The following is a 230,686-nucleotide window of genomic DNA, read 5'->3' on the forward strand; positions in this document are numbered from 1 at the left end:
AAAGCTTCAGGTTGTTAAAGGGCTGTTGGGTCGTAACCGGAGGATTTCCTTCCGCACCGACCGCAAGGCTTTGTCCCGTACCTATAATTCCTGCCCAGTCCCAAGGGATTTTAACATTGCTGATAGATTCCACGGGAAATTTGCTAATTAGTCCAAGTAAATAGCTTTTCAACAAAGCATAATCCAGAACATCAACAGCCCCATCCCCGTTTAAATCGGCATACCTAAAGCGGTCGCCTCCCGGGAATCCTTTTTCGTTATCCAACAAATAAATTTTAAATGCTGCGAGGTCTAGACCGTCAACACTGCCGTCGCCGTTCAAATCTCCATAAATATCCGATGCAGCAGCATTGGATATGGAAATATTACTTGTGACAGAGCAGATAAGAGCGAGAATTGTTAAAAAGACAAGAACCCTTCTTGTTTTTTTCATGATATACACGTCCTTTTTGCAATTTTGTTAATTCTTTGTTTCGTATACATTAAATGTATTTATTTACATATTCTATTTTCAGTGCAATTTATCCTTTAAAGTTGTTTATTTATTGAATTACGCCTGCTGGTGTGATATATTATTTACAAACAGATGATTGGAGTTGGAAAGATGAAGTAATATTTCTTGCTGATTTAAAGCATAACCAAACAATATTTTTTTGGGAGTAATCCCTTGTTTTGTTGTGTACGCAAGAAAGTTATTTATTTTTTCGGCTCATTCCATATATCCTTTAATCCCCGTCCTCGGAAGACGGGTCCTTGTTGTATTTTTATGAGCTGCAAAAAATTTAACTTTTTTGCAGCTCATATTTTTTGCATAGGAGGATATTTTTATGTCTTTAATTAACGTTACTAATCTGACTTTTGCCTATGACGGCAGTTATGATAATATATTTGAAAATGTAAGCTTCCAGATAGATACTGACTGGAAGCTGGGCTTTACCGGGAGAAATGGCAGGGGAAAAACTACCTTCCTCAATCTCCTGTTGGGCAAGTATGAATACAGCGGTAGTATTTCATCAAAAGCTCCCTTTGAGTATTTCCCTTACGAGGTTAAAAACAAGGAAAACAATACCATAGATGTTATAGAAGAAATCTTTCCCAATTATGTTCTATGGGAGGTTATGCGTGAACTGTCGCTATTGGAGGTTGACGAGGATGTTTTATACAGGCCTTTTAGTACTCTGTCTAACGGAGAGCAGACAAAGGTTATGCTTGCAGCACTTTTTCTCAAAGAGAACAGTTTTTTGCTTATTGATGAGCCTACAAACCATCTGGATATAGATGCCAGAAAAGTTGTCAGCGATTATCTTCGAACAAAGCATGGTTTTATTTTGGTTTCACATGACAGGGCTTTCCTTGATAATTGTATTGACCATGTTCTTTCAATAAATAAAACAGATATTGAAATTCAGAAGGGAGATTTTTCTTCCTGGTGGGCAAACAAAGAACTGCAGGATAGCTATGAACTGGCAGAAAACGATAAGCTAAAAAAAGATATCAAAAGACTGTCAGAGGCTGCAAAGCGAACAGCCGATTGGTCTAATAAAGCAGAAGCCAAAAAGATTGGCTTTGACCCTGCCATCACTGAAAAAAATATAGGACGCAGGCCATATCAGGGAGCTAAAGCAAAAAAAATGATGAGCCGTTCAAAGTCCATACAAGAAAGACAGCAATCGGCTATCGAGGATAAATCCAAGCTGCTAAAGAATATTGAAAGCTCTGAAAAACTAAAAATTTCACAACTGAGTTTTCACACAGACAGACTTGTTGAATTGGAAAATGTCTCTGTTTTTTATGGAGATAAAACAGCTTGCCATGACGTGACTTTTACCATAGAGCAAGGGGACAGAATAGCCCTGACAGGTAAAAACGGTTCAGGCAAATCAAGTATTATTAAGCTTATCTGCGGTGAAGACATTAATTATACCGGAACTTTCAGGAAATCAAACCAGCTGCGGATTTCTTACGTGTCCCAGAATACGGCACATCTTTACGGAAATTTAAAGGAGTATGCCACAGCCAACGAGATTGACGAAAGCCTTTTCAAGGCTATTTTACGTAAGCTTGATTTCTCAAGAATACAGTTTGAAAAAGATATTTCTGATTTCAGCGGAGGACAAAAGAAAAAAGTCTTAATTGCTAAAAGCCTTTGTGATAAGGCTCACTTGCATATATGGGACGAACCGCTGAATTTTATTGACGTTATTTCACGTATGCAGATTGAAGACCTGCTGTTGGAGCATCAACCCACTATTTTTTTTGTAGAACATGATATTGAGTTTTGCAATAATATTGCTACAAAGATTGTTCAGCTGTAAACGTTTTTTGATTAATACCTGTACTTCCGTATAAAGTGTATTAATGCTTGCTTCCATTGATACACTTTATACTCGCGTACAGGTTAAGAAAAATAAACTATGCAACAGACACTTTTAAAGTTCTGCCTATATTAAATTAGCCTTAATCAAGCCTCTTCGAATCTGAGGTCCTGCAAGAACAGCTATCAGCATTTTCACTATATCTCCCGGAATAAAAGGAATTACACCAGCCGAAAATGCTGCTCCCAAAGACATATGTGCCTGATATGCCAACCATACTGAGCCAAACAGGTAGCAAACTGCCGTACCCGCCACAAGGCCTAATAAAGCTAAGTACCATTTATCCCAAAACCGGTCTATAACCCAGCCGCCTATCAGTGCCATAAAAATAAACCCTATTATATACCCTCCTGTTGGGCCAACAAGTTTTGTCATACCTCCTGAAAACCCCGAAAACACAGGAATACCTACCAATCCTATCAGCATATAAACTATGTAGCTGAGAGTTCCTTTTTTCATTCCAAGGGTATAAAGGGCAAAATATATTGCAAGGTTTGTAAAGCTAATGGGCACTACACCTATGGGTATGGATAATGGTCCTAAAATACAGATTACAGCCGTTATGACCCCTATAATTGTAATTTGACGTATGTTAATTTTATTTTCCATAGCTCTCCTTTCAAAACCCTTTTCTCTTATTATATTTATTACTTGGTAATAAGAGTATATATTTAACAAAAGCTATTGTCAACCAAAATTTTTTATTGGTTGACAATAGCTTTTGTAATTAATCCGAAGAGCTATATTTAATTAAAATAAAACAGGTATTTTCTCAAAGACCGGAACTTTGGGCAAATCTTCTGACAAAGGCTTGAAAAATACTTCGTATCTGGATATTGAAGGTTCGAACACAATTATCTGCTGGGTTGTGGTATTATATAAGTCTCCGTCCTTCTGAAGTCCGGGTTTATCACCTTGATAATATGCTGCTACTGCTTTCATGTTGTCAAAGGTAAACTTTTTACCTTGTTCCTTTATTACTTTTTTCATGCTGGCAAGTCTATTTGTATTAGACGGATTATCGGAGTGGTTATCTAAATTCCCCTTTAGCATAAACGAATTCACAGAGCCTATTGCGTTATCAATATCCCATGAAATTCCTCTGTTTAATTCTGACTTTCCGGTTCTGACCTCTCTTAAACTGTTCTCTTTTCCGCTTATATTGTTTTCCAATACCTTTGATACTGTAGAGTCACTTAAAAATATCAAATGGCCATATGTATAGTTTCTTACAGGGGATTTTAGATAAGCTGCAACCCCGTTGAGTGTAGTGTAGTTTTCCAGTGCATGTCTTAAGTCAAAGGGATATGAACGCTTGTTCTCAGAAGTGTATTCTTTTCCTGTACCGGAATCCAGAATTGCACCAAATACCTTATTATCGTTGAATGCCGATATACATCCCATATAGCCCAAGTATCCTATGGTACATATTGACTTATCGGAATTCTTATATGTAACTACTGATTGTATCTTTACCAGTTGATTTTCAGACCCTGCATGCCAATCCAATATTCTCATGCTTAAGTTATCATTCTTTTCAGTTTTGTCACCATATACGCCCGCAGCACAGCACTGTGAAGGCCTCACTACATCAGGACATAAATTCATTAAAAACATCTCGCCTGTTGAGAGTTTGCCGTCCCCTCTTACATTCTCATTCTTTCCTGTAAAATTTGACGCAAGCCCTTTTATTTCATCAACATAGTATTTGTCAATTTGAGGTATAATGTCATTTACCCTTTTCAGCATTGCATTATATACTTCATCATTCATAGTGATTTCTGCCAAATATGAATCTACAAGGGCCTCATATTTGGGATTTGCTTTTAAAATTTGGGAGCCGTATTCCCTTCCCATTTTTTCATGGGATTTCTCACCTTTAAAATTCAGTATTACTTCATAATGTGAACCCTTATCAGTGATAGTAACCCTTTGAATATTGTCTGCTGCATTTATTGTAACTGCGCCCAAATTCAATCCAGTTACCAAAACAATAACCGACAATAGATATAATAGTTTTCTTCTCATACTTTCCTCCTTGTGTAACCATTTTTGTAATATTATAACATGTATTTGGTACTTCTTGCTTTTTTCATATATTTAAACAGGTATCCTTATAACAGCTTTAAGTGCAGGAGTTTTTATTTTGGCAAAAGAACCGTTCCAAGGTACTTTTTAAAGTTGAATTTTAGAGGTGGTTACGTTAAATAATCTTGTAAACCATGAAGGGTTTTAGGCGATTTTGTCGAATTGTAAATAGTATTCTTTCAATTTACAGGAGGTAATAAATGCGTATCAAAGATGCTATCAGATTCAGGGGTCTGAGTCGGAAAATATTTACAGTATGTGTCCTGTGTATGTTAATACCTATGCTGATAAGTTTGTTCATAGCCAGTTATTTCTCCGAAAAGTATTTGGGTAACTCCGCCAGTAATTCGTTATTACACATTTCTGTTGAAAAGACAAACCAAATTGAATTGGCCTTATCTGATTTAGAAAAACAGGCACAGTCAATTTCAATGCAACCCGCTATAGTTGAACCTCTAACCGAAGCCACTGTCAATTCTACTAATCCAAGCGGCACTGATGTTCAGAAGATTTCAAAAAATTTGCAGGATAATTTCAACCTGGCAAACGGGCTTTTTGAAAATATATTCTTAATGTACAAAAACAAAGATATAGCTGATGGTATCGGTGGTAACTCTGTGGGTTGGGAAAATAAAGAAATCGGAAGTACCGATAAGCTCCTCATACGCCCTGCTAAAGCATCACCTACTACCGGACGTCCTGTTATTACAATAGTAACTCCAATAAAGAACAATGATAAACACCTTGGTACTTTATCAATGGCTATAGAATTGAACAATGTCTCCAAAAATATCATTGATAGTAATTCGTCTAATAATGATTTTAAAACGCTGATTTTAAATTCTGAAGGACTTGTTATTTCATCCATGGATAAAAAACAAGTTTTATCTTTAAATTTTCAGGAAAAGTCAACGGGATTACAGGATTTTTATAAAACAATTAAATCCGGCAAATCAGGTATTGGTAAATTTACTCTGAACGGAACTGAATATATTGCCGCCTACAGCAGCAGTGACAAGTTCGGCATGTATATACTATCCTACAAGCCGGTTTCAGCATACATGGAAATGACAAATAATCTAAAATTAATATTATTGGGAGTCATTCTAATAAGTATTATACTGGCACCAATTATTATTTATCTGTTAACCAGAAAAATAACAAAACCTATTCTTGCAGCTGCCAATCAAGCAGAACTCTTGGCAAAAGGCGATTTGACAGTTTATATTCCAGAAGCTTCTCTTAAAAGGAAGGATGAGCTTGGAATGCTGGCAAATGCTTTCTCCTCTATGATTAATAACTTTAAAACAATAATAACTCAGATAGCCGAAACATCTGACAAAGTGGCTGCATCCAGTCAGGAATTGTATGCATCCGGTGAGCAGGTTGGTACGGCGGCCGAGGATGTAGGCAACACAATTCTTGGTATTTCAACGGGTGCGGAAGAGCAATCGGCGAATATTAACTCGGCGTTGTCAAATCTGAGAAATTTAATCGACCAAATCAATGAAGTAAATTCAAGTACAAATACTATGCAAAAAACTACTGTGCATATGATAGATGATATTGCAAGAGGAAGCAAGACCGCAAAGGAATCTATTGACAGCATCAATAATCTTAAAGAGGATGCAGAAGGTGTTTCAAAGGTTATTTTCAATCTGGGGAACACTTCCAATCAAATAGGACAGATTATTGAGTTAATTACCGGCATAGCTGAACAGACCAACTTACTTGCCTTGAATGCAGCGATTGAAGCGGCAAGAGCGGGAGAAGCAGGCAGAGGCTTCAGCGTAGTTGCCGATGAAATCAGAAAACTTGCGGAAGAATCTGCCGATGCCAGCGGCAGGATAGCAAAGCTGATTGTAGAAGTAAAAAGCGGAGTTGACACAGCCGTTACTAAAATGGATAGCAGTATAAAATCTGTAAATACTAGTGTACAAGCCATTACGGAAAATGGTAATACTTACTCCGTGATTTACGGACAAGCAGAACAACTGAAGGACATAGTAGCTAATGTCACCGAAAGCGTAAAAATAATGACTGAAAGCAGCCGTGACTTTGATCAAACAATGCAGGAAATAAACAATACAAGCCATGAGTTTGCCGCTAATGCCGAAGGAGTATCGGCAGCCAGTGAAGAGCAGATTGCTTTAACAGAAGAAATCGTCTCCGCTTCAAAGGCAATGGCAGAAATGTCAGAAGAGTTATCGGGTCTAATCAAGAATTTTCAACTGTAAATAATCATTTAATAAAGGCTACGGGCAATTTTGCCTGTAGCCTTTTATTTTTATAACATAATGAATCCGGCTGCAATTGATACAGCATTGGCAATAAGGGTGTACGCTGCGATTTGTATCTTTTCTTCTTTTCCGAACAGTTTAACATAAATCAAATACTCTGCTAAAAACACCAGAACTTCTCCTATAGCCAAGACTGCAAGATATCCTGTATTAAAAGGCATGTTACTCATAAAAGGATAGTTAAATAACATGGCAATTGTAAGAAATGTCTGAGTTATGATATTCACTACTGCAATAAGCACTAATCTCTTGGGTTTGCTATAGAAGAACGGAATGGCCAAAAACACCTCTATTATCAGGGTTAACAGCAGCCTTACTAAATAGTCCTTTAAGAACTCCTTACCCAATTTTGCGCCGTTTCTAAGTATATTTCCGCTTACAGACAAAACCTGATTGGTCTTCATATCATATTTTACATGGGCATTGAAATACCCATTTCTGATAATATCAGATACCTGTATTGTCCCATCAGACTTCTGGATTATTATTTTGAATTTTTGCGGAACACCCACATAACCAAATGAATGTTTCATTGTAAGGACTTTCCCGTTTTTGTCTTTTTCTGCTGGGTCTCCCGTGAGTTTACCATTAAGCAACCAAGTTCTCATATGTATAGCTTTCCAGCCATCCTTGTTATACTTATAAATAGGCTGGTCATGCATATTGTCGTATTTTTCGTTACCGTCTGTTTCCTCAAAGTATCCATACTCCCCTTCTTTGCCAAGAAGGTCCAGATAGTAGCTGCTGTCCTCGGGATTTATAACTGTTATCTCCAGTGTGGGTTTTGGTCCTGAATCTGCATTGACTGTACTATAGCTAAATATAAACATAACAAACATCAGAAGTAATATAATGTACTTTTTCATTTTTACCATTATGTTTTACCTCAACTTCCCACGTATTATAATTACCATTATAATACACTCCCTGCATTTATAACCATATAAAATTCATATTATAAACTTGTTGCAAAATTCTCCCATAATAGATATAATCTTTTTAGGGAAAATTAAATAGTTGCCGTGATTTCTAAGTGTTGACGCACTTAGAAACTCATGCAGGTGATAGAGCACCAACACGTATGGACTTTCGTCCACCACAGCAACCAGTTTTTATTATACTTGGTTTTGCTTCTTTTTGCAATAAAACAAGTGCGTGTAGGGTCACACCTATCCGCACTTTTTAATTTTCCCTCCATTTTTTCTTTGGAGGGGAATATATGATTTATAACAATGACGATGATTTTATGGGCAGGGAGACTTTCATTCAATCTTGTATGGACAGCAGAATTGATAATTTGGGCGATGATTTCACAAATTCTGCTGCCTACATGGAATTCTCTGATAAGTATCAGGACATCTTGAAGAAGCTGGCGAATTTATTGCCTTCTGAGACTTTTGAACTGGTTTTGCAGCTTGACTGCTTAAACGGAAAACTATCCGTGGACAATCAGGTTTTCTTTTACAAGCAAGGTTTTTTCGACTGTCGAAGGCTTTTTAATTTTTTGAGGAGATGAAGCAGTTAGCAATAAATCCTTCAGGTTACTAATGCCTGTGGGATTTTCTTATATATTATAGTTTCGTATTATGTTATAATTTGTATACGTATACTAAATATGTAAATTGCAAATAAAGGACTACATAATTATGAAAACTCTTAGTGGGGCATTACTTATTTCAACAGGCTGTATTATGATATTAATCTTAAAGGCATTACAAATAATATGTCTTGACAGTTTTTTTCATGCAGATTCATTTATAATCTGGTTTGTAATTTTTATGAATCTGATTTTGGGTATTTTATTAATTATCTTCGACAACATGCCTTTATTCCAAAAAATTAAAAACCTTTGTACCTTAAAAGTTGGTTTGACTTTGTTAGCAATCTCGCTAGTTACAGCATTATTGGGATTAAGAAGATTCCCTGAGCCTATCATGCAGTTTTTATCTGCAGTATTTTTACTTTCAATTGTCATTATTATTATAAACTTAATTTGTGCAATAAAAAACAGGAAAAGAGTATAGGCTATATGTGCCGTCCGACCGCTTTTTTTATTCGTAAGGACTCATTTAGATGCACCATATGATGACGAGTTACAGGCATCAATAAAATGCCTGCTGTGTTTTTCCTACCCCAAAAATCTATTAACCAATTTGCACCGTCAACGTCCAATACGGCACCTTCATCTATAACCCTCTTCAGCCTGTTCTTTTCTATTTTTCTTTTTAAATCCTCAGGTTTAAAATCCTTGATAATCTCACGAGTCCTTTTTCCTACTGCAATTCTATATTTACGCAGCTCATTCATATTTATATTATTACTAAAGTGAACAATTTCTTCGGGCGTCATGGCGTTCCCGGTATCGCAAGTTACGTTGTTCATTTTTTGAGTCCATTTTCCGTTACTGATTACTTGAGCTGCATCCGCCACCAATATATTCATTGTTATGTCTTCTATTCTTGTTGAATGCCATATACTCCATGCAATAGTACAATTGTCACTTGCTGACATAGCCCGAAATGTTGCCTCATCTAATCCCTGCCACAATTCATCTTCAAATGTTGTAATATTTCTTTGTGACACCTCAGAAGAGTGCACCATTTCATGTTGATTCAGACATAATTCAATAGCCTCATCAAATTTATCCGATTTTAAAATTATGCTTCTTAATAAATTCTGTTGCAATCCCCATGCTTTTTTATCCATTTTTGACCACCTTATTAGTTTCCCACATAAGAGTTCTAAAAAATTATATATTATTACTATTTTATATACTGGTATTTTTTATTTCAAGTCTCATACTCGTATCTGCGGCACTTAATAGGCTATGCTCTGTCAATGTAACCTTTAATTTTTAATTTTATATGATTGAAAACAAACTTTTTTTTAGAAATTTCACTCCACATTTCATCTTTGGACTTAGTTTTTAAATATTCTTTCACAATTGCAATTGCAAATCTGTCATAGACATAATCTATAGCTAATTTGGCAACAATTCCAACAACTCCAAGTGCTATCACTCCCCCTATCATGCCACCGGGACCGAGTGCTGCCATTCCAGCGGCAAATGCAACCACTACTACAAGGCCTGCAGCCATTGCTGAAGTAAGTGCTACTATGAAAACTATTCCCATAACACCGAAGGGAGCCAATAGTTTAATCAATTTATCCATGAATAATCCTCCCTAATATTTTTTGATTGTCACTTTTATCACCAATATTGTTTGAATTAAATTCCATATTAGCTAATTATAGCATAATAGTACGGAAACTTAGAAAATAAATATTTTTATACGAAAAAACGCCTATCCATCACTGATAAGGCGTTTTTCACAGAATATCTTTTATTTTCATTCGTGAATACCCACATATTATTTTATCTTTCTCCACTGGGCATCACGACCTGCAGTTATGCGCTTAATTACTCCTTCTTTTTTTAACTTATCTAAAGCTCTATTAATAGTTGAATCACCTACATCTGGGCAGGCTTTTCTAATATCGGCTTTGGAAAAGTCGCTGACGAAATGTTCTATAGCCTCTATTACTCTTCCGCCCTTATTGCCTCTCGAATCATCAATCGTACCAACTCGTGACTCAAATTCTTTAAAAGCAGCAATAATAACTCCAAGCATATATTCTAACCACGGAAACAAGTCATGTTCCTCTTCATGCCAGAATTGTGAGGATTTTTCAAGCGTCTCATAATATGATTCTTTACTTTCTTCAATAATCTTCTCAATACTAATAAACCGACCTACTTCATAACCAGATTTATATAATAACAGAAGGGTTAAGAGTCTTGCCATTCTGCCATTGCCATCATCGAATGGATGGATACATAAAAAATCAAAAATAAATGTACAAATTAAGATTAACGGCTCTACTTCATTTTTATAAGTAGGGTCATTAAAATAACTACATAGTTCATCTATAGCATGCGGTGTTTGGAAAGCAGATACAGGCCTAAATCTTACTCTCCTTTCTCCAGAGGGTAAGGATTCTTGAATAATATTGTCTCCGTTCTTCCAAGAACCGCCATCAATGGGAGAGAACTTATATAAATCCCTATGTAATTGTCTTATAACTGATGAAGTTATGGGAATTGAGTCGCTTGAGGAATGTATAGTAGAAAGCACATCTCTATAGCCAGCAATTTCTTCTTCCGACCTACTCTGTGGCTTTACTTTTTGATTCATTATGTCTTGGAGTCTCTTATCATTAATTACAATGCCTTCTATACTATTTGATGCCCTGGTACTTTGGATAATAGCAACTTCCTTTAATGTTTTAATAATTTCTGGAGATTGCTGATAATATAAATCTTGCTTCCCTTTATATTCATTAATTTTACTAATAGTCCTTACAATATTCATAGGGACACTCATTTTTTTTATCTTCTCATTTCTAAAGGACATCATTATCTTCTCACCCCATTTAAATAATCTCAAATCAATATTTACCAATTATTCTGTATTATTTCCATTCTATCATAAATGTAATCATTTTTATATTACATGCATAAATTAATTTACACAATTTAGTTTAAGTGAGTAAGTTAATTTAGTCACAACTTTTGAAAATGAGTAAATTAACTATTTAATGAGTGTATTAAATTTCTTATTCTAGACTTATCAGAGCAAATTAAAACAAGTGCGTGTAGGTATCACCAGTATCACCAACCTGCAGTTTGCTATTAATAAACTCCAACGAATCTTTTCTTATCTTATTTCTCAAAAGTACAATGCCTGAGTGTCCGCAATTATATATATTTCTTCGCGGTTTTCCCCACTTTGCCCATAACTCATTGGAATCTTCCAAGTTAATGTATTGGTCATAAGCTGAGCTTAACAACAATATTCTGTTTTTAGAAACAGCAGGCTGGTAAAGACTCGGAGTAATAACTGCCCAATGGCTTGTTAATTTGTCATTATCTTTCTTTTTTCAGCTCACATGACTGGCAGATTGTTTTTATGTTTAGTCGACCTGTAAATAAACTATGATCAGTTGTTAATTGACGTTCTATTTCCTGTTCAATCTCATTAATCAGTACTCCCTCAAATAATGGGCTAGCCGTTATTGTCATAGAATCAACAACCTCATCCGGCAAATCTATAGCAACTCTTTCAAAACCATACATATTATTAAATTCTGTTTTAATCCTTATTTCTTTTTCATATGACCAAGCCATATCTTTAATATATCCTGTCAAGGTAATATCATGGGCAGCATCATGTAGAATTTTATTTGAAACATTACTCCAGCAAAGTTTTTCATTAATGTCTTTTTTTGTTAGACTATCAGTATTGCAATATGCCACGGAAGAAAGTTTTAGTTGTTCTTTTTCTAATCCAAATGTATAGCCTGTAATTTCATAGTTTGCCATTGATACTTCATGCAATACATCTATCCTTTTAATCCACTTTCTAGCTATAGATGAAGGAATTGAAATTTTAATACCTTTTTCCCACGGTTGAGCGTACATACTCCACATTCCAATACTTTCCTTGTCTTCAGTCATAAAACTACTAAAGAAAATGTTCCTCCACCTCTTCTTATCACCATTGTCGTACTCTAAGCGGTCATTCATATTTTTAGCATTAGCAAGATGCCATTTTTTGCTTTTTAGCATTTTAATAAGTACAGGCAGTGTCGTGTAATGGTATATATACCCGCTATTCTTTAATCTTTCTGCTGAATCATCAAGATATCTTACAAGTTCATTGGGCGTTGAAATATCTCTAAATGATCTTTCCATAAAAACCTCACTCATAAATTTGCTTTATTTTCGGAGCTGATTTTAAAGGCCTGTTTTCTACACTTTTGTAGTAGCTTTATCAAATTGCAATCCACCAACACACTCCAAATTTATCTATAACAGTCGCACAACATTTGCTCCATGGAACTTCCTGAATGGGATGAATAATAACACCGCCATTACTTAAAATATTAAAGGCATTACAAACCGCCTCTTCGCTTCCCATCTCAAAAACATTAAACGTCATAGTTTCCCATTTCATTTTGTGGACTATGTTTATGTCACAAGGGTTAGCCGCTTCACTTAATGCTAAAAATCCTTCACCATCTACAGATAATTCACAGTGTGCATAAGCAGTTTTATCCTCATTTCTCACTTCAAATGTGATTTCTGCACCAAAAGCTTTGCAATACATTTCTGCCGCTTCAAAACTATTTTTCACATAAACTTGATTATAATTTTTCATATTTCACCCTCACAGACCCAATGTATATAACTACAATAATTCTAATATCTTTGAGAATAAAAAACAACGATTAATAAAAACCTCTTCCGTGCCGGTTTTGCTTCGCAGGTTCTGCCCGCCAGAGCACACAAAAAGAAATACCTCCGACTTTTGTCGAAGGTATTTCTTTTTGGAGCTCCCAATCGGAATCGGACCGATGACCTCATCCTTACCATGGATGCGCTCTGCCAACTGAGCTATGGGAGCATATATTGGAGCGGGTGATGGGAATCGAACCCACGCTGTCAGCTTGGGAAGCTGATGTTCTACCATTGAACTACACCCGCATACGTGCGGGACACTAGAACGAACGTATTATAGCATGTTATGGACTATATAGTCCAGTACTGAAAACGCCAATTTAACCAAATTAGGCTTTCTGTTCTTCTAGATATTTCTCCAATTTACGTTTTACACGCTGTAACGCATTGTCGATAGATTTTACATGCCTGTCCAAATCTTCGGCAATCTCCTGATAGGACTTACCATCCAAGTATGAAGTCAAAACTTCCCATTCAAGAGAACTCAAAATCTCGCCCATCTTATTTTCTATCCCACGGAATTCTTCCCTGTTTATAATCAGTTCTTCGGGGTCACTTATACTTTCCTCACTGATTATATCCATCAAAGTACGGTCGGATTCTTCGTCAAAAATGGGTTTGTTCAAAGACACATATGAATTTAACGGAATATGTTTTTGTCTGGTAGCAGTTTTAATAGCCGTAATTATTTGTCTGGTAATACAGAGTTCTGCAAATGCTCTGAAGGATGAAAGCTTGTCCCCTTTATAATCACGGATAGCCTTAAAAAGTCCAATCATTCCTTCCTGAATAATGTCTTCTCTGTCAGCACCTATCAAGAAGTATGTTCTGGCTTTTGCCCTAACAAAGCTTTTGTACTTGTTAATAAGGTATTCAAGAGCTTGTTGATCACCTGCTCTAGCCTCTAATATTACATCTTCGTCAACCATACCAGAATATGTTTGATAGACTTCAGCCTTTAAGTTTGTTTTCAATACACTTGCCCCCATTTTGGCTTACATAAGTATGGTAAGAATTACAACTAAATAAAGATATAGACACTCATTTTAAATTATAAGTGTCTACACCCTATATGTCAAGTTACTTTACTTTACCGAATATATCCGGCTCCCTCAAGCCCTACGAAAATAATCCATTACCAAGCCTTATAGGGTTTATTTACCTCTTTGCTTTAATATCTCATACATAACTATAGCTGCTGCAACAGATGCATTTAATGAGCTGATTTCGCCCTTCATAGGGATATTAACAACAAAATCACATTTCTCTCTTACAAGTTTGCCCATTCCTTCGCCTTCACTGCCCACAACAAGGGCCATTGGGCCTTTCAAGTCGCTTTCGTAAAAAGCTTTTTCTCCTGTAGAATCAGTTCCCACAACCCATACATTATTTTTCTTGAGATATTCTATAGTTTGGGAAATATTTGTTACTCTGGATACAGGTACGTACTCAACCGCTCCTGCTGATGCCTTTGAAACTGTGGAAGTAAGTCCTATAGCCCTTCTCTTAGGAATAATTACTCCGTGAGCTCCAACTGCATTGGCAGTTCTCAGTATTGCACCGAAATTGTGCGGGTCAGAAATCTCATCCAAAATAATAATAAACGGAGGCTCGCCCTTCTCCTGAGCAGCTGCAAGAATATCGTCTACCTCCACATAATCCTTTACTGCAACATAAGCAATAACTCCCTGATGGGATCTGGTTGAAGACATTCCGTCAAGTATGCTTTTGTCAACCTCAGTAGTAATAATTCCTTTTTGTCTTGCCATAGCAATAATCTGGCGAATGGAGCCCTCTTTTTCACCCTTGGCTATAAACAGCTTGTTTATTGTCCTGTTGGCTTTAAGAGCTTCCATTATGGAGTTTCTTCCCTCAAGCTTGTCATTTTCCTCGGGTACAGCATTTTCTTTTTCAATATTTTCGAATTCTGTATCTTTTACAGGTGCAGCATAGGTTGTCCTCTTTGCAGGTTCACTCTTGAAACCCTTGCGTTCCTCAGGCTTTCCCCCGCGTTTTTTACTGTCTGACGAAAAATTCTTCCTTCCAAAGTCAGAAGTGGGGCCCTTTCTATCATAACGGGCATTGCCGGGTCTTCTGTTTCTTGATTCTGCCATATTCTTAAATCCACGCTTTCATCGTTATTTATTATTCTTCAATTGCCAACCTTAAAATTTCCATAAGCCGCTCATAGTTATTCATCAGGTATAAATATCCTATCAATGCCTCAAAGCCCGTAGAATACCTGTAATCTGTAACATCGGCATGTTTTGGAACAGTTGCTGATTTGGCATTACGGCCCCGTCTGACAATATCCTGCTCGTCCGCAGTCAGTCTGTCATTAACACGGTGAACTATATCTGCCTGCGATTTTGCTTTAACATACTTGACAGACATCTTATGAAGCATATTTACATTTGACTTGTTGTTTACAACAAGCATAGTGCGTATATAAACTTCATAAACCGCATCCCCTATATAAGCTAAAACCAATGGCTGCAGATTCATCACGTCCATCGGTTTAATATCAAAATCTTTGCGCATGTTTTGTATAGTTTCTTCAAACATTCATTTTCTCCAACTCTAATATGCCTTTTTATGCATATTTATTATACACGAAAGTAGCATATGTTAAAACAATTTTTATCTGTCATTAATTTACCCTTACTTATCCACAGTTATAACGTAATGAGAGTATATTTAACACGTTATCCACATTGTGTTTATGTTGTGGACATGTTTTTCTGTGGATAATGTGTATAAATCTGTGTATATGTTTAAAATAGGCTTATCCACCATGTGAATAAGCACGGGATAAATTACTGAATTATTCACACTTAATTGTCAATCCTACAGGACAATGATCTGAACCCATAGTGTCAGAGTATATTTCAGCAGCTTCAATTCTATCCTTTAATGCTCCCGATACGCAGAAATAGTCTATTCTCCAACCTGCATTCTTTTCTCTGGATTTGAACATATATGACCACCATGTGTAAGCTCCTGTTTTGTCGGGATATAACATCCTGAAAGTATCCACAAACCCATGCTCCAGAAGCTGGGAGAATTTCTCTCTCTCTTCCATGGTAAAACCGGCACTTCTCTTATTTGAACGCGGATTCTTTAAATCTATTTCCTGATGGGCAACATTCATGTCTCCGCAAATAATAACAGGTTTTGTTTGCTCCAGCTGCTTCAGGTACTCCCTGAAATCATCTTCCCACTTCATGCGGTATTCCAGTCTTTCAAGCTCTCTCTTGGAATTTGGTGTATACACATTTACAAGAAAGAACTCTTCAAATTCCAGAGTTATAACCCTTCCCTCATTGTCATGTTCCTCTATACCGATTCCGCAGGAAGACGATACAGGCTTTATTTTTGTGAAAATAGCCGTGCCCGAGTATCCTTTTTTAACAGCATAATTCCAATAATGTTCATAACCTTCAATCTCCAGTTCAAGCTGCCCTTCCTGAAGCTTTGTTTCCTGAACGCAGAATATATCCGCATCCACCTCTTTGAAAAAATCCCAAAAGCCCTTGCCAATACACGACCTTAGTCCATTGACATTCCATGAAACTAGCTTTGTCATAAGTATTTTCTCCTGTTGTAAAATAAATTAAATCAAGTATATCATAAACGTTAAAAAAATTCTTCTAGTTTAGGTTTGCCCCGAAGGCCTTTGCAATTTTAATAAAGCAAACATCCAGCCATTTAATATCACCGGCATGATTATACCAGTATACATTGTCAATACCTGCACTTTGGCTTAAAAAAGCAATAGCCTTCACAAGTTCAGTATAATCATCAAGTACCGCAACCTTTACAAAACCGATTTTCCCGTTTAAATTAATCTGATACCATCCATTGTCTGTTTTTCCGGTAACGTGCACCAGACTCCCTGCACTAAGGCTCCCAATACCGGCTGTATTGTCAAAGGGCTGTTGGTTTACAGTAGTTTTGGCTGTAACCTTTTTGATGGAGTTCTCGGGTTTAATTACCGCTTCCGGCTTTTCGCCTGCAAAGAAGTTGAGTCTGCCAAAAGTATTAAATGTGGGGAAAAGCTGTGTTTCAACTACGCCGTAGAAAGTCCCTCTTGCATGAACAATTCTGCCGTTCCCCATAAATACACCAACATGAACTATTCCCGAACCTGTTTTATTAAAGCACAAATCACCTGCCTGTAAATCCTTTGCTTCCAGGGGCTTGCACAGCTGAGAATAAATTCCTTGTGCTGTATAATCTGCAGTATTTGCAATAAGCCCCATTTTTCTCAGTGTATAAACAATTAGTCCGGAACAGTCGTAATATTCTTTGCCCAGCCATCTTTCAGCGGAAAAGCTGCTAAAATAGTAATGAGATTTCCCAAACTGTTTCACTAATTGTGCCAAGGCCTCCCTTGTCAAGGGCTTATCATCCTGCCCTCCAAAAACATAGCCGCTGCCAAGCTTTGACCTGACAATTCCCATAAATTCCTGCAACCTGTTCATTAAATCGCTCCTTTTTATACGATTAAAAAAATGTCCTATTAACATAATATGAAGGAGTGACAAAAAAACACACCTTGGTTTTACCCAAGGTGTGAAAGGATTTGAGAAATATATAAATTTTACTTGTTATCAAATTACAAAAGCTTTAATTTAGGCCCATTTGCAGTATCTTCTACTGCAAACCCCATCGCCTTTAATTCGTCTCTTATTTCATCCGAACGCTTCCAGTTCTTTTGAGCTCTGGCTTCTTGTCTTTCTTCCAGAAGTTTCTGAACCTCGGGACTTATTTCTGTCTCACCTGTACTGTCCTTCTTCTTATCAAGATTAAATCCGAATATCTTATTCATTTTAGTAAGAAGCTCATATATCTCCTGTGACTTTTTACCATATCTGATCGCATTCCAAGCCACTCCCAGTGCCTTTGGGATATTCAGGTCATCATTTATGGCATCTTCAAAGTCACTGAGGAATTCTTTTACAACTGCACTGTCAAGTTGTTCTTTTCCATCCTTGTGCGAAAGTACGCCTTCCACAAACCTGTCATAGGAAACCTGCGCCGACTGCATAACCTCCCATGTAAAGTTCAGCTTGTTTCTGTAGTGGGCGTTCAGACACATATATCTGAATGCCATAGGGTCATAGCCCTTTTCCATTAAATTGTCTATGGTATAGGTATTACCAAGGCTTTTTGACATTTTACCGTTGTTAACCATCATAAATTCACCGTGCATCCAGTAATTTACTGCCGACTTTTCAAGAAGTGCCTCTGACTGGGCAATTTCATTTTCATGATGAACAGGTATATGGTCAACTCCACCCGTGTGAATATCAAAGGTATCTCCGAGATATTTTCTTCCCATTGCAGAACACTCAATATGCCAGCCGGGGTATCCCATTCCCCATTCGCTTGGCCACTGCATAATGTGTTCCTTTGGTGCTTTCTTCCAGATAGCAAAGTCAGCGGGATGATGCTTTTCTTCATTTACCTCAACTCTTGCTCCTGCAATCTGGTCTTCAAGGTTTGCTCTTGAAAGCTTTCCGTATCCTTCAAATTTTTGTATGTCAAAATATATACCGTCGCTGGTTTCGTATCCAAAACCCTTGTCAACAAGACCATGGACAAATTCCAACATTTCCGGAATATGCTCAGTTGCTTTTGGTACTATTTCAGGAACCTGTATATTAAGAGCCTTTATATCCTTCATAAAAATGTTTGTATAGTATTCTGCGATTTCCAATGGTGTCTTTTTCTGTTCCCGGGCACCCTTTATCATTTTGTCCTCGCCCTCGTCCTCATCAGAAACAAGATGACCTACATCTGTAATATTCATAACATGTTTTAGGCTGTAGCCGTTATATTCCAGAACCCTCCTGAGTATATCCATAAATACATATGTGCGGAGATTTCCAATATGTGCGTAATTGTAAACTGTAGGGCCGCAGGAATATATACGTACCTCTTTATCATCAATAGGCTTGAAATCTTCTTTTTGCCTTGAAAGTGTATTGTAGACCTTCATTTTCTTCTCCTCTCATGTACATCTATTTATTAATTGTATTATTATCATTCTTTTTATTCAAGGGTTGAGAATTCTCACCCGGCACCCTTCCGCTGTCGCACATCTTATTTTCAAAATTCTGCAAACGATTTGCCAGTTTGCATATCTCCTGTGACAGTGGGTCCGGCATGTGTATCTGATCCAGCGACTCGGACGGACAATCAACTCTCATGCCTGCCTTTTTAACGGTTCTACCTTTTACCCCTACCACTGTGGAGTATGGCTCAACCTCAAAGGATACAAAAGTATTTGCTCCTATTGTTGAATTATCTCCAATATTGAAGGGCCCTAACACCTTTGCTCCCGCCCCGATAAGTACATTATTCCCAACTGTGGGGTGACGTTTCCTACCTTTGTCCTTACCAGTTCCTCCAAGGGTAACTCCATGGTATATTGTACAGTTATCCCCTATTTCGGCTGACTCTCCTATAACAACACCCATTCCGTGGTCTATAAACAAGCCACTGCCTATTTTTGCACCGGGGTGTATTTCTATACCTGTAAAATGTCTGCCAAACTGCGATATAAACCTCGCTATAAAAAACCTCTTCTTTTTATAAAACCAATGAGCCACCCTATGATATACTAGTGCATGAAAACCCGGATACAGCAAAACTACCTCAAGTGTACTTTTTGCAGCAGGGTCACGGCTCGCTATTGACTTAGCATCATACATCAGACCTTTTTTCATACTTTATCCTTTATATATAAATTAAATTATAAATCATTATATTCCTATTTCAAAAAAACAATCCTGTACAGCTATAGTAATTTTAACAGTTTTAATTTTCTATGTAAATAAGGATACATTGACGAATAAAGGGTAATCGGATAGGAGGTAGCTGATTATTTCAGCTACCGACCTTCCACACCACCGTACGTACCGTTCGGTATACGGCGGTTCTCTAGTTTACACGTACTTGTTTATAGTAATCCGAAAAGAAGATGTACCCTAATTTCTTTAGAGTATCATTATTAAGAGTTCGGCTAAGTATAGGGCTACAGGAAATCCTCCAGTAGCCTTTTCTTGTATTCGCAAACTCATATGCTTTCTGCTTTTCAATTCCGAAGTGCATGAGCATTTTAATTCTTGTCTTGATTTTCTTCCACTGTTTCCAGTATACCATCCTTATCCTTCTTCTCATCCACTCATCTGTCTGATTCATCAAGCCTTTCATATCGGCTTTTCTGAAATAATTTATCCAGCCTTGAATATACTGTTTTAGTTTATTCGCCCTGAGTTCATTTCCCCAGCCGTTTGAGCGACTTGTGAGTCCTCTTATTTTGTGCTTCATCTTGCTGATTGATTTTGGGTGTATTCTGACTCTGTATTCCCCTTTGCTCCAATAAAAAGCAAATCCTAAAAATTTCACCTCTTTGTAGCGTGCAACCGTTGTCTTATCTCTGTTTACTTTCAGAAAAAGTTTTCCTTCGATAAACGGTATGATGTTATTCAGGGTTCTTTCTGCGCTTTTCCTGCTTTTGCAGAATATCATACTATCATCTGCATAGCGGACAAATTTATGTCCTCTCGCGGTCAGTTCCTTATCCAGTTCATTCAGCATTATGTTACTGAGCAGCGGACTTAGTGGTCCTCCTTGAGGTACGCCGACTTCTGTTTCCTCAAATTTATGCCTTACAACAACTCCTGCCCTCAGATATTTATGAATAAGTGATATTACTCTGCCATCTTTTATGGTTCTTGATAGTACTTCTATCAGCTTGCTTTGGCTCACTGTGTCAAAGAATTTCTCCAAGTCCATATCTACGACATATTTGTACCCCTCGTTCACATTCCTCTGGCATTGGTTTATTGCATCATGCGCACTCCTTTTCGGTCTAAAGCCATAGCTGTACTCTGAAAACTGTGTTTCAAATATCGGTGAAAGTATTTGCGAAATTGCCTGTTGGATTACTCGGTCAACAACAGTGGGTATACCCAACTTTCTCACTTTTCCTTTCTCTTCTTTTGGTATTTCTACCCTTCTTACCGGATTAGGATGGTATTTGCCATCCCTGATTGTTTGAATTAGCTGCTCTCGGTTTTCTCTGAGATACGGCAGAAGTTCATCTACCTCCATTTCATCAATTCCTCCAGCACCTTTATTGGATTTTACTTTCTTGAATGCCGCATTTAAATTGTCTTTGCCCAATATCTTTTTCAATAAATCATCTGTCGACAGGTATGTATTGGTGATGTTGTTTTCAGTTATCCTCTTGTGAGCGGACGCTTCTGCATACTCTTTCTGTTCCGCAGATACCTTTTGCAGATAGCCCTTATTTTGTGGTTGTCTGTCCTTATATTCACTTCTGGTAACATTCATTTACTTTCACCTCCTAAAGTTCAGTCCTTCCCAAATGGCGTCGACTTCATCTGGTACTACGACCTCGGCTGACTTCTCACGATAAATCTTATTTCAATCATGCTTCATACTTTATGTTTCTGCATGTCCGTGAGACCTCCCCAGGTAAGAGCGCAATCTTTCCTTCCATCTACCTGCCACATATACACCATAGGCTCCGAGTAGTTATTGGGCTTCGGCTTGTTATGCAGCCTTACCCGACCTAAATATGCCTGATGTGATTTCTGTTCGTCAGACCAGAAGTTTGCCTCCAGCTTTCTTCAGATTCCTCGTCACCAAGGACACCCTTGCTCTTGGCTATGTGCTTGGCACTACTAGCCCGCACTCGGGACTTTCACCCGTTAGATTGCGCCCATACTGGGCGCACATAAAAAAAGGAAGGAACTAAATCCTTCCTCTTTCGCCTTACAGTTGCTATGCTAGTCTTCACATCCATTCGCATCTTGAAGCAAAAGCCTTTCTTGCTCTGTCGCACCGGGGAAATCAAATTTTTGAGGTGGATAGAACTCATCATATGGAAAATCGAATGTATCAAACAATTCACATGCGTTATCATCTGTTCCTGCCGGACAATGCTTATGCGGATAAGAAAAATCAAAAGCAGGTATTAAGAGTGGTACAACTCTTGCAAGACTAACTATTGAGAATAATCCTACTGTTACGTACACTCTTTTTGTAAGTACAGGTCCAGGCATAGGACCGGGCCCTCTATCCATATCTCTGTCATCATCCATTTTGTCTAAGCAGCTCTTCGTTCTTGCAGCTAACGGAATAGGCTCAGCAACTTCTATCTTACAGAAAGGTAGGTTGCTTTGCTGCAGTTCGGAATTTGATTGGATGTCCAGTGCCCTTGGCTGATAAAGGGATTTAAATATCTTAACTCCACCTTCTGAGCCGAATAATATTATTTTCTTGTCGTAGGATATGTCACCTTCTACTGTAGTAATTTGAATTCTTTCCCTGCCACCCACAGTTATTCTGGTAAAGAAATCAAGTGTTACAGATATGATAAATTTGACATCTACAGCATAAAATCCCCTCTTAAAAGGAACTGCTTCTATATCCGTTATAACATCAGTTACCTCTGCCGTTCTAATTTTAACGTTGAAGGAATCATTGATAGCACGAACTTCAGCTTCCGTAAGACGATCAAAATATACTCTTGCATTTTCTATACAATCCCTATCCTTACATGAATCGTATATTTTTTCAACATGTACACCGACGGCTTCTCTTATTTTGCTGAGATCTCTCTCACAAATAAGCCCTGAAACCACTCTGTCATTATCTTGACCCATAAAAATCCCCCTTAATTGCAGTTGATTGATGATTTCCCTTAATTACATATTATGTTATTTCAATAAATGTGTGATTACTTTGTTTTGTTACTAAACGGCTAATTTTAAGCATATATATTAATGATTGGAGGCCGATAAATATGTACAATCCCAACAACAAGCAGTTTGTATTCAAAGATTCCGAGGGCAAGCTCTGGAATTTTTATTATGATAATAATCAGGGAATATGTTACAGCGTATTTTCCAAAAGATCAGCCTGGTCGGAGCCCAAAGTAGTTCAGCCGGAGGCCTTTGAGCAATTCTACGTGGAAATTGATGAAAAGGATTGCTTCCATATGATATATCAGGATAAGAAAGGTAATATTATTTACTGTTTCATGCAGCAAAATGAACCGGTTAAGGCGATGCCCGTCCTTACCAGTAAATCACACTCTGTATTTAATAAACATTTATCATTAATTGTTGCAAATAGCTCGGTGCATATTTTCTTTATAATTGAACATAACGGAATATATATGCTGTCCTATCAGACCATAACCGACGGTGTTCCCGTTGCGCCAAAAAAAGTTGATAACATAACCGTACTACCAAACCCCTACACGGTTGTTTATGACTTAAATGATGACATATATGTCTTTTACCATATATCAGACGGAAAGAATAACCAAATAGGTTACAAAAAGTACTCTACCGTTAACAAGGTCTGGAGTGAGTATTCACAAATCACCATGTTTTCCTCAAACAGTCAGAATCCAAAAATAGTAGTTGACAGAAATGGTATCTTCCATATCTGTTATGTGAGAAAACAAGATAAACAGTTTCAATTAGTATATCAGCAAAAAATCCCGGACAGAAATATGTGGACATCTGAAAGTATTCTGGCAACTTCGGGTACTCCTATTTCCAATTTTTCAATATTATCTGTAAAGAGCAGCCTGGTGATATATTACATAAAGGATGATTCTCTGAATTCATTTATATCAAACGACTCCGGAGCCAGTTTCACAAGATCCTCCAAAAACACATCTTTGTCAAGGCAGCATATTTGTGTCAGATACAAGTCAAACAGCCCATATGAGCATGTTCAGGCAAACGAAATACCGGCCACATTTGTAAACGGTTTTAAGCTAATGTTTACACATGATTCCGTAGATTTGGAAAGCGGTCTTAGCACAGATGAAATGAGAGGTATTATAACAACGGAGCTTAAGATACTGAAAAGACAGGTAGCAGATTTAAAAGAAGCCCAAAATATTATTTTTAATAATATTAAAGCCCTTGAGTCAAGTCAACATAATATGGAACATTCACTTATGAAAGAAATATCTAAAATAATGATAGGCATAAAACCGAGTAAACCGAACGTGGAACCGTTACAGGAAAACATAAATACTTACGCAGAAGCCCCAAAACACAATATAAAGCGTTCTGCCAATCCCTATCCTCAATCCTTTACCACTCTCCCAAAATCCAGAGAAGAAATGAAACGTCTATTTGATGATAGGGCTAAAAAAAAGGTGCACTTGCTTAAAAATTTCAAAGGAATATGGAAATTAAAAAGAAAAAAGGGTAAGTAAAAGGGGCATCGTAATGCCCCTCGTCACTTTGAGTTAGTCCCAAAATGGCGTCCCCAGTATTTTGACACCTAGCCCAAAGCTAGGTGGGTGTCCCGGTGGTATATTCAGCCTTCCTCCGCCGTTGCACAACGTTCACGCCGTGTGTCGGAATTACATAAGGCCTGACATCGTATACCAGACAGCAGACTCCCTTATGAAAGATGTAGGTTCAAAATAAAGGTTTTACTCGCTCATTTCAGGATAACTGTTATACAATTTTGAAAGTTCACCAGTCCCATACAGGACTGCTTTCGATGGATTTATTATAACATTGGTTCCGATTCATGTAAAATAGAATCTAAATAATATATCCTTTAATAGCGACTGTTTTCTCCCTTATAATTTGTCTAATATACTCTTTCATACTTGTTCTTCGAAAACCCCGAAACAACTCTGTACACTTCCTTTACAGGAGTGTTGATACGAGCGGCTTCAGCCTTTATTACTTCCAGAAATTCTTCTGGAAATTTAAGGCAAAGCCCACATCCACCTTTGGCAACACTGCACGGAGTAGACATAACTTCAAAATCATATCCTTTTTTTTCAAGCTCTGAATTCAGCTTATACACGTAATTTCCAGATTCTAACACTGCAATATACTTCATAAAATCCACTCCAATTCATAATATCCTATACCTACACTAGTTCCTTTACATTACATAATATTGAAGTGGCTTTTAAAAAGTTCCGCTAATGTTTTTATTTCGACATACCTATTCTATTTAACCTTGCATGATAAAATAAATACTGTTGTGCATACCCTGTAAGGTCTCCAAACTGCTTTGAGGCAAATTGCTGTATCTCTTTTAGACCTGATTCCTTTTTGAGATACAGTTCCTCCATGACACGTTTAACCCAAACATCAGTTGGAAAAACATCATATTTCATTCCGCTGAAAAGCAATATACAGTCTGCAACCTTTGGCCCCACACCGGGAAGCTTCATCAGCTCCTTACGTGCCAAAGCTGTATCCATGCCCCTTAAATTATCTTCTGTTATAATACCCTGTGCCATTAAGGCAGCTGTCTTGTGAATATATTTGCATCTGAAGCCTGCCTTACACTGCTGTATTTCTTCTAATGACATTTTTGCAAGTGTTTCAACATCAGGAAAACTGTATGCCTCCTGCTGTGAATCAATACATTTACCTCTTAAAGCAGAAAGAGTGTCTACTGTTTTCATTATTCTTGGTATCATGTTATTGGCGGATATTATAAATGAGATTAGCATTTCCCAGAAATCCTGTTTCAAAAGACGTATGCCCCAGCCGGTTTTTATGGCCTCTTTCATTATTTCATCCTGCTCTAAGCTAGCCTTGATTTTTGAATAATCAGTACCAAGGTCAAAATATTCATACCAAATGTTCTTAAAATCCTGTTCTCCTGAGTTAGTTATACATAGAATCTCGTTATCATAGCTTACATTTACCAGACGGCCTCCCGCTATTCCTTTATAGCTTCCGTCCTCCTGTCTTATCCATCTGAAACACTGTCCGCATTCGAATATGTGTGTTAAATTGAAGTCCTTAACATTTTTTACATAAATATTTCCATTGGAAGCATCCAGTGTATAGCCTTTATATTCCATTTTCATTCCCCCCTTACAATAGTACCCTCTATATAATCAACAAAACAATATATTAAGGATATTGATTACAGGCGGGAATATCAATGGTTATGTGTGGGATAAATATGATATAATTTGAAAAAACCGTGTATTTCACTTTTCATATTATATCGGAGGTTACTATGAAGGAAAAAATATATACAATACCTGTGTCGGATGCTTTTGCAGAGGACTGCGAGTGTCCCCTTTGCGTTCTGGAAAAGAAGCTGGAGAATGAATGTATAGAATATGCTTTGGGCCCGTCCCTGATGGAACCCGATATGAGACAGGAGACAAATGAAAAAGGGTTTTGCAAGGACCATTTTGAGGCCATGTTCAATAGTCAGGCTAACCGTCTTGGTCTTGCTCTCATGATTGATACCTTTATGCAGGAAAAAAACAAAAAGTTTCAGAACATATTTAACGCACGTGTCGCATCACTGGAAAAGGACGCTAATTCCGGGCTTATGAAGAATATTTCAAATAAAATTTCATCAAAGCAGACTGAAACGGATAAATTGGTGCAGGAGCTGGTTGGTGAGCTTGATAAAATAGAGCACAGCTGTTCAATATGCAGTAAGCTTGAGCATACAATGGACAGATATATTGATGTTATTTTTTATTTGTATTTCAGGGAACCTGATTTCAGAGAGGTTTTTGATTCTAAAAAGGGTTTTTGCCTCAAACATTTAAAACAATTGCTTGTGTCCACAAAAAAATATCTTAATACAAGTGAGACAGCAATATTTACTAAAAAGCTCATGGAAATGCAAATTACCAATTTGAACAGAGTAGAAAAGGAAGTTGATTGGTTCACAAAGAAATTTGACTACAGGTATAACGATGCACCTTGGGGAAACTCCAAGGATGCAGTTTTAAGAAGTATTCAAAAAATAAGAGGAAATAGTAATTTAAAACAGTAACATTTTATACAAAATATAATATTATGTAAAGTAGATAGACAAATGTCTATTTAGCCTTGAGCACCGAGTGACTACCACCAGTCCTGTACCGGCCCTCCCCCTGGCACAGTTATCGAGTCGTAACATGCTATGCCTGTCAAAAGGTTATGATTATCACCCTTTCAGGTGCTCAAGGCATTTAATTCATTTTTATTACTTTCCTATGTTAGTAAAATCATACGGTGTTTCCTGATATACATAATAGTTCAGCCAATTTAAAAACAAAAGGTTTCCATGGCCTCTCCATCTTACAATAGGCTCCTTTGTGGGATCATCTCCCGGGAAGTAGTTTTTGGGAACCTCTATATCCATACCCCTTTCTACATCTCTCTCATACTCAAGTTTCAGTGTGTAGGGATCATACTCCGAATGTCCTGTAGCAAAAATATGCCGTCCATCTTTTGATGCTACCAGATATACACCTGCTTCTTTTGATTCAGCCAGTATTTCCAGTTTGTCAATCCTTGCTACATCTTCATGGGTAATCTCCGTATGTCTGGAATGTGGTACGAAAAACACATCGTCAAAGCCTCTTAAAAGTTTGACATGCTCTTTTATTTTCGTGTGCTCAAATACACCAAACATTTTGCTAGGCAAATCACGTTTTGGTACACCGTAGTGATAATACAGGCCCGCCTGTGCCCCCCAGCATATGTGCAGTGTAGAGTATACGTTATTCTTACTCCAATCCATTATACGTTCAAGTTCTTCCCAATAATTTACATCCTCGAAGGGCATTTGTTCAACAGGTGCTCCTGTGATAATCAGTCCGTCAAAATGCTCTCCTTGTATCTCATCAAAGGTTTTATAAAAAGTTTCAAGGTGTTCCTCAGGAGTATTCTTTGACATATGGGACGCAGGACGCAGCAGTGCAGTTTCCACCTGAAGAGGTGTGTTTCCAAGAAGTCTGAGCAGCTGCGTCTCTGTGGTTATTTTAGTCGGCATTATATTTAATATTGCAATTTTTAGCGGTCTTATATCCTGATGGTATGCCCTGTCCTCAGACATGACAAATATGTTCTCACTATTCAGGGTTTCCACCGCAGGTAGGTTGTCAGGGATTCTGATTGGCATATTGACCTCCATCAATTAAATAAATAAAATGTAAAAAAAGTGCATAGTATAAATTATATTATTCAATAAGGAAAAGTCAACTGCTAGCAAATATTGCTTCTTACTTGATTTTCTCCAGTGCCTGTTCTATGTCATATATCAAATCATCAGAATCTTCAATACCTACTGAAAGTCTGATTGTTCCGGGTGTTATTTCTGACTTTACAAGCTCCTCTTCTGAAAGCTGGGAATGAGTAGTGCTTGCAGGATGTATTACCAGAGATTTAGCATCTGCGACGTTTGCCAGCAATGAGAATATCTCCAAGCTGTTTATAAATTTCTTTGCTGCTTCAAGGCCTCCTTTTATTTCAAAAGTAAATATGGAGCCTGCGCCTTTTGGAAAATATTTTTGTGCCAGTTCAAAGTATTTGTTTCCTTCCAGACTTGGATAGTTTACTTTTTCCACCAAAGGATGCTTTTCTAGATATTGTGCAATCTTTTTTGAATTGTTTACATGTCTTTCCAGCCTTAGTGATAATGTCTCAAGTCCCTGCAAAAACAAGAATGAGTTAAAAGGACTGATAGCTGCGCCTGTGTCTCTAAGGAGCTGAACTCTGGCTTTTGTTACAAAGGCCACCTCTCCTAACTGGCTGTATACAACCCCGTGGTAGCTTTCATCAGGTGTAGTAAACCCTGGGAATTTATCGCCGGCAGAATAGTCAAATTTTCCTCCGTCTATGATTACTCCGCCAATTGAAGTTCCGTGCCCGCCTATGAATTTTGTTGCAGAATGTACTACTACGTCTGCACCGAATTCTATAGGTCTTACCAGATATGGTGAGCCAAAGGTGTTATCAACTATAAGAGGGATACCATGCTTATGTGCAATGTCTGCTACAGCTTGAATATCGATTAGATTTGCATTTGGGTTACCTATTGATTCAATGTACAGTGCTTTTGTTTTGTCAGTAATAGCGTCTTCGAAATTCTGAATGTTATCAGGATCTACAAATGTGGTATTTACTCCGTATCTTGGCAAGGTTGCCGCAAAAAGGTTGTAAGTTCCTCCGTACAAGGTGTTGGCAGCTACTATCTCGTCTCCCACTCCTGCAATATTCAATACTGAATATGTTATTGCAGCTGAACCTGATGCAACTGCAAGGGCTGCGGTACCGCCTTCGAGTGCTGCAATTCTTTTTTCAAATACGTCTGTTGTAGGGTTCATAATTCTTGTATAAATATTTCCCGAGTCCCTCAGACCGAACAAGTCTGCTGCATTATCTGCGTCTTTGAATACATATGATGTTGTCTGGTAGATAGGTACTGCTCTTGACCTTGTAACCGGATCTACTTCCTGTCCTGCGTGAACCTGCAATGTGTCAAAACTAAGTTTTCTGCTCATATATGGTATCCCCCTTTATATGCTAGTAAGTTTATAGGTTTTGTTATATTAATATAATAAAACCAAATTTAATTTTAGTCAATACCTTTTTTATAAAATTAAAAATTAATTTATTTTAATTTATACGAATTATATATTTTATATGTTTTATATGCCAGAATTTTGTTTTCTGGTGATTTGATGTTGTACCAAGACCTTTTAAGTATAAAAAAAGAATACCTCCTTTGTGAAGTATTCCTTTTCCTCTTAGATTATATTACTGATTTATTGCAATTTAAAATATATAAAACTTGCATCATAATCTTTATCTCGTATCTGTTCATTCTGCATAACGAAATAGTTTGTTTTATTCTTGTACAGGTCTATAATGACTTTACCTTCAGCAGTAAATGCTTCTGTTACACCGGGAGTTACTTTTTTGAACTCTACAGCTTTATCAATAGCATTATCCAGACTTCCATCAAAGCCATAATCCATAGACCCTATTATTGATGCCTTGTCAGAGGTTTTTACTCCCCATATGTTCGGTTCCCATCCCACACTAAGATAAGCCGACCCTTCTCCCTTAACCTTGGTTAGCTTGGCATCTTGAACTTCCCACAGAACGTCTAATACGGCATATTCATGGTCAGCTCTGTCCTTTGTATTAATTCCCATTTGCCCAAGTTCAGCCACTGTCACCTTTTTAAAGCTTTTAACCGTCATTGAGAAGGTTGCTGATATTTTGTCACTTAGAAAGTCCTTTGTTTCGCTCCAGGTATATTTCTGATTCAATGGAACCGGGTTATTAATACTTCCGAGAACTGTTGAAGGATTAATAAGGTTGTTTGCGGTCTTTTCTCCGTACATGGAGGTTAAATATTTCTTAACCTCAGTTTTCTGACTGGCGTTAAGACTTTTTACCTGAATAGCCTTTGTGGTTGTAGCAACTGCATTATAAGCGTATGTATTCTTGTTTTTTGTTTTAAGATAAACACCTGCGCTAATATTAGAAACATTTAATGCAGTCTTATTGCTGATTACCAGCAAGCCTTGCAGGTTAGCCGTATTCAGCTTCTGTTTTGAATCGTAACCCTTTGAATACTGTGGAGTAAGTATTTTTGCCGTTGAGCCGTTTGGTATGCTCAGCAGCTTGTAGTTAACACCGCTATACTTGTAACTGTTCATATACTGTAGATTTTTTGTTTCAAGGGTCTTTTGATATGCCTTTATTATGTTAAGTTCCGAAGATGTCAATTTTGTTGATGCAGCCGTTACGGGAACAGCCAGCACAGATAAAACGAGACACACACTCAATACTAATGCTAATATCTTTTTCATGTCCAACCTCCTTGGTTTTTATATCCTAAATAGTATCATTGTACCAAAAATTAATCAATATAATGTTCTGATTTTCGATTTCTGAATATAAACAGTATTATAACTGCCAGCAGCATTGCAAAGGACGGTACGGCAGTAGTATAAATGCTTCCGTATCTGCTTACTATCATTCCTGTAAAAATACCCATTACCACTGGCCCCAATGCTCCGGCTCCCATATTAAAAGCCAGCATGGTACTGCTTTTTTCCTCGGTAAGCCTTGTTATGGTATCCCACTTTATATGTTAGTAAGTTTATAGGTTTTATTATATTAATACATATAAGTGAATTTTGTACTTAATACACAACAAAAGCCATCGCAATACATTAATATGTTTTGCAATGGCTTTTACTTTTATAATATTTATATAAATATTATATTAATCCTTTTTCAATTAAAAATTCTTTTGCTACTGCTGACGGTTCCTTTTGAAGCTCATCAACTTTATAATTCAGCTCTATCATAACTTCATTTGTAAGAATGTCTCCCAATTCTTCAATCACAGGCTCTATTTCAGGATACTTTTGGATTATTTCCTCTCTTACCAAAGGAATTGCATAATATGGAGGAAAGAAATTCTTGTCATCCTCTAATGATACAAGATTAAATTTCTTAAGTAATCCATCTGTAGAGAACGCGTCCACTACATCAGTTTCCTTATTTATTAACGCTGTATACCTTGGAGAACCGTCTAACCCTTTGGCATCCTTAAATTTAAAATTATACTTTTTTGTAATTCCTAAAAGTCCGTCTTCCCGATTAAGAAATTCCAAGGTTGTTCCTACTGTTAAATTTGGGGCTACCCTTGCCATGTCACTAATTGACTTTAAATTATATTTTTTAGATGTTTCATTTGTAACTGCAAGAACATAGGTATTGTTGAAGCCCATTTGCTTTAGTACACTGATATTGAACTTTTCTTTGAAATCCTTTTTGACGGTATTATATACCTTTTTCATATCTGATATGGGCGGATACTTCAAGGTGTCTCCATATGCCGTACCACTATAGTCAAAGTATAAATCAATATCTCCTGACTTGAGAGCTGAAAAACACACCTGAGTTCCTCCCAGATTTACTTTCCTTTCTACATTCAAATCAGTTTTTTCTTCAATAAGGTCAGCAAACATATTTACAAGTATATGCTGCTCAGTAAAATCTTTTCCCGCAATACGTATTACTTTTCCGTCACTTCCTAAGCTGGAAATTATGGTTGAAAATATAATAATAACTGTCAGAAGTCCCGCCAGTGACAATACTATTTTATTATACCTTCTTTCCTTCCTTTGCTTTTCTTTGGATTTTTTATTTTTTTGCAGACTGATTGGAGTAACCATTTTTTCAATCAAGCCTACAAGATAATCCACCAAAAGCGCAAGCAGACATGCAGGAATAGCACCTGCCAGAATCTGGTTGTTATTTACTGTTCTTATACCCGAAAAAACTAAAAAGCCCAGTCCTCCGGCACCAATAAACGCAGCTATGGTCATCAGTCCAACTGCCGTTACCGCTGAAATTCTGACTCCTGCCATTATTACAGGCAATGCCAGAGGAATTTGTATTTTTGTTAATATCTGAAATTTCGTAAGACCTATTCCACGGGCAGCCTCCAGTGTCAGCGGATTAATATTCTGTATTCCCGTAAACGTATTTTTAATAATAGGTAAAAGAGAATACAGTATTACCATTACTACCGCAGGAAGTGTACCTATCCCTAAAAAGGGAATGGAAAATCCAAGCAGAGCCATACTTGGAATTGCCTGAATTACGTTAGCAAAACCTAATACCGGTCTATTTAATTTTTTTACATAACTAATTAATATTCCAAGTGGTACACCCAACATTATGGCAAATCCTACAGCAATTACTGTAAGCTTAACATGCTCAACAAGAAGATTCAGTATTTGGGTTTTATTTAGTACTAAATAATCAATAAAATTCATATAAAACCTCCTTTTCTAAATAAATTACTCCAAATTTTCCATATCCAAGTACTGCTGACTCAGAGTAGTAACAAGGCTGCTCTTAGTTACCAATCCCATAAGTTTTCCGCTTTCGCTGAGGACCGGGACTGCGGATGCATGCCTTTCGTCAACTATTTTTAAAATATCTATAATTGAGTCATCTTCATGGACACTTGGAAATTTAGTAGACATAATATTTCCAACATTTATTGTACGGTCACTCTGACTTTGTATCTTCCTTGCACTTGCTATACCTATCAGCCTTTTTGTTTTCTCTTCAATTACCAGCAGACTGTCCACCTTTTCTTTACGCATTCTCTCAATACATCTGAGAAGTGTCATATTACTATGACAGGTTATCGGAGTATCAATCATAATATCTTTTGCCTTTATAAATTCAGGAGAAGCCCATATTCTGTTTTTTCCTACAAATTCTGACACAAATTCATTGTTTGGATTTTTTAATATATTTTCAGGTGTATCATATTGTAGTATCTCTCCGTCTTTCATAATACATATCTTGTCCGATATCTTGATTGCCTCGTCCATATCATGTGTAACAAAGACTATTGTCTTTTTTATGGATGACTGTATATTTATAAGCTCATCTTGCAGGCTGACTCTAGTCATTGGGTCAAGTGCCGAAAATGGCTCATCCATCAGTATAATCTCCGGGTCTGTGGCAAATGCTCTTGCTACTCCAACCCTCTGCTGCTGGCCACCGCTTATTTCTGATGGATACCTGTCAAGAAAATCTTCTGATTCCATGCCTACCATTTCTAATAATTCGTAAGTGCGTTTTTTTATTTCCGTAGCATCTTTTTTCTGAACCTTAGGAATCAGCTCAATATTCTCTTTTATTGTCATATGAGGAAATAAGCCTGTTTGTTGAATTACATATCCCATATTTCTTCTCAGCTTTATAATATCTTTTTTTTCTATATCCTCTCCATTTATAAATATCTTTCCTGATGAAGGTTTGATTAGGCGGTTAATCATTTTTAAAGTAGTTGTCTTGCCACAGCCACTTTCTCCGATAAATGAAACCAATTGGCCTTTTTCAATTTCCAGAGAAATGTTTTTTAGTACAGTTTTATCTTTATATTTTTTTGATATATTTTCAAATCGAATCATTTTGCCTTCCTTTCCCAATCAAATTCTAGTGACAACTTTATTATACATTTAAGTTGTCACTTTTGTCAAATTGCCCAAAAAAACCTCCTATTGTATTAACTTTTACAATGGAGGTTTTATTCAGAAACATTATTATATTGAAATTTTATGGATATAAGAATTTTTGTACTCTTTCAAAACAATTTTCATCCCCTATAAAATATACTATATCTCCTGATAAAAATATTGCATACGGTCCGGGGGACAGCAATAGCTTAGTTTCTCTTTTGATAGCAACTATTGTTGCATTTGTCTTGTGCCAGAAATTTGTTTCAGATGCTGTTCGGTTTAAATACGGAGTATTCTGAGTAATCTCTATTTCAAATGGTGTAAAAGGATTTATGGAGCGAAAACGGTCTGTCTTCTCTATAAGCTTTGACAGGCAATCATTAAAAAATTGTAATTCTTTTGATTGCCGTTCCATGCTGTCCTGAATATCCTTTTTCAAATTATTTACTGTTTGTATTTCATGGTAATGCCTAACAAAATCCACAGCTTTTTCATAGGACTTAATTATTACGCCATTTCCAATTTCAGTCTCTACTATCCCCAAATCAGTCAAAACGCATATGGCACGCCTTGCTGTTTCAGCGGATACTCCGTATTGACTTGCTATGGAAGACCGCGCATATATTTTTTCTCCTACCGAATAGGATTTGCTTGCAATTTTAGAAGCAACATCGGCAGCAATCTGCTGATATCTTGGATTTGTAATTCTAACACCCTTCTCCATCTACATTTCTCCTTAATCAATATAATGTTCTGATTTTCGATTTCTGAACATAAACAGTATTATAACAGCCAGCAGCATTGCAAAGGACGGTACGGCAGTAGTATAAATGCTTCCGTATCTGCTTACTATCATTCCTGTAAAGATACCCATTACCACAGGTCCCAATGCTCCGGCTCCCATATTAAACGCCAGCATTGTACTGCTTTTTTCCCCTGTAAGCCTCGTAATCCAAATAATAAGCAAAGGATAAAAAGGTGCGCACGAAAATCCTGCAAGCGCTATCCAGAATATTGCCATACCCTGATTTGAAAAGATAACCATAACCAAGGATAGTATTGCCATTAATCCTTGTACCAGTAATATCCTGACCATATCAAACCTTTTAATCAGCTTAACCGAAAGAGTTCTCCCCACAAACATAGCAGCCCATATGAAAATACTTGCGGCAATTCCTGAAATCTTTCCGTAGCCACGGCTTTCAAAAAACATTGGTGCAAACCCCCAAAGTCCCGTTTCTGCCGCAACATATAAAAATAGTGTCAAAGGTACTACCAAATTTAACGGTCTTGTAAATGCAACCTTGTACTGCTTTAAAGTATTCTTCAGAGAAGCTGTTTTTATTTCTGATTGAGCATTGTATTTTAAGGTATACAATGCCATACCTAAAAATAATATGCCGATAATGTAGTATGTAATTCTCCACACTCCAAAAAAGACCGTGAACACCAGAAGCATAAGAGGTGTTATCACAGCTCCTAAGGTAAAGAAAACATTTATAAATGTTATGTTAGTGTCTGCCTTCTTTGTATCATATGATGTTGTGAGAGATACAATTGCGTTCTGACATATACTACCGAAAAATCCTATAAAAAATATCCCTGCCATGGTCATAGCATAATACCTTGATAAGCCGAATATTAAGGTTGCTGCCCCCACTCCCGCAAAAGCAGCTCTTAATATCTTTAGTCCTCCATAGCTGTCCACAAGAGTTCCTCCAATTAAAACTCCCAGTGTAAATCCCAAAAACTGAATGCTTACCATACTCCCCTGCTGCACTGACGTAAATCCCAGTTCCTCAGCCAGCCTGGGCATGGCAAGTCCTGACGAGGACAGTATCATGGCAATCAGACATAATTGAACACATAATAAAGGGATAGTTATTTTTTTCACTTGTGCACCTCTCAAAATTGATTTAATTTAAATTCAAAGTATATTATATCTTAAAATAATATTTTTTCATTAATTATTTGCCTATATTTAAGAGGTTTCTGGATTTTTTTATTTCAGCAGTAGTCCAAGTAATAACAGGTATTACCACCTGCATTGGAAATGCATAGTAGGGATAGATTTTAAAGGCCCAGTAGCTCATTTCTATTATAGTATGGTAAATAGTATATGAAAAGTAAATCATAAGCAATCCTACTTGAATTACAATTGACCTGTAATCCTTTAAATTGAACACTTTGGCTATTCCTCTGCAAGCTGCCAGCAGGCATACCGTACATTTTACAAAAACAGAGAATATAAATATAAAGGATACTGTTACTTCTACCCCCTGTATAAAATTTCCTATTCTAATTCTGCTGACAGCTACATATGACGGGAAATAAAAACTGCCTACCAGATTCCCCAGTACAGTTATATTCCTTATTGTGATTATGATAATAATAGCGGCTGCAATAAAAGTTCCCCAAAGGTATACCCTTTTAGGCGACTTTCTAGTTTGAAGAGATGTAAAAATACAAAGGAAAATAACAGTCTCAGCCATAGGGAAGGAAAACGTTGAAAAGGCACTGGTCAGCACCGGAGTTAACCCATTTCCAAGTACAGGTTGGAGGTAATTCAGCCGGAGCTGGGAAATTCCCAATATCACAACAAAAAATATAATAGAAATAACTAAAGGTACAAAAATAGCCGTAGTTCTGCTTATTACCTCAATTCCTAAGTAGACAGCAATAATACACACCAATCCTAAGCATAGCAAGGAAATAAATAAAGGGGTTTCCGGCAAAGCTATTACATTTACAAATTCTCCAAAATTCCTCAGTACAAGGCCTCCCACATGAAAGCTATACCATATGTATATGGCAGATAAAATCTTACCGGCTATTCTTCCAAATAGAATACTAAAAATATCAAATATATCCTTTCCCGGAAAAAGCGACAGTAACCTTGAATATATAAAGAGCAGCGGAAGAAAGGAAATCGTGGCAACAATCCCTGCAATCCATGCGTCATTTTTAGCATTTACCCCTGCGCCTAAAATCATAGTTGTACCGATTATAAACATCAATATTAAAAGCATTGCTTCCTTATCAGATATTTGCTCTTTACCCATTCAAAAACCTACTTTCCCAGTATTAAAGTAATAAAATGCTCTAAAGGCTTGGCGGGACTGGGGATATTGACATTAAAGGAGATTAAGACCGCCATAATCAATGAGAGTACTCCCAGAATGGTGTTTACCCAGAAGTCAGACCATAATTTCTTTTTATACAAAGGTATAAAAGTAAAAATAACCAAAAACGTGTAACCTATAATTATATAAATAATCAATCCTTAATCTCCTCTTTTTATTGTTTTGTATATTAAAGCACTGTTTTTTATATGGACTTTTGCATCAACGTCTACTTCTAAATTTCTAAAAACCTCTTCCCACCTACCCGACACGCTTTTCCATTTATTTACGTTCTTTTCCCTGAGCTTATCTCCAAACAAAAATATATCTGTACCATACTCTGACTGAATTTTTTTAATAAAATCTGTCACTTTTTTTTGTGTTGCCTGTGAAGTACTGGCTTCCAGCCTGTTTACTGCATTTTCATCCCCAAAGTTTTCTTTTCCTTGTATTTCATCTATTCCTACAGTTACACGTATATTTACTTTGAATTTAAGTTTTCCGTCTTCCACAACAGGTTTCACCTTTGTTTCATTTCTGAATATTTCCATGGATATAGGGGCGGATAAACCTACATTCTTGTCATCAACCAGAACTCCTCCCTTCACTTCATTCCTTACGAAAAGCAAGGCTTGAGTATCTTCTTCACCTAATTCACCCACCAGTTTATCATCTTTTATAATAGCGGCACCTGCTACGCGAGGAATCATATTCCCTTTTACCTCCTCCAGATGTACCGCAGGAATTACCATTGAAATCCCTTTTGTCTGTAATTCAATGCTGTAATCCAGCAAATCCGTTTTTGGTGCTTTGCTGATTTTAATCTGGTTTTTTAATACTTTATCAATTGCAAATGCTTTTATACTTTCGGTTGTTTCCTGTGCTTCAAGTATTTCTCTGGCTGTATCCTGTCTTGAATACACTATATTTACATCATTCCTTATTTCAGCATCCCGTATAAAGACATCAAGAACCTTAGTGACTCCTTCTTCTGCAATCTCTTTACTCAGAATCGCGACTTTGCAATGGCTCCAATAAAGCTTTTTCCCCGTAATTGATATTCCGTTTCTTATAGCATCCAGTATGGTTTTTCCATGCATGGAGACCAGTTTTGATTCGGATTTTGTATCATTATTAGCATCAACATCAACTACTTCAGTTGTTACGGTGTATTGTCCATTAGCTCCTTTATCTATAGCTGCTCCCGCAACAATGGCAAGGTCATCTAATTCCCTGTAATTCCAGCACCCGGCAGTACATAGTAAATAAATAAAAACAAATATGGATATAAAAACTCTCTTCGATTTTTTCATTTATTTTTATTTCCGCTTTTTTTATTTGAAACCAGTCTTGTCAAATCCCTTGTAAAGATTTTAGGTCTTAGAGTCATATCCCACCAAGGTACACGAATCCATGCATCCTGCCCGTCATGGTTTTTAAACCGGGTGCTGTTCATCATGTATGGAATCCCAAAAGAGCGAATACTCATCATGTGAAGGTACATGACAATGACGCACATCAGTAATCCGTATATACCAAGGAATGAAGCTCCCAGCAAATAAAAAGTACGGAATACAATAGTGGACCCAATTATGTTAATGTTTATCAATGTTGTAATTCCCGTTAGTGCAGTAATTATTATTACCGGGGCGCTTACCAGCTTTGCCTGAACCGCAGCTTGCCCTAAAACCAAAGTACCTACAATGTTGACTGCCTGTCCTACAGGCCCGGGCATTCTTGTACCAACTTCCCTTAAAATATCAAATATAAACAGCATAATAAACAGTGAAAGAGAGGTTGGAAACGGAACACCCTGTCTGGAGGAAGAAAAGCTTATAAGCAATGGAGTCGGAATCATCTCCTGATGATATGTCACTAGAGCCAGAAATATTGCAGGTATGGTTGTAGAAGTTACGGCTGTAAAGCCTCTGATTAAACGATTTATGTTTGCGAAAATATAGTTATTGTAATAGTCCTCACTGGCTTGAAAATTCTCTACTGCAAGAAAGGGTACCGTTAATACAAAAGGGCTTCCGTCAACAAAAACTGCAACTCTCCCCTCAAGAAGCTTGGACGCTACAACATCGGGCCTCTCAAATGCACCTACAGTCTCAAAGGGAGAATAGGGAGCATCCTTAATAAGCTCTTGGATATAACCCGAATCCAAAATCCCGTCTATTTTTATTTTATTTAAACGCTGTTCAAGTTCGGACAATACTTCTTCAATTGCCAAACCTTCCACATAGCATATACAGATTGAGGTATGTGTTCTCTCTCCCAATTCTCTGAACTTGAATTTCAAGTCAGGATTTTTGATTTTTCTACGTACTAATGAAAGGTTTACCATCAACGATTCTGTAAAACCCTCTCTGGGGCCTCTCACAACCTTTGATGATTCAGGCTCATGAATTGACCTTTTCTCCCAGCCCATGGAGCCAATGATTAAACCTTTATCATATCCCTCTAAAAGAAGCAGTGTATCCCCTGAAATTACAGAGCTGGCCATATTATTGATATCTGTTTCGCTTTTAACCTCGTTTGACACAATGACCTTTTTCATCAGGGCATCCAACAGATTATTAACATCAATATCCTCTTCCATATTATTACATAAAACTGGCTGAATGATGTTTTCATTTACCACCTCTGTATTAATCATTCCAGATATATAAACAATACAGCACTTGGCTTCCTTGACAGTTTTATTCTGAAATTCTCTTGTTATAAGAGTCTGATCATCCTTAAACATGCTTTTAAACAGTGCTATATTCTCCTCCAAAGATGTGGTTAATTTTTTTGATTGAAGAGGAGTACCGGCTTGCTCAGCAGTATTTTGGGGTTGGTTCAACCCGTACTTTTTGGAGCCTTTTTTATACATAACATCATCACCGTATTCAAATTTTCTAAAATATCAGTTTTAGTTATTTGCAATTTAGTGATAAAATAAACAAGTTTTATAACAAAAACCCCAAAAGGCTAAATTATCAAGCCTTTTGAGGTTTATTTCCTAATCATGAACTTTTATTTTGCAAGCTTGTATATTTCTTGTACATCCTGCCAGTTAAGTTTCTTGAGTCCACCAATTGAATGCTCTTTTCCATAGGCTTCACCGGTTGCTTTTTTAGCCATAAGCTCGAACTTGCTTTCTTCTATACCGATTTCTGTGAGAGTTGCCGGAAGACCCATTTTTTTATAAAATTCACGGAGTCTTGAGATTCCTTCCGTTACAATGGCATCAGGGGCACGATAGCTGCCTTCTACGCCCATTACGTTAACAGCAAACTGTACAAACATATTAATATTTGTCTTATAAACATATTGCATCCATGCAGGAGTTAAAATTGCGAGACCTGCACCGTGTGCAATATCATATATGGCACTAAGCTCATGCTCCATGTCATGACAAGCCCAATCCTGTGCTCTTCCCAGACCCAGTATGTCATTGTGTGCTATAGTTCCTCCAAAACCAACCTGACACCATGCATCATAGTTTTCAGGATTTTGTGAAACTATTAATGCATTTTTCATAATGGTTTTAAGAGTTGTTTCACATAAGCCGTCTGTAAGGTCTGTATCAGTGGTATTTGTGAAATATCTCTCAAAAATATGGCTCATCATATCGGCAACGCCATTAGCAATTTGATTTTTAGGAAGTGTAAAAAACAATTCCGGATTTACTATGCTAATAACAGGTTTAAGATAATTGCTGCCATATCCTTTTTTAATCTGTTTTTCTTCGTTAGTAATTACAGTATGAGGGCTGGATTCACTTCCTGCTGCCGGTATTGTCAGAATAGTGGCAACGGGCAGAGCAGCTTTTATTTCACCGCCCTCTTCATAAAACTTCCATATATCATCATTGCATGCACCTATTGCTATTGCCTTAGCAGAGTCAATTACACTTCCTCCTCCAACTGCAAGTATCAGGTCTACGCCTTCTTTTTTACAAAGTTCTGCTCCTTCCTCAGCCATAGACAAACGGGGATTGGGAACTACACCCCCCAGTTCAACAAATTCTATGTTATTTTCCTTCAGAGAAGAAACCACCTGATTGTATAATCCGCTTTTCTTGATACTATTTCCGCCATAGTGTAAAAGTGCTTTTTTTGTATACGGTTTAATCAAACTTCCTATTTCCTTTTGAGTATCCTTACCAAATATAATACGTGTGGGTAGATGCATATCAAAGTTTAGCATAGTCATTTTCCTTTCTCTCTTACGATTGTTTTTTCAAATATTATTATACTGATTTTCACCTTAATTATTTTACCCCCCCTTCTATTAGCTGTTGATGAGGCATAATGTTTTAAGTATAATTAAAATTGTAAACCTTAACGTAAACTTTAAGTCAATAGTAACTTTAAAATCACAGGAGAATATACAATGGACTATTCTATAAAGCAAGTATCGGAAAAGACAAATTTAAAAGCCCATGTTTTACGCTATTATGAAAGGGAAGGACTGCTTCCTAATGTATCCAGAAGTGAAAGCGGAATACGTCGGTACTCCCAAGAAGACCTTGAATGGCTGGGTCTTATCTGCTGCCTCAAGAATACAGGAATGTCTATTAAGCAGATTAGGGAATTTGTGTCACTGAGCACTCAGGGAAATGAAACTCTGAAGCAGCGCTGTGAAATGCTCATGGAGCATAAAAAGACCGTAGAGAGTCAGATTGAGGAAATGCATAATCATCTTAAAAAAGTTACTCATAAGATACAGTACTTTACTTCACAGTATGAGGAATATCTGGGCAAATAGAAGATTGAATTACATACCCACATCCATTGATCAGTAATGTGTACATTCTGCCTCCAACCTTCCGTCCTCACCTATATTTATAATGAAATTAATACTCTTGTATAAGCCCACGATTCTCATAAATTGAATGTTTTAACAACAATTTGTGCTACGAGAAAAAATAAAAGTATAAAATAAGCTATAATGTCATTTTTCTGATAGCAAAGGGGTCTCATTTTAGAACGTCCATTGTCACCACGATATCCCCTAGATTCCATTGCCATTGCAAGTTCATTTGACCGTCGAAATGATGATACGAACATTGGAATCATAATGGGTATGTAATTCCTTATTCTTTTAATGATGTTTTTGGTTCTAAAGTTTACCCCTCTGGCAGTTTGTGCTTTTATAATTTTTGTGGCTTCATCCGATAAAACAGGAATAAATCTTAATGTTATAGATGTGATCATTGATAAGTCGTGGACAGGCACTTTGACTTTCTTTAGTGGTTCCAAGAGTTTATCCATACCGTCTGTTAAATTATTTGGTGACGTCGTAATCATCATAATACTTGAAGATATATAAATATACATTAATCGTACTGATATTAATATAGCCGTGTTTAAACCCTTATTTGTTATATGAAGTTTGCCAATACTTACAAGTGTATCGCCATCAATAATGAAAAGATTAACTGTTGATGTAAATAAAATAACAACTAAAATAAATTTGGAACCACGAAGGATAAATTTCAATGGAATCTTTGCTGCGGCAATAATAACCGCCAAGAAAACAGTTGACATAATATAGCATGTGAGGCTATTGAAAACAAACAGTTCTACTAAGAACATCAAAGTAGAAATGAGCTTTACGCGTGGGTCTAATTGATGTAATACAGAAATAGATGGATAAAAACGGCCGAATGTCAACCCTTTACTCACAGGCACCACCGCCTAGCGCTGAAAGAATGCTTTTTGTTGCGTCCTCTATTGTAATTGCAGAAGTGTCAACATCCAACCCTCTATCTTTTAGATGATTTAAAACACTGGTTACTCTCGGTACTGTTAAACCTATCCTCACTAATGTTTCATATTGTTTGAAAATGTTCCTTGGAGTATCGTCTAAAACAATAGCACCCTTTTCCATAACAACAACCCGATCTGCATAGTTTGCAACATCTTCCATACTATGGGATACCATAATTACTGTGATTTGCTTTTCCTGATGCAATCGTTTTATCAGAGATAATATCTCCTTTTTCCCTTTAGCGTCTAAGCCAGCTGTTATTTCATCAAGAATTAACACCTCAGGGTCAGCTGCAAGAACCCCAGCAACAGCAACACGGCGTTTTTGGCCTCCGGACAACTCAAATGGTGACATTTGATAATACATTTCATCCAGACTAACCATTTTCAATGCTTCTTTTGCTTTCTTTACAGCTTCTTCATGAGCAAGACCAAAATTTAGAGGACCAAAGCATACATCCGATAATACATCAAGTTGAAAAAGTTGATCTTCAGGATATTGAAAAACAACCCCTACCATTTTTCTAAGTTTATATAGGTCGTAATCATTATCATAAATATTTTGGTCAAGATATTTTACAGTACCTGCTTTTGCAACTTCTAATCCATTAATTAACTGAACTAATGTAGATTTTCCAGATCCCGTCTGCCCAATAATTGCGATAAACTCGCCCCTCTCAATCGTTAGGTTAATATTATCAAGCGTAAATAACGTATTTCCTGAAATATCGTCATATGAATAAAAAATATTTTCTAAGCGTATCATTTGAATCACTCCAACATCTGAGACCGACTTAGTGCCTACATAAACATTGCTCTGCCTTTTGCATTATCTCATTAATCAATTGTTCTTCGGTTATTATCCCTTTACCAATAGGTAATCCAGCCTCTTTTAATTTATTGGCTAATAACGTAACCTGTGGTACCTCCAAACCATATTGTTCAATATCATCTGTTCTTTCAAACAATTCATCCGGTGGACCACTGAGAACTATAGCCCCTTTGTGCATAACATATACCTTATCAGAACAAACTGCCTCTTCCATATAGTGGGTTATAAGGACTATAGTGATTCCTTTTGTTTTATTTAAATCTCTAATGGTTTGAATCACTTGTGCTCTCCCTTGAGGATCAAGCATTGCAGTTGGCTCATCTAAAATAATGCATTTAGGCTGCATCGCTAAAACACCTGCTATTGCAATTTTTTGCTTTTGCCCTCCTGATAACTGATTCGGGCTGCAATAACGGTATTCTAACATTCCCACATCCTTCAAGCTATTACAAACTCTTTCTAGAATTTCCTTTGAAGGTATTCCAAGATTTTCAGGACCAAAACCCACATCTTCTTCAACAATTGAAGAGATAATCTGATTATCCGGGTTCTGAAATACTATACCTGCACTTTCACATAAATTCCAAGGTACAGATTCTTTTTCTATTTTCTTGCCATCTAAATAAAGAGCCCCGGACGTTGGAAATAACAATGCTACAATCATTTTGGCAAATGTTGATTTTCCGGAACCATTTTCCCCTGCTATGGTAACAAAACTGCCCTGTTCTATTTGTATATTTAGATCATGTATTGCGGAAATAAGAGTGTCAGCTATGTTATCGCCATTGTATTTCTTGTAATTGTACAATAAATTTTTAGCTTCAATAATATTCATAATATATATTTCCTTAGATAATACCTCGTAACGATAGCACCATAAGAATACAGGATGCTAAAACAAACAAGGCAAGGATAATAACACCTGTCTTTTTTGCCGTTCCTTCTTCTGCAATGCTTTCAACATCAGGTACGACACTTGCTTTTCGCAAAATGTTTATGATGGGTTTATATAATAAAAGAGTTAATGCAGCATTGATTCCGCCCTTTATCAAATTAAACGGTAAAAATGCTGGCACTAATAATTTAACTACATCTTCTCTAGGAAAGCCCATAAATATCGGCGCCAAAAAATAATTCCACAGTAACATCAGTACAGTCATTAAAACTGTACCTAATCCTAGTCCTATGGCTGCACCTGTCATAGTTGATTTACGTTTATAGATAATAGAGGCAGTACCGGCAAATGCAACTGCGCTAATTACATTCATAACAAATCCAATCACACCATCGGAGCTGATTGTAATCATTTCCACAAATGCTACAACAACTGAAATGATTACAGTAGCAATTGGGCCGTACAAAAACCCACCGATAGTAATAACAACATCTTTAGGTTCAAATTTAAGAAAGAGCACTAACGGTATTCTTATTAGGGCTACCACAACAAATGCCAAAGCACAAAACAATGCATATGTAGTAATTTTCTTTGCTGACTGATTCATAGTTATTCTCCTTTGAGTTTAATAAATTTGCTTGCGCATGTATCAAATATTTAATGCGCAGGAAAACTCTCAAAATCTATAAACATAAAACATAGCTCTGTAAATGCTCCTTGCAGAGCATCCAATTTACATCCATTCCTACATCAGACCTTTACAAAAATCACCAACGGTCAGGAATTACATCCTGCTCTGAAGAGTATCAATGTTAAACTATGTTGAATTTTGATACTTAAGCAAAAATCTATTACTTATATACATTATATAATAATATACCATATTTGTAAAAAATTTATATATCCAGACTTTTTCTGTCAGCCTCGGAGTTTACTCATTACTCGGAAATAAACGTCTTATAGAACTGATAAAACCTCTCCGCACTCTTTTCATTCCCCATACCTCTGTAAGCCCTGCTTATCAGCAGATATAACTCAGGATTTTCAACATCCTTTGCAAGAGCTTTTTGAGCAAAGTCCAGTGATTTTTCAAATTCATCAGCGTCAAGATAAGACTTTGCTCTTAAAATAAAACTATCTGAATTCTCTTCATTTTTTGAACTTAAAGAGGAATTCTCAAAATCCATCAGTACATTTCTTATTTTGTCTGCTGAAAACGGTTTCTGTACATATGCTACGGCACCTAAATTGGTACAGTCCACGGCATTTTTGACGGTTGCATACGCCGTGATAATTATTACAGGTGTCTTTATACCCTTTTCCCTTATCCTCTTTAAAACCTCAGTTCCCCTCACCCCCGGAAGCTTTATATCTAAAAAAGCCAAATCAAAGGAATGGGTCATAAATAATTCAAGAGCCTGTGTCCCGTCACTTGCAGTCAAAACCTCATATCCTTCAAGCTCAAGGCACTTTGTTAATATCATTCTGATATTCTTTGTATCATCAACTACAAGAACTTTTTTCATTTAATATTTGTTCCTTCCTGCTACATTCAGTGTAAAGCTGAAACTGCTTCCAACGTCAAGACGACTTTCGCACCATATCCTTCCGTGGTGTGCCTCGATTATCTCTTTAACTACAGCAAGCCCCAGTCCTGTTCCCCTAACTTCAAAATCTGCATCCTTAACCTGTACGAACTTTTCAAATATATTATCAATATACTCCTCAGGAATACCGAGTCCTGTATCTTTTACCGTAACGTACATCGTATTTTCCTTATCTACACTGGCAATAACACTTATTTCATCTCCTGCATTGGTATACTTTAATGCATTTGAAATCAGGTTATTCAAAACCCAGGTTATTTTCTCAAAATCAGCTATAACACGAGGCATATCTTCATCGCATTTAAAATAAAGTGTTTTATCCTGTTGCTCTGCAATCTGATAAAAGGGTTTTACGGCACATTCGATAATATCATCAATTGCATATTCCTTAATCTTAAAAATTGCTTTTCCCGACTCAATTCTTGTTAATTCAAGCAAATCATTCACAAGTTTTGTAAGCCTGTCGCTATCTTCCCGTATGGCCTTGATAATTTGCCTCTGGTCATCATTCAAATTCCCTACTCCCTCGTCGGACAATATATCCGTTCCCATGACAATAGAGGTTAAAGGAGTCTTAAACTCATGGGATATTGTAGCAATAAAATCAGTTCTTATCTTTTCAAGTTCCTTTAAATGAGTAACATTCTGAAATACTGCTATTATGCCTGAAAGATTGGCATTATTATCTTTAACGGTGGTAACAATAATATTGAAATAGTAATCCTCACAGTTTGCCTTCACGGCAAATATTTTTTGCTCTGTCTCGCTCCCTGACCTGAAGGTATCGGAAATAAAATCAAATATCTCTCCATTTCTGATTCCTTCAAGAAAATGCTTGTTTGTTAATACTTCCTCGCTGACATTAAATATTTTTTCAAATGCATCATTTAATAGAATTATCCTGTACTCAGTGTCAAGAAACACCAAAGGGTCTGAGATACACTTAACAATTGCCACAGATTTGTTTTTTTCGGCAAGCAGATTTCCCATGGTGCTCTGTTCATATTGTTGCAGACGTTTAGTCATATTATTAAACTCTGCCGAAAGCTCCCCTATTTCATCTTTTACAAATATATCTGCCACCTGATTAAGGTCCCCAGCTTTTACCATCTTCATAGTCTGTGTCAGAAGGGTTATGGGCTTTAGAAATCTATCCGTAAAATATCTTGATACTGCAAATCCTCCTATAAAAGCCACTGTAGATATTCCCAGTACAAGGTACATTGAATCCTGAGCATTTTTAGTAGCTTCAGCCTTACTTTTAAACATTGCCTTTTCATTCAGAACGCTCAGTTGCCTAAGCTCATTTTTGGTATTGGTAAATTCTCTGCTCATTTCAGTATTAAAATATTCATTTGCTTTTGCTACACCCTGTTGACTGCGTATTTCTTCTAAGTCAAGAAAAAGCTTCATGTATCTTGTGTAGGATACCTTAATGGCGTTTACGATATCTTTTTCGCCTTTTTCAGTAATATTATTGGAATCTATGTTATACCATTTAAAGAATACTTCGCTATTGTTTGTAAAAAGCTCTTTCCCCTTTTGGGTATCAGCATTTATATATAAAAGTGCTGCACTATCCTGCCGTTCAATAGCTTCCATCATCATATTTGCAGCATTTATACTCTTATAGTTGGATATCATCAGCCCATCAATGGCTCTGCTTAAACTGAACAAATTCACTGCAGCAGTTATGCCAACCACCGCAATAAGTATAACAAGACTTAAATATAATAGAGAAACCTTACCTTTAAGTGTCTTAATCATTTTTATCTCCTACTTCAAACATCTTGTATTTAGTATATTGTCTGGACTGTATTTTATCAACAAACCATACTATCGCTTTGTGTTAAAAATACGAGAAAATGCTATGAGTAAGAGTGATAACTTAAACTAATCCCCCCTAACGGTATGAGTAAATGACTGAATTGCAGTTTCTCCAACTTTAGTAATACAACCTTTTAGAATTATAATCTAACAGATATCAGAAAATGGAAGAGGTAAGAAATTTTAATTTTAGGGAGCATTTTAAATATAAACATAAAAGGAGATGGGGTCAATGAATAAAATACTAATTGGGATAGGCTTATTTTTTATATTAATAGTTATTATATACCTTATCACGAAAATCAATGATTATTTCAAATTTAAAGAAGAAAGAAATCACAGTTATAAAATTGACAGAGATGATGAGAAAGAATAAATTGATTGCATAAACCCTATTCTCAGCAATTTCCATACCAATAGTATTCCTGAGATATTTACTGATTAACTTCGACTGAGAAACATATTTTCAATTAATAGTCCGCAGTATACAGGGTAACTTTTTATGCACTTATTTATAGAGCTTTAGATAAACAGTGCTTAGATATATAATCTATTTTGATTTTCAAATAAATATAAGTAAAAACAGGCATTTTCCGAACTACTTTATCAGTGTTCAGCATCAAAGGGGGATAAAATGTTTCAATGGATTAAAAAAGTTTTAATAGGAAGGCCACTTAAAAATGAGGCCATCCATGGAGAAAAATATAAAGTATTATGGGGGCTTCCAATATTGGCAAGCGACTCTATATCGTCCGTAGGCTATGCAGGTGAAGAAATCCTTATTGCTTTGGTACCTGTAATAGGTGCATTGTCTTTTATGTATTTAACGTATATCTCGCTTGCAATTATCGCATTACTGGTTATACTCACATTTTCCTACAGTCAAACCATATCTGCATATACAGGCGGCGGGGGTGCTTATATTGTCGCATCTGACAACCTTGGGCATGTGGCTGGAGTAACAGCAGGTACATCTTTGGCAATAGATTATATACTTACCGTAGCCGTAAGTATTTCGTCCGGCATTGCCCAGCTGACTTCTGCTTTTCATTCGTTAGCCCCGTACCACGTCTTAATTTGTATTGCGGTATTATTATTTATAATGATAGGCAATCTAAGGGGAATTAAAGAATCGTCGAGAATGTTCAGTATACCCACCTATTTATTTATCATAGGCTCATTAGCGATGATTATAATTGGAATTGTCAAGATTCGACTTGGCGTTGCTCACCCTGTGGAGCCTATCGTGCAAATGAAAGCAAACGGGGCTGTAAGTATATTTCTTATCTTAAAGGCATTTTCCAATGGATGTACGGCATTAACAGGTGTTGAAGCCGTCAGCAATGCCGTCCCGAATTTCGATAAGCCCGCTGCAAAGCATGCCAAAAAGACATTGTGGCTGCTGTCACTTTTTGTATTACTTATATTCGGAGGTATATCTATACTTGCAAATCTGTATCACATTGTACCTGTTGAAGGCAAAACTGTTTTGAACCAAATTGCATTTAATGTGTTCGGAAACAATTTAATGTTTTATTTTTATACGGCTACTTCCATTCTCATTTTGGTAATGGCGGCAAATACCGCATATTCGGACTTCCCTCTGCTTATGTCAATTATGGGTAAAGACGGATATGTACCAAGACAATTCAGTATGAGAGGTGACAGACTCAGCTTTTCCAACGGTATTATAGTACTATCTGCCATTGCGGCAATTCTGATTATCGTATTCAGAGGTGATGTGGCTCTGCTGCTTCCTCTATATGCAATCGGGGCATTTTCTTCTTTTACTCTTTCACAGTTTGGTATGGTTATGAGATGGAGAAGGATAAAGGGGAAATGGTGGAGACTCAAGGCATTTATAAACGGATTCGGCACTCTGACTACAGCAGTTGTTGTTCTGATAATCGCCTTTGAAAAGTTCAAGGCCGGTGCCTGGATTGTTATTATTATCACACCTGTTCTTCTCATGATGTTTATGCGGATAAAAAAGCACTATGTTGCACTTGCAAAACAGTTGGACATAAAAGAGTCCGATCTCAAAGGCTTCAGTATAGAAAAAAGCTGTTATAAAAACCTTGTTATCGTACCTCTGGAAAGTATCAATCAATCAAGCTTAAGAGCCTTGAGATTTGCCAAAACAATTTCCGATAAAGTAATTGCTTTTAATATTTCCATTGATGAGGAGCAGGCAAATAAGATAAAGGGGAAATACTCCATGATAAATACTGATATACCTCTGATAGTAAAATACTCACCATACAGAAAAGTTGTTTCTCCTTTGCTTAAGTTTATAGAATCTACTGAATACGACTACGAAAAAGGTGATATGATAACCGTTATTTTACCTCAGTTTACGGTTAAATCCTGGTGGCAGAAAATGATGCATAACAACACTTCCTTTTTTATACGAAAGGAATTACTGAAGCACAAGCATATTGTTGTCGCCACAATGCCGCTTCAATTAAAAAATGATAAATCTGTTTTAAAAAATACTAGGAGCAATTAATAGGATAAAAAATAGGAGTGTCACAAAGCTACTGTAAAAAGTGGCGAGGGATGCTCCTTTATTTTTAAATATCATTTTTTCTGGGTATTATCTCCAAGTTTCCAATTTGCTTGTCTGTCTCATCTCTTTGATGAGATTCAACATAGCCGATGACAATATCCTTTCCCCTTCTGTTGCCTTCATTGAGCATAGAGTAAGTTTTGCCGACTCCCGGCGCATAGCCTATAAATACTTTCAGTTTATCCCTGTTTTCGTCATTGCATTGTTTCAATGCCTCTTCGGGAGTAATGCGCTTAATATCTTCACTCATGCTAAATGTGTTCCTTTATTTCTTATTTTCTACTACAAGGCTCTTAGCCACAACATTCATTCTCTGTATATTAAGTGCAGTCAGATGCTTTATTTGTTCACTTACTTTTTCCTGAATCTCTCTTAAAAGAGGCTTAATCATATAGCCATAAATCAGAATCAAATCCATCTCAATATATATTCCGTCCGGCCTGTTCTCTGCTCTAAATCTGGATATTTTTGACACACCCGGAATATTTGCAGTTACATACTCAACTATCTGGTAAATAGTATAATCTGATATGGTATAATTTCCCATATAACTGAAAGTAGGACGAACAACGGATTTTTCTCCTACCAGCTGATAGCTGCCTTTACCTTTTCTCCTGAATATCTGAAGAGGGTCAAGAAAATAACCCGAGAAATCTTTCTTTATTTCAAAGGTTGGCACAGGTATAACATGCTTTCCCTGTTCCCTTCTTGTTGCCAAAGCCTGTTTAATTTCATATTCGCTGGCAACATCGGTAATAAGTACTTTCTCATCTACAGGGCCTATTCCAAGCCTTTCAGCTATGGTTTCTACCATACCTTCGGAGGTTCCCAGAATGAGAAGTGCTTGTGCATTGTACAGAATAAGTGCTTTTGCTACATCTTCCGTATGTTTTTTGTCCGTGAATAAAGCTCTTTTTATAGATGCAATCTTAGTGCTTTCCTTTTTTGCTGAAACACCTGCAATAATCTGATTGCCCTTTATAAGAAGCCCGTCATCTATAATAAAATCAGTTCCGCGTTCTCTGGCAACCCATGAAGCTCTGTGGCTTTTGCCTGTCCCACTCGGGCCTATAAATCCTATTACCTTCAAAAAGTACTCCTCCTAAGAATTTACCATTTGTTTTATTTACTTATTTATTGTATCCTTGTTATATTAATATAGCACATAATGCGTGAAAAGGGAAAAGAGAGTCACAAGACTCTCTTTTCTTTTCCCCGGACATTCTTCTTTTGTAATTTTGTTTACTGCTTTTTGTCTTTTGTAAGTAAGTTATATTTTGTCATTTGTACATTTAAAATAAGCCATATTAGCATATTGCCAATACATGTTATTTATTTTCAATATACTGTAATTACACAATATATTGTATTTATATACCGACCCTTTGTCAATATATAATGACCTTAAATGGTCTAGTACTATATTACTATTTTTCCCGACATTTGTAAATATTATTCTTTACTGTCTGTTTTTACCATTACGATGGAGCATATGTCACATCCATCACATAAAACAACTTTTCCCGAAAAAACGTTTTTTATAGTATCAAGAAGTTTCTTATTTTTAAACCTCTCCCAATTATGAACTATAATGTTTTTAGGCGCCAATGTTATCAGAGAGCTAACCAGAAGATCGTCATGGCTTATATCCGCTTCAGACAGCTCAGTTACGAATTCCTGTATACATTCATTGGTTATTTCATGCTTTTTTTCATCCAAAAGCATGTAGTTATCGTCATACTCCATAACAACATGAACAACATTGAATTTGGAATCCTGTATTTCAACGAAATATTTCAAAAGCCTTATAAACTCCTTGTATTCACGTTCAATTAAAAAATCATCAACTGCATTATCAATAATTTCTTCCAGCTCTTTGTTATAATCTTTTAATCTGAAATTTACAAATCCGTCAAGTATAATACTATTAGAACCTTCAAAGTATTCTAATAACTTCTTTACGATGAGATTCCTTCTGCGTATTTGAAAAAGTGTATTAAAAAAAACCTTGTCATCATTTCTAATAATCTTTTTACATATTTCCAATATTTCCCGTTTATCTACAGAATTAAAATAGCCATAGTTGCTGTTTATTATCCTGATTAAGAGACGTTCTTCGTACTGCTGTATTATATAATCCGCAAGTGCATTGGATATATGGTATTTTAACAGCTCATACTGACTGGTTTTTTTTGAAAACAGACCCTCCTCCTCCAAATTACATAGGACGGAAGTTTCGCCTTCAATATCAACTACTTTTATTGAGTAATTAATTCTTTTCTCTTTTAACTGCTGAAGTTCTTTATCTATATGCTGTATAACGTTATCTGCGCTATCATTAACTCCGATTGAGAGGTATTGATACTGCATCAACTTCACTTCCCTTCGTGTGTAGTATATGTTTTCGTATAATGTTGTATTCAATAGGCGTTTAACAGTTTATTCTAAGTTATGTTACATTATATGCACCGCATATTTTATAGGTACTACACACATTAGATTTATTTGTATGGTAACTATTCCTCCGTAATGGGAATGATTGTCCCTAAATCAATCAAATGTTCATCTTTAATAATAACCATGTCTACAGCTTTTAAACTTAAAAAATCATTTATTTCTTTATAATTTTTGTGAAGTGTTATATCTCCCGTAAAAAGCAGCTTATTTTTGCCTATCAGTCCCGTCGCTCCTCCTATAAATCCCATATCAAAAGGTTCAAGCTTAATAGCTTTATCCGGCTCAATTAAAAGCACGTCCAGCCCTGCGCCTGTTGCCTTCCTGTAAATTTCTCTGTCTGAGGTTATAATACTTTTACTGTCAACAACACAGGTAAGACACTTGGAGTATCCCTGTTTTACATGTATGAGTTGGATTTCATGTTCCTCCAGCAGCTTTTTGACAACAGCATCAGTGTATTTAGTATTATGAAATGCAAACCTTCCCACTCTTGCAATATTATAGGCAATAGTTCCGGGATATTTGTTTTGAAGGAAGGTTTCTCCTTCTATCATTTGAAAGCCTTTTTTGCAAAGAAGCTCTATTATGTTTAAAGATGTGTTTGGTGCATATACAATAATATTTCCCGAAATATGATGAAACATAATATCAGGATGGCAGGATACAGCAGGATATACGTCAGGATGTTCAGCTACCGGAATTATTTCAATTTTTCTATTTTTTAATTGTTCAATAAGCTTTTTGGGAGCTCTGGCATCCAATAAAACACAGGAAACATTTTCGTACGGCAGGTTAGGTATTTTAATAAATTTCATATTTTTCCCTCTAATATCCTTTTATCCCAAGTTAAATTTTATTATCACACATATTTTTATTATTTCATATTATACTAAAGAAAGAATCTTGAAAAATTTTATATTCCAGTACTAACTGCGCTGCGAAAGCAGACAGTTATTCAAATACACCGCATTTCCAATAATGGAGATGCGGTTATTTTATATGATACCTTTTTTTCACTGAATAAAATCTGCTTAATTAATAATAATATAGAACTGTAACAGAATCTAATTAAATTTTAAAAAGAAGGGAGTTGGTAATATGAGAACACCATTGGATAGAGTTGCATTAGTACTCATTATAATCGGAGCTCTTAACTGGCTTTCTGTAGGGTTATTCCGCTATGATCTTGTAGGTGCAATTTTTGGGACTGCTTCACTAATTACAAGAGCAATTTTTGTTATTGTCGGTATTGCAGGACTGTACAGCATCAGTCTTCTTTTCAGAGAAGGGGATGAAGCGGTACGTCAGCATTAAACAAATCAAGTGCTGCGTCCATGTCACTTGATTTGGGAAAAAGACAGCAAGCAGACATAAATTTCCGTTATATTTTAAGTAATATTGCAAATTATATTATTACACCGGTAATATCACAGGTGAAATCACAAAGGAGGAATTTAATTATGGCTAATAACAATAGTAATAACAGACCTTCAGGATTTGAAAACTTGAAATATGAGATAGCATCTCAGGTTGGTGTAAACCTCAAAGAGGGTTACAATGGTGACTTAACTTCAAGAGAAGCTGGTAAAGTCGGTGGAAATATCACTAAAAGAGTATTCCAGGTATTCAGGGATCAACACCAGAATCAGTAAGCATGAATTTTATTCTGAATACTAAATAAATAAAAGGATGCCGTCTTCTCGACGTGCATCCTTTTATTTTAAAATTAACACTATAGTACTTTATTACTTTACAATCTTTATATATAATTTATATAAGTTAGTACATCACTTTTGCACAGACCATAATCAGCAGAAGTTTCTATGTATTTCCAAATATAAACGATAAGGAAAAAAACTATGACAGACTTCAAATCCATTTTGTCCAAGAAAATAACAAAGCGAGTACTTATCCTTGCAGGCTTCGCACTTCTGGTATACTTTTTGCGTGGTATGGCGAACATGTTTCTGCTGACCTTCATTTTTGCATACCTGGGGTACACTGCACAAAGCTATGTATTCAAAAAGACTAAAATCATTAATTCAAGACTGCTGAAGGTAATAATTATTTTCTTTTATCTTGTGGCTGTAACCTCGGCTGTTTTAATACTTTACAAGTATATTCCCGTAATTATATCGGAGCTTAAAACTCTCGTAGAACAAGCAACAACCTTTTATAATACAACTTACGAGAACAAGACTCTGAACTACATTATTTCGTTATCAAAAGAAATCAAGATTTCTTCCTATATAAGAGATAATTTTGAAGTTCTGTATAAATCAATTTCAAACTTAGGGAAAATTGGTTTTGACTTTGTTATGGCAATTGTGCTTAGCCTTTTCTTTATATTGGAAAAAAACAGAATTGTCAGATTTACATCAGGTTTTAAAAACAGCAAACTTTCTGCAGTTTATGATGAGCTTTCCTTCTTCGGCCGTAAATTTCTCCAATCCTTCGGAAAGGTAATTCAGACTCAGATAACTATTTCATTCATAAATGCCATTTTGTCTATGATAATGCTTTATTTTCTCAAGTTTCCTCAGATTTTCGGCCTTGGGTTTATGATTTTTATTCTTGGCCTTGTCCCTGTGGCAGGTGTGGTAATTTCCCTGCTGCCCCTTTCCATGATAGCACTCAGAATTGGGGGGCCGTCCATGATTATATATGTTCTGGTTTTGGTTGCAATTCTCCATGCCCTTGAAAGTTATATTCTTAACCCAAAGCTCATGTCTCAAAAAACAAAACTGCCTGTATTCTATACATTTGTTGTATTAATAGTTTCAGAACATATACTGGGAATATGGGGGCTTATTATAGGTATTCCGATTTTTATATTTATTCTTGATGTTCTTGAGGTTAAAAATCCTGATGCAGGGCACGCTACATCAGATTCAAATGATGATTAATGGGATATACTATCCTTATTATATAAAAATTTTACAGGAGGCCAATATAATGGCAAAATACAATGTTATGTCTGTTCTGACAAATAAAAGAGTACAAAATGTAAACCTAATGCAAAATGTCCTTACTGAGTCCGGCTGCATAATTAAAACACGACTTGGAATACATGATGCAAGTGAGGACAGCTGTTCAAATGAGGGCCTTATAATACTTCATCTCACAGGCTCTGATGATGAAATAGAGAGACTGGAAGTCAAGCTAAATGAAATTCCCGGCGTTAAAGCCAAAAATAATGTGTTAAGCTCGGAAGATGCATAGCTAATTTATTCTATCAGGAGGGAAATCCGGTGGCTGAACCAAAACGCTGCAAAGAGTGTAACTGCACCTTCCAATATGTAACCAGTGAACAATTATGTTTGAGCTGCAGTCAGAAAAACGAGTCCGAATTCCGAAGGATTAAAGAATTTTTAAAGGACAACCCAAAGTCATCGGTGAGCTTGGTAGCAACCTATCTTGAAATAAGTGTATCTCATATACAGAAGTTTATTGATGAGGGAAGGTTGGAAATTATCGAAAAGTAACGGGATAATTCAGAGATAATGTTACTAATAGCTTGCGTACTTTTAGCCGATAAATAAAATGAAAATACATTTTTTTAAGGGGTGCCAATATGGATATTTTTGAACTTATTGCATATCTCAAGGAAACTGAAGGCTACATAGAGTATTCTTTTTATAAACATTCATCTGAAATCATGAACGCTATTTCCAACAAAGGTATAGATGAAGTATTAAATATTATTTCCATGAGAGAAATTAAAAAAGGTGCGTACGAATGTGTTACTACCTGGGAAGTTGATAACAATTCCTGCTTCAACAAAACTGTAATAATTGACATATCTAACGAAATGCTTTATATTACTGAGACTGTCGATGGTGCAGACAGTCAGACAGCAAAAGCAAACTTGGTTTCAGACTTTGATGCGTTGAAGGAATACTCAGAAATTATAGATTTAATGAAGAGTAAGCAATTAAACAGCATCGAAAAGGAATTACTTACAAAAGTCGTTGCAGCATTTTTTAAATAATACTTAAAAATATAAAGGAGCTATTGCAATATTGTTTTGCAATAGCTCCTTTATATTCTTGCCTCCTGAATTATGTATTGTTCTATTATACATAAATATACAACTAAATCAAAGCTTTACAAGTTAAGGTATAACTGGCTTATTTATATACTGTGCAAAAAAGTGTTTTTCGTACTCCGATATGTTAAAATAGGTTCTGATGAGGTGATAAAATGATTTCTGCCATACAGCATCTGGATACATTTATCCTGAACTTTATTCAAAATAATATGCACTCAACTTTTATGGATAAATTTATGCAGGTAATTACTTTTCTCGGCAACAACGCTTTGTTTTGGATTGTAATTACTGTTTTACTTTTAATTTCAAAAAAATACAGAACAACGGGCCTTATGCTTATAGGTGCATTGGCAATATGCCTGATTATAGGTAACCTTACCTTGAAACCTGTTATTGCTAGAGCAAGACCCTGTTGGGTTAATACAGACATACATTTGCTGGTGTCTTCCCCAAAGGATTATTCTTTTCCTTCGGGGCACACAATGTCCTCTTTTGCAGCCTCTGTTGTGCTTTTTTTGAGAAATAAAAAGGTGGGGATATTGGCCTTACTTTTAGCAGCTACGATAGCTTTTTCAAGGCTTTATCTCTATGTTCATTACCCTTCCGATGTAGCTGTAGGCTTGGTTCTGGGAATAGCCGCTGCTTATTTATCCGTTAAGGGGTTGCCCATAATGGAGAAAATCTTCAATAAAATAGTCAGAACCCGGCCCTAAGGCCGGGTTTTTGGTTTATTTCGGGTTACCTTCCTTTTCTATTTCATTTTCTACCCTAACGGAAACCTGACTTTTACTGCTTTCTGCCTTCGCCAGATTTGCTGTGGGAATAATCGCAGTTATTGGTAAAACAGGTATAAAGACAGGAGTATTCCCACTTCCATCAGACAGTACTACTATTCCATATTGATTTTTATATATTGTCCCTGTGGCATGTACATTCGACCCTGTATATATTCCAACGTCAGTTTTACTGCTTAAATAGTCATAATATGCCAATATAAGATTTGTATCATAGCCCGGGGTGAAAGTAGGTACCGGCAGATACGTAAACGCCGGATTGTATACCGTACCATCCCCCGTGTATATTGCTGTAATAGAGTTAAGGGGAATAGTTTGCTCTTGCCCGTTATCCATAACTATAAACAGTGCTCCGTTATTTGCACCGGGGGAAGCATATAACTGATAAGGCGTACCGGATATAGATGAAGCAGTTAATCCTTTTGTATAAACAACTACCGTGTTGGTAGGATAAAACATTATAATCTGCTGTATTATGTGTGCTAACTGTGAATAACAGAAGTTTGTTGCTGAATTTTCTGACGGGGTTCCTGTATATGTAAGGATTAGTTTTGGAAAGTATGGCTCCCATGAGATATTATCTGTTCCAAACTGAACAATAGTGGTCCCGTCAGAATTAGTTAAGGCCAAGCCATTATTGGCAACAGTTCCACTGAGCCAGCTGTTTACCAAAGTTGTTATGTCTATCTCAACTGTTTTATAAAGGTCGTTTGTGGTAACATTAACCTGTGATTGCGTAGGTGTATAGGCCGGCCGTGTATTATAGGACACTGTAGTTTTATTAAAAGGTTCCATTACTGTATTTACCACAACGGGACTTGGATTGGCACCACTTTTTGCAATAACCGCCAGTTGAAGCACAGCACTGTCCACAAAATTAACGGGCAATGACGGTAATGTAGTTTGCATCAAACTTATACAGTTCTGATACTGTACGTCCGTACCTGAATAAATGGTAGGATATACCGAGAAGTTAATAGCCGGCTGTGCAGAAGACACAAATGTCGTGCTTGGAATATCCACTATAACGGTCGACATAACATTATTCCTTCTTTCATATTTATTGTTTCACTTACATAATATGATTAAAAGAATGTTATTATGAGTACTATTTTTCTTTGCCTGTTTTCTTAAAAGTGCCTTCGATTTCCTTAACTGCCTGTTCCTTTGTATATGTTTTGGCAATATACCCCTGTATTATCTCTCCAAACTTCTGATGAAAATCGTCTTTTACATAGTTAATATACATATCTCCCACCTTATTGTCCTTCTTATAAGTCTCAAACTCCTTTGCAATCTGTATTTTTGTCACATCTGCACCGTTTATGGGTGGCATTACCTTTGCAATTTTAGAAAACCACTTTTTGCCGTAGTCAGAAGTAAAAAGCCAGTTATACAAATCCAAAACCTCTGACAATACGGGTGAATCCTTATATATTCGGGTAGCTTGCTCAGTTCCTGCCACAATAAATGCATTTGAGGTTTTATCATCTACGGGGTACCCTGTAATTCCAAGCTTCATTTTTGGATTTATCTTCAAAATGTCAGCTTCAGCCCATGAACCCTGTCCTATAATCATAGCTGCCTTACCCATGGCAAAATCAGTCAACTCTGCCGAAAGGTCTGTTTCAAGAGGTTTTATGTCTCCATACTTAACCGTTAAATCAATAAATCTAAAGAAGTTATCATTGATAAGGGGATATGTTTCGAATTTATCTTTTCCCGAAGTTAAATTCTTTGCAAGCCCTTCAACATCATCAGGCATCGAAGCATCCATAAAATGCATGAAAACATGCCTGAATACCCACACCTCCTTATATCCGGTTGAAAAAGGCTGTATACCCACAGATTTCAGCTTCTGAGCGGCAGCTTCAAGCTCCACTAATGTTTTGGGTACAGGTATTTTGTTCTTATCAAATAAATCCTTGTTGTATACCAAGCCGTACACATTTTCCTTGACAGGAAAGCCATAAACCTTTCCTTTATAGGACATATTCATTCTTGCCTCATCTGTCATAGCTTTTGCAAGGGGTTGACCTGTCAGGTCATAGGAGTATTTTGCATATTCCTTAATTTCACTGCCTGCAGCAGTTGTAAACACATCAGGCATTTCACCTGACTTAATCTTAGTTTTAAGCATTTGAGAATAATCCGACTGAACCGTTTTTAAGTTTACTTTTAAGTTTGGTTTGTTCTTTTTATATTCTTTAAGGTACTCATTAATTGCATCAACATATTCTGGATTATTAACAAAAATGTTGATAGCTGTTGATTTCGCCAAAGATGACTTTGATGTTTTTGAGGCAGTACCTTGTGAAGGAATCTTAGGTGACAGTTCCTTCTTTTTACAGCCTGCTACCCCAACTATAATCAGAACAAAAGCCAATATTAAAGGCAATAATCTCTTATTCATCGGTATTTTCTCCTTTTTATCCCTTTATCAAGGTTTAATATAATCATTATCATGGATTTTTATGCAGTATATGCAGTAAAAGGAGAATACTACATCATTTTTTGCCCATATTAGCCCATCGTTGTGGTAAAATACATCATATAAATTAAAATAAAAGAACATAAGATATTTAAAGGGAGGTCATATGAAAACTTTTAAAAAATTTATCAGGTTTTACAAGCCATATAAAAAACTGTTCTTTATAGATATGCTATGCGCACTTATTGCCTCTTCTATAGACCTTGCTTTTCCGCAGATATTGAATCTGCTGACAAAAGGTGTATTCACAGGCAACTCTGCTCAGATACTGCGCTCACTGTGGATTATCGGAACAGGATTAATCGCAATGTATATAGTCAGGTATTATTGCCAGTATTTCATAACCTCTTGGGGGCATATAATGGGAGCCCGTATGGAAAGCGATATGAGGCAAGAATTATTTGACCACTATCAAAAGCTGTCTTTTTCATACTATGATAAAAACAATACGGGAGAAATGATGTCAAAGCTCATATCTGATTTATTTGATATAACTGAGCTGGCCCATCACGGTCCCGAAAACTTTTTTATATCTGCCATAAAGATAATAGGCTCATTTATACTGCTGGCAATGATTAATGTCCCTATGACAATGATTTTGTTTTTTATTACTATAATAATGTGTGTTTTCAGCCTTTACAAAAATCGTAAAATGCGTTCTGTATTCTTTGATAATAGAAAAAAGATTGCAACCGTAAATTCACGTTTGCAGGACAGTCTTTCGGGAATCAGGGTTGTACAGTCCTTTGCAAATGAAGAAATCGAAAAAGATAAATTTGGTGAAAGTAATCTGAAATTTCTGGATTCCAAAAAAGACAGCTATCTTATAATGGGAAGTTTTCACGCAGGAAATTCCTTCTTTCAGGGGCTGCTTTACACTGTAGTCCTTGTCAGTGGTGGATTCTTTATAGCCAAAGGTACTTTAAGGGCTGCAGACCTTGCTATTTATGCACTGTATATAGGTATTTTCCTCAATCCTCTGGATGTCCTAATAAACTTTACCGAAGCCTTTCAAAAAGGTTTCTCAGGCTTCAGACGTTTTCTTGATGTAGTGGAGACAAAGCCTGAAATAGTTGACAGAAAGGGTGCAAAGCCTTTAGTGAACCCACGTGGGGATATCAGCTACAATAACGTTTCCTTCAGATATGAGAAGGATTCAGAGGTACTGGATAATGTAAACATATCCATCGAGGCGGGAAAAACCGTAGCCTTTGTAGGGCCTTCCGGAGGAGGGAAAACTACTATATGTTCACTCCTTCCAAGATTTTATGATGTTACTCAGGGACAAATTACTATAGACGGAAAAGATATTCGGGATGTTACCCTCAAGTCCCTTAGGAATTGTATCGGGATTGTTCAGCAGGATGTATACTTATTTGCAGGAAGCATTCGTGAAAACATTGCATATGGAAAACCGGAGGCATCCTATGAAGAAATAGTTCAGGCTGCTCAGAATGCCAATATACATGAATTTGTCATGAGCCTTGAAGACGGTTATGACACCTATGTAGGTGAACGTGGTACACGACTTTCAGGTGGACAGAAGCAGAGAATAGCCATTGCCAGAGTATTTTTAAAGAATCCGCCCATACTTATTCTGGACGAAGCCACTTCTGCGCTGGATAACGAAAGTGAACGACATATACAGACTTCACTGGAACATCTGGCAAAGAACCGTACAACAATAGTAATAGCTCACAGACTCAGTACTATCCGGAATGCCGATGAAATAATAGTTATAGACCAAAACGGCATTCAGGAAAGAGGTTCCCATGATACCCTGCTATCTCAGGACGGCTTATATGCAAAATATTATAATATGCAATTCGAAGGCTTAGGCGATTAATACTACAAAAAGAGGTGTTAACCTGTACATAATTGTATCAATGATTGCTTCCAAGCTTCCATTGATACGAATTATACTCGCGTACATACCAAAAAGCTGAAAAATTAATTTTCAGCTTTTTATTATGTGGAGGATGCCAGTCTCTTCTCCCCGGTAATGTCCTGTATTGGTTTAATATCCTGTGTAACCTCAATAGTACCCAGATATTCACCTTTAGCATTTCTGACTGCAAAATACCTTATATACACAAACTTATCTCCCATCTTTATCCAGAAATCTTCGTTATCCTTTTTACCGGAGCTTAAATCCTCTACAATTTTCTCTACAATATGAACACTTGCAGGAGGATGACAGTTTTTCACTTCCCTGCCTATAATAGCCTTTGTTCTGGCAAATATTCTTTCCTTCCCCTGTGTAAAATATTTAACAATACCATCCTTGTCTACAAAAGTCATATCCAATGGAAGTGTATTCAGTATTGCATTAATTTCGTTTGGGGACATAATACCGGCATCAAACTTAATATAACCGTTATTTGAAGGCTCTTCGCCTGCACTTTCCACCTTTTTTTCCACGCTTATTTTAACGGGTTTCCATTTAACAGCATTCTCCAAAAGGCTGTACCCGATTTCACTGCTGCCCTCTTCAATAATAAACCATTCGTCTTCAGACAGGGTCTCCATAACCATAGGAAAAAGTATATTCTCTTCCTTGAAAATCATCTCTTTTACTCTTACTGCCGTCTCTTCTGCCTTGTCTGCCAGCTGTTCCTTGTTTACATTGCTGTAGTCCGATAAAATTGCCCTTACGACCTTTATCGCATCCCGTATTTCATCATCAACTCCCCACATTACCTTTGGAGGTGCTGTGATTTGGTACTTCTCCATAAAAGGGAACAAAAGATTCTCTTTTCTTAAATAGTGCTTATCAATTTCCCAAAGTTTTTCAAAGTCATTTCTGAGATTCTGTATATTCTCATGTGTATCCTGACTTCGGAATTTTTCAATATCTGCTCTGATTTTGTCAATCAGGCTTTCAATTTTCTTATTTTCCAGTTTAAAAGTGTGAACAGGGTGTCCCGGCACATCCTCCGGCTTTTGGGGTCTGTGAATTTCCTCGATTGAGTCCTTGAAAACTGCCGCATGGACATCGCAAAGTCTTTGCACCTCTTCCACAGGCATTCCGTCCATCATAAGGGAATGCTCCATTTCAGATATTTCAGTAGGAGATACTCCTTCTATGAGCTTTGCAAACCGCTCTTTGACTTCATCTACACTTTTACCACTATGCAATTCTGAAATAAGCTCTTTTAAAATTTTTTGCCTGTATTCTCTGTTATTGATTACTTCGCTCATAAATACCAACCTTTCATTCTTTAATGCTAAAGCCCTTTGCTGCAAGTATTTCTTTTAGTTTTTGCAGCTCTATACCCTTCATAGCAGCTCCTTTAGGTATTGTCATTATACGCCCTGCCGTATTCAGCATACCCGGCGCGGAAATATTCTCAAATCCCATTTCTTTCAGAATACCTATCATTTCAGGATATTCCTTGCAAATATCGTATACTGATTTTGATAAATCAATTGCCTTTGACATAATAAACACCTGCTTCCAGTCTTTAAAACCAATAATATTCATTTAGTATTTCCATATATATGCAAAATTATTAATGCTTAAAAAATAAAACAGCCGTTAAAAGCAACTCTCATATTGCTTTTAACGGCCTCTATCCCATAAGGATTAAAGACATACCTTTTGTTTTGTTTCACCTTCAATTTTACCGATACCGTAACCGTAACAAAAAGATTGATACATACTTGTTACTATCAGTGAATGTAAGCAATCTCTTTCTTCTTCATTAAGTCCCATGTCCATTGTCCGCATAAAATTTCTGGTTTTATCACGGGCAATGAGCTTTATAGCTTCTCTTGTACCTGCCAAATCTTTTTCAAGTTTTTCTTTTCCCTGATGCAGGTAGTCTTTTATGATGGTCTCAAATGTTTGTGATGGTTGCACCTTGTTAGTATCTGCCATTTCAGCCTCCATGTCTTTCATAATATTACTAAGTGTTTCCATGACATGGATTTCCTATACATTCCCTTCTTCCGATACCGGGGTTTTGATAATCTTCTTTACGCTTTTTTCAAATTTAGTTCTTGCAAGCATCACTTGGTGAGCACAGCCGACACATTTTATTCTGAAATCAGCCCCGGTACGAATTATCTCCCATTCCTTGCTGCCACAGGGATGCTGTTTTTTCATTTCAACTATATCACCAATTGAAAATTTATCAGGCATAATCCATTATTCCTTTCATTCCGGCCTTATGAGTCGTGTTCTGTCAAAAAACTCAAGCCCGTTTTTCTCAAACTCTTCCTTTATTTTAAGACGTATATGCCGTTCAATCTCCCACTGTTCATTTGGAAGTGTCCGTGCAGTAATCCTCAGATTCATACTTTGTTCACCAAGACTGGTTATCCCAAGTATTGACGGGTCTTCTGTAAACTTGTCAAATTTCTCTTTAACCTCATCACATACCTTTTTAGCAATCTCATTAACCTTTGCCATATTGCTCGAATAAGCTATTGGTATATCTACAATAACCAGTTTGTTATCTCTGGTATGGTTTATAACCTTTCTTATTTCGCCGTTAGGAATAATATACAAATCCCCTGTAAAATTTTTCAGTCTTGTAACTCTAAGCTCCATATGTTCAACGGTACCCGTAAGACCTTCAATAGTTACCATATCGCCCACTGCATATTGATCCTCAAGAAGTATAAAGAATCCTGAAATTGTATCCTTCACAAGACTCTGAGCCCCGAATCCCAAAGCAACACCTCCTACACCTGCCGCAGCAAGTATTGCCTTGAGGTCAAGTATCCCTGATAGTATTGTGAGCAACGCCCCTATATATACAGTGTATTTGAATATACTTATAGTCAGTGTTGATATAGTATCAATTCTTTTATCATCAATCTTAAACTTCAATTTCTTTTGTTTATCGAAAAGCTTCTTTATTACTGCCCTGCCTACTTTGACTAAGGCAAATGCAATGATAAGCACAACTACAGTTTTAATTAAAGTCATTGCAGGATTATAAAAATCTCCAAGGAGATCTTCAAGCTTAACTTTTATAGTCCCAAGCATCCTTTTCCTCCGCTTCCGTGTTTAAAAAATCTCCAAAGTGTTCTTCGGACTATTTTAACATACTGAAACAAGCCTTTCAAATAACTTTAAATGTGTTCTGTTCTTTTTCCACAAATTCTCCGGGTGCCACTGGACGCTTAAAACAAATTTCTTGTTTTCATTGCTTATGGCTTCAATAATACCATCCTGAGAACGGGCATTTACCGTAAATCCCGGAGCAATTTCACTCACAGCCTGATGATGAAAGGAATTAACCTTGAGGCTATCCTCTCCAAAAATATTGTATAGGCAGGATGGTTTACGGATACTGACCTCATGTATCTGAAACCACCTTGGAGCCTGCTGACTGTGTTTTAACAATGTGCCTCCATCGCTGCACTCAACGTATATGTCCTGATAAATACCTCCACCCGCTGCAATATTCATTATCTGACAGCCTCTGCAAATACCAAGAATAGGTTTATCCATAGCAAGGGCCTGTTGTGTGATAAAAATCTCCATGCTGTCTCGTATTGGAGAAATTTCGTTTGCGTATGGCATGTTTCCTTTACCAAAATATGCAGCATCTATATCCGGGCCTCCTGAGAGTATAAATCCGCTGCATATATCAAGATATTCAACCCACGCACTTTTTTCTTCAGTTACAGGGATTATAACGGGTAATCCGCCGCATTGAATAATTGCCTCATAATAGTCGTCCTTTAAAGTACTGATATTCTTGTCATAATCAAATGCAGCAGTGATTCCGATTATCGGCTTGCCCTTATACATTTTTCCATCCCCCATCTTGATATTTAAATTTTCTGTCAACGAATAAAAACGGCCTTCCTCTGACTATAGGGAAAACCGTTTCTCTTGTGCTTACGTTTTTTATTGTAAATATGCTTTATTGTTTTTCAAACATGTCCTTGCCTACTCCGCAAAGTGGACAAACCCACTCATCTGGTATATCTTCAAAAGCTGTTCCCGGTGCAATTCCGCTATCAGGGTCCCCTTCTTCAGGGTCATAAACATAACCGCATACTGTACAAACGTATTTATCCATAGTTACCCTCCTAATTTAATCCGAGCCTAAAAAGAAATTCCGGCTCATCGTATTGTAATTACTACAATATATATTCCCAAATTTTATCTCGCATAACACCTTTTTTTAAAATTTCTTTCAATTTTATGAGCTCTTTGGTGTTTAGTCGGTTTATACTTCTGGGTATCCACAAAATCCTTTGTTTGTGGAGCCTCCGTATTTTTGGAAATCAAATATTGTATCTCATTATACATATAGGATTTAAATTTTTCAAGCCTTACTTTGATATTATCACCGCTACTCATAAAAGCACACCTCTGTCCCCCTGCTCTTAATATTGCCAAGCAGTATTTATGTATTTAATTTTAAAAAGATTCTTAAGGGCAACTCCCAAGAATCTTCTTAATAACTAATACAGTATATGCATTTAATGAGCAAACGGCACTTAAATTCTTCGATTTCGGGTTACTATTAAAATACCGCCCACTATGAGTATAATCGGTACAAGATAGGTTCTGAGTACCCATGAACTTCCCAGAGAGAAGGTAAAGAAAATAAGTGACAGTCCTCCAAGAATAAATACAGGAATCAAAAGTCCTTTTTCTCTCGTACCAAAAAGGTAAAGTTCAAAGAGTCCTACTGCAACTGCAAGTATAAAACCCGGCCACATAAAAGACCACAAGTCAAAGAGCATTGAAATCTGGCAAGTAAGACCTGTTACAAGTAAGATTCCCCCCGGTACCAACAAGCCTGCATCCGGTGCCTTGGCTGTAAAGTACGCATAATGGAAAATCACTCCGGGAATTATAAGGAACATAGGCCAGAAATGTGCAAAAAGAAAACCTATATCAAAAATATCAAAATAAATCTCAAATAAACCAAAATTACTAAGTAGGAATAGTACACCTAATATTATCAGTACCACTCCTGCAATCATGGTACCTCTATGCCTGTTACTCATAAAAATCCTCCTTAAAAGTCCTTAAATAACATATATAAGAATGGTTATACAGCTGTCTTGTTCTTATATACTATTATAAGTATAAACTTTTAAAAAGTCTGAATCAGAAAAAAATAAATTATCTATGCCTCTTCTACTTTTACAGAGCCTTTTTCTGAAAGGGTATTTTCCCTAGAAACCTTCCACATAACGTATTTCAGCCCTGTTGCAACAATATCCGCTATTTTCATCACTGTACCAAGTCGGGTATTCTGCAGAATCATAAATTCCATAAATCCTCCGGCATTAACAATACCGGTAATATGCATGTGCCCCACAGGCTCCAAATCCTTGTTCAGTGCAGAACCGGGTCTTATAGAGCCCTTCCCTACGGAAATAAAACCAACATGCTCTGTCCTTCCCAGTGACGCATCAACAGCAATCAGAAAAGGTTTTTCATAGTTTTTATATATTTTTTCAATAGTTTCCTGAAGATTCTTTGCATGAACCGGACTTTCCAAGTCACCATAAACATATACATTATTATAGTTCATTCCTCTGAGCTTATATCCGATAATTGGCCCAAGACTGTCTCCCGTTGACCTGTCTGTCCCTATACATATAATAACAATCTCACGGTAGCCTTCTGTTTTACAGTTTGTCAATGTCTGGTACAGAGCATCTGAGAAAGATAAAATTGCAGTTGCATTATTAGAGTCAATATATTTTAAATTTTTAATCAGGCTGCCTAGATTCATACAGCTATCACCATCTAATCCCTTCTATTATGATTTATGTAAGTAGTATTGACAAGAATAAGATTAAATAGTACGTTCTTAATAAACTATGTTAAAATATATGTAAATATAAAAAAAGTATGTTTTCAGCGATATACGAAAGGTTGATACTTATTGTCAAATAAAATTGTTAAAGAATTTGCGTCTTCGGAAACTAATTTCATAGAAGATATAATAGACGGAATGCAGGATTGGGTCAGAGTCATCGGCAAAGACGGCAGAGTTTTATTTGTCAATAAGCCTATGCGTGATGGTCTGGGCTATGACGTTGTTGGCAGAAAATGCTTTGAGGTTCTTGGCCGTTCCTCCCCTTGTCCCAATTGTATATCAAGCCTTAGAGGTAAAAATCTTCCTAATTCAAAGGAAGAAACAATAAACGGGCGTGTTTTTTCGGTGACAAGCTCACCTTTAAAAAGTTTCCAATCAAACAACGTGGAAGCTATTATTGAGGTACTCCATGATATAACCGAACTCAAAGCTTTAAGTAAGGAGCTTGAAAAGCAAAACGAACAGCTTAAGGAGGATCTCTCCATGGCAAGAAAACTGCAATGCAGTCTTCTGCCCAAACAGCAGTCCGTTGGAGAAAATATAAGTTTCAGTTATATTTACAAACCCTGCGAAATGATTGGAGGGGATTTCCTTGACATATTTGAAATTGACGAGGAACACGTAGGTATTTATATAGCTGATGTATCCGGACACGGCGTTGCAGCATCCATGCTAACAATGTTTTTACGTGCTGCTATAGACAAATCCTCACTGTCACCGGCAAAGGTGCTTACCCAGCTCTATCAAGAGTTCAATAAGAATGGTTTTGATGATGAACTTTATATATCCGTATTTTATGGAATAGTAAATATTACGGATTATAGTTTCTCATACTCAAATGCAGGGCTAAACGTCTCACCTATTTTATTTTCGGGAGATGACTTCAAGCTGCTGAGAGCCAGAGGCATACCCATCAGTAACTGGGTGGATAAGCCCGAATATACTGAAGCAACACAAAAACTTAGTCCAAAGGACAGACTATTATTCTACACTGATGGAATAATTGAGATTAAAAACAGCTCCAATGAGCAGTTTGGTGAGGATAGAATCGTTGAGCATTTTTTAAGGAAAGGCTTAAACCCCTCAAGTATAATATCACAGCTCGTAGACAAGGCTTTGTCCTTTTCAAAAAGCAGTATACACGACATTATGGATGATATCACAATAGCTTTACTGGAAATGAAATAAATATTGTTTATATTTGTTATAATTAAATAGAAGACTTAAAAACATAATTAAGGAAGTGTATTTAGTGAGTATCAATGATATCGCACAAAAACTGGAAAAATTTAAGAACATGGGCTATATAATACCCCATAAGTCCTTACTAAAAACTCCCCAACAGATTGAAGGTATACGCAAAAGCGGTGAGATTACTACTCAAATACTTGATTTATTGGAGAAAGAAGTTAAACCCGGCATTACAACAGCAGAAGTAGATAAAATTGTATACGAATATACAGTTGCACACAATGCAATCCCTGCACCACTGAATTACAACGGTTTTCCCAAAAGCGTATGTACTTCTATAAACGATGTCGTATGCCACGGAATACCTGATGAAAAAACCGTACTCAAATCGGGAGATATAGTCAATATTGATGTTTCTACCATTTTGGACGGATATTTTTCAGATGCAAGCAGAATGTATATGATAGGTGATGTTTCACCAAATGCAAAAAAGCTTGTAGAAGTGACAAAAGAGTGTCTTGATATAGGAACACAGCAGGTTAAACCCTTTGCATCAATAAATGATATAGGAAGAGCCATTGAGCCTTTTGCCAATAATCACGGTTATAGTGTTGTCCGTGATTTAGGCGGTCATGGTGTTGGGCTGTATTTCCATGAGGACCCACATGTCGATCATTTTAAGAGGAAGGACATGGGATTCCTCATACTTCCGGGAATGGTATTTACAATAGAACCTATGATAAACGAAGGCCGTTATAGAGTCCAGATTGGAAGAGACAACTGGACTGTAACTACAAAAGACGGTTCTTTATCTGCCCAGTGGGAATATACTATTGCTGTTACAGGGACGGGTTTTGAGATACTTGCACATTAAGCATCCAAGCTGCAAGTTCACTTACTCCTTCACCTGTTTTACATGATACTTCAATAATTTTTGCATTTTCATTTAATGCCTTAACGCCTTTGTAAAAGCTGTCTTTATCAAAGTCGATATAAGGCATTAAATCTGTCTTGTTAAGTACAACAATATCAGCAAGTTCAAACATTGAAGTGTATTTATAAGGCTTATCATGTCCCTCAGGAACACTGGCAATAACCATTTTTATACCTTCACCAAGGTCAAAGGAAGAAGGGCATACAAGATTTCCTACATTTTCTATAAAAAGGATTGTCCCATCCTTTAGTTGAAGACTCTCAGCAGCAGTCCTTATCATGTTTGCGTCTAGGTGGCATCCTCCGCCGGTATTTATCTGAATAACAGGATTACCCAGCTTGTCTATTTTTTCTGCATCAATTGAAGAGGCAATATCACCTTCAACTACAGCAACATTTGCTCTGTCACCAAAAGCTTCTATAAGCTTTATAATGGTACTGGTCTTTCCTGAACCCGGTGAAGCCATTATATTAACAGCCTTTATTCCCTTACTTCTAAAATAACTCCTGTTTTCCTCTGCAAGCCTGTCATTGGCATGCATTATGTTTTTCATAACTTTTATTTCCATAAGTACCTCCAATATGTTTTATCCAAGATTTACATTCTAAAGTTTCGCCGATTGTTTCCTCCGGTTGGTTTGCCTGTATCCTTCCTGCTTATAACCGGCAGATGCAGTCTAAGCTTTACTGATATCATTCTAATGGCAAATACTACTCCTACGCACAGATATATGTTTATACTAAGGCTAATCCGTCCATCCATGAAGTAAAACAAGAGAGAGCCTATAATAGATGGTATTGCATATATTTCACTTCTGAATATCAAAGGAATCTCATTAACCATTATATCTCTTAGTATGCCTCCTCCGACCCCGGTTATAACTCCTGCAAAAACAATGCCAAGAAGAGGCAGCCCATACTCCATAGCCTTATATGTAGCAGTTATGGTGAAAACCCCCAGCCCTATTGCGTCGGCCAGCACTATAAAGGACATAACCCTGTTAACCATAGTATACAGCAGGCAAGTAACAATCATTGTTACTGTTATGGCAGCGAAATACCTCCATTGTACAAAGAAAACAGGTACCTCTCTTCCAATAACAATATCCCGTATAATTCCACCGCCGGAGGCCGTTGCCATAGCCAGAACATATATACCGAATAAATCAAGCCTGTTCCTGATTCCTACAAGAACTCCAGATACAGCAAAAGCCACTGTACCAATTATATCTACTATGCCCAAAACCAACATGAAGCTTCCTCTCAGCATAAATCAAGACCCACTCCGGCAGCATATTATACTTTATAATATGAAAATGCTGAAAGAATGTGTTTTTGTTATTCAATTTCAAGACTTTCTATATAAAACTCCCGACCTACATCTGTGGGCATACCAAGTCCCCCGCATTTGGGGCAGTCAAAACCTGTTGCGGGCTTTATAAATACCTCACCACATTCTCTGCACTTAAATTCAGCTTTCACACGTCTGAAAACAAGCTTTGCACCATGGGCAATGGTGCCTTCGCTCATAATGTCAAAATACATTTGTACCGAGTCATCAACTATAGTTGACAAATCTCCTATTACAAGGCGTATTTCCAGTACTTTTGAGGCCTCAACCCTCTTGGCTTCATCCAAAACAAGCTTTAGCATCGACTGAGTTACTGCGTATTCATGCACATCCACAACCTCCGTGACTCAATATATGTTTTATCACATAATAATATCCACATACACTAAAATTCAGAGAAAGCCTTATCTTCCTCTGAATTTTAAGTAGTATATATAAATTCACTTATTATTATACCTAAGCTGTAACTTTACTGTTATCGCTTTCAACTTCCTTTGGAGGCTGAACGGCTTTATAATTTTCCTTTTTTGTTGCTGCTGTTTTATGCTCTGCGCTTGCAACAATACATTTCTTTGGACAAGCTTCAACACAAGCGTTACATATTACGCACTTGAACTGGTTAATTTCCCAGGACTTCTCCGCTTTATTTACCACTATGGCATTAGCCGGACATTTTCTCTGGCAAATACCGCAGAAAATACATTTATCTATTTCAATACCCTCAATCTGACCTCTGGAATCCTTGAATGGTTCTCTTTTTTCAAAAGGATACATTCTGGTTGCAGGCTTTGAAGCAAGATTCTTAAATACATTTTCCATCATCTTAAACATCTCTTATGACCTCCTATCTACCAAATAAATTTCTATTATCTCTCGGTACAGGATATGCATGGGTCAATGGTCAGAATAAGCATAGGTACATCTGCAAGCTGACTGCCCGGCAACATCTTCAGAAGTGACGGAATATTTGCAAATGTAGGAGTTCTAAGTCTTAATCTATCCAAAGTTTTTGTTCCATTTCCTCTTAAATAATAGAGAACTTCACCTCTTGGCTGCTCAACTCTTGAAATTACATCTCCCTTTGGAGGGAATCCCTTGAAAGGAACAACATGCTCTCCTTCAGGTATCTTTGCTATAGCCTGTTTTATAAGGTCAATAGACTGATAAACCTCTTTGAGTCTTACATAAGTTCTTGCATAGCAGTCACCGTCATTATGAGTAATAGGCTCAAAATCCAATTGTCCGTATGCAGAATATCCTGTAGTTCTCATATCAGTAACAATACCGCTTGCTCTTGCCATTGGTCCTACTGTACAATATTCAATTGCATCAGCCTTCGTGAGAACGCCTACTCCAACCAACCTGTGCTTAACTGTATAATTGCTTAAGAACACTGCTTCAAGCTGCTCTAAATCATACTTAATGTCATCAACAGTTGCAACAATCTTAGCCATTTGTTCTTTATTCAAATCTCTTCTTGTACCACCAATAGTATTACATGAAATAACAACCCTACTTCCAGCTGTTTCTTCCATTATATCCATTACCTTTTCTCTGTCTCTCCATGCCTGCATGAATAAACTCTCAAAACCAAAGGCATCTGCCAGAAGACCTAACCAAAGCAAATGGCTGTGCATTCTGTGAAGCTCTGCCCAGATAACTCTCAAAAACTTCGCCCTGTCGGAAATCTCAATATTCATCAATTCTTCAATACCCTGACAGTAAGCCATTGCATGCATTACACTGCATATACCGCAAACTCTTTCAACAACAAATGTGTTTTGAGTAAACTCTTTTGTTTCAGTTAGCTTTTCAAGGCCTCTGTGAACATAACCAATCGCAGGTATTGCATCTACAATATTTTCATCTTCCATAACTAGCTTAATATGAAGGGGTTCCGGAAGCACAGGATGCTGTGGCCCAAAAGGAACTATAGTTGAACTCATTTTGAATTACCCCCTCTTTTTTCAATAGTTATTTGCCTTCTTAACATTGGTGATTCAAGTTCTTCCTCTGAGAGAAGCATATGTCCGCCGTAATCTACTACAATTCCGGTGATATTAACTCCAAAGAGTTCCTTTATCTCGTTTTCAACCAGTAATGAACTGATATAGATTTTAGAAATACTTGGAACTTCCTCATCCTTCTTAACAGTAATCTTTAAGTTCTTCATTTTATAGTCGATATCAAAATGATATACAATATCTATAGTGTCATCACCATTATCTACACTAGTTGTAGTAATGAATCTGTATCCATCATACTTGCACTTCTGAACTTCTGCAAGCAGCTGATCAATTGTAATTTCCACCAAATTTTCAATCATTTTACACTTACCTCCATGAGCCTGACAGCCCTTATTTAGCTACCTTCTTCATTGCATCAGCTTTTTCGTCAAGTTTACCTATAGCCTGAACTATACCGTCTATAATGGCTTCAGGTCTTGCACAGCAGCCCGGAACAAATACATCAACGGGAATTACGTTTTCGACCCCGCCAAGTACATTGTAACATTCCCTAAAAATACCTCCGGTGCAAGCACATGCTCCAATAGCAACAACACATTTAGGGTCAGGCATTTGATTGTATATATTCTTTAATACGATTTCATTTCTCTTGTTTACAGAACCTGTTACCAGCAAAATATCAGCATGTTTTGGGTTACCAACATTTATAATACCCAAACGCTCTGCATCATACAGTGGAGTGAGACAAGCAAGTGTCTCAATATCACATCCGTTGCAGCTCGTACAGTCGTAGTGCATTATCCAGGGTGATTTCTTCCTTGATTTGCTTATTATACCCATACAATTCACCTTTCTTACAGGATAGGCTGCTTGCAAATATGTTTAGTCAGCAAGCAACCTCCAATATATTTAGTAGTTCCTATTAAGGAATAAGATACATCCAAACAATGTTTACCATAGCTGCACCGATACCTGCAACCCAAGTAATTTTAACCATCCACTGCCATGTAACTCTGGCACTGATATTATCGATAACTATTTCAAAGAAATAACATACTAACGCTATTAATATACCTACCCATAAAGGTTTTGCAAAAAACAATGAAATTAATCCCATGAGCAGAACCAAATCAATCCAGTCTGTTAATTCCAGCAATGCCAGTTGAGTCCCTGAAAACTCAGTAGTTACTCCCTTTATCAATTCCTGATGACCATGGTGAGATGTTGCAAAGTCAAAAGGTGACTTTCTCAGCTTTATTGTCAAAACATAAATGAATGCCAGGAACAAAAGAGGCAAGCTGTACAACAGAGGTTTATCGTGGTTGAAAATATCAGAAATCATAAAGCTTCCTGTTGCCTTGTACACCCCAACAACCATTAACAGCAAAACGGGTTCATATGCCATCATCTGCATAATTTCTCTCTGAGCACCAATCTTGCTGTATGGAGAACGAACACTCATAGCACCCATTATCAGTGAAATGCCTGAAAATGCCAGAATAAACATCAGCATAAGCAAATCCTGTTTTAAAACCAACATAACCAGAGCACCTATTGCAAAGAACAAATGTCCTAAAACATAAACCATCTGAGTCTGGTTAACGGCGATTCCCTGCTTGCCAATCAATTTAAAGAAGTCATAGAAAGGCTGAAGCACAGGAGGTCCGAATCTATTCTGCATTCTTGCAGTAATTTTTCTGTCAATACCAAAAAGTAATCCACCCAAAATTGGAGCAGCTATTATGGCAATAACAGCAGTTAAAATATTGTTTATGCTCATAATCCGATCACCACCCCTAACAAAATTATTATAATTGCACCAGCAACCAGGTTGAGCCAGAAAGTCAGCTTGGTCTCACCAAAAACAGATTCCATGTAATAGTTTCTAACAACTACTTTCTCAACTTTGTCACCGGGACTGATAAACTCTAATCCTCTTAAATCTTCATCTACATTGCTGCCACAGAGATATGGCGGCTTTAATCTTGCAGGCTTGATTCTGTTTGCGATAATAGGTATTGCAACCATCAATATCAATATCACACCAAAGAATATTATTGAAGCAAACCCTCCGTATACAGCCTGATTAACCTTTTCTAGCCATATTCCCATACCTGTTCCGGAAAGCATCTCTTTGTCGGCAATTTTGAATGCTATTATCTGAGGCTTTACAAACTGGTTATACAATGGAGCAATTCCTACACTTGCAGCCATAACCAAAGCAATTAGCACTGACAAAGCAGCTCTGATTGAGAAAGCAAGCTTTTCTACATGATACTTAGGCTTATATGACATTGTAAGAATTATTCCAATCCACTTAGACCAGAATACAACCGTAAGGGCACTGCCAAGTATTATAAACACAAGTACCAATGGCAGATGTACAGCTGTTTCTATCGCCATCCACTTTGTTATCAAAACACCGAAAGGCGGCAGCAGCATTGAAATTTGACCTATTACTGTAATAACTGTAGTAAACGGCATCTTTTTGAATAAACCCTGCATATCTTCGATGTCACGGCTGCCAATACCAAGCTCTATAGTACCTACGCACAGGAAGAGCAGTCCTTTTGATACAGCATGGAAAATCATTAGCAGAACAGCAGCGGCGAGAGAAATTCTCGTACCGATTCCTGCACAGCATATTATCAATCCAAGATTTGCTATTGTCGAATATGCAAGCACCTTCTTTGCATTACTCTGGCTTATTGCAATGGCTGAAGCAGCTACAAAAGTAAATCCTCCTGCAACAGCAACCAATTGTCCAAGTCTTGTACCTGAGAAAGCAGGAGCAATTCTTACAACAAGATATACACCGGCTTTAACCATTGTACTGGAGTGCAGTAATGCGGATACAGGTGTAGGAGCAACCATGGCTCCCAGCAGCCAACCCTGGAATGGGAACTGCGCCGACTTTGTAAAACCTGCAATACACAGAAGGCCAAGTGCTATTGGCATCATTCCTGCGAAAGCGCCCTGCATTCCCGAATTTGATATAGCCTGTATTGAAAGTGTATCCAAGCTTGTGTTTACCATTAATATAGCGATGATAAAAGCTACACCGCCCACTGAGTTAAGCCACAACGCTTTTAAACCGTTTTTAATGGCTATTTCAGTCCCGTCATGTGATATGAGCAGGAATGAGCAAAGTGTTGTTACCTCCCAGAAGAAATACATCCAAGACAGATTATCTGTCATAACCAATGCATTCATTGCACCAAGGAATATAAACAGTATCATAAAGAATCTTGGTTGCCTTGATACTTTCAGGTGCAAGTGATGTTCATGCTCCTTCATGTAGCCAAGTGCGAAAAATGTAACAATTGGGCCGATAATTGAAACAAGCATTATCATTATTAATGACAAATGGTCAATTACAAATGCCTGTTCGGGCTCGTTAACCTTGCCGAACACTCCAAATATCTCAAATAAAACCCAAGGAATAAATTGTAATACGGTTAATACAAGAACTATTGCTTTTTTATGCTTTATACCTATATACCCGATGTAGCAGAAGAGTAAGAAGTCAAGTCCCTTAATCAACCCACCGACAATCTCGAGTACATGCTCATCCATCTGGAAAACGAGTTTTCCTTCAGGAGAGTTAATCATAAGTGCTATGAAGCCGCCTGCCACTGCAAAAAGCAGCAGAGTAGAAATGCTCACAACAGCAATACGTACCTTCTGATTCTTCAGAATCAAGCATAATGCCGCGCTTAATGCAGGCAACAGAATAGCTGCCAGTAATAAATACCAATCCACAGCTTATTCTCCTTTCAAAATGTAATTTTAACCCTCATATTTTTAAGAATCTCATTATTAGTTACATAATAAAACTCTAAAAAAGACAAAAAAATCATAAAGTCAGACTAAATCCCTTATCAATGATAATTTATAAATGGTGCTTTAGTCAATCTCGCTATTAGGTAAAAAAAATATTCAATTATTACTTTTGTCACTTATTCTCCTGCAATGTCTTCCGTTTATCAATTTACAAATATTTTTAAATACTAAATTAATAAAAGCCCATGTTTTAAGGCATTTCAATAAGTTATAGCTGTGTATTGTATACAAAAATTGTAGAAAGCTTCTATTAGTGTTCCAAATTACCTTTGCAGGATAGTTTTATACTATTCATAAATTTCTTCTAATCCTGCTTGGTTATATTTCCTAAAACATAAATTCAATATGTACTTTTGTATTATTATAATGTATAAATTAAATATAAGGATTTTAGATTAGGTAAGGAGTATAACAACATGGAGATATGGAACAAGTATCAATCTATAATTAAAAAGCTTCTTTTAATTTTGCTTATATTTGCAGTGATTTATCTGTCTATGTCGTACCTTTTACCGTTTTTTGCACCATTTGTTATAGCTTTAATCGTATCTTATATAAATGAACCGGTTATCAAGCTGCTCCAGAGACTTAAGATATCAAGAAAGGCTGCAGCTGCTGTATCCCTGTTATTTACAATGTCATTACTTGGACTGGTATTAACCGTAGGAATACTAAAAATGTATAATGAATTAATTGTTTTACAAGACAACCTAACCAAATATTCCAGTGATATATCCGTTAAAATAAATGGTTTAATTCATAAAGCAACATTATTTTACAACGGGCTTCCGGATCAGGTAACCAGCACCATAACCAAAAATCTTATATCCTTTTCGGAAAAAATCGGATTAATTATAACTTCAGTTATTCAGTACGTAATAAATACCGTATCCTCTATTCCAAGGTTAACAGTTTTTGTTATAGTAACAATTCTGGGTACATATTTTATAAGCAGCGACAAAAAAAGTATTTCTTCCTTCTTTTACAGACAGCTTCCATTTTCCTGGAGAAAAAATATAGTCAGCTTGAAAAAGGATACCTTTAAAGCACTTCTGGGTTACTTTAAAGCTATTCTTATACTTATGGGCTTCACATTTATAGAAGTAAGCATAGGCTTGTTTATTTTGAACGTAGATTATGCATTTCTTATAGCCTTGTTAGTGGGACTCTCTGATGCAATTCCTATCATGGGTACAGGAGTGGTTATGGTTCCGTGGATTTTGTGGACCGTAATATCGGGGGATATGCCCCTTGCCCTTGGTCTTAGTATAATCTATGTTCTTGGTATACTTATAAGGCAGATAATGGAGCCCAAGATAGTAGGCAGCCAAATAGGCCTGCACCCACTGGTAACTCTCTTTGCAATGTATATAGGGTTAAAGTTCTTTGGCATAATAGGAATGTTTGTGGGCCCTATAAGTATAATCGTGGTGAAGAAGCTTCAGGATTCGGGTGTAATGCGGTTATGGAATGATTAACCTCAAATTGACAGCTGCCCGATTACAACTCTGTCATTTCCGCCATAGTCTTTTATTACCTGTATATTGATAAAGGACTCCTCCATTAGAGCGGAAACCCTTTCTCCTTGATTAAACCCGATTTCAAAGGCCAGCCAGCCAAGATTATTAAGATATTCCGGAGCTTTCACTGTAATTATTTTATAAAAATCAAGTCCGTCTGCACCGCCGTCAAGGGCTAATTCCGGCTCATAACTGCGGACTTCCTTCTGTAAACCTATAATTATTTCTGTTTCAATATATGGAGGATTACTGACTATAAAATCAAATTTGTATGAGCCTTTAAGTGCTTCAAACAGGTCTCCGCAAAAAAATTCCACTCTATTTTGTACGCCGTTCAGGTCACTGTTAGCTTTTGCTACCTTAATAGCCTCCTCTGATATATCACACGCCACAATGCTGCTCTCAGGGCAGAAATGGGCTATGCTCACTGCTATGCAGCCGGAGCCTGTACACATGTCCAAGACCTTTAATCCGGCATTGCTACTTTTTTTTGCCAGTTCAATAACCTTTTCCACTAGAACCTCGGTGTCCTGTCTTGGTATAAGTACCGCAGGAGTTACTATAAACTTTAATGACATGAATTCGGTATCCCCTATGATGTATTGCAGTGGTGTATTTTTAGCTCGTTGAGCCAGCATATTGTCAAGTACTGCTCTTTCATCAGTGCTCAATTCTCTGTCGCCGTGGGCATATAAATATGCCCTTCCGCAGTTAAGCACCTGACAAAGCATGACCCCGGCTTCTTGTACCGGGGTCTCAATATCTGCACTTTTTAATTTATCTTCCGCATAATGTATGAATTCACTTATGTTCATATTTCACCGTTATATTCTTTAGTCTTTGCCCCAATCATCAACGATTTCGCTGTTTGGAATTACTTCATTGAAAGCGGCAATTGCTACTTCAATCTGACTGTCATCAGGCTCTCTGGTAGTAAACTTCTGAAACATTAGGCCCGGCGCACTAAATATCTTGAACACCCAGTTTTCATGTCTCACCGCAAATTTTATAAGCTCCAGAGATACTCCTGCTACAACCGGTACAAGAAGAATTCTGATTGCTGCATTTAAAAATATATTATGCCATCCTGTAAATGAAAATATCAAAATACTGATTATCATTATGGTAAAAAATAATGACGTACCGCATCTTGGATGCTTCGTAGTATATTTTCTTACATTCTCTACCGTAAGCTCGTCACCATGCTCATAACAATGTATTGTCTTATGCTCTGCGCCGTGATATTCCCACACCCTTTTCATATCCTTCAGAAGTGAAACCAGGGCCAGATATCCTATAAATATGCCTACTCTAAGAGCTCCTTCTATAAGGTTCTTAAACACAACTCCTTCTACAGGTATAAAACCCGCTATCAGGTTTGGAAGCAATATAAACAGCCCCACACTCAGAAAAATGGACAGTACTACTGAAAAATATATAGCTATGTCTGTTATCTTGTCTCCAAATTTCCGCTCAAGAAATTGCTCTATTTTTGAAGGCTCATTGCTTTTATCATCTTCTTCAAGATCTATAAATTCGGCAGAATACATAAGAGCTTTAACTCCTATTACCATCTGGGAAAATAAATTTACAGCACCTCTTACTATTGGAATCTTTGACAGCTTACCTTTCGGCTTTTGCGGATGTTTCTCAACAATTATCTCACCATCCGGCTTCCTAATTGCCGTAGCCCTGTACTCCGGCCCTATCATAAGCAGACCTTCAAGTAAGGCTTGACCACCAATCGTCGTCTTTTTCATTTTTCCTCCTATATTAAAAAACAGAGTTGGTAAAATCACAGTATACATAGACTTATATCTATAAAGACTTAACCCTTAAAAAAGATTATAACTCGAATATTATTAAAAGAAAAGATTAATAGTAATTTGTTTACAGATATGAAACAAAAGACCGGGAAAAACGATTCCCAGTCTTTATAATACCTTCATTATGCGTTATCAACAATACCGTATTTCTTCTTAAACTTATCAACACGTCCACCAACATCAACGAGCTTCTGTCTACCTGTGTAGAACGGATGACACTTTGAACAAATTTCAACGTGAAGGGCTTTCTTTGTTGAACCAGTTGTGAAAGTCTCGCCGCAAGCGCACTTTACTACTGCTTCAGAATATTCTGGATGAATTCCTTCTTTCATTGCTTTTCACCTTCTTTCAAAACATAATTGCAATGTCCTCAATGAACAGCATTATTATTATATATATTCAACGTACAATAAAATGTACTTAGTTGCTTATTAACGAGGCAAGTGATATTCTAACATAAAATTAAATACACCGCAATACCTTTTTTAGCACTTACAATAAGTTCCACACTTTAATTTACTATCTGTCCTGCGAGTTCTTATCTAAAAAAGATATTTTAATACTATTTACAAAATCATCGTTTGTTCTGGTCTGCATAAGTTTGTTTATTAAAATCTCTGTAACCTCTGCAGTTCCCATATTACTCATTGCCTTCCTTATAGCCCAGACACTTTCAAGCTCTTTTTGACTGAGAAGAAGCTCTTCACGTCTGGTTCCTGACTTATTAATGTCGATTGCAGGGAAAATTCTCTTTTCAGATAACTTTCTGTCCAGATGCAATTCCATGTTACCTGTACCTTTGAATTCTTCAAAGATAACATCATCCATTCTGCTTCCTGTTTCAATAAGTGCAGTAGCCATTATTGTCAAGCTGCCGCCATTTTCTATATTTCTAGCCGCTCCGAAAAATCTCTTTGGCTTATGAAGAGCACCGGGGTCCAAACCTCCCGATAATGTTCTTCCTGTTGGAGGAATAGTAAGGTTATACGCTCTTGCCAATCTTGTTATACTATCTAGTAGAATGACAACATCTTTCTTCTGCTCTACAAGACGCTGAGCTCTTTCCAGCACCATCTCCGCAACCTTTATATGATGTTCCGGAACCTCGTCAAAGGTAGAATATATTACCTCTCCCTTAATTGAACGCTGCATGTCGGTTACTTCTTCAGGTCTTTCGTCAATAAGCAGCACTATTAGCTCGGCTTCGGGGTAATTGATTGTAATTGCATTTGCAATTTTTTTCAAAAGTATTGTTTTACCGGCTTTAGGAGGAGATACAATCATTCCTCTCTGGCCTTTTCCAATTGGAGCTATAAGATCTATAAGCCTTGTTGAAAATTCTCTGGGTGCAGTTTCAAGAGTAATTCTGTTATCAGGATATATAGGTGTTAAGTACTCAAAGGCAACTCTCTTAGACGCAACGTCAGGAGTGTCTCCGTTAATTGACTGTACGTATAATAACGCCTGAAATTTTTCGCCTTCTTTTGGAATCCTGCCTTTTCCCCTGAGTTTATCACCTGTTTTAAGACCAAAACGTCTTATTTGTGAAGGTGAAACATAAACATCCTTAGGGCCGGACAAATAGTTTTCGCTTCTCAAAAAGCCATAACCGTCCGGTAATACTTCAAGAACTCCCTCTACAGGATCATCACTTTCTATTTTTTCACTACCTTGCGGTTGTTGAATCTGAGGTGAAATAACCTGAGGCTGGGATGGTGTCGGTTGCTGAGGCTGAACCTGCTGTGGCTGCTGATTTAATGGCATACGCTGCGGTTCCGATGAGATGTCAGACTTACCGTTTGTGTTAGTATATGGTCTGACTTGCCTGTGCTGTTGTCTATTATCCTGCCTTGTTGAAGGCTGATCATCTTTTCTGTATATCTGAGGTTTCGAATCCTTTTCAACTTTCCCCGATATCTTTTCATCAGAAATGTTTTTTGGCTGTTCTATAGTTTGCTCCGGCTTTAATCTGTTGTTTTTCCTGTGTGGTATGTTTTCTGCCGAATTGTTTTCTTTTTCTCGCGTTGAAACATCTGATGTGTTTGTTGTATTAGGTAATACTTTATTTTCAGTAACCTGAGGTTCGCCAGAAGGCTGAACATCCTTTTTCCGTCCTCTGCTATGAGGCTTCTTCTCGATATTTTTTGTTTCCAGATGCTTTAATGTGTCAGACAATCTGTCTGGTTTTTCACTTTGTTCTGATACGGAATTTGGATTTTTACCCTGATTATCCTGAGTTGTAACGTTAGTAATTAAATCTGATACCCCGGTATCTTCCGGCTTGTCCATTGATTTTGATGCCTTGCTCGGCCTTCCTCTCCGGGATTTTCTTAAGACAGGAACCTCCTCTAATGCTTCTTTGGACCTTTCTTCGCTTGCTTGAGTTTCTATTGTATTCGTAGCTGGTTCAGCCTTTTTAGTTTCTTCAGAAACAACTTCTTCCACAATATCATCAGATTTAAGTTTTTTGGAGTTTTCACTAAGCAGTTCTACTAACTCACTCTTCTTATATTTGGATATATTTTTCATTCCCAGCATTTTTGCAATATATCTCAAATCTTCTAACGTTTTTGACTGTAAATTAATTTGGTCCATAATTCACCACCTTATAAAATCTTTTACTATTTAGACCATTAAAAAGTAAGGAAAATATTTACACGAAAATCTTTATAGAAAATCAAACTACTTCTTCCGTTTTCTAGAGGAGAATTTTTGAATATCCCACAAAATTCATTATATCAAAAGTGTAAATACATGTCAATGTTATTAAAATCTACTAACATCGAAAATAGTCTCAGCCCTGCTATGTAGGTATGTTGCCTGTGGGTTTTCACTTTTGAACTGAGGAAATAAAATTCACCCCTACTTAATTATTGCCACTATGTAAGTTTTAATTCATATTGCCATCATATCTTTTGTATGCCGCCAATAAAGCTTTATAAGGAATAGTTTACGTAATACAAATGCCATAAAATGTTAACAATCGTCATTTAATCCTTTAATTGTCCAGAAATTTTAAAATGATATACATAATATTTTAATAAATACATTTGCTTTTTATAGTTATTTCTGTGTTATACATGTCATTTGTCAATTTGCATTTGAAATCTCCATGTTATTATGTATACGGCATTTTACATTGTACTAATTTAATTAATTGAATGTTATAATTATTGAAGAAATAAATTTACTAAACTAATTTTTAAAGGAGGCTGGAAAGTGAATTTAGGTGAAGTTTGTATAGAAACAAATGACGTTGTTAAAATCGCCGACTTCTACAGAAATATCTTAGGTATTTCTTCGGAGTGTAAGGATGAAATACATCAATTCATAATTACGGAAGGTACCGCTTTGAGTGTTTACAACAACGGAAAAGCAAAGAATAACCAAAATGAAAATATAAGCTTGGCTTTTACTGTTGATGATGTAGATGAAGAGTATAAGCGATTGCTGAATCTAGGAATACATATTATTGATACTCCGCAATTACAGCCTTGGGGCGCAAAAAATATGCATTTTTGCGATCCAGACGGAAATCACATTTATTTTAGAAGTTTACCAAAAGACGTTTAACTAATGTGTGTTTAGTGCAGCTTTTATTCGAACATGAAAAAACCCTTCAAAATGTTATTTTGAAGGGTTTGGAGCTGGCGGACGGAATCGAACCCCCGACCTGCTGATTACAAGTCAGCTGCTCTACCTGCTGAGCTACACCAGCATCTTTTTTGCATCAAAGCAGTTGTTTCTGCCCTTGACACTATGATAGTATAACAGGGTAAAACTTATGTGTCAACACTTTTTCACAAGAATATTCGGCCTGTTTTGTTATTAAAACCCAACTTTTTTACTTACAGTATTAGTAAATGAATTAGCAGCACAAAAAAAGCAATTATCATAAAATGATAATTGCTTTTGGTGGGAACTATAGGGCTCGAACCTATGACCCTCTGCTTGTAAGGCAGATGCTCTCCCAGCTGAGCTAAGCTCCCTCGTGCATGAATTATTATAAACTTATCACTTTAAAATGTCAATAATTTTTAATTTGATTTTACATTGTTATATTTTTACTGATTTTTTGATTGGAAAATTGTATAATTTATATGTATTATATGTTTTAACAATATAAGATACTAAATTTAGGAGAGTGAATTATGATTCCTACACCACATATCAATGTAAGCGAGCAGGGTGTTATCGCTGAAACAGTATTAATGCCGGGAGATCCTCTTCGTGCAAAATTTATAGCCGAAACCTATTTGGAGAACCCTGTTCAATTTAACTCCGTTAGAAATATGTTCGGATTTACGGGTACTTATAAAGGCAAGAAAGTCTCCGTTATGGGTTCTGGAATGGGTATGCCCTCAATAGGAATATACTCATATGAATTGTTAAACTTTTATGGAGTAAAGAACATTATTAGGATAGGTTCCTGCGGAGCTATTCAAGAGGACGTAAAAATCAGGGATATAATTATCGGAATGTCGGCCTCTACCACCTCCAATTACGCGTCCCAATATAACTTACCTGGAACTTATGCTCCTACTGCATCTTGGCCTTTAATGAAAAAGGCTTTAACTATTGCAGAAAATAAAGCAATTCCGGTGAAGGTCGGAAATATTTTATCCGCCGATATATTCTACGATGATGAACCTGAGGTTTGGAAAAGATGGGCCAGAATGGGTGTTCTGGCAATAGAAATGGAAGCCGCAGCATTATACATGAATGCTGCCCGTGCAGGAGCAAATGCCATATGCATATTGACTGTCTCTGACTCCCTTGTTTCACATGAAGCAACCTCAGCCGAGGAGCGTCAGACATCGTTTACAAATATGATGGAAATCGCACTTGAATTGGCATAGGATACTTTAAAAGTGAGAGCCTGTCCTATTATATATGGGGTAGGCTCTTATTTATAAACTTTTTGTTACATTTAAATAATTCCGTTGCTATCTACTTTAACATTTGGGTTTAGTTTGATATAATCGTTTTCGTATTTTAAAGTCAGGAAACTCTGTACAATAATACTTTGCGGTAAACATTTTTAAATTTTACCGGTATTTTTAGTAAATGATAATAATAAAGCAAGCGACCGCAGGTATTATATTACACTAAAAGCTATTTTTTGTCCTGACTTAATAATAACAGGAAGCTGGTTAAATATGAAAAATATAAGAAATAATTTTGTATTCTTTTTTTTGGTTACAATAATAAGTGCCGTAGATATATTTTATAACGGTAACGCTTTTGTCCAATTGGCTTTAGTTCTGCTGGCTTCAACCGCAGTTTTCTATATGCCTGCTATTAAATTAAACATTAACAGACTTGCATTTATTATTCTTTTAGGTGTGAACTTGTTTGTTTTAGCAATCACATTAACGCAAAGAACATATCTTTTAAATATGCTGTTCCTTTCATATCTTTTGTGGAGTATTATTACCCCAAAGCTTCAGCATTTTAATTTTTTGTTCCCTATGACGTTTTTGCTTTCATTTATATCTGTGTATGCCGCTTGTTTACTTGACTTCAGCGTGCCTGTATTTGTTGTGGCACTTTATCCTGTATATGTTTTTGGCTCCTTATTAAATGGAAAAAATATTATTAAAACAAAAAAAATATGGGCGTTTGCTTTTTTTAATTTATTTGTTTCTTCTCTTGGATTGGCAGTTTTTCTATTTAAATCACTTGGACAGTCAATTATAGATAGTGTACTTTTAATAAATATCGTCAAGCTGGGTGCCTTAGCCGCAGTTTATTTACCACTTTTGTCCCTGTTTGCTATTTGGTTTGCCATATCTGCAAATATGATTTTTCGTATGCTTTTTTCGAAATTCTCAAAGGCTGGTACTGCTTTTGATCTTTCAAATTTTATTAAACCGGTAATGAGCCTTATATCTTTCTTTACAGTTTCCGGTATTGCAACCTTTATATGCGAACTTTCCATAAGGCAGAATTTCAAGGAAACTATCCAAGATATACTTGACCCTAATCTGTTGTTTAATATATTGGTTCTATGCAGTATCTATATGTGCCTGACAGCATTGTTAGGCAGGGGTATTCCTAAAATTATAATTGGAATAGTAACAATTTTCCTTACAGTTGCTAACTATATTAAATTCAAATATTTCGATGAACCTTTTTATCCATGGGATTTATACCTGATTCGTAATTTAATAGGCATATGCAAAGAATACCTCAGTATACCTATTATAGTTTCTGTTGTTGCCGGAATTGGGGTAATGGTGTATGTTGTGATACGTTTCAGAAAAGCTATAGGCAGATATTTGAAGCCCAAGCTTTCTTTGTTATTGCTTCCTTTTGCCGGAATATTCCTCATTTTAAATTCCATAGTTCTCATATATACACCTTTGTCCATACAGCTGGGAATACAGCAGTCATGGTATATCGGTAAGGATGAAATAGTGGCTAACGGCATGTTTGCTCAGAACTATTTTTATCTTACAGAGCTTGATAAATACCTTAATCCTAAACCTCAGGGATACAGCGAAAGTACAATGGCCGATATTAATTCCAAATACGGTGAGACAGGTGACAGTGTAGCCGCTTCCGCATTTGTTTCAAATGAAAAGCCTAATGTTATTATGATTATGAGTGAAAGTTTTTGGGATATAACCAAGCTCAATGATTTAAAATTCAGCAAGAATATAGTAGAAAATACTCACAAATACCAAAAGGGTCAATTAGCAGCTCCTGTTATCGGTGGAGGAACTGCAAACAGCGAATTTGAGGCTCTCACAGGAATGTCAATTTCTGCCTTGAGCCCGGGTATTATTGTTTACAATGCATATCTTAGGACAACTACTCCCAGTATTGCATCTGTTTTAAAGGACAACGGCTACAGTACAACTGCCATTCACCCAAACTATGGTTGGTTTTATAACAGAGATAAAGTATATAATTATTTTGGATTTGAAAAGTTCTACGATGTTGATAAATTTAGTCTAAGCTCCCAGTGCAAGGGGCCGTATATTTCGGACTATGCCTTAGTCGACAAAATCATGGAGACTTTGAATTCCTCTGATAAGCCTGCATTCATTTTTGGAATTTCCATGCAGAATCACGACCCCTATATTGATAAATACAGCTCCCATGATGTAACTGTGGAATCATCTAAACTGAACGAGCAGCAGAAGAATATTGTGGGTAATTTTGCTCAGGGGATTTATGATGCCGACCAATCTCTTGGAAAACTTATAGAAGAGTTGAAAAACAGTAAAAAACCTACGTTGGTATATTTCTTTGGAGACCATGCCCCCAGACTTGGAAGTCTGAATGATTTTTACAAGGTATATGATCTTCTGGGTACTGATGACAGGTCAGCTCAAAACCAAAACTTAGAAAAACTTAAATATTACACAACTCCATTTGCTGCATGGTCAAACTTTAAAGAGATTGATTCCTTCTCTGAAATTGTTTCCCCATCTCATATTGCATACAAAATTTTGGAGGATACAGGTGTAAAATACCCTAATTATTTTAATATTCTGCCCAAGTTGGAGAAAGACTTCCCTGTTCTTCATCAGCAAACTATAAGTACTGTTGACAGTGATAACCAACTTATTAAGGACTACCGTTTAATCCAATATGATATTTTATTTGGAAATAAATACTTGAAATAGACATAATAATGCCGAGATTTGCGGTTAAAAAGCTCGAATTTTGGTGCATAATAGTATTTGACTTATTTTTACATAACAGTATAATATTATGGTGTAGAGAGAGGTCATATATATGTGTTATTTGTCTTACTCGGTTTTAGTACCGATAATATCACTTATAATTTTGTTAACTTACGCAGTTACTACCTCCTGTGTCTTTATCATAAAGCGTAATAATAGCAATCGATGGTTTTATTTGCTTTTAAATATTGTACTTATACTTTGGTCTTTGTCTTTTGTGTTTTTTTCCAGTGCCCCTGACAAAGACGCTGCCCTTATGTGGTATAAGGTAGGTGCCATAGGGTTTTATACATATAATATTTTGTCAATTAACATTGTATCAATACTTAGTGACGGGCCACAGAAAACAAAATTGACTGTACCCGTCATATTTTCGTTGTGCATTCCTATATCGATACTGTTTCTTTTTGACGACTTGACTTATATTTCCTTCTACAAAAGCAACGGGATTTGGTTGTACTCCTTTAAAACTCCTGATCCATGGTTTTTCCCTTGCTTCTTGTTTATTGGGATACTTTTATATGTAAATTTGAAATATACTGAGCTGAAGTCTGTTATTACGCATGCACTTCTTCAAACAGTTCCTATTAGCATTGGAATTGTTACGAATGTTATTATGCCTTTTTTCAGCAGAAACGTATCACCGACGCTTGTACATACTGCCGTTATTATATACTCAATTGCTTTAAATGTTATATTTGCCAAGCAAAGCATGGCCATGACATCAGCTTCAATTTCGGCCAAACAAATTATTTCAAAAATATCCGATATGGTTATTATTACTGATACAAAGGGTAAAATAGTGGAGGTTAATGATAGTCTTAAAGAGCTTTCCGGATATTGTTATTCAGAGCTTTTGGAAAAAGATATCAGTACTTTGTTTTCCCCGAAAATATGCTCTGATAAAGCAAGTGTAAAGGTATCAGGCTATAAAATATTGACCCGGGAGAATCACACAATACCTGTCAACATGTCCATATCTCAGATTTATTCTGAGGATAAGACCACCATAATAGGAACTGCTTATGTCTTGCAGGATATAAGCAATGTGCTCAGTCTTGCGGAGAAAGTCGCAGAGGAAGCTGCTGTTACGAAGGTTGCCAATCAGGCGAATGATAAATTAATAGAACTGGATAAACTTAAAACTGATTTTTTGTGTAATGTTTCTCATGAGCTAAGGACACCTTTAAATCTTATGGTTAGTAGCCTTAAACTTTCAGCTCTTAAAATCAGTCAGAACCACGGCGTGCTAGACACAGTAATGATGCACAAGCATTTTCACATTATGAACCAGAATTGTTTCAGGCTGACGAGAATTATCAATAACATTATTGATATTACCAAGATTGATGCAGGGTCTTTGGATTTGAACCTAACCAACAACAATATTGTTGATGTCGTGGAGGAAACTGTCCTTTCGGTAGCATCTCATATTAAGGATAAGGGTATAACCCTTATCTTCGATACCGACGTGGAAGAAAAGTTTCTGGCTTGTGACCCTGACCAAATACAGAGAATTCTTCTAAATTTGATTTCTAATGCCGTAAAGTTTAACAGCAGCGGAAGAGAAATCTATGTAAGTATTGAAGACTGTACTGAAAATATAAAAATATCTGTAAAGGATAACGGCATCGGTATTTCATTGGAAAATCAACCATTTATTTTTGATAGGTTTATTCAAGTAGACAAGTCTCTTACCCGTCAACATGAAGGAAGCGGAATGGGATTGACTATTACAAAGTATCTGGTGGAACTTCACAAGGGTACTATAACTCTTGAAAGTGAGCCCACCAAAGGCAGTACTTTTACAATTACACTGCCTGTTTACCTTGTCCCGAAAAGTGCACACAAAAGTGTACCTACGGTTCTTACTTTAAACGAAAAAGTAAACATAGAATTCTCTGATGTTTACTGAGCCATCAATTCTTTTTTAGTACACCTATATTGATTCCCGATACAAGGGCATACTCATACACCTTGGCCCTCCTCTGCCTCTGGACAACTCATAGGAATCAAACTCCAGTACTTCAATGTGGTTTTTTCTTAAAGCGTTGTTGGTTACAATGTTTCGGTTATAGCATACGACCTTGCCCGGAGATACAGCCAAAGTGTTACTTCCATCACTCCACTGCTCACGACTGGCGGCAATAGGGTCTCCATCTCCGCATCTTATAAGATTCACAGCAGGCAGCTTTAAATACTCTTTCAATACATGGGATAAATCCTTGTGCTCGTATTTTATTTTTAACTGATTTTTTTCTCCTCTTGTTATACTGTAAACATCAAGAGGGTCTTCTATCCCGGGAAATATAGTGAACTGGTCGTAATCAACCATGGTAAATACCGTGTCTAAATGCATGTATGCCCTTGTTTTGGGAATGTCAAATGCCAGTACTGTATCAATTGGCTCCCTTGAACTGAGAAGATTATATGCCAGTCTTTCAACTGCTACAGGACTAGTTCTGTCACTTATTCCTATAGCCAGAACCTTTTCCGACAGAACAAGTATATCTCCTCCCTCTATTGGGTGTGTCTTATCTCTGTTATACCATCTGGGTATATTTTTAAATCCGGGATGGTAATTAAAAATATATTTTGCAAAAAGTGTTTCTCTGTTGCGTGTTTCATTTGCCATTACATTCAGAGAAATACCTCTTCCGATTGCTGCAAAAGGATCTCGTTGAAAATATAAATTTGGTATAGGATCAAGATAAAAAGGATAAGCATTCTTAACCATATCACCTAATTCTTTTGGTTTTATATGTTTCAGATCCTCCTGTTTTATCCCCGCTATACATTTGCTTATGAGTTCTTTTGGGGAGAAATCATCCAGATATTCCAATATTGCCTCCTGAAGGCCTTCTGTAACAGCCTTGCCCTCTACCATAAGCTCTTTTAGAAATTCTCTTCTGATATCCGGATTTATCAGTATTTCTGCCATTAAATCCGTAAGATATATAACTTCCACACCTTCATTTCTGAGTATGTCTGCAAATTGGTTATGTTCTCTTCTTGCTTGCTCCAGATATATTATTTCGTCAAAAAGGAGCCTTCTAAGATAATCAGGAACGATATTTTCTACCTCTTCACCGGGACAGTGGAGAAGTACAGATTTTAGTTTTCCTATTTCACTATAAACACTAATGTTGTGAGTTTCTGAAGACATAAATATCCTCCATTGTAAATATGTTTCTAGTCTATGATTTCCTTGTTTTACTGCCATTATTCTTAGGATATATTTATATTCTGGGTCTTGCATTTACTCGATTTTTAAGAATATATATCTGAAAACTCAACATTTATGTTTTCAACGTTTGTTCTGCTGACAACAGCTCTGTTAGCAGAAGCTTCATCATCGAGTACCTTTACCGGAAGTTCAATGTAAACTTCGCTGCCCTTACCTTCCATACTGCTTATTTTAATAACACCTCCATGCATCTCCACAAGGGTTTTAACAAGAGATAACCCTATACCGCTGCCTTCCCTGTTTCTTGTCAGTGTTTTGTCAACCTGTCCAAACCTTTCAAAAATCGTCTCAAGCTTATCCTTTGGTATACCTATGCCTGTGTCCCTGACAGATATAGAAACCATCTCGCCCTTGTCGCTGATGCTTATTAAAATACTCCCATCCTTATCAGTAAACTTTATAGAATTTGAAAGGAGGTTAAGTATAATTCTTTCTATTTTATCGGCATCAACTGCAATTATTTTTTCTTCGCAATCAGTGTCAAAGGTAATACTAAGTCCACGGCTCTCAACATAATCTGCAACGGAAAGGGTAATTTCTTCAACTACACTTACTATATTCTGATTGGACAGGTTCAACTTTAAAAACCCGGAATCAAATTTTGACAGGTCAATTAAATTATTTACAAGTCTTAGAAGTCTATAGCAATTTTGCTTCATCACTCTATGATATTTATTCAGATTTTCTTCAAAGGGTTGGGGCAGCTCAAAATCGTGGGGTAGATTTAAAATCTGTATCGCCCCCAGAATAACGTTTAATGGAGTTTTAAGTTCATGTGAAATATTGGAGAAAAACTCTGTTAGCAGCTTATTATATTCTATCGTCTCATTTAGTACCCTCTCATTGTCCCTTATATCGCTTTTAAGCTTGCTAATCTGCTTTCTTGAGCTAATATCCTTTAGTATACTGATATTTGAAAGTTTGCCCTGATATACCAATATATCGCTGGTGGACTCAAGGTCAATTATGCGCCCTTTGTGTGACATTATTTTATATTCATATTGAACCGGGGAAGCTTGTCCCAGGCAAGACATCTCCATGTGTTTCCTGACAAGTATTCTGTCATCCGGATGAACAAAGCTCAACAGCTCCATCCCAATTAACTCACCTGAAGTATAAATACCAAAAATCTTTTCTGCCCGGTCATTTGCAAAAATCAACTTACCTTCACTGGTTACTATTATGGCATCGCTTGAATTATTTATTATAAGCTCGTAGCATCTGTCATTTTTGACGAGCATATCTTCTATCATCATTCGCTGCTGCTGTTCTTGTTTTAATTGATTATCAATATTATTTATTTTATCATATAATATGTTGTAGGGTCGTTTTAGCCCTGTCTCAATAATTGCCTTATAAAGAAAGAAATAAGACAATACCCGTACTATGTGAGACCAGACATTTGTCCAGTCCGAGGGGTTGAAAAAATAGGTGAACATCAATTCGGAAATGGCCATTAAAACTAAATGGCACTCCATATTAAAGAAAAGCTTAGAATCAATGTTTTTTCTCTTTTTAAAGTACAATATGGCAACTATCAAAATTATTATGGTAATTACAAATTCACTAATTATTTTAAATCGCGTAAGCCCATGACCTATTTTATAACAATCGGGAAACACGTTAAAATAGAGTATTGAAGCAATAATTCCACAGCTAGCCAGGAAGTATGCTATAAATATCACACAGGTTCTGAACTTCTTTAAATTTTTATAAAGGAGCAAAGTTGACCCCAGAAGTGTAATTGCCGTCATATACCTTCCTGACATCCAGAACTGTACAACCTTGCTTTGGTCGCCGTTATAAAATATTATTGATACTCCTGAATACACAAATATATGAAACATATCAATAATACCAATAAAGAAATACCCTATGCCTAAAAATACAATAAATTTGTTTTTTAACATGCTGTTTGTATTAAGTGAAACAAAAAACAATGCAAATGATATTCCACAAACAAACAACTCTGCAGAAGTATGAAATAATAAATGGTAGGAATACCGTATTAAATAAAGAAATATTAAGAATACAGCAAAAAGGAATAATTGAAAGATTGATTCTTTCCTCAAATGCTTAGTTTTTGCACTGATTCCTTGAACATTAAAATTCCTGGCTAATTTCATAAGACACCCCCGAAATATTATTTATATAATATAGTGATTTGCTTCGGGGACTAATAGATTTTTATGGCTCAGCCATGAAGCAATTCCCTAGCCTCCTCTGTCCTACGAACATGAGAAGCACAGGAACTATTCGACATCTGATTCCCAATTCCTTCTATAATATCTAAATTTATACAATTTTGTATGTTAAATTGTATATTTAGCTCTCAGCCTTTACTAAGGATTTATGTTCCCATTTGCCCTGCCTGTATCTTATTATACTTGCAATTGCCGTAATACCCCATGTTAAACCTGTAGTAGTCCACACACTCCACACTCCGATAGTCGGAATCATTGCCAACCCTGTTGAAAACCCAATTCTACCCACAACCTCGACAATGCCGTTTATCATAGAATAGAAAGCATCGCCGGTACCGTTTAAAACACCTCTTGTAATATATATCAGGCCCAGCGCAAAATACATACAGCTTGTAATTTTTATTGCTTTGGCACCAAGCTCTATAACGGCCGATTCTTTAACAAATACACTCATAATTGCATGTCCTCCGAACTGGGCTGCCAACAGTGCGGTCAGACTCAATACCGCAACTATTATTATGCTCTTATGATAACCCCTTCTGACCCTCTCCAGCTTACCTGCCCCCATATTCTGTCCCGCAAATGTTGACATGGCTGCTCCCAAAGAATTATAAGGCTGTCCTATTAGCTGTTCTACTCTGCTGGTTGCTGTATATGCAGCAACCGCAACCTTTCCGAATCCGTTTACAACACTCTGCAATGCTACCAATGAAATAGCAATCATTGAGTTTTGCAGTGCAACCGGAATTCCGATTTTGAAACATTTTTTTACAATAGCCCAATTAATTCTCATATGCTCTTTTTTTAATTTAAAATACGAATTTGTGGATAAAGCAAAGATAATGCAGCCCAAAGCAGCAATAGCCTGAGAGATAACTGTGGCACAGGCTGTTCCCGCCACTCCAAAGCCGAACTTCAGCACAAGTAATAAGTCCAGACCTACATTTACTCCACAAGATAATATCAAAAATAACAAGGGTGTCCTTGAATCCCCTAACGCCCTTAATATGCCCGCTGTTGCGTTATACGCCGCTACTGCAATCATACCTCCTGCTGTTATTCTCAGAAACGTCACTGAGTCATCTATAATTTCAGGAGGCGTTTTCATCAGCTCCAGTATAGGTCGGGCTAACAAGCAGGTTACTAAGCTCATAATTATTCCTGACACAGCTATTACATATACCGCATTTGCTATAGCACTTTTTACTTCTTCTTCTTTTTTTGCACCAAAATACTGTGAAATTATTATACCTATTCCAATAGACAATCCCAAGCAAATGGAAAATGTCAGAAAATTCAGTGAGGCTGTAGCTCCCACCGCCGCAAGTGCATTAGCACCTACATACTTTCCTACAATAACCGAATCAATTAAGTTGTAAAATTGTTGAAAGATATTACCGATAAGCATTGGTAATGAAAACTTTATCAGAAGCTTGACTTCATTTCCTTCTGTCATATCCTGCACGTAGTTTATTGACATTGTTGACCCCTTACATTATTATCAATTAATTTAAATACTGTGTTATGCTACGATGTCTTTTATTCTGTTGTATATTATGTATACATTATTATAACAGTATAGGTATATATTTGCTATGTAGTTGCTTAAAAAATGCCCATAAGACAAGTCATCTTATAGGCATTTCTTAAATATTAATTTTTTTAATTCAGTTTGAACTTGCGGAGTTCCCCATTTAGTCTCTCTGCTAAATTTTGAAGCCCCATTACATAGTTATTAAATTCGTCCATAGTAGCATTTATTTCTTCTGCTGAGGCAGAGACCTCCTGCGAAGCTGCAGCTGTCTCCTGTGAGGTTGAAGAAATGTTTTCAATTTGTCTGGTAACTTCAGTTTTTTGATGATTAATATTTAATACTTGTTCCTTCACGCTATAGACCATATTCATCAAATCGTTTATGGATGAATATATCTTATTAAAAATTTCAATAGTTTCTTCTACAGTCTGGTCTTGGTCATTAACAATACTTTTGGCCTGTTCCATAGCGTTTACTGCTGTGGATGATTTCCCCTTGATTACTTCGACTATTCTTTTTATTTCACCTGTTGAGCTCTTGGACCGTTCAGCAAGTTTTCTGATTTCATCTGCCACTACAGCGAAACCTCTCCCGGACTCTCCTGCTCTGGCAGCTTCAATACTTGCATTAAGGGACAGCAGATTGGTTTGCTCGGTAATTTGGTTAATGGTATCCGAAATCTTATTAATCTCCTCAGTACTCTTGCTCATGTCATCTACTATTTCACTTACGGTTTGGGTAGTTCTCTTAGTTTCTTCCGATTTATTCATAAGGAACTTAACTATCTCCAAGCCCTTATTGCTTAAAACTCTGGTGTTCTCAGAAATATTATTCATTTCAGCAGTTGAGTTTGATATCTGCTCTAATCCCACTGACAGCTCTTCCATTTCAGAAGCTGCCTCCTGTGTACTGGAAGCTTGAACTGCTGCTCCCTGTGATATTTCATCTATAGCTTTGGATACCTGACCCACGGAAGCAGTTGTCTGCTCCGTCATAGAGGATAAATTACCTGAGGTATCAAGAACTGTCTGGGATGACATTTCAACGTTTTTAATCATATTAGCCATGTTTAATATCATGGTATTAAAGTCTTTTGCCAAATAGCCTATCTCATCGTGAGTATTAACCTGTACAGTCTCGGTGAAATCTCCCTTAGAAGCCTTTTCCATAACATTTTTAATCTTTTTAACATTTGAAGACACTGAATTGGAAATTAATACAGACAGCACCGACGCTGCTAAAACCGCTAATACTAAAAATATTAAAAGCATGTTTAACATAACTCTGGTGTCTTTGGCCAGTTCATCTACTTCCATAGAGCCTAGCATAATCCATCCGGTTAAAGGACTTTTTGAATAGACAGCATATTTTACCTTTCCCTCATATTCATAAGAAGTAAAACCTGTTCCTTTGCTTTTTACCTCATTCCATACAGGTAGTTTAGTAAAGGTATCCGTACCAATAATTTTTGTGTCAGGGTTAGCAAGTATTATGCCCTTCTTATCAAGAAGCGAAGCGTATCCTTTGTTCCCAATCTTTATTTGGTCAAGGTCTTTGGAAAGTGAACTTAAATCTATGTCCATGCTAACTACTCCAACTATCTGACCATCTTTTTCTACTGTTTTAGAAATAGATACAACAACAGTTCCCCCTGATATAGATACATACGGTTCACCATATACTACCTTACCCTTATTATTTAAAGCTTCCTTATACCAGGGTCTTGATGTAGGGTCAAATCCTGCCGGTACTTCCAATTTGGGATAACAGTAAAAGTCCTTGTTTGCCGTACCCATATATACATTTTGTACATTTTGGTTACTTTCCATTACTCCTTTGATGGAATCCATAACATGGGGAAGTAACTCAGGGTTACTTTTTATATTTATGAAATTTAAATTATTACTAAGCATTAACACATTGTTGCCCTTTGCCGTAAGCTCTTTATCGATACCTCTGTTTACCTCTCTAAGTATTTGTGAGCTTGTATTTTCTAATTTATCCACCAATATTGATTTGGATTGATAATAAGATGTTAAACCAAGTGCAACTAATGGTACTAAACATATACTAATCAGGCTAATAAGTAATTTACTTCTAATGCTTTTCAATTTAAATTTTGTCTCTTTCATGATGAATTATCCTCTCTCACACTGTAAGACGTTTTGTAAGCATATGGCTTCAACGATACTAATATATACTATAATTAGACATTTTTCAACAATCCTCAATGTCACTCTATTATGTCTAATTACTAATTTATAAGCAAAAATAGCCTTAGGCTATTGCCTGAGGCTATTTTTGCGGATTCTCTAAGAGTTTACACAAAGGGGCTTACTCCCACTTGAAAAACCTGACAGCTATCCAGCTACAAACTACTGTAAGTACACTGATTACACAAATAGGTACCAGAACATTGTTTATACTTAAATTTAGTGATGCACTCTTTAAAAGTTTTATTCCCTGAGTTAATGGAAATATATCTGCCACCCTTTGAAGTACCGTGGGCATAACTTCATATGGTAATGTTCCTCCTGAGAAAATAAGCATAGGAAAATATAGAATACTTGCAATTACGCCTGCTATTTTAGTATTTTTCGCTATTCCTCCCACCATAAATCCAATACTGAACATTGATATCATAACTAATGCATATGCTCCAAAGAAATTTATCCATGAACCCTTGAATTGAAAATTGAAAAATATTCTGGACGTCAAATAAACAAGCACCAGTGAAGCGATAGAATATAGGGCATATACAACTCCTTCAACTGCCAAAATCATTATTGGGCTGACAGGTGTTACTTTGAATCGTTTCAAAATCTTTCTGTGACGATACTCAGACAGTACTAAGGGTAAGCCCATAGCACCCCCGGCACATATTGCAATGGTTGACACGGCTGAAAAGGATTGCTGCATAAATGTATAACCTGCTCCGGGAAATGCCGGCTTATTGCCGTAAATAACACCCAAAATAACTGTTACTAACACAGGCATACAGATTGCAAAGATGAACATATCCATTCCTCTTAGTGATAACTTTAGTTCAGTTTTCAGCATTGTTCCAAATACTTTCATCCTGTAATTCCTCCCCATCTGCATGCCATAAGTAAGCATCCTCAAATTTTTCGTATGGACTCCTTGCTACTGCTTCTGCTACAGTCCCGTAAAAATGTATTACACCGTTTTTTAATATACATATTTTATCGCATAGAACTTCAACTTCATCCATAAAATGTGATGTTAAAAATATTGTGAGTCCTTGCTTCTTTAAACTCAACAAGCAATTCCACACATACCTTCTGGCTCTTACGTCCAGTCCCGTTGTAAGCTCATCCAGAAATACTGCCTCCGGATTAGGAATTAACGCCAATATAATGAATAATCGTTGTTTTTCTCCTCCGGATAGTTCGTTTACAGGTTTTTTAACCTTATCCTGGAGATTAAAATTCAATAATAATTTATTGTAATCTAAGGGATTTTTATAGAGAACTTGTGTTATTTCACATAACTCTTTAACTGTAATTTTTTCCTGATAATTAGATTCCTGAAACTGAACTCCGACTTTCTGAAATAGCTGTTTTCTTTCCTTTTGAGGATTCATACCCAAGACAGATACCTGCCCGCTATCAAAATTCTTTGTGCCTAGAATACATTCAATAGTGGTGCTCTTTCCTGCACCATTGGCCCCAAGTAGCCCGAAGACCTCGCCCTTCTTCACCGATAAGCTAATATCTTTTATCACCTCAACCTCACCATATGACTTAAATAGCTTCTGAACTTTTATCACTTCCATGTGTTATTCCCTCCTTCTGATAAAAGAATAACACCATGATAAAGTCTGGTGTTAAAGTGTAGCGTTTGAATTAAAATGGTTTTTCATATATTCTAATTGCAGCAATATACGATTTGCACTTTTTTCTGCATCACTTAGTGAAGTAAGGAGCTTGTCACATGCTGTAATAATTTCCTCATCTTTTTTGGGCTTATTGATTACCTCTCTAATATCAATTTCCTTACTTTCTGATACGGCAGTCAGCGTTCTTAGAATTGCTGAAAGAGAATAGTTAGCACAGCGCAAAGTACGTATTATCTTTAATCTGTTAATATCACTGTCCGTATAAACCCTGTATCCGTTCTTCTTTCTTTTTACATTAAGTAAACCATTCATCTCCCAATTTCTTAATGTGTCCATTGTGACTTTTATATAGTCCGCAGTTTGCTTTCTTGTAAACAATATGTTGTTCTCTTCAGAAGCTATATCAGATAACAGCTTCTTTGAAAGTTCAATGGCTTCTTCCGCATTTCTCTGCTCTTGTTTTATCTGATTTATATATTCATTTGTACAATTAATTGCTTCTTCAAGCTCTCCCTCGGCAGATAACTTAACAACATCAATTATCTTCTTTCGAAGCCCATTTTGCAGAACCTCCACTTTAAAGGCAATTCTGGCAAGTTTAAATTGCTCTAAATGATAGTCAGTAAATACTCTATACCCATTTGGCAATCTATCAGCCTCAGGTATTAATTTAAGCTTTTCATAAAGACGTACGGTGTTGGAATGTACCCCGACTCTTTTAGCTAATTCTGCTGTCTTATATATTTTATACATATTATTGTCACCCCTATGTTATCATCATAACACTTGCACAAAGTCTGGTGATATAGTGGAGGGTTTATTCATTTCTCTTAAAAAATTACTTAACATAATTACTAACAAAATAAACCAAGGAGCTATTGCAAAAAGCCGGATACTCATGCAAATATCAACCCCTTGGTTTTATATGCAAATTATTTCTTTACAACCGGATACCACAATTCAATATAGCCATATTCTTCAGTACCCCCGTAAATCTCAAAATTTGCACCTTCTGCCCTTTCATATTCTGCCGTAGGCAACCATTCACTGAAAAATCTCTTTTGTAAATCAGTGAGAACCTTATAAAAGTCATCATCCCATTTAAACCCTTCAGATGGAAATATTGCATATGTTTGTGCAGGAATATGAACTGTTTTATAGCCATCTGTTTTACTATTCTTTGATACAAACGCGCACAGCATATAAGGGAACGTGTTTTCTTCCGATTTCCTATAGTTTTCAACTGCATGAAGTTTGCACAAGTCCTGCGATACAAAGCTTGGTAAATCGCCCGCATTTGAATAAAGTCTTTCGTACTCCCCATTACTATGACATTGCTGCCATAGTTGCCCGGGGGTCAGAAAACCTTCTTCTCCTTTTAAAGAACAGTTTGTTTCAATCCCAAAAATATTAAAAGCTTCTTTTGTTTCAATCCTGTAATCCATTTCCTTTTCTCCTTTTATTGAAATTTGAAAGGAAATTTTAGGATAGGCCTTTAACTTTACGCCTTCTCTTTTTGCCTCTGCCGGTGTTAACCCATGAAGTGTTTTGAATGCTCTCGCAAATGATGCCGCAGTATCGTATCCATATTTTACTGCCACATCAATAACTTTCATATCAGAGTTTTGCAATTCCAGTGCAGCTTGTGTCAATCTTCTTCTACGAATGTATTCGGCCAATGTAATATCTGTTATAAATGAAAACATACGTTGAAAATTGTAAGATGAGCAACAAGCCTTCATGGCGACTATATTAATATCAATTTCACCTGCTAAATTTGTCTCTATATAGTCAATTGCTGAGTTCATTTTAACTAGCCAATCCATATAATTCCCTCCCCTCAATAAAAGAATAATATAAACATAATATTAAAGCGTGATATTTTATGCACAGTTTTGTTGTATTCCTAAACCTCATTTATGGTAAGTCTCATTCTTAATTATCTTAAAAGCCCTGTACACCTGCTCCATAAGTATTACTCTGGCCAGTTGGTGGGGGAAGGTCATTTTTGAAAGACAAAGCCTGTAGTCGGCAATATTTATGAGACTTTGATCCAGTCCAAGTGAGCCGCCAATTATAAATGTTATGTGTGAGTTCCCCGAAAGCATAATATTTTCAATCTTGCCTGACAAGCCTGAAGAAGTTGTCTGTTCTCCTGCCAAATCCAATAATATAACGTAGCTTCCCTGTTTAACTCTCTTTAGCAGCTTATCCGCTTCCTTCTTTTTGACTTGGCTTTCCTGTGCCTCACTGAGAGTATCCGGTGCGTACTCATCATCAACTTCTATAATTTCCACTTCCGAGAAGCGGGATAATCTTTTTGAATACTCTGAAATCGCTTCTTTCAAATACTTTTCTTTTAGTTTTCCTACAGCCGCTATTGTAATTTTCATTTTTTTGTCTCCTGATTTCAACCTAAAAAATAAAGGAAAACCAGTAAATACTGATTTCCCCTTTTTCGTTCTTTATTATATTATATTAATATGTCCCACCCTGTCCCTTAGAGCAACTGCAAGTTCAACATCACTTCCCACTGCTATCTTCTTTTCACTTAAAGCATTATATGTTGTCTGATATGCAAGCTCCGGGAAGTTGTTTTCACTGCTTAAATGCCCTAAAATAAAACGGGTGCAGCCTTTTTCAGCAAGGTATGCTACTACCTTCGCTGCATTCTCATTGGACAAGTGACCGTGATCCCCCAGAATTCTTTTTTTCAATGGCCACGGGTAAGGGCCTACTTTTAGCATCTCCGTATCATGGTTGGATTCTAACAAAACCAGATCATTTCCTACTATGTATTCCAAAAGTTCTTCACTCATATGTCCTATATCCGTTGCAGTTGTGATTCTTTTGCCCTCTGCAAAAAAGTTAAAACCTACGGGTTCCGCAGCATCATGGGGAATAGAAAATGGCCTTACACATATATCTCCGATTTCAAACTGCTGACCGGTACAAAAGGCTACTTTGTTTTCAAGCTTTACAGGCCCAAGACCGGTTTCCATGGCACACCAGGTAGACTCATTTGCATATATGGGAATGTCTGCTTTTCTTGAAAGAATTCCGGCACCCCTAACATGGTCTGAGTGTTCATGGGAAATTAATATAGCACTTAGTTCCGCCGGACTTTCACCAATGGAACACAGTGCCTCAAGTATTCTCTTACCGCTCAAGCCGGCATCTATAAGAAGTTTTGTTTTTTCCGTACCAATAAAAAGCGCATTTCCACTGCTTCCACTAAATAAACTGCAAAACTTGACCATTTAACTAACCTCATTGTATATAATTAATCCTCGCACGGTACCCTGCTGATGTCAGCTCCGAGAATATTCAGCTTCTGTACAAAGTCCTCGTATCCTCTGTCTATATATTTAATATTTAAAACTTCAGTACGACCTTTTGAGATTAATCCTGCAAGAACCATTGCAGCCCCTGCCCTCAAATCAGTAGCTTTTACAGGCGCACCTGAAAGTTGATTTCCACCGTCTATGACAGCAATTCTTCCTTCAACCTTAATCCTTGCACCCATTCTTTTTAATTCATCTACATACTGGAATCTGGAATCCCATACGCCTTCAGTAATTGTACTTACACCCTCTGCAAGGCTTAAAAGCACAGTTGCTTGGGGATGAAGGTCTGTAGGAAATCCCGGATAAGGTAACGTCATTATGTTTACATTTCGAATCTTATTTCTGCCTAAAATTCTTATGAAATCTTCATCTTCCTGAACGGTAACGCCCATTTCAATAAGCTTTGCAGTGAGAGATTCCATATGCTTGGGAATAACATTTTTTACAATTACATCTCCCTGCGTAGCAGCGGCAGCAATCATAAATGTTCCCGCCTCAATCATGTCAGGAATAATGGAGTGAGTTCCTCCGCCTTTTAGGTGGTCTACACCCTTTATCTTTATTACATCTGTTCCGGCACCTCTGATGTTTGCACCCATAGCGTTAAGAAAGTTAGCAACATCAACTACATGTGGCTCCTTGGCAGCATTCTCGATAGTAGTCTGCCCATTTGCCTTTACGGCTGCCAGCATCAGGTTTATAGTAGCACCTACGCTTACAACATCAAGGTAAATCTGAGCTCCCGTTAGCTTTGAGGCATCAACCTTAACAATACCATGCTCTATTTCTACACTAGCACCCATTGCTTCAAAACCCTTTATGTGTTGATCAATAGGTCTGAATCCAAAATCACAACCGCCGGGAAGTGATACCTCCGCTTTTCCGAACCTTGCAATCAATGCCCCCAATAAATAATATGAAGCTCTCATACTTTTTACCAGTTCATACGGAGCTGTCCAGCAACTGATTTCTCTGGTGTCACATATAACGGTGTTGGCATCTTCTTTAGTAATCTTAGCACCTAACTTACCGAGTATCTCCAATAAAACTTTTACATCCTTAATATCAGGAACATTTTCTATACGGCTAATGCCGTTTATGATGAGTGCAGCAGGCAAAACAGCTACTGCAGCGTTTTTGGCTCCGCTAATTGTAACTTCGCCGTTTAGGGGACATGGCCCATTTATTATAAACTTATCCAAACCCTTATACACCAACCTTTTGTATAAACTGTCCAGGCTATAAACAGCAATACCTGTTTAATAAATCAAATGGCAAATCTGTAAATACGTCAAATTATGTAATCAATTAGTACTTGCTAAAACATTACACACACGATTTCATTATACCATTTAGATTTAAATTATTCTACCATTAATATCATATATTAATAATTACCAATCTTAGTTATTTTATTTCCTCACCATTACGTGCATTGAAATAAAACTCTCTTCCATCAGTATTTCTTATTCTCCAGGATAACCCTTCGTAAAGAGTCGTTGTTCCCTTGTCAACCCCGGTATAACCCTTAAAGCCCATATCAACATTGCATATGTCGATACCTTGATATTTGGTCATCTTTGTAATCAATATCTGATACACCGGAATAACATTTATATCTCTTCTTGCAGTTATACTTATTGGTTTATTATATTGATATTTTATCCCACACATTTCCTTATTTATTACCTGAATTTCAATGAAATTATCAAAAACCTCATATCCTTTATAAAATCCTTTATAAATTAATAGTTTTTCATTTACTTTTTTTGTATCAGGGTAGTAATCCTGCTTGAATTCATCGAATGGTAAACCCATTTTAGAAGCCAATGCCTTGAATTTTGCATTGATACCTTCTTTGCTGTCGGTATAAACTTTTACATTGTTTTCACCGACTCCCGTATACTCAAAACCCGAATCCGATGTGAACACAAGCTTATTCATATCCTTTGTATATGTATCATTTCCTGATTTTACATACCCTTTTCCAAGCAGTACATCAGCTATCTTTGTCTTATCTAAGGGGCTATCTTTATATTGGAGTATGTAATCCTTCCCTTTATATTTTGGTATGGGACATTCTACATTTATACCATTTTTGGCCATGATTAGTCCCGTGTTAGTTATGGTTTGCTGTGATACCTGCTCAACTTTAATGTTTTTGTACCAGGCGAAAGCCAAAACTATATTCAATATTGTAAATACTATTATTAAAATTATCTTGGCTCTTTTCCAGTCCATTTATCCTCCTTCTGGTTATTATGTACATTATTTCCCCTTGCACCATATTATATTCATTTATCCCAATTCTTTTTTATTTTTAGTTTAAAGGTACTACATACCTACCGTTATCATCTGTGTAAAGAACAAAACTTGGTGCTATACTTTCCTTAAGGGCGGAATTTGATAATACATAATAAATCCCAAAATTCTTAACAGAAATATCCTTGTCACTTAGCTCCGGATACTTTTCAAATGCCTTTGAGTACATGTATTGAAATGCCCATTTATATTTTACGGGCTTTCCCAGTTTAAACTTAACAGGTACCATTTGACAATGAACTACTCTCTTTGAATTAGCTTCTATAATAATACTATTTTCTTGATTATCCATACCTTTTGCAACTGAATAATCCTTTAGCAGCACCGGAACCTCTCCATATTGCTCGTTAACCAAGACAGCGTAGTCAAATTTAAAAATATATGAGTTTGGCTTTTCCTCAATAGAGCTGAGATATACATTTACTTTAGAGAGAAAGTTATTTTGTTTGTTTACATCTATAATAAACTCTATTGCTTTTTTATAGGCGTCCAATAACCTGAGATTATAGGCTGATGTCTGACTTCCTGTGTACTTGTATTCCAGAATCGAATTTTTGTATAACCGATACACAATATCCAGTCTTTTAAAAACTACTGAACCATTGATGTCCTTATAATAGTCATAATCCCTGCTTGACTCTCCAAACAGCTCCGAAGCAATCTTTTCATAATCTTCATAATCCAGAGAATTTAATTCTGTTTCATCCATACCAGAAAAGGTTGAACATGTGATACTTGGGTAAGCTTCTTCAGCATTATCCAGCATTGGCCCAAGCATATCATTTGGAAAATTTATCTCTTCCGAATTTCCCCACTTTTCAGCGGCAGTTTGATAATTTTTTGATGTAGTATTATCATTTAGGATAGTAACCATTTCTGTAAAATCCTTACTTCTCAATGAATTAACCTTATTAGCCAAACTATATGTGTATATATTCTTGTCATCTCTGATGTAAAGAGTGTCACTGTAACCGTTATCCGGGTCATCCGGACATATGATTATCTTGTAAATGCTTGAAAGGCCATCTCCTGCAGAGGGCTTGAGATTTAATACCCATTTTATAATATCTGTGGGAACAGATGTATTAAACTCAAGCATATAGGGTTTGCTGGCTGCCATTTTACCCCACAGTTTATCATTGTAGAGTTGAGTCTTTTGGGGTTTAATATCCAGAGCTTGAGCCAAATACAGCTTAGCTCCCTCCCAAATACTATTATAATCCTTTGACCCATTGGGTATAATGAAATGATCTCCATCAAAATCTGTTGACAGCACAATTCTTGAAGGTAAAAGATACTTTGATTTTGTGTCTTCTACCGATACCTGTAATGCAATTTTGGAATCAGAAAAAAGAGACGATAAAAAAGGGAAACTGCTGGATTGAGTACTCCAGAGAATTCCCACCTGTACTACGCAAAGAACTATTAAGATTATCAAAAAAGCAGTTTTAAGCTTTTCCAAATATAAACGAACTTTATCAGAACTTAATTTTATCATAATATTCTAAAATTTATCTAAAAGCCAATTACGGATATTATCTAGCAAACTCTTCTTTTCTGCAGCATAAATTATGGTGTAATCTTTAGGTTCATCTTTTGCATTCCTTGTATACGCTAGTACTCTGATACGATTTTCACCCTTGTATTTAAGCTCAACGTTTTTACCAAACAGCTTGCTATTTCCAACTTTAAAAGTTAATTCTCCGTCAGTAGTTTCAAGAGGCTGGAACTTCTCAGTGGCTTTATCCCAGTACTGAAACTCAATAAAAGTTTCATCGTAGGTACACACGCCACATATTGAGAATACAGATTTTTCTACTACCTCATTGCCATCCGGCCTTGTAATCTTGACAATATTTGAAGCTGCCATTGCAGGTACGGCGAATAAAGCTGTTAAAACAGAAACTATTATAATAAAAATCAGTATTTTTGATTTCATACTATCACCTCGAGAAAAAAACAACTATTTGTACTATTTCCCAGTACTATATATTTATTATAATACAAATTCTGTTACAATTCCATTACATGGCATTTAAAAAATATTTACACTTCACGCGGTAACTTAACTGTTACCTCCGTACCTTTACCTATTTCACTGGAAATATTGATAGTACCTCCGTGTGCCTGAACTATTTCCTTGGCAATAGAAAGACCTAACCCAGTACCTCCCATATCTCTTGACCTTGCCTTGTCTACTCTGTAGAACCGCTCAAAGACTCTTGGTAAGGACTCACTGGGAATTCCTATACCCGTGTCCGTAACTTTTACATATATATCGTTGTAGATAATACCAACATACACCGTTATTTCACCATACTCAGAGGTATACTTAATTGAGTTGCTTATAAGGTTTACTATAACTTGTTCCATCCTGTCCTTATCAGCACTTATTGCAGGAATATCTCCTATTACATAGCTATCAAGCTTTTGATGCTTTCTTTGTGCTTCAATCTGCAATCTTTCTACAATTGTTTTTACAATTGTATCCAAAGATACACATTCCATTTTCCAGTTCATCTGCTGATTATCAAGTCTGGACAACTGAAGCAAATCCTTTACCAATCTGGTCATTCTGTCCGCTTCGGAATCAATTACACAAAGAAAACGTTTTGATGTTTCCTGATCCTCCATGGCACCTTCCAAAAGTGTCTCGGTGTAGCTTTTTATTGAAGTAATAGGAGTACGAAGTTCATGTGAAACATTTGCCACAAATTCCCGCCTCATACTATCCAGTTTTTGCTGCTCAGTATCATCATGAAGTACTACTATAATACCTTCCGGTTTTTTGTTGGTATCTGTAAATACAGCAAAATACACCTTTACATACATATCGTTTAAAATAGTATCTGATTCCCTCACAGGTGATTCTTCAAAATAAACGATATCTTCAATTCTTACATCCAGACCTACCTTAACGGCAAATTCTTTGAAAGGACTGTTTACCACATCACTGCCTAAAAGCTTGGTTGCTGCCGGGTTAGCATGAATAGCCATTCCTTTTAGATCAAAGGCTATTACGCCATCAGCCATGTAGTTAAGTATGGTCTCTACTTTGTTCTTCTCACTTGATATCTCGGACAATGTCTTCTTAAGCTCAGAGGACATGTAGTTGAAGGTTCTTGTGAGATTTCCTATTTCATCTTCCGATTTAACTGCCAACTGCTCGCCAAAATCTCCTTCGGCCACTTTTTCAGCCTTATGCATTACACTTATTATAGGAGACGTAATAGTCTTTGAAAGCATGTACCCCAGAAGCAACGACAAAAACACTGCTATAAGCGCACTGGTAAGTATCAGATAGTTAAACTTCTCCAATATTGGCAGCCATGCTTCTTCCTGATACGTAAAGTAAAAAATCAAATTGTCTTTTGGTTTTTTTATATATTCAAAGTACTTACCATTAGGGCCTTTGATTAAACTCTCGTTTTTCTGGGGTTGATTTCCTGCCCAAATAGACATAAGACTTTCACTGGTCTTAATATTATTTGCAAACGCCTCAGGATCGTCCGTATAACCCTTCTCAGATGAATAAAGGATTCCTCCGGTAGAAGTCTGTATCTTTGTTAAGTCAATAACTGTCATTCCCAAGAAGGAGGAATTTGCACCAAAGAACTGGGTATCCCCACCTTCGGTAAAATACTCCGTAAGCTTTTGATTGGCTTCTGGAACTCCGCCTCTTACATCTATCCAGTTTTTATATCCTGTTTCTATGCTGTTTGCAAAGCTGTCATAATATATATTCTGAAGCCCGGTATTAATAACCACATATACTACGGAAACCAGAATAATACACATTGAAATGAAAATGTATACAAGCTTCCACTGCAGACTGCTGAGAAGCCTTAAAAACCCTTTCCAAAATTTCATGTTAACTCCTACATATAACATTTAGCCAAATTAACTAAATTTTATTGAAATAGTACCCGACTCCTCTTTTAGTAACAATGTACTGTGGATTTGCAGGGTCCAGCTCGAGTTTTTCCCTTACTCTTCTAACGGTAACATCAACAGTTCTTACATCTCCGTAGTATTCATAGCCCCAGACCTTTTCCAGAAGAGTTTCTCTTGAAAATATGGTTCCTTGCTGTGCTGCGAGGAATTTCACCAGTTCAAACTCACGCAGAGTAAGCTCTATGGTTTCTTCGCCCCTCTTAATTTCATACCTGTCTATATCAATTGTTAAATCTCCATACTTGTTTATGTGAGAATTAGTATCCTCCCCCGGTTGCTCACCGGGTATCAACCTTCTAAGGTTTGCCTTGACCCGTGCCATGAGTTCCCTTGGGCTAAACGGTTTTGTTATATAATCATCTGCTCCCAGCTCAAGTCCCAGAACTTTATCCACTTCCTCTTCCTTTGCAGTCAGCATAAGTATAGGTGTTGAAATGGATTGTCTTAATTTTCTGCATACAGTGAACCCATCCATTTTGGGAAGCATAATATCCAGTAAAATGAGATCCGGATTTTGGGAAAGTGCCAAATTAACTGCTTCCTCCCCATCATAAGCCTCTATTGTATCATAACCTTCCTTCTTTAAATTGAACTTCAATATGTCCACAATATTTTTCTCATCGTCTACAATTAAGATCTTTTTGCTCAAAATGACACCCCTAATCAAATTTTTTATGTATTTCTACACTCAAACCTATCTTGAATTATATCATTAATTATACGTAATTAAAAATTAATATTTTGGTAATAGTGCTTTTTATGTAAAATAGAAGGAGTATAAATATAATATACTCCTGTAACTTAGACGTAATCTTTTTGAAAAAGTTCCGTTAATTAATAAGTTATTTATGGAATTTTTCTGATGCAAGATAATAATCAAGTTTAGCACGTTTATATGCTATAACTGAATCTTCATATTTTTGGATTGAATCATTATATGTAATAATATTTATATATCCATTATTATATTTAGCTTTTGTAATATCCATCTGCTTTTTATTAAAATTTGACTCCATCTCTTTAATGTCGATATCATCTCTTAAATTCAAAAGCTCATTATATTCTGTCATAACATTATTTTCTTCATCCAGTAAAAGCTTATTGTAATCATACTCCGCAATTAGCAGCTTATCCTCAGCTTCTTCCAAACCATCCGGAATCATCTTTGTGGAGCTGAAATTTATAATTTTATATTCAATTTTTGCTTCGTTCCAATCATTAAGTGCTTTTAATATTGAAGAACTTTTAGACTCCCTGTCAGATAATATCTCTTTAGTATCAATATTATTAGCCTCATACATTGGGACATCCTGCTTTGCTAAATTTATGTTACTCAATAAAGGTCTGCCAAGCAATGAATTCAAATCTATAGCTAAACTACTTAAATCTCTTTCTATCAAATCCTTTTGCTGTTCTGCTGTTTTAATTGCTACTTCTGTTTCTTCAACTACAGACTTTAATTGACTGCCGGCTGCAACTTGATCTTTAAGAATTTTCAACTTGTTGTTAAGTCTGTTTATGGAATTTATCTGGCTACTCATCTTTTCCTCTGTAAATAAGTACTCAAAATATGCTTTTGTAGTATCTATCTTCAAAGATGATATTTTTTCATTTTTCTGTAATAACAATATTGATAAAGCATCTTTTTTTTGAACTGGAATTAACTCCTTAACTTTTTTCACCTCTGCTCTTTCATCATCTGTGTTCCATGAATCATCTGCTATTTCAGCTTTTCTTTTTGCGTAATCAAGCCTTTTTTGAGCATTCGCTATCTGGTTTTCAAAAAGCTGTATAGAATTATTCTTTGAAACAACTTCCAGTGCCTGTCCCAAAGTTACCTTTTTATCTATGGGTGCCGCACTAACCGCACATGACGAGGCTATCAGTACTGATATAACTATGGTAATTGCAATTACAGAATTCATAATTTTCTTCATAACTACTCTCCTTTTTATTATTTAATCTTTTAAACTCCGCATGCGGCGGTTAAGACACTTATCTTATATGCCAGGTCACGAGTAGCCTTCTCATAATTGAGTCTGCTTGCATCACAGTTAAGTCTTGAATAATCCAATGCAGTACTGCTTATCAGGCCTGACTGATACTGAATTTTTGCTTTGTCATAGCTTTTTTTGCTTTCGTTATATTTTCTTGTTTCAATATCAACACTCTTTTTGTTGTAAGAAATTTTTGCATAGATATTGTCGATATCTTTTCTTACAAACTCCTCCTGAACCTTTATTTCATTATCAAACTCATCAATACTAAGCACCGTTTCCTTAAAAGTCAATTGTAGTTCTTCGTTTTCATGTACATAAGTCAAATATTTATCAATTATCGGTAGCCGTGTCTGAGCAGCAAGTTTATTCATTTTGGGAATTGCTATTTCTTTCCTGTTAAGCAATGCATTTTTTAGGCTGATATCGTAAGATGGTATATACAATTCTCTTTGTGATATTTCATTAGGTTTAATTTCTAAAACAGTATTTAGCTTCAGTCCGAGATTTTTTTTCAAATTGAACTCAAGATTTTCTTTTGTTCTTTTCTGTTTATTTAATTCCAACTTTTTAATTTGAAAATCCATTCTAGATTTATTAAAATCTATTTCTGAAGCTGTTCCATTTTTGAATTTCTGTTCGATTCCATATAGTTCACGCTCCATAACTTTTAGATAATCTTCAGATAAAGCAATCGAATCATTAATTAAAATCAAATTGTCATATAGTTGCCTCACTCCATCGATTAACCCTTTTCTTAGGGTCTCTCCATTTATTTTTAGCTGCATCATTTGCAGCCAAACATCGCAGTTTGGAAATTCATCAGGGTATATCACAGGTTTTAAGGTCTTATTTTCAAATATTTTAGAGTCTTTAAATACTGCATAGTACATTACCAACTCCCCCTGTTCATAAGACTGAAGAAATTGGCCGCTTATCATTTTATCGTATAACCTATTAAACTCTGTCTTCATATCATACTTATGCATTTTGTGTGTCTCTTCTAATGCACCATAAGGCTTTGTTAGTTTATATAAGCTTTTCTCAATCTTATCAAATTGGTTTGTGGCTAAAATAGCCTTGTCGTACGCGGTGTCCAAACTTATTGCCGTATTTTTATTCTGAGTAATAGCCGCACAAGGTACTATTGACTGCATTAAAATAAAGGTTAACAGTACAACCCCAAAAATCTTTTTTACTACCATGCTGTTCCTCCTCTTTAATAATTCCTATCAATTATAATTCTAAAAAAGACACTCAAAGAGTGTCCTTTTTTACTACATGCAAAACTTTATTCTCCAATTACAATTGCTGTATTAACTTGGTCACCTGAATACGTCTCTCCCGTGATGTCCTTTATTTCATTGTATTTCAAATAAAATTGCTTGGAAAAATCAATCTTATCAAATCGCAATACAATTGTATTAGTATCAATGTACGTTATTGCCAAAGGCATTTTATTTGCATTATCATCGCCTATCATCTGAATGTAATAATTACTGGTTAATATATTGGGTACATCCAGAGCAATGTCTTTGTTCAAAGTAATTTTAATTGTATCCTTTGCTATGAAGGCAGCTTTAATAATCTCGGGCTTTGTTTTTAATGCGTTGTTTGCGATATATGTATACTCCAATGGTGCAGTCAGAGCGGTTCCAGTATAGTCCTGCAATGTGTTCAGTATCCTTACTTTATACATATATCCTGCTGTCATAGGCTTATTATATGAAAAATACAGTTTAACAGTATTAGGAGACTCACTTGAGTATACCGCTTTCACCGGGCTGATATTGTATGAAGTATTATTAAGGCAAAGAACAGAGTAATTTGTTATATCCTCAGCTGTTTTAGGATTCAGCTTCCTGTCAAAGGATATTGAAACACTATTCAAGTCTATAGGTGCTATTGAAGCAATCTTCATATCACTTATAGCTTTGTCAGTAGGATTGAAAGAGTATGACTGTTCTTCTATCTTATTTTGCTTGGTTGCATCACTTACACTATTTATCATCAGTCCATATGCTTTTTTTATGTCAAAATTACCTGCAATTGTTAAAACGACTGCGCAATCTGTACCATATGTATTACTGGTAGTAGTAGCCTTTATAATCTGTACTGGTGTCCCTATAGTTAATTCTGTTATATAGTAGCTGAAAACCTGTTCCGCAGTCACCTTATTAATTGGTTTATTAAAATCCAACTGTATTGACTTGGTATTTAAAGGAACCAGCCCAACCAACTTAAATGACTCACTGGCGATAGACTTTGCAATAAAATTCATCTGATCTCCGGATTCCTGACCAAGATAAGTTCCATAGGAACTAATCAGAGAACCTTTTATTTTCACTGTGTATTCTACGTCCTGACTAAAAGTAAAATTCTTTACTCTTAGTATTACAGCATCAGACTTGCCATCCATAACCTTAACAGATATATTATTTTTATTACCTTCAATTAACGTCTCATCGGATTTTAAAATTGAATAACAATCAGGTTGCTCTGCATTTATATTTATAGGATGAGTAAAATATATAGCAATGTCACTTGCAGATACTTGCTCAATCTTACTAATCTTAAATAAATCTGACTTAACTGCCTTGTTTTCAAATCCAATAAATTTACTTTTTATTTCCTTTACGTAATTATTATCTTCATCTAATAAATTTGATATTTTTATTACATACTCAATTCCTGCTTTCTGAGCATCCGTTTTTATCCTGATTTCCTTATCTGTCTGTGATATTATCTTTGCTGAAAGCGCTGTCCATTTCAAATTTTCATATACTGATATATCTGTATCCTTTAATTGCTTTATGGGTTCATTCAACTCAATTTTAATCCACTGACTACTTTGTACGGAAACCTTTGATATTTCAACAGGCAACTTATCATCTGACAGTCCGGAATCAGCAACAACCTTTGGTTCTAACTTCCCTTCATTTACAAGCTGTTTAAGCAATGTATTATCTGAGTCTTTTACTTTAAGTGTCAATGCAGTATACATAATATTTACAACTTCTGCTCTTGTATAATTAACATTATCCTGTGTTTTTCCATTATAGTCATTACCGGTTACCAAGCCTATGTCATATGCCTTTTGATATACGCTGTTCCAGTTAAAATCATCGCTAGTATAACCAAGAGCTTTCATTGTCATAGTTAAGAAGGCCTTTTCAGTGACATTGGAATTGGGACCAAATTTATTATTACCTATTCCACTGATAACATCATTCTCTTTACAAAAACCAACATATGCTGAAAACCAGTCAGTAGTCTTTATGTCATCAAACCCTGTATTTATGTATTGACTACTTTTATCTGCTACCTCCTTGCTCTTGCCCATTAGCTTTACAATAAATGTAGCAGCCTCGCTTCTTTTTAAATTTGATTCCAGACTATAATTTCCTTTACCGTCACCAGCCAGCATTCCAAGCTTGTTTAACGCCTGAGCTTTAGCAATAACATCGGTAACTGCACCGGTTTCAGCTGCAAAAGTCATTGATACGGATGCTGTAATTATACATATTGTCAAAATCATCGCTAATATTCTTCTTTTGTTCATTGTTTCCTCCTCATATGACTATACGCAAAAATTCCCTTAATGTCTAAATAATATCATAGAAATGTCATATATTACATACAATTTTGTTACTTTTATCTTACAAATTCCTATCTTATTAACATAGTTGCTAATAAAAAACCCCGTGGGATAAATCCCACGGGGTTTTTTCACTCTTTAAAGAGTATTATTTGTTTGACCATTCATCTTGAGCGCCTAATGTGTTCTTAGCAAGATCCTGAATTTCTCCAACTTGCTTAACCTTAACAATATCAGTACCCAATGTGTATGAACCATAATCAAGAGTTTTAAGTGTTATAATTACCTGAGCTTTGTCTGCTGGGTTTACTTGAACACTATCAATCTCGTAACCAGCAACTGTATAATCAGATTCTTGAACAGATGCTGCATATATGTCTTCATCGTAAGTTATAGTTACAGTCTTCAAAGCTTTCTTTGTTCCCTTATTGTCATCAATATCTGTAAATGCCATATCTGCAACTTTGGATGGAGCACGTTTGTCAACTATTGATATAAGTTTTTTACCATCGCCATCTTTTGTAGTAGTATTGAAATCTACAGTGCTACCATATTCATTTTGCGCTTTAGTAATACCATTTGTCTTAACATCAACATTTGCACCAACAGCAGATGTAATGTCTTTTGTTACTAAAGTAATGTAGGTAACTCCATCAGCAATACTCACTGACAATGAATTTGGTTTATCAGTAAATGTAGTTCCACCGTCTGTTGAATATAAGAAATCATTTACTTCCATATTCTTCAGAACATCTTCAAACTTAAGCTTTATAGCATTCTTACCAGTAATCTGGTATTCAGCTAAAGCAACTGTAGTCTTTGTTCCAATAACTTTTTCAGCTGAGAAGAATTCTGACCAGTTACCTGCTGCGTCCTTGACTCTTGCAACATAGATATTGTCAGTAGCACTAGGAGCAGTTTTGAAAGTAATAACAACAGCTTTATTACCATCTACAGCGTCAATAGTGTAAGCATCAGTATTAAGAGTTGTTGAAGCAGCTGATGTAGCACCTATTCTGTAAACTGTCTTATCAGTTATTGAAGCTAAGTCCATTGCTTCAGTAAATGTTATCTTATACTTTAAGTCAGATACCAATTTAGCTGATTTTATTTCTGGAGGAACTTTGTCAGTACCTGTAAAGGACAATGTTACTTCATCAATCTGGTTTTTAGCTACAGATACATCTTTTACATTCTTAACAGTAAGAGTGTATGATGTTCCGTTAAGTGCTTTTTCATCAGTAGTTGTCAACTTAATTACTTTTTTGCTGTCTACATCAAAAGCAGCAGTTGCAACTGAAACAACATCATTACCATTCTTTAATACATAGTTTCCTACGTTATTAGCGGCATTTGCCAGTCCATCGCTTTGAACATCTTCTGAGAAAGTTACCTTAACTGTCTTTGCATCTACGAATTCTGCAGTTGCAGTAGGCTTAGTTAAGTCAGCAGCAGTACTTACAGCAAATGATGTAGCTGCCAATTTGTTGCCATAATTATCTTCAATCTTTGTTCCTGAATCACTAACATAGTTAATGTATACAGTAGTTGCTCCCGGTGGGAATGGACGTGCATTAGTAAAGTCTATCTTAAATGTCTGGTCATCAGTAGTAGTTACAGTTCCAGCAGTAGAAGCCAAAACTTTGTTTGTATCAGAATTGTATGTATGCGTAATTGCAACATTAGCGTTACCACTAAATGCACCAGTCTTTATAGCCTTGTTAAACTTTACTGTAACAGATGTTTCAGTTGATTCAACATAAGTAAGAGCCAGTGCTGAAGTATCTTTTACATAATCAAATGTAAGAGTAGCTCCCTGTATCTGATATCCTGCGTTATCAAATAACTTTGATCCTGAACCTATGAACTCAATCTTGTGTGAACCTTCACCCAAATCTGAGTATGTCTTGATATTTAATTCAAGACCATTAGTTCCTGTAGCAGTTGAGTCTATAGCAATAAAAGCACCATCAATTTTAACTGAACTTGCTATGTCTGAACCAATAAGAGCTGTAAAACCAGAACCAGCATGTGTTCTTAGCGGTTCTGATAATGTAACTTTTATGTTCTTAGGACCAGTTGTTGAAACTGATTTTGCATATGGTACTGTAGTATCTTTTACAGATATACCCTTTATAGTCTTGTCAGCAGCAAATCCAACTGCCTTCAATACAGTAAGTTCGATATCTGTTGCATAGTTACCCATAGCATTAGCGCTTGCTGTTCTCAAAGTAACAGTAGTCTTGTCATCTGACAATGTAACAGCTTCAGGTTCACTTGTTCCAATTTTGTAGTTTGCAGTCTTCTTAGCAGCATCTACATTTGTTACAGGGCCATTGAAAGTTACTACTAATTCTCTTAGGTTAAGAGCTTCTACTTTAGCAATATCCAAAGTAGTAGGAGCAGCTATCAAACCAGCCTTTACAGCAACTGCTTTCTTAGCAGCATCAGTTCCAACTAAAACATCAACAACTGTCTTAGTTGCATCTTTAGCCTTAACAGTTAAAGTATCAAATACTACTGCAGAAGCAGCATCTCTTGTAAGATCTGCATCAGTAATATCATCTGCGATACCTGCAAGGATTTTACCAGCTGACTTAGCAGCTAACTTTTCAACTGCTGTAGCATATTCGTTCTCAGCTGCAAATCCGAGAGCGTTCATGAACATTGATGCAAGGTCTTTTCCCTTTAATTCATCGCCAGCAGCTAACTTGTTGTTGCCACCCTTCATAACGCCTTCTTTAACAGCAAGAGCTACCCAACCTTCAGCCCATGCAGGAACTTCTGCAGCGTCATCAAATTTTGCAATAGCGGAAACATCTGCTGCTTCCATATCTTTGTCTGTCTTTCCTAGTACTGTCTTTAATACTAATACAGCACCTTGTGCTCTAGTTAATTTTTCACCAAGCATCAAGTCACCAGCAGTATTTCCCTGCCAAATGCCGAGATCCTTAAGTACTGTTGCCTGATCTTCAAATTCATATGAACCTGAAGCAGCAAATGCAGCAGTCATAGATGTTAACACCAATGCTACGGCTATAACAACTGCAGTAAGCTTTCTGAGATTTCTCATGTTCTCAAATCCTCCTTGTGTATTTTGTAGCGGGCGGGCTTTAAAATCCAGAGCGGGCTACGCCTCTCCCACTATTTATAGCCCCACTCGTTTAAACAATTTTCCAAGATTCGGTAGCATTAGAATGACATTACCTAAATTTACCTATCTTGATTCATATGTATTATATCACTGGCAAATTTTGCAGTCAACTTACTCTATTTAAGTGTAAAGAATTTGTAACAGTATTGAAAAAAATCCGAAGGATATTTCCTTCGGATTTTGATCTAAACTTTCTAATATTATGTTTTTCTTTAATTTCTATTAAGAAATTCCGTTTGTAGCCGTGATTGCGTCCTGTGCACCCAATACATTTCTTAATGAGTCTTCAACCTGACCCACCTGTGTTACCTTTGGTGTTGCACTTGAATCTACAAAGTCTTTTTCCTTAACAGTTATTGTTACCTTAGTTCCATTTACAACCACACCTGTTATTTCATAGCCTTCTACAGTGTAGTCTGAGTCTGCTACAGATGCTACGTAAAGGTTTTCACTGTAAGTGATTTCAATTGTATCAATTTTGTTGTTTGCAACTCCTGTATCTTTTGTTACTACAGATACTATGGAAGGAGCAACCTTATCTGTTAACGTTGCTGCTGTAAATTCAAGAGGCTTATTATAAGCATTCTTTGCACTTGTTGTAGCAGCTCCGTCTTTTGTTCTCACCTGAACATCAGTAGCCTGTGTGTTGGCAGCCTTAGAATCAGTTGTCAATGTCATTATTGTTTCTCCATCTACTACTGATACTGACATTCCTATTACTTTTACTGCCCAAGTTGAGCCATTATTATAGCTTACTTCGAAGTCTCCTGTTGTAGCTCCGGTTATTACTTCATCTTTGAATGTAAGTCTTATTTTATCTGTAGCTATCATTTCAGCATTAGTGTAAACAATATTTGATGCCTTAGTTACATCAAGTGTCTGAGAGAAGCTTTCTGACCAGTTGCCAACTACATCTTTAACTCTTGCAAGTGTTAGTTTTTCATTATCAAGAATTGAATCTGAGTTTGCATCTGTATTATTTAAGTTGTTTTTAAATGTAATTATTACCGCTTTATTTCCGTCTACTGCCACAACAGTATCATTTGCATCTAGAGCAGCTGAGTTGTGCATCCAATTACCTTTGTCAGTAATAGTTGCAACATCCATTGCTTCACTGAATATAACCTTTATCTTGTTGTCACCAATCTGCTTTGTAGCACTAACAGTAGGAGCAACTTTATCTACACCTGTAAAGGATATTGTAGCATCGTCCATTTCGTTCTTTGCTACTGACACGTCTTTTACATCTTTAACTGCAAGAGTATAAGATCCGCCATTCATAACGTTAGTAGTTAATACTACTACCTTATTTGCGCTATCCTTGAAAGCTGCACCAGTAATTGATATAGCCGCGCCAGTTGAATCCTTTAATGTGTAAAGAGCAGTATTTTCAGCCCCATTTGAGCCTGTTCCAGCAAGTACTTTTTCAGAGAATGTTACTTCCAATGAAGTAGCACTTATGAAATCAACCTTTGATACAGTTGGCTTTGTTAAGTCAGCTGTTGTATTAATTGTAAGAGTTGTTTCAGCCATCTTGTTTCCATAGTTATCTTTAATAGCTCCATCATTCTGATATACTATATAAAGATTTGATGAACCGGGAGCAAATGGCATGTTATCAGGGAATGTTACTGTAAATTTCTGATCATCTCCTGAATTCACCAATGATGTTCCAACAACTTGATTAGTTGAAGTATTGTAAGTGTGTCTTAGCAAAACATTTGCTGTCAAAGTGTTTTTATCAATCGGCTTGCTGAACTGAATTGTTGCAGTAGTTTCTGTTGATTCAACAACTTTTACAGTTAATGGTGATGTGTCTTTCACATAGTTAAATGAAGAACTTGTTGGTGTTACTGCATAACTAGCAGAATCAACCAGCTTGTTTGAAGAATCATTTTTAACCTGTAATGAATGAGCACCCTCTGAGAGATCACCCAAAGTTTTTAATGACAATACATTTCCATTATAACTTGCACTTGTAGTATCAAGAGCTACAAAACCATTATCAAGTTTAAATGAGTTAACTGTATCAACAGCAGCAACATCCTCATTCAAAGGCTCTGAGAAGGTAACCTTCAGATTTCTTGGTCCGGTTGCTTCTACTGATACAACAGATGGTACTGTAATATCTTTAGCAGAAATATTTGATATAGTAGTATCAGCTGCAAAACCAACAGCCTTAAATACTTCCAACTTAACATCTGTTGCATAATTACTCATTTTGTGAGCATTTGATGTTCTCAATGTAACAGTTTTTCCATCAGCTGATACATCAACAGCTGCAGGATTTACATCATTTATTTCGTAGTTTGTTGCTTTTTTAGCTTCATCAGTTATTACTGCCTTATTGAAAGTGACAACTAATTCTCTAAGATTCAACGCCTTTACGCTATCTACTGCAAGAACTGCTGGAGTAGAAATAAGTCCTGCTTTTTCAGCAACTTCTCTTAAGCTTGGCTTAGCTTCTACTATTTTGTCTATTATTGTTGCTTTTCCGTCAGAGTATTCTGATGTCAATGAACCAAACATGATTCCTACTGCCTGGTCTCTAAGAACTAGCTTCTGAGCGTATGCAAGGTAATTTGCTATTTCCTTAGCACCATCAACCTTGGAAAGTTGATTTATTGCTTCAGTCCAGCTGGAAACTGAATATCCGAGCTGTTTGAGAATCAGAGTTGCAAATTGTCCTCCGAGAAGAGCCTCGTCAGCATTTACAAATACATCTCCTGTAGTTGTGTCTTTTGAACCTGACATAATATTGTTCTTAACTAAGTAAGCCAATCTTTTCTTTGCATATGTAGGTACTTTGGCAGCATCTGCGAAATCCTTGAGAATTGCATTTGCTTCATCTTCAGTTAATGCTTGTGCAGCAGTATCCATATTGAAGAGTTTTGCTAACAAAGTTGCACCCTGTCCTCTTGTAAGTGATGTTTCAAGAGATGGTACATATGAAGTATCGCTAGTTCCAGCATATAATTCCAGCTGATTTAGAACACTAGCCTTTTCTCCGTTTACCGGAGTGTATGCGGCTGCGAAAGATGGTACTACTGATGACAACATGATTGCACCAGCAACAACTGCAGCAGAAATCTTTTTAAAATTTCCCATTACTAAATCCTCCCCTAGATGTTTTCTGGCCAATAGTTTTACAGGGATAACTCGGCCACAAGATTACGTCCCTGACTTGAAATGGTGTAAAATCAAGGCCTTACGAGTAACTGCACGCCTCAATTTCATACTCATTATAGCACCAGCTTTTTTCTCAGGTCAACATAATATACATTATGTAAATTAAATGTAATCGCTATGTAATAAAGGGGCTTTGAGTATATAATGGTATAAAATAGAAACAGAGCGTGTCTATTAAAGACCGCTCTGTTTTATAAGTAATGGTTTACAAACTAAGTATTATACAATAACATTTTTTCCAATAATAATAGGCCATGTTTTCTCGCCCTTTAGGCATCTGTTTTTTGAAAGTAATACGTTTTTATCTAGTATGGCATAGTTGAGGGCAGAGTTTTCTTCAACAATACTTCCCTGCATTATGATACTATCTTTTACAACAGCGCCACGTTTTACTGTTACACCTCTGAAAAGTACACTGTTTTCAACTATCCCTTCAATAATACACCCATCTGCAATTATTGAGTTCTTAACCTCTGCTTCTTCATTGTACTTGGCAGGTGCTTCATCCTTGACCTTTGTATATATTTTTAATTTCCCAAGCAATTCGTTGTTTACTACAGGGTTAAGCAGCTCCATATTACATTTGTAATACATCTGTATCGTAGACATGCTTCTCCAATAGCCGTTGTACTTATATCCGTAAATTTTGAGCTTGTGAAGCATCTTTATTATAATATCAAGTACAAAGTCATAGTACCCGTGTGCAACGCTTTCTTCAAGAAGTGCAATCAATAATTCCCTTCTTATCATATAAATACCCAAAGAGCCGTTGAGAGTATTGGGATGCATGGGTTTTTCCTGAAAATCAATCAATCTTGAAGAACTGTCAAGCTGCATAACACCCATATTGCTCAGTTCCTCTATTGGTATATCATTCATTTCACGGTAGGCAACGGTTATATCCGCCTCATTTTCCTTGTGGGCGTTAAGCATATCGTCAAAGGTTGTTGTAAATATACAATTACCTTGGGAAATCAGTACATATTCCTCATTACTTCTTTTAAGGAAGGTCAGATTGTTGTACATGGCATCAGCGGTACCTCTGTACCAGCCTGAACCTTCATCGGACAAAAATGGAGGGAAAAGAAAAAGCCCGTCTGTTTTTCTGTCCAAATCCCATTCCTTACCTGAACCAAGGTGGTCCATCAGTGACCTGTAATTATACTGAGCTATTACGCCTATATTGGTAATCCCTGAATTAACCATGTTTGAAAGTATAAAATCAATAGCTCTGTACTTTCCTCCTACCGGCACTGCCGGACTGGACCTCATGGTTGAAAGCTCCTTTAGCTTTGTGTTACGTCCGCCTGACATTATTATTCCCATTACATTTTTCATTCCGCCACACCACCTTTGAATACGCTTTTGCCGGATTCAACATTTAAAGATGTAAAATCGGCTGCCGAAGCTCCTATATCAATCATAACATTCTTTCCGATTACAGCATCAGCAGGTATACTTGCCTGTTCTCCTACTACCGTAATTCCTGAATTGTAAATTCCTGACTTGTATTCATTAGGCACGTCTTCACCTTCTCCAAGCCTTGCTTTCTCGCCTATTGTAACCTGTTCACTGATAATAGACCTGTTTACGCAGGCATTTTTGCACACCCTTGAATTGGACATTATAATTGAGTCCTGAATAACCGCTCCCTCTTCTATATAAGCGCCCGGAAATAAAATGGAATTTACTACTGTTCCATAAACCGAACAGCCTTCCGCCACTATGGATTTTTTCACACACCCGCAGTTAGCTATAAAGTGAGCCGGCTTCACCGGATTAGGCGTATAAATCCTCCATTCGGGGTCAAATAAATTGAATTGGGGAACTCTGCTTACCAAATCCATATTTGACTCCCAAAAGGCCTGAATTGTCCCTACATCTCTCCAATATCCGGAAAACTGGTATGCCCACATGCTTTTGCCATCTGCCAGCATTGCGGGGATTATGTTTTTTCCGAAATCATTTTCAGAGTCTGAACATTCATTATCCTTTATCAGATATTCTCTTAGAATTGACCAATTGAAAATATAAACGCCCATAGATGCAAGGGTGCTTTTTGGATTTTTGGGTTTTTCTTCGAATTCATATATTTTGCCGTTGTCATGACAATTCATTATGCCGTATCTGCCAGCCTCTTCATAAGGCACATTAATAACTGAAATTGTAGCATCTGCATGATTCTCTTTATGAAAATCGAGCATTTTAGAATAATCCATTTTGTATATATGATCACCGGATAAAATAATCACATAATGAGGGGAATACTTGTCTATATACTGAATATTCTGGTAAACTGCATTTGCAGTACCTTTAAACCATTCTCCTATCTCCTCCTTTAAATAGGGGGATAGTGTGGTAACTCCGCCGTCTATCCTGTCCATATCCCATGGCTTGCCTATTCCTATATGGGCATTGAGCTTCAGCGGTTGATATTGGGTCAGAACGCCTACTGTATCAATTCCGGAATTTATACAGTTACTAAGAGAAAAGTCAATTATTCTATATTTTCCTCCATATAGAACAGCAGGCTTGGCCACATTCTTAGTGAGTACACCCAGACGGCTTCCCTGGCCCCCGGCCAGTAACATTGCTATCATTTCTTTCCTAATCATTGCACCAACTCCCGGTTAACTGATTTTATGCTGCTTTAACGTACAATTTACTATATATAATTCTACGTTTAATATATATTTCCCTTTAAAAGTAGCAAGGAAATTGCCCCTTTTATAGCAAAAACGCTTCTAACAATTGGAAATAAGCCATTTAAAAGTTTTCAGTCTTTCCTGATTCTGTATGCGTATACCCGAATCAAAAAAAACCACCTTTCCTCCATCAGCATTTGTACTTATAAGCTGCCTCTCCTCCAACAAACGCTTTAGATATCTGATTGTTCCTTCGCTTCCGTCTATTATATCAACAAAAGAAGGAAGTACTTTCTTAAATGCATCCCTATATATAGGAAAATGTGTACAACCTAAGACGAAGGTTTTATAATTTTCCAGATTAAAGCCTTCCAATTTGCTCTTTATAACAGGCACAATGCTATCATAATCAAATATCATATTTTCGGCCATTTCCACCAGTTCAGGAAAAGGCAGATAATCTACTACATGTTCCTGATCCACCCTCTGAACCAGATTGTGAAATTTTTCCTCACGAAGGGTCAAGGCAGTAGCAAGTACAAGAACTCTTTTTCCGTTACCGTTCCGGACAGCAGGCTTCACCGCAGGCTCCATTCCCAGTATAGGAAAATCATACATTCCTCTGAGTTCCCTTACGGCAATACTTGTAGCTGTATTACATGCTACAACAAGAGCTTTGATTCCTTGCTTCACAAGAAATTCCACGGCTCTAAAAACATATTCTCTTACTTCTTCCTTTGTCTTTGTTCCGTAAGGTACATGTTCTATATCTGCATAGTATATGTAATTTTCCTGTGGAAGCTGTCTTAGTGCCTCGCTCAAAACTGTTATCCCGCCAAAGCCGGAATCCAAAAAACCTATTTTATCGGTGTTCATCTGAATTCAATTACTCCTTTGCCATTTGTATCTTTTAAAATTCCCTTCTTCGAGTACTTTTAGCCATTTTCGCCATAATACCAAATATAATCCATGCAATAATACAATAAATAGTTGAAGGAAGAAAATATATAAAGTACATTAAATCCTTAAACATTACAGAAAATTCACCCGTACCATAATAGCTGTACATTGATACTCCTAATGAATACAGTGCTGACAGTATTAGGCTGATAGGTATAATAACTAATGTTTCCTCCTCCCACAATCTTCTATACAAAAGTATCATAGCAGCGGGATATAATATGGCCGTTGCTGCAAAAACAAAATATAGTCCTGCCATGGGCAGCCTCAGCTGTACCATAATCACCAGCATTATTACAATTATAATCGCATTGAAGATACTAATTCCCAATGTCCTTAAAACTCTTCTCATATATACCTCGTCTATAATTAAAATCTTATATTTAAACTTACTTATTATTATATAATATCATGTTTCCGGTTATCAAATTTTATTAATACATCGTTAGGCTGAATGTTCATAGTTTTATGTATTATGTTAACCATTTGACATATTATTGAATATAATGTAGTAAAAGCAAATAAAAAAGGAGTGAACATTATGCCCGGAATGCCAATTTATCAGGATTCACCGGAAAATCTAAAAAATCAAATCTTTGCAACAAATGGTTCAGCTGTAATTAATGTTCAGGCTGACAGTACAGGTAGATTAAAGGTAGCAACAGACAGTGCATCTCCCCTTGCGGTTGACGTAGACGAAACTGTAAACAGTATTACTGTATACGGTAATGATGGCACTGACAATCAGTTAATCAAAACCAACACTTCAGGTCAGTTGGATATCAGACCTTTAACAGTCTCTGATACAGTTAGCGTTAATATTACTCAGGCTGATGACAGTATTACCGTGTATGGTAATGACGGTACTGACAATCAGGTAATTAAAACCAACACCTCAGGTCAGCTGGATATCAGACCTCTTACTTCTTCTGATACCGTTAATGTTGATATTTCTCAAACCACTGACAGTATTACCGTATATGGTAATGATGGCACTGACAATCAGGTAATTAAAACCAACACTTCAGGTCAGTTGGATATCAGACCTTTGACAGTTTCTGATACAGTTAGCGTTAATGTTACTCAGGCTGATGACAGTATTACCGTATACGGTAATGACGGTACTGACAATCAGGTAATTAAAACCAACACCTCAGGTCAGCTGGATATCAGACCGTTGACAGTTTCCGATACCGTTAGCGTTAATATCACTCAGGCTGATGACAGTATTACCGTATATGGTAATGACGGTACTGACAATAAGATAATTAAGACAAACACCTCAGGTCAGCTGGATATCAGACCTCTTACTTCTTCTGATACCGTTAATGTTGATATTTCTCAAGCCACCGACAGTATTGCTGTCTATGGTAGTGACGGCACTGACAATCATGTATTATTAACCGATGCAACAGGAACACTGCAGGTTAAGAATGCCATCACCTTTACAAATGCGACACTTACAACCTCAGCTACAACAGATAGCTACCAGTATACAACCCAACAAGAAATTGCTCAACTCACCACTTATCAGTTCTTTGTAAAAAATACAGGCGATACAAACAATGTTACAGTTGTGGTTGAATTAAGCCCTAACGGTACGGATTGGGTAATAGACAGTGACGAACGCCAGGTTAACCCGGGTGCCGCAACTATTATAACTTCAAGTAAATTCTTAAGATATATACGTTTAGGCTATAAATCCACAAGTACAGGCGCCAGCACAGCTATAAGCGCTATTTTCCAAGGTCAAGGCTAATAACGCACTTTTAAACTTTCTTGGTTTAAGAATTGAAAACCCTCGACAGATATTTTGTCGTGGGTTTTTAATTGCATTTTATATGGATAAGGCTGTCATAAGACACGCATACTATTACTGTTTTTACCACAAAAAAGGGAGATGATGTATATGGCGATATCAACTTCTGATGAATTATTACAGAAACTCGCTGATATAAGAGCCGCACAAAAAGTATTTGCCACCTTCAGTCAGGCACAGACTGACGAAATTTTCAGACAGGCTGCTATGGCTGCAAACAATGCCAGGATAATCCTTTCTAAAATGGCTGTTAAGGAGACACGAATGGGCATCGTGGAGGATAAGGTGATTAAAAATCATTTTGCCTCAGAATATATATACAATAAATATAAGGATGAGAAAACTTGTGGCGTTATTGAGAGGGATGAATCTTTCGGAGTTGCAAGAGTTGCAGAACCTGTGGGTGTAGTTGCAGCTATAATTCCGACAACAAATCCAACTTCAACAGCCATATTCAAAGCTTTACTTGCTCTAAAAACCAGGAACGGTATTATCTTTGCTCCCCACCCCAGAGCAAAAAAGTGTACCGTAGCCGCAGCAAAGATTATACTGGATGCCGCAGTTAAGGCAGGCGCTCCGGAAGGAATCATCGGATGGATTGATGAACCTTCGGTTGACCTCTCTCAGCTGCTTATGAGGGAATCAGATCTGATTCTTGCAACAGGTGGCCCCGGTATGGTAAAGGCGGCGTATTCCTCCGGCCGTCCTGCCATCGGTGTAGGCCCGGGTAATACTCCAGTTATCATTGATGAAACAGCGGATTTAATGATGGCAGTAAGTTCCATCCTATTATCAAAAACCTTCGACAATGGAGTAATCTGTGCATCGGAACAGGCTGTAATTGTAATGGACAAGGTATATGATGAGGTAAGGAAAGAGTTTATTGCAAGAGGCGCACATGTCCTTGCAGACGAAGAAACTGACAAGGTAAGAAACATAATTCTTTCAAACGGTGCATTAAACGCAGGAATTGTTGGACAAAGTGCCTGCAAGATAGCTGAAATGGCGGGGATAAAAGTTGCTAAAGATGCTAAAGTTCTTATTGGTGAAGTAGACTCCGTTGAAAAGGATGAACCTTTTTCTCATGAAAAGCTTTCCCCTATTCTCGCAATGTACAGGGCAAGTTCCTTTGAAGATGCACTGAAAAAAGCAGTCAGGCTCATTGAGCTTGGTGGTTTCGGGCACACATCTGTGCTTTATACCGATGAAATCAAATCCAGAGCACGAATAGACCAATTCGGGGCCACTATGAAAACAGGAAGAACCATTATCAATATGCCTGCCTCCCATGGCGCCATCGGTGACATTTTCAACTTCAAGCTGCCTCCATCCCTCACCCTTGGCTGCGGTACATGGGGTGGTAACTCAGTATCAGATAATGTAGGAGTACGAAACCTGCTAAATATGAAAACAGTTGCCGAAAGGAGAGAAAATATGCTCTGGTTTAGAGTTCCCAAGAAAATTTACTACAAATTCGGCAGTCTGGGTGTCGCCCTTAGAGAATTATCTACTATGGATAAGAAAAAAGTCTTTATAGTAACCGATAAAGTTCTGTTCCAATTAGGCTATACCAATAAAGTCACAAGCCTGCTTGATGATCTTGAAATAAGCTACAAAATATTTTCTGATGTGGAACCGGACCCAACTCTATCAGCAGCAAAAAAAGGTGCCTTTGAAATGGAAAGCTTCAAACCAGATGTTATTATTGCAGTTGGCGGTGGTTCACCAATGGATGCTGCTAAGATTATGTGGGTGCTTTACGAACACCCTGAAGTCAAATTTGAAGATCTGGCCCTGAGATTTATGGATATAAGAAAGAGAGTGTATACCTTCCCTGAAATGGGGAAAAAGGCTCTGATGATTTCCGTTCCAACCTCTGCAGGGACAGGCTCTGAAGTTACTCCTTTTGCTGTAATTACTGACGACGAGACCGGCATCAAATATCCATTGGCAGACTACGAACTAACCCCCAATATTGCCATCATTGATGCAGAACTTATGCTTAATATGCCCAAAGGCCTTACTGCGGCCTCCGGTATCGATGCGTTAACTCACGCTATTGAAGCTTATGTTTCCATCCTTGCAACGGAATTTACAAACGGATTAGCTTTGGAAGCAATAAAACTGATTTTCACTTATCTTACTCTTGCCTATAATGAGGGCGCCAATAATATTGAGGCACGGGAAAAAATGGCTCATGCTTCAACAATAGCAGGTATGGCCTTTGCAAATGCATTTTTAGGAATATGCCATTCAATGGCTCATAAACTTGGAGCAATGCATCATGTGCCACACGGTGTTGCAAACGGAATATTGATTGGAGAAGTAATCAGATTTAATGCAGTTGATAATCCAAGAAAGCAAGCAGCCTTTGCGCAATACAAATATCCAAATGCAAAAGAAAGATATGCCGAAATCGCAGATTCGCTGAAACTTGGCGGTAAAAGCTCAGAAGAGAAAATAAACCTTCTGTTGCAGGCCATTGAGGACTTGAAAACCAAGGTCAATATACCCAAGACTATAAGAGAAGCCGGTGTCTCAAATGAAAAGTTTTATGAAACTCTGGATGAAATGTGCGAATCTGCATTTGATGACCAATGTACAGGTGCCAATCCAAGGTATCCTCTGATTTGCGAAATTAAACAGATGTATATCAATGCCTTCGAAGGTACTCCCGGCAAATTGAGTGAAGAGTGTGATGAAATAGTCTGCGGAGATCAGACCCAAGGCTTATAAAATGTAAATGTATGCAGAATAGTTGCTATGGGCCAGTGTCTTTAGGCACTGACCCACAGCACCCTAAACATATTAATGAATTACTGTTTTTTATTTTACCTTTTTAAAAATAAGTGTTGCATTGTGCCCGCCAAAACCGAAAGAATTTGTTAAAGCATAGGAAATATCCTTCTTTCTTCCAACGTTGGGTACATAATCAAGGTCACACTCGGGATCAGGTACACTATAATTAATTGTTGGCGGTATATACCCATCTTTTAGCGTAAGCACAGTGATTATGGATTCGACCGCTCCGGCAGCACCTAATAGGTGTCCCGTCATTGATTTAGTCGAACTTATTGGCAATCTATATGCATATTCTCCGAACACAGTTTTTATTGCAGCAGTTTCACTCTTATCATTTAATTCAGTGGAAGTTCCATGGGCATTTATATAATTTATATCCGAAGGTAATATGCCTGCATCATTAATAGCCTGTAGAATACTCTTTGCTCCACCCTCACCATCATCAGGAATGGCTGTAATATGGTAGGCATCGTTAGAGCAGCCATATCCTACAATTTCAGCGATAATATTTGCTTCACGTTTTATTGCATGTTCATATTCTTCAAGTATTAAGGCTCCGGCTCCCTCACCAATTACAAAACCGTCTCTTTGAGCATCAAAGGGTCTGCAAGCTGATAATGGCTCCTTATTCGTTGTCATTGTTTTATTTGCACAAAAACCGGAAAGTGAGAGCCTGACAATAGGTGCTTCTGCGCCACCTGCTATCATTACATCAGCATCATTTCGCTGAATTACTTTAAACGCATCACCAATGGAGTTTGCGGAAGAAGCACAGGCTGTTGTCACACATTCCACAAAACCTTTGACTCCATATCTAATTGCAATATTTGCAGCAGCTATATTGGGGAGCATCAAAGGAACAAAAAACGGACTAACTCTTCCGGGCCCCTTTTCCATGAGTATTTTGTGCTGACTTTCCATTGTTTCAATTCCACCAATACCTGTTCCTATAACTATACCCAATCTTCCTTTGTCCATTGTATCTATATTTAATTTTGAATCTTCTATAGCCATATGGGCCGCAGATACCGCAAACTGAGTGAATCGATCCATTCTTTTTATTTCTTTTTTCCCAATAAATTCAGACGGATCATAATTTTTAATTTCTGCCCCCACACATGTAGGCAAATCCGAAACATCAACTCTTTCAATATTGCTTATACCCGATTGCCCATTTTTTATTGATTCCCAGAAGTCTCCGGTGCCAATTCCAAGTGATGAAACCACCCCAGTTCCTGTTATTACTACGCGCCTTTTCATATAATGCCTCCTATAAATAGTTAAAAAGTCCATGGTTTATATATTACCTAGCATAATTTACACTTTGTACAATACCACGTATAATTAGTTGTAAATGAACAGATATTGCTTTTAATCATCCTTAAGGAGTTACTTATTGTGATAGATTCTAAAAAAGTTATTATTTCATGTATTGACTATATTGAATTGAATATTGCTAATAGGTTTACACTTGATGATCTGGCATTACATGCGGGAGTATCAAAATATCACTTGCATAGAATGTTTAAATCATTAACCGGTCAGACTATCATGGACTATGTACAATCTCGTAAACTCACATCAAGTATTAATGAACTTATAAAAACAAATATGAGGATAATAGATATTGCAATGGAGTACGGCTTTGATCATGAACAGTCCTACATAAGAGCCTTTAGAAAAAAATTTGGGTTTACTCCCTTTAAAGTAAAATCCGAGCAATTTTCTCTTCAGGTCCAAGAGAAGATAAATGAAAATGATATTATGTCTGTCCAAAATTCAGTAATTTACAAACCTCTGTATGTATTCAAACCGGGATTCACTATTGTGGGTACCCAGCATAAAATACTTAGCAGGAAAGGCGATAATACAGCCAACGCTTATGGCAAGGATTTCTTCCATAATCAAAAGCATGTAATAAAGAATGCAGTTAATCCAGATGTATATTTCGGGTATACGGATTGGAGCAAATATAACGATGGTTATTTAAATTATATGCCCTCTATACAGGTGTCTGACTTGAATCATATCCCGGACGGTATGGCAGGAATATACGTACCTACAAATAAATATGTTGTTTTTCGTTTTGTAGGTTTCTTCAGACCTGAGGAGATAAAAGGAAGACAGGTGGGTCGGCTGATTGTTCATTTATACAGGCGATGGATTACGAACTCATATTTTAAATCAGCTGATACCTTTGGCTTTGAATATATTGATACTTCTCTTTCAAATGACAACTATTGTGAACTGGATATATATCAGCCAATAAAGGAACGATAGTCAACACCTGGGAAATATTTATTTTGGTTTTTGCCCCGCCGGGAGGCCAGTGGGGCATACGGGGAGACTGGTCTCGCCCGTAAGGCGCTTCGTGCCTTGAACATAGTAAAAGGCACCTGTGTTTTCCGCAGAAAACACAAGCGCCGTAGCCTTCCCAGGTTCAAGTCCCTATTTATTTCATAGCAAAAAATCCTCGACAGAAACCTGTCGAGGATTTAGTTGGTCGGAGTGAGAGGACTGACCGTCTGCTTCACTTCGTTCGCAGACTTACGCCTCGACTTAAGTCTCGGCACACTCAGCTAAAAATGCTTTGCATTTTCTTAACGCTTCGTGCCTTCCCAGGTTCAAGTCCTTTACACATAACAAAAAACCAGAACATCAAAGATATTCTGGTTTATATGGTCGGAGTGAGAGGACTTGAACCTCCAGCATCTTGGTCCCAAACCAAGCGCGCTGCCAATTGCGCTACACCCCGTTATTTACACACTCGTTGTTTTCTCGAGCGCAAAAGTATTTTACTATAGCCCCAAAATATAATCAATCCGTACATTGAGCATATTTCAGCATTTACCCTTCTATTTCTTTATTATGCTCACTTTTACACGGTTTTATTACCTGTTTTGTCATATTAATTTTGCTCATACATTCACTGTGTGTTTTCAACATTTTCACTACTCCTAAGAGCATTATATCCAATATGTAACATAATTGAAATGTAATATCTCTTGATACGTCATGGTAGTTTTTTTATAATGTAGTAAAACTAAGGAAAAAGGATGTGGTGTCTATACAGCGTATTTTAGGGCAAGTCAGACGGGCGATTCAGGACTATAACATGATTGAAGACGGAGATAAAATTGCAGTTGGCGTAAGCGGCGGAAAAGATAGCATGACCCTTCTTACTGCACTAAGACAGCTTCAGAATTTCTATCCTAAAAAGTTTGAGCTCGAGGCAATCAGTCTTACAATGGGTATAGGAAATGCCGATTACACTCCGGTTGTCGAATATTGCAAACAAATAGGTGTCAATTATTCGGTTGAAGAGACCTTAATTGGGAAGATAATTTTTGAAGTGAGAAATGAAAAGAACCCTTGTTCTATGTGTGCAAACCTTAGAAGAGGAGCTCTCCATAATAAAGCAAAAAAGCTTGGCTGCAATAAGGTTGCTCTGGGCCATCATAGGGACGATGCTGTTGAAACTCTCTTGCTCAGTAGCTTCTATGAAGGAAGAATACATACTTTTTCTCCTGTGACTTATCTTGACAGACAGGATTTATATCTTATTCGTCCTCTTATTTATACTGAAGAAAAGCAAATAAAAGCAGTTGTAAAGTCCGAGAGTCTTCCAATTGTAAAAAGTCCATGCCATGTAGATGGTAAAACGAAACGCCAGTATATCAAGGATTTAATCCTAGAACTCCAAAAGGATAACAGAGAAATCAAAAGCAACCTCTTTGGAGCAATAAAACGTGCGGAAATCGACGGATGGCACGAATAGCATCATACCCCGTAAAGTTGTTGCAATATAACCTGGGTATATCCATTTAATTTCACAGCGGGGTAAATCAACATAATATTGGGGGTACATAACAGAAAAATGAATAAATACATACGTAGAAGTCTTGCACTTTTAGTTATCTTAACATTGCTGCTGACATCCTTCAGCAATGTATTCGGTGCACAGCAGCTTATAAGTCAGACTGTTAAAAAGCAGACTGTTACTTCGGGTGTAACTTTGGAAAACTATGACCGCTTTACTACAAGCGGATGGATTAAGTCATATGTTCTCAGAGTGGATTTATCTGATAAAAACGTAAAGGTGGACACACTGGTAAATAAAAAGTCAGTTGTGGGATCTTCAACTGTTTTAAATCTGGCAAAAAACAGTGGAGCTATTGCTGCGGTTAATGGCAGCTTTTTTGATTTCGGAGCCAAGGGAAGCGGTAACAGTTATACCTACGGTCCTGTTGTTTCTTCAGGGCAAGTTGATCTGGCAGCTACCAGAGACAGCAAGGATACTGCAACCTTTTCCCTTAATGATTTAAACGAAGCACTATTTACATACTGGAATACCAAAGTAGAGCTTATCACTCCAAAGGGCGAAAAGAAAATTGCAGCATCCTATAACAGGTACAAAGGTGTTTTCAACGGGATGACAATTGTAGATGCAAAATGGGGTGCTAAAACTCCGGGCGCTACTGCCCAATACCCTGATTGGATTGAGATGGTAGTAGAAGACGGTGTTGTAAAAGAGTTCAGCGAAAACAAACCAAGTATTGATATGCCGAAAAAGGGTTTTGTTGTTTTAGGCTCAGGAAGTCATATTCAGTATTTAAAGGATACCTTCAAGGTTGGTGATCCCGTTGATTATAGTATCACCATGAACGTAGATACAAATAAAATGACCATGGCTCTTACAGGCGGTGCAATGCTTGTAAAGGACGATAAAGTTCTAAACACTTTCTCTCATAATCCGGTGTCACCGAGTACAAGGGCGGCGAGAACTGCAATAGGAACCTCAAAGGACGGAAAAACCTTGATTATTGCAGCTGTTGACGGAAAATCCAGCTCCAGTATTGGTATGACCCAATCAGAACTTGCATCTTACATGCATGAACTTGGCTGTGCCAATGCCCTGAATCTGGACGGAGGCGGTTCCACAACACTTGTATCCAGAGAACAGGGTACAACAGGTCTGAGTGTTCAAAATCGTCCTTCAGACGGCTCCCAAAGAGGCGTAGGTGCTTCTCTGGGTATTTTCTCAGTAGCACCCCAAGGGCCTGTGGATACTCTTTTTGTAACTTCATATGAAGATAAAGTATTTGTTAACACCTCCAGAGCCTTTAATGCAAGGGGTCTAGACAAATATATGAATCCTGTTAATATTAATCCAAATGATATAAAATGGTCCGTCTCCGGTGTAAAGGGTACTTTCAAAGGAAATCTGTTTTATCCTACAACGGCGGGAGAAGCTGTAGTTACGGCAAAAATAGGTGAAAATGTTGTGGGAACATGTCCTATTACTGTACTGGAGTCTCCGTCCAAACTTGAACTGAATTATGACACTCTTAATATTAACCCGGGAAGTTCAGTTACATTAACCGTTAAAGGTTGGGACAAAAACGGTTATACATCAAGTATTCCACCTGCAAACATAAAATGGAGTACAGGCGGAAATGTAGGAAAGGTATCTTCATCAAATGTATTTACTGCAAACAAAAGCGGAGGAACAGGTTATGTAACCGCAACAGTAGGCTCAGCAGTTGTCTCATGCCCTGTGTCAATTCGTATGTCAGGTATAACCAAAATTATTCAGGACTTTAATTCAGCAGGTATTAACCTTATAACCTCTCCAAAATCAGCTAAAGCATCTTATAGTCTGGCATCGAACGTCTATAAGTCAGAAAAATACTCTGCGAAAATCACATATGATTTTTCCACTGACTTAAGCGTAAACAAGACAGCATATCTGATGCTGCCAAATGGAGGCTATACCTTGGAGCCTACCACCTCAAAACTTGGTATGTGGGTTTACAGTTCGGCCAAGAAGCCAATTTGGATAGGAGCAACAGTCTACGACTCAAAGGGAAACTACAGCAGCGAGTATTTTGCAAAAGGAATCACCTGGACAGGCTGGAAGTACCTTGAAGTGTCTTTAGATGATTTGAACACACCTAAGAAGGTAACAAATGTATTTGCTGTTCAGCCTAAAAAAGGAAAGTCTTCAGGAACAGTTTACTTTGACAACCTGACAATGGTTTACACAGGCTATCCTGCTGTTGATATGTCAAAGGCTCCAAAAACAACCGTACTCAAAGATGAGCATTATAAGGATAGTACTGTAGCAGGAGCAGATTCAATGACATTTTCAGTCTTTGGTCAGTCAACAGCCTATACCGCCTCCAACAAGACACAGATTGACATGCTTAACAAATTGGCAGGACAAGTAAGCTGCTCTGTAAATGTGTCTGTACTGGTAGGTTCAAATGACGGACTTACAAGAAGCAGTATAAAGGTTCCTCAGTTGAGTACCGCGGCAAGCTACAAGTCTTTGGATGTTAACGGAAGCAGACTTATTCAGCTTAATACTGCCAAAGGCGGCTTGCGTTTAACAAACACAAATGAATGGTCATGGTTTATTAATCAGCTCAACTCCTTTAATGGTAATAATGTATTTGTGTTTCTCAAGGAAGATCCTTTAAAGTTCAATGATACTAAAGAAGGACAGCTTCTAAAAGAAACACTTACAGATTATAAAAAGAAAACAGGAAAGAATGTATGGGTATTCTACAAAGGAAATTCCAATTCAAGTTATATGGACAAAGGCGTTAAATATGTAATAACCGCCGGCTTTGATTCCTATGGCTTCAGTGACAGCAACAAAGGCGCTGCAAAGTATGCCGTTGTAAATGTTAAAGGGAACTCCGTAACCTACCAGTTCAAATCCTTTAATTAAGACATAAAAATAAAACCGGAAACATTAAAAGCGAAATGCTTTACTGTTTCCGGTTTTTATTTTTTAAGTAAAAAGTTGCTTATTAAGGAAGCTGCTCCATTTTGTGTTTCAAAAAAGCTGTAAATTCATCTTTTAATTCTTCTCTTTTTAGTGCATATTCCACCGTAGCCTTTAAAAATCCAATTCTGTCTCCTACATCATACCTGTCGCCTTCAAAATCAAAAGCATACATTGCTTCTTGTTCCATTAGCTTCTGCAATGCGTCTGTGAGCCATATTTCACCATTTTTACCCGGTGTAGCAGATTGCAGGAACTCAAAAATTCTGGGAGAAATAATATACCTGCCCAGTATAGCTATATTTGACGGTGCCTGCTCAACCTCCGGTTTTTCAACCAAACCTTTTACCTTATAAACTCTTTCATCTATCTGTGTTCCACCAATAACACCATATTTTGTTACATCCTGCAGGGGTACTTTTTGAACCCCCAGAATAGTAGTCTGGTATTCGTTGTATACATCCATCAACTGCTTAATACATGGTACCGGAGAATCCACTATATCATCGCCCAGCATAACAGCAAAAGGCTCATTTCCGATAAACGATTTAGCACAATAAATAGCATGGCCCAGGCCCTTTGCTTCCTTCTGTCTTATGTAGTGTATATTTGCAATATTTGAAATCTCCTGTACAACACTCAAAAGCTCCTGCTTTCCTTTTCTATGGAGCTCTTCTTCCAATTCGTAAGATTTGTCAAAATGGTCTTCAATCGCCCTTTTATTTCTTCCGGAAATAATAAGTATATCTTCTATTCCCGCAGCAACTGCTTCTTCAACAATGTATTGTATAGTAGGTTTGTCGACTATAGGTATCATTTCTTTAGGCTGTGCCTTGGTTGCAGGTAAAAATCTGGTTCCAAGACCGGCAGCAGGTATTATCGCTTTTCGTACTTTCATAGATTTCCTCCAAATGTACTTTATTCAAATATATTTTACCACATATTTTAAATTTACCGCAACAAATGTTTCCATTTATACCCTTTTAACCCAATGCATTGATTGTCCCCTTATTTTATGTTATAGTTTTAACATAGATGTAATTAAAAACTTCATAATATCTTCAGGGCAGGGTGTGATTCCCTACCGGCGGTAATGTACTCTTTTGTATTAGCCCGCGAGCGTTTTGCAGACATGGTGCGATTCCATGGCCGACAGTATAGTCTGGATGAAAGAAGAACAATAAACAACATTGATTTGTTATTTGGTTAAGCTCTGTGGATTATTATTCATAGGGCTTTTTAATTTACTTATACTTATATTTATTTTATCATAAGGGGGCAAATTTCAATGAATAGCAGTAGAATCAGAAAAATGACAACAATGGGTGTATTGGTAGCAATTTCGGTAATTCTTATATTATCTCCACTAAAATTCCCTTTTCCCGCTGCACCGTTCCTTGTGTATGATGCTGCAGATGTAGCGATTATTATTGGGGGCTTTATCTTCGGTCCTGTGGAAGGCATTATCCTAACTATTGTAACAGCGATTGTACAAACCTTAGCAGTCAGCAGCGACGGATGGATAGGCTGCATAATGCATATTGTCGCTACGTCAGCTCTGGTAGGTATTTCTTCTATAGTTTATATGAAGAAAAAAACTCTCAAAAGTGCTGTTACTGGTTTAATTCTGGGAAGTCTTGCAATGACTGCACTAATGATACCAATGAACATGATATTTTATCCTTTATTTGCGGGAACTCCTATTGATGCCGTAATTAAAATGATTGTTCCGGCTCTGCTTCCTTTTAATTTAATGAAAGCAGGTCTTAATTCGGCTATCGCCTTATTATTGTATAAATCTGCCGGAAAACTATTATCCCAAATAGCCTTGAAATAAGGCTTTTGAAGAACTATTACTCCAAAACTCAGGAAATGATTGCAATTATTTGTTATAGCTATTATGATATATGTTATCAAAAATATAAAATATTAGGAATTATATATTTACATTAAAATAATTAGCACGTATTATAATATTAACATCATATTGTGACAGTGTCACAGGGGCATCATATGCCAATTAATTTTTATTTTTGCTAATGCAATAATTGCGGGGTGATATTGGTATGGAATTTTGTAATAAATGCGGCTCTTTGAAGATTGGTGGGAATTGCACAAACAAAAAATGTGATCACCATGTAAAAGCTATGGTAGAGTTGGCTACAACTCAACAGGTTGAGTACATCAAAGAGTTGGCAGAGCAGTTAAATGAGGATATCAGTGATATGAACTTTGAAACTATGACAAAAAATGATGCTTCATATCTTATTGATGACTATCTGGAACGTTTGGATGACAGTGACAAGAAATTAATTGCTGAAGATGATATTCTTGAAGAGGAAGAAACTGACGAAGAAGAATGATAAATTTATATTATATTTTAAAAAGCGAGGGAAAATTCCTCGCTTTTTATTTTTTCAACAAAATACCCTAAAACCTGTTGATAACTTCTGAATTATCTGTTAATTATAGCTTGTGGATATGTAATACTGTTCATAAAAAACTGTGAATAACTATAAAACCACTGTTAAACCAAGGATTTCCCGTGTTTTCTACATACTTTTTAATATTGTGTTATATATGTGGATAATGTGTATAAATCTGTGTATAATTTAATTTTGGCAGTTCACATAAGTGTGGAAAAGTAGATTAATTTGAATATTTTAAACTAAACCCATATTGAAACAGAGCATTATATTCTTCATTGTTATCCAACTTTTCAATTGTAATGGGAAGTTGTTCAGATGATTTCGGCCAACTGACAGGCAGTCGTCCTTTGAAATTGCAGTTATCTCCGTAAATAACCGATGCAACCGCCCGCCCTTCCGTTCCGGGCAGCCATGCCTCAACAAGAGCATCCCATCTATTAAGCTCACTTGTGATTATCCGCGGTCTCCCCGATACAATAATAACAACTACGGGTTTCTTAGATTCATATGCAATTTGCAGTGTCTGAGCATTTTCACTAAAAGCCAGACCCTCGCTTAATCCTATATTTTTTTCATCGCCTTTTCCTTCGGCATATGGATGTTCTCCTAATACTGCAACAACAACTTCTGCGTCCCTTATTTTTGCAGGATCTGTGATTATAACTCCTCTTCCTTCATCTGCCATTTCCTTAAATCCATCCAGAATGGTAGTACCTCTCATCCACTTCTTATCACCAATATCTAATCCACCCTGCCATGTCTTTGTCCATCCGCCGCATTGTACGCCTATATTATCAGAGGCTGGCCCAATAACTGCAATCTTTGCCGATTTTTTAAGAGGAAGTATGTTCTTTTTGTTTTTCAGAAGAACCAAAGATTCCTTCACAGCCTGTTCTGCAATTTTAATATTGGAATTCTGCCTGATATCATAATTCTTATTTGTCTTATCACCTTTAACATCAAATTTGTCTGAATCCATCTTTACTCGAAGTATCCTGAAAACTGCTTCATCTATCCTGTCCATATTTATATCCTGCCGCTTCTCACTTGCTGCCTCCAATAAACATTTATAGGACTCTTTCCACCGCTTTCCTTCCATAAGTACATCTATTCCTGCATTTACTGCATTTACTACCTTTACATAAAGGCTGTTGCCCTCCAGATACTCAACACCCTCGTAGTCACTTATTACTACTCCTTGAAAGCCAATATCCTGCTTTAGTTTATATTCTATAAGATCTCTTTCTGAGTGGTTTTTTCTGCCCTTTACACTGCTGTATGATACCATAACTGATTTTACACCCGCTTTAACTGCATCCTTAAATACAGATATATATTTATCTTTAAGTTCCTCTGTGCTGATATTGGTATTTCCACGATCAAGCAATCCGTTCATGCCGGAGCCGAATTCAACTGCTCCGTCTGCCACATAGTGCTTTGCACATGCGATTATTCCCTTTTCCTGAAGAGCTGCTATAAAAGGAGTCGACATCATAGTCACAAGATCCGGTGTCTCACTGAAACACTCATAGGCCCTCCCCCATCTTATATCGTTGCTTACTGCAACGCAGGGAGCAAATGTCCAGTCAACACCTATTGAATTTAATTCATCTGCCACAGCCCCTCCAATTTCCCCTGCGAGTTTTCCATTACGGGTAGCTCCCAAGGCGATATTGTGAGGATATATAACGGTATCCTTCATATTGTTATTACCATGAACGGCATCCACGGCAAATAAAAGCGGTATGGACAGTCTTGACTCTTTCGCCGCAGTTTTATAATTGAGTATCATTTTTCTCCAACCATCCGGGTTATTTTCTTCCGGAGCTGAGCCCCCTTGGGCGAATACAGACCCTATTGAGTAGGTTTTAACATCCTGAGCGGTAACATAGTTCCTTTCCGCCATTATCATCTGCCCTACTTTTTCCTCCAGAGTCATCTTCTTTATGTATGCAGTTATATTTTCTTTGATTGATTTTTCTTTGTCGTATATTGCCAATGCTCCCGAATTATTTCCGCTGTCTGTGGAAATATTAGTGTTGTTGGGAGCCTTTTGTTCCTTTGGCGCAGTATTATTGCAAGAGCATAATGATATTATTAATAAAGAGGTAAGAAGTAATCTTTCCAGTCTTTTAATGTTCAATTGATCACCCCAGTGCTTGGTATATATTACTATAATATTAAAATAATTGTAATATATCAACATTAATCTACTTATATCTTAATATAGTTAGTAGTATTTAATAAATTTATATTATCCGGAGGTTTTCAATGAGAAGATTAATACCCTTAATTACCTTAATACTTATTATATCCCTTACTTTGGCATCGTCCGCTTCTACTGAAGCCCTTCCTGCCGAAAATAGCCATGTAAGCATGTGGAAAGTAACAAATCAAAATGATACCTCACAAAAAAATATTACATATCTTCTGGGCTCATTATCAATTACAGACAAAAGTGTATTCCCTTTGAGTACACTTCTGGAAAAGGTATACAATGAATGTTCAAGAGTCATTGTAGAAACCGACATGACTAAAACTACACAGGACCAGACCGTAACAGCCCTGCTAAAATATGGGCTGCTATCAAAAACAACAATAGATAAAGTGTTAACAAAAGAACAATACACCAAAGCAGACAACCTTATAAAAAAGTATACTCAAAACAAGAAATCACTTGCTGCTTACAAGAGTTTTATGCCTTGGGTTATAGAAAACCTGATTTCCGGTCTTGCTGTCAGCAACTCACAAAGTTTTTTGCAAGACCCTGTTCCCTCATATTTTATAGCAAAAGCAAAGAAAGACGGAAAGTCAATAGTTGAGATTGAATCTCCAGATACCCAACTAAGCAGGCTCAGCACAATGTCATATTCTCTCCAAGGTACATTACTCGAGAATACCATTAAAGCTATAGAACAGGAGTCTGAAACTGTAAAAAATGCAACAGCATTATGGAAAGAAGGGAATGTTGAAGGCCTTGACGAGTTATATACCTTTGACAAAACCGCTCAAACAGCCGTAGCCCAAAAAACCTATGAGTCTATTACAAAATATTTAAAATCAGGAGGCAAATATTTTGTAATAGCAGATATTTCAATGCTGACGGGAAAGAACGGTATTATTAATATGCTCAAGGAAAAAGGCTATAAAGTAGAACAACAATAGTAATGTAAAAGGGTTTTTGGATAACTTATTCCCATCTGCGTCCTATTTCGTTAACAATTCCTAAGCAATCACATATTTTCATAGCCTGATGATTCAGTATATCCTCAATGCTTTTAGGCTTATTATAAAAAGCCGGCATTGGGGGTATTATTTTTACTCCCAGCTTTGAAAGCTTGAGCATATTTTCAAGATGTATGGAGTTAAGGGGTGTTTCTCTGGGGCAAATAATCAGTTTTCGCGATTCTTTAAGAGCTACATCAGCCGCTCTTGCTATAAGAGTGTCACATATTCCGTTTGAAATACAAGCCAGTGTCTTCATGCTGCAAGGAACTATTACCGTTGCATGGGTAATATATGAGCCGCTGGAAATCCTCGCTGCCAAGTTGCCATTATCATATGTGAAATTTGCAAGCTCCACCACCCGCTCAATACTATAGTCAGTTTCTATACCTATATTCTTAATGGCGTATTTACTCATTACAAGATGGGTGGTTACTTGAGGTATACTCTTTAATACCTCAAGGAGCCTGATTGCATATATGGCTCCCGAAGCCCCGGAAATGCCTACTATTATATTTATTTTACAACACCTGCCCTTGGCCCTTAATAATTTTTTACTAATGTTTTGAATTGTTGACATTTATTTTAAGATTTATGATATTATTATCTCTGAATTTGGTTTTCGGAGGTGCTTTAATGAATTTTGGTCATTTTAATGCAGTTAATAAGGAGTATGTAATTACACGCCCGGATACTCCTGCCCCCTGGTGTAATTATCTTGGGTCTGTAGACTATGGTGCAATTATATCCAACAATGCAACGGGCTATAGTTTTGTAAAATCCGGTGCAGCCGGGAGAATAATTCGTTTCAGATTAAATTCCATGTCCAACGACCAGCCCGGAAGATTTATTTATATACGGGACAATGAAGACGGGGATTACTGGTCAGGCTCGTGGCAGCCGGTTTGCAAAGCCATTGACAGCTATAAGAGTGAATGCAGACACGGAACTGCCTATACTATTATTTCATCCTCCTACAAGGATATAGAAAGCCGTACCCTTTATTACGTTCCTCTTGATAAAAACTATGAGGTATGGAATTTCAGAATAAAGAACAACAGTACAAACAAACGGAGCTTATCTATATATGGAATGGCGGAATTCACAAACCATGACCACTATGAAAATGATACTGTAAATCTTCAGTACTCGCAATTTATAAGTAGAACACATTTTAAAGAAAATCACATACTTCAGGTAATCAACGCAAATGGAAGTGAGGCATCAGCAGATGTTGAAGGAACTTCCAATAAAAAGGGCGACCCCATATACAGATTTTTCGGTCTAGCAGGGCAGTCAGTTTCTGCTTTTGACGGCGAAAGAGACATGTTTATAGGTAACTACAGAAATTATGGCAATCCTGTTGCCGTGGAATCGGGAAAGTGTTCAAATACCGTTTCCTATAACGGAAATTCCTTTGGAGCTCTCCAGACAGATATAGAATTAAATCCCGGTGAAGAAGCTGAAATGACTTTCCTCCTTGGAGCAGGAAATGGAGCTTTTGCAAGAGAATTAATTTCAAAATATGCTACTGTTGAAAAGACAGATAATTGCTCTTGTGAGGCTTCTTTTGATTTCAGCCAAGTCGTTTCACATGAGCTTAAACAATTGAAAACTTTCTGGCATTCGAGGCTGGGCAATCTACAGGTTGAAACCCCTGATGATAATTTTAATAATATGGCAAACGTCTGGAATGCATACCAGTGTTTTATAACTTTTTTCTGGTCAAGAGCAGCCTCCTTCCAATACTGTGGTCTGAGAAACGGATTAGGATACCGTGACACGGTACAGGATATACAGGGTATAATCCACTTAGACCAAAATGTGGCAAGAGAAAGACTTTGGCTTATGCTTTCGGGACAAGTTTCCAATGGCGGTGGTCTGCCTCTTGTGAAGTTCGACCATAGGCCCGGAGAAGAAGCTACTCCTGATGAATCACAGTACGCAAAAGAAACGGGGCAATCCTTTTATCGGGCAGATGATGCTCTTTGGCTGTTCCCAACAGTTATTACATATATTAAAGAAAGCGGAGATTGGGACTTTATAGATGAAAGCATTCCTTATGCAGACAAGGGAGAGGCAACTGTATATATACACTTGAAACAAGCAATACAGTTTAATTTGGACAGACAAGGCAGTCATGGTCTGCCTGCAGGTTTGTATGCTGACTGGAACGATTGCCTTAGACTTGGCTCAAAAGGTGAATCTCTCTTCGTAGCCTTCCAGCTGTACTATGCACTTAAAATATTTGAAGAATTTGCAGTTAAAAAGGGTTCTTCAGCAGATATTGCATGGGTAAAAGGCCTCCTTGAAGAATTAAACGGAAGTATTCAAAAGTCTGCCTGGGAAGGGGACCAATATGTACGAGGATTCACTGAGGACGGATATATTATCGGCTCAAAAAACAATTCCGAAGCAAGCCTGTGGCTTAATCCTCAGGTCTGGTCCGTTATAAGCGGTGCTGCTGAAGGGGAACAAGCCAATGCAGTTCTTGATAAGGTATATGCTAATCTGAATACCAAATATGGTGCAATGTTGTTCTACCCTGCTTTCAGAGAATACGGTCTTCCTGTGGCAAGAATGTCACTATTTAATGCGGGAACCAAGGAAAATGCGGGAATTTTCTCACAGCCCCAAGGTTGGTTGATACTTGCTGAAACTATTATAGGAAACGGTAACAGGGCCTATGAATATTTTACCGAAATAAATCCTGCTGCCATGAATGACAATGCCGAAAAGAGAAAACTGGAGCCATACATACACGGACAGGCTACAGAAGGAACTGATACCCAAAATCACGGACGTTCACATGTTCACTGGCTGACAGGTACAGCATCAACTGTAATGGTTTCAATGGTATACGGAATTCTGGGATTACAGCCTGAGTACGATGGTATAAAAATAAATCCATGTATCCCTTCGAACTGGACGAACTTTAAAATGACCAAGGTATTCAGAAATAATGTTCTCAATATAACTGTCGATAACAGTCAAGGTGTGGAAAAAGGAGTAAAATACGTTACCGTTAACGGAAAGCGTATTGATGGCTGTTATATCAGCACAGATGAGCTTAAAGCTACTAATGAAATAGTAGTGGTAATGGGGGAATAAAATAGAAAGGGTTGTTGTAAACCAGTACGCTAGTATAAATTGTATCAATGGAAGCTTGGTTAAAGATATTTGCAGTGGTTTATCGGCGAAGACGGATATTTTACCGTAATACCTACACGATGTAGGTATTAGCGACACAATGAATCATGGACGATGAATGTGAGCGACGGTAAAATATCCTGAGATGAGCCGCTATAAACTCTAGCAAATATCTTGGAAGCAATCATTGATATAATTTTGTACGGGAGTACAGTTGTTAAAACAACCCTATTATATAAACCTTTTTCTTAATCCAAGTGTAATAAAGTATATAACCGCCGCAATAATAACTATCGTTGCTCCCGTTGCAGTATCCAGATAGTACGACATGATAAGACCCCCAATACCCGAAACAAAGGAAATCAGTAATGCAATGATATTGTACTGTCGGGCGCTTGATGATACGTTTCTTGCAGCAGCGGCGGGAAGAACCAGAAGGGAATTAATTATCAGAAGTCCAATCCACTGTATGCTGATTGTTACCACCACTGCAATAGCAGATGTAAAAGCCATTTCGACAGCCACGGTATTTATTCCCCGACTTTTTGCAAGTGATTGATTTAAGCTTACCAAAAGAATTTTATTGTAAAACATTAACCAAAATACGATTATTACAATGGCTATAATGAGTAAAAGTCCTACCTCTCCTGCACTTATACTTAAAAGATCTCCCACCAGAACAGAAGAATATTTATTGCTGCCTTTTGAGTACATTAGTACAACACCCAAGGCTATTGCAGCAGATGAAAATACTCCTATAACCGTATCGGTGGATGTTTTCGTTTTATTCTTAACAATCGTAATAAGAACAGCAAAAGCTATTGAAAAAGCTATTGCAGACCACATAGGCTGAAAAACACCTATTGCCGTGCCTATTGCAATTCCGGTAAAAGCGCCGTGACCCAAGGCATCAGAGAAAAATGCCATACGGTTGTTTACTATAATAGTTCCCAGAATACCGAATACCGGAGCAATCAGCAAAATAGCCAGAAAGGCATTTTTCATAAATTCATAGCCAAGCCAACTAAATGGAAACAAAATATCAAGAATTTTATATATCTGCTCCACTATTTCCCGCCTCCGTTCTCGTCGGTTTCATTTCCCAGAATACCGGTCAGACCGAAGGTTTCATGCATGCGTTTATCAGTGTACACTTCTTCGGGAGTTCCGTTTAGTATTACAGTTCTGTTTAACAAAATTACCCTGTCTGCATGTTTTCTAACCAAATCAAGGTCGTGGGAAACAAGTATTATTGTCAAATCATATTCTTTTCTTATTTTAGAGACTATCTCATAGAAAACTTCAAGTCCCTTCCTGTCAACCCCCGACACAGGCTCATCCAAAAGCAAAAGCTGCGGCATCGGCTCAAGTGCCAGTGCCAGTAGCACTCTTTGCAGCTCTCCACCGGACAAAGCTCCCAATCGTTTGTCTATAAGCTTCTCAGCCTGAACTCGGCTCAAGCAATCTACAATTCTTTTATCCAGTTTTTTTGAAACACCCTGCCAAGCAGGTTTTCTGCTCATACACGATGCAAATAGATTTTTTACGCTAAGAGGTGCGGAAGTATCAAATTCCAGCTGCTGAGGAACATATCCCACAACAGGCCTTCCGGCAGCCTCTCCACTGGCTCCTGCAAATACAATATTACCTTCGTGCTTAATTTCTCCCAGTATAGATTTGAGTAAAGTACTCTTTCCTGCCCCATTAGGGCCTATAATCGCAGTCAGCTCCCCACAGTGAAGATGAAGACTTACATCCTGCAATATTTGTGTTCTGCCTATGGTTACTGAAAAATTTTCAATCTTAGTACAGCAATATCCGCAGCAGCCCACGTTATTTTCACAATTACCTCTGTGCTTTCCAATAAACTCTTCCATTATATTTCCTCATATTTCAATTAAATCGCAGTTAATTTTAGTATTACCTATTATACACCTTTCACTTTGAAAAGATAATATTTTTAATAATATATGGTATGAATCACTATCCATATGCAAACACTTAATTATAGCTGTTAAAAAATTTTTGAAATATTTTATTGCATAACTATAATTTTTTGTAATAGATAATCATTTTTATATATTTTTGTGTTAATATGTTTAATGTAATAATTATATTGGGGAGGACTAATAATGAGCATGATAGACACAGCTTCTATTAACACTATAAGGGTGTTGGCTGCAGAAGCAGTTCAAAAAGCATCTTCAGGACATCCGGGTTTGCCACTGGGTGCAGCACCTATAGCCTATACAGTTTGGGCAAAACATATGAAACATAATCCTAAAAACCCACAATGGCCGAATAGAGACAGATTTGTACTCTCAGCAGGTCATGGTTCAGCAATGCTTTACTCAATGCTGCATGTGTTCGGTTACGATGTTTCAATGGAAGATTTGAAAAATTTCAGACAATTTAACAGTAAAACTCCTGGACATCCTGAATACGGACATACACCGGGCGTTGAAATTACAACAGGACCTCTTGGTCAAGGTGTTGCCAATGCAGTTGGTATGGCAATGGCTGAAGAGTTTATGGCTGCCAAATTCAACAAGGACGGCTACAAAATAGTTGATAACTATACTTTTGCATTATCAGGAGACGGCTGTCTCATGGAAGGCGTTGCAAGCGAAGCAGCGTCACTTGCAGGTACCTTAAAACTGGGCAAGCTTATATTACTTTATGACAGCAACAATATTACTATAGAAGGAAATACCGACATAGCTTTCACAGAAGATGTTGCAAAACGTTTCGAAGCATACGGTTGGCAAGTACTTAAAGTTGAAGACGGAAACAGTGTTGAGGACATAAGTGCAGCAGTTGCAAAGGCAAAGGCTGACACAAGCGCACCTTCAATTATTATCATTAAAACTCAAATCGGTTACGGCTCACCAAAAGCAGGAAGCTCATCTGTTCACGGCGAACCTCTTGGAGACGAAGGACTTGCAAAGACCAAGGAATTCTTGGGAATGTGCAAGGATGACTGCTTTAATGTTAATGATGAAGTTTCAGCTTACATGAATGGAATTATTGATTCAGGTATAAAGGCTGAAAACGAATGGAATGAAATGTTCAAGAAATATGCTGCTGAATACCCGGGCCTCGCAAAGGAATGGGACATGTGGCAGAATGACAGCTATGAAGAAATGCTTCTGAACGATGAAGCTTTCTGGAAAGCTGAACCTAAGGCAAATGCAACAAGGGCTATTTCAGGAAATCTTATAAATTACCTGTCACAAAGAATCCCTAACCTTGTTGGAGGTTCTGCTGACCTTGCACCATCAAATAAGACTGCTATGAAAGGTGTTGGAGACTTCTCAGCTAAAGATTACAGCGGCAGAAACCTTCACTTTGGCGTAAGAGAACACGCAATGGCATCTATAGCAAATGCAATGGCTGTATACGGCGGATTAAAACTGTACTGTGCAACCTTCTTTGTGTTCACTGACTATTTAAAGGGTGCTATGAGACTTTCAGCACTAATGAAATTACCTGTTACTTATGTAATGACTCATGACAGCATTGGTGTAGGTGAAGACGGACCTACTCACCAACCAATTGAGCAATTAGCTTCTGTAAGAAGTATACCAAACTTTATTGATTTCAGACCTGCTGATGCAAACGAAACAGCTGCCGGTTGGTTTACAGCTATTACTAACCCTTCATCACCTACTTGTTTGGTATTAACAAGACAGAACCTTCCTGTTCTTGATATCGACGGAAAAGTAGCTTTAAAGGGTGCTTATACTCTGTTGGATTCAAAAAATGCTACTCCTGAAATCATTCTGATAGCTTGTGGCTCAGAAGTACACATTACTCTTGAAGCCGGCAAACAGTTGCAAGCAGAAGGCATTGATGCAAGAGTTGTAAGTATGCCTTCAATGGAGCTCTTTGACAGACAGTCAGCTGATTACAAGGAAAGCGTACTTCCATCATCTGTTGCTAACAGAGTGGCAGTTGAAGCAGCTTCCTCCTTCGGATGGCACAAATATGTTGGACTAAAGGGCGAAGTAATTTCCATAGATACTTTTGGTGCTTCAGGCCCTGCAGACCAGTTGTTCAAACACTTTGGCTTCACAACTGAAAACGTTGTTGCAAAGGCAAAAGCTGTTTTGGCTAAATAATTAATTCTAAAAAAATAAATAAAAAACAACCCGTGAAAATAAGATTTATTTCCACGGGTTGTTTTTTATTTCAAAATAATACTGAATATCGAAAAGTATTTATCATTATTTAATACTTTTTTATTGACAAACAATAATAATAGATGTATATTACATTTGGATAGCGGTAAAATAAATATATTAAATAAAAAAGGTGTGAATTATTTATGGGTTATCAGATACTTGGAAAAAGAGGTATAAGTCAGCTTATGGAAGTGCTCTGCACAGTGTTTCAGATTTTTGGCGTTATATTAATTATCACCTTGCCATGGACACTAAACTATTACCTTCTTTTAAAAAATACAACAGTAGAACCTAGAATATACAATTCCATGATAGTACTTTTAGTAATATCCGGTGTATGTGCTTTTACAATATTAATGCAAGCAAAAAAAGTTTTGCATAATATTAATTCAAAAAGCCCCTTTACATTTGATACGGCAAATAGAATCAAATACATCTCCTACCTGTGTTTGCCTATAGCATTTGCATATATAATTGGCATATTCTTTATCCCGTCGGTGTTTGTTGTTCTTGTAGGACTGACCTTTTTATTTTTAGCTGCCTGCATATTTATAATTGCTGAGTTGTTCTATCAGGCAGTTAATTATAAGCAAGAAAACGACTTGACAATATAGACAAGGAGAACCACTATGCCGATTATAGTAAATGTTGATGTAATGCTAGCAAAGAGAAAAATGAGTTCAACAGAACTAGCTGAAAAAATAGGTATAACCACAGCCAACCTATCAATATTAAAAACCAACAAGGCCAAGGCCATTAGATTTTCAACTCTTGAGGAAATATGTAAGGCGTTAAACTGTCAGCCCGGTGATATCCTTGAATACGTACCAACCGATGAAAAAACCGCCCAAAAAGACGAATAAATATATTTTTTATTAACGAAAGGAGTCTTAAAATGGAAAATAAAAATCAAATATCAGGAGCTTCAGCCTCTCCATTACCACCACCTTATTACGCAAGTTATGTTCCAAGAAATAAAAGACCCGAATATCATGAATTCAAATCACGTGTTAGCTCTTCCAAAGGATTGACAATATCAATTTTGAGTATTTTATTATCAATCCTGTTTTTAGAAACGATTTTTTTCCAATCTCCGGGGATAGCTGCTCCAATATATCTTGCAGCGTTTTATTGCAGCATTTATTACTTTTTCAGAGACAATGCTGCGCCTCTTAATAAAACAGCCGTAATTTTGACCATACCGGCAATGCTAATGGCAGTAAGCTTCTTTACTCACTACAATCCAAGTACCAGATGGATTACCTGGCTTACGTTAATAGGAATTATATGTGTGCAGCTTATTCTTCTTGGCAATTTTCAGATAAACAGCTTATTTTCACCGGATACATTTGTCAAAGTTATTTCAAACCTATTTGCAAAGCCTTTTACAAACATTCCAATGCCCTTTCACTCTTTTAGAACCCTCAAAAACAAGAAATCCGCCACTACTAAAAACATTTTGTACGCAGCAATAGGCATCGCTGTGGCTATCCCTGTTACAGCAATACTTATGAGCTTATTTGTTCAGGCAGATGCGGTATTCGCTGCTTCAGTAAAATCATTTAAGAATTTTATAGGTTTAGACATTAACAGGATGGCTACAGAATTATTCTTGGGAATTCCGGCAGGTATATTTCTTGGAGCTGCACTCCTTGGCTTAAAATATGAAAAGCATACGGAAAAGCCCGTAAAAAACTTGGGTAGCTGTATAGAACCTGTTATTACCGGTACTTTCTTAACCATCATAAATATATTCTTAATAGCATTTGTAGGCTTTCAGTTTATGTATCTCTTCGGGGGCTTAGACAATATAAAGACCTCAGGAATAAGCTATGCAGAATATGCAAGACGGGGCTTCTTTGAATTATGTACTGCATCAGCAATAATATTCGCCATTGCACTTTTCGTCATCGTTATGACTAAGAAAAAAAATGAGAAACTTTCTATATGGGTAAGCCTCGGAACAGTGATTCTGTGTGCAGGTGATGGCGTATTACTTATATCTGCAGTTAAGAGAATGTTCATTTATATAAGTGCTTATGGCCTGAGTATCAAACGTGTACTGACACTTTGGCTTATGGCAGTAATTGGCTTTTGTTTGCTATGGATGATAATAAAGTGCTTTAAAATCAAGTTGGATGTTACAAAATGGATAGGAATGACTGTAATCGTAAGTGTTTGTATATTAAGCCTTACTAACATTGAAAAAATTATTGCACAATACAATGTAGACAGCTATCTTAAAAATCCTGACGAACCATCAGTAGTACTTTATTTGAATCATTTATCTTATACAGCTGCTCCACAACTGGAAAAACTACAGGATTTGACACCTCAACAAAAAACAGAAATTAGCTTTAGTGATCTGGTACAAAAGAAAAAACATCAGCTTTCTGCCCGAAACAAACTATACGGCTTTACATTGGACAGCATTGAGGCATCAAAAGTACTCAGTAAGTATTAGTTGTTTAAGGAGATGAGTTATATTGAATAAAAAAAGTACTGTTATATTGGGCCTATATGATTTATTTTTAGCTATAGCGGCTATTTTCATTGGAATACAAATGCTACAATCCAATAGTGGGATATTCTCTGAATATCCTACTGAGTGGCTTTGTAAACTGCCTTTTAATAGTTGGGTTCAGCCGGGTATAATTGCAATTCTTGTGTTTGGAGCAGGAAACATTTTTTCCTCAATCATGTGTCTTAAAAACAGTCCTAATAAATCCTGGCTGTCATCAGCTTTAGTTGGATTTCTTCTATTAATATGTGTAATTGCTCAGGTGATAATTCTGGGAGAATGGTACTTGCCTTCTGTTGAGTTTTTTGTCGCCGGAATACTACAAATTATCCTAAGCGGTTATGTTTTAATTTCAAAAAAAATATCATAGCTATATAATTGTTCAATTAACTGCTTTTTTATTGACATACCCTATAGTCAGTGCTATAACAGTAATAAAACATAACTAGCAAAGGAACTGCACTTATGTATATAAACACAAACGAATTAATCCTGTATAAGTATTTTTACCAGCCTGATATTTTTGAAGACCTTTCGTGGGTTATAAACAATTATCAGAGCAAAGCTTATTCAAAAGAAAATGTAAAGTCAAGACTATACGAGGGTTTGCATAAATTAATTGAATTTTCAGTTGAACATGGGTTTAGCGGTAATTTGTTTCATTGTTACCTTACTTATGTTCTAATTACCAATGAAAATGCCTTTTCACGGTCATGTGAAGTATCTGAAAAGCCAAGGGGTACAATAAACGAACTGGCATTGAATGATTTTATTATAATAAAAAATTTATATGACTTTGATTTATCCTTAATTGACGATGTCCTGCAAACCCAGTCTTTGAACATCATTAAAGCTTTTATCCCATCAGATACAGATAAAAATAATAGTCTGCCCTGTTTTAAAGAACTCGTAAATAATCTGGCATCATGTGAGAATGAGCATGCCTTTTTTGAAATAATAACCGACTTTTACAAAAATTTTGGTGTGGGGAACTTGGGATTAAACAAAGCCTTCAGTGTTATACACTGTGATAAAACTATTGAACTTAAACCTATTACAAATACAGAGCAAATACATCTTAATGACCTTGTTGGCTACCAACTTCAAAAGAATGAGCTTATTAAAAACACAGAAGCTTTTGTACATGGACGCAAAGCCAATAACGTACTTTTGTATGGTGACAGCGGCACAGGTAAATCATCAAGTATTAAAGCTATTCTAAACGAGTACTTTAAAAATGGTCTCCGGATGATAGAGATATATAAACATCAAATGAGGGATTTGCCCCTTATTATAGAAAAAATAAAAGACCGAAAATATAAATTTATCATCTATATGGATGATTTGTCCTTTGAAGAATTTGAAACAGATTATAAATATTTGAAGGCAATTATAGAAGGGGGCCTTGAGGCAAAACCTGAAAATGTACTCATTTATGCTACTTCTAACAGAAGGCATATTATCCGTGAAAAGTGGAGTGACAAGAACGACAGGGATGATGACCTTCATACCAACGATACGGTTCAGGAAAAGCTTTCGCTCTCATCAAGATTTGGCTTACCGATTCTGTATATAGCTCCCAACAGAAAAGAATTCCAACAGATTGTTAAGGTACTTGCAGATAAATACAATATTAATCTTCCTGAAGAAGAACTTTATCTGGAAGCAAACCGATGGGAGCTTCGTAATGGTGGTCTTTCCGGAAGAACAGCTCAACATTTTATAACATATCTACTGGGAAAAAAATAATAATTTACATTATAAATAAAAGAACCGATAGAACTTATCGGTTCTTTTATTTTTTAACTTCTGGTCAAAACAATAAATATACTATAAAATAATAGTTATTGTAGTATTATGTCGTCTAATGGAGGTTTTCATGTCTAAAAGAATAAAAGTATTTATACTTGCAATAATCTACACATTAACATCCTTGAGTACCTTTTCAGTACAAGCTTCAAAAGTTACATATTCAAAAACTCTCGAACAAATATATAAAAGTAAGGATGTTTATACGGAAACACAGAAACGGCTTAAAGAATTTAACAAAAATTACAGCAGTATAACATATCTCTTTTCAGCAGGAAAAAGTGTACTAAAGAGAGATTTACAAGTACTAAAAATAGGAAATGGCTCAAAAAAGATTTTTATAAATGCAGCCCATCATCCCAGAGAATACATAGGTACAATACTTACACTTAACCAGATACAAAATTTATTGGAGGCATATGTCGCCAATGGAACTATAGACGGCCAAAAAGTCAGGAATCTGCTTGATACCCAAGTAACCTTTTATTTTATGCCCTTGGTAAATCCCGATGGAGTACAGATATGCGTTAATGGTTCTCCATCCTATTACTTTAACGCTAATAAGGTAGACCTTAATCATAATTATGATGCACTGTGGTTTAAAAAAATTAACTCTACATACTCTACAGGACCTAAAGCCTTCTCTGAGCCTGAAACTCAGGCAGTTAGAGATTTATGCCTCAATATAGAATTTGACCTGACACTTGCATATCATGCAGCAGGAAACATAATATACTGGTATTTTGGGCAAGAAGGAGCAGACAGAACAAGGGATCTGGCTTATGCAAATATGCTAAAGGCCACAACAGGTTACAGTTTGGTAAGCCCCTCCAACTACAAATCGTCCACTTCAGGTTTTAAAGATTGGTGCGTTCAAAAGCTAAAAATTCCTTCCTTTACCCTTGAGATAGGAGGAAAAAGAGGTCTTTCAAAGCCTGTAGAATGGTCATATTACAACACTATTTGGAATGAAAATAAGCTTATCCCCGTCAGAATTGCCAAGCAGCTGATGACACAGAAAAAATTCAACGGTGATAAAAAAACAGCGTTAATATATAAAAACAGTTTATTCCGTCAAGGCCAGATAATATCTTTAGAGGGAAAGCAGTACATTGCTGAAAAAGATATTGTATTACTTGCCGGAAAGATATCGGACGCTCAGAAACAGAAACTTAATCAAACAAGAATTTATATTAACAAAATACCCCATATAAATCTTGAAACCCTGGCAAAATCCTTGAACCTTGTCTTCAGATTTGAAAAATCCTCCAACACGGTTTATATTTCATAGATAAATTGATTTTCATTTCAGGGTAACTACTAAGGTCTGATTTAGATATTCTATCTAAGTCAGGCCTTTTTTTGTTCTAACTTCCCATTTGTTGAAACCGTTACTTTTCTAAGTATTCTAAAATGTCATTTCGTCGATAACAAAATGTACCAATAGAAGACTGTTTTACTTTTGAATTTTTGTGATATTTCACAAAGATTATTTAATATAAATAACGATGATATAAGTATAAATATTAAGCATGAGGAATGTATTTTGTATAAACCGGAATTCATTATAATAAATGGGGATTTACTATCAACTTTGAAAGTAATATATTTGGTATGCAAGATATTTTGAAATTCAAAATATAAGGAAGTGAAAATATTGGATGAAAAGAACAAAAACGAGTTACACCAGATTGGGAGTTTGTTTTATGAATTGCTAGGCAGATTTGAGGTATTAAGCAGCAAAAAGCATTTATACAAAGACCTGAATGAGCTTACACTAATTGAAATCAAAACCATTGTTGTAATTGGCTGCGGTGAAACCAAGAGTATGTCTCAGATTGCCAAAACCCTTGGAGTCAGTTGCGGTACGCCTACAGTAACAATTGACAGATTGATTGATAAGGGCTTTGTTGAACGAATAAGAGACGTAGAAGACCGGCGACAGGTTTTTGTTACATTATCAGGCAGTGGAAACGAAGTCTGCCGAAACGTTAATAATCTGTGGCACAAGGTAGCTGAAAAAATTTTTGGGTTGCTTTCGGATGATGAAAGATTATTATTTCTCACTGTTCTATCAAAACTTAACAGCAACTTTGGTATAGTTTTCGATGCTTTAGTAAATTGAAGCCAATAGGAATAAATGCTTACTCATTTATGTTTACATCATTTTCATCGAAACAAGAATTTTCAAAATGTTAGCAAAAAATTATTTGAAGGAGAGTGAATGCATGAAAGACAAGTTTTTAAACATTAAGCGTCTGGCAGTAATACTTGCAATTATTATCATCCCTATCATGTACAGCTTTTTCTTCCTTGATGCCTTCTGGGATCCGTATAGCAAGTTAGAAAACCTTCCCGTTGCGGTAGTTAATGAAGACAAGGGTGCTACAATAAACGACCAACAGAAAAACGCCGGTCAGGAATTTGTAGATGAGCTTAAAGACAATAAAAGTCTAAAATGGATTTTTACCAATAAGGCAGAAGCTCAAGAAGGACTCAAGGATAGAAAATATTATGCAATGATCCAGATTCCAGAAAATTTTTCAGCAAAGATAGCAACGGCTGAGACAAAGGATAAGCAGCAGGCTGTTATCTCATATCAGCCTCAACAAAAAAGAAACTACCTTGCTTCACAAATTCTAAACAGGGCTATACTAGAACTTGAAATGAATGTATCTCAAAAAGTTACAAAAGAAATGGTTCAGTATATATCCGATGAAAACAAAAAAATGCCCGATCAGCTCACAGAACTTAGTGACGGTCTTAAAAAAATGCAGACTGACGGCACAAGCAAGCTAGAGGACGGTTTAAATACGCTGATTAATAATCAAGTGAAATTTAATGACGGTTTAAATACGCTGAATAACGGCATGGATAAACTGAACAACGGTGCAGATGCACTAGCCGGAGGCAACAATACACTTGCTTCAAAGCAGGATGAATTTGCAAAGGCACTTCATTTAAGTATACCTCAATTACAACAATTAAGTGATGGTTCTAATTTATTCCATAAGAAACTGGCTACACTTGATTCCGGCCTGTTCCAACTCAACTCAGGAGTATCCCAACTAACTACCAAGCTCCCGGAATTAAAAGCAGGTATATCCGCTTACAATCAGGGACTTAAGGATTATACATCCGGTCTTGCAACCTTTGGTCAGGGAGTAGCTCCACTTGGGACACAGCTGCAGCCGCTCAAAAGCGGGTCCACTCAGCTCTACAACAATTTAACTGCATATTCAACTAATATGGAAGAATTTAGTAAAGGAGTATCCCAATATACAGATGGGGTCAAGACTCTGACAAGTACAAATAAGAGTGTTGCCGATGCACTTACAGAATACATTAAAGCACACCCTGAGGCAATGGCTGACAAGAATATACAAAGCATATTGGCTATTTCCCAGAAATCACAAAGCTCCATTGAGCAGCTAAATAAGGCTTCGGATACACTTAAAACAAGTGCAGGTGGTCTTTCAACGGCTTCTCAGCAATTAGCGGCAGGAAGTAAACAGCTAAATGAAGGTGTTTCAAAGTTTGTTGATGGTGCTCCACAGTTAGCAAGTGCAGCACAACAACTTGCAGCCGGTTCAAACGCACTTGTTATCGGTGGAGAAAAGATTTCCGCTGGTATTGATTCACTTAATAACGGCACCACACAGTTGACACAGGGAATTGCACAGGCATCCTCAGGTGCAACACAGCTCAATAAAGGATATTCACAAATTGATACAGGAATCCAGAAGGCCTCCGGCAGCATTTCAGTTGCAGCATCAGCCGCAGCACAGCTTGCAGATGGTGCAAACAAGTTAGGCGCAGGTGCTTCTGAGCTTAAAAACGGTATACAAAAAGCCAGTAATGGCACAAGCGAGCTTAATACAAATGCGCAAAAATTCCTTGACGGTGAGAAAGAATTGCATGACGGAGCAGGCACACTTGATGACAAGGTAGAAGAAGCGTATAAAAAAATAGTTGACAAAGAGGAAGAAGCCAATGATAAGGTTTCAAAACTTGACGGATTGGCTGAATATGTTTCAGACCCTGTAAAGGTAGATGAAAAAGCCGTAGATCCCGTAAGCGATTATGGAACTGCATTTGCCCCCTACTTTATTTCACTCTCACTCTGGGTAGGAGCACTGATTATGTTCGTTATGATTTATCTTAACCCACAGATCAGATTTAAGAAAAAGATTATTAAAAACATGCATATGGATATTAAGTTCCTGATATATCCTGCACTAGGTGTCATAACTGCAATTGGATTAGGACTGGTACTTATTAATGAACTGAAATTAAAGCCAACGCATACAGGTATGTTCTTTTTAGTAATTACTTTAGTATCACTTTGCTTTATATCAATAGTTCAGTTCCTGATAGTACATCTTGGAGATGTAGGTAAGTTCTTTACAATACTTCTTCTTATACTCCAGCTTACTTCCAGCGGTGGTACATTCCCCAATGAATTGATACCGGGCTTCTTTAAAACCATAAACCCATTCATGCCTATGACATACTCAGTTTATGCACTTAAAGAAACAATCTCAGGAAACAACAGCAGCTTCCTTAACCAGAATATATTAATAATCACAGTTATAATGGTTGTATTCCTTGTTGCATCGTTGCTTCTATCAGGTAGAAAGAAGGCTAGGTTAGCTGATGATGAAGGAAGCGAATTTATTCCTAAAAACGAAAATTCATCTATACAGGCTTAATACTAGTGGAGAATTTTTATTGTAATAACTGTATCTACTATGGAATAAATGGCAATAATGATTATAAGTTAATATGAAAGGAGTAATTATATGGGAGACAAAGGTAGTTCCAAAAAAGCCCCAAAGATGTCAAAGAAAGAGGCCAGAGCAGCTAAAATAGCTGCCAGAAGCAGTAAGGTCAGCGAAAACTCATAAAAAAACCTTTCTATTAAAATGAACCCTCGCTTGTGATATAAAGTACTTAACAAGCCGGGTTCATTTTTTTATTATTATCTTAGCAGATTTGAAATTTCTCCTGTATGATAAATACAAAGTTTGTGCAAAGGCCTTGTCATAGCTACATAAAGCAGCTTAATATCAAGGTCACTTTTTGTATAATATTCGCTGCTGGCATTTGAAATAAGTACCACATCAAATTCCAGACCCTTGGACAAATAAGATGGAACCACTACAATACCGCTTTTATATTCCTTCTCATTTCCTGTAATAATACTTATATTTTTATCAGCCTTCTTTATCATAGGCAGTATTTGACTACACTCTTCCATGGTTTTACATATAACCGCTATTGTTTTATGTCCTAGCTTTTTTGCCTGCTCAATCTTTTCAACTATGTCTGCGGCCACATCAGAAATGTCATTCTTCTGAATGTATTCAACGGGTTCTCCATGTCTGATAACAGGTTTGGCACGTACCAAATCCTTATTATCCAGTTTCTCCATAACGTTATTGGCAGCCTCCATAATTTCAACAGTAGTTCTGTAACTTTGCTCCAAGGTTAAAAACTCGCACTTTTTACCCTCAAAAACGTTATTAACAACCTCGTCCCAGTTACGCACCCCTCTGTAAAAATGAATCCCTTGACATAAATCCCCGAGAATGGTAAAAGAACTGTCCTTAACAATTTTTTTCATAACATAGAACTGAAACGCACTGAAATCTTGAGCTTCATCAATTACAATATGCCTGACGGGTATTTTCTCATCCATACCGTAAACCTTATATTTTAGATATATTATAGGTGCCAAATCCTCCTGCTCAATCCCACCGCTATTTAATATATCAAGAGTATACTCTCTAATAAATTTACATGTCTCTTCGTCAGTGTATTTGGCCACAATCCTATTGAAAACCTCTGTATTTTTCATCAAATCAACATAGTATTGGTAGGGACTTAATTTTGGCAGACTGGCTACATAATCCTTGATTAAAGATTTTGCTGCTTTTTCAATCTTCTCTAAAACACGGTCTCTTTTTTCAAAAGCTTCCAGTATACATCTTTGCCTTTCAGACGCATCTGCAATACCAGCCCTTGCCCTTGCTACCTTTTTGTCACATTCAGCATGTATCTGCTGAATAAACTGGTCCTTACTTGTTTTTAACCTTGTTTTAATACTTTTCTTAATCTCATTCATCCTTTGTGCAATAGGCCACATGCCATATTGGGTCAAAAACAAATTATTTAATTCTTCATAGGAAAAAATAACTTTAGTACCAAGAGTAATATCCTTTTTAGGAATAAAAGATAGCTCAATCTCCTTTAAGTATTCATCAATAATGTCTTTGAAGTCCATAGAGGTTTTTAGAATTGAAGAACCTCTTACAAGATTATTATGCATAATCTGCTCCTCTGTCACATTATGATTAACAAACATATTTAACTTTTCATTTGCATCTCTGAGCTTAAACTTTTTCCCTATAAGCTCCATAGAAAACTCCTCAAAAGTTGTTTGCTTAACCCTATCAACTCCAAGTTCAGGTAATACCTCTGAAATATAGTTTAGAAAAAGTCTGTTTGGAGCAATAATCATAAAATTCTCAGGATCAAAACTTTTTTCAAACGTATATATAAGATATGCTATTCTATGAAGTGCAATAGTAGTCTTACCACTACCTGCTACCCCTTGGACAATCAGCGGTTTCCACATTGGAGCTCTTACGATTTTGTTCTGCTCCTCCTGAATTGTTGATACAATTTCTTTAAGTCTGTTTTCTGCATTTGCCCCAAGATATGTTTGAAGAAATTCATCATTTGTTGTTATGTCTATGTCAAAAATTTCGTCGAGACTCCCATTATTAATTGAGAATTGTCTTTTTAAAAGAAGTTCTCCATTAATTATACCATCCGGGCATTCATAGCTTGACGGGCCAAGTCTACCCTCGTAATAAAGGTTTGCAATTGGTGCCCTCCAGTCTACGATAACTATTTCCTGGTCTTCATCCCTGGATAGCGACATTTTTCCTATATACAGCTTTTCTGTCCTATCAGAATCATTTTCCTTATAATCTACCCTGGCAAAATACGGCTTACCTCTGGCAGTATATAAATTTTTAACCTTTAAAGCCAGAGTATCATGCAGCATAGTATTTACCATTATACTGGTATAATCGGCACTACTGTCACCACTCATATGCTTTTGTACACTTTCAAGTTCATTACCAATCTTTTCTCTCTTTTCAAGAGCTTTTTTCAGGCTTTTCTCCACATAGTCCAGAGTATATCTGCACCTTTCAAGCTCTTCCTTATAGGCCGGATGGTTTGCAGCTGACATTGTTATTACCCCTCTCATTTTCGTAAATTTTAAGCAGACTTATATTATATATTTTTAATTAATTATAATCAACTATCCTAACAAATTGCCCAAATCTATTTTCCGAATATAATAACAAAACCTCAAGCTATAAGCTTGAGGTTTTCATATAAATCTGGCGGAGACCTACTTTCCCGGGCCGTTTCCAGCCAAGTATTATCGGCACTGAGATGCTTAACTGCCGTGTTCGGTATGGGAACGGGTGTGGCCATCTCGTCATTTCCACCAGAAAATTATTAGGTACTTTGTACCTTCAGAACTGATTAATGTTATTCTTCTAAGAAGATGTGAAGCTCTCATTGTCTAGTTAAGACCTTCTACTTTTGAATACCTGTTTTCTTTGGGTCAAACCCTCGACCTATTAGTATCAGTCAGCTTAACACATTACTATGCTTACACTCCTGACCTATCAACCATGTAGTCTACATGGGGTCTTACCTATTGCTAGTGGGATATCTCATCTTGAGGTGGGTTTCACGCTTAGATGCCTTCAGCGTTTATCCCTGCCGAACTTGGCTACCCAGCTGTGCCATTGGTATGACAACTGGTGCACTAGAGGTTCGTCCATCCCGGTCCTCTCGTACTAAGGACAGATCCTCTCAAATATCCTGCGCCCGCGACAGATAGGGACCGAACTGTCTCACGACGTTCTGAACCCAGCTCGCGTACCGCTTTAATTGGCGAACAGCCAAACCCTTGGAACCTGCTACAGCTCCAGGATGCGATGAGCCGACATCGAGGTGCCAAACCTCCCCGTCGATGTGGACTCTTGGGGGAGATAAGCCTGTTATCCCCAGGGTAGCTTTTATCCGTTGAGCGATGGCAATTCCACTTTCATACCACCGGATCACTAAGCCCTACTTTCGTACCTGCTCGAGGTGTTTCTCTCACAGTCAGGCTACCTTATGCCTTTGCACTCGTTGCGCGATTTCCAACCGCGCTGAGGTAACCTTTGGACGCCTCCGTTACTCTTTGGGAGGCGACCGCCCCAGTCAAACTGCCCACCTGACAGTGTCCCTAGACCAGCTTATGGTCTCAGGTTAGAGTTCCAGTACTTTTAGAGTGGTATCCCAACGTCGACTCCTTGATGGCTGGCGCCACCAGTTCTCAGTCTCCCACCTATCCTGTACAAAAAATACCGAAACCCAATATCAAGCTACAGTGAAGCTCCATGGGGTCTTTCCGTCTAGTCGCGGGTAACTTGCATCTTCACAAGTACTACAATTTCGCCGGGTACGTTGTTGAGACAGTGCCCAAGTCATTACGCCATTCGTGCGGGTCAGAACTTACCTGACAAGGAATTTCGCTACCTTAGGACCGTTATAGTTACGGCCGCCGTTTACTGGGGCTTAAGTTCATGCCTTCGGGTTTCCCCTAAGCAATTCCCGTAACCTTCCAGCACCGGGCAGGCGTCAGCCCCTATACTTCATCTTTCGATTTAGCAGAGACCTGTGTTTTTGATAAACAGTTGCTTGGGCCTATTCTCTGCGGCCTCAATTGCTTGAGGCACCCCTTTTCGCTAACTTACGGGGTCAATTTGCCGAGTTCCTTAACAACGCTTCTCCCGCTCGTCTTAGGATTCTCTCCTCACCTACCTGTGTCGGTTTGCGGTACTGGTACCTTTAATCTGGATAGTGGTTTTTCTCGTCAGTGTGGAATCTGTCACTTCGGTACTTGTTTTCCCTCCGCATCACGTCTTCGAAACATCCGGCGGATTTGCCTACCGGACTATCTACCTCGCTTGCACGATCTTTTCCAGCTGATCGCTTGACTTATCCTCCTGCGTCCCCACCTCTCTCATAACGATTAACGGTAGTACAGGAATTTCAACCTGTTGTCCATCACTTACGCCTTTCGGCCTCAGCTTAGGTCCAGACTTACCCTGGGCGGACGAACCTTCCCCAGGAAACCTTAGGTTTTCGACGGTAAAGATTCTCACTTTACTCTCGCTACTTATTCCGGCATTCTCACTACTGCTTCGTCCACAAGTCCTTTCGATCTTGCTTCAACCTACAACAGTAAGCTCCCCTACCACCCTCGTGCATCCAATACTATCTCCTAGTACACAGTTTAGCTATGAGATAATTTGACCAAATGTTTTGAATCATTTTTCATATGATACATTTGGTGAAATTACCTAGCTCTATCTTACTTGCTAGGCGATACTATTGGATGCACGCTGATCCATAGCTTCGGTACACAGTTTAGCCCCGGTAATTTTCGGCGCAGGCTCACTCGACTAGTGAGCTATTACGCACTCTTTGAATGAGTGGCTGCTTCTAAGCCAACATCCTAGTTGTCTTAGCAAGCCCACATCCTTTTCCACTTAACTGTGATTTTGGGACCTTAGCTGATGGTCTGGGCTGTTTCCCTTTTGACCATGGGACTTATCTCTCATAGTCTGACTCCCAAGTAACATCATTACGGCATTCGGAGTTTGATAGGGTTCGGTAACCCGGTAAGGCCCCTAGCCCATTCAGTGCTCTACCTCCGTATGATTTTCCCTTGAGGCTAGCCCTAAAGCTATTTCGGGGAGAACCAGCTATCTCCGAGTTCGATTGGAATTTCTCCGCCACCCACAGCTCATCCCAGACCTTTTCAACGGTCATGTGGTTCGGTCCTCCACGAGATTTTACTCCCGCTTCAACCTGTCCATGGGTAGGTCACCCGGTTTCGGGTCTATAGCATGCAACTTAACGCGCTCTTAACACTCGGTTTCCCTTCGGCTCCGTACCTTTAGTACTTAACCTTGCTGCATACAATAACTCGCCGGACCGTTCTACAAAAAGTACGCTGTCGAGCCTTAACGCTCTTCAACTGCTTGTAAACATAGGGTTTCAGGTTCTCTTTCACTCCCCTCCCGGGGTTCTTTTCACCTTTCCCTCACGGTACTGCTTCACTATCGGTCACCAGTTAGTATTTAGCCTTGGATGGTGGTCCACCCTGCTTCCCACGAGGTTTCACGTGCCTCGTGGTACTCTGGATTCTAGCCTGCCTCTTAACATTTCGCTTACGGGACTTTTACCCTCTATGGTCTCAGCTTTCCAGCTGCTCATTCTGCTATGTCTTAAGGATCATTATGCTAGTCCACAACCCCGAAAGATATTGCTATCTTTTGGTTTGGGCTCTTCCGCTTTCGCTCGCCACTACTTACGGAATCTCTTTTGATTTCTACTCCTGTTGGTACTTAGATGTTTCAGTTCCCAACGTCTGCCTTCGTAACACTATGTATTCATGTTACGATGACCGAGTGTTTAACTCGGCCGGGTTTCCCCATTCGGATATCCACGGGTCAATGGCTATTTGCGCCTCTCCGTAGCTTTTCGCAGCTTGTCACGTCCTTCATCGCCTTCTGGTGCCAAGGCATTCACCCTATGCTCTTAGTAGCTTGACCTCTAAAAACTCTACATGCGTCGTCCTACTTCGTCAGATTTCGTGTCCTGCGGTGCTCACATACCTATGTATGCTCCGCTCCTCGGCACTCATCTTTCTTGTATTACTCGCATCTATAGTTTTTATATATCGAATATCTTCGATTGATCAGATTCTCAATGTCAATTACATTGTAATTGATTTAAAGTGATTGTCTTAACCTATCAATGAGTTAATTTCCTAAGAGTTGCATGTTTCCAACGTAAACTGCTTTACGTGTTTCAAAGGATTTCTCCTTCTTCACATGTTACCCTTATTACTTTTTCAGAAAATACATATTTAATATATATCTCTTGTCTTCTCATCTTCTTAAAACGTATTTCAAACTCTTGTTTGAAACGCATTCTTTGAATAACATTATTCAGTTCTCAAGGTACAAACCTCGCAGTTGTTTGTGTTTCCACACTGACTGCGGAGTTTCTATTATACCAGTTTTCATTGTTATGTCAACTGGTATTTTCGGCTTTTTTAAAAGCCATGGTGGAGATAATGAGAATCGAACTCATGACCCCCTGCTTGCAAGGCAGGTGCTCTCCCAGCTGAGCTATACCCCCATAAAAATCAAAGTCCATTCGCATGGGCTTTGAAAACTAAACAGTGATTGTAAAGAAACTCTAAGATAATGATTACCAGTCAAGCGAGCTTCGCTCAAGCTTTTCTGTCATTTATCTTCGACCTAAAGATTTGATTCATCTCAACCGTAGTTGCATGAACCATGTCTCCTTAGAAAGGAGGTGATCCAGCCGCACCTTCCGATACGGCTACCTTGTTACGACTTCACCCCAATCATCGGCCCCACCTTCGGCGACGTCCTCCTTACGGTTAGACTATCGACTTCGGGTGTTGCAGACTCTCATGGTGTGACGGGCGGTGTGTACAAGGCCCGGGAACGTATTCACGGCAGTATGCTGACCTGCCATTACTAGCAATTCCGACTTCATGTGGGCGGGTTGCAGCCCACAATCTGAACTGGGACTATTTTTGGGGATTTGCTCCACTTTGCAGCTTAGCTTCCCTCTGTTATAGCCATTGTAGTACGTGTGTAGCCCAAGACATAAGGGGCATGATGATTTGACGTCGTCCCCACCTTCCTCCGATTTATCACCGGCAGTCTCGCTAGAGTGATCATCTTAATGTTATCAACTAGCAACAGGGGTTGCGCTCGTTGCGGGACTTAACCCAACATCTCACGACACGAGCTGACGACAACCATGCACCACCTGTAACAGTGTCCCGAAGGACTACGATATCTCTACCGTATTCACTATTATGTCAAGCCTTGGTAAGGTTCTTCGCGTTGCTTCGAATTAAACCACATACTCCACTGCTTGTGCGGGCCCCCGTCAATTCCTTTGAGTTTCAACCTTGCGGCCGTACTCCCCAGGTGGGATACTTATTGTGTTAACTCCGGCACAGAAGGGGTCGATACCTCCTACACCTAGTATCCATCGTTTACAGCGTGGACTACCAGGGTATCTAATCCTGTTTGCTCCCCACGCTTTCGCGCCTCAGCGTCAGTTACCGTCCAGAAAGCCGCCTTCGCCACTGGTGTTCCTCCTAATATCTACGCATTTCACCGCTACACTAGGAATTCCGCTTTCCTCTCCGGCACTCAAGAAACATAGTTTCAGATGCAGCTCCAGAGTTAAGCTCTGGGATTTCACATCTGACTTACATTCCCGCCTACACGCCCTTTACACCCAGTAATTCCGGACAACGCTTGCCACCTACGTATTACCGCGGCTGCTGGCACGTAGTTAGCCGTGGCTTATTCTTCAGGTACCGTCATTTATTCGTCCCTGACTAAAGAAGTTTACAATCCGAAAACCTTCATCCTTCACGCGGCGTTGCTGCATCAGGGTTTCCCCCATTGTGCAATATTCCCCACTGCTGCCTCCCGTAGGAGTCTGGGCCGTGTCTCAGTCCCAATGTGGCCGATCAACCTCTCAGTTCGGCTACCAATCGTCGCCTTGGTGGTCCGTTACATCACCAACTAGCTAATTGGACGCGGGCCCATCTGTTACCGGATTGCTCCTTTGACAACAAGAAAATGCTTTCTCGTTGTGTTATGCGGTATTAGCACAAGTTTCCCTGTGTTATCCCCCTGTAACAGGCAGGTTGCCCACGCGTTACTCACCCGTCCGCCGCTAAGTTAATCAAAAGCAAGCTTTCAATTAACTCCGCTCGACTTGCATGTGTTAGGCACGCCGCCAGCGTTCGTCCTGAGCCAGGATCAAACTCTCAAATTAATATTTGAAAAATTTAATTAGCTCATTAAAATTTGCTGACTTATTTTCTAGTTCTTGTTTCCAAAAACCAGGTTGTAAAGTTCGCAAGTTACTCAATTTTGAAATCGTTTTACGATTTCGGAATTTTTCGAGTTCCTTTACATGTTTATCACTGTTTACTTTTCAAAGTCCATAAAGCCTTCTTACGACTGCTTTGTAAGGTTTTTGCTGTTTGTTTTAACGCAATCAGCTTTATTATAATACCACGCTGACAAGCCTTTGTCAACACTTGATTTCAAGAAATTATTTCCTGAACAATCATTGTACGTATTTCGTACTTTTCAGTGTATCGCCTGTGACAGCTACGCTAGTATATCACCCTTATTATTGCTTTTTCAAGTGAATTCTATTCCCTATATAAGCCTTTTGCAGGATTTATTTTAATTTACAAATTGTTTCCTCCGTCATTTTTCAAAATACTCTTTGTTTCTCCGGTTATCAGGAGCATTGTTTCTTTTTTAATTGAACCGTAAAATCATTATTCAGATATCCCTTTGCAATTATTACAGTCCAACTCATTCCGTACTTCTCTGTTAATAGCTGTTCTACCTCATCCGGGTCAAAGTAAAAGTATTTGTCCTCCCTGTCGGGTGACTTATCCCAAAGCAGATTAAATGATATTACTCCGCAGGATAAATCCTGAAAAACCTCCAAGGCATCCAGCAGGAATTCTTTGTTGTTACCTAAATTGAGATTAAATATTCCTGATGAAAATATAGCATCAAATGATTTGTTAGGAAAAGGATTGTTCTTAAACAAATCCATACATATAAACTTTCCTTTTAGCTTTTTACCTTCTGCTATTTTTATCATGTGAGGCAGAATATCGACTCCCGTATAATCAAATCCAGTATATTTCTGATTAATGTACTCCAGTAAGTTTCCTGTTCCACAGCCCACATCAAGAATTCTTTTGTTATTAAGATTAATATGACCAACCAGTTCTTTAAACCTCATCTCCTGAGCAGTCTTATTTTCCCACCCTTGTATGTAGTAATCGGGGTATCCTTCTTTATAATTATCCTCATAATATTTTTTTATATTGTTCATATGGCTCATATTCAGGCACCTTCTATCTTAGTATCATAATTATTGATTATTAACGACATTAACCGGAGTTCCCTTTATAAAAGAGTCTATATTCTTAATTAATGTATCCATAAGCCTTTCTCTGGCTTCCTCTGTAGCCCATGCAAAGTGAGGTGTTATTACAGCATTTTTTGCACTAAGCAATGGGTTATCGGCTTGTATAGGCTCTATAGACACAACATCTGCTCCCAGACCGGCCAGTTTACCGGTATTTAAGGCATGTGCCACATCCTGTTCATTTATTACAGGACCTCTTGATGTATTTATAAGAAAAGCTCCATTCTTCATTTTAGCTATTGTATCCTTATTTATTAATTCTCTTGTCTGTTCTGTCAGAGGACAGTGCAATGTTATAAAATCCGACTCCGCAAACACCCTCTCCAGTGTAGCTGATTTTACAGTATACGTTTCAAGTTCCGGTTTTATAGTTCTGCTGTGAAATAATACTTTCATACCAAAGGTCTCCGCAATTTTGGCTACTTTTTGCCCAATGGCACCAAAACCTATTATTCCTAAGGTCTTGTTTTTTAATTCAATAAGTGGAAAATCCCAGAATGAAAAATCAATGTTTTTTGTCCACTTTCCTTCATGTACAACCCTAGTATGTTCACCTACATGATGACAGAACTCCAATATAAAAGCAAATACCATTTGAGTTACTGAATCCGTACTGTAAGCAGGAACATTTGTGACAATTATCCCAAGTTCTTTTGCATATTCAGTATCAACTACATTATATCCTGTTGCCATTACTCCAATATATTTAACTGACGGAATTTTATCCAATATCTCTTTTGTTAGAATTACCTTGTTTGTGAGAATTATCTCTGCGTTATCAATTCTTTCAATTACCTTGTCAGCGGGAGTCCTGTCGTAAACTACAAGTTCCCCGAGTTGTCCCATTGCATCCCATGACATATCTCCGGGATTCAACGTATATCCGTCTAATACAACTATTTTCATGATTACCTCCAGTTAATAAGTTATTAGTATTAACCCCTGACCAAAGTGAATTTATTCCGGCTTTGAATTTATTATTCATATTATAATCCATATATTTTGCCAGTTCCATACCATTCTCAAATAAAACAAAAGGGCTGCCTATCACTTATGACAGACAACACCTTTATTATTGTGCTATAGTTGAAATTAATTTTTAGTTAAAAGTTTTGCTATTTTTTCACCTGATACCTGTATTGCCTGAACAATAACTATTAAAAAGATAACTGTTATAAACATTACATCCATCTGATATCTATAGTAGCCGAATCTGACAGCCAAATCGCCAATACCGCCGCCTCCGACAGTTCCTGCCATTGCAGAATATCCTATAATGCTTATTATTGTTACTGTTGTAGCTCTGATTAATGAGGGAAGAGCCTCTACCAATAATACCCCTGAGACAATATGTTTTATACCGCCTCCCATAGCCAAAGCCGCCTCTATCAATCCCTTATCCACCTCTTCAAAGGATGCTTCCGCAAGCCTTGCAAAAAATGCTACTGATGCAACTGTCAAAGGTACCGACGCTGCTTTAGGCCCTATAGCAGTCCCAACTACCTTTGATGTTACGGGAACTAAAAGTACCAGTAGAATAACAAAAGGTATGGACCTTATAATGTTTATAATAAAACCCGCAATGGTATTGACTGCTCTATTTTTGTAAAGCAGATTGATGGAGGTTATGTAAAGAATCAAGCCCAAAAATAATCCTGCTACACAGCCAATAACTGTTGCTATAGACACCATCAATAATGTTTCTCTTGATGCCTTTCCCAGTTGTGATAAAATCTCTAAGCTATATTCCATGCGGGGTCTCCTTTTTTACCATTATAGTATGTGGTTATTTCTTCAACATTGTCGGCAATAAACTGCTTGGCCCTTTCGCACTCTTCATGGGCACCTTCAAGTGTGACAAAAAGTATACCTATTGGCTTTCCCTTTATATACTCAATTTTTCCGTGAAGTATATTCAATATTACGTCAAAATTTTTATTTGCCAAAGATATAATGGGTTCAACACTCTTTTCTCCCTTGTATACAAGCTTTATGATTTCACTCTTAACGGATTTAACAATTTCAGAAGGCAGCTTTATGTTATCCTTTACAAGACTTTGCGTTATTTCATTTTCAGGTGCTGCAAATATCTGATATGTATCGTTTTCTTCTATAACAACGCCATTACTCATAACAGCTATTCTGTCAAACAGGGTTTTAGCTATCTCCAACTGATGTGTTATAAATACTATTGTTATATCCAGTTCTCTGTTGATTTTCCTAAGGAGTTGTAAAATTTCTTCTGTTGTCTGGACATCTAATGCTGAAGTAGCCTCATCACACAGCAGAACTTTTGGATTTGCGGCTAATGCTCTTGCTATTGCCACCCTTTGCTTTTGACCTCCGCTAAGATTGGCAGGATACACATTTTCCTTGTCGGACAGCCCGACTATTTCCAGAAGTTCCTTTACCCTTTTACTTCTGTCCTCTTTTGGGTAATCCTGAATTTTTAACGCAAACTCAACATTCTTTCCCACTGTTTTTCTGGATATAAGGTTAAAGTGTTGAAAAATCATTCCTATTTTTCTTCTTATATTACGCAGTTTTTTGCCGCGGGCATTTGTTATATCTTCTCCGTCTACGAAAACCTTTCCGTCAGTTGGTCTTTGCAGAACGTTCAGAGTCCTTATAAGACTGCTTTTTCCCGCCCCGCTCGTGCCTACTATTCCGAATATCTCGCCTTTACGAATGTGCAGTGATACGTCTTTTACCGCCACAATATCTTGCTGCTTTTTCTGTTCAAATACTACACTGACGTTTTCAAGCCTTATCATAGGACTCCTCCTTTCAACATGAAATACGGTTATTTGGTAAACCATTCGGGGAAATCAAAATCCTTGAATATGTTTTTATCATCTTTTATTACATTTTTAAATTCCTGTGATTTCACTATTTCCTCTATATCTTTTACAAACTGGGCTTGTTTGTCCTTGGTATTCACCGCTATTACATTTTTATATGATTCATCCAATTTCTCCTTGGCAACAGCGTCTGAAAGCTTTAAGCCTGCTGAAATGGCAAAATTACCATTTATTATTGCTATGTCGGAACTGTCAAGAGTTCTGGGAAGTTGTGCTGCTTCTGCAGGTGTAAAAACAAGCTTTTTAGGGTTTTCGTTTATATCCTTTTCAGATGCCTTTGTTAAATCAATATCAGGCTTTAAGGTTATGAGCTTTACCTGTACCAGAAATCTCAGCGCTCTTGCCAGATTTGGAACGTCATTTGGCAATGTAACTGTTGCTCCATCAGGCACTTCTTCAAGTTTTTTATATTTTTTTGAGAATATTCCCATGCTTGCAGTGGGTACGCTGATTACCCGGCTCAATTCCAATTTATGTTCTTTTGCAAAGTTCTCCAAATATACTGTATGTTGAAACAGATTTACATTTATTTCGCCGTTTCCCAATGCTATGTTTGGCTGCACATAATCACTGAACTCCATTATTTTTATGGCATATCCCTTTTTCTCAAGCTCAGGTTTTATAGCCAGCTTTACCATATCTCCGTACGGTCCCGGGGCTACCCCGAAAACTATTTCCTTTCCGCTGTCTTTTCCCGAAGCAGACTGCTGTGCTGTGGAATCAGCTGAATTCTTAGAAGAATTTGTACTGCCGCAAGCTGCCACACCCAAGCCCAATGCTAAAGTTAAAATCCCTGCTATACCTGCTTTTAATATCTTTATCATTAAAACACCCCTTTTGAAGGAACCTATATGTATCGTTCCTTTATAAATTTAATTTGATTATCTCTCTGCTTTTCAATCTCCTGAATATCTTCCTCCGTTAAATGCTTGAATCGTCCTTGTTTTTTAAGGTATATCCCAATACTTGTAAATTCCTTCACATCTTTGTTAAGCTTATATTTTCCGTCTTCATATTCTGCCAGATACCAAAGTCCGCATTCTATTGCTTCTCTTGCAATCGCTACAGTTTCACTGCTGTCTATTCCCCAACCCGTGGGACAGGGTGCCGCTATGTGTATGTAGGATGTGCCGTTAGTGTTTTTTGCCTTTTCAACTTTTTTGATATAGTCAGGAATATTGCCTATACTCGCTGTTGCAGCATATTTTATGTGATGCGCGGCTACTATTTCAAACATATTTTTTTTACTGTTTATGCTCCCATGTATGTGCTCACCGGGAGGGGTTGTTGTTGTTCTTGCACCATAGGGTGTCAGACTGCTTTGTTGAACTCCCGTATTCATATATGCTTCATTGTCGTAGCAAATATATATTATCTTGTCACCCCGGTCTATTGCACCGGATAATGCCTGAAGGCCTATATCAGCAGTACCTCCGTCCCCTGCAAAACCTACAACATTGCAATTTTCAATGTTCAGTGATTTGGCTGCTGCCCTGATACCCGACAGCATGGCGGCAGTACTGGCAAAAGGTGATATCAATGCATTTACTCCGAAACAAAGCTGTGGATATACAAATCCTACCGCTGACATACATCCTGCGGGGAGTACTACGAAAGTATCCTTACCAAGAACTTTCAGTGCGAGCCTTACTGCAAGACTTCCGCCGCAGCCGCCGCAGCCTTTATGTCCATAAAAGTATTCTTCCTTATCCAATCTCTTTAGCACCTCTACACCCCCAGCCCGATAAAATTGACGGTATTTGTGATTTTATCAATGTTTTTCAATCCACTGAATATTTCTTCAATGTCCTTCTGGCTTATATTCTTACCGCCAAGACCGCCTACAAAGTTAATTAGTCTTTTATTTGTATTTTTGAGGGCATCAGCTACATTTGTATAGACCGTTCCGTGATATCCAAAGGATATATCCTTTTCCAGTACTCCTATTACAGCTGCATTTCTGCAAAGCTCAAGTATTTCTTTTTCAGGAAAAGGTCGCATAAACCTGATTTTAACTACCCCCACTTTTTCTCCACGTGTTCTGAGGACATCAAATACATCCCTTACCTGTCCCGTAATACTTCCCAGCGTTACAAGTATAATCTCAGCATCTTCTGTTCTGTAGCCTGTGACTAGGCCTCCGTAGCTTCTGCCTGTTATTTCTCCGTATTGTTTATCCAGGTTTTCAATTATTTCTCGTGAGGCTACTATTGCTTGGTGCTGTTGCACTTTAAACCGTATATTGTCAGCAGGACTTGATGAGAAAAATAAATTTCTCGGGTTTTCCAAATCCATTTTCCCCTCAAGTTTAAAGTCAGTCAGAAATTTGTCTACCTGCTCTTCTTGGGGAACTTCTATAGCTTCATATGTATGGGTTAATACAAAGCCATCGAGGTTTACCATAACAGGCGTCAATACTTCTTTGTTTTCAGCCAGAGCGTATGCCTGTATTATCATATCCAGACTCTCCTGAGCATCCTCTACATAAACCTGTATCCATCCGCTGTCCAACATTGACAGGGAATCTCTCTGGTCTCCGAATATACTCCATGGAAGGGCTAGAGCTCTGTTAGCATTCATCATTACTAAGGGTACTCTTCCTCCGCTTGCATAGTGCATTACTTCCGCCATGTATAAAAGTCCCTGTGATGAGGTTGCCGTAAAGGTTCTGGCTCCAAGTACACTTGCTCCCATTACTGCTGCTAATGCCGAGTGTTCTGACTCAACATACATGTATTCCGCATTAAGCTCCTGCTTTTCAACCATTTCAGCAAGTCTTTCCACCACTATGGTTTGAGGTGTGATTGGGTATGCGGCTATTACCTTTGGTTTTGCAAGTTTTACACCAATGGCTACTGCTTCATTTCCTGAAACGAATACCTTGTTACTCATTTGCCGCATCCCCCTTTTCCATGGTAATCGCATTCTTTCTGCATTCTCTGGCACAAATACCGCAGCCCTTGCAAAAACCGTAGTCTATGTCCATTTTATTTTTTTCATCGAAAATTACTCCTTCGGGACATACAAGGTAACATAACCCGCAATTATTGCAAATATTATTATTTATTACAGGTCTTAAGTTTCTCCAACCTTCCAGTGTTTCCGTGAGATGCATTGCAGGCCCATAGGTACCTTTGGGTATTTCTCCTGAAAAGTCTGTTTTCACAGTTGGTCTGCTCATAATCCTACTCCTTTTGTAAGTGTAAAAATATATTGTGCAAGTTTTTGATTCTTTGAGGCTATCCTCAAAGGCATGTCGTATTTGATTGCCGCTAAGAGGCTGTCTTTTGAAACCAATCCTGTATTCGCCACCAATACTGAAAGCATGGCGGTATTGGTTATTGCCGTACCCAGATATTCTTGGGCAACTTTTGTTGCGTCAAAACAGATAATATCAGGGCTGCTCTTTTCTTTAGGAGTATTAAGAATTATCTTCCCATGAGGTTTTAGTTTTTTATGTAAATTTTCATCATAAAGGCTTTCATCCAATACAACAATATAATCGCTATACTCACATTGACTTCTGTTTCTTATGGGCACTGTATCTATTTTGGTATATGCAAAAACCGGAGCACCACGTCTTTCAGGGCCAAAGCTTGGAAAACTCAGGGCGAACTTGTTTTCATACAAACTTGCCGCTGCGCCCAGTATTCTGGATGTTGTAAATGCACCTTGCCCGCCTCTGCCTAAAAATGTCACTTCTGTCATAAATACATCTCCTTTTGGCTTACCAACCAAGGTTTAAAAGAATTTGCGGATGTTTTGCAGACGCTCCAGAGCCTTTTCCAGAGTTTCCTTCTTCTTTGCAAAGTGAAACCTTACATAGTTATTTACATCATCCTTGAAAAAGCTTGAGCCGGGAACCGCAGCAACACCGACGTTTTCTGCAAGTCTTTTTGCAAACTCCACATCAGTTTTTATACCAAACTCGCTTATGTCTACCATTACATAGTAAGCTCCCTCAGGTTTATGATATTTTAAGCCTATTGAATCCAATCCTTTTAAGAAAAGCTCTCTTTTTTCGGTGTACAGGGAGGTTAGTTCCCTGTAATAGTCATCCCCAAAGGCCAGACCTGCCAGTGCCGCCTTCTGCAAGGGAGCCGCTGCACCAACTGTCAGGAAATCGTGAACCTTCTTGCAATTGTCTATTACATTTTTAGGGCCGATTACGTATCCCAACCTCCATCCGGTTATCGAATATGTTTTTGACAAGGAGCTGCAGGAGATGGTTCTCTCAAACATTCCCGGCAAGGATGCAAAGTATATATGTTTGCTGGGTTCATAGACTATGTGCTCGTATACTTCATCAGTAATTACAAAAGCGTCGTATTTTGTAACCAATTCGGAAATAAACATGAGCTCATCCCTTGTAAATACTTTACCCAGAGGGTTTGAGGGATTACACAGTATTAAAGCCTTTGCTCCCTCCTTGAATGCATTTTCCAACTCATCCTTATTAAATGTAAATTCCGGCGGATTCAAAGGAACATATATCGGTATGGCTCCGCAAAGAACCGTATCTGCTGCATAGTTTTCATAAAAAGGTGAGAATATCGCTACTTTTTCACCTGCCTCGCATACTGACATCATTGCAGCCATCATGGCTTCTGTACTTCCGCAAGTTACCACTATATTCTCATCAGGATTAAGTTTTATATTCATAAAACGCTCCTGTTTTTTTGCAACCGCTTCTCTGAAAAGAGGTGAGCCCCAGGTTATTTCATATTGATGAGGGCCTTCATCTGCTGTTTTTTTAAGGGCTTCAATCAACTCTTGGGGTGGGTCAAAGTCAGGGAAGCCCTGGGAAAGATTTATTGCATCATATTGGTTAGCTATTCTTGTCATTTTTCTAATAATTGATTCAGAGAACCAGTCCAATCTTGTACTTAGTTTTGGCATTATTCCCTCCGTGGAAAAATATAATTATTATTTTTTTATTTTTCTGTTCTTATGTCTACCAGTCTTTTGGCCTTATGGGTTGCTCTTGGAAGTGCTCCTTCCGGAAGTAGTACAACCTCTTTTGGCTTTATTCCCAAGTGAGTTTTAAGTTCATGGGCAATTATCCTTACAAGCTCTTCATCAGTGGTTTCTGCCCCTATTCTTTTTTCAACCTCTACACTGAATTTAGTAATGTGATTGTCTGTCAACACGGTAACTCTGTACTCTCCCGTTAAGTCCTTTATATTCCTCACGGTATATTCTATATCGCTGGGGAAAACATTTACGCCCCCGCAAATAAACATATCATCTACTCTGCCTACTACATTTATGCGCTTGTGAGTTCTACCGCATTTGCACTTCTGATTTGTATATGTAACAATGTCTCCCGTTTTGAAGCGAATCATGGGTCTTGCTTCCTTTCTCAGGGTTGTAAGAAGCATTTCTCCCCTTTCACCTTCTGCAACAGGTTCTCCTGTGTGCTCGTCAACTACTTCCACCAGCAGATGATCCTCTGCAATATGAAGTCCTTCATGATACTCACACGCAGCAGCACAGGCCCCGAAAATATCTGATATTCCATAAAAATCGTATACGTCCGCTCCCCACAAATCCTCAATTGCTTTTCTTGTTGCGGGTATTGAGCCTCCCGGTTCGCCAGCAACTATTATTGTTCTAATGGATAAGTCCTTTTTTATGTCTATTCCCTTTTCTCTGGCGGTTTCTCCCAGATACCATGCATAGGACGGTGTAGTCCATATTATGTTTGGCTGATATTCCTGCAATATGAACAGCAGTCTGTCTGTCGGAATTGTTCCCGCCCAGATGCACAGTGCTCCTAAATTTTGTGCTCCTATTACATCCGGCCCTCCAACAAAAAGTGAAAAATTAAGTGCATGTATGTATCTGTCCTTCGGCCTCATTCCTGCCTGCCAGAATAATCTGCTCTCAACCTCCTGAAACTCATCAAAATCAACTTTGCTGAAGGGACTGGCAGTAGGCTTTCCGGTGGAACCGCTGGAGGAGGATATAAATACCACTTTCTCTTCATTTACCGTTACCAGGTCTCCTAAAATCGGCTTTTCGTTTTGTCTCTCTCTGATTGTGTGTTTTGTCAATATGGGGAACTTTCTTATATCCTCCAGAGTTTTTATATCTTCGGGCGTAACGCCTGCTTTCTCAAAACTTTCTTTGTAATATGCAGACTTTTCATATGCAAGCTTTATCTGAGACTTCAAATGTTCCAACTGGTAAGCTTCCAGCTGGTCTCTGTCTATAGTTTCAACTTCTTCTACCCAATATCTCTTTCCCATTTTCATTAACCTCCGATTTCGGCAACAGTTATTGGCACCTAAATGCTACGTGCCTCTATTTATAATAATTTCATTGATTTATCACTCTGCTGTATTATTCCTAGTAATATTATATGTTTGCTATTATATATTCTGAACTATTCTGTGTCAATAGATTTATTCAAAATATACATTTATATTTTTAAATTATTTAAAAATATAATTTTGCATAATGGTACTAGTTCAAAATTATATTCTTATAAAAATTAGTGTAAGTGAGAAGATTTTATATGTAAATAGGCAAAAAAATAACTCTAAGCATAGCTTAAAGTTATTTTTTATAATTTTGATATTATTTGAATTTAGGAAGCCAACTGCCATGTGCATCTATTAGTTCATCAACCATTTTGACTATGTTATCAAGAGTCATTTCAGAACCCGTGTGGGGGTCCAGCATAGCTGCATGATATATATGCTCCTTCTTTCTTGTGACTGCCGCCTCAATAGTTATGAGCTGAACGTTAATGTTAGTCATGTTCATTGCTGCCAATTGCACAGGCAACCGTCCTACTCTGCATGGATTAACGCCCATACCGTCAACCATACAAGGTACTTCAACACATGCCTCATGAGGAAGATTCTCAATCAGTCCGCCTTTATTTATAACGTTTCCACCGATTTTAAAAGGTTTATTTGTTACCATTGCCTCCATAATGTACGATGCATACTCCCTTGATCGGGTATGGTTCAGAGCCTGATTACTCATTAATTCATCCCTGCGTTTATTCCATTCTTCAATCTGATTTATGCATCTTCTGGGATACTCATCAAGAGGTATGTTAAATTTATCTATAAGTTCGGGGTATGAGGATTTTATAAAGTAGGGATTGTACTCTGCATTATGTTCACTTGACTCAGTACAGTAATACCCTAATTTTTCAATATACTCATATCTTACCATGTCATTATGCTTCTCACTCTGATTTTTTTCTTTTGCAAGTCTTTTAATCTCAGGGTAAAGGTCGTTACCGTCCTTATCGCATATTTCCAATAACCACCCCATATGATTTATCCCGGCTATCAATTCCTTTCTTCCTTCCAGTCGGTCTTCCATACCCAAGGATTTAAGCAAATCCTGAGAGCAAATCTGTACGCTATGACATAAACCCACTGTTTTTACCCCTGTGTATCTCTGCATATATCCGGACAACATGGCCATGGGATTTGTATAATTCAACAGCCAAGCGTCAGGACAAACTTCTTCAATATCTCTGGCAAAATCCTCCATAACAGGTATTGTCCTGAGTGTGCGCATTATTCCGCCGATTCCTAGTGTATCCGCAATTGTTTGCCTTAATCCATACTTTTTCGGAATTTCAAAATCAATAATCGTACATGGGTCATAACCGCCAACTTGTATGGCATTTATAACAAAGTCCGCATCACGAAGGGCTTCCTTTCTGTTTTCTGCTCCTAAATAGGTTTTTATTTTAGCCCTTCCCTTGTTTACATTCTGATTTATTGCCTCCAGCATTATCTGAGATTCCTTGAGTCTGTCGCCTGCAATGTCATACAGTCGTATTTCACTATCTGCCAGTGCTTCCGTACACATACTGTCCCCAAGTACATTTTTTGCAAATACAGTACTGCCGGCTCCCATAAATGTTATTTTGACCATTATTGATACCCTCCATGCCATTTAAACTATATCAATAGCATACCATAAATAAATAATTCGGAAATTGAATAATGTAACTTATATTTGTTATAATGTAACCTTCAGTATGAAATAAATATATAGAATAATATATTATTTGAAAGGATGATTTTTTTGGAAAATAATTTATATAATCTTGCAGCAGCAAGAAGAAGTATACGTAAATTTAAAGAAACCCCTATTCCCCATGAGGATATTGAATATTTTATTTCTTGTGCGGTAAACGCTCCAAGCGGCTGCAACAGCCAATGCTGGCACTTTGTGGCTGTGGAGGACAAAGCGTTAATTAATAAACTTGCAGAGGAAACGGCAAAGAGTGCAAGAGATTTTTATGGTACAGGCCAAATTGAAGCCAATGAAGAATTTCTTACTTCCAGAGAAAAGGCCACGAGTTTTTTCAAAAATGCCCCTCTGGTTATATTTGTATTTCTTGACAGTATGGATTACTATGACGAAAGAGTTTCCAAGGCTTTCTCTGAAAAAGGCTTCACCAAAAGAGAAATGCTGGATGCCCTTGCTTACCCTGATATTCTGTCAGTTGGCGCCGCTGTCCAAAATATGCTGCTTGCAATAACTGAAAAAGGCTATGGAGCATGTTGGATGAATGACGCCGTAGTCGGAGAGCTCAAGATTAAAAGCCTTTTAAATGTAAGAGATGATTTAAGACTTATAAGCGTTATCCCCATAGGAGTTCCCAATTATTCTCCCCGTGGGAAAAAATTCAGAGATATGAGTGAAGTTATTGAATACAGATAGATATACTAAGGGGTTGTTTTAAATGCACCATATTCCTCTACTGAATAAATGTTTTAAAGATATCAACCCGTTGATATGCGGGTGGGAGACATGTGATAAGGGACATTTTTTTGGACCTGCCTCACGTGAATATTATCTCATTCACTTTATTATTTCAGGAAGTGGTATTTTTGAGAGAGCCGGGAAACGCTACCCTTTATCCAAGGACTCTCTGTTTCTGATAAGGCCTTACGAATTAACCTTCTATAAAGCAGATAACGATAATCCCTGGGAATATATATGGATTGGGTTTAACGGTAGTTCAGCTCCTGATTTGCTCAAAAACAGCGGGTTTTCGGATGGTATTTGTACAATGCATATACCTTCTCTCAGAAACACTTTTTTAAGTATGAAGGATGCTGAAAACATGCAGCATTCTTCGGAATTATACTTATGCGGTAAAATCTTTGAGCTTTTTTCATATGTGTCAGAAGAGTTCAGTCAAACACAGAAAGGGTCTTCTACCAGTGTTTACTGTAAACGTGCCAAGGATTATATCATGGCAAATTATGCAAGTCAGCTTTCTGTGGAAAGTATAGCAAATATGCTTGGTATTGACAGAAGATATCTATGTAGGATTTTTAATAAGCACACCGGGAATACACCCCAGAATTTCATTGTCAATTACAGGCTTGAAAAAGCTGCACTTCTTCTTTCCAAACATGGCTATACAGTGGCAGAGGCTGGCAGAAGCACAGGTTATGATGACATATATAACTTCTCAAAAATGTTTAAGAAAAAATATGGTATACCCCCATCTCTTTATAGGAGTGACTTATAACAGATTTTACGACTTTTTAGTATGTTTTTGTTGGTGACATGCCAAAATTATAGGTCTATAATAGTAGTTTAAATACTATTATACGGGGTCATATTCATGAAAAAGTTTAAACTAAACAGAGAAATTGATAAAGAAATTATCGGTCTTGCCTGGCCTTCTATTACTGAGCAGATTCTTGAAATGATGGTAGGTATCATTTCTACGGTATTCATGAGCTGGATTGGTACAGCAGCCTTGGCAGGTGTGGGTATGGTCAATATGCTCATAAACTTCCTGCAGACTGTCTTTTCAGGACTGTCAATAGGAACTACAGTAGTTATAGCAAGGGTAACAGGAGAAGGAAATCATACTGAGGCCAAAAGAACTTTGGTTCAGTCAGGGTACATGGCTCTTGTTGTAGGAATATTTCTGCTGGTAACAGGAAAAGTCTTCTCTAATCCCATTCTCAATTTATTTCTGAGGAAAGCAGAGGTACCGGTTTTCAACCATGGGTTGACTTATTTCAATATTATTTTGTTCAGTCTTCCCTTTTTTGTTCTGGACATAATTGTATCAGGTGCAATGAGAGGGGCCGGAGATACAAAAACTCCTATGTATATTACAGGAGGAGTTAATATAGTAAATATTATTCTTAACACCATTTTGATTTTCGGGGTACCTTTTCTACATATACCTAGTATGGGTGTGGCAGGTTCTGCCATTGCTGTAACTGCTTCAAGAATAATCGGCGTAACCGTAAGAGTTCTTGTTTTGTATAACCGCAAAGGACTCAAACTTAATCTTAGTCTTAAAGATAATTACCGTCTGAGCCCTCAGCTGATGAAAAGAATTATAAATATTGGTGTTCCGGGATTTATTGAACAGGCAGTTATGCAGGGGGGTTTTCTAATTCTTCAGCTTATTATTGTGACTATGGGTACGGTTGCAATGGCTGCTTACCAAATAGGACTTAATATTAATGCCATAGCCTTTTTCCCCATATTCGGTTTTGCCATAGCCAACACAACTCTTGTAGGACAAAGCCTTGGTGAAAAGAATTATGACAAGGCAAACAGCTATTCTTATGAGGGATTAAAAATAACTATGATTTTCGGATTTGTTCTTGGTATTTTTATGTTTGCATTTGCTCCTTTGTTGGCCAGAATATATACCAACGACCCCGAAGTAATAAAGGAATCTGTAATGATTGTACGAACCTTTGGTGTTCTGGAGCCCCTGCTTGCAGTTCTAAACATTTGTTCGGCTACTTTAAAAGCCGCCGGTGATATTAAGTATGTAATGATTACCTCTTTGGTTGGTTTGTGGGCTTTAAGAGTACTGCCTTCCTATACACTTGACAGGGCTCTTGGCATGGGACTTATTGCTGTTATGATTGGAATCTTTTTGGATTTCTGTTCACGTTCCGTTATGTATCTTTTGCGAATGAGAAAAGGGGAATGGAAGTATTTAAAGGTATAAATGTCAAAAAAACCCCCTACGTATGTTGCTTCATACGTAGGGACTTTAGAAGGAAATATATCTATTTTTTAGTTAGTTTCCAGATATTATTTTTACACGTTCTAATCCGTGACGTTTTAACGTATATTTGCCTATTAATTATTTAATTGTTTATAGTAATTGAAATTAACATAATATTTTCAGCCATGTAGAATATACAGAATATATATGAAGGGTACTGACAAAACGCTCTGATTATGTACGAAGAATTTAAAATGAATAATATATAAATTTAGTAATCTATGTGATAAAATATATATTATACCATTTAATGTAATTATGCAAGACTTTTTTTCGGCCTTTTATAATACGCTTTTAATAACTGTAAGTAATTAACATTTTTGTGAAATAATTTAAATATTATATATTAAAATACCCCCTTGAACACTAGTCCAAGGGGGTATTAATTTTAAAGTTAAAGCTTATTTTGCTTCAAGAATATATTGATTTAACAAAGCTTCCAACATTTCCTGACGTCCGGATTTGTTCTGAATCTTTGCATTAAGAGCGTGTTGTTCTAATTCCTTAAAGCCAACTTTTCCATCAACGATATCTTTACCGATACCAGTTGTGTAGCTTGAATATCTGTCCGCAACAAATGCATCGAACTTGCCGTCTTCCATAATCTTGTTAGCTATGATAAGACCCTTTGCAAAAGTATCCATACCTGCAATATGTCCATAGAACAAGTCAGACGGTTCAAATGATCCTCTTCTGACTTTTGAGTCAAAGTTCAAACCACCCTTTGTCAATCCTCCTGCTTTTAATACTTCTAACATTGCAAGAGTAGAATCATACAGGTTTGTAGGGAATTGGTCTGTATCCCATCCGAGCATTACGTCACCTTGGTTAGCATCGATACTTCCAAGCATATTGTTGATTCTGCACATAGCAAGTTCATGTTGGAATGTATGTCCTGCCAATGTAGCATGGTTAGCTTCGATGTTCATCTTGAAGTATGGATCCAATCCATATGTCTTCAGGAAGCCGATAACTGTAGCTGTATCAAAGTCGTACTGGTGCTTTGTTGGTTCCTTTGGCTTAGGCTCAATTAAGAACTGTCCGTCAAAACCAATTTCCTTAGCATAGTCAACAGCCATCTTTAAGAATCTTGCCAAATTGTCAAGTTCCAGCTTCATGTCTGTATTCAACAGAGTTTCGTATCCTTCTCTGCCACCCCAGAATACATAGTTTTCTCCGCCTAATTCCTTTGTAACTTCCATTGCCTTCTTAACCTGAGCTGCTGCATACGCGAATATGTCAGCGTTTGGTGAAGTTGATGCACCATGCATAAATCTTGGGTTTCCGAAAGCATTTGTAGTTCCCCACAATAATTTTACAGGGCTTGATTTCATTCTATCTTTGATTACTGAAACAATTACATCAAGGTTCTTATTTGTTTCAGCAAGTGTAGCACCTTCAGGAGCAATATCTCTGTCATGGAAAGCAAAGAAAGGAGCTCCCAGCTTTTCAATAAATTCAAAGTTTGCTTCAACTTTGTATTTTGCAATTTCCAGAGGATCGGCCATTGTGTTCCAAGGTCTTACATATGATCCTGCACCGAACATGTCAGCACCCGGTGCTGCGAAAGTATGCCAATACGCTACTGCGAATCTCAGATGTTCTTCCATTGTCTTTCCGCCAATAACCGCTTTAGGGTTGTAGTACTTAAATGCTAATGGATTATCCGAGCCGCTTCCTTCAAATTTGATGTTTGAAATACCGCTAAATACTTCTGACATATTAAAATCCCTCCGTTTATTATTTTTTATTTCCTAACCTTTTCAAATATATTAAGCCTATAGCCTATAGCCAAATAGCTTTTTTAATGGTATTATCGCCGCCCCCAAAGCTGATGAATCCTCTCCGATTTTTGAAGCTACTACTTCAACTCTTGAAGCAGGATACTTGAGCGCCTTGGCCACCGCAATACTTTTTAAATGTTCCATTATATCTTCAGAAAACTTGACCAATTCTTTGCCAAGAACTATTTTAGAAGGGTTTACCGTGTTTATAAGGTTTGCTATTGCCAGTCCCAAATACCCTGCTGACTCTACGAGGATTATTCTGGCTGATTCGTTTCCTTCGCCTGCCAGTCTGAAAATATCATCAACAGTTATAGCGTCAATGTTCTCGAAATCCGTTATCAAACCTTGTCTTACCAACTTTTGTGCCTTTTCTACCATAGTTCTTGCCGAGACCAACGCTTCAAGACAGCCATAATTTCCACAGGCACATCTTGGTCCATTCTGGTCAACGGTTATATGACCTATTTCCCCTGCACTTCCACAACATCCTCTGTACAGATTTCCGGCTGCAAATATACTTGAGCCTATTCCTGACTTCATATTTATACATACGAAATCACTTTCATCCATACAGCACCCTATCCAGTTTTCACATAACGCAGAACACATTGCTTCGTTATCAACATATATAGAAAAGTCTCCTACTCCTGCCATCATGTGCTCCAGGTTTACACGTTCCCAACCAAGATTCGGTGCGAATATTATCTCCTGTGTAAGGTTATCTATCATTCCCGGAACCGATACCCCTACTCCAAGTAATCTGTCATGTTCAATGCTGTGGTTCTTAATAATCTCCACTATTTTCTCTTCCATAAGCCGGATTGACTCTGACGTGTCCCGGGCAAAATCACAGGATATCTTGTCCCTGAATTCAACCTGCCCGGTAATATCCATTAAAATAAAACGCATATAATCAACGTCAATATCCACACCTATGGAAAAATAGCTTTTCGGGGTTAATTCATACAGTATTGGCCTCCTGCCGCCCTTGGATGTTCCTACTCCTGCCTCACGAATGTACCCTTTGTCAAGCAGATTTGCAACAATTGTTCCACATGCAGTAGGTGAAAGTCCGGTTATTTGTGCAAGCTCAGCTTTTGATACCTGCTTGTTTGTTCTTATTAATTCGAGTAACGATGTCTCGTTTATCTCTTTTAATAGCTTATTATTTCCGGCTTTACCCAACCTCATAAATCAACCCCCATATACTCTAAATTTACACAGAAATAACTGTATAAAGCTTATTTCAATATTGTACTAAGCTGGGTAAAATCATCTTTTAATGATTTATAAAGCTTTGTATACAGCTTGTAGAAATCATCATATTTATTTATTCTATCGTCAATCGGAGCAAGAGTATCTTTTACCTTTATAACATCTTCACAAGCCTGAGGAACACTGTCATATATGCCTGCGCCAACTCCTGCAAGAATGGCAACACCTAACGCTGGTCCTTCATCAGAACGAATACGGTTTATATTAGTACCGAATACGTCAGCTTGCATTTGTCTCCAGATTCCGCTCTTTCCGCCTCCGCCTGAAGCTCTTACCTCTGATATATCTACGCCCATTTCCTTAATAATTTCAAGACAATCCCTCAAGCTGAAGGTTACGCCTTCCATTATTGAACGGATAAAATGAGGCTTTGTGTGCTTTGCTGTAAGACCAAAGAATACACCTTTTGCGTTTGGATCAAGGTGAGGAGTTCTTTCCCCCATCAAATATGGAAGATAAATCAGTCCGTCGCTGCAAGGTTTTATAGTTTCTGCTTCTGCATCAAGCAGCTTGTACACATCAATATCTGAAAGCTCAGAAGTCATCATTTCTTCCATACAGAAGTTATCTCTGAACCATTTCAGTGAAAGTCCGGCGCCTTGTGTAACACCCATTACATGGTAGGTATTAGGTACAGCATGGCAGAATGTATGGACTCTTCCAAGTGGATCTATTGTAAGCTTGTCTGTATATGCAAAAACAACACCCGATGTTCCGATAGTAGATGATACTATTCCTGATTTAACAATACCGTTTCCAACTGCACCTGCAGCTTGGTCTCCGGCACCACCGACTACAATTGTTCCGGCGTTTAGTCCTGTCTGATCTGCTGCTGATGAAGTAACCTTTCCGGTAACTTCCTGAGATTCATACATTTTACCGAGCATTGAAGTGGATATTCCCAACTTATCAAGAACTTCCGTACTCCACTCTCTTTTTGCAATATTCATTAACTGCATACCGCTTGCATCAGAAACCTCAGTAGCATATTCGCCTGTTAACCTTAGTCTGATATAGTCCTTTGGTAACAATATTTTTGCTACTTTTTCAAATATCTGAGGTTCATTATTTTTAACCCACATGATTTTTGAAGCAGTAAACCCTGTCAATGCCGGGTTTGCAGTAATTTCTATCAATCTTTCCCTACCGATGAGGTCAGTAATCTGAACACATTCATCAGCACTTCTCTGATCACACCAGATTATAGCGTTTCTTAATACTTTGTCATCCTTATCCAGTAAAACGGCTCCATGCATTTGTCCGGACAATCCAACGCCCTTAACCTCTCTTTTATCAACGCCACTTTTTAACATGACATTATTTATACTTTCGCATGTGCCCCTCCACCATTCTTCAGGATCCTGCTCAGCCCAGCCAAGGTTAGGCTGATAAAGAGGATATTCAACTGTAGAGCTTGCAACAGGCTTTCCAGCCTCGTCAAATAATACTGTTTTTACACCCGATGTTCCTAGATCAATACCAATAAGAAAAGACAATGTTTAGTCCCCCTCTCCAAAGTATACTTTATAATATTATATTATAAAGTATACCAAGCTATGATAGTTTTGTCAAAATATATTTCGGTTTTAAACTTAGTTTTTGTACAAACTTTACAAAGAATCATAATCAAGGTATTCATGTTTATGGTTTGCAATTTTTTTATTTAAATACATAAATCATAATTTATTTTTTCAATCACAAAAAATAAAAAGGGCAGAACAATAAGTTCCACCCATACTAATATACAAAATATATTTTAGTCTAATATAATGTTATTTCGAACCTGTCAAATTTAATTTCTTCACCGAAGTGATCACCATTGAAACTGGTTTTTCTATATAATCCGAATTCCGTGGTATTCTTTTTAAGCCAAATAGGAACTTCTATATCAAGTTTCTTGCAAACCTGAATAAGACATTCCTCAAGTTGGTCTCTGAAATCCTCAGATGCTCCCTGCGGTTCGGCCCATGCTTCATTTATAAGTTTTCCCTGCTTTATTATTCTGCCATAGAGCTTCAATTGATTTGATCCCCTTATATAATTAGTTTATCTTTATTACTATTATACAGTAAATCAAAAAAAATACAGCCGACATTTATATATATTTGTAAAAATTGTTATTCTAAATATCTGACTTCATTAGCTTGTGCTCCACCGAATCAACCAACGCACGCCAACTGGCTTCAATTATATCGGAAGATACTCCTACCGTAGTCCACACATCCTGTCCGTCAGTAGTTTCTATGAGAACCCTAACCTTTGATGCAGTGGCAAAATTAGAATCAAGTACCCTAACTTTGTAGTCAGTAAGCTTCATTTCCGCAATTTTAGGATAAAACCTCTCCAAAGCTTTTCTTAAAGCTTTATCAAGTGCGTTTACAGGTCCGTCTCCCTCTGCTGCCGTAATCTCCGTTTGCTCACCTACAACAATTTTTATCATGGCAGATGAATTGACGCTATTTATGCTGGGCTCATTTACTATAACTTTAAATTCTTTCAATTCAAAGAATGCTTTATACTTGCCCAGCATCTTTCTGATAACAAGTTCAAATGAGCTTTCTGCACCTTCATACTGATAGCCTTCATATTCAAGCTCTTTCAATTTTTCAATTATCTTCTTGGTTTCCGGGGAATCCTTGGTTATTGTACTGTCTATCTTGTTAATAATGTTCATGACTGCGCTTCTGCCTGCCACTTCGGACATAAGGATTACACGCTGATTTCCCACAACCTCAGGGTTTATCATTTCGTAGGCAGAAGTGTTTTTATTTACAGCATCAGCATGCATTCCCGCCTTGTGTGCAAATGCACAGTTTCCAACGAAAGGTGCCCTTTCATCATGTATTATGTTCGCAACCTCACTTACAAACCTCGCCGTAGGTGTAAGATAAGACATGTTTTCCTCCGGTATACACTGATATCCCATTCTAAGCTGAAGATTCGGAATAATTGTGCAAAGGTTGGCATTTCCGCATCTTTCACCGAAGCCGTTAATTGTTCCCTGTATCTGCACTGCTCCCGCCTCTACTGCTGAAATAGAGCCTGCTACAGCCATTCCGTTATCATTATGACAGTGAATTCCGATTGCACAATCTACTGCTTCTCTGACTATTTTTGTAATTTTGGCTATGTGAGAAGGCAGGCTTCCTCCCTTGGTATCACAAAGACATATTGTATCCGCTCCTGCAACACATGCCTTCTTCAAGGTTTCAATAGCGTATTCGGGATTTGCATCATAACCGTCAAAAAAATGTTCTGCGTCGTAAACAACAGTTTTTCCTTTTTCCTTTAGATATTTAACAGTGTCATATATCATATTAAGATTTTCATCCAGAGTAGTTTTTAATATATCGGTAACCTGAAAGTCCCATGACTTTCCAAATACGGCTATTGCCTCAGTACCTGCATATAGAAGAGATTGTATGTTAACATCTTCCTCGGCTTTTATATTTGCTCTTCTGGTTGACCCAAAAGCAATTATTTTTGAGGTTCTCAATTTCAATTTTAATACTCTTTCAAAAAACTCAAGATCCTTAGGATTTGAACCCGGATTACCTGCTTCGATGTAATCAATGCCCAGTTCATCAAGCTTTGAAACAATCTTGAGTTTGTCTTCAACTGTAAATGATATTCCCAGCGCCTGAGCCCCGTCTCTCAAAGTTGAATCATACATGATTATTTTGTTATTCTCCATATAATTTCTCCTTTCTTATAAAATAAATTAACCTGTTATCTTTGGGAATATCAGGTTTTCAAATTTAAAAAAGCAGCCCTTGAAGGGGCTGCTCTTTATCAAGCTCCCCTTACTGGCTAATTATACTTTCTCCAATTTCGCTTATTGATCTGTTTATTGCATTCAGGTATGCCTTAACACTAGCCTCAATGATGTCAGTGCTGACGCCCTTGCCCATAAATACGCTGTCATTATGGGATATTTTCACAGTTACTTCACCAAGAGCATCCTTTCCCTCCGTAACTGCCTTTATCCTATAATGAACTAATTCTGCATTTACACCCGTAGCACGTTCAATTGCGTTAAATGCAGCATCTACCGGGCCATCCCCCGTTGCGGCTTCGGTTATAATTTCCTCATCTTTTTTAATGCTGACGGTTGAGGTTGAAATCATTTTATTTCCGCTGTTTATCTGAAAGCTGTCTATTACAAAGATTTCAGGAACCGCAATGTTTTCATCCACCAGTGCTTCAATATCCTTGTCAGTAACTACCTTTTTCTTGTCAGCTAAATCTTTGAATTTTGCAAAAGCAGTCTTTACTTCTTCATCAGACAGGGAGTACCCCATCTCTTTCAATCTCTCTTCAAAAGCGTGATGCCCTGAAAGTTTTCCCAGAACCATTCTGTTCTGACCCATTCCTACTGATTCGGGAGTCATAATCTCATATGTGGTCTTTTCAGAAAGCACACCATGCTGATGTATTCCCGATTCATGCGCAAATGCGTTTGCTCCCACAATTGCCTTATTTGGTTGTACATTCACACCTGTAAGACTGGAAACAAGTCTGCTTGCCCTGTATATCTGGGTTGTATCAACTTTATGTGTTATATCATAGTAGTCTTTTCTTGTATTTATACCCATTATTATTTCTTCTATTGCAGCATTTCCTGCTCTTTCGCCAAGTCCATTAATTGTACACTCAACCTGTACGGCACCGTTTTCAACAGCTGCCAGCGAATTAGCAACAGCAAGGCCCAAATCATTATGGCAGTGAACGCTTATATCCGCCTTGTCAATATTGGGTACATTATTTCTAATATTACTTATAAGCTTTCCAAATTCACGGGGTGTTGAATATCCCACTGTATCAGGAATATTTACGGTGGTAGCTCCTGCATTAATAACGGCTTCCACTATACGATAAAGAAACTCCTCCCGTGTTCTGCTGGCATCTTCTGCTGAAAATTCAACATTGGAGCAATAGCCCTTGGCACGTTTTACCATGGCAACAGCTCTTTCCAGTACCTCTTCCTCAGTCATTTTCAGCTTGTATTTCATATGGATATCTGAAGTAGCGATAAAGGTGTGTATTCTTGGGCTTTCCGCATACTGAACTGCCTCCCAGGCTCTGTCTATATCCTTTTCTACGGCACGGCACAGGCTTGCTATTGTAACCCCTTTCAGGTTTCTGGAAAGCGTCATTATTGATTCAAAGTCACCGGGGGAGGCAATGGCAAATCCGCCCTCAATAACGTCTACACCTAGTCTTACCAGTTGCTTTGCTATTTCCATCTTCTCCTGGAGATTTAGGTTAACACCGGGTGTCTGCTCTCCGTCTCTTAATGTGGTATCAAATATTTTAATTGTTCTAGCCATATTAATTCCCCCTTACATTCTCATATTCATAAACGTCTAAAATAAATAAATTGCTCTTTGAAAATATTGTTTTGGCGGATTAGCAAAGCCTAATGGTTATACTAACCCACCAAACATATTCTTTATATATTTTTTACTTTTTTAACCAGCTCATCATTTTTCTAAGCTCTGCTCCTACTGTCTCCAGTTGGTGTTCAGTTTCATTTCTTCTCATTGCTATAAAGTTTGCTCTTCCGGCTGCTTTGTTTTCAATTATCCAGTTAGCAGCGAACTTACCATCCTGAATTTCTTTAAGCACCTTTTTCATTTCTTTTCTTGTTTCGTCTGTGATTATTCTCTTTCCTGTTACATAATCACCGTATTCTGCAGTGTCGCTGATAGAATATCTCATTTCACCGAAACCGCCCTGATTGATAAGGTCTACAATCAGCTTCATTTCGTGTATACACTCAAAATAAGCTATTTCAGGCTGGTAGCCTGCTGCAACCAATGTTTCAAACCCTGCCTTCATTAATTCTGTTACACCGCCGCAAAGCACAGCCTGTTCACCGAATAAGTCTGTTTCTGTCTCTTCTCTGAAGGTTGTTTGGAGTATTCCGGCTCTGCCCGCTCCAATGCCTGAAGCATATGCCAAAGCGTAATCTTTTGCTTTTCCGGAAGCATCTTTTTCAACTGCAATCAGTGCAGGAACGCCTCTTCCTTCCTTATACTGACTTCTTACAGTGTGGCCGGGGCCCTTTGGTGCAACCATAATTACATCAACATCAGCCGGAGCAACTATCTGCTTGAAGTTTATATTGAAGCCGTGTGCAAACATCAGAATGTTACCTGCTTCAAGGTTAGGTGCTATACACTCTTCATACATTGCCGCCTGCTTTTCGTCAGGAATAAGTATCATAATGATTTCAGCCATTTTAGCTGCTTCTGCGGTGTCATATACCTTCAGACCGTCAGCCTCAACCTGCTTTCTTCTTGCAGATGTAGGAGTAAGTCCTACTATTACATTAACTCCGCTGTCCTTTAAGTTCTGTGCATGTGCATGCCCCTGACTTCCGTATCCTATAACCGCTACTGTTTTTCCCTCCAGTAGTTTCAAATTGCAGTCACTGTCATAATACATTTTTGCCATAATTTTAAGCCTCCCATATTTTAATCATTGCAATTCTAAAGAATCACATTGTTTTTAGTTAACTATATTTCTTCCGTACTTCCTGCCTTAATATACTTATTGCCTCTTTCAATAGCAATTGTACCTGTTCTTACGATTTCCTTTATACCAAACTGTCTGAGCATATCTTCAAGAGCCCTGACTTTATCCCCTGAACCTGATATTTCAACAGTTAATGTATTTTTTGATACATCTACAATTTTTGCTCTGAATATTTCAACTATCTGAACTATTTCAGACCTTGTAGAGGATGTTGCATTAACCTTTATCAGAGCAAGCTCACGACTTACGGAGTCAGTATTTTCTAAAGCTCTTATTTTAATTATGTCTATTAACTTATTCAACTGCTTGCTTACCTGCTCAACAGTATACTCGTCTCCGTCAACTACAATAGTCATTCGTGATACTTCGGGATTCTCTGTTACCCCCACTGCAAGGCTATCAATATTGAACCCCCTCCTGCTGAATAAACCTGCTACTCTGGACAATACTCCGGAGCGGTTTTCAACCAGTACAGAAAGTGTATGTTTTGCCATTTCTTATTCCCCCTCTGTCTAAACCGTTTCTTCTTCAGGATCTACTATACATTCCAGCAGATATGCATTATCATCATCAAGAAAGCTGTCCAATGCACTGTCTATCTGCGAATTACAGGATATTCTTTTTGATTTGAATCCATATGCCTCGGCTATTTTAACGAAGTCAGGATTATCATCAAGAAATACCTGCGAATACCTCTTTTTATATTTGTTCTTCTGCATTTCACGAACCATGCCCAACCTGCTGTTATTGAGTATAAGGATTTTAACTCCCAGTCTGTTTTGTTTTATGGTACCCAACTCCGGCATTGACATCTGAAAACTTCCGTCACCGCCTATAACAACTACCGTACTGCCAGGTTTCCCCGTTTTGACTCCAATTCCTGCCGGAAGGCCATATCCCATAGTTCCTAATCCCCCTGAGGTTATAAAAGAACCCGGGGTTCTTGCAATAAAATTGTTTGCCGCCCATATCTGATTCTGTCCGACTTCCGTAACTACTATTGCGTCATCATTAAGTCTTTTTGAAAGTTCAGCTATAAGCTTCTTGGGATTTACATAATTATTTTTCTCTGTTAATTCAACTTTGTTCTTTTTAACAGCCTGCTGCAAACTTTCTAACCATTGTAAAGTATTACATTTTTGAATAGACTTATACAAGTCCTCAAGTATCAAGCCTGCATCTCCTACAACAGGTATGGTAGTACTTACATTTTTTCCTATCTCGGCAGGGTCGATGTCAATATGAATTATTCCTGCCTTTTCAGCTATCTTGCCTGCAGTTCCCAAAGCACGGTCTCCCACTCTGGCCCCTATTATTATAAGGAGGTCTGTGTTATGTACCGCATAGTTAGCGGCATATACACCATGGGAGCCTAACATTCCGAAATTCAAAGGATGCTCTACAGGGATTGACCCAATTCCCATTAACGTTGTCACAACAGGTATCTGGCACTTCTCTGCAAGCCTTGTCATTACCTCTGATGCCTTAGCGGATATAACTCCGCCTCCCGCACATATTATTGGTCTTTGTGAGCTTGTAATCGCCTCTGCAATCCTTCTTATCTGCTGGGGATGACCTTTGTAATTTGGCTTATATCCCTTAATATCTACCTCATGGGGATATATAAAATCAAGTTCATCTGTCTGTATGTCCACAGGTACATCTATCAGTACCGGGCCGGGCCTGCCGGTGGAAGCAATATGGAATGCTTCTTTTACTATTCTGGGCAAATCCTTAATGTTTTTTACTAAGTAGTTATGCTTGCAGAAGGGTTCTGTAGCTCCTGTAATATCGACCTCCTGAAACACATCCCTGCCTATCAAATCAAGTGATACCTGACCTGTTATAGCTACCATTGGAATCGAATCCGAATATGCAGTTGCAATCCCTGTTATAAGGTTTGTCGCACCCGGTCCCGAGGTAGCTACACATACCCCCGTCTTTCCGGTAACTCTTGAATATCCGCTGGCAGCATGTGCCGCTCCCTGCTCATGTCTTGTAAGTACATGATTGATATCCGAATCCAGCAGTGCATCATAAAATGGACAGATTGCCGCACCGGGATATCCGAAAATTGTAGTTACGTTCTCCAACTCAAGTGCCTTTACCAACGCCTGCGCTCCTGTTATTTTCAATGGCAATCCTCCTTTTATACTCTAGGTTATACTCAGATTAGTTATAAAAAACCCCTCATCTCTGCTATTACGCAGGGACGAGGGGATAATTCCGCCGTGGTACCACCCTGATTTAATGCAGTAAATTAACTGCATCCTCAGTGAGCAACCGGACGCGTGTCCGTGCTCCTCAGCTATATCGTTGCCACCGCCGATACTTAGTCAATCCAATTGTTTGGGTATCGGGCCTCCGGAATGAGTTATACATGCATTTATTGTACCGGCTTCCACCACCCGCCGACTCTCTTTAACAACTCAATACATCTTGTTTTCCATCATAAGCTATATTATGAAAATTAATTCTTACAAAAGTTGTAAGTCTTGGTTTAGGAATAATTATAGCATCATATTCATAGAGCGTCAATAATGGGCATTTAACGTTTTCTGACTAGTTTAGCTTTAGTTTTTAATGTTTTATGTGTTGTTGGATAAATCCTAGCCTATAAGCCTGTATATTCAAATAAATCAAAATCTGCCGTATTATCGCTTTCAAAACCATTGCTGCTGGCAAACATTCCTACATATGCCCCGATAAAGCCTCCTGCAACATCAGTACTGAGTATTCTCCCGTCTACATTCACGGCAAGCTCCGTAAGCTGATTTTCATCTCCGAAATAAAAGCTGTAATCCTGTCCGCATGCCTGAACTACCATATGAATACGTTTATGTATAATTTCCTTTTGGGAAATGACGCTTTCCTCTCCGTTATTACATACAACCAGTCTTATTATATTTTTTTCACCGGAGCAAGTGCATTCAAACCTTATGTGATAATTGTTATTTTGTATTAATAGTATGCCTGCCGCTTCATTTTCGTTCTCAGGAGAAAACTCCATTATTGTTTTTGCTTTAAAATTAATATGTTGCTGACGTCTGCCAATATAAGCAGGGTTTTTTTCCTCAACTATTTTTACAGGGCTCAGCTTTAGCCTTAAATATCCCGGTCTGTCAGTGAGACTGTAGAAGTTTTCTCTTGGAGTGCGTACAAAATTCCATATAAAGTCAAGCTTATCATTGTCAAAGTTGTCACAAACTTCTGCTTTAACAGGATTATCTGAAGGAAGCTTAGGTCTTTCATAGGAAAACTCCACTTTCCCGCTTAATGGGCTTACTACCGGCCATCCGTCTTCCCATGTAACGGGAATCAAAAATGTTTCACGGCCAAGGTTTCTAAAGTATCCTCCATACGGTCTTGATGCCAGTGCTACCATCCACCACTCGCCATTTTGTGTTTCAACAAGATCTGCATGGCCTACATTTGCAATAGGATATTTTCTTCCCAAATGCCTGTGAGTAAGAATAGGATTTCCCTTGCAACCCTCATAAGGGCCTGTTACACTTTTGCTTCTGGCAACTGTAACTGAATGATGATAATCTGTTCCGCCCTCGGCTATCATTAAATAGTAATATCCGTTAATTTTATAGATATGTGGTCCTTCCGGCCATACGGCATTTTTCAATGCACCTCTCCACAACCCATATCGAGGGCCTGTCAGTTGCATCTTTTGAGTGTCCAGTTCCCGCATCCAGATTTCGTTGTCTCCATAATAGGTTCCATCAGGTGCATCATTGGTTCCCATAAAATATACCTTCCCGTCATCATCAAAGAAAAGTGACGGATCTATGCCGGGGGCATCGTCCACCCAGTATGGTTCTGACCACGGGCCTTCCGGTTTTTCCGCTGTTATTATGAAATTGCCCTTTTTTCCTACGTTGGTACATGCAATATAAAATAAGCCTTTGTTATATCTGATGGTTGGAGCATATATTCCCTGAGATTGCTCAAGTTCATCTAAGTCCAGCTGGGTTGTCCTGTCCAGAGCATGTCCTATCTGTTTCCAATTTACTAAATCCTTGCTGTGAAAAATCGGCAGTCCCGGGAAGTATGTAAAGCTGGATGTAACGAGGTAATAGTCATCGTTTACGCGGCATATTGACGGGTCAGGATAAAACCCCGGCAATATAGGATTACTGAAATAATTACAATCTGTTTTTGTCAAATATAACGCCTCCCTGTAGAAATATTCTATGATATCCGGGAATGTATCATCCCCAAAATAAGGATGATACATTTCAATAAGGATAGTTTAGCATAATTTACATGTCTTTTTCACTTATTGTCCTATAATTTCCGTAAACCTATCCTTGGATATATAATTTGTTTCCTCTATCAAGGCTCCGTTTCTGTAAAACCGCAAGTATGGTATCTCCGAATTTCCCAATTGCTCTTCCTTGAAGGTTTTGAATTCTTCGAAATAGTCGGTGGTGTTATACTCCAACTCATATACATCAATATCCGCCTTCACATCCGTACTATCATACAGCCAGGTTTTCAGCGCCTGCCACTGTGGGCACCAATCCTGTGTCAGTACTATAAGTACCATTTCCTTTGAAGTTGTTATACTTTTGTCAAACTCCCCGTTCTTTATGGCATTTAAAGCTTGTTCTTTTTGTATTTCTATTTTATTTATCATAAGTTCCCGTCCTTTAATATAAGTTCTTTTTTATTATTTTCTTAGCCGCTTAAAAAATTCTGTTAATATATTTCCACATTCTTCGAACATTAATCCATATACTACGTCAACTCTGTGATTAAATTGGGGAACTCTGAATAAATCTATAACTGAGCCTGCAGCGCCCGCCTTTTTGTCCATTGCCCCTATATAAAGTGTTTTTATTCTTGACTGAATTATAGCACCTGCACACATGGCACAAGGCTCTAAAGTAACATACATGTCACAACCGTCCAGCCGCCATGTTCCAAGCTTCTTTGCGGCCTTTTTTAAAGCTTCTATTTCGGCATGGGACGTAACATCCTGTTTTTCTTCCTTTTGATTACAGCCGCTGGCGATAAGCTCTCCATCCTTTACTACAATTGCTCCTACCGGAGATTCACCCTTTGCATAAGCCTCTTTTGCCTGTTTAATTGCTTCTTGCATAAACTGTTCGTTTCTGGTGTACATTTGGTGTACCTCCATCAGATAATTTCATTTTTACTACTATATATTATAACGCCGAGGCTAAGAAATTAAATATTTTTATAAGTCAGTACCATAACGAACTTACAAACATATTATGTTATCAGAATGTCAGCTTTTTTAAGCTGCATTAGTATTTGTACAAAAAGGAGATGTATGCATGAAAAAAGCTTTAATTACAGGGATAACAGGTCAGGATGGGTCATATCTGTCTGAGTTTTTATTAAATAAAGGATACGAAGTTCATGGTATTGCCAGAAGAAGCAGTAGCTTGAATACTCAAAGGATATCCCACCTTCTTGAGGATAAGGCCGGTGAAAACTCACAAATTTCTCTTCATTTCGGAGATTTATCCGACTCCGGAAGCCTCAGTAAACTAATTTATAGGATAGAGCCCGATGAAGTTTACAATCTGGGTGCCCAAAGTCATGTCAAAGTATCGTTTGATGTTCCCGAATATACCGGAGATGTGGATGCATTGGGAACTGTAAGACTTTTGGAAAGTATCAGAGAAATTAATCCTCGTATCAAGTTCTATCAGGCTTCCTCAAGCGAATTATTCGGTAAGGTAAGAGAAACTCCTCAAAGTGAGACTACTCCCTTCTATCCCAGAAGCCCGTACGGAGTAGCAAAAATGTATTCGTACTGGATTACGGTAAACTACCGTGAAGCATATGACCTCTTTGCATGTAACGGAATTCTTTTCAATCATGAGTCTCCCAGACGCGGAGAAACCTTCGTAACCCGTAAGATAACTAAAGGAATATCCGACATAGTAAATGGGAAAACAGACAAACTTTATCTTGGTAACATTGACGCCAAAAGGGATTGGGGCTTTGCAGGGGATTACGTAGAAGCAATGTGGCTCATGCTTCAGCAGAATGAACCCGACGATTTTGTTATAGCAACCGGGGAAACTCACACCGTAAGGGAATTCTGTAACCTTGCATTTAAACGTGTAGGTATAACGCTGGAGTGGCAAGGCTCCGGAGAACAGGAAAAGGCTGTGGACAGTGCTAACGGAAAGGAGCTTATCAATATCAGCAGTAAATTCTTCCGTCCAACAGAGGTAGATTTGCTTTTGGGTAATCCGTCCAAAGCAAAAAGTAAACTCAAATGGGAACAGAAAGTCTCTTTTGAGGAGCTTGTTAAAATGATGGTTGAAAGTGATTTAAATGGGGAGATGAAATAATGAATAAGGATAGTAAAATCTATGTAGCCGGACACAATGGCATGGTTGGTTCTGCAATAGTAAGGAGACTTCAAAAGAACGGGTATGAAAACATATTATGTAAAAGTCACAGAGAGCTGGACCTTACAAATCAGACCTTAACAGACGAATTTTTTAAGGATGAACAACCGGATTTTGTATTTATTGCAGCTGCAAAGGTTGGCGGAATCCATGCCAACAACTCCTTTCCTGCGGATTTTATAATGGAAAATATGCTTATAGAGTGCAATTTATTAAAAAGTGCTTTTAAATATGGAGTAAAAAAGCTGCTGTTTCTGGGCAGTTCGTGTATATACCCAAAATTATGTCCTCAGCCCATAAAGGAAGAATATCTTCTGACCGGTGAATTAGAGCCTACCAACGAAGCATACGCTCTTGCAAAAATATCGGGCATTAAAATGTGCCAATCTTACAACAGGCAGTATGGTACACGGTTTATTTCTGCAATGCCTGCAAGCCTCTACGGCGTCAATGACAGGTTTAATATTAATAACTCTCATGTTATACCTTCAATGATTATTAAGTTCCATGAGGCTAAAGTAAATAACAAGCCATATGTTGAATTATGGGGCACAGGAAATCCTTTAAGAGAATTTCTGTATGTTGATGATATGGCAGATGCCTGTTTGTATCTTATGCAGAATTATGAAGGAAACGAGTTTGTCAACATCGGCTCAGGTAAAGAAATCAGCATACGTAACCTTGCTGAAACATTAAAGCAAGTAACAGAATACACCGGCGAACTTGTCTTTGATACAACCAAACCTGATGGTACCCCAAGGCGTGTACTGGATAACTCTAAAATACATAAGACAGGGTGGGTACCTCGGATTGATATGGAAGAAGGCCTTCGAAGAGAATATGAATATTATTTGAAATACATTATTGGCTAAAAATTATTCTCGATAGAATTCTTGATAATAAAAGTGAGGCAGTATCAAATCAGACTGCCTCACTTTTATTCTACCCATTATTTTCTTCACTGAATAATTGCTTTAGTACATCAAGTTGTGCACTTATCAACGCCTCAGACTTTGTTTTAAAGGAATACAACTGACCTTTTATTTCATCCAGTTTTCCTCTTGCCTTAATGACCTCAAGATTGGCAGTTTCAATTATTTTTGTGGCACTTACCTCTGCCTCATCAGTTATATTTTTTGCTTTCTCACACGCATTTGTCTTTATTTGTTCGCTTGTGTGCTGTGCAACTATAATAGAATGCTGTAATGATTCCTCAAGTATTTTATAGTGTTGAACAGTTTCATTGAGTATATCTATTTTGTTTTTCATTTCCTGGGTTTCTTTAGCCATACCTATGTAGTCCTCACCCACTTGGGCAAGGATCGCATCAACTTGTTTTCTGCAATATCCGTTAAGAAGGGACTTTTTTATGCAAAGACATTTAAAATCTTCGGGAGTATAATACATATCTCTCATCTCCTAAAATTACTCTCTCATCATAATATATTCCCATTATGGCAATATATTCTGCATTTGAGTAACCATATGGACGAAGAATAAGTATATTTTACCATTTAAAGCCTATGGGCATTATATCCCTCTCCTTGACATTGAACCTGAGCTTGGTAAAGTCTCTGGTTATAATCATATCTGCAATGTCCCTAACCCATAGAATATCATTCACAGCAACATAAAATCTTGCCCTGTCAACTAAATTCTCCATGTTAGGATAATACCGTGCTACACGTTTTAAAAAGGCTTCACCAAGATTATCAATAAGTATTCCCACATCATAAGCAGGGTCCCCCAATCCGGAAAGTCCGAAACCTAACACACCGGTTAATTTCTTTAATCTGCTGTCTATAAGCAGGTGACAGGCAGAAAAGTCACCGTGTATAAGGGTAGGTTCGTAGGACAAAAAGTCATCATTATTCTCAACAGGTTTAAATACCTGCTTTATATACTCCTTTGTATAATCCGAGCAATAAGGAAATACCTTTCTGTATATCTCTTCAATAATTTGCTTCCAATCATTTTGTGTTATGACATTTTGGAATTCACCAATTCCCCTGTTTTCCGCATCTTTCACCGGTATGGTATGAAGTGTTTTAAGAAAATTACCTATCTGCTGTGCCAAAGCCTCCTGATATTTACCGTTCATTTGCAGCAAAAGGTTTCTGTATATAGGTTTTCCTTTTATTATATTGTATTTTACCATTTCTTTTCCAAGAGGCTCGTGCGCAGGAACAAGAGGTTCTATACGATTACGAATAAAATTAGTAACCTTGGCCTCGTTTTCCAAATAAGCAACGCTCCAGTCGTATCTGGCAAATTTGAAAATATAATTGTCATTTATGATAATTACATCGCTATGTCTACCCTCATTTATCAGGTATTCCACTTTTGTTATATTAATGTAAGGGCATCTGCTTCTTATAAGCCCCATATACATATTCTCTTTTTCATCCATACAGAATTTTTCACCACCCATTAGCTTTTACGCCTTATATCAATATAAAAGCTTTATATTTGATTCAGGCCAGTCTCTTAACCTTAATACGGTATTTGAGAGACTTGAATATCCATTTCCAATAAAGAAATCACATTTTGAAGCTATATAAGTATCTTTAATTATTTCAATAGTATCCTTCACAAGCTCTACTCCTTTGTGACGCTTATTTGGGTAGCTGAGAAGGGCAGTAGGAACTCTCTCTTTAAGAGGTACCTTCTTGCTGTCGGTACATATTAACATATCGTTTTTGTTATACAGCTTTTTATATTGCTTATAAACGGCATTTGAATCGGTTATGAGAAACAAGTGTCGTACATTGTACTTTACAATAAACTGCCATATATTCGGCTTGTAAAACTCATTCAGGTCATATAATTGAGCCACCTCGTTTACTATTGCCTTCTCTCTTACATGTACCCCTAAAATAGGTCTTTCGTCTCTGAAATCCGGATTAGTATTTACAAATTTTTGAACTTCTTTTAGTATTGACGGCTGTAATTTTATATATGTGTCAAATATAAACCTGTATATCTGATACGGAGTTTTCCCATAGGCCCAATGGCCACTTCTTACATATGGCAAAAGTGCTCTCAAAGGGTAATAAGTATCACTTACAACCACATTGGCTTCACTTCTCATCATACCGTTGAGTTCTCTATTTTCCATTTTGTATCTATCTGTATCTTCAGCCAGTACATTTTCAAACCTCCATACCACAGGGTAGTAAGAATACTCCGGACGTACTACATCGTGGAAGTTATATTGGGATATAGGCTCAAAAAATGTTTCATATGAATTTGTATTAATGGATTCACTGTAGAGGCTTTCCATTCCCCAGTATACTACCGGAATCCGGTTTGTCAGTTCGGCGGCAAACATCTGACATATCACATGGTCCACATCATTCCATATGCTGCCTCCCAGTGACTTTATCAGAAGAAATCTACTATTCGACATATGTGTTAACACCTCCATAAAATTCCGAGTACTCCAACCTGTGATTTTTGCTTTCCATCAGCCTTCTGTTACTCTCTTCCTTTACTCTCTTTTTAGCAAGTTTTTTTTCATCGTTTAAATCTCTGTAAAAAAGAATAATGTTTGGGTCCGGCCAGTCCTTGAGCCTTTTAATTGTATATGAAACATTGGAATAGCCGTTTCCAATAAAGTAATCACATTTTGCTCCAAGATATGTGTCTTTTATAATTTCTATGCCCTTACGTCTTTTTGCTGAATAATCCTGTAGATGCGGTGCATCCTCAGTTGCACTTAACGCACCTCTTCTGCATTCTGTATAAACTACTTTGTCTCCATACAATCTTAAAAATTCCTTCAAAATATCTTCACAATCCGTAAGAAGCAGTATTTTCTTTATATCATTCATGGCGCTGAAGTTTTCTATTTCCTTATAGTATCGCTTGTTCAAACGCCCAAGATTCTCAACTTCCCTTACTTTATCCCCACCCCTGATGTGGACAGACAGAGTTAGCCCTTTATCCTTGAGTTTTTCATCATAAAAATCCTGAATCTCCTGTTCAATATCAGGCTTAAGCTTCAGATATTTATCAAACAAGGTCCGATAAATCTGGTGTGCTGTCATGCCGTATGCCCAATGGTCTTTTTTTATATAATTGATTAACGGCTTTATAAAATAATGGACATCACTAACCAATACATTTGCACTGGTATTCATCATTTCACCAAGATTCCTGTATGCCCAGGTTATCTTATCCAAATCTTCAACCATTACATTGTCATAACTCCATACAGGAGGGAAATAAGTATAATTATATTTTATTACATCGTCTATAGTATAGTTGGAGACGGGTTCAAAGTAGAGATCGAAGGCGTTTGTTTTAAATGATTCTGCATATAGACTATTTGGCCCCCAGTGTATAACAGGAATTCTATTGGTAAGTTCAGCCGCCAGTAACTGACCCATTACGTGATCTACATCAGACCAGAATCCGCATCCCCATGACTTTATTAACAAAAATCTATCATTTGGCATTTAGCTCACCTCTGCTCTCTTTACTCTTTTTAAACTTTTTTATAAACTTTTTAACTCTTTGGGCTATACGGGTAAAAATAGTGGGTTTATCATTTTTTACAACAAGCATTACATTTACAGGATACTTTCTCTTTCTGGATATCCAATACATCATTTTTATGTTTTTATCCGCCCAATCCTTTATACGTGTAACGCCGTGTGACACGTTTGAAAAGTCATTTCCTATGAAAAAATCACATTTTGCAGCGATATATGTGTCTTTGATAATTTCCATGCCTCTTCGCCTTACTACCATTGGATTTTCCATATGATACACGGGTTGGTCATTTTTTATCCTTTTACAATTTGTATAGACAAGCATAGAGCCGTATATATTCTTATACTCCCTCAGTGTGTCTTCACAGTCCGTAAGCAGGAATATCTTCTTGACATTATATTTGTTAATATATTTTTTAATCTCCTTATGGTAGCCTCTGTTGGGCTCTTTAACCTTACCTTTTGCAAACATATTACTTAACTTTTTTCTGTTTTTTTTAGGTTTTTGCTTATATTTCTCATAAATTTTATTCCAATACTCGTTTCCTACTTTTCTAGATCTGGTATCAAATACCACATCTTTTTCAACCCTTCTTACGTGAACCGCAAGGACAGGATGGTTACCTTTTAGCCATGAATTATAAAAACCCTGCACCTCCGTATTTATATCTGATCTCAGCCTTATATATTTGCTGAACAGATATCTGTATATTTGTTTAGCACTCATTCCGTAACACGGGTGATCATTTGTTATAAACGGAATTAATTCATGTATGTTATAATAAACATCCGTTACTACGACATTTTCTTGGCTGTTAAGTAAATCTCCGATATTTCTGTAAATCCAGGTATCTTTATTTTGATCTTCAACAAATAAATTTTCATGGTCCCATATTGGCGGATAATATGTGTACTCAGGCTTTGCTACGTCAAATATGGAGTAGTTGGAAACAGGTTCAAAGTACAGTTCAAAGCCGTTGGTCAGGATATACCCATTGTGCAAACAATGGGTAGGCCAGTATACAACCGGAATCCTGTTGGTAAGTTCAGAAACAAGAAGTTGCCCCAACACATGATCTACATCCGCCCAAAGAATATAGCTCCAAGCTTTTATAAGCAGGAATCTGTCACTTGACATTTTTATTATCACCTCAATATAAATGCATTTCATGTTATTTTATGTAAGCCTGTGCCGATATGTGATTATAAAAATAAAAAACCCACGGGAAATCCCCATGGGTTCTTGATTACTGCATTACTACTCTTCTTTTTCAAACAATTCCAGTATGTAAGAATACAAATTTTCTAATTGATTATTATCGAAATCATTGAAAATACGAATCTCATAAGAGCTCTTTACTTCTACAGCTAAAGTATCATTTACACGTATTTCAATGTCAAAGTCCAAGTCCATTATTCCCTTCATTAATGAATTATCATTTTTTTGATTGCCCTGTGAAAGAAGCAATATATCAGGTTCAAATATATTGAATATGTTATAAATGCTCTTTTCTAAGGCGGGTAACTGTTGCTTTGAATAATGCCTGATATTTATGTACCCGTTACAAAAATCGGATTCTTTTATGTTCTCATATAAACATAAAGCATTAAATCCGTCACTCCTGAATTTGCCGGTAAGACCTTTTTCAAAATAATCAAAGCCACTATTATTGACCAAAATAATAGGTATATCCGGCTCTTTACTTTTTAAGGAATGAACACACTCTGTGTAATTCCTTTTGTTTGCCTCCTGCTGTAGTTTCTCCATAATTTCATCAAAACACATATCAGGATGATTTCTCAAAATATTATATACATACGCTGTGACCATAGGCGCTGCGTAGCTGTTACATTCAGCTGTCACTTTTTCCGTTCCATCATACTTTTTCAGGCTGTGTTTTGCACACGCAGATATATTTATTCCGTCCATACAATCAATATTAAAGGTATACTCGCCCTCTTTTATTGCTTCCTTTAAATCACACCTTACCCCTATAACCTTTTCGAAAGATGCAGGACATGTATAAATATTGCGATTGTTACATGCGGCGATTACTATTACATTTTTCTCATATGCATAATCCACGGCTTCCTTTACTTCACTAAAATCTCTGTAATCTATTGTTCCTAAACTCAAATTTACAATACGTATACTGTTGTCAGCACACCATTTGATTGCATGGATAAGCTGTGCTTTCATTCCTGTTCTTGAGCTTGAATCCAATATTTTTATACTGCTTAAATCAGCCTCAGGAGCATACTTTTTTATTATTGCAGCACAGGTTGTACCATGGGACGGCAAAAACTGGTCATAACCCACTCTGTCACAAACAGTTAAATCATGAGTTATTTCCAGATTGTACGAAAGTCTGTCCCTTTTATAGAGCTTCTCGTTAACTCCATCATCTATGACTGCAATATTAATAGCTAATGTATTCATCTTTAGTCTGATGCCCCCCACCTGACATCCATGATATTGATTTACATTTATTCAAATAAATTACATATAATATATCATTCATTTATTTCATTTGCAAATTCCACTTATTTTTATTCCATTCAACAGTTCTTACAAGGCCTTCCCTTAACGACTTAAAGTCTGTAAGCCCAAATTCGGAACAAATCTTGCTTATATCAAGTTGAACCTTGTCGGGAGAAACCTTTATTTCTTCAATAGCCTGTTTCTTCTGCTGATTGTCAATGGTAAGAGTACTTCCGGTAACAGAACAAACTTCTTGGGCAAGTGTTTTTATACTTATGCTGTCCCAGCCTCCAACGTTATACACAAAATCATTACCATACGCAATAATATGCAAGAGCACCAAAGCACAATCTGCTATATAGCAGAAAGTTCTTATTTTACTTCCGTCATCCAACATGGTAATATTCTTTTTTTCCAGTGCCCGTCTTATAAACTGCCCAAGAACACGTTCATCGTCTCCCTTTACTCCCGGCCCGTAAGTCATGGATATCCTTGCGACTTTGGCCTCTACACCTTCATAGTGCCTGTAAGCAAAACACAAAGTCTCTCCCATCCTTTTTGACTCTGAATACACAGCCCTTACGTTTACAGGAGAACAAAAACCCGGGTAGCTCTCAGTTGTAGGTATATTATCACTATCAGGCTCACCGTAGATTTCAGAGGAGCTAAGGAATAATATTACCGAACTGTCCCTTTTAGCTTTCTGAAGCAGCTTTTCAGTAACTATGGTGTTTAAGTGAATAGTATCCAGATAATTTCTAAGGAATTTACCGGGTTGTGCGTAAGTTGCTCCATGTATGATATAGTCAGCCTTCACTTTGAACTTATCAAAATCCATATTATTAAGGTCTTCAGAATAAAAGCTGTAATTTTGCTCAAATATGCTCGCCAACGCCTCGCAAGGCTTGCTTCTGCTTATAGCATGAATTTTAATTTCAGCTCCCTTTATAAGGTTGGCAAGATGAAGCATGTATATGATATAAGTTCCAATTAATCCGTTGGCACCTGTAATCAATACAGTTTTGTTATAAAGAGGAGACATATCTATTTTGTTTAAATACTCCATGCAGTCTTCTTTAATATATTTATCCAAAAGGAAGCCCCCTTTCATTATTTCATTAATTCAACAGCCTTTGTGCATATAGTTTCAAAGTCAGGATAAAAGGCTTTTTCCTGCAAATCTCCGGCCGGAGTCGGTATATCCGGACAGCAAACTCTTACAACAGGCTTTTTCAGCATATGAACAGCCTTTTCAGCAACAAGGGCTGCAATTTCTGCGGCAACACCGCCAGTCTTCCATCCGGTATCTGTTATTATAAGTTTGCCTGTCTTTGCAAGGGATTCTAATATAATATCTTCGTCTATCGGTTTTATTGTCCTTAAATCTATAACCTCAGCAGATATGTTCTGGGCTTGAAGCTTTTCTGCCGCCTTTAAGGCTTCGACCAGCATATAGGATACCGCAACAATAGTAACATCCTTTCCCGCTCTTCTTACAACACCCTTTCCAAACGGTATTGAATAAAGTGTGTCCGGTACATTCCCCACCGTTTTATAGAGCCACCTGTGCTCAACAAACAGAACAGGATTATTGTCAATTATGCTTGAGATAAGCAAGCCCTTGGCATCATAAGGCGTGGCAGGAGCGGCTATTTTCAGTCCGGGAACATTCATAAGCATACCCTGTAAGCATTGTGAATGCTGGGCTCCTGAGCCCCATCCTCTTGCGCTCACTGTTCTCACTACCATTGGCACACTGACCTTTCCTCCTGTCATATAGCTCCATTTTGCAGCATGGTTTACCAACTGGTCAAATGAAAGCAGCAAGAAATCCATTCTGCTATGAACAAAAACAGGCCTTAATCCTGCCATTGCAGCTCCCGCTGCTATTCCTGTCAGAGCATTTTCCGCGATAGGCGTGTCAAAAATCCTTTCACGGCCATACTTTTCATGCAATCCTTTTGTAGTTCCAAAAACTCCTCCCGGGTCATCCACGCCCTCTCCCATAACAAAAACCCTAGGGTCTCTTTCAAGAGATTGGTCCATTGCTTCATACAAAGCATCTTTATATGAAAGCATTCTTCCATTTTGGGAGTCATCCATTATTACAAATTTATCCTGTTTTTCAACTTCAATTGTAGTCCAAGGCATGTAAACTACCTCCTATCAGTATACATAAATGAAACTGCATTAATCTGCATAAACAAAATCAAGTAATTCTTCAGGTTGTGGTTTGGGTGAATTAATTGCAAATTCAAAAGCGTCCTTTACCAACTTATCTATTTCTTTATGGATAGATTTTTCCAGTGCATCGTTAAGAATATTTCTGCTTTTGAGATATTCTTTATACCATTTGATGGGGCACTTTGAAATCCAGTAATCATACTCCTCCTGAGGTCTGAATCCCACGCCCAAATCATCCACAGTGCCGATATGGCCCTTCCATCTGTAGCTTACGCACTCCAGCAAAACAGGCCCCTCTCCTCTTCTGCACTGCTCAACAGCTTTTTCTGCGTACTCGTATACTTTAAGCACATCATTCCCATCTATTTGATATGACGGAATCCCATACCCCTGAGCAATTTTATAAATATTGTCTCCTGACTGACGTTCCTTTTGGTGGGAGTTTATAGCATAAAAATTATTTTCACATACATATATAACCGGAAGTTTTTTAAGTGATGCAAAATTCAGGCTTTCATGGAACGTTCCTTCATCAGCAGCACCATCTCCGAAAAATACAGCCGTAACCCTGTCATTTTTTTGAATCTTAGATGCCAGAGCAGTTCCCGTTCCCAGAGGCAAGCTTCCTCCAACTATGGCCGTCGAGCCGAATATTCCTCTATCAGGAGCCATCAGATGCATGGAGCCTCCTCTGCCGGAAGTACATCCTGTTTTACGAAGGTATAATTCAGCAATCATTTTCCTGATATCTCCGCCTTTTGCAATATACTGTGCATGGCTTCTATGAGTTCCGAAAAGGTAATCCTCGTTACGTAGATGTATGCAAACTCCTGCCGCAATTGCCTCCTGCCCTATGGAAAGATGAATAGGGGTTTTCATTTCGTCATTTTTATATTCTTCTTCTATTTTGCGTTCCACGCTGCGTATAGTCTGCATAGTTTTGTACAGCTCAATAAGTTTTTCATTTTCCATATATATCAGCCTCCGAAATTCAATAATACACGGCTCTCAAATCAAGTCAAAAAAGCAGTGTTACATTCTGGTTTTGCCAGTCTTTTAGTTCGCATACTGCTCTGGAAACATTTGAGAAGCCATTTCCTACAAAATAGTCACTTTTTGCTGCAAGCCATGTATCTTTTATAATTTCAATTCCTTTCAACCTGTTGTTAACATATTCCTGGAAGTGAACTCCTCCTCCATTTTTCAGAACCCTTTTACAGTCAGTATTAATTAACCTGTCGCCATAAATGTTTTTATACTCTGCCAGTATGTCTTTGCAGTCGGTCATAAGAAAAATGCAGGCCTCCTGCCTTTCTTTCAAATAATTGTTTATTTTCGCCGGATAGAGTTTGTTCAGTTCATGAAGATGACTAACCTCCAATATCTTGTCACTTCCTCTTATATGTACTGATATAATTTCTTTACCCTTCATATTTATGGTGTAGAAATCATCTATCTCTTTTTCAACTTCAGGTCGAAGCCGTATATATTTTTTAAGCATAATCCTATAAATTTCTACGGAATTCAAACCAAAATACGGGCAGGCTTCATCCATACGGCATATAATGCTATCTATATCTGTGTATTTGTTCGCTATCTCTATGTTCTCATTGTGATTAATATTCTCTACCAATTCATCCATACCATATTTTGATAGGGGAAGAAAATACTGTTCAAAAGCGTTTGAGGCATCCTCCGTACTATACATGCTCTTGCTTCCCCAATAAATAACAGGAATCCTTTGTGTAAGCTCTGCAAGCAAAAGATTAGACAGGGTATGATGCATGTCATACCAAAATCCGTCTCCCGTTGTATTGATAAGTAAAAATTTATTCTGTTCCAATTCAATACCCTCCCCAATACCAGTTTTGCTACAAGAAATTTTCATATCCATTCTTTTTCATTATTTCAACCAAGTCTTTGACTTCCTGTGCCCTCCCTCTTGGGCAAACAATAATAGCCTCATTTGTACCGGCAACTATAACATTATCCAGACCTATTACCGCAATAAGAATCCCATCGGCATAAATTACAGAATCGGTAGTTTGCAGAGCTATATAGTCACCCTTCCAAGAGTTGCCATCCTCATCTTTTTCCAGTGTTCCCGACAATGTATCAATACTCCCTATATCATCCCAGTCGAAAGAAGCCCTTATTACATATATGTCTTTGCTCTTTTCCAGTACAGCACTGTCAAATGAAATATCCTGTATTTCATTATATGCATTATCAATATATGTGTTAAATTTTTCACTTCCTTCATGTATAAGTGCCTTTGAGATAGATGTATAATGCTCGGATATATGTTGTCTGATATGATTAATTATTGTCCCTGATGTTCCGGCCACAATACCTCCATTCCACAGGTAGTCACCTGCTTCAAGCATTAAACGGGCCGTTTCCTCCTTTGGTTTCTCAGTAAATCTTATAACCTTGAGAATTTGCTCTTCTGAATCTGCTCCCTTATCAACTTTTATATAACCATATGCGGTAGAGGGATATGTGGGATTGATTCCTATTACAACAAGACTATTCTTTTCCTCCGCCGTCCTGAATGCAAGATTTATTGTTTCGGTGTAGCCAAGCTTATCTTTCACATAGCCATCCGCCGGAACAAAGCACAGAACTGCTTCTCCCAGTCTTTTTTCAAGCAGTATAGCTGTATATGCAATACATGCAGCAGTGTTCTTCTTCCTTGGTTCAGGAATTATATTTGAATATGGGATTATGTCCTTTACAACTTCTTTGGTCAGTTCTACAAGACTTTGATTTGTTACAATAAAGCAATTGGAAGGTGGAACGCTCCGGCATACTCGATTAATTGTCTGAACCAGCATACATTCGCCGTCATCAACAGATATAAACTGCTTTGGCTTTTTTTCTTTTGACAGCGGCCATAGTCTTGTTCCTGAGCCTCCTGCCATAATAACGACAAATTTCTCCATCTCTTTATCTCCAAAAATGTTATTATAGTCTATTTTATGTAAATTACCTTAGATGTGTTCATACGTATTTCTATATAATCTTCAGGACATAATACAAATTACATAAAAATTTCTTATATATGGGACGGCATACATGCAGGGTAAATATATACTACTGGCAATTTTAAACTCAGGACTTACTGTGTTAGGACAGACGCTGTGGAAAATCGGGCTTGAAAAAATGGAGGGCTATAGTTTAAAGCTTTTACTGAACCCACTGATACTTGCAGGAGTTTTTGTTTACGGTATCTCTACGGTTTTATGGCTATATGTACTTTCCAAGCTGCCGTTTTCAACTGCATACCCCCTAAACAGCGTTGCTTATGCCCTAAGCCTCTTTGTTGGCTTTTGGATTTTTAAAGAGAATATCGACCTCCGTAAAATTTTTGGTACTATACTCATTCTGGCAGGAGTATTTTATATAGCCAAAGGGTAGAATAAGTTTGGATAAATACCTGCTTCGGAGGAATAAATGGAAAGTATAATAATAATACCTGCTTACAATGAGCAGGATAATATTCTTGATGTGATAAATGATATTGAGCAAAATGCTCCAGGGTATCATTATATGGTTATAAATGACGGTTCAACGGACAAAACAGGATTAATATTGCGGCAAAACCACATTCCCCATATTAATCTTCCCTTTAACATAGGTATAGGAGGAGCTGTTCAAACCGGCTATAAATACGCCTTTGAAAAAGGCTACGATATAGTTATACAGTTTGACGGCGACGGTCAGCATAAGGCCTCCTTTATAACTGAAATGATTAATATTATTGAAGATGGAAATGCAGATATGGTTATTGGCTCAAGATTTTTGGATAAGAAAGGCTACCAATCTACTTTTATCAGACGGTTGGGCATAAAGTACTTCCGTTTTTTGATATGGCTGTTGTCAGGGTCGGGAGTCACGGACTCAACTTCCGGCTTCAGAGCCTGCAACAGAAAAATCATTGAGCTATTTTCAAAAAACTATCCTCAGGACTATCCCGAACCGGAATCCATAATGATTTTAAAACAAAAAAAATTAAGAGTAACAGAAGTTCCTGTAGAAATGAAAAAAAGGGCCCGTGGAAATTCTTCAATAAACAGGTCTCTGTCCGTTTACTATATGGTCAAAGTTACACTGGCAATAATTTTGAGCCGCATGAGACCTCGCATAAGACGGTTTTCTAATTAAATTTTCTTACGGAAGGTAAAAACATGAACATACGGTTACAGATAAGTATTCTTCTTATAGGTTTTATTTTACTTACATCAATACTAAAGATGGTACAAAAAACAAAGCTGGACCTCAAGTACAGTATTCTTTGGATTGTATCCTCTGTAATGTTTATAATCATTGCTGCTTTCCCTGTCATCCCTCATTGGGTTGCAGACCTAATAGGAATAATCGAACCTGCAAATGCAGTATTTTTGGTACTTATTCTATTTGAGCTGGGTATAAACCTTAACCTTACCATAACCATTTCCAAACAGACCAACAAGGTTAAAAATATGGCACAGTATATTGCCCTGATGGAGAACCAAAACCGTGAAAAAAGTTGAAATAATCAAACTATTATGATAATCTAATATAGATTGCACTGTAAAATAATTAATTTGTTATTAAAGTTATGAAGCGGAGTAGTAAAAGAAAATTTAGTCACTAAAGAGAGCTGCATACTTGGTGAAATTGCAGTTGACTGCGTTCTTTGAACTCGCCGTGGAGCTGCTGATATAAAATTCAGCCGTAGGTCTTTCGTTACAAGACTTTTGAGTGAGCCTCCAAGGCTAACAAGAGTGGTACCGCGGATTAACCCGTCTCTTTTATTAAGAGACGGGTTTTTATAAGTTATTGATATTGATACTAAATATAATAAAGGAGTTGATTAAATGCCATACTCTGCAGATATAGATAGCAAGTGGCAAAAAAAGTGGGAAGAAACAGGTATCTACAAGTTCAACCCCGAAAATACAGACAAGAAACTATACTGTCTGGAGATGTTTTCTTACCCATCAGGGGCCAATCTTCATGTAGGTCATTGGTACAATTACGGTTTGACTGATTCTTGGGCCAGAATGAAAAGAATGCAGGGATATAACGTGTTCCACCCTATGGGCTTTGATGCCTTCGGACTTCCTGCAGAAAATTATGCAATAAAAACAGGTATTCATCCACAAGACTCTACTCTTAAAAATATCGAGACAATGGAAGGCCAGCTCAAGGAAATGGGCGCTACCTTTGATTGGGATTATGAAATAAAAACCTGCATGCCGGACTATTACAAATGGACACAGTGGTTGTTCCTTCAACTGTATAAGAAAGGTCTTGCCTACAGGAAAAATGCACCTGTTAACTGGTGTCCGAAATGCAATACCGTTCTTGCAAATGAGCAGGTGGTTGACGGATGCTGTGAAAGGTGTGACACAGAGGTAACAAAGCGCGACCTTACTCAGTGGTTCTTTAAAATAACCAATTATGCTCAGGAACTTCTGGACAAGCTGGATACCATTGATTGGCCTGAAAAAACAAAAAAAATACAGACCAACTGGATAGGACGTTCAGAAGGCGCTGAAATAGCCTTCAAGGTTGCAGACACTGATATTGAATTTCAGGTCTTTACCACCAGAGCTGATACCCTTTATGGTGTAACATATGTTGTTCTGGCTCCTGAAAATCCCATAGTTGAAAAAATAACAAAACTTGAATATGCAGAAGCTGTTGAAAAGTATAAAAATGATACCAAAAAGCAGACTGAAATAGAAAGACTTTCAACAACAAAAGAAAAGACTGGTGTATTCACAGGCAGTTATGCCATTCACCCCATCTCAGGAGAAAAAGTACCTGTATGGATTGCAGACTATGTTCTTGCAAGCTATGGTACAGGATGTGTAATGGCTGTTCCATCACATGATGAACGCGACTTCGAATTTGCAAAAAAATACGACCTGCCTATTAAGAGGGTTATAAAGAGTGTCGATGGCTCAAATGACGAGCTTCCGTACTGTGAGTACGGTGTTCTGGTTAATAGTGCAGAATTTGACGGTGTTCCCTCTGCTGAGGCGAGAACAGCTATAATTAAAAAGCTGGAAACTGACGGCAAAGGAAGTTTGAAGATAAACTACAGACTGAGAGACTGGCTTGTTTCAAGACAAAGGTACTGGGGTGCACCTATTCCTATAGTATATTGTGAGCACTGCGGTGAAGTAGCCGTTCCCGAAGAACAACTTCCTGTGGCTCTTCCTTACAATGTTGAGTTTAAGCCTGACGGAGAATCTCCACTTAAAAAGAGTGATGAATTCATAAATACCGTATGTCCTAAATGTGGTGCTCCCGCAAAGAGGGACCCTGATACACTGGATACATTTGTTTGCTCGTCATGGTACTATCTCAGATATCCTGACAGCCAGAACAATGATAAACCATTTGACACCGAATGGATAAACAAGATGCTTCCCGTTGACAAGTATGTAGGCGGTGCAGAACATGCGGCAATGCATTTGCTCTATGCGAGATTTATAACCAAAGCATTGAGAGATTTGGGCTTCCTCAATTTTGACGAACCCTTCCTGTCACTTGTACATCAGGGTACTATTCTTGGTCCGGATGGAAACAGAATGAGTAAATCCAGAGGAAATACCATTTCACCTGATGATTATGTAAGAAAGTACGGCTCCGATATATTCAGAATGTACCTTGGTTTCGGATTCAATTATGTTGACGGCGGGCCATGGAGCGATGACGGAATAAAAGCTATATCAAGATTCGCAAGCAGAATTGAAAGGCTCGTTGAAAGTCTTGCAGAGCAAAAGTCAAAGGCTTCCAGAACTGATATGGACAAGGATGACAAAGAGCTTAACTATGTCCGTCACACTGCTATAAAAGGTGTTACACAGGATACCGACAGATTCCAGTTCAACACTTCAATATCACGTTGTATGGAACTGGTAAACGCACTTTACAAGTATGACGCAGAAGTTAAAACTAAAAACATAAAGCTTTTTGAGGAAACCATCAAAGATTTAGTAAAGCTTGTATCACCTTTTGCGCCGCACTTTGCAGAAGAGATGTGGGAACAGCTTGGCTTTGAGTATTCTGTATTTAATCAGAATTGGCCTGAATTTGATGAAAAAGCATTAGTTAAAGACACAATAGAGCTGGCAGTCCAGATTAATGGTACAGTCAGGGGCAAAATAGAGGTTGCTGCCGACGCTGACAACAGTGAGGCGGAAGCTGTTGCTTTAGCTGATGAAAAAATAAAGCCGTTCCTTGATGGAAAAGAAATTAAGAAAGTAATAGTAGTAAAAGGAAGACTTGTTAATATAGTTGCTAAATAATAATAACTTAAAATACAATAAGAGATATTCCCCTATCAGATTGTCTCTTATTGTATTTTTTTGATATTTACTGTAAAATACTCTCATAATATGATAATATTAACTTATAATATCATGGGCGGAGAGCATAATTATGAATATTACTTTTTATAGAAAGCTTGCATACAAAGTAGCTGATTCAGTCACAAGGAATGGGCAGTACACAGAGACGGAGATTAGCAATATTCGTTACGGACTGGTATGTATCTTTTCAGATTTGTATAAAACCCTTCTATACTTATTAATATTTACTGTTTTCTCTCTGACAAAGGAATTTGTATTAGCGTTTATTGCTTTTCTTCTGATTCGGCCCTTTCTGGGGGGTTATCATTTCAAAAGCGAGTTTGTATGTATTATAATGTCATTCCTAACCATGGTGATAGCTATATTTGCAGGTAAAATAATTATAATCCCCTTCTACATACAGTTGGTGCTTATTGTATTGCTTCCGATTCTGGGGTTTTTAATTACACCTGTCAAAGACAAACAAAAAAAAGAAGACCGGAAAAGAACAGGGATATTAACAGGAGTAATTACAGTTCTACTTCTACTGTCAGACTGTTTCTGTATGCCCGATAACATAATTATCTGGTCTGTTATAGAAGTTTATGCACTATCTGTATATCAACTACTAATTATCAAATATTTGCATAAAATGTAATATATTTTGTAAAATATATTGACTTTTCCTGTAGAATGTTAGAATATTAAGTTGAGATTTAAAAAAATTTTTTTAAGGAGTGATTCTGATGAGAAAAAATTTGTTAAAGTCAGTTGGGAAAGTATCATTAATAGTTACAGGTTTGATTACCGGGGCAGCTTCTAAAATACTATGGTTATATCAACCCGAAAAGTAATTTGATGAATTGATTTCTTTGGAATTTTGCTCTAATAATTAGAGTTTTCCTCTAATTATTAGAGTGTTTCTTTGTTTTTACATTTTAAGTTAAAGATGGGATAATCGTCCTCTGGAAGGATGTGTAAATTGGTGTGTATGTTGCATATAAGGTCTTTTTTACTGTTATTGACTGTTGTTGAAGGTTTTATTTTTATATTAGCTTTTTATCTTCTGTCAGGCCAGCGTAAATTCATAAAAAATAATTATATACGGATTGCCTGCTTTGTATGTATTTATACAATATATACTTACTGGATTACCAAGTTTTTGCCGTCAGGGCTGCATTCAATTTTAATTGCATCCCTTACATGCTTTATTCTAAATTATATACTAAACGGAACTCTCCTAAAAAGTTTTGTCAAAGTCCTAATTATTTTTTTGGGAATAGCTATTATAGAAAGTCTCATTGGTCTGGCATGTACGACCATCTTAGGTAAGCCAATGTCAGATTTGATTCACAACACAGAATTACTGTTAGGTTTAGGTGTTATAGCAAAGCTGATTCAAAGTACTATTGTATTAATATTATACAAGTCCCACGAAGGATTTTCCTGGTTGAAGGACGGAAATCCCTATCAGTCCAGATACAAGCAAACTCTTATAATGATTTTTGCAGTACTGTTCTTTATGATAGGAACAAATATTTATATTTCCAGAGACCCTCAAAATCTACTTCTATATAATATTTTTACCTTTGTTATATACATAGTTCTAATTATTTCAATGCTCTCTGCCTTTCGAGAAGGTTCAAAGCTTGAAATTCTCCATTATGCAAATGAGCTTAAAAAAGAAAACGTATTTCAGTTGATTTCATTTAACGAAATGGTGGCTAAAGAAAGGCATGAATATAAGAACCATTTAAATACTATATACGGTCTTTGTACCTTAAACAGACCTGATTTAAGTGAAAAGGTCAAGCAATATATAAACAATTATGCAAACAACAGCGAGACCACGAATATAAACGTAGGTTCAGGTAACGACTTTGTTGACGCTATTATCAGTGTAAAATATAATAATGCTCTAAAGAAAGATATAGAAGTTCTTGCAGACTTTGAAGAACCTTTATCAAATGCAGTAATAGATGAAGATACCGCTGTTACTGTTATATCAAATATAATAGATAATGCTTATGAATCTATCTTAGGAATAGATAGGGAAAAAAAGTTTATTCGTCTTGAAACGTATATCGACAATGATATTTACCATATGTCTATCTGCAACAACGGCCCCATGATTCCCGAAGCAATTATCAAGAAAATATTCAGTGCAGGTTATTCTACTAAAGAGAATTCCTCCAAAAAAAGAGGCTTCGGACTTAGTATAGTACAAGCACAGTTAGATAAATGCGGAGGCAATATCCATATTGACAGCAGCGAAGAAATCACAGAATTTCTCATAACTCTTAAAGTAAAGAATCAAGTAAACTAATTAGTTATTTATGCAAAAACTACACATTCTTCTTCAAATTGGTTATAATAATATGATAGCTTATTTTATTATACTTTGGAGAAAATGATGTTTAAAATTTCTAAAGACACTATTTATTATTTATCTACACCCATGAGATTCAAAAAGGGCATGGACTATTTCAGGGATAAGCGTATCAAATCCTTGTCTTTTAATCAAGATATGCTGCTGTTTGACGCAACAGTTTTGGGAACTCGCCCGTACAATGTACAGGCGCAGTTTGCCAAGTCCGGTAATCTCACTGATTATTCATGCACCTGTTCAGATTTTGAAAAGACAGGAAAAGGCTGCAAACATATTGCTGCCGTTCTTTTTTTAATTAAAGAAAAGGACGAGCAGGGCTTTTTTAATTCTTCCGTTCAAAAGAAAGCCGCAAAAGATATTTTTCAGTTTTTTTCAGATAAAGGCTCAGGTGTAAAGCTTCCCATTAATGTTGAATATAATCTTGAAATTATCAGCAGAAGGTTCTCAATCCCCAAAAAAGGGCCTATTGCCTCATTGTCCCTTCGTATAGGTACTGACAGGTTTTATGTGGTCAGGAATGTACGGCAGATGCTGGAAAGCCTTAAAACAGGGACTGAGCTTATCTTCGGGAAAGGTTTTACCTTTGACCCTGCTATATACGGCTTTAAGGATAATGACAAGCCTGTTATTTCATATCTTCAGGAAATATGGCAGAACGAAAATTTATTGCACTATTTTACAGGAGAATTAAGTAAGTACAGCACTTTTATTGATAAAGACATTTTCCTCTCTGAAGCAGCCCTTAAAAGACTTCTTCAGCTTTTGCACGAAACCCCTTTTAATGTAATAAACAATAACATTAAAATCCAGAACGTTGTAATACAAAATGAGGATATTCCTTTAGAATTCACATTAACAGGAAACTCCTCATCCATAGATTTGAATATAGACACCAAATTACCTCTTCACCAGATAACCTCCGACTCTGAATATTTTTTATACGGTGAAACAATATACAGGGTATCGGAGGCACAACGCAACTACTTTAAACCCTTTTTTACCTATATGCAGCAGGAGAATATTAATCGTATAACCTTCATTGAAAAGGATAAGGAGCGTTTCTTCTCGGAGGTACTTCCTTATGTTGAAAAAACAGGTCGGGTATACATAGATGAAAATGTTCAGGAAATGGTACAGCGAGTGGACTTCGAGCCTGAAATTTATCTGGATAAATATGAAGATATAATAACTGCTGATGTCAAATTTAAATATGGTGAGCGTATAATCAATCCTTTCTCCGCCTTTGGAGATACCGCTACTCTGGGTAAAATTCTCGTACGGGACATGGAAAAAGAGGGTATCATTGTCGACTTACTGGGCGAAAGTGATTTTAAGGTTAACGGTAATAGAATATATCTGGACGAAGAAGAAAAGATATTTGATTTTGTAAATACAATTGTTCCAAAACTACAGGAGTATACACAAATATTCTATTCCGACAGCTTTAAAGCAATGACCATAAAAAGGCTCCCTTCATTCTCAGGGTTTTTAAGGCTGAATACACTGAACAACTTTCTTGAATTCAGCTTTGATATGGAAGGCGTAGACCGTGATGAGCTATCATCTATATTTCAAAACGTAAGAGAAAAAAAGAAATACTTCCGCTTGAAAAGCGGAGCGTTTCTGCCTCTTGATTCTGAGGGCCTCTTAACTATGTCTGAAATAATCGAGCAGCTTGAGCTGTCAGGGGATGATTTGGACAGTGAACTGGTTCAGCTTCCTATGTACAGGGCCTTCTTTATAGATGGAATGCTTAAAGAAACGGAAATGAAGTTCTTTGAGCGCAACAAGGCCTTTAAAGACTTAGTTCATGATATTCACGAACCTTCTGAGACCGAATTTCAAATTCCCCAGGCCCTGAAAGGTACCCTAAGGAATTATCAAAAGCTTGGCTTTAAATGGCTTAAAACTTTGTCAACCTATGGTCTTGGAGGAATTCTTGCTGATGATATGGGTTTGGGAAAAACCTTGCAGATTATTACTCTGCTGCAGTATGATAAAAACGTTTCAGGCCCCGCAACGTCCATAGTAATTGTTCCTACATCCCTTATTTACAACTGGTGTTCTGAAATTGACAAATTTGCACCGGACTTGAAAATAACTGCTGTTGTAGGAAACAAAGCAGAACGCGAGGAACTAATAAAAGCCGCCGCGGACTCAGACTTAATAGTCACATCCTATGCCCTCATCAGACGTGATATTGACAACTATAAAGATTATATGTTCAGATATTGTATACTGGACGAAGCTCAACATATTAAAAATCCCGGGTCTCAGGCTGCTAAAGCCGTAAAGCAGCTCGTATCCCAACACAGGTTCGCACTTACCGGAACCCCTATGGAAAATAACCTTACCGAGCTGTGGTCGGTTTTTGATTTTATTTTGCCGGGATATTTACGTTCTCACGGAAAATTTGTTGAAAAGTTTGAATCACCTATTTCAAAAGGAGACAGTACAGCTCTGACCTCCCTGAGCAAACAATTAAAACCTTTTATACTCAGAAGGCTCAAACAAGATGTTCTCAAGGAGCTACCGGAAAAAATTGAGCATATTATTCAGGCAGACCTTACAGAAGAACAGAAAAAGCTATATATTGCTTATCTTGAGCAAGCTAAAGGAGATATTTTCAAGGAAATAAACCAAAATGGCTACGAGCGCAGTCAAATAAAGATTTTGTCAGTTCTTACACGATTAAGACAGCTATGCTGCCACCCTGCCCTGTTTGTAGACAACTATGAAGGTGATAGCGGTAAGCTGCTGCTGCTAAAAGAAATAGTAGTGGACTCTCTAACCTCCGGCCATAGAATACTTCTGTTCTCGCAGTTTACATCAATGCTGGCGATTATACGGCAGTGGTTGCAGGAGGATGGAGTAGACTATTTGTACCTTGACGGGTCGACTCCTGCTGAGGAAAGAATGAAGATGGTTAAAAACTTTAATAACGGGCAGGGTCAGATTTTCCTTCTGTCTCTCAAATCGGGAGGAACGGGCTTGAATCTGACGGGTGCGGATACGGTTATCCATTATGACCCTTGGTGGAATCCGGCTGTAGAAGATCAGGCAACAGACCGTGCCTACCGGATAGGACAGCTAAAAACCGTTCATGTAATGAAGCTGGTTACACACGGCACCATAGAAGAAAAAATATTGCGTCTGAAAGATAGGAAAAAGCAGTTGGTGGATGCAGTTATCCAATCGGGAGAAACCCTTATAACCAAAATGACTAAAGAAGAATTGACGGAACTTTTTGAGTTATAAAAATAAAGGGTTATGCAAGATTAAAGTCTTTTCTAGCCTGTACGTGAGTATAAATTGTATCAATGGAAGCAATCATTGATACAATTTTATACGGGAGTACAGGCGTCAAAAAGAAAAACTTTCTGTTTTGCAACAGCCCTTTGTCTATATAAATACACTTTTTCTATTTCAAATTATCAGGATTTAGTCCCTGTAGTTCTTCCGGTACAAAGAGTCCGTCTTTTCTAATGAGTTTATCATCAAACCATATTTCTCCCCCGCCATATTCAGGCCTTTGAATAAACACAAGATCCCAGTGTATTGAAGACTTATTTCCATTTGGGCACTCATCGTAACAGCTGCCGGGTGTAAAATGAATACTTCCTCTTATCTTTTCATCAAAGAGTGTGTCCTTCATAGGAGTTTCAATGAAAGGATTAACGCCTATTGCAAACTCCCCTACGTATCTTGCTGCTTCATCAGTATCAAATATTTCGTTGATACGCTCGGTATCGTTTGATGTAGCTTTAATAATCTTTCCATCCTTGAACTCAAGACATATATTCTCAAAAGTTACTCCCTGATATACCGCAGGGCAGTTGTAGGATATTACACCATTTACAGAATCCTTTACGGGGGCAGTAAATACCTCTCCGTCAGGAATATTCATTTTGCCGTCACACTTTATTGCAGGCAGTCCTTTAATGGAGAAGGTCAGATCTGTCCCTTTCCCTGTAATTCTTACCTTGTCGGTAGACTCCATTAGTTTTACAAGTGGGTCCATAGCCTTTGACATTTTTTTATAATCCAAATTGCATACATTAAAGTAAAAATCTTCAAAATATTCAGTTGGAGTATTAGAAAGCTGTGCCATTGAGTGGGTAGGATATCTCATTACACACCATCTTGTGTGTTCTACACGCTGTTCCGAATGTACAGGCTTTGAAAACAGTGACATGTATATTTTCATCTTATCAGAGGGAACGGAAGCCTTTTCGCTTACGTTATCCCCTGACCTGATGCCGATGTAAGCATCCATGTCTTTCATCCTTGCCAATTCATAGCGGGCCATATCCTTTACTTGTTCTTCTTTACACTGTTCAAGGAGTACTCTTTCCAATTCCGGATTCTTTATTGTAAGGTATGGAATTGCTCCCACCTTGTATGCTTCACGGATTAAGGCTCTTGATAACGGAACCTCATTACCGATATTCTCAATAAGGATTTTCTCGCCTTGCTTTAGTTCACATGAGTAGTTAATCAAATTAAATGCCAGTTTTTCTATACGTGGATCGTTCATTACTATAGCCTCCGTTTGTTTTATGTTAATTAGTGTATATTATACTAAAAGTTGCTCCAATTCTTCCAGAGTTTTTTCAAATACGTTTAATGCATCCTGAATAGGTTGTGGTGATGAAAGGTCCACACCTGCTATTTTCAAAAGCTCAATAGGATAGTTTGAGCCTCCGCCTTTAAGGAACTCTAAATATTTATCAACTGCCGGCTTGCCTTCCTTGTATATTTTTTCAGCAATAGCAGTAGCGGCTGAAAAGCCTGTAGCATACTTGTATACATAAAAACTGCTGTAGAAGTGAGGAATTCTTGACCACTCCATTGCAATTTCTTTGTCAACATTAACTGCTTCACCAAAATACTTTTTGTTCAGGCTATAGTAAATATCACAAAGCTCCTGTGCGTTCAGTGCCTCTCCCTGTTCTGTCTTTTGGTGTATAAGCTTTTCAAATTCTGCAAACATTGTCTGTCTGAATACTGTTCCCCTGAACTCTTCAAGATAATGATTCAGTAAATATGCCTTCTCTTGCTTGCTTTCAGATTTCGATAACATATACCTCATTAGCAATGATTCATTTACCGTTGATGCAACCTCTGCAACAAATATCTTATACTGTGAGTATACATAAGGCTGAGTCATATTTGTATAGTAAGAATGGAGCGCATGACCCATTTCATGTGCCAGAGTATACACATCATTTATATTATCCTGATAATTAAGCAGCACATAGGGGTGGGTTTTGAAAGCTCCCCAGGAATATGCTCCGCTGGTTTTGCCCTGATTTTCATAAATATCAACCCAGCCTGAATCAAAACCATTTTTAAGATATCCGATATATTCCTCACCCAATGGCTTTAATCCCTCTTCTACCAGCTTCTTACCTTCCTCATAGGTAACTTTCTTGTCATATTCTTCAACCATGGGAACATACAAGTCATACATATGAAGTTCATCCAGCTTCAATACTTTCTTTCTCAGCTTTAAATACCTATCCAGCAGATGCAGATTTTTATTTACTGTTTCAATTAGATTATCATACACCTCTACAGATACATTGTCGTTATCAAGTGATGCTTCTAATGAAGATGGATACTTTCTTACAACGGAGTAAAACCTGTTTTTCTTTACATTTCCCGTAAGTGAGGCACCCAAGGTATTTTTCATTTTGTCATAAGTACCGTACACAGCTTCAAAGGCATCTTTTCTTACTCTCCTGTCCCTGCTCTCCAGCATTGTTGAATATCTGCCCTTTGTAACTTCTACATCCTCACCTTTTTCATCCCGAATATGAGGAAATTTTATATCTGCATTGTTGTACATGGTGAAAATATCACCTGCTGTATCAGATATTTCAGTTGAGAGAGCAAGTATCTGTTCTTCCTTTTCAGATAAAATATGCTCCTTTTGTCTCAAGTTTTCCTGTACCATAAACATGTACAAGGAAAGCTCTTTGTTTGAATTAATAAAAGACAGGAGCTTGTCTTCGGGTATTGCCAGCATCTCAGGGATTATAAATGAAATTGCGGTATAAACCTCTGTACCAAGGGTAGAAGCTCTGTCCGTCAATGCCTGATAGGTTGAATTTCCGTTGTCCTCATCTCTTTTCATTCTTGCATAAACAAATACCTTGTCATTCAGGGACAGCAGCTCATCGCTTTTCTTAAAGCAGTCAAGAAGTGTATCTGCACTATTCCCAAGCTTCCCCTGGAAGTTTCCCATTTGTGCCGCTAAATCCTTTACTGCCTTAAAGTCTTTTTCCCATGAATCTGTATCCTTATATATATCCTCAAGTTTCCATTTGAACCTGTCCTCAATATCTTTTCTCTTTGGCAGTGTCTTTCCTGAAGCCATTTTTCTACCTCCGCTTTTCTTATATAATTTTGGTCGCCTATAATTCTATTCTCTATAATACTTAATATCTCACTATATCTAATAATTATAAAACAACCTATAATTCTTTTCCATGCATTTCCTATATAAAGTTATTTATACGTATGCTTTTAAAATAAAAATAGCCTTGAAATGTTCAAAATTTTTTAGTATACTATGATAGTTGTCAAAAGGAATTTTTTATTATGCGCCCGTAGCTCAGTAGGATAGAGCGTCGGTTTCCTAAACCGCAGGTCGCACGTTCGAATCGTGTCGGGCGTACCAGAAGAGCTTACAATCCAAATGGTTGTAAGCTCTTCTTTTTGTAGTACATAAGCTATAAGCACTAATATATATTGAATATGTTGACTCGTTTCTTCAAGCAGATATAAAAAAATTGTTGCTGTTTAGCGCAATGTCGAACTATGTTATAATCAAATAAGCAATGTTTATAGGAGGAATACGAAGTTGATTATTCTTGGAATTATACTGACTGTTGTAGGCATTTTAATGTTGGTCCGTCCAACTTTAGTATGGAGCATTACAGAAAGTTGGAAATCGAGTGATGCGACTGAGCCATCGAATTTATATAAATTATCCATAAGATTTGGTGGAATCATGTGTACTCTTGCTGGTGTCGGCTTAGTAATTGCATTAAATTTGTAGCAGAAATGATTTTATAATTTGGACATTTTCCCCTCCAATTTTTCTTTTAGAGGGAACTATATATGTTTGATAATAGTAATAAGAGGATATTACCCTAATCGTTAAATAATGATATTTGATTTATTTTTAAAGATTTTATCTCCCTTTCTTTAATTTTATCAATTTCACTTAACTGACTACATAATAATGGAGATGTTTTATCGTATACTTGATGATTTTTAATTAAACTATTAGCATTATGATTGGCATAGCAATATTTACAACCATTAAAACAAGTATTATACATTCCAATATCAATGCTTGATACACAACCGCACTCTAACCTCTGATTATTATCTTTAACAACATTAAGTTTGTACCCTAGTATTCTTTCAATTAATTTATCATCAATACATTTTGCATGACTTATATTAAGGTCTTTTAAATCTAAGTCTTCAGCACATGTATCCATTTTAAGTCCATATCCAAATGCGATTTTAGATAGTTCTTGTGCAATATGAATTTTTTCCTCGTTACCTATACACTTAACATTAAGTTTACCAATGCTATTCTTGATATTTTTATAGAAATCTATAAAACTTATGGTACACTTCTCCGTATAATCTTTTAATTTACTTGCTAATTTATCAAAATAATTAACATGATACTCGATTGTATACTTTGAATTCAGCAAAATTGGATCATATCTCCATATAACCTTTTCTGCACCAATTTTTTCTGATAATACTTTAAAGGTTTCAATAACCTCGCAACTCTTTGATGGTATATTTTCCTCTATGTCCTTACTGTAAGAGTTAAGTGTAAACTGAAAATAATATTTATAATCTTTGAGTTCATCTAACCTTTCAATCATTGGCTTAGGATTTTTCGTCCAAAAAACAATACAATCAACTACCTCTGGTGATAGTTTTATTTTGCTTACCTGATGAGCGTTCATAGGATTTCTAACTAGTACGTATTGTTCTTTTATCCTATTATAAAACCAATCAGAATAATATGTGGGTATATCAGTTCGTCTGCTGGCACTTATTATCATTTACTAATACACCTCCTGTATGTTATCAAAATAACGTTTATACATCTTACCGGGATAACAATTTTACTGTATTTTATCCCTTAGGTAAATAAAATAGTCTCTATCCCTATCTAAACCACAGGTCAGTTACATTCTGAGCGTGTTGGGTGTACCAAAGAAAGCTTGTGCCACTTGGGTTATAAGCTTTTTGTATTTCACAGCTTTATCTTGCAAATATATACATTATATAATAAAATACCCTTTGTCTAACACACATTTAGGAGGATAAAATATATGAATTCAAGGAAATTCTTTTCTGCACTAACTGTAATAATGGTTATACTCAGCTTATCAATCAGTACTTTTGCTGCCGCAACCAAATATCCATCAGTAATAGGCGGTGGTAATGAAGTGTACTTTACCACAAGCGACGGTAAATTATATGTTACTCAGCCTAAGAGCAATAATCTGGTTCAAGTTAAAAAAGTAACTAATGTAAAAATGGCTGCAGATGATGTTTACTTTGGTCTGTGGGTTATGGATAAATCAGGATATGTGTACTATTATCAGGATGATCCTGATCACGTTGGTACTTACCCTACCAAAAAGAAGCTTGATAAATTGGGTACTGTAAAATCTATTAGTATAGGTTCTGAAGGAATGTATGCCTTAAAAACTGACGGATCAGTCTGGGGTGTTAACAACAAGCTTCAAGTCTTTAAAGTAGAAGGTCTTTCTGGTGTAACCAGTATATCAATAAAAGATTTTGATATTATAGCTCTTAAAAGCGATGGAACAGTTTGGCAGTGGAGTGATGATGCCGTTATAGCAGATTTTGCTAAAAAGAAGCCCCTAACTCAAATTACTGCGTTGAAAAACGTCAAGCAAATCTCAGCGGGAGCCAGTAATGGCTTAGCACTAAAAAAGGACAATACAGTTTGGCAGTGGAGTTTTGATAGTGAAGGCGCTCCAAAGCCGGTGCAAATAAAAGGTTTCACAGGTGCAAAATCAATTGAAGCCGGAAGAATGGAAGGTTATGTAATTGATGGTGCCGGAAATGTGTGGACTTGGAAACAATGGGGTGCTAAGAAGAATTCACCTTCTAAAATTAAAGGGTTCACACAGATTGTCAGTATGGTTGCCAGTGGTAAAGACTCTTATGATGGATTTTCAAACGGTCGTTTAGTTGCTTTTGATAAAAACAATAAATTTAAAATATATAATGTTGATTAATAATTTTTAAAATTGGATTAGAATCCTTTAGGCCATGGGGGCGGAAAGTAGCTCCCATGGTTTTTTGTTTGCTTCAAATTAGTGTTGCCTTCAATAACAATTCATGCACCACTCCTTCGCATTATAATTGACAATAATTGTCAATTATAGCATAATAGATTCATTGTTCTAAATGTAATAATTTTACAGAAAAGGGGAGTTACTTTTGATAAAAAGAAAACTAAAATTAATTGCAGTTGTTTTGTGTATATTTTCATTCATGATTTCTTCAGTATCAGCTGCCTATATTCCTAGTGATGCTGCTACACTTCAGACAATGTCAAACGGGGGAAATACATATATTTATTCGGATAATCCTGAAATGCTGTGGGACGGTACAACATCAAATCCCGGTTCATGGGTAAACAATTTCAGTGGAAGGTCCGGTGCCTATACTATTGAACAAGCCCTTACATCCAATACAATGTATGATGCATACTTCTATCATATAAACAAAACCCAAAGTAAAACAATAAAGGTTGGTGTGTATTTGTATACCACCTCCGGTACTGCAACAGCTACTATATATAACAAAAAAGTAGTGAGCAAGGACAATTCATCCTTAACAGATGATGCCATGTGTGCTAGCGTAGAAACAGGTTATCAGCAAAGTACCAATTACCAGACGCTAAACATAACAACAGATGGAACTTTTATTGCTTATGATACGATCAGCCCGCTTAAATTAATAAACGGACATGTTATGTTTAAAACAACATCAAGTAATATTAAATGCAGAATAGTATTTCTTGATTCAACTTCATCTGTAAATCCCAAAACATTTGGAAAAGCAACTGCCATGTCCTCTGGTGTAACCGGACTTTTCCCTTGTGATGTTAAATATGTAAGTTATAACTATAGCAACGTTGCCCCAAGTGGAAAACATGGCTTTTATTTAGCTCTTGCTGGTTCTGCAATGGGAAATAATGCAGGGGAATATGATACCGGTTTAAACACAATAAACGGCAACACCGAGTTACAGGGAAACTATGGCATAGTATATAATATGGTATTAAGCGGCTGTGCCGGAAAAACCATTAGAATAACTGCTGATTGGGATTCTATTTGGAGTTCATCAAGTGGAACTTGGTGTGTTTGCGAGACATTTGCTTATTGTCCTGGAGGTTCAACCAGCTCATGGACCTCTCAAAGAATACATAGTATTTATAATAAGAGAGATTCAACTAACACCAAAACAGCATATACAGGGTCAGAACCTACATATATAGATGTTCCTGTCCCTGCCGGAGGTAACAGTTATAATTTCAAGTTTATTTTACCGGGTTCTAATTTTGGAAATGTATATTTCCGCATTATATAACTAATAGACAAAAATCAAATAAAAAGTTAATTACATTTAGAATTATTGCTGCAAATAATAAAATAAAAAAAGGTGTATCCTCTGCGGTGCACCTTTTTTGCTATTTCGTTTTATCACAAAAATTACAATTATAAAAGCTTAAAATCGCACTTTTATGCTATACACATTATGTATACTTCTGCATATTGACATCATTAGAGGGATGAGATACAATTGCAATATGGCTGCTAAAACGATATTGCAATCTGGGATGAGTGATAAAATTGAGTTTAGACTTAAAACGATTTAAAATACAAGGGAAAAATTTAACCCCCCCAATCTTCTATAATGATTTAAATAGGTAATAATGTAAAACATTTTACAATAATTTATAATCTACCACTTTCCCAGTCAAACGGCTGAAATGGTAACTTTTTTAAGGAGGAAGTATTTTATGGGTAAAAAGAAATCTCTAAAACGCTTTATTACAATCCTAGCTGTTTTCTCAATGGTATTTACGAATTTACTTGGTTCGTGGTCCGGCGTATCTGCAGCTGCTACAAAAAGTAATCCTGCATTTAAACAAGCAGCTCCTAAAGAGCTGACAGTGGGTCAAACCTTTACTTTTGATATTATCAATAAGCAGGCAGGCGCAACTTACCAGTGGAGCACCAGTAACAAGTCAATAGCTTCAGTAACTCAGAAAGGTCAAGTTAAGGCAATAGCAGCTGGTACTGCAACAATTTCCTGTAAAATAACAAAAAACAAAAAGGCTACTACCCTTAATGCAAAAGTTGTTGTTAAGAAAGCAGCTACAAAGCCTGTACAACCTACTAAAGTATTGGTAGATAAAAATGGATTTGATTCAAAAGGAAGAATGGTTGCTTATTTTGGCTCACCTGTTATTGACGGAAAAATAGACGGTGCATGGAGCAAGGCACAAGTAGTTACACCTAAAGTTGTTACCCCAAAAATGACAACCAAAGCCACTTTCAAAGCTTTATGGGATGATAATGCTATTTATTTACTTGCAGAAGTAAAAGACAAAGACTTAAGCGTAAAATCCGGAACTCCATATATGCAGGACTCTATGGAAATCTTCTTGGATGAAAATAATGATAAAACTCAAGAATACGGCCTTGATGATTTACATTTCAGAGTTAATCTTGAAAATTCACAGTCCGTGGATACAGGAGATGCCGGCAGATTCTATACTGCAACTACTAAAGTGAAGGACGGCTACATAGTAGAAGCAAGAATTGCTCTTAAAACAAAACCATCAAACAATAAAGTACTGGGAATAGAACTACAGATTAATGATGCAAAAGGTACTGAGAGAATCGGTACTATAAATCTTTTTGATTCAACAGGCAGTGCATGGAACAATACCAAAACCTTCGGTGAAGTATTACTTACAGGCAAGACTAACGGAGCAGTTAGCGGACTTAATCCGTATGAACTTATAAAATTAGTAGAAAGCAATCAAAACCTTGATTTCACACTTTATAAAAATGCAAATATAGTAAAAGACGCTGTTAAAGCTGCTCAAAAGGTAATTGCTGATAAAAAATCTACTCAAAAGCAAATTGATGCTCAATATTCAGCAATAAAAGCAGCAATTGGCAAATTGGTTCTCACTGATGAGGCTGCAAATGAAAAATTCTTTAAAGCAGTTCCGGACAAATATAGAACAGAAACCAGTAAACAAGGTTCTATTGTCAGCTTAGAGTACTCGGCTGATAATCTCAAAAACGGAAAAGACCTTAAGAAGATGAATGTATATCTGCCTTACGGTTATGATGCTGCCGATAAAAGCAAAAAATATAACGTTTTATATTTGATGCACGGCGGTGGTGAAAATGAAAATCTTCTCTTTGGAGGACCTGGTCAGAACAAAGAGTTGAAGAAAATCATAGACAATATGATTGCAAATGGTGATATTGAACCGCTTATTGTTGTAACACCTACATTTTACGGTGGAAAAGACGATACTGCACTCTTCCATGAAGAATTAATGAAAGATATTGTTCCTATGGTAGAAACAAAGTATAATACCTACACAAAATCATCATCTTTGGCAGACTTAAAAGCTTCCAGAGAGCATAGAGCCTTCGGTGGATTTTCCATGGGTTCAGTAACAACCTGGTACACATTTATTAATTGTCTTGACTATTTCAAATATTATCTACCGTTGAGCGGAGATTGCTGGGCATTAGGTGATAAATCCGGAAGCGAAAAAGCAACGCTAACTGCTGAATATCTGGCAAAGGTTGCAAAAGATTCAGGTTATAAGCCACAGGATTATTATCTGTTCTGTGCTACAGGCAATCTGGATATTGCATATCCTAACTTGAAGCCACAGGTAGATGCTATGAAGAAACTAAAGGATACCTTCATTTATTCCTCCGATACAAAAAAAGGTAACTTTTACTTCATAGTAAGCGACGGCGGAACACATGCTTGGAACTGGGTTAACCAGTATATTTATGACATTTTACCTGATTTATTTAAATAAGAAAATACATATCTCCTCATAAATATATGTATCTCATATTCGACACAAGAAAAAGCACCCAATAATAGGGTGCTTTTTCCACAATATAAGCATTTGTCTAAATATTCCTTTTAATTCCCTTTAACATTGTGATACTATGTTAATATATTTCCTTTAGGAGTGTACTATGGCTAATGCAAATATTAAAATAATTGCTGAAAAAACAAAGCTTTCAACGGGTACTGTATCCATTGTTCTAAATGGACGCGGCGATAAAATGCGCATTTCCCAAAAGACTCAGAATAGGGTATGGGAAGAGGCAAAATTATTAGGCTATAAACCAAATATATATGCACGTCGCTTACGTAATCAGTCCGCAGTTAATTCCGCAGCAATTATTGGTATTCTGTGGCCTTCTGTATTTTCTTCAGAATTGATTGTAAACTTCTTTGAAGGAATTCAAAATAGCATTTTAAAGGATAAATTAAACGTAGAAGTTGTATTTAAACCTTATCAATATTCGGAAATAAGCAACATGGAAGATATATTTGAAAATCAGTTGTTTAACGGGGTAATAATTGTTGGTGCCTCTGACAGCGATATTGAATATTTATATAAGATAAAATCCACAATGCCAATAATACTGTTTAACAGGCAAAATGATAAATTTAGCACAGTATGTATTGATAATTACACTACAGGTGAAAAAGTATCCCGATTATTTGCAGCAAGGGGACATAAAAAGGCAGGCCTAATTTCACCCAATCTTTTATCACGGAACTTTAGCATGAGAAGAACTGGCTTTTTGGATGGGTGCCAAAAATATGGAATTACTGTACTCCCTGAGCATATTATTAATGAAAGTATTGACTTAGAAGGCAAGTATCGAAGTGCAGAAAAACTTATTAAGTCACAGCCTCTTCCTTCTGCACTTTTTTTGCTTGTATCCGGCTATAGTATTGAAGTTTATTCGGTTTTGCAAAAAAATGGTATACGTATTCCCGAGGACATTGAAATTATAGGTTGCTCTGACATCGTTTCAAGCCGTATTTTGAAGCCAAGTATGACAGTCTTAGATCTGCCTATACAAAAAATGGTAAAGAAAAGTTTGCAACTAATTTTAGATATGATAAACGGGTATATACGAGAACCTCATAACATTTTTGAGGAAACGCATTTTATATTTCGTGAAAGCTGCGGAGGATTTCCTGACTCTCAGCCGGCTACATAAAAATACATATTAAGGAGTTCGTTTTGAGAATAAGCTGGATACCAATATTAGCTTTTACCCTATTAGCTTTAAGCTTTTTTGTACCAAAGTGTTTACAAAGCCGGCTATCACCCCGCCAATTCACCTTGGTAAAAAGA

Annotated in this window: 195 protein-coding genes, 7 tRNA genes, 3 rRNA genes, 1 other RNA gene, 1 riboswitch and 1 other annotated feature (1 of these 208 running past the window's edge); of the genes, 60 read left to right on the top strand and 146 right to left on the bottom strand. The window is 37.3% G+C overall.

From position 1 onward, the window contains the following. Positions 1–433: the beginning of a dockerin type I repeat-containing protein gene (locus tag P0092_RS20855; RefSeq protein WP_004618414.1), read on the bottom strand. 1,115 nt of this gene lie to the left of the window's left edge; the window shows 433 of its 1,548 coding nt (coding positions 1–433); the start codon lies at positions 431–433; the stop codon falls past the left edge of the window. A gap of 394 nt (positions 434–827) precedes the next feature. On the opposite strand from P0092_RS20855, the gene abc-f reads away from it, so the two are divergent. Beyond that, complete coding sequence (gene abc-f / locus P0092_RS20860) at positions 828–2,315, top strand: ribosomal protection-like ABC-F family protein (RefSeq protein WP_004618411.1); 1,488 nt, start codon at positions 828–830, stop codon at positions 2,313–2,315. Positions 2,316–2,441: 126 nt separating this feature from the next. Here abc-f and P0092_RS20865 read toward each other — a convergent pair whose 3' ends face one another. After that, positions 2,442–2,984, bottom strand: coding sequence for a biotin transporter BioY (locus P0092_RS20865; protein ID WP_004618410.1), 543 nt, complete (start codon positions 2,982–2,984; stop codon positions 2,442–2,444). A 141-nt stretch (positions 2,985–3,125) separates the two neighbouring features. Further along, positions 3,126–4,403 (bottom strand): C45 family autoproteolytic acyltransferase/hydrolase, encoded by a 1,278-nt coding sequence (locus P0092_RS20870; protein WP_004618407.1) that lies wholly within the window; start codon positions 4,401–4,403, stop codon positions 3,126–3,128. A gap of 260 nt (positions 4,404–4,663) precedes the next feature. Here P0092_RS20870 and P0092_RS20875 point away from each other — a divergent pair, with 260 nt between their 5' ends. Next, positions 4,664–6,700: a methyl-accepting chemotaxis protein gene (locus P0092_RS20875; RefSeq protein WP_004618405.1), complete on the top strand. Its 2,037-nt coding sequence runs from the start codon at positions 4,664–4,666 to the stop codon at positions 6,698–6,700. A gap of 50 nt (positions 6,701–6,750) precedes the next feature. Here P0092_RS20875 and P0092_RS20880 read toward each other — a convergent pair whose 3' ends face one another. Further along, positions 6,751–7,638 carry a hypothetical protein gene (locus P0092_RS20880; RefSeq protein ID WP_004618404.1) on the bottom strand — a complete coding sequence of 296 codons (888 nt, stop codon included), beginning with the start codon at positions 7,636–7,638 and terminating at the stop codon, positions 6,751–6,753. Positions 7,639–7,982: 344 nt separating this feature from the next. Between P0092_RS20880 and P0092_RS20885 the strand changes: the two genes are divergently transcribed. Next, positions 7,983–8,279, top strand: coding sequence for a hypothetical protein (locus tag P0092_RS20885; RefSeq protein WP_004618402.1), 297 nt, complete (start codon positions 7,983–7,985; stop codon positions 8,277–8,279). Positions 8,280–8,409: 130 nt separating this feature from the next. Further along, positions 8,410–8,787, top strand: coding sequence for a hypothetical protein (locus P0092_RS20890; protein WP_004618400.1), 378 nt, complete (start codon positions 8,410–8,412; stop codon positions 8,785–8,787). A 1-nt stretch (position 8,788) separates the two neighbouring features. Here the strand turns inward: P0092_RS20890 and P0092_RS20895 are convergent, their stop codons facing one another. From P0092_RS20895 to P0092_RS20970, 16 genes are all read right to left on the bottom strand, one after another. Beyond that, complete coding sequence (locus P0092_RS20895) at positions 8,789–9,469, bottom strand: DinB family protein (RefSeq protein ID WP_004618399.1); 681 nt, start codon at positions 9,467–9,469, stop codon at positions 8,789–8,791. 119 nt (positions 9,470–9,588) lie between these two features. Next, a complete protein-coding gene (locus P0092_RS20900; protein WP_004618397.1) occupies positions 9,589–9,936 on the bottom strand; it encodes a hypothetical protein in 348 nt (115 codons plus the stop codon). 198 nt (positions 9,937–10,134) lie between these two features. Further along, on the bottom strand, positions 10,135–11,211 hold the full coding sequence (locus P0092_RS20905; RefSeq protein WP_338054744.1) for a Fic family protein: 1,077 nt from the start codon (positions 11,209–11,211) through the stop codon (positions 10,135–10,137). 479 nt (positions 11,212–11,690) lie between these two features. After that, on the bottom strand, positions 11,691–12,518 hold the full coding sequence (locus tag P0092_RS20910) for a DUF2971 domain-containing protein (protein ID WP_004618393.1): 828 nt from the start codon (positions 12,516–12,518) through the stop codon (positions 11,691–11,693). Positions 12,519–12,597: 79 nt separating this feature from the next. Then, positions 12,598–12,984, bottom strand: a complete 387-nt coding sequence (locus tag P0092_RS20915) for a VOC family protein (RefSeq protein ID WP_004618390.1) — start codon at positions 12,982–12,984, stop codon at positions 12,598–12,600. A gap of 170 nt (positions 12,985–13,154) precedes the next feature. Beyond that, positions 13,155–13,230: transfer RNA gene (locus P0092_RS20920), tRNA-Thr, on the bottom strand. A gap of 6 nt (positions 13,231–13,236) precedes the next feature. Beyond that, positions 13,237–13,310 (bottom strand) — tRNA-Gly (locus tag P0092_RS20925). 83 nt (positions 13,311–13,393) lie between these two features. Then, the gene (gene sigH / locus P0092_RS20930; RefSeq protein ID WP_004618389.1) at positions 13,394–14,038 is read right to left on the bottom strand and encodes an RNA polymerase sporulation sigma factor SigH; all 645 of its coding nucleotides are present in this window, start codon (positions 14,036–14,038) and stop codon (positions 13,394–13,396) included. A gap of 180 nt (positions 14,039–14,218) precedes the next feature. Further along, complete coding sequence (rlmB, locus tag P0092_RS20935) at positions 14,219–15,178, bottom strand: 23S rRNA (guanosine(2251)-2'-O)-methyltransferase RlmB (RefSeq protein WP_004618387.1); 960 nt, start codon at positions 15,176–15,178, stop codon at positions 14,219–14,221. A gap of 31 nt (positions 15,179–15,209) precedes the next feature. Further along, positions 15,210–15,629, bottom strand: coding sequence for a Mini-ribonuclease 3 (locus P0092_RS20940; RefSeq protein ID WP_004618385.1), 420 nt, complete (start codon positions 15,627–15,629; stop codon positions 15,210–15,212). A gap of 259 nt (positions 15,630–15,888) precedes the next feature. Beyond that, the gene (locus P0092_RS20945; RefSeq protein ID WP_004618383.1) at positions 15,889–16,650 is read right to left on the bottom strand and encodes an exodeoxyribonuclease III; all 762 of its coding nucleotides are present in this window, start codon (positions 16,648–16,650) and stop codon (positions 15,889–15,891) included. Positions 16,651–16,714: 64 nt separating this feature from the next. Beyond that, positions 16,715–17,548, bottom strand: a complete 834-nt coding sequence (locus P0092_RS20950; protein WP_276187017.1) for an NlpC/P60 family protein — start codon at positions 17,546–17,548, stop codon at positions 16,715–16,717. 134 nt (positions 17,549–17,682) lie between these two features. Next, entirely contained in the window at positions 17,683–19,068 is a 1,386-nt protein-coding gene (gene cysS, locus P0092_RS20955) for a cysteine--tRNA ligase (RefSeq protein ID WP_004618380.1), read from the bottom strand. 22 nt (positions 19,069–19,090) lie between these two features. After that, positions 19,091–19,798, bottom strand: coding sequence for a serine O-acetyltransferase EpsC (gene epsC / locus P0092_RS20960; protein WP_004618378.1), 708 nt, complete (start codon positions 19,796–19,798; stop codon positions 19,091–19,093). Between the two features lie 214 nt (positions 19,799–20,012). Then, complete coding sequence (ltrA, locus tag P0092_RS20965; protein WP_004618377.1) at positions 20,013–21,431, bottom strand: group II intron reverse transcriptase/maturase; 1,419 nt, start codon at positions 21,429–21,431, stop codon at positions 20,013–20,015. A gap of 458 nt (positions 21,432–21,889) precedes the next feature. After that, complete coding sequence (locus P0092_RS20970) at positions 21,890–22,768, bottom strand: hypothetical protein (protein WP_004618375.1); 879 nt, start codon at positions 22,766–22,768, stop codon at positions 21,890–21,892. Between the two features lie 140 nt (positions 22,769–22,908). Between P0092_RS20970 and P0092_RS20975 the strand changes: the two genes are divergently transcribed. After that, on the top strand, positions 22,909–24,345 hold the full coding sequence (locus P0092_RS20975; RefSeq protein ID WP_004618373.1) for an FHA domain-containing protein: 1,437 nt from the start codon (positions 22,909–22,911) through the stop codon (positions 24,343–24,345). 32 nt (positions 24,346–24,377) lie between these two features. Here the strand turns inward: P0092_RS20975 and ssrS are convergent. The 3 genes from ssrS to P0092_RS20990 all read right to left on the bottom strand — a co-directional run bounded on the left by ssrS (position 24,378) and on the right by P0092_RS20990 (position 25,971). Further along, positions 24,378–24,590: non-coding RNA, 6S RNA (gene ssrS, locus P0092_RS20980), on the bottom strand. 141 nt (positions 24,591–24,731) lie between these two features. After that, complete coding sequence (locus P0092_RS20985; RefSeq protein WP_004618371.1) at positions 24,732–24,989, bottom strand: putative Se/S carrier protein; 258 nt, start codon at positions 24,987–24,989, stop codon at positions 24,732–24,734. A 94-nt stretch (positions 24,990–25,083) separates the two neighbouring features. Beyond that, positions 25,084–25,971 carry a DNA-3-methyladenine glycosylase family protein gene (locus P0092_RS20990; protein WP_004618370.1) on the bottom strand — a complete coding sequence of 296 codons (888 nt, stop codon included), beginning with the start codon at positions 25,969–25,971 and terminating at the stop codon, positions 25,084–25,086. Positions 25,972–26,132: 161 nt separating this feature from the next. Between P0092_RS20990 and P0092_RS20995 the strand changes: the two genes are divergently transcribed. Next, positions 26,133–26,912, top strand: a complete 780-nt coding sequence (locus tag P0092_RS20995; protein ID WP_004618368.1) for a DUF6062 family protein — start codon at positions 26,133–26,135, stop codon at positions 26,910–26,912. A gap of 192 nt (positions 26,913–27,104) precedes the next feature. Here the strand turns inward: P0092_RS20995 and metA are convergent, their stop codons facing one another. The 12 genes from metA to P0092_RS21060 all read right to left on the bottom strand — a co-directional run bounded on the left by metA (position 27,105) and on the right by P0092_RS21060 (position 41,231). After that, positions 27,105–28,025: a homoserine O-acetyltransferase MetA gene (gene metA / locus P0092_RS21000; RefSeq protein ID WP_004618366.1), complete on the bottom strand. Its 921-nt coding sequence runs from the start codon at positions 28,023–28,025 to the stop codon at positions 27,105–27,107. Between the two features lie 100 nt (positions 28,026–28,125). Next, the gene (locus tag P0092_RS21005) at positions 28,126–29,406 is read right to left on the bottom strand and encodes an O-acetylhomoserine aminocarboxypropyltransferase/cysteine synthase family protein (RefSeq protein WP_004618364.1); all 1,281 of its coding nucleotides are present in this window, start codon (positions 29,404–29,406) and stop codon (positions 28,126–28,128) included. Between the two features lie 264 nt (positions 29,407–29,670). Further along, positions 29,671–30,726: a hypothetical protein gene (locus P0092_RS21010; protein WP_004618362.1), complete on the bottom strand. Its 1,056-nt coding sequence runs from the start codon at positions 30,724–30,726 to the stop codon at positions 29,671–29,673. 50 nt (positions 30,727–30,776) lie between these two features. Next, positions 30,777–30,959, bottom strand: a complete 183-nt coding sequence (locus P0092_RS21015) for a hypothetical protein (protein WP_004618360.1) — start codon at positions 30,957–30,959, stop codon at positions 30,777–30,779. A 181-nt stretch (positions 30,960–31,140) separates the two neighbouring features. Further along, positions 31,141–32,709, bottom strand: a complete 1,569-nt coding sequence (locus P0092_RS21020) for an ABC transporter permease/substrate-binding protein (RefSeq protein WP_004618358.1) — start codon at positions 32,707–32,709, stop codon at positions 31,141–31,143. A 24-nt stretch (positions 32,710–32,733) separates the two neighbouring features. Then, on the bottom strand, positions 32,734–33,864 hold the full coding sequence (locus P0092_RS21025; RefSeq protein WP_004618356.1) for a betaine/proline/choline family ABC transporter ATP-binding protein: 1,131 nt from the start codon (positions 33,862–33,864) through the stop codon (positions 32,734–32,736). A 145-nt stretch (positions 33,865–34,009) separates the two neighbouring features. Next, positions 34,010–34,636 carry a GntR family transcriptional regulator gene (locus P0092_RS21030; RefSeq protein WP_004618354.1) on the bottom strand — a complete coding sequence of 209 codons (627 nt, stop codon included), beginning with the start codon at positions 34,634–34,636 and terminating at the stop codon, positions 34,010–34,012. A 12-nt stretch (positions 34,637–34,648) separates the two neighbouring features. Then, on the bottom strand, positions 34,649–35,806 hold the full coding sequence (locus P0092_RS21035; RefSeq protein WP_004618352.1) for an MFS transporter: 1,158 nt from the start codon (positions 35,804–35,806) through the stop codon (positions 34,649–34,651). Between the two features lie 73 nt (positions 35,807–35,879). Continuing rightward, on the bottom strand, positions 35,880–36,974 hold the full coding sequence (locus P0092_RS21040; protein ID WP_004618349.1) for a GerAB/ArcD/ProY family transporter: 1,095 nt from the start codon (positions 36,972–36,974) through the stop codon (positions 35,880–35,882). Between the two features lie 221 nt (positions 36,975–37,195). After that, entirely contained in the window at positions 37,196–38,347 is a 1,152-nt protein-coding gene (locus tag P0092_RS21050; protein ID WP_004618345.1) for a Ger(x)C family spore germination protein, read from the bottom strand. After that, the gene (locus P0092_RS21055) at positions 38,344–39,912 is read right to left on the bottom strand and encodes a spore germination protein (protein WP_004618343.1); all 1,569 of its coding nucleotides are present in this window, start codon (positions 39,910–39,912) and stop codon (positions 38,344–38,346) included. The genes P0092_RS21050 and P0092_RS21055 overlap by 4 nt, the downstream gene beginning before the upstream one ends. Positions 39,913–40,055: 143 nt before the next feature. Next, a complete protein-coding gene (locus P0092_RS21060; protein WP_004618341.1) occupies positions 40,056–41,231 on the bottom strand; it encodes an iron-containing alcohol dehydrogenase in 1,176 nt (391 codons plus the stop codon). A gap of 186 nt (positions 41,232–41,417) precedes the next feature. Between P0092_RS21060 and P0092_RS21065 the strand changes: the two genes are divergently transcribed. Beyond that, positions 41,418–41,792, top strand: a complete 375-nt coding sequence (locus P0092_RS21065; protein ID WP_004618339.1) for a MerR family transcriptional regulator — start codon at positions 41,418–41,420, stop codon at positions 41,790–41,792. 116 nt (positions 41,793–41,908) lie between these two features. On the opposite strand, the gene P0092_RS21070 is transcribed toward P0092_RS21065, so the two are convergent. The 6 genes from P0092_RS21070 to P0092_RS21095 form a co-directional block, all read right to left on the bottom strand. Then, positions 41,909–42,712 (bottom strand): energy-coupling factor transporter transmembrane component T family protein, encoded by an 804-nt coding sequence (locus P0092_RS21070; RefSeq protein ID WP_004618337.1) that lies wholly within the window; start codon positions 42,710–42,712, stop codon positions 41,909–41,911. Then, on the bottom strand, positions 42,705–43,562 hold the full coding sequence (locus P0092_RS21075) for an energy-coupling factor transporter ATPase (protein WP_004618335.1): 858 nt from the start codon (positions 43,560–43,562) through the stop codon (positions 42,705–42,707). The genes P0092_RS21070 and P0092_RS21075 overlap by 8 nt, the downstream gene beginning before the upstream one ends. A 28-nt stretch (positions 43,563–43,590) precedes the next feature. Beyond that, positions 43,591–44,463 carry an energy-coupling factor transporter ATPase gene (locus P0092_RS21080; RefSeq protein WP_004618333.1) on the bottom strand — a complete coding sequence of 291 codons (873 nt, stop codon included), beginning with the start codon at positions 44,461–44,463 and terminating at the stop codon, positions 43,591–43,593. A gap of 13 nt (positions 44,464–44,476) precedes the next feature. Then, positions 44,477–45,130 (bottom strand): ECF transporter S component, encoded by a 654-nt coding sequence (locus P0092_RS21085; protein WP_004618331.1) that lies wholly within the window; start codon positions 45,128–45,130, stop codon positions 44,477–44,479. A 331-nt stretch (positions 45,131–45,461) separates the two neighbouring features. Continuing rightward, positions 45,462–46,049: a response regulator gene (locus P0092_RS21090; protein WP_004618329.1), complete on the bottom strand. Its 588-nt coding sequence runs from the start codon at positions 46,047–46,049 to the stop codon at positions 45,462–45,464. After that, positions 46,050–47,897, bottom strand: a complete 1,848-nt coding sequence (locus P0092_RS21095; protein ID WP_004618327.1) for a HAMP domain-containing sensor histidine kinase — start codon at positions 47,895–47,897, stop codon at positions 46,050–46,052. It lies immediately after the preceding gene. Positions 47,898–48,189: 292 nt separating this feature from the next. Between P0092_RS21095 and P0092_RS21100 the strand changes: the two genes are divergently transcribed. Together P0092_RS21100 and P0092_RS21105 are read left to right on the top strand one after the other, a co-directional pair. Then, positions 48,190–48,333 carry a hypothetical protein gene (locus P0092_RS21100; RefSeq protein WP_004618323.1) on the top strand — a complete coding sequence of 48 codons (144 nt, stop codon included), beginning with the start codon at positions 48,190–48,192 and terminating at the stop codon, positions 48,331–48,333. Positions 48,334–48,591: 258 nt separating this feature from the next. Continuing rightward, positions 48,592–50,466, top strand: a complete 1,875-nt coding sequence (locus tag P0092_RS21105) for an APC family permease (RefSeq protein ID WP_004618321.1) — start codon at positions 48,592–48,594, stop codon at positions 50,464–50,466. Between the two features lie 64 nt (positions 50,467–50,530). Here P0092_RS21105 and P0092_RS21110 read toward each other — a convergent pair whose 3' ends face one another. From P0092_RS21110 to P0092_RS21125, 4 genes are all read right to left on the bottom strand, one after another. After that, positions 50,531–50,776, bottom strand: coding sequence for a signal transduction histidine kinase (locus P0092_RS21110; RefSeq protein WP_004618319.1), 246 nt, complete (start codon positions 50,774–50,776; stop codon positions 50,531–50,533). Positions 50,777–50,791: 15 nt separating this feature from the next. Next, positions 50,792–51,616, bottom strand: coding sequence for an Asp23/Gls24 family envelope stress response protein (locus P0092_RS21115; RefSeq protein WP_004618317.1), 825 nt, complete (start codon positions 51,614–51,616; stop codon positions 50,792–50,794). Positions 51,617–51,978: 362 nt separating this feature from the next. Next, a complete protein-coding gene (ytxC, locus tag P0092_RS21120) occupies positions 51,979–52,896 on the bottom strand; it encodes a putative sporulation protein YtxC (protein WP_004618315.1) in 918 nt (305 codons plus the stop codon). 146 nt (positions 52,897–53,042) lie between these two features. Beyond that, complete coding sequence (locus tag P0092_RS21125) at positions 53,043–53,798, bottom strand: DUF6873 family GME fold protein (protein WP_004618313.1); 756 nt, start codon at positions 53,796–53,798, stop codon at positions 53,043–53,045. Positions 53,799–54,081: 283 nt separating this feature from the next. Between P0092_RS21125 and P0092_RS21130 the strand changes: the two genes are divergently transcribed. The 7 genes from P0092_RS21130 to P0092_RS21160 all read left to right on the top strand — a co-directional run bounded on the left by P0092_RS21130 (position 54,082) and on the right by P0092_RS21160 (position 57,747). After that, positions 54,082–54,297, top strand: a complete 216-nt coding sequence (locus P0092_RS21130) for a DUF378 domain-containing protein (protein ID WP_004618311.1) — start codon at positions 54,082–54,084, stop codon at positions 54,295–54,297. A 146-nt stretch (positions 54,298–54,443) separates the two neighbouring features. Beyond that, entirely contained in the window at positions 54,444–54,635 is a 192-nt protein-coding gene (locus P0092_RS21135; RefSeq protein WP_004618309.1) for an alpha/beta-type small acid-soluble spore protein, read from the top strand. Between the two features lie 207 nt (positions 54,636–54,842). Next, positions 54,843–55,889, top strand: coding sequence for an AI-2E family transporter (locus P0092_RS21140; RefSeq protein ID WP_004618306.1), 1,047 nt, complete (start codon positions 54,843–54,845; stop codon positions 55,887–55,889). Positions 55,890–55,938: 49 nt separating this feature from the next. After that, positions 55,939–56,205 (top strand): CPF_0552 family protein, encoded by a 267-nt coding sequence (locus P0092_RS21145; protein ID WP_004618304.1) that lies wholly within the window; start codon positions 55,939–55,941, stop codon positions 56,203–56,205. Between the two features lie 29 nt (positions 56,206–56,234). Beyond that, positions 56,235–56,468 (top strand): hypothetical protein, encoded by a 234-nt coding sequence (locus P0092_RS21150; RefSeq protein WP_004618303.1) that lies wholly within the window; start codon positions 56,235–56,237, stop codon positions 56,466–56,468. Positions 56,469–56,557: 89 nt separating this feature from the next. Further along, complete coding sequence (locus P0092_RS21155) at positions 56,558–56,974, top strand: hypothetical protein (protein ID WP_004618302.1); 417 nt, start codon at positions 56,558–56,560, stop codon at positions 56,972–56,974. 212 nt (positions 56,975–57,186) lie between these two features. Then, positions 57,187–57,747: a phosphatase PAP2 family protein gene (locus P0092_RS21160; protein WP_004618301.1), complete on the top strand. Its 561-nt coding sequence runs from the start codon at positions 57,187–57,189 to the stop codon at positions 57,745–57,747. A gap of 15 nt (positions 57,748–57,762) precedes the next feature. Here the strand turns inward: P0092_RS21160 and P0092_RS21165 are convergent, their stop codons facing one another. Continuing rightward, the gene (locus P0092_RS21165; RefSeq protein WP_004618300.1) at positions 57,763–58,866 is read right to left on the bottom strand and encodes a DNRLRE domain-containing protein; all 1,104 of its coding nucleotides are present in this window, start codon (positions 58,864–58,866) and stop codon (positions 57,763–57,765) included. A gap of 70 nt (positions 58,867–58,936) precedes the next feature. After that, the gene (locus P0092_RS21170) at positions 58,937–60,241 is read right to left on the bottom strand and encodes an ABC transporter substrate-binding protein (protein WP_004618299.1); all 1,305 of its coding nucleotides are present in this window, start codon (positions 60,239–60,241) and stop codon (positions 58,937–58,939) included. Between the two features lie 184 nt (positions 60,242–60,425). On the opposite strand from P0092_RS21170, the gene P0092_RS21175 reads away from it, so the two are divergent. After that, positions 60,426–62,165 (top strand): ABC transporter ATP-binding protein, encoded by a 1,740-nt coding sequence (locus P0092_RS21175; protein ID WP_004618298.1) that lies wholly within the window; start codon positions 60,426–60,428, stop codon positions 62,163–62,165. A gap of 122 nt (positions 62,166–62,287) precedes the next feature. Here the strand turns inward: P0092_RS21175 and P0092_RS21180 are convergent, their stop codons facing one another. The 9 genes from P0092_RS21180 to yyaC all read right to left on the bottom strand — a co-directional run bounded on the left by P0092_RS21180 (position 62,288) and on the right by yyaC (position 68,037). Further along, positions 62,288–63,520 carry a DUF438 domain-containing protein gene (locus P0092_RS21180; protein WP_004618297.1) on the bottom strand — a complete coding sequence of 411 codons (1,233 nt, stop codon included), beginning with the start codon at positions 63,518–63,520 and terminating at the stop codon, positions 62,288–62,290. A gap of 13 nt (positions 63,521–63,533) precedes the next feature. Next, on the bottom strand, positions 63,534–63,761 hold the full coding sequence (locus P0092_RS21185) for a DUF1858 domain-containing protein (protein ID WP_004618296.1): 228 nt from the start codon (positions 63,759–63,761) through the stop codon (positions 63,534–63,536). A gap of 144 nt (positions 63,762–63,905) precedes the next feature. Beyond that, on the bottom strand, positions 63,906–64,241 hold the full coding sequence (locus tag P0092_RS21190) for a hypothetical protein (protein WP_004618295.1): 336 nt from the start codon (positions 64,239–64,241) through the stop codon (positions 63,906–63,908). 12 nt (positions 64,242–64,253) lie between these two features. Continuing rightward, the gene (locus tag P0092_RS21195) at positions 64,254–64,463 is read right to left on the bottom strand and encodes a DUF951 domain-containing protein (RefSeq protein ID WP_004618294.1); all 210 of its coding nucleotides are present in this window, start codon (positions 64,461–64,463) and stop codon (positions 64,254–64,256) included. A 15-nt stretch (positions 64,464–64,478) separates the two neighbouring features. Continuing rightward, entirely contained in the window at positions 64,479–65,315 is an 837-nt protein-coding gene (locus tag P0092_RS21200; RefSeq protein WP_004618293.1) for a mechanosensitive ion channel family protein, read from the bottom strand. Positions 65,316–65,369: 54 nt separating this feature from the next. Further along, on the bottom strand, positions 65,370–66,086 hold the full coding sequence (locus P0092_RS21205; RefSeq protein WP_004618292.1) for a gamma-glutamyl-gamma-aminobutyrate hydrolase family protein: 717 nt from the start codon (positions 66,084–66,086) through the stop codon (positions 65,370–65,372). Between the two features lie 115 nt (positions 66,087–66,201). Next, positions 66,202–66,360, bottom strand: coding sequence for a rubredoxin (gene rd / locus P0092_RS21210; protein WP_004618291.1), 159 nt, complete (start codon positions 66,358–66,360; stop codon positions 66,202–66,204). 424 nt (positions 66,361–66,784) lie between these two features. Further along, positions 66,785–67,300 (bottom strand): LiaF transmembrane domain-containing protein, encoded by a 516-nt coding sequence (locus tag P0092_RS21215; protein ID WP_004618289.1) that lies wholly within the window; start codon positions 67,298–67,300, stop codon positions 66,785–66,787. A 122-nt stretch (positions 67,301–67,422) separates the two neighbouring features. After that, positions 67,423–68,037, bottom strand: coding sequence for a spore protease YyaC (yyaC, locus tag P0092_RS21220; RefSeq protein WP_004618288.1), 615 nt, complete (start codon positions 68,035–68,037; stop codon positions 67,423–67,425). Positions 68,038–68,190: 153 nt separating this feature from the next. Here yyaC and P0092_RS21225 point away from each other — a divergent pair, with 153 nt between their 5' ends. Both P0092_RS21225 and map read left to right on the top strand, forming a co-directional pair. Further along, complete coding sequence (locus tag P0092_RS21225) at positions 68,191–69,312, top strand: SpoIIE family protein phosphatase (RefSeq protein WP_004618287.1); 1,122 nt, start codon at positions 68,191–68,193, stop codon at positions 69,310–69,312. 64 nt (positions 69,313–69,376) lie between these two features. Continuing rightward, a complete protein-coding gene (gene map / locus P0092_RS21230) occupies positions 69,377–70,189 on the top strand; it encodes a type I methionyl aminopeptidase (RefSeq protein ID WP_004618286.1) in 813 nt (270 codons plus the stop codon). Here the strand turns inward: map and hypB are convergent. The 9 genes from hypB to P0092_RS21275 all read right to left on the bottom strand — a co-directional run bounded on the left by hypB (position 70,155) and on the right by P0092_RS21275 (position 77,328). Further along, complete coding sequence (hypB, locus tag P0092_RS21235) at positions 70,155–70,817, bottom strand: hydrogenase nickel incorporation protein HypB (RefSeq protein WP_004618285.1); 663 nt, start codon at positions 70,815–70,817, stop codon at positions 70,155–70,157. The two genes, map and hypB, sit on opposite strands and share 35 nt — an antisense overlap. 29 nt (positions 70,818–70,846) lie before the next feature. Continuing rightward, positions 70,847–71,500 (bottom strand): trimeric intracellular cation channel family protein, encoded by a 654-nt coding sequence (locus tag P0092_RS21240; RefSeq protein WP_004618284.1) that lies wholly within the window; start codon positions 71,498–71,500, stop codon positions 70,847–70,849. 86 nt (positions 71,501–71,586) lie between these two features. Further along, a complete protein-coding gene (gene hypA, locus P0092_RS21245; RefSeq protein ID WP_004618283.1) occupies positions 71,587–71,928 on the bottom strand; it encodes a hydrogenase maturation nickel metallochaperone HypA in 342 nt (113 codons plus the stop codon). Between the two features lie 127 nt (positions 71,929–72,055). Continuing rightward, the gene (locus tag P0092_RS21250) at positions 72,056–72,430 is read right to left on the bottom strand and encodes a 4Fe-4S dicluster domain-containing protein (protein ID WP_004618282.1); all 375 of its coding nucleotides are present in this window, start codon (positions 72,428–72,430) and stop codon (positions 72,056–72,058) included. 35 nt (positions 72,431–72,465) lie between these two features. Continuing rightward, positions 72,466–73,545 carry a hydrogenase large subunit gene (locus tag P0092_RS21255; RefSeq protein ID WP_004618281.1) on the bottom strand — a complete coding sequence of 360 codons (1,080 nt, stop codon included), beginning with the start codon at positions 73,543–73,545 and terminating at the stop codon, positions 72,466–72,468. Continuing rightward, positions 73,542–73,910, bottom strand: a complete 369-nt coding sequence (locus P0092_RS21260) for an NADH-quinone oxidoreductase subunit C (protein ID WP_276187237.1) — start codon at positions 73,908–73,910, stop codon at positions 73,542–73,544. The genes P0092_RS21255 and P0092_RS21260 overlap by 4 nt, the downstream gene beginning before the upstream one ends. Before the next feature lie 46 nt (positions 73,911–73,956). Next, the gene (locus P0092_RS21265; RefSeq protein ID WP_004618279.1) at positions 73,957–74,406 is read right to left on the bottom strand and encodes an NADH-quinone oxidoreductase subunit B family protein; all 450 of its coding nucleotides are present in this window, start codon (positions 74,404–74,406) and stop codon (positions 73,957–73,959) included. An 82-nt stretch (positions 74,407–74,488) separates the two neighbouring features. Further along, positions 74,489–75,346 carry a respiratory chain complex I subunit 1 family protein gene (locus tag P0092_RS21270; protein ID WP_004618278.1) on the bottom strand — a complete coding sequence of 286 codons (858 nt, stop codon included), beginning with the start codon at positions 75,344–75,346 and terminating at the stop codon, positions 74,489–74,491. After that, entirely contained in the window at positions 75,343–77,328 is a 1,986-nt protein-coding gene (locus P0092_RS21275; protein WP_004618277.1) for an NADH-quinone oxidoreductase subunit 5 family protein, read from the bottom strand. The genes P0092_RS21270 and P0092_RS21275 overlap by 4 nt, the downstream gene beginning before the upstream one ends. A gap of 497 nt (positions 77,329–77,825) precedes the next feature. Between P0092_RS21275 and ytvI the strand changes: the two genes are divergently transcribed. Next, positions 77,826–78,887 carry a sporulation integral membrane protein YtvI gene (ytvI, locus tag P0092_RS21280; protein WP_004618276.1) on the top strand — a complete coding sequence of 354 codons (1,062 nt, stop codon included), beginning with the start codon at positions 77,826–77,828 and terminating at the stop codon, positions 78,885–78,887. A gap of 2 nt (positions 78,888–78,889) precedes the next feature. Here ytvI and prmC read toward each other — a convergent pair whose 3' ends face one another. The 4 genes from prmC to rho form a co-directional block, all read right to left on the bottom strand. Beyond that, on the bottom strand, positions 78,890–79,744 hold the full coding sequence (gene prmC / locus P0092_RS21285; RefSeq protein ID WP_004618275.1) for a peptide chain release factor N(5)-glutamine methyltransferase: 855 nt from the start codon (positions 79,742–79,744) through the stop codon (positions 78,890–78,892). 18 nt (positions 79,745–79,762) lie between these two features. Continuing rightward, positions 79,763–80,689, bottom strand: a complete 927-nt coding sequence (locus P0092_RS21290) for a DUF1385 domain-containing protein (RefSeq protein WP_004618274.1) — start codon at positions 80,687–80,689, stop codon at positions 79,763–79,765. A 188-nt stretch (positions 80,690–80,877) separates the two neighbouring features. Further along, the gene (gene rpmE, locus P0092_RS21295) at positions 80,878–81,087 is read right to left on the bottom strand and encodes a 50S ribosomal protein L31 (RefSeq protein ID WP_004618273.1); all 210 of its coding nucleotides are present in this window, start codon (positions 81,085–81,087) and stop codon (positions 80,878–80,880) included. Positions 81,088–81,274: 187 nt separating this feature from the next. Continuing rightward, positions 81,275–83,350, bottom strand: a complete 2,076-nt coding sequence (rho, locus tag P0092_RS21300; protein ID WP_004618272.1) for a transcription termination factor Rho — start codon at positions 83,348–83,350, stop codon at positions 81,275–81,277. 624 nt (positions 83,351–83,974) lie between these two features. On the opposite strand from rho, the gene P0092_RS21305 reads away from it, so the two are divergent. After that, positions 83,975–84,328, top strand: coding sequence for a VOC family protein (locus P0092_RS21305; protein ID WP_004618271.1), 354 nt, complete (start codon positions 83,975–83,977; stop codon positions 84,326–84,328). A gap of 69 nt (positions 84,329–84,397) precedes the next feature. On the opposite strand, the gene P0092_RS21310 is transcribed toward P0092_RS21305, so the two are convergent. Beyond that, positions 84,398–84,473: transfer RNA gene (locus P0092_RS21310), tRNA-Thr, on the bottom strand. A gap of 195 nt (positions 84,474–84,668) precedes the next feature. Next, positions 84,669–84,744 (bottom strand) — tRNA-Val (locus tag P0092_RS21315). Between the two features lie 162 nt (positions 84,745–84,906). Here P0092_RS21315 and deoD point away from each other — a divergent pair. The 3 genes from deoD to P0092_RS21330 all read left to right on the top strand — a co-directional run bounded on the left by deoD (position 84,907) and on the right by P0092_RS21330 (position 90,367). Beyond that, positions 84,907–85,614, top strand: coding sequence for a purine-nucleoside phosphorylase (gene deoD, locus P0092_RS21320; RefSeq protein WP_004618270.1), 708 nt, complete (start codon positions 84,907–84,909; stop codon positions 85,612–85,614). Between the two features lie 300 nt (positions 85,615–85,914). Beyond that, positions 85,915–88,392, top strand: a complete 2,478-nt coding sequence (locus P0092_RS21325; protein WP_004618269.1) for an LTA synthase family protein — start codon at positions 85,915–85,917, stop codon at positions 88,390–88,392. 316 nt (positions 88,393–88,708) lie between these two features. Then, the gene (locus P0092_RS21330) at positions 88,709–90,367 is read left to right on the top strand and encodes a PAS domain-containing sensor histidine kinase (protein WP_242831740.1); all 1,659 of its coding nucleotides are present in this window, start codon (positions 88,709–88,711) and stop codon (positions 90,365–90,367) included. A 24-nt stretch (positions 90,368–90,391) separates the two neighbouring features. Here the strand turns inward: P0092_RS21330 and arcA are convergent, their stop codons facing one another. The 25 genes from arcA to P0092_RS21455 all read right to left on the bottom strand — a co-directional run bounded on the left by arcA (position 90,392) and on the right by P0092_RS21455 (position 124,814). Continuing rightward, a complete protein-coding gene (arcA, locus tag P0092_RS21335; RefSeq protein ID WP_004618267.1) occupies positions 90,392–91,618 on the bottom strand; it encodes an arginine deiminase in 1,227 nt (408 codons plus the stop codon). A gap of 104 nt (positions 91,619–91,722) precedes the next feature. Then, on the bottom strand, positions 91,723–93,825 hold the full coding sequence (locus tag P0092_RS21340; protein WP_004618266.1) for a sensor histidine kinase: 2,103 nt from the start codon (positions 93,823–93,825) through the stop codon (positions 91,723–91,725). Positions 93,826–94,024: 199 nt separating this feature from the next. Continuing rightward, positions 94,025–95,383, bottom strand: a complete 1,359-nt coding sequence (locus tag P0092_RS21345) for an MATE family efflux transporter (RefSeq protein ID WP_004618265.1) — start codon at positions 95,381–95,383, stop codon at positions 94,025–94,027. A gap of 182 nt (positions 95,384–95,565) precedes the next feature. Beyond that, complete coding sequence (locus P0092_RS21350; RefSeq protein WP_004618264.1) at positions 95,566–97,569, bottom strand: methyl-accepting chemotaxis protein; 2,004 nt, start codon at positions 97,567–97,569, stop codon at positions 95,566–95,568. 202 nt (positions 97,570–97,771) lie between these two features. Continuing rightward, on the bottom strand, positions 97,772–98,515 hold the full coding sequence (locus tag P0092_RS21355; RefSeq protein ID WP_004618263.1) for an ABC transporter permease: 744 nt from the start codon (positions 98,513–98,515) through the stop codon (positions 97,772–97,774). Continuing rightward, positions 98,484–99,233, bottom strand: coding sequence for an ABC transporter ATP-binding protein (locus tag P0092_RS21360; protein WP_004618262.1), 750 nt, complete (start codon positions 99,231–99,233; stop codon positions 98,484–98,486). Before P0092_RS21360 ends, P0092_RS21355 begins: the two co-directional genes overlap by 32 nt. A gap of 51 nt (positions 99,234–99,284) precedes the next feature. After that, positions 99,285–100,049, bottom strand: a complete 765-nt coding sequence (locus P0092_RS21365) for a MerR family transcriptional regulator (protein ID WP_004618261.1) — start codon at positions 100,047–100,049, stop codon at positions 99,285–99,287. A gap of 179 nt (positions 100,050–100,228) precedes the next feature. Continuing rightward, positions 100,229–101,122 carry an AraC family transcriptional regulator gene (locus tag P0092_RS21370; protein WP_004618260.1) on the bottom strand — a complete coding sequence of 298 codons (894 nt, stop codon included), beginning with the start codon at positions 101,120–101,122 and terminating at the stop codon, positions 100,229–100,231. An 87-nt stretch (positions 101,123–101,209) separates the two neighbouring features. Then, on the bottom strand, positions 101,210–101,689 hold the full coding sequence (gene rlmH, locus P0092_RS21375; RefSeq protein ID WP_004618259.1) for a 23S rRNA (pseudouridine(1915)-N(3))-methyltransferase RlmH: 480 nt from the start codon (positions 101,687–101,689) through the stop codon (positions 101,210–101,212). 75 nt (positions 101,690–101,764) lie between these two features. Then, the gene (locus P0092_RS21380) at positions 101,765–102,556 is read right to left on the bottom strand and encodes an MBL fold metallo-hydrolase (protein WP_004618258.1); all 792 of its coding nucleotides are present in this window, start codon (positions 102,554–102,556) and stop codon (positions 101,765–101,767) included. Between the two features lie 23 nt (positions 102,557–102,579). Then, positions 102,580–103,845 (bottom strand): UDP-N-acetylglucosamine 1-carboxyvinyltransferase, encoded by a 1,266-nt coding sequence (locus P0092_RS21385; RefSeq protein ID WP_004618257.1) that lies wholly within the window; start codon positions 103,843–103,845, stop codon positions 102,580–102,582. Between the two features lie 205 nt (positions 103,846–104,050). Continuing rightward, positions 104,051–104,884, bottom strand: a complete 834-nt coding sequence (yycI, locus tag P0092_RS21390; RefSeq protein ID WP_004618256.1) for a two-component system regulatory protein YycI — start codon at positions 104,882–104,884, stop codon at positions 104,051–104,053. Between the two features lie 79 nt (positions 104,885–104,963). Further along, positions 104,964–106,463 carry a hypothetical protein gene (locus P0092_RS21395; protein ID WP_004618255.1) on the bottom strand — a complete coding sequence of 500 codons (1,500 nt, stop codon included), beginning with the start codon at positions 106,461–106,463 and terminating at the stop codon, positions 104,964–104,966. Between the two features lie 6 nt (positions 106,464–106,469). Further along, complete coding sequence (locus P0092_RS21400; RefSeq protein ID WP_004618254.1) at positions 106,470–106,904, bottom strand: hypothetical protein; 435 nt, start codon at positions 106,902–106,904, stop codon at positions 106,470–106,472. 107 nt (positions 106,905–107,011) lie between these two features. Beyond that, positions 107,012–108,835: an ATP-binding protein gene (locus P0092_RS21405; protein WP_004618253.1), complete on the bottom strand. Its 1,824-nt coding sequence runs from the start codon at positions 108,833–108,835 to the stop codon at positions 107,012–107,014. A 34-nt stretch (positions 108,836–108,869) separates the two neighbouring features. Next, positions 108,870–109,568 carry a response regulator gene (locus P0092_RS21410; RefSeq protein WP_004618252.1) on the bottom strand — a complete coding sequence of 233 codons (699 nt, stop codon included), beginning with the start codon at positions 109,566–109,568 and terminating at the stop codon, positions 108,870–108,872. 193 nt (positions 109,569–109,761) lie between these two features. Beyond that, the gene (locus tag P0092_RS21415) at positions 109,762–110,856 is read right to left on the bottom strand and encodes a TolC family protein (RefSeq protein ID WP_004618251.1); all 1,095 of its coding nucleotides are present in this window, start codon (positions 110,854–110,856) and stop codon (positions 109,762–109,764) included. Between the two features lie 29 nt (positions 110,857–110,885). After that, complete coding sequence (locus P0092_RS21420; protein ID WP_276187018.1) at positions 110,886–112,121, bottom strand: TolC family protein; 1,236 nt, start codon at positions 112,119–112,121, stop codon at positions 110,886–110,888. Between the two features lie 86 nt (positions 112,122–112,207). Beyond that, positions 112,208–114,478: an S-layer homology domain-containing protein gene (locus P0092_RS21425; protein ID WP_004618249.1), complete on the bottom strand. Its 2,271-nt coding sequence runs from the start codon at positions 114,476–114,478 to the stop codon at positions 112,208–112,210. Between the two features lie 184 nt (positions 114,479–114,662). Further along, the gene (locus P0092_RS21430) at positions 114,663–117,587 is read right to left on the bottom strand and encodes a hypothetical protein (protein ID WP_004618248.1); all 2,925 of its coding nucleotides are present in this window, start codon (positions 117,585–117,587) and stop codon (positions 114,663–114,665) included. Between the two features lie 303 nt (positions 117,588–117,890). Beyond that, a complete protein-coding gene (locus P0092_RS21435) occupies positions 117,891–120,776 on the bottom strand; it encodes a hypothetical protein (RefSeq protein WP_004618247.1) in 2,886 nt (961 codons plus the stop codon). A 300-nt stretch (positions 120,777–121,076) separates the two neighbouring features. Further along, positions 121,077–122,195: a glucose-1-phosphate adenylyltransferase subunit GlgD gene (gene glgD / locus P0092_RS21440; RefSeq protein ID WP_004618246.1), complete on the bottom strand. Its 1,119-nt coding sequence runs from the start codon at positions 122,193–122,195 to the stop codon at positions 121,077–121,079. Further along, on the bottom strand, positions 122,192–123,472 hold the full coding sequence (locus tag P0092_RS21445; RefSeq protein ID WP_004618245.1) for a glucose-1-phosphate adenylyltransferase: 1,281 nt from the start codon (positions 123,470–123,472) through the stop codon (positions 122,192–122,194). The genes glgD and P0092_RS21445 overlap by 4 nt, the downstream gene beginning before the upstream one ends. Positions 123,473–123,601: 129 nt before the next feature. Continuing rightward, positions 123,602–124,378, bottom strand: a complete 777-nt coding sequence (gene murI, locus P0092_RS21450; RefSeq protein ID WP_004618244.1) for a glutamate racemase — start codon at positions 124,376–124,378, stop codon at positions 123,602–123,604. A gap of 34 nt (positions 124,379–124,412) precedes the next feature. After that, on the bottom strand, positions 124,413–124,814 hold the full coding sequence (locus P0092_RS21455; protein ID WP_004618243.1) for a hypothetical protein: 402 nt from the start codon (positions 124,812–124,814) through the stop codon (positions 124,413–124,415). 189 nt (positions 124,815–125,003) lie between these two features. Between P0092_RS21455 and P0092_RS21460 the strand changes: the two genes are divergently transcribed. Both P0092_RS21460 and adhE read left to right on the top strand, forming a co-directional pair. Continuing rightward, the gene (locus P0092_RS21460) at positions 125,004–126,221 is read left to right on the top strand and encodes a DUF6385 domain-containing protein (RefSeq protein ID WP_004618242.1); all 1,218 of its coding nucleotides are present in this window, start codon (positions 125,004–125,006) and stop codon (positions 126,219–126,221) included. A 150-nt stretch (positions 126,222–126,371) separates the two neighbouring features. After that, a complete protein-coding gene (adhE, locus tag P0092_RS21465) occupies positions 126,372–129,017 on the top strand; it encodes a bifunctional acetaldehyde-CoA/alcohol dehydrogenase (RefSeq protein ID WP_004618241.1) in 2,646 nt (881 codons plus the stop codon). A gap of 90 nt (positions 129,018–129,107) precedes the next feature. On the opposite strand, the gene fabF is transcribed toward adhE, so the two are convergent. After that, positions 129,108–130,343 (bottom strand): beta-ketoacyl-ACP synthase II, encoded by a 1,236-nt coding sequence (gene fabF / locus P0092_RS21470; RefSeq protein WP_004618240.1) that lies wholly within the window; start codon positions 130,341–130,343, stop codon positions 129,108–129,110. 138 nt (positions 130,344–130,481) lie between these two features. On the opposite strand from fabF, the gene P0092_RS21475 reads away from it, so the two are divergent. Continuing rightward, on the top strand, positions 130,482–131,363 hold the full coding sequence (locus P0092_RS21475; RefSeq protein ID WP_004618239.1) for an AraC family transcriptional regulator: 882 nt from the start codon (positions 130,482–130,484) through the stop codon (positions 131,361–131,363). Between the two features lie 399 nt (positions 131,364–131,762). Here the strand turns inward: P0092_RS21475 and P0092_RS21480 are convergent. Beyond that, a tRNA-Pro gene (locus P0092_RS21480) sits at positions 131,763–131,838 on the bottom strand. Positions 131,839–132,141: 303 nt separating this feature from the next. On the opposite strand from P0092_RS21480, the gene P0092_RS21485 reads away from it, so the two are divergent. Together P0092_RS21485 and P0092_RS21490 are read left to right on the top strand one after the other, a co-directional pair. Continuing rightward, positions 132,142–132,861, top strand: coding sequence for a tRNA 2-thiocytidine(32) synthetase TtcA (locus P0092_RS21485; RefSeq protein WP_004618237.1), 720 nt, complete (start codon positions 132,142–132,144; stop codon positions 132,859–132,861). A gap of 99 nt (positions 132,862–132,960) precedes the next feature. After that, entirely contained in the window at positions 132,961–135,819 is a 2,859-nt protein-coding gene (locus tag P0092_RS21490) for a phosphodiester glycosidase family protein (RefSeq protein WP_004618236.1), read from the top strand. A gap of 82 nt (positions 135,820–135,901) precedes the next feature. On the opposite strand, the gene galU is transcribed toward P0092_RS21490, so the two are convergent. Beyond that, a complete protein-coding gene (galU, locus tag P0092_RS21495) occupies positions 135,902–136,774 on the bottom strand; it encodes a UTP--glucose-1-phosphate uridylyltransferase GalU (protein WP_004618235.1) in 873 nt (290 codons plus the stop codon). A gap of 155 nt (positions 136,775–136,929) precedes the next feature. Then, positions 136,930–137,058: riboswitch (FMN riboswitch) on the top strand. 106 nt (positions 137,059–137,164) lie between these two features. On the opposite strand from galU, the gene P0092_RS21500 reads away from it, so the two are divergent. Both P0092_RS21500 and P0092_RS21505 read left to right on the top strand, forming a co-directional pair. Continuing rightward, a complete protein-coding gene (locus P0092_RS21500) occupies positions 137,165–137,713 on the top strand; it encodes an ECF transporter S component (protein WP_004618234.1) in 549 nt (182 codons plus the stop codon). A 229-nt stretch (positions 137,714–137,942) separates the two neighbouring features. Continuing rightward, positions 137,943–138,239: a hypothetical protein gene (locus P0092_RS21505; RefSeq protein WP_004618233.1), complete on the top strand. Its 297-nt coding sequence runs from the start codon at positions 137,943–137,945 to the stop codon at positions 138,237–138,239. 286 nt (positions 138,240–138,525) lie between these two features. On the opposite strand, the gene P0092_RS21510 is transcribed toward P0092_RS21505, so the two are convergent. Continuing rightward, entirely contained in the window at positions 138,526–140,448 is a 1,923-nt protein-coding gene (locus P0092_RS21510; RefSeq protein ID WP_040758545.1) for a glycoside hydrolase family 3 protein, read from the bottom strand. 128 nt (positions 140,449–140,576) lie between these two features. Here P0092_RS21510 and P0092_RS21515 point away from each other — a divergent pair, with 128 nt between their 5' ends. Then, positions 140,577–141,470, top strand: coding sequence for a TraB/GumN family protein (locus P0092_RS21515; protein ID WP_004618231.1), 894 nt, complete (start codon positions 140,577–140,579; stop codon positions 141,468–141,470). 25 nt (positions 141,471–141,495) lie between these two features. Here P0092_RS21515 and P0092_RS21520 read toward each other — a convergent pair whose 3' ends face one another. Then, positions 141,496–142,110 carry a UbiX family flavin prenyltransferase gene (locus P0092_RS21520; protein WP_004618230.1) on the bottom strand — a complete coding sequence of 205 codons (615 nt, stop codon included), beginning with the start codon at positions 142,108–142,110 and terminating at the stop codon, positions 141,496–141,498. A gap of 56 nt (positions 142,111–142,166) precedes the next feature. On the opposite strand from P0092_RS21520, the gene P0092_RS21525 reads away from it, so the two are divergent. Next, the gene (locus P0092_RS21525) at positions 142,167–144,641 is read left to right on the top strand and encodes a glycoside hydrolase family 94 protein (RefSeq protein WP_004618229.1); all 2,475 of its coding nucleotides are present in this window, start codon (positions 142,167–142,169) and stop codon (positions 144,639–144,641) included. 270 nt (positions 144,642–144,911) lie between these two features. On the opposite strand, the gene P0092_RS21530 is transcribed toward P0092_RS21525, so the two are convergent. Together P0092_RS21530 and P0092_RS21535 are read right to left on the bottom strand one after the other, a co-directional pair. Beyond that, positions 144,912–145,748 (bottom strand): metal ABC transporter permease, encoded by an 837-nt coding sequence (locus P0092_RS21530; RefSeq protein ID WP_004618228.1) that lies wholly within the window; start codon positions 145,746–145,748, stop codon positions 144,912–144,914. After that, positions 145,748–146,557: a metal ABC transporter ATP-binding protein gene (locus P0092_RS21535; protein WP_004618227.1), complete on the bottom strand. Its 810-nt coding sequence runs from the start codon at positions 146,555–146,557 to the stop codon at positions 145,748–145,750. The genes P0092_RS21530 and P0092_RS21535 overlap by 1 nt, the downstream gene beginning before the upstream one ends. A 255-nt stretch (positions 146,558–146,812) precedes the next feature. On the opposite strand from P0092_RS21535, the gene tkt reads away from it, so the two are divergent. From tkt to P0092_RS21580, 9 genes are all read left to right on the top strand, one after another. Next, the gene (gene tkt / locus P0092_RS21540) at positions 146,813–148,801 is read left to right on the top strand and encodes a transketolase (protein ID WP_004618226.1); all 1,989 of its coding nucleotides are present in this window, start codon (positions 146,813–146,815) and stop codon (positions 148,799–148,801) included. A 206-nt stretch (positions 148,802–149,007) separates the two neighbouring features. Beyond that, positions 149,008–149,478: a DUF2975 domain-containing protein gene (locus P0092_RS21545; RefSeq protein WP_004618225.1), complete on the top strand. Its 471-nt coding sequence runs from the start codon at positions 149,008–149,010 to the stop codon at positions 149,476–149,478. 15 nt (positions 149,479–149,493) lie between these two features. Next, a complete protein-coding gene (locus P0092_RS21550; protein WP_004618224.1) occupies positions 149,494–149,727 on the top strand; it encodes a helix-turn-helix domain-containing protein in 234 nt (77 codons plus the stop codon). A gap of 32 nt (positions 149,728–149,759) precedes the next feature. Beyond that, on the top strand, positions 149,760–151,328 hold the full coding sequence (locus tag P0092_RS21555) for a DUF4153 domain-containing protein (RefSeq protein ID WP_004618223.1): 1,569 nt from the start codon (positions 149,760–149,762) through the stop codon (positions 151,326–151,328). Between the two features lie 22 nt (positions 151,329–151,350). Continuing rightward, the gene (locus P0092_RS21560; protein WP_004618221.1) at positions 151,351–151,755 is read left to right on the top strand and encodes a hypothetical protein; all 405 of its coding nucleotides are present in this window, start codon (positions 151,351–151,353) and stop codon (positions 151,753–151,755) included. Between the two features lie 95 nt (positions 151,756–151,850). Continuing rightward, positions 151,851–153,134, top strand: a complete 1,284-nt coding sequence (locus P0092_RS21565) for an ATP-binding protein (protein ID WP_004618219.1) — start codon at positions 151,851–151,853, stop codon at positions 153,132–153,134. 130 nt (positions 153,135–153,264) lie between these two features. After that, the gene (locus P0092_RS21570; RefSeq protein WP_004618217.1) at positions 153,265–154,485 is read left to right on the top strand and encodes a M14 family zinc carboxypeptidase; all 1,221 of its coding nucleotides are present in this window, start codon (positions 153,265–153,267) and stop codon (positions 154,483–154,485) included. A gap of 366 nt (positions 154,486–154,851) precedes the next feature. Then, positions 154,852–155,319, top strand: a complete 468-nt coding sequence (locus P0092_RS21575) for a MarR family winged helix-turn-helix transcriptional regulator (protein ID WP_004618216.1) — start codon at positions 154,852–154,854, stop codon at positions 155,317–155,319. Between the two features lie 103 nt (positions 155,320–155,422). Continuing rightward, the gene (locus P0092_RS21580) at positions 155,423–157,906 is read left to right on the top strand and encodes a YhgE/Pip domain-containing protein (protein ID WP_004618214.1); all 2,484 of its coding nucleotides are present in this window, start codon (positions 155,423–155,425) and stop codon (positions 157,904–157,906) included. Positions 157,907–158,175: 269 nt separating this feature from the next. Here the strand turns inward: P0092_RS21580 and helD are convergent, their stop codons facing one another. The 17 genes from helD to melA form a co-directional block, all read right to left on the bottom strand. Beyond that, positions 158,176–160,458 (bottom strand): RNA polymerase recycling motor HelD, encoded by a 2,283-nt coding sequence (gene helD / locus P0092_RS21585; protein WP_004618210.1) that lies wholly within the window; start codon positions 160,456–160,458, stop codon positions 158,176–158,178. A gap of 152 nt (positions 160,459–160,610) precedes the next feature. Then, a 5S ribosomal RNA gene (gene rrf, locus P0092_RS21590) occupies positions 160,611–160,727 on the bottom strand. Between the two features lie 111 nt (positions 160,728–160,838). Then, a 23S ribosomal RNA gene (locus P0092_RS21595) occupies positions 160,839–163,891 on the bottom strand. A gap of 516 nt (positions 163,892–164,407) precedes the next feature. After that, positions 164,408–164,483, bottom strand: a tRNA-Ala gene (locus P0092_RS21600). Positions 164,484–164,656: 173 nt separating this feature from the next. Further along, a 16S ribosomal RNA gene (locus P0092_RS21605) occupies positions 164,657–166,178 on the bottom strand. Together the 16S, 23S and 5S rRNA genes with 1 tRNA gene alongside form the textbook arrangement of a ribosomal RNA operon. Before the next feature lie 477 nt (positions 166,179–166,655). Further along, the gene (locus tag P0092_RS21610; protein WP_004620877.1) at positions 166,656–167,276 is read right to left on the bottom strand and encodes a class I SAM-dependent methyltransferase; all 621 of its coding nucleotides are present in this window, start codon (positions 167,274–167,276) and stop codon (positions 166,656–166,658) included. A 30-nt stretch (positions 167,277–167,306) separates the two neighbouring features. Beyond that, positions 167,307–168,269, bottom strand: a complete 963-nt coding sequence (locus P0092_RS21615) for a D-2-hydroxyacid dehydrogenase (RefSeq protein ID WP_004620879.1) — start codon at positions 168,267–168,269, stop codon at positions 167,307–167,309. Positions 168,270–168,455: 186 nt separating this feature from the next. Then, positions 168,456–169,115 (bottom strand): methionine ABC transporter permease, encoded by a 660-nt coding sequence (locus P0092_RS21620; protein ID WP_004620882.1) that lies wholly within the window; start codon positions 169,113–169,115, stop codon positions 168,456–168,458. Then, positions 169,100–170,137: a methionine ABC transporter ATP-binding protein gene (locus P0092_RS21625; RefSeq protein ID WP_004620885.1), complete on the bottom strand. Its 1,038-nt coding sequence runs from the start codon at positions 170,135–170,137 to the stop codon at positions 169,100–169,102. The genes P0092_RS21620 and P0092_RS21625 overlap by 16 nt, the downstream gene beginning before the upstream one ends. A gap of 29 nt (positions 170,138–170,166) precedes the next feature. After that, complete coding sequence (locus P0092_RS21630) at positions 170,167–171,048, bottom strand: MetQ/NlpA family ABC transporter substrate-binding protein (protein ID WP_004620888.1); 882 nt, start codon at positions 171,046–171,048, stop codon at positions 170,167–170,169. 23 nt (positions 171,049–171,071) lie between these two features. Beyond that, entirely contained in the window at positions 171,072–171,950 is an 879-nt protein-coding gene (locus P0092_RS21635; RefSeq protein ID WP_004620891.1) for a thiamine pyrophosphate-dependent enzyme, read from the bottom strand. 2 nt (positions 171,951–171,952) lie between these two features. Further along, a complete protein-coding gene (locus tag P0092_RS21640) occupies positions 171,953–173,116 on the bottom strand; it encodes a transketolase C-terminal domain-containing protein (RefSeq protein ID WP_004620893.1) in 1,164 nt (387 codons plus the stop codon). Next, positions 173,109–173,405: a 4Fe-4S binding protein gene (locus P0092_RS21645; protein ID WP_004620895.1), complete on the bottom strand. Its 297-nt coding sequence runs from the start codon at positions 173,403–173,405 to the stop codon at positions 173,109–173,111. The genes P0092_RS21640 and P0092_RS21645 overlap by 8 nt, the downstream gene beginning before the upstream one ends. Next, positions 173,402–173,932, bottom strand: coding sequence for a 2-oxoacid:acceptor oxidoreductase family protein (locus tag P0092_RS21650; protein ID WP_004620898.1), 531 nt, complete (start codon positions 173,930–173,932; stop codon positions 173,402–173,404). The genes P0092_RS21645 and P0092_RS21650 overlap by 4 nt, the downstream gene beginning before the upstream one ends. 33 nt (positions 173,933–173,965) lie before the next feature. Next, the gene (locus tag P0092_RS21655; protein ID WP_004620899.1) at positions 173,966–175,123 is read right to left on the bottom strand and encodes a pyridoxal phosphate-dependent aminotransferase; all 1,158 of its coding nucleotides are present in this window, start codon (positions 175,121–175,123) and stop codon (positions 173,966–173,968) included. A gap of 35 nt (positions 175,124–175,158) precedes the next feature. Then, a complete protein-coding gene (locus P0092_RS21660; protein WP_004620901.1) occupies positions 175,159–176,475 on the bottom strand; it encodes a phenylacetate--CoA ligase family protein in 1,317 nt (438 codons plus the stop codon). A gap of 331 nt (positions 176,476–176,806) precedes the next feature. Continuing rightward, a complete protein-coding gene (melA, locus tag P0092_RS21665) occupies positions 176,807–178,132 on the bottom strand; it encodes an alpha-glucosidase/alpha-galactosidase (protein ID WP_004620902.1) in 1,326 nt (441 codons plus the stop codon). A gap of 144 nt (positions 178,133–178,276) precedes the next feature. Between melA and P0092_RS21670 the strand changes: the two genes are divergently transcribed. From P0092_RS21670 to P0092_RS21680, 3 genes are all read left to right on the top strand, one after another. Next, positions 178,277–178,927, top strand: a complete 651-nt coding sequence (locus P0092_RS21670; RefSeq protein ID WP_242831787.1) for a nitroreductase family protein — start codon at positions 178,277–178,279, stop codon at positions 178,925–178,927. A 22-nt stretch (positions 178,928–178,949) separates the two neighbouring features. Then, on the top strand, positions 178,950–179,747 hold the full coding sequence (locus P0092_RS21675) for an AraC family transcriptional regulator (protein WP_004620904.1): 798 nt from the start codon (positions 178,950–178,952) through the stop codon (positions 179,745–179,747). Positions 179,748–179,843: 96 nt separating this feature from the next. Continuing rightward, a complete protein-coding gene (locus P0092_RS21680) occupies positions 179,844–181,205 on the top strand; it encodes an MATE family efflux transporter (protein WP_004620905.1) in 1,362 nt (453 codons plus the stop codon). Positions 181,206–181,666: 461 nt separating this feature from the next. On the opposite strand, the gene xylA is transcribed toward P0092_RS21680, so the two are convergent. The 12 genes from xylA to tadA form a co-directional block, all read right to left on the bottom strand. After that, complete coding sequence (xylA, locus tag P0092_RS21685) at positions 181,667–182,986, bottom strand: xylose isomerase (RefSeq protein WP_004620906.1); 1,320 nt, start codon at positions 182,984–182,986, stop codon at positions 181,667–181,669. Between the two features lie 57 nt (positions 182,987–183,043). Beyond that, positions 183,044–184,243: an ROK family transcriptional regulator gene (locus P0092_RS21690; protein ID WP_004620907.1), complete on the bottom strand. Its 1,200-nt coding sequence runs from the start codon at positions 184,241–184,243 to the stop codon at positions 183,044–183,046. A 50-nt stretch (positions 184,244–184,293) separates the two neighbouring features. Next, positions 184,294–185,823, bottom strand: a complete 1,530-nt coding sequence (xylB, locus tag P0092_RS21695) for a xylulokinase (protein WP_004620908.1) — start codon at positions 185,821–185,823, stop codon at positions 184,294–184,296. A gap of 265 nt (positions 185,824–186,088) precedes the next feature. Continuing rightward, a complete protein-coding gene (locus tag P0092_RS21700) occupies positions 186,089–186,346 on the bottom strand; it encodes a hypothetical protein (protein WP_004620909.1) in 258 nt (85 codons plus the stop codon). Positions 186,347–186,449: 103 nt separating this feature from the next. Then, a complete protein-coding gene (gene cimA / locus P0092_RS21705; protein ID WP_004620910.1) occupies positions 186,450–188,021 on the bottom strand; it encodes a citramalate synthase in 1,572 nt (523 codons plus the stop codon). A 109-nt stretch (positions 188,022–188,130) separates the two neighbouring features. After that, positions 188,131–189,657: a 2-isopropylmalate synthase gene (locus tag P0092_RS21710; protein ID WP_004620911.1), complete on the bottom strand. Its 1,527-nt coding sequence runs from the start codon at positions 189,655–189,657 to the stop codon at positions 188,131–188,133. A 133-nt stretch (positions 189,658–189,790) separates the two neighbouring features. Beyond that, positions 189,791–190,786, bottom strand: a complete 996-nt coding sequence (gene ilvC / locus P0092_RS21715; protein ID WP_004620912.1) for a ketol-acid reductoisomerase — start codon at positions 190,784–190,786, stop codon at positions 189,791–189,793. Between the two features lie 62 nt (positions 190,787–190,848). Beyond that, the gene (gene ilvN, locus P0092_RS21720) at positions 190,849–191,361 is read right to left on the bottom strand and encodes an acetolactate synthase small subunit (RefSeq protein ID WP_004620913.1); all 513 of its coding nucleotides are present in this window, start codon (positions 191,359–191,361) and stop codon (positions 190,849–190,851) included. An 18-nt stretch (positions 191,362–191,379) separates the two neighbouring features. Beyond that, a complete protein-coding gene (gene ilvB, locus P0092_RS21725) occupies positions 191,380–193,002 on the bottom strand; it encodes a biosynthetic-type acetolactate synthase large subunit (protein WP_004620914.1) in 1,623 nt (540 codons plus the stop codon). 479 nt (positions 193,003–193,481) lie between these two features. Further along, positions 193,482–195,041, bottom strand: coding sequence for a glycoside hydrolase family 43 protein (locus tag P0092_RS21730; RefSeq protein ID WP_004620915.1), 1,560 nt, complete (start codon positions 195,039–195,041; stop codon positions 193,482–193,484). Between the two features lie 114 nt (positions 195,042–195,155). Then, positions 195,156–195,515: a thioredoxin domain-containing protein gene (locus P0092_RS21735; RefSeq protein ID WP_004620916.1), complete on the bottom strand. Its 360-nt coding sequence runs from the start codon at positions 195,513–195,515 to the stop codon at positions 195,156–195,158. A 33-nt stretch (positions 195,516–195,548) separates the two neighbouring features. Continuing rightward, positions 195,549–196,004, bottom strand: coding sequence for a tRNA adenosine(34) deaminase TadA (gene tadA / locus P0092_RS21740; protein ID WP_004620917.1), 456 nt, complete (start codon positions 196,002–196,004; stop codon positions 195,549–195,551). A 175-nt stretch (positions 196,005–196,179) separates the two neighbouring features. Between tadA and gmd the strand changes: the two genes are divergently transcribed. Further along, positions 196,180–197,211: a GDP-mannose 4,6-dehydratase gene (gene gmd, locus P0092_RS21745; RefSeq protein ID WP_004620918.1), complete on the top strand. Its 1,032-nt coding sequence runs from the start codon at positions 196,180–196,182 to the stop codon at positions 197,209–197,211. After that, entirely contained in the window at positions 197,211–198,143 is a 933-nt protein-coding gene (locus P0092_RS21750) for a GDP-L-fucose synthase family protein (protein ID WP_004620919.1), read from the top strand. The genes gmd and P0092_RS21750 overlap by 1 nt, the downstream gene beginning before the upstream one ends. Positions 198,144–198,213: 70 nt before the next feature. On the opposite strand, the gene P0092_RS21755 is transcribed toward P0092_RS21750, so the two are convergent. The 11 genes from P0092_RS21755 to P0092_RS21805 all read right to left on the bottom strand — a co-directional run bounded on the left by P0092_RS21755 (position 198,214) and on the right by P0092_RS21805 (position 209,378). Beyond that, the gene (locus P0092_RS21755) at positions 198,214–198,678 is read right to left on the bottom strand and encodes a DivIVA domain-containing protein (protein WP_004620920.1); all 465 of its coding nucleotides are present in this window, start codon (positions 198,676–198,678) and stop codon (positions 198,214–198,216) included. Between the two features lie 100 nt (positions 198,679–198,778). Further along, complete coding sequence (locus P0092_RS21760; protein WP_004620921.1) at positions 198,779–199,702, bottom strand: aminoglycoside phosphotransferase family protein; 924 nt, start codon at positions 199,700–199,702, stop codon at positions 198,779–198,781. Positions 199,703–199,720: 18 nt separating this feature from the next. After that, complete coding sequence (locus P0092_RS21765) at positions 199,721–200,680, bottom strand: O-fucosyltransferase family protein (RefSeq protein WP_004620922.1); 960 nt, start codon at positions 200,678–200,680, stop codon at positions 199,721–199,723. Next, entirely contained in the window at positions 200,670–201,731 is a 1,062-nt protein-coding gene (locus P0092_RS21770) for an O-fucosyltransferase family protein (RefSeq protein ID WP_004620923.1), read from the bottom strand. The genes P0092_RS21765 and P0092_RS21770 overlap by 11 nt, the downstream gene beginning before the upstream one ends. Continuing rightward, complete coding sequence (locus P0092_RS21775) at positions 201,721–202,905, bottom strand: O-fucosyltransferase family protein (RefSeq protein ID WP_004620924.1); 1,185 nt, start codon at positions 202,903–202,905, stop codon at positions 201,721–201,723. Before P0092_RS21775 ends, P0092_RS21770 begins: the two co-directional genes overlap by 11 nt. Before the next feature lie 120 nt (positions 202,906–203,025). Then, the gene (locus tag P0092_RS21780) at positions 203,026–204,207 is read right to left on the bottom strand and encodes a S8 family peptidase (RefSeq protein ID WP_040759171.1); all 1,182 of its coding nucleotides are present in this window, start codon (positions 204,205–204,207) and stop codon (positions 203,026–203,028) included. 82 nt (positions 204,208–204,289) lie between these two features. After that, entirely contained in the window at positions 204,290–205,342 is a 1,053-nt protein-coding gene (locus tag P0092_RS21785) for an NAD-dependent epimerase/dehydratase family protein (RefSeq protein WP_004620926.1), read from the bottom strand. Between the two features lie 17 nt (positions 205,343–205,359). Then, the gene (locus tag P0092_RS21790) at positions 205,360–206,400 is read right to left on the bottom strand and encodes an alpha-ketoacid dehydrogenase subunit beta (protein WP_004620927.1); all 1,041 of its coding nucleotides are present in this window, start codon (positions 206,398–206,400) and stop codon (positions 205,360–205,362) included. A 39-nt stretch (positions 206,401–206,439) separates the two neighbouring features. Next, positions 206,440–207,405 (bottom strand): thiamine pyrophosphate-dependent dehydrogenase E1 component subunit alpha, encoded by a 966-nt coding sequence (locus tag P0092_RS21795; RefSeq protein ID WP_004620928.1) that lies wholly within the window; start codon positions 207,403–207,405, stop codon positions 206,440–206,442. A gap of 46 nt (positions 207,406–207,451) precedes the next feature. After that, positions 207,452–208,276: an O-fucosyltransferase family protein gene (locus tag P0092_RS21800; protein ID WP_004620929.1), complete on the bottom strand. Its 825-nt coding sequence runs from the start codon at positions 208,274–208,276 to the stop codon at positions 207,452–207,454. A 28-nt stretch (positions 208,277–208,304) separates the two neighbouring features. Next, on the bottom strand, positions 208,305–209,378 hold the full coding sequence (locus tag P0092_RS21805) for a mannose-1-phosphate guanylyltransferase (protein WP_004620930.1): 1,074 nt from the start codon (positions 209,376–209,378) through the stop codon (positions 208,305–208,307). A 133-nt stretch (positions 209,379–209,511) separates the two neighbouring features. Here P0092_RS21805 and P0092_RS21810 point away from each other — a divergent pair, with 133 nt between their 5' ends. The 7 genes from P0092_RS21810 to P0092_RS21840 all read left to right on the top strand — a co-directional run bounded on the left by P0092_RS21810 (position 209,512) and on the right by P0092_RS21840 (position 219,429). After that, positions 209,512–209,853 carry an EamA family transporter gene (locus P0092_RS21810; RefSeq protein WP_004620931.1) on the top strand — a complete coding sequence of 114 codons (342 nt, stop codon included), beginning with the start codon at positions 209,512–209,514 and terminating at the stop codon, positions 209,851–209,853. Positions 209,854–209,889: 36 nt separating this feature from the next. Further along, positions 209,890–210,600: a glycosyltransferase family 2 protein gene (locus P0092_RS21815; RefSeq protein WP_004620932.1), complete on the top strand. Its 711-nt coding sequence runs from the start codon at positions 209,890–209,892 to the stop codon at positions 210,598–210,600. Positions 210,601–210,623: 23 nt separating this feature from the next. After that, complete coding sequence (locus tag P0092_RS21820; RefSeq protein ID WP_004620933.1) at positions 210,624–210,968, top strand: DUF2304 domain-containing protein; 345 nt, start codon at positions 210,624–210,626, stop codon at positions 210,966–210,968. 59 nt (positions 210,969–211,027) lie between these two features. Next, positions 211,028–211,231, top strand: a binding site (T-box leader). Positions 211,232–211,295: 64 nt separating this feature from the next. Further along, positions 211,296–213,740: a leucine--tRNA ligase gene (gene leuS, locus P0092_RS21825; RefSeq protein ID WP_004620934.1), complete on the top strand. Its 2,445-nt coding sequence runs from the start codon at positions 211,296–211,298 to the stop codon at positions 213,738–213,740. A gap of 133 nt (positions 213,741–213,873) precedes the next feature. Next, positions 213,874–214,440, top strand: coding sequence for an accessory gene regulator B family protein (locus tag P0092_RS21830; protein WP_004620935.1), 567 nt, complete (start codon positions 213,874–213,876; stop codon positions 214,438–214,440). A gap of 615 nt (positions 214,441–215,055) precedes the next feature. Beyond that, positions 215,056–216,108, top strand: a complete 1,053-nt coding sequence (locus P0092_RS21835) for a sensor histidine kinase (protein ID WP_276187020.1) — start codon at positions 215,056–215,058, stop codon at positions 216,106–216,108. An 87-nt stretch (positions 216,109–216,195) separates the two neighbouring features. Continuing rightward, positions 216,196–219,429 carry a DEAD/DEAH box helicase gene (locus tag P0092_RS21840; protein ID WP_004620938.1) on the top strand — a complete coding sequence of 1,078 codons (3,234 nt, stop codon included), beginning with the start codon at positions 216,196–216,198 and terminating at the stop codon, positions 219,427–219,429. A 163-nt stretch (positions 219,430–219,592) separates the two neighbouring features. Here the strand turns inward: P0092_RS21840 and P0092_RS21845 are convergent, their stop codons facing one another. Both P0092_RS21845 and pepF read right to left on the bottom strand, forming a co-directional pair. Beyond that, positions 219,593–220,708, bottom strand: coding sequence for an aminopeptidase (locus P0092_RS21845; protein ID WP_004620939.1), 1,116 nt, complete (start codon positions 220,706–220,708; stop codon positions 219,593–219,595). Positions 220,709–220,747: 39 nt separating this feature from the next. Next, positions 220,748–222,553 carry an oligoendopeptidase F gene (gene pepF, locus P0092_RS21850; RefSeq protein ID WP_004620940.1) on the bottom strand — a complete coding sequence of 602 codons (1,806 nt, stop codon included), beginning with the start codon at positions 222,551–222,553 and terminating at the stop codon, positions 220,748–220,750. A gap of 226 nt (positions 222,554–222,779) precedes the next feature. Here pepF and P0092_RS21855 point away from each other — a divergent pair. Both P0092_RS21855 and P0092_RS22085 read left to right on the top strand, forming a co-directional pair. Continuing rightward, positions 222,780–222,856 (top strand) — tRNA-Arg (locus tag P0092_RS21855). Between the two features lie 183 nt (positions 222,857–223,039). Then, a complete protein-coding gene (locus tag P0092_RS22085; RefSeq protein ID WP_004620941.1) occupies positions 223,040–223,237 on the top strand; it encodes a DUF6199 family natural product biosynthesis protein in 198 nt (65 codons plus the stop codon). 94 nt (positions 223,238–223,331) lie between these two features. Here the strand turns inward: P0092_RS22085 and P0092_RS21860 are convergent, their stop codons facing one another. Then, positions 223,332–224,273: a DUF1848 domain-containing protein gene (locus P0092_RS21860; protein ID WP_004620942.1), complete on the bottom strand. Its 942-nt coding sequence runs from the start codon at positions 224,271–224,273 to the stop codon at positions 223,332–223,334. Between the two features lie 273 nt (positions 224,274–224,546). Here P0092_RS21860 and P0092_RS21865 point away from each other — a divergent pair, with 273 nt between their 5' ends. The 4 genes from P0092_RS21865 to P0092_RS21880 all read left to right on the top strand — a co-directional run bounded on the left by P0092_RS21865 (position 224,547) and on the right by P0092_RS21880 (position 230,549). Next, a complete protein-coding gene (locus P0092_RS21865; RefSeq protein WP_004620943.1) occupies positions 224,547–225,485 on the top strand; it encodes an RCC1 domain-containing protein in 939 nt (312 codons plus the stop codon). Between the two features lie 205 nt (positions 225,486–225,690). Further along, positions 225,691–226,845 carry a hypothetical protein gene (locus P0092_RS21870; protein WP_004620944.1) on the top strand — a complete coding sequence of 385 codons (1,155 nt, stop codon included), beginning with the start codon at positions 225,691–225,693 and terminating at the stop codon, positions 226,843–226,845. A 433-nt stretch (positions 226,846–227,278) separates the two neighbouring features. Continuing rightward, complete coding sequence (locus P0092_RS21875; protein WP_004620945.1) at positions 227,279–229,339, top strand: sugar-binding protein; 2,061 nt, start codon at positions 227,279–227,281, stop codon at positions 229,337–229,339. Positions 229,340–229,505: 166 nt separating this feature from the next. After that, entirely contained in the window at positions 229,506–230,549 is a 1,044-nt protein-coding gene (locus P0092_RS21880; protein WP_004620946.1) for a LacI family DNA-binding transcriptional regulator, read from the top strand. Positions 230,550–230,686: the final 137 nt, after the last annotated feature.

It is taken from the genome of Ruminiclostridium papyrosolvens DSM 2782 (assembly GCF_029318685.1).
In the GTDB taxonomy this organism is placed as follows: Bacteria; Bacillota; Clostridia; order Acetivibrionales; family DSM-1351; genus Ruminiclostridium; species Ruminiclostridium papyrosolvens.

Bases quoted from the DNA above. Each gene is read 5' to 3' on its own strand.
- abc-f (WP_004618411.1), top strand. From the start codon at position 828: ATGTCTTTAATTAACGTTACTAATCTGACTTTTGCCTATGACGGCAGT.
- P0092_RS20865 (WP_004618410.1), bottom strand. From the start codon at position 2,984: ATGGAAAATAAAATTAACATACGTCAAATTACAATTATAGGGGTCATA.
- P0092_RS20870 (WP_004618407.1), bottom strand. From the start codon at position 4,403: ATGAGAAGAAAACTATTATATCTATTGTCGGTTATTGTTTTGGTAACT.
- P0092_RS20875 (WP_004618405.1), top strand. From the start codon at position 4,664: ATGCGTATCAAAGATGCTATCAGATTCAGGGGTCTGAGTCGGAAAATA.
- P0092_RS20880 (WP_004618404.1), bottom strand. From the start codon at position 7,638: ATGGTAAAAATGAAAAAGTACATTATATTACTTCTGATGTTTGTTATG.
- P0092_RS20885 (WP_004618402.1), top strand. From the start codon at position 7,983: ATGATTTATAACAATGACGATGATTTTATGGGCAGGGAGACTTTCATT.
- P0092_RS20890 (WP_004618400.1), top strand. From the start codon at position 8,410: ATGAAAACTCTTAGTGGGGCATTACTTATTTCAACAGGCTGTATTATG.
- P0092_RS20895 (WP_004618399.1), bottom strand. From the start codon at position 9,469: ATGGATAAAAAAGCATGGGGATTGCAACAGAATTTATTAAGAAGCATA.
- P0092_RS20900 (WP_004618397.1), bottom strand. From the start codon at position 9,936: ATGGATAAATTGATTAAACTATTGGCTCCCTTCGGTGTTATGGGAATA.
- P0092_RS20910 (WP_004618393.1), bottom strand. From the start codon at position 12,518: ATGGAAAGATCATTTAGAGATATTTCAACGCCCAATGAACTTGTAAGA.
- P0092_RS20915 (WP_004618390.1), bottom strand. From the start codon at position 12,984: ATGAAAAATTATAATCAAGTTTATGTGAAAAATAGTTTTGAAGCGGCA.
- rlmB (WP_004618387.1), bottom strand. From the start codon at position 15,178: ATGGCAGAATCAAGAAACAGAAGACCCGGCAATGCCCGTTATGATAGA.
- P0092_RS20940 (WP_004618385.1), bottom strand. From the start codon at position 15,629: ATGTTTGAAGAAACTATACAAAACATGCGCAAAGATTTTGATATTAAA.
- P0092_RS20945 (WP_004618383.1), bottom strand. From the start codon at position 16,650: ATGACAAAGCTAGTTTCATGGAATGTCAATGGACTAAGGTCGTGTATT.
- P0092_RS20950 (WP_276187017.1), bottom strand. From the start codon at position 17,548: ATGAACAGGTTGCAGGAATTTATGGGAATTGTCAGGTCAAAGCTTGGC.
- cysS (WP_004618380.1), bottom strand. From the start codon at position 19,068: ATGAAGGTCTACAATACACTTTCAAGGCAAAAAGAAGATTTCAAGCCT.
- epsC (WP_004618378.1), bottom strand. From the start codon at position 19,798: ATGAAAAAAGGTCTGATGTATGATGCTAAGTCAATAGCGAGCCGTGAC.
- ltrA (WP_004618377.1), bottom strand. From the start codon at position 21,431: ATGAATGTTACCAGAAGTGAATATAAGGACAGACAACCACAAAATAAG.
- P0092_RS20970 (WP_004618375.1), bottom strand. From the start codon at position 22,768: ATGGGTCAAGATAATGACAGAGTGGTTTCAGGGCTTATTTGTGAGAGA.
- P0092_RS20975 (WP_004618373.1), top strand. From the start codon at position 22,909: ATGTACAATCCCAACAACAAGCAGTTTGTATTCAAAGATTCCGAGGGC.
- P0092_RS20985 (WP_004618371.1), bottom strand. From the start codon at position 24,989: ATGAAGTATATTGCAGTGTTAGAATCTGGAAATTACGTGTATAAGCTG.
- P0092_RS20990 (WP_004618370.1), bottom strand. From the start codon at position 25,971: ATGGAATATAAAGGCTATACACTGGATGCTTCCAATGGAAATATTTAT.
- P0092_RS20995 (WP_004618368.1), top strand. From the start codon at position 26,133: ATGAAGGAAAAAATATATACAATACCTGTGTCGGATGCTTTTGCAGAG.
- metA (WP_004618366.1), bottom strand. From the start codon at position 28,025: ATGCCAATCAGAATCCCTGACAACCTACCTGCGGTGGAAACCCTGAAT.
- P0092_RS21005 (WP_004618364.1), bottom strand. From the start codon at position 29,406: ATGAGCAGAAAACTTAGTTTTGACACATTGCAGGTTCACGCAGGACAG.
- P0092_RS21010 (WP_004618362.1), bottom strand. From the start codon at position 30,726: ATGAAAAAGATATTAGCATTAGTATTGAGTGTGTGTCTCGTTTTATCT.
- P0092_RS21015 (WP_004618360.1), bottom strand. From the start codon at position 30,959: ATGCTGGCTTTTAATATGGGAGCCGGAGCATTGGGGCCAGTGGTAATG.
- P0092_RS21020 (WP_004618358.1), bottom strand. From the start codon at position 32,709: ATGAATTTTATTGATTATTTAGTACTAAATAAAACCCAAATACTGAAT.
- P0092_RS21025 (WP_004618356.1), bottom strand. From the start codon at position 33,864: ATGATTCGATTTGAAAATATATCAAAAAAATATAAAGATAAAACTGTA.
- P0092_RS21030 (WP_004618354.1), bottom strand. From the start codon at position 34,636: ATGGAGAAGGGTGTTAGAATTACAAATCCAAGATATCAGCAGATTGCT.
- P0092_RS21040 (WP_004618349.1), bottom strand. From the start codon at position 36,974: ATGGGTAAAGAGCAAATATCTGATAAGGAAGCAATGCTTTTAATATTG.
- P0092_RS21050 (WP_004618345.1), bottom strand. From the start codon at position 38,347: ATGAAAAAATCGAAGAGAGTTTTTATATCCATATTTGTTTTTATTTAT.
- P0092_RS21055 (WP_004618343.1), bottom strand. From the start codon at position 39,912: ATGTATAAAAAAGGCTCCAAAAAGTACGGGTTGAACCAACCCCAAAAT.
- P0092_RS21060 (WP_004618341.1), bottom strand. From the start codon at position 41,231: ATGCTAAACTTTGATATGCATCTACCCACACGTATTATATTTGGTAAG.
- P0092_RS21065 (WP_004618339.1), top strand. From the start codon at position 41,418: ATGGACTATTCTATAAAGCAAGTATCGGAAAAGACAAATTTAAAAGCC.
- P0092_RS21075 (WP_004618335.1), bottom strand. From the start codon at position 43,562: ATGATACGCTTAGAAAATATTTTTTATTCATATGACGATATTTCAGGA.
- P0092_RS21080 (WP_004618333.1), bottom strand. From the start codon at position 44,463: ATGAATATTATTGAAGCTAAAAATTTATTGTACAATTACAAGAAATAC.
- P0092_RS21085 (WP_004618331.1), bottom strand. From the start codon at position 45,130: ATGAATCAGTCAGCAAAGAAAATTACTACATATGCATTGTTTTGTGCT.
- P0092_RS21090 (WP_004618329.1), bottom strand. From the start codon at position 46,049: ATGAAAAAAGTTCTTGTAGTTGATGATACAAAGAATATCAGAATGATA.
- P0092_RS21095 (WP_004618327.1), bottom strand. From the start codon at position 47,897: ATGATTAAGACACTTAAAGGTAAGGTTTCTCTATTATATTTAAGTCTT.
- P0092_RS21100 (WP_004618323.1), top strand. From the start codon at position 48,190: ATGAATAAAATACTAATTGGGATAGGCTTATTTTTTATATTAATAGTT.
- P0092_RS21105 (WP_004618321.1), top strand. From the start codon at position 48,592: ATGTTTCAATGGATTAAAAAAGTTTTAATAGGAAGGCCACTTAAAAAT.
- P0092_RS21110 (WP_004618319.1), bottom strand. From the start codon at position 50,776: ATGAGTGAAGATATTAAGCGCATTACTCCCGAAGAGGCATTGAAACAA.
- ytxC (WP_004618315.1), bottom strand. From the start codon at position 52,896: ATGCAGTATCAATACCTCTCAATCGGAGTTAATGATAGCGCAGATAAC.
- P0092_RS21125 (WP_004618313.1), bottom strand. From the start codon at position 53,798: ATGAAATTTATTAAAATACCTAACCTGCCGTACGAAAATGTTTCCTGT.
- P0092_RS21130 (WP_004618311.1), top strand. From the start codon at position 54,082: ATGAGAACACCATTGGATAGAGTTGCATTAGTACTCATTATAATCGGA.
- P0092_RS21135 (WP_004618309.1), top strand. From the start codon at position 54,444: ATGGCTAATAACAATAGTAATAACAGACCTTCAGGATTTGAAAACTTG.
- P0092_RS21140 (WP_004618306.1), top strand. From the start codon at position 54,843: ATGACAGACTTCAAATCCATTTTGTCCAAGAAAATAACAAAGCGAGTA.
- P0092_RS21145 (WP_004618304.1), top strand. From the start codon at position 55,939: ATGGCAAAATACAATGTTATGTCTGTTCTGACAAATAAAAGAGTACAA.
- P0092_RS21155 (WP_004618302.1), top strand. From the start codon at position 56,558: ATGGATATTTTTGAACTTATTGCATATCTCAAGGAAACTGAAGGCTAC.
- P0092_RS21160 (WP_004618301.1), top strand. From the start codon at position 57,187: ATGATTTCTGCCATACAGCATCTGGATACATTTATCCTGAACTTTATT.
- P0092_RS21165 (WP_004618300.1), bottom strand. From the start codon at position 58,866: ATGTCGACCGTTATAGTGGATATTCCAAGCACGACATTTGTGTCTTCT.
- P0092_RS21170 (WP_004618299.1), bottom strand. From the start codon at position 60,241: ATGAATAAGAGATTATTGCCTTTAATATTGGCTTTTGTTCTGATTATA.
- P0092_RS21175 (WP_004618298.1), top strand. From the start codon at position 60,426: ATGAAAACTTTTAAAAAATTTATCAGGTTTTACAAGCCATATAAAAAA.
- P0092_RS21180 (WP_004618297.1), bottom strand. From the start codon at position 63,520: ATGAGCGAAGTAATCAATAACAGAGAATACAGGCAAAAAATTTTAAAA.
- P0092_RS21185 (WP_004618296.1), bottom strand. From the start codon at position 63,761: ATGTCAAAGGCAATTGATTTATCAAAATCAGTATACGATATTTGCAAG.
- P0092_RS21190 (WP_004618295.1), bottom strand. From the start codon at position 64,241: ATGGAAACACTTAGTAATATTATGAAAGACATGGAGGCTGAAATGGCA.
- P0092_RS21195 (WP_004618294.1), bottom strand. From the start codon at position 64,463: ATGCCTGATAAATTTTCAATTGGTGATATAGTTGAAATGAAAAAACAG.
- P0092_RS21200 (WP_004618293.1), bottom strand. From the start codon at position 65,315: ATGCTTGGGACTATAAAAGTTAAGCTTGAAGATCTCCTTGGAGATTTT.
- P0092_RS21205 (WP_004618292.1), bottom strand. From the start codon at position 66,086: ATGTATAAGGGCAAGCCGATAATCGGAATCACTGCTGCATTTGATTAT.
- rd (WP_004618291.1), bottom strand. From the start codon at position 66,360: ATGGATAAATACGTTTGTACAGTATGCGGTTATGTTTATGACCCTGAA.
- P0092_RS21215 (WP_004618289.1), bottom strand. From the start codon at position 67,300: ATGAGTAACAGGCATAGAGGTACCATGATTGCAGGAGTGGTACTGATA.
- yyaC (WP_004618288.1), bottom strand. From the start codon at position 68,037: ATGAATCTAGGCAGCCTGATTAAAAATTTAAAATATATTGACTCTAAT.
- hypB (WP_004618285.1), bottom strand. From the start codon at position 70,817: ATGGAAATAAAAGTTATGAAAAACATAATGCATGCCAATGACAGGCTT.
- P0092_RS21240 (WP_004618284.1), bottom strand. From the start codon at position 71,500: ATGTTGGTTTTGGGCATAGTAGATATAATTGGTACAGTGGCTTTTGCT.
- P0092_RS21250 (WP_004618282.1), bottom strand. From the start codon at position 72,430: ATGTTTAAGATGATGGAAAATGTATTTAAGAATCTTGCTTCAAAGCCT.
- P0092_RS21255 (WP_004618281.1), bottom strand. From the start codon at position 73,545: ATGAGTTCAACTATAGTTCCTTTTGGGCCACAGCATCCTGTGCTTCCG.
- P0092_RS21265 (WP_004618279.1), bottom strand. From the start codon at position 74,406: ATGGGTATAATAAGCAAATCAAGGAAGAAATCACCCTGGATAATGCAC.
- P0092_RS21270 (WP_004618278.1), bottom strand. From the start codon at position 75,346: ATGAGCATAAACAATATTTTAACTGCTGTTATTGCCATAATAGCTGCT.
- ytvI (WP_004618276.1), top strand. From the start codon at position 77,826: ATGGAGATATGGAACAAGTATCAATCTATAATTAAAAAGCTTCTTTTA.
- prmC (WP_004618275.1), bottom strand. From the start codon at position 79,744: ATGAACATAAGTGAATTCATACATTATGCGGAAGATAAATTAAAAAGT.
- P0092_RS21290 (WP_004618274.1), bottom strand. From the start codon at position 80,689: ATGAAAAAGACGACGATTGGTGGTCAAGCCTTACTTGAAGGTCTGCTT.
- rpmE (WP_004618273.1), bottom strand. From the start codon at position 81,087: ATGAAAGAAGGAATTCATCCAGAATATTCTGAAGCAGTAGTAAAGTGC.
- rho (WP_004618272.1), bottom strand. From the start codon at position 83,350: ATGGACCAAATTAATTTACAGTCAAAAACGTTAGAAGATTTGAGATAT.
- deoD (WP_004618270.1), top strand. From the start codon at position 84,907: ATGATTCCTACACCACATATCAATGTAAGCGAGCAGGGTGTTATCGCT.
- P0092_RS21325 (WP_004618269.1), top strand. From the start codon at position 85,915: ATGAAAAATATAAGAAATAATTTTGTATTCTTTTTTTTGGTTACAATA.
- P0092_RS21330 (WP_242831740.1), top strand. From the start codon at position 88,709: ATGTGGTATAAGGTAGGTGCCATAGGGTTTTATACATATAATATTTTG.
- arcA (WP_004618267.1), bottom strand. From the start codon at position 91,618: ATGTCTTCAGAAACTCACAACATTAGTGTTTATAGTGAAATAGGAAAA.
- P0092_RS21340 (WP_004618266.1), bottom strand. From the start codon at position 93,825: ATGAAATTAGCCAGGAATTTTAATGTTCAAGGAATCAGTGCAAAAACT.
- P0092_RS21345 (WP_004618265.1), bottom strand. From the start codon at position 95,383: ATGTCAATAAACTACGTGCAGGATATGACAGAAGGAAATGAAGTCAAG.
- P0092_RS21350 (WP_004618264.1), bottom strand. From the start codon at position 97,569: ATGAAAGAGACAAAATTTAAATTGAAAAGCATTAGAAGTAAATTACTT.
- P0092_RS21355 (WP_004618263.1), bottom strand. From the start codon at position 98,515: ATGAAAGTATTTGGAACAATGCTGAAAACTGAACTAAAGTTATCACTA.
- P0092_RS21360 (WP_004618262.1), bottom strand. From the start codon at position 99,233: ATGGAAGTGATAAAAGTTCAGAAGCTATTTAAGTCATATGGTGAGGTT.
- P0092_RS21365 (WP_004618261.1), bottom strand. From the start codon at position 100,049: ATGTATAAAATATATAAGACAGCAGAATTAGCTAAAAGAGTCGGGGTA.
- P0092_RS21370 (WP_004618260.1), bottom strand. From the start codon at position 101,122: ATGGATTGGCTAGTTAAAATGAACTCAGCAATTGACTATATAGAGACA.
- rlmH (WP_004618259.1), bottom strand. From the start codon at position 101,689: ATGAAAATTACAATAGCGGCTGTAGGAAAACTAAAAGAAAAGTATTTG.
- P0092_RS21380 (WP_004618258.1), bottom strand. From the start codon at position 102,556: ATGGTCAAGTTTTGCAGTTTATTTAGTGGAAGCAGTGGAAATGCGCTT.
- yycI (WP_004618256.1), bottom strand. From the start codon at position 104,884: ATGGACTGGAAAAGAGCCAAGATAATTTTAATAATAGTATTTACAATA.
- P0092_RS21395 (WP_004618255.1), bottom strand. From the start codon at position 106,463: ATGATAAAATTAAGTTCTGATAAAGTTCGTTTATATTTGGAAAAGCTT.
- P0092_RS21400 (WP_004618254.1), bottom strand. From the start codon at position 106,904: ATGAAATCAAAAATACTGATTTTTATTATAATAGTTTCTGTTTTAACA.
- P0092_RS21405 (WP_004618253.1), bottom strand. From the start codon at position 108,835: ATGAAATTTTGGAAAGGGTTTTTAAGGCTTCTCAGCAGTCTGCAGTGG.
- P0092_RS21415 (WP_004618251.1), bottom strand. From the start codon at position 110,856: ATGAAGAAAATTATGAATTCTGTAATTGCAATTACCATAGTTATATCA.
- P0092_RS21420 (WP_276187018.1), bottom strand. From the start codon at position 112,121: ATGGTAGTAAAAAAGATTTTTGGGGTTGTACTGTTAACCTTTATTTTA.
- P0092_RS21425 (WP_004618249.1), bottom strand. From the start codon at position 114,478: ATGAACAAAAGAAGAATATTAGCGATGATTTTGACAATATGTATAATT.
- P0092_RS21430 (WP_004618248.1), bottom strand. From the start codon at position 117,587: ATGAGAAATCTCAGAAAGCTTACTGCAGTTGTTATAGCCGTAGCATTG.
- P0092_RS21435 (WP_004618247.1), bottom strand. From the start codon at position 120,776: ATGGGAAATTTTAAAAAGATTTCTGCTGCAGTTGTTGCTGGTGCAATC.
- glgD (WP_004618246.1), bottom strand. From the start codon at position 122,195: ATGAAAAATGTAATGGGAATAATAATGTCAGGCGGACGTAACACAAAG.
- P0092_RS21445 (WP_004618245.1), bottom strand. From the start codon at position 123,472: ATGATTAGGAAAGAAATGATAGCAATGTTACTGGCCGGGGGCCAGGGA.
- murI (WP_004618244.1), bottom strand. From the start codon at position 124,378: ATGAACACCGATAAAATAGGTTTTTTGGATTCCGGCTTTGGCGGGATA.
- P0092_RS21455 (WP_004618243.1), bottom strand. From the start codon at position 124,814: ATGAGAAGAGTTTTAAGGACATTGGGAATTAGTATCTTCAATGCGATT.
- P0092_RS21460 (WP_004618242.1), top strand. From the start codon at position 125,004: ATGCCCGGAATGCCAATTTATCAGGATTCACCGGAAAATCTAAAAAAT.
- adhE (WP_004618241.1), top strand. From the start codon at position 126,372: ATGGCGATATCAACTTCTGATGAATTATTACAGAAACTCGCTGATATA.
- fabF (WP_004618240.1), bottom strand. From the start codon at position 130,343: ATGAAAAGGCGCGTAGTAATAACAGGAACTGGGGTGGTTTCATCACTT.
- P0092_RS21490 (WP_004618236.1), top strand. From the start codon at position 132,961: ATGAATAAATACATACGTAGAAGTCTTGCACTTTTAGTTATCTTAACA.
- galU (WP_004618235.1), bottom strand. From the start codon at position 136,774: ATGAAAGTACGAAAAGCGATAATACCTGCTGCCGGTCTTGGAACCAGA.
- P0092_RS21500 (WP_004618234.1), top strand. From the start codon at position 137,165: ATGAATAGCAGTAGAATCAGAAAAATGACAACAATGGGTGTATTGGTA.
- P0092_RS21505 (WP_004618233.1), top strand. From the start codon at position 137,943: ATGGAATTTTGTAATAAATGCGGCTCTTTGAAGATTGGTGGGAATTGC.
- P0092_RS21515 (WP_004618231.1), top strand. From the start codon at position 140,577: ATGAGAAGATTAATACCCTTAATTACCTTAATACTTATTATATCCCTT.
- P0092_RS21520 (WP_004618230.1), bottom strand. From the start codon at position 142,110: ATGTCAACAATTCAAAACATTAGTAAAAAATTATTAAGGGCCAAGGGC.
- P0092_RS21525 (WP_004618229.1), top strand. From the start codon at position 142,167: ATGAATTTTGGTCATTTTAATGCAGTTAATAAGGAGTATGTAATTACA.
- P0092_RS21535 (WP_004618227.1), bottom strand. From the start codon at position 146,557: ATGGAAGAGTTTATTGGAAAGCACAGAGGTAATTGTGAAAATAACGTG.
- tkt (WP_004618226.1), top strand. From the start codon at position 146,813: ATGAGCATGATAGACACAGCTTCTATTAACACTATAAGGGTGTTGGCT.
- P0092_RS21545 (WP_004618225.1), top strand. From the start codon at position 149,008: ATGGGTTATCAGATACTTGGAAAAAGAGGTATAAGTCAGCTTATGGAA.
- P0092_RS21550 (WP_004618224.1), top strand. From the start codon at position 149,494: ATGCCGATTATAGTAAATGTTGATGTAATGCTAGCAAAGAGAAAAATG.
- P0092_RS21555 (WP_004618223.1), top strand. From the start codon at position 149,760: ATGGAAAATAAAAATCAAATATCAGGAGCTTCAGCCTCTCCATTACCA.
- P0092_RS21565 (WP_004618219.1), top strand. From the start codon at position 151,851: ATGTATATAAACACAAACGAATTAATCCTGTATAAGTATTTTTACCAG.
- P0092_RS21570 (WP_004618217.1), top strand. From the start codon at position 153,265: ATGTCTAAAAGAATAAAAGTATTTATACTTGCAATAATCTACACATTA.
- P0092_RS21580 (WP_004618214.1), top strand. From the start codon at position 155,423: ATGAAAGACAAGTTTTTAAACATTAAGCGTCTGGCAGTAATACTTGCA.
- helD (WP_004618210.1), bottom strand. From the start codon at position 160,458: ATGTCAGCTGCAAACCATCCGGCCTATAAGGAAGAGCTTGAAAGGTGC.
- P0092_RS21610 (WP_004620877.1), bottom strand. From the start codon at position 167,276: ATGAGCCATATGAACAATATAAAAAAATATTATGAGGATAATTATAAA.
- P0092_RS21615 (WP_004620879.1), bottom strand. From the start codon at position 168,269: ATGAAAATAGTTGTATTAGACGGATATACGTTGAATCCCGGAGATATG.
- P0092_RS21620 (WP_004620882.1), bottom strand. From the start codon at position 169,115: ATGGAATATAGCTTAGAGATTTTATCACAACTGGGAAAGGCATCAAGA.
- P0092_RS21625 (WP_004620885.1), bottom strand. From the start codon at position 170,137: ATGATAAGGCTTGAAAACGTCAGTGTAGTATTTGAACAGAAAAAGCAG.
- P0092_RS21630 (WP_004620888.1), bottom strand. From the start codon at position 171,048: ATGATAAAGATATTAAAAGCAGGTATAGCAGGGATTTTAACTTTAGCA.
- P0092_RS21640 (WP_004620893.1), bottom strand. From the start codon at position 173,116: ATGAGTAACAAGGTATTCGTTTCAGGAAATGAAGCAGTAGCCATTGGT.
- P0092_RS21645 (WP_004620895.1), bottom strand. From the start codon at position 173,405: ATGAGCAGACCAACTGTGAAAACAGACTTTTCAGGAGAAATACCCAAA.
- P0092_RS21650 (WP_004620898.1), bottom strand. From the start codon at position 173,932: ATGACAGAAGTGACATTTTTAGGCAGAGGCGGGCAAGGTGCATTTACA.
- P0092_RS21655 (WP_004620899.1), bottom strand. From the start codon at position 175,123: ATGCCAAAACTAAGTACAAGATTGGACTGGTTCTCTGAATCAATTATT.
- P0092_RS21660 (WP_004620901.1), bottom strand. From the start codon at position 176,475: ATGGGAAAGAGATATTGGGTAGAAGAAGTTGAAACTATAGACAGAGAC.
- melA (WP_004620902.1), bottom strand. From the start codon at position 178,132: ATGGTCAAAATAACATTTATGGGAGCCGGCAGTACTGTATTTGCAAAA.
- P0092_RS21670 (WP_242831787.1), top strand. From the start codon at position 178,277: ATGATTTTTTTGGAAAATAATTTATATAATCTTGCAGCAGCAAGAAGA.
- P0092_RS21675 (WP_004620904.1), top strand. From the start codon at position 178,950: ATGCACCATATTCCTCTACTGAATAAATGTTTTAAAGATATCAACCCG.
- P0092_RS21680 (WP_004620905.1), top strand. From the start codon at position 179,844: ATGAAAAAGTTTAAACTAAACAGAGAAATTGATAAAGAAATTATCGGT.
- xylA (WP_004620906.1), bottom strand. From the start codon at position 182,986: ATGTCAGAAGTATTTAGCGGTATTTCAAACATCAAATTTGAAGGAAGC.
- P0092_RS21690 (WP_004620907.1), bottom strand. From the start codon at position 184,243: ATGAGGTTGGGTAAAGCCGGAAATAATAAGCTATTAAAAGAGATAAAC.
- cimA (WP_004620910.1), bottom strand. From the start codon at position 188,021: ATGGAGAATAACAAAATAATCATGTATGATTCAACTTTGAGAGACGGG.
- P0092_RS21710 (WP_004620911.1), bottom strand. From the start codon at position 189,657: ATGGCTAGAACAATTAAAATATTTGATACCACATTAAGAGACGGAGAG.
- ilvC (WP_004620912.1), bottom strand. From the start codon at position 190,786: ATGGCAAAAATGTATTATGACAGTGACTGCAATTTGAAACTACTGGAG.
- ilvN (WP_004620913.1), bottom strand. From the start codon at position 191,361: ATGGCAAAACATACACTTTCTGTACTGGTTGAAAACCGCTCCGGAGTA.
- P0092_RS21735 (WP_004620916.1), bottom strand. From the start codon at position 195,515: ATGATAAATAAAATAGAAATACAAAAAGAACAAGCTTTAAATGCCATA.
- tadA (WP_004620917.1), bottom strand. From the start codon at position 196,004: ATGTACACCAGAAACGAACAGTTTATGCAAGAAGCAATTAAACAGGCA.
- gmd (WP_004620918.1), top strand. From the start codon at position 196,180: ATGAAAAAAGCTTTAATTACAGGGATAACAGGTCAGGATGGGTCATAT.
- P0092_RS21750 (WP_004620919.1), top strand. From the start codon at position 197,211: ATGAATAAGGATAGTAAAATCTATGTAGCCGGACACAATGGCATGGTT.
- P0092_RS21755 (WP_004620920.1), bottom strand. From the start codon at position 198,678: ATGTATTATACTCCCGAAGATTTTAAATGTCTTTGCATAAAAAAGTCC.
- P0092_RS21760 (WP_004620921.1), bottom strand. From the start codon at position 199,702: ATGGGTGGTGAAAAATTCTGTATGGATGAAAAAGAGAATATGTATATG.
- P0092_RS21765 (WP_004620922.1), bottom strand. From the start codon at position 200,680: ATGTCGAATAGTAGATTTCTTCTGATAAAGTCACTGGGAGGCAGCATA.
- P0092_RS21770 (WP_004620923.1), bottom strand. From the start codon at position 201,731: ATGCCAAATGATAGATTTTTGTTAATAAAGTCATGGGGATGCGGATTC.
- P0092_RS21775 (WP_004620924.1), bottom strand. From the start codon at position 202,905: ATGTCAAGTGACAGATTCCTGCTTATAAAAGCTTGGAGCTATATTCTT.
- P0092_RS21780 (WP_040759171.1), bottom strand. From the start codon at position 204,207: ATGAATACATTAGCTATTAATATTGCAGTCATAGATGATGGAGTTAAC.
- P0092_RS21790 (WP_004620927.1), bottom strand. From the start codon at position 206,400: ATGCCTTGGACTACAATTGAAGTTGAAAAACAGGATAAATTTGTAATA.
- P0092_RS21795 (WP_004620928.1), bottom strand. From the start codon at position 207,405: ATGGAAAATGAAAAACTTATTGAGCTGTACAAAACTATGCAGACTATA.
- P0092_RS21805 (WP_004620930.1), bottom strand. From the start codon at position 209,378: ATGGAGAAATTTGTCGTTATTATGGCAGGAGGCTCAGGAACAAGACTA.
- P0092_RS21810 (WP_004620931.1), top strand. From the start codon at position 209,512: ATGCAGGGTAAATATATACTACTGGCAATTTTAAACTCAGGACTTACT.
- P0092_RS21815 (WP_004620932.1), top strand. From the start codon at position 209,890: ATGGAAAGTATAATAATAATACCTGCTTACAATGAGCAGGATAATATT.
- P0092_RS21820 (WP_004620933.1), top strand. From the start codon at position 210,624: ATGAACATACGGTTACAGATAAGTATTCTTCTTATAGGTTTTATTTTA.
- leuS (WP_004620934.1), top strand. From the start codon at position 211,296: ATGCCATACTCTGCAGATATAGATAGCAAGTGGCAAAAAAAGTGGGAA.
- P0092_RS21830 (WP_004620935.1), top strand. From the start codon at position 213,874: ATGAATATTACTTTTTATAGAAAGCTTGCATACAAAGTAGCTGATTCA.
- P0092_RS21840 (WP_004620938.1), top strand. From the start codon at position 216,196: ATGTTTAAAATTTCTAAAGACACTATTTATTATTTATCTACACCCATG.
- P0092_RS21845 (WP_004620939.1), bottom strand. From the start codon at position 220,708: ATGAACGATCCACGTATAGAAAAACTGGCATTTAATTTGATTAACTAC.
- pepF (WP_004620940.1), bottom strand. From the start codon at position 222,553: ATGGCTTCAGGAAAGACACTGCCAAAGAGAAAAGATATTGAGGACAGG.
- P0092_RS21860 (WP_004620942.1), bottom strand. From the start codon at position 224,273: ATGATAATAAGTGCCAGCAGACGAACTGATATACCCACATATTATTCT.
- P0092_RS21865 (WP_004620943.1), top strand. From the start codon at position 224,547: ATGAATTCAAGGAAATTCTTTTCTGCACTAACTGTAATAATGGTTATA.
- P0092_RS21875 (WP_004620945.1), top strand. From the start codon at position 227,279: ATGGGTAAAAAGAAATCTCTAAAACGCTTTATTACAATCCTAGCTGTT.
- P0092_RS21880 (WP_004620946.1), top strand. From the start codon at position 229,506: ATGGCTAATGCAAATATTAAAATAATTGCTGAAAAAACAAAGCTTTCA.